Source organism: Paenibacillus sp. RC67 (assembly GCF_030020805.1).
In the GTDB taxonomy this organism is placed as follows: domain Bacteria; phylum Bacillota; class Bacilli; order Paenibacillales; family NBRC-103111; genus Paenibacillus_S.
The window spans coordinates 7,262,501-7,493,186 of sequence record NZ_CP125098.1 but is presented as its reverse complement, the minus strand read 5'-3'; the positions used below and the strand labels follow the sequence as shown (position 1 = coordinate 7,493,186).

Genomic DNA, 230,686 nt, shown 5'->3' with positions numbered 1-230,686 from the left:
CAGTGTGTTCGTGATTACAGGTAAAGACAAAGGCAAAAAAGGTCGTGTAATCGCAGCATATCCTCGAGAGAACCGTGTATTGGTTGAAGGTGTGAACATGATTAAGAAGCACGCTAAACCATCCCAAGCGAATCCTCAAGGCGGTATCATTTCGCAAGAAGCGCCTATTCACGTGTCTAACGTGATGCTGGTTGATCCAAAGAGCGGCCAACCTACACGTGTAGGTTACAAAGTATTGGACAACGGTAAAAAAGTGCGTGTAGCAAAAAAATCCGGTGAAGTCATCGATTAATCGTATAAGTTAGGAAAGGAGGTACATGAAACATGGCAGCAAGATTAAAAGATCGTTTTCTGAACGAAGTTACTCCTTCGTTGATGCAAAAGTTCAGCTATTCCACTGTTATGCAAGTGCCTAAAATTGAGAAAGTCGTAATCAACATGGGTGTTGGTGAGGCTGTTTCCAATTCCAAAGTGCTTGATGTTGCAGTTCAAGACCTTCAACTGATCGCTGGTCAAAAACCAGTAGTAACGAAGGCGAAAAAATCTATCGCAGGTTTCAAATTGCGTGAGAATATGCCAATCGGTGTTAAAGTTACATTGCGCGGCGAGCGTATGTACCACTTCTTGGACAAATTGTTCAATGTGGCACTTCCTCGGGTACGTGACTTCCGTGGTGTTTCCAACAAAGCATTCGACGGACGCGGTAACTACACACTTGGTCTTAAAGAGCAACTGATTTTCCCTGAAATCGAGTACGATAAAGTGGATAAAGTTCGTGGTATGGATATCGTTATTGTAACGACAGCTAAAACCGACGAAGAATCCCGTGAATTATTAACCCAATTAGGAATGCCGTTTATCAAATAAACGGTAAAAAGCGGAGGTGTAAAATTAAGTGGCAAAAACTTCGATGAAAGTGAAGCAGCAGCGCCCTCCTAAATTCAAGGTGCAGGCGTATACACGCTGCGAACGCTGTGGTCGTCCGCATTCCGTTCTACGGAAATTCAAAATTTGCAGAATTTGTTTCCGTGAATTAGCATACAAAGGCCAGATTCCTGGTGTTAAAAAAGCAAGCTGGTAATTACCCTAGTTTCGGGAAGGAGGTTCACAAATATGGTGATGTCAGATCCAATTGCAGATATGCTTACTCGCATTCGTAATGCAAACGTAGTGCGTCATGAAACGGTTGAAATTCCGGCTTCGAAGATCAAGAGAGAAATCGCTGAGATCCTCAAAAAGGAAGGCTTTATCCGTGACGCTGAATATATCGAGGATAACAAGCAAGGGATTATCCGTCTTTTCTTGAAATACGGCCCTAACAACGAACGTGTTATCTCCGGTCTGAAAAGAATCAGCAAACCGGGCTTACGTGTTTACACTCAAAGCCAAGAGGTGCCTCGTGTACTTGGCGGTTTGGGAATTGCAATTATTTCCACTTCCAAAGGTGTTATGACCGATAAGGAAGCTCGTCAGTCCAAAGCAGGCGGAGAAGTTATCTGCTACGTGTGGTAATACAGAATTTAATTGAACGGAGGTGCAAACCATGTCCCGTATTGGTCGCAAGCCAATTACAATTCCAGGCGGAGTTAATGTAACTTTGGACAACACTTTAATTACGGTTAAAGGTCCTAAAGGAACATTGTCCCGTGAATTACACAGAGATATGAAGGTGGTTGTTACAGAAAGTGAAATTTCTGTAGAGCGTCCTTCTGATAATAAATTACATCGCTCCCTGCACGGTACGACAAGAAGTGTTGTTGCCAACATGGTTAATGGCGTAACGGAAGGATTTGTGAAATCCCTTGATTTGGTTGGTGTAGGTTACCGTGCTAACAAAACTGGCAACAAGCTGGTTCTGAACGTAGGTTACTCCCATCCAGTAGAAATCGAGCCTGAAAATGGCATCGAATTTGAAGTTCCAACTAACACTAAGATCATCGTTAAAGGTATCGATAAAGAGCTAGTTGGCGCAACAGCTGCAAAAGTACGTTCCGTACGTGAACCTGAACCGTATAAAGGTAAAGGTATTAAGTACGAAGGCGAGCGTATTCTTCGTAAAGAAGGTAAAGCAGGTAAGAAAAAATAAGATCGCGTAATGCGGTAATCTCTCATTCAAGTCGAAAGGAGTGAACCTCAAATGATTACAAAAGGCGATAAAAATAAAGCTCGTTTGAAAAGACACCTTCGTGTTCGTAAGAAAATCGAAGGTACTACTGAACGTCCACGCTTGAACATTTTCCGCTCTTCCAAACACATGTACGCTCAATTGATCGACGATGTGAAAGGTGTAACGATTGCTGCAGCTTCGACTCAAGATAAAGAGTTGAAAGAAAGCATCGGTAACGGCGGTAACGTAGAAGCAGCTCGTAAGGTCGGAGCATTAATTGCTGAGCGCGCTAAAAAGAACGGTGTACAACAAGTTGTTTTTGACCGCGGTGGATATCTGTATCACGGACGTGTGCAAGCTTTGGCTGACGCAGCTCGTGAAGCAGGCCTGGAATTCTAATCAAAACATTAACAAGGAGGTAAAGTCACTTGCGTATTGATCCCAATACTTTAGAGTTAACTGAAAAAGTTGTTAACATTAATCGCGTAGCTAAAGTAGTAAAAGGCGGACGTCGTTTCAGCTTCAGCGCACTTGTTGTTGTAGGCGACGGTAAAGGCTGGGTAGGCGCAGGAATCGGTAAAGCTGGTGAAGTACCTGATGCGATTCGCAAAGGTATTGAAGACGCCAAGAAAAACCTGATTCATGTACCTATCGTTGGCACAACGATTCCTCACTTGGTAATCGGTAAATTCGGAGCAGGCAGCGTATTGTTGAAACCTGCATCCAAAGGTACTGGAGTTATTGCCGGTGGTCCTGTTCGTGCGGTATTGGAGCTTGCTGGTGTAGGCGACATTCTGACAAAATCCCTAGGTTCTTCTAACTCCATCAACATGGTTAATGCTACATTGGAAGGTTTGCAGCGTCTGAAGCGTGCTGAAGAAGTTGCAAAACTGCGTGGCAAAACTGTTGAAGAACTTTTAGGTTAGGAGGGATAACCATGGCTAAGCAATTGCAAATTACCCTCAAGCGCAGTCTGATCGGTCGTCCGGAAGTACAGCGTCGTACAGTCGCTACTCTTGGACTCCGCAAGCTGCACCAAACGGTTACACAACAAGATAATGCTGCTATTCGCGGTATGGTCAATCAAGTGAGCCACTTGGTAGAAGTTAAAGAAATCGAAGCATAAATCCGATTAACAAAAAGCATTAGAGGAGGTGCAAACGATGAAGTTGCATGAACTTAGTTCTGCTGAAGGATCCCGCAAAACACGTAAACGCGTAGGCCGCGGTATCGGTAGTGGAATGGGAAAAACAGCTACTCGCGGACATAAAGGACAAAACTCCCGTTCCGGTGGGGGCGTTCGTCCAGGTTTTGAAGGAGGTCAAAATCCTCTATATCGTCGCTTGCCTAAGCGTGGTTTCACTAACCAATTCCGTAAGGAATTCGCGATTGTGAATCTGACTGAGCTTAACAAGTTCGCTGCTGGCACAGAAGTTACTCCAGAAGTTCTTCTTGAGTCCGGTATTGTGAAAAATGCAAGAGACGGCATTAAAATCTTGGGTAATGGCGAAATTACTGTTCAGTTGAACGTGAAAGCTAACAAGTTCTCTCAATCTGCGGTAGAGAAAATCCAAGCTGCCGGCGGTAAAACCGAGGTGATTTAATGTTTCGTACCATATCCAATATTTTTAAAGTGGATGATCTACGGAGAAGAATCATTTTCACCTTGCTGGTTTTGATCGTCTACAGAATTGGTGCTTTCATCCCGGTACCTAACATCAACACAGATATTTTGAAGCTTCAAGACCAGGCCAATTCCAGTGATGTATTTGGCTTGCTGAACACCTTTTCTGGTGGCGCACTGTTCCAATTCTCTATCTTTGCGATGGGAATTATGCCTTATATCACATCCTCGATTATAGTTCAGCTGTTATCGATGGATGTTATACCAAGGTTTGCACAGTGGGCTAAAGAGGGGGAAGTAGGCAGACGGAAGTTAGCGCAATTTACCCGTTATGGTACAATCGTATTAGGGCTAGTTCAAGCGTTTGGTTTGGCGATCGGATTTAACCGAATCTATGCTGGTCTTGTTGTGAATCCTACATTTGCAACATATGCTTTAATTGCGATTGTTCTTACTGCGGGAACTGCATTTCTGATGTGGTTAGGGGAACAAATCACTGAAAATGGAATTGGAAATGGTATTTCCATGATCATCTTTGCGGGGATTGTCGCTGCGATTCCTACAGGAATCTCGCAAATCGTCAAAACTCAGTTTGCAGAAGCTGGCGATGCACTATTTTTGAACATCATTAAGATGGTCATTATGGCTGTTGTTGTCATCGCGCTGATTGCCGGCGTCATCTTTATTCAACAAGGTGTGCGTAAAATTCCGGTTCAGTATGCAAAACGTGTTGTTGGCCGTAAAATGTATGGTGGACAATCGACACATATCCCTTTAAAGGTTAATGCAGCAGGCGTAATTCCGGTTATCTTTGCACTTTCGTTACTCGTATTCCCTCCAACGCTCGCGAGCTTTTGGAGAGGTAATCCGGTAGCGGACTGGATTATTACGAACTTGAACTATACACATCCGTTAGGGATGGTTTTGTACGTGTTACTTATCATTGGGTTTACCTTCTTCTATACGTTTGTTCAGATTAATCCTGAGCAAATGGCGGAACAAATGAAGAAAAACGGTGGTTATATCCCAGGGATTCGTCCAGGGAAAACAACTTCTGCTTACTTGACTAGAGTAATGACTCGCATTACCTTGTCCGGTGCTTTGTTCTTATCCGCGGTTTCCATCCTGCCTATGCTTCTTGGAAGTGTGGCCGGCTTACCGAACTCGGTAAGAATTGGCGGTACTTCTTTGCTGATTGTTATCGGTGTTGGTTTGGAAACGATGAAGCAAATCGAGACTCAATTGATCAAGCGCCACTACAAAGGCTTCATTAATAAATAGCAAATAGGTTCTGGTAGTTATTTATTAGCTATCGGCACCTATTGTGCTGTTAGCATCGTCTGATGCGATGGGGAGGAAATCATTATGAACGTGATTTTTATGGGACCTCCTGGTGCAGGAAAAGGTACACAGGCGGAAGGAATCGTCAATGAGTTTCAAATCCCGCATATTTCAACCGGTGATGCTTTCCGTTTAGCAATGAAACAGGAAACAGAGCTTGGTTTGGAAGCAAAAAAATATGTGGATCAAGGTTTGCTCGTTCCAGACGAAATCACCATTGGTATCGTAAAGGAACGTCTGCAGCAGCCGGATTGCGACAAAGGCTTCTTGCTGGATGGTTTTCCAAGAACCATTTCTCAAGCTGAAGCATTGGATGACATCATGGCATCTTTGGACAGAAGCATAGACCATGTTATCAACTTAAAGGTAGACCGTAGTCTACTTTTGGCTCGATTGACTGGACGAAGAATCTGTAAAGCATGTGGAGCTACGTATCATATCTTGTTTAACCCTCCAGCACGTGAAAATGTGTGTGATAAATGTTCTGGCGAATTGTATCAAAGATCAGACGATACTGAAGAAAAAGTAGGAACTCGTCTTGATGAATACACGAGCAAAACAGCACCTCTATTGTCGTATTACCGTAACAAAGGAAACTTACGTGAGGTTAACGGCGAGCAAGAAATAAGTGCGGTTACTACACAAATCATTTCACTATTGCGAGGGCAAGCGGAATGATCATTTGTAAGTCTGCAGCTGAATTGGAATTAATGAGAGAAGCAGGCCGCATTGTGGCTGATACGCATCTTTTGTTGCAAAAGGCCATTCAGCCCGATATTACAACTAAAGAGCTGGATCAAATCGCAGAAGCATATATTCGCAGTCAGGGCGCGACCCCATCTTTTAAAGGCTATAACGGTTTTTCTGGCAGCATCTGTGCTTCAGTCAATGATGAATTGGTACACGGTATACCCAGTGGGCGTAAGCTTAAAGATGGCGACATCATCAGTATCGATATCGGTGCAAACTACAAAGGATATCATGGTGACTCTGCTTGGACCTACGGAGTAGGGAATATTTCAGATACAGCCAAGAAGTTGTTGGAAGTAACCGAAAGATCTCTATATGCCGGCCTTGCAGAAGCCAAACCGGATGCGCGATTGTACACTATCTCTCACGCGATTCAAAAATGCGTCGAGGATGAAGGTTTTTCAATTGTTCGAGAGTATGTAGGACATGGTGTAGGTACAGAGCTTCATGAAGAACCTCAAATTCCGAATTACGGCTTACCTGATCGAGGACCTCGATTGAAGCCAGGTATGGTATTAGCGATTGAGCCTATGGTCAATGTAGGGGAGCGATACGTCAAAACCCTTCAAGATAATTGGACAGTCGTTACAGTGGATGGCACACTGTGCGCGCATTTCGAGCATACCATTGCTATTACCCCGGATGGGTATGAAATACTCACAAAGTCTCGGACGTAGGTGATAGAGTGGATTCGGTAAACATTCCACAGCTCGGGCAACTGGTTAGGATTATTCGTGGTAAGGACTCCGGGAAGTTTGCCGTTATAATCAGCGTCGAAGACCAACGATTCGTATGGATTGCCGACGGCGACAAACGGAAGTTCGACCAGCCTAAAAAGAAAAACTTGAATCATCTCGAGTTATTGCAAACGATCAGCAGCGAAGTAGTGGATAGCTTAGAAGAAAGCGGTCGTGTGACGAACGGTAAGTTACGTTTCGCACTGAAAAAGTACGTGATTCCAATGAATTCAGAAGCACATGAGAAAGGAGAATGACTGTGGCCAAAGAAGATGTAATTGAAGTTGAAGGTACAGTGATTGAACCTCTTCCGAATGCAATGTTTAAGGTGGAACTTGAGAATGGTCATAAAATACTTGCTCATGTATCCGGAAAGATCAGAATGCACTTTATCCGGATCTTGCCTGGTGACAAAGTGACTGTGGAACTTTCCCCTTATGATTTGACCAGAGGCCGTATAACCTATCGTTTTAAATAGATACGATTTTGTTTTACGAAGTTTGCTTGCTAACAGCAAGCTCAGCAATCCTTACGAAGTTAGTTTTCTTACGAAAACTCACAGGAGGTAATTAAAATGAAGGTAAGACCATCGGTCAAACCGATTTGCGAAAAATGCAAAGTTATTCGCCGCAAAGGTAACGTAATGGTTATTTGCGAAAACCCTAAGCATAAACAAAAACAAGGATAAGGAGGTGCTCCTATAAATGGCACGTATTGCTGGTGTAGACTTGCCGCGTGACAAACGCGTCGTTATTGCTTTGACATACATTTTCGGTATTGGCAGAACAACTTCCGAGAAGATCCTGTCCACTACTGGTGTTGATGCATCGACTCGTGTTCGTGATCTGACTGAAGACGAAGTAAGCAAACTTCGTGAAGCAATTGACAAAACCGTTAAAGTAGAAGGCGACCTTCGTCGTGAAATCGCCCTAAACATCAAACGCTTGATCGAAATTGGTTGCTATCGTGGTGTTCGTCACCGTCGCGGCTTACCTGTTCGTGGTCAACGTACTAAAACTAACGCTCGTACGCGTAAAGGTCCTCGTCGTACTGTAGCTAACAAGAAAAAATAGTAAAGGAGGTTAACAATTAAATGGCTAAACCGAAAAAAGTTGTTCGTACAAAACGTCGTGATCGGAAAAATATCGACTCTGGAGTGGCGCATATCCGCTCTACGTTTAACAATACGATTGTCACTATTACCGACCCGCACGGTAATGCAATTTCTTGGGCGAGTGCTGGTAACCTGGGCTTTAAAGGCTCCCGTAAAAGCACACCGTTTGCTGCACAAATGGCTGCTGAGTCTGCCGCTAAAGCAGCAATGGAGCATGGCATGAAAGCCGTTGAAGTTATGGTTAAAGGTCCTGGCGCTGGTCGTGAAGCTGCGATTCGTTCGTTGCAAGCTGCAGGTTTGGAAGTTAACCTGATTAAAGACGTGACTCCAATTCCACATAACGGTTGCCGTCCTCCAAAACGTCGTCGTGTCTAATTCAGGATTGCGAAAGAGTGGTATAAATATCCAATAAGTGTGAATACTGTTTGGATAGGAATACTGCACGTTCTATGCGTCTTAAGTTATCCAGAGGGAAACGACGTTTTGAAGGAGGGTTATAAATGATCGAAATCGAAAAGCCGAAAATAGAAACCGTATCATTGAGTGAGGATGGCACTTACGGTAAGTTTGTTGTAGAGCCTCTTGAGAGAGGTTATGGAACAACTTTAGGGAACTCACTTCGCAGAATCCTGTTGTCCTCGTTGCCGGGGGCAGCAGTGACTTCCGTCCAAATCGATGGAGTTCTGCATGAGTTCTCTACCGTTCCTGGTGTCATGGAAGATGTTACGGAGATTATCCTTAACCTTAAAGGGCTATCGTTAAAGATTCATTCCGACGAAGAGAAAGTGTTGGAAATCGATGCTGAAGGTGAAGGACCTGTTGTAGCCGGCGATATTCGTGGCGATAGCGATGTGGAAATCCTTAATCCGGATTTGCATATTGCTACGCTCTCCTCCGATGCACGTCTTCACATGCGAATTCATGCTAATCGGGGACGCGGATATGTTCAAGCGGATAAGAACAAGAAGGAAGACCAGCCAATCGGCGTAATCCCAATTGACTCGATCTATACTCCGATTACACGCGTGAATTACAGCGTAGAGAACACTCGCGTCGGCCAAGTTACCAACTATGATAAACTAACCCTCGAAGTCTGGACCGATGGAAGTATTCGACCTGAAGAGGCCGTAAGCTTGGGCGCTAAAATCTTGACTGAGCATCTGATGTTGTTTGTCGGCTTGACCGATGAAGCTAAAGATGCCGAGATTATGGTGGAAAAAGAAGAGGATAAGAAAGAAAAAGTGCTCGAGATGACGATCGAAGAACTCGATCTTTCTGTTCGTTCTTACAACTGCCTGAAGCGCGCAGGTATTAATACGGTTCAAGAATTGATTACGAAAACGGAAGAAGACATGATGAAGGTTCGTAATCTTGGACGCAAGTCTCTGGAAGAGGTACAAGAGAAGCTCGAAGAGCTTGGACTTGGCCTTAGAATGGAAGACTAGACGTCAGGTTATAATTAAGCAGAAGGAGGTTGCACACAAATGGCATACCAAAAGTTGGGTCGTGACTCCAGCGCACGTAAAGCATTATTTCGTGACCTGGTAACCGACTTGTTCATACATGAGCGCATCCAAACTACTGAAGCTAAGGCTAAAGAATTGCGCTCTATTGCAGAAAAACTAATCACATTGGCAAAACGCGGAGATCTTCATGCTCGCCGTCAAGTTGCTTCCTTTGTTCGTCGTGAAGCAGCTAACGAAAATCAAGACGCGATCCAGAAGCTATTCTCTGAATTGGCTCCACGTTACGCTGAACGTCAAGGCGGTTACACCAGAATTTTGAAGCTGGGTCCTCGTCGTGGCGATGCAGCGCCAATGGTATATTTAGAATTAGTAGATCGTGCATAAAAGGATGGGAAAGGGTGGACGGGATCTCTTGATTCTGATGAAACCCTTTTTTTTGTAGCCTAAGCTTGAACGTTTATTGGAGGACGGCCGTGAGGAACATATGCATGACCGTCAGTTATGACGGGACAGCTTACAGCGGTTTTCAAACGCAGCCTAGCTTAAACACGATTCAGGATGTGCTGGAGCAGGCCGTGTACTCTCTAACTGGAGAAAAGGTTAAGTTAACATCATCAGGCAGGACGGATGCGGGGGTTCATGCTAGGGGGCAGGTCATTAATTTCTATACCGATTCGAAGATTCCGATCGATCGATGGTGTATGGCACTTAATACAAGACTCCCTCATGATATCGTCGTAAGCGGAGCGAGAGAGGTCGATCTATCTTTCCACTCTACTAGATCAGCGGTACAAAAAACGTACCGCTACTCTATCCGCTGCGGCCGTCACCCTGACCTGTTTAAACGTCATATGGAATTTTACCATCCAACTGCACTTAACACGGATGCTATGGCAGAGGGATTGAAATGGTTGATCGGTACACATGACTTTACGACCTTTTGTTCCGTTAGATCCACGAAATTATCCCACGTTAGAACGTTATTTGATGCTAGGCTCGAATGTGAACCAATGGATCCGCAGCTTCAATCGTTTACCATTCATATATATTTAACCGGTAACGGTTTTTTATACAACATGGTTAGAATTGTAGCAGGGACCTTGATTCAGGTGGGAGAAGGCAAACGTACAAGTGACTCGATCCGTGACATTCTGGCCGCGCTCAATCGCGCTAAGGCCGGTCCAACGGCTGTACCGCATGGACTAATGCTCTGGGAAGTATTATATAATTAAGATGCAATCATAACTTGATTTGCTGCTGATTTTATAGTACAATATCACTTGGCGTTTCTTGATCGGCTAACCCACGGCCCCGGGTCAAGGAAAGGCTAACCTTTAACTCAACGATAACAATTAATGCATGATACAGATAGATTTGATGATGGAATGACAGACGTCTTCACGATCATCACATGACTGTGTCGTTTCATCAAACAAGTAATGAAGTGAACAATGTTTAGGAGGAACTATTCATGCGTACCACATATATGGCTAAGCCAAATGAAGTAGAGCGCAAATGGTACATCATTGACGCGACAGATAAAACTCTGGGTCGTCTTGCAAGCGAAGCTGCTAGTATCATCCGCGGTAAGCACAAACCGCAATTCACTCCTCATGTAGATACAGGGGATTTCGTAATCGTAATTAATGCAGAGAAAATCAGATTGTCTGGTAAAAAACTGCAAAACAAAATGTACTATCGTCACTCATTGTACTCCGGCGGTTTGAAAGTAACTTCCGCTCAAGATTTGTTGAACACAAAACCAGAACGTGTGCTTGAATTCGCAATTCACGGCATGCTTCCTAAAAATCGCCTTGGCGATAGCATGAAAACAAAGTTGAAAGTGTATGCTGGTTCTGAGCATCCGCATCAAGCACAACAACCTGAAGTTTGGGAACTTCGCGGTTAATATAAAGGGAGGGCTGTTTTGTGGCACAAGTTCAATATTATGGAACAGGTCGTCGTAAGCACTCGGTAGCTCGTGTTCGTTTGGTACCAGGTGAAGGACGAATCATTATTAATAAACGTAACCTTGATGAGTATTTCGGTCTTGAAACATTGAAACTGATCGTTAAACAACCGCTTAACTTGACTGAAACTTTGGGTAAATACGATGTTTTGGTTATTGCTAACGGCGGCGGTATTTCCGGACAAGCTGGAGCAATCCGTCACGGTATTTCCCGTGCATTGCTGAAAGCTGATCCTGAATTGCGCGGATCTTTGAAAAAAGCAGGCTTCCTGACTCGTGATCCTCGTATGAAAGAGCGTAAAAAGTACGGCTTGAAAGCTGCTCGTCGCGCTCCTCAATTCTCCAAACGTTAATATCAAGCTTTATGCTATATAAAAAAACCTTTTCACTATTTCGGTGGAAAGGTTTTTTTGTTTTTTTAATCACCTTTGCCTGGGCTCACCATATGATAGTTAATGGCCCAATAAGATTTTAAATTGACAAAAAGTACCCTCGCGTTATAATGATATATAATAAAACACATTTATATACTCGGAATTAAAACGATGAGAGGATGGAAAAAACCATGAATCTGTTTGAAAAAGAAAAATTAATTCAAGAAGCTGCAGAACAATTCGAAAATCAAAGCCCGGAATCGCTTATTGCTTGGGCAGTTGAGAAGTTTCCTAATATCACATTAGCCTGTAGTTTCGGGGCAGAGGATGTTGTTTTGGTAGATATGCTCCAGAAGGTAAGCCCCAAAACCGATATTTTCTACTTGGATACGAATGTGCACTTCCAAGAAACCTATGAAACACGTGACAGACTGCAGCAGCACTATGGTCTTGAGTTTGTACAAGTCCTTCCTAAGCTGACTTTGGCAGATCAAACTGCCCAATTCGGAGAAGAGCTCTGGAAAAGTAACCCTACGCAATGCTGCAACATCCGAAAGGTAGATCCTCTAACGGATATTTTGAAAAACTATGATGCTTGGATTACGGGAATCCGCCGCGATCAAGCACCAACAAGAGCTAACTCGAAGAAAGTAGAATACGACACGAAATTCGGTTTGGTTAAATTCAATCCTCTTGCTTCTTGGACTTCTGAAGATGTATGGAATTATATCCGCAGTCATAACATTATTTATAATCCGCTACATGACCGTAACTATCCAAGTATCGGATGCGAGCACTGCACACGCCAAGTAGCTGTAGGTGAAGATCCTCGTGCAGGACGTTGGTCCGGCTTTGAGAAAACGGAATGTGGCCTTCATAAATAAGGAGGTTTCACGAACCATGGCTGAAACAATTTGTCCACATGGCGGCACTTTAATTAACTGCGTCGCAGAAGGTGCTGAGAGAGAAAGACTATTGGAGCTAGCCAAGAACTTATACCCATTAAAAATTAATGCATGGACGATTTCCGACCTTGATCTCCTCGGCGTTGGTGCTTTTTCACCGCTCGTAGGATTTCTGGGTAAAGAAGATTATGATTCCGTCGTTGAGAACATGCGTCTGGCAGATGGGACCGTATGGAGTATCCCGGTTACATTGTCTGTAGAAGATTATGTAGCAGAGGCTATTAAGGTCGGGGAACAAGTAGCTTTAGTAGGCGAACAGGATGGTGTTACTTACGGTATTTTGAACGTTCAAAGCATTTATGAGGTCGATCAGAAGAACGAAGCGGTTAAGGTGTTTAAAACCGATGACGAGGACCATCCAGGCGTTCAGAAGCTTTTCTCTCGTCCTTCCATCAATGTTGGTGGATCGATCCATGTGCTGAATCGTCCTATGCCTGAGAAGTTCGAGGAATTTTACTTTGACCCATCAGAAACACGACGCATTTTCTCTGAAAAGGGTTGGAGGACCGTCGTTGGGTTCCAAACAAGAAACCCGGTACACCGTGCACATGAATACATTCAAAAAAGCGCAATGGAAATCGTCGACGCACTGTTCTTGAATCCTCTAGTAGGCGAAACCAAATCGGATGATATCTCGGCTGACGTTCGCATGCGCAGTTACTTGGTTTTGCTGGAAAACTACTATCCGAAGGATCGAGTATTCCTTGGAGTATTCCCAGCCGCTATGCGCTACGCAGGTCCTCGTGAAGCGATATTCCATGCTATGGTTCGTAAAAACTACGGCTGCACCCATTTCATTGTCGGTCGTGACCATGCCGGCGTAGGCGACTACTACGGTACTTATGAAGCACAAGAGATTTTTAGCAACTTTACGAGCGAAGAATTGGGCATTACACCATTGTTCTTCGAACACAGCTTCTTCTGCACCAAATGCGGTAACATGGCTTCAAGCAAAACCTGCCCACACGATAAAGCGGACCATCTTCATTTGTCCGGTACTAAAGTAAGAGCTTTGCTGCGAGATGGCCAATGTCCTCCTCCGCAATTTACTCGTCCTGAGGTAGCTGAGATTTTGATAGAAGGTATGAAGGAACAGCTCGAGCCGACCAATTGATAGCATATTTGTCCACCCTGTCCCATATAGATGAGTAAGAGTCTATGGGGATGCGAGGTGGATTTTTTTATGTTTAAGAGGAGGAAAAGGGTCGTCATATGGCTAACGATGCACAGCAGCCTAAAGCTGGTCATGTCATTCTTGCTTATAGTTTTAATGCTGTTTATGTTTACGTACGAGCTGCCTGCGACCAAAACATGGACATACTGGACGATGCCGCTTTCCGGGAAGAAAATTGCTTTAGACCCTGGTCATGGTGGTCCTGATGGTGGTGCCGAGAGCAAAGACGGTATTATTGAAAAGGATATTAATCTGGCGATAACGATGCATCTTAGAGACTATTTACAGGAAGCAGGCGCTATGGTCGTGATGACAAGGGAAAACGATCAAGATTTAGCCGAGCCTTCAACAAAAGGCTACAGTAAAAGAAAGACAGAGGATTTACTCGCACGGGCACAGTTTATTTCCCAGCAAAAAGCGGATTTATTCGTGAGTGTCCATTTAAACAGCATCCCTTCGGAAAAATGGTCGGGGGCTCAAACCTTTTATTACCCTAACCATCAGGATAATGGTGTTCTGGCGGCATTAATACAAGATGAAATAAAGAAAAACTTAAAAAATACGGACCGTGTAGCCAAACCCGTCGATAATGTGTATTTATTAAAGACATTAAAAATTCCAAGTGCATTAGTTGAGGTCGGATTTCTATCCAATCCTTCAGAAGCCCAGATGCTCAAATCCCCCGAATATCAGAAGAAAGTGGCGGCTTCCGTCTACCAAGGTATATTGAGGTATTACTCTGGCGAAAAAGTAGGTAACTTATAAAAGTATGATATAATAAGGAAAACAACCATTTTTTATTTTCGGCTGGGGTGTGAAAACGTGCTAACAAAAGAACAATTATTAGATACCGTTCGTCATCTGGTTGACCCGGAATTTCAGCTTAGTTTGGCTGATTTGCAGCTAATCCGAGATATCCTTATTAAAGAGGATCGCATTTCTGCAACCGTGCTTCTGTCAAACGAAGACGAATCCTATCGTGCTAATATTCAAGAGCAAATAACTTCTGCATTCCAACAAGCCGGGGCTTCTGAAGTCCACTTGCGGTTTCGCTCCATGACAGAATATGATCGTAACGAGGCGGCTCGGAAGCTGCAGGAGCATACGGATTCAGCAGTTCAGGAGGCTGCCCCTGTCCGTAATATACTGGACCCGGAATCCGGCGTACACTTTATTGCAATCGCTAGCGGTAAAGGCGGCGTAGGAAAGTCAACCGTAACGGTAAACCTGGCTGTTGCATTAGCGCGATTAGGCAAAAGGGTAGGACTTATCGATGCGGATATTTACGGTTTTAGCGTGCCCGATATGATGGGAATTGAAGAAAGACCTGAATTGATTGAGAACCGGATTATTCCAGTTGAACGTTTTGGCGTTAAAGTGATCTCTATGGGCTTCTTCGTTGAAGAGAATACGCCGGTCATCTGGCGCGGGCCGATGCTTGGGAAAATGCTTCGTAACTTCTTCCAAGAAGTCAGCTGGGGAGACTTAGATTATGTCTTACTGGATCTACCACCGGGTACAGGAGACGTTGCTCTTGATGTTCATCAGATGATTCCTCAAAGCAAGGAAATCATCGTCACTACGCCACATGCAACTGCAGCGTTTGTAGCAGCTAGAGCAGGAGCTATGGCCAAACATACGAATCACGATATCATTGGTATTGTAGAAAATATGTCTTATTATCAATGCAGCGCCTGTGGGCAAAAAGATTTCGTCTTCGGGAAAGGCGGCGGAGCCAAATTAGCGGAAGAGCTGCATACCGAATTATTGACCCAGATTCCTTTGGGCGCTCCAGATAATCACATTGCAGAACCGGATTATTCTCCATCGGTATATAAACCGAATACAGAGACAGGCTCTCTTTATCTAGACCTGGCTCATAAATTAATTAGCAAAGTCGAATAAAATAGAAAGGAGCAGCTCCGATGGGGCGGCTCCTTTTTTTAATGCTATTGCTGCTTCTTCTCTCCTTGACCTTGCTCTCCACCACCACCGCCGCTGCTGCCACCGCTACCGCTCCCGCCTTGCCCCTGTTGTTGACCTTTTGATTGGGGTTGTGATTCCTCTTCAAGAGCCTTTTTCATTAGATTCATCAGCTCGAGTCTGAACAAAGGGCTTTGTAAAGATTCCTGCATGACGGTTTTCATTTGCTGGCGGTATTGAGGCCCTTTCATAGCATCCATAAGCATTTTCTCAAAGTCAGGGTTTTTCATCGCGTCCATTAAGGACTTCTGGTAGTCCGGATCTTTCATTAAGTCTTTTTGTAATTGCTTCGTATCCTTTTGAATGGCCTTTGCGAATTGTCCGGCAAATTTAGGATCAGTCATAACCGATTGTAGAAACTTATTATTACTCGTATCGGTCAGCACATCTTTGACAGCCAATTGGATTTGTTGCGAATCACCTGCTGAAAGCAGCTTCATCTGTCCTTCAGATTGAGAGGAACCACCTGAACCGCCTCCACTACCACCACTCAAGGCAGTCATAATGGCTTTTTTACCATCCTCGGTTTTAAGGATATCAAGCACCATCGTTTTTGTATCTTTATACCCGCCGCTTTGCGATTGTGAGGCTTGTTTATCTGATCCACAGGATGTTAAAACCCAAATGATTAGAAGGAAGGCAACAGGGCGCAACCATCGCTTCATCATGACATAAGGCTCCTTTCCAGAAAAGAATATGGCCTTAGTATTTGCCGTTAGAATTACTTTCACTCCGCTTATTTGTTGGCTTTTTTTTGTGAACGTTGGTACAATTAACTTCTGAACAGATAAAGCTGTGGGGGTAGAACTTCGTGACATTAAGAAAGTGGTTTTATTTATTTTGGACAACGTTATTCATTGGTGCCATTAGTGCACTAGTCATCGGTATTATTTTACAAACGAATGATCAGCAGTTTAGCTTTTTAAACGGAAGTGCCGTTGGTTATAACATTGTAACCATGCTTTTAGGCGGGGCAACCATCAGCGTATTAAGCCAGATGGGCTTTTTTGCTTACCTGATTATACGGTTCATTGCCATAGGTATTGTAAGAAGTAAATGGGTTTGGGATGTGTTACAGATTGTATTGGTTATCATTGCACTAATTGATTTGGTTTATTTAAGGGATGCAAACGCTCAAGAAAGCTGGCTTTCTTATACTACTTTACCATTAATGATGCTCATTGTAGGTTTAGGTATTTCCTATTGGAAAGTGAAGCTAACCAATCGCAACGGCTTTATCCCCACTTTATTCTTCATGATTGTAGTGACGGCGATCGAAGCGGTTCCTGCACTTAGGCTGGACACAGCAGCGTCGACCATATTTATGATGGTGCCTTTGATTGCAAGTAATGCATGGCAAATATTAATCTTATCTAAAGTATTGAAAACAAACAAAGAGCCGATTTAACGGCTCTTCATCTTTTTAGTGGACATTTAGTGAATGGTCTTCATAGTCTGATCCTCAACTGGAGGCTTATTTTCTACTTGAGTCTGCTTCAGCAGCTCGCTAACCGTGACGAACTCATAGCCTTTGGCTCTTAATTGGTCAATAATAACGGGAAGTGCTTCATGAGTTTGTTTAACCGAATCACTGGCATGCAGCAATACAATATCTCCCGGGTGAGCCTTGGTGACTACTCGGTTAATGATATTATCGACACCTTTGTTCATCCAGTCTAACGAATCGGTATCCCATTGAATAACATTGTAATTAAGCTCATTAGCTATGCGCAGAACCCGCTTATCAAAGTCCCCGTTAGGCAGGCGGATCAAATTAGGGGTTTGTCCAGTGACATCACGAAGAATTTGGTGTGCTGTAGTAATCTGAGCTTTAATTTCCTCATCTGTATTCAAGCTGCTATAATTGACATGCTTATGACCGTGACTTCCGATCTCCCAGCCACCTTTGACAATATGGTTAACAATCTCTGGATGATCTTTAGCCCAAGGAGAGGACAGGAAAAAAGTTGCTTTCTTGACTCCTTTATCCTCGAGTATTTTCAAGATAGGATCTGTACGTGTATCACCCCAACTGATATCGAAGGTTAAAGCAATCACTTTTTTATCGGTTTGTACGCTGTAAATCGCTGCGGGTTCATTTTGCGAAAATACACTCACATTATCGCGTTCGGAGTAAATAATGCCAATCGCAAAAATAACCCCAATCATAATAATAAATGCTTGTTTTAGTTTTTTTCCATTTACGACATAAAAATAATTCACGAAAATCTAAACCTCCTTTTTGCCCAGTATGAAAGGGGCTTGTATAAGTTGATTAATAAAATAGTATGCTGGGACAAGAAAGATATGCTAGAAGCTCGTACACGATGAGCAAAAAAACAGTCTGGTTCGACCGACAGTAGGGGGAAAGTCATTGAGAAACATGATGTTGCAATTTAGGCTGATGAAACATTATTTCATTGCATCGGCATTGGTCTTTATAACGGGTATTGTGTTGGGGATGGGATTCTCCGATCAATTCCAATCCTTCATCGAAACGCAAATGAAAGGATTAGAACAGCTGTCTCAGTCAATTAATGATAAACCGAATCCTCAGTGGTCCCTATTTTGGATCATATTTTGGAACAATGTGTCCAAATCGATTCTGATTATCGGATTAGGAGTATTTTTCGGGGTGCTTCCTTTGTTCTTTTTGCTATCTAACGGATTATTGCTTGGCTACGTCATGGCCGTCTCTTCAGAGAAACAGTCCATACTTTATGTCATCAAGGCGATTTTGCCTCACGGTATTATTGAAATACCAGCAGTCATATTTGCATGTGCATTTGGGTTGCGGCTAGGAATACTTGTGCTGAAGTCCTTTGGTGCCTTAACCAGCGCAACCAGGTCTGCTAAATTTAAAGAGGATTTTCGTGGCTTTGCCAAAGCACTAGTACCTGTCTTCATTATCATCGTAGTTACATTGACTGCGGCGGCATTAATTGAGAGCACCTTTACGTACTGGCTGGTCCAACCGCAATAAAAATATTCAGCATAAAAATATCCAAATATGTGCATAACAGTAAAGCGTTCGAAATGCTTTCAACTACAGTATGCATTGAAAAAGCGCAAATCTTCACAAACCGGTAAGAATCGCTTTTTCGATGCATGCTTTTTTGTGTCTGGAACAGCACGTATTTTACATAAGTTGCGGAAGGGGTATTGTGTTGATGCTCGGGTTTTTATTTAATGAAAGAGAGTGCAGGGAACTCGATTATGTTTTGAAAAAAGAAATGGACGAAATGTTATTCGATTTGAATGATAAACGTATAGATCCAGATATTAAAGGAGCCATCGAATCGCGATATAGAGTGATCTTCAGAATGTATGCGCGGCTTGCATCTCCCAAAGAAATCTCTAAATACGCAAGAAATCGAATGCATCATTAAATAGTTTTAAATAATGCTTGACTTATCTTTAATATATATGGTATTTTATATCTCGTTCCTTCCGACATGAAAGTTTTAAACAAGTCGGATAAGAGGTACAAAAAAGTTTTTTGAAAAAAATGCTTGCAATCAAGTAGGCGAATGTGGTATATTATAAAAGTCGCCGCTAAACAAGGTGACACAAAATGACAAAACAAAATTTACGTAAGTAATAAGGTTTTGTTGAAGAATTGTCCTTTGAAAACTGAACAACGAGTGAATGTTTTAAAGAGAATGAAAATTCTCGCTAGCATTGAATTTTGAGCTTAAGACAAGCTCTGTTATACGATCATCTCGGTGATCACTTTAATGGAGAGTTTGATCCTGGCTCAGGACGAACGCTGGCGGCGTGCCTAATACATGCAAGTCGAGCGGTCCCTTCGGGGATAGCGGCGGACGGGTGAGTAACACGTAGGCAACCTGCCTGTAAGATTGGGATAACTATCGGAAACGATAGCTAAGACCAGATAACTGGTTCTCTCGCATGAGAGGATCATGAAACACGGGGTAACCTGTGGCTTACAGATGGGCCTGCGGCGCATTAGCTAGTTGGTAGGGTAACGGCCTACCAAGGCGACGATGCGTAGCCGACCTGAGAGGGTGATCGGCCACACTGGGACTGAGACACGGCCCAGACTCCTACGGGAGGCAGCAGTAGGGAATCTTCCGCAATGGACGCAAGTCTGACGGAGCAACGCCGCGTGAGTGATGAAGGTTTTCGGATCGTAAAGCTCTGTTGCCAGGGAAGAACGCCTAGGAGAGTAACTGCTCTTAGGGTGACGGTACCTGAGAAGAAAGCCCCGGCTAACTACGTGCCAGCAGCCGCGGTAATACGTAGGGGGCAAGCGTTGTCCGGAATTATTGGGCGTAAAGCGCGCGCAGGCGGTCATTTAAGTTTGGTGTTTAAGCCCGGGGCTCAACCCCGGATCGCACTGAAAACTGGGTGACTTGAGTGCGGGAGAGGAAAGTGGAATTCCACGTGTAGCGGTGAAATGCGTAGAGATGTGGAGGAACACCAGTGGCGAAGGCGACTTTCTGGACCGTAACTGACGCTGAGGCGCGAAAGCGTGGGGAGCAAACAGGATTAGATACCCTGGTAGTCCACGCCGTAAACGATGAGTGCTAGGTGTTAGGGGTTTCGATACCCTTGGTGCCGAAGTAAACACAGTAAGCACTCCGCCTGGGGAGTACGCTCGCAAGAGTGAAACTCAAAGGAATTGACGGGGACCCGCACAAGCAGTGGAGTATGTGGTTTAATTCGAAGCAACGCGAAGAACCTTACCAGGTCTTGACATCCCGATGCAAACCCTAGAGATAGGGTCCTTCTTCGGAACATTGGAGACAGGTGGTGCATGGTTGTCGTCAGCTCGTGTCGTGAGATGTTGGGTTAAGTCCCGCAACGAGCGCAACCCTTGACTTTAGTTGCCAGCATTGAGTTGGGCACTCTAGAGTGACTGCCGGTGACAAACCGGAGGAAGGCGGGGATGACGTCAAATCATCATGCCCCTTATGACCTGGGCTACACACGTACTACAATGGCCGGTACAACGGGAAGCGAAGCCGCGAGGTGGAGCGAATCTTTAGAAGCCGGTCTCAGTTCGGATTGCAGGCTGCAACTCGCCTGCATGAAGTCGGAATTGCTAGTAATCGCGGATCAGCATGCCGCGGTGAATACGTTCCCGGGTCTTGTACACACCGCCCGTCACACCACGAGAGTTTACAACACCCGAAGTCGGTGGGGTAACCCGCAAGGGAGCCAGCCGCCGAAGGTGGGGTAGATGATTGGGGTGAAGTCGTAACAAGGTAGCCGTATCGGAAGGTGCGGCTGGATCACCTCCTTTCTATGGAGTCCATGGTGACTGTAGGTCATCGGACATGAGCAGTATATTATACTGCAAACAACATTCACTCGTTGGTCAGTTTTGAGAGGATAACACTTCTCAAAAAGCCTGACAACTGACATGGCTTTGCCAATGTAACAGTTGCAGACAGATTGTTCCTTGAAAACTAGATATCGAAATAAATGCGTAGAGCAATACACGTAGTGACGATTCTTCGGAATCGAATCATTAGCTGGTTAAGCTAATAAGAGCACACGGAGGATGCCTAGGCGCTAGGAGCCGAAGAAGGACGTGGCGAACGACGAAATGGCCTCGGGGAGCCGTAAGCAGGCTTTGATCCGGGGATGTCCGAATGGGGGAACCCAGCTGAGGTAATACTCAGTTACTCGCATCTGAATACATAGGATGTGTAGAGGCATACGAGGAGAACTGAAACATCTAAGTACCCTCAGGAGAAGAAAACAAAAGTGATTCCGTCAGTAGCGGCGAGCGAAAGCGGAATAGCCCAAACCAGGGGGCTTGCCCTCTGGGGTTGTGGGACGTCAATGTGCGAAAAGTTGGTTAGGCGAAGCGGTCTGGAAAGGCCGACCAAAGAGGGTAAAAGTCCTGTAGCCAAAAACGAACGTATCGCTAGACGGATCCCGAGTACCGCGAGACACGTGAAACCTCGTGGGAAGCAGGCAGGACCATCTGCCAAGGCTAAATACTCCCTAGCGACCGATAGTGAAGCAGTACCGTGAGGGAAAGGTGAAAAGAACCGCGGGAGCGGAGTGAAATAGAACCTGAAACCGTGTGCTTACAAGAAGTCAGAGCCCGTTAAAGGGTGATGGCGTGCCTTTTGTAGAATGAACCGGCGAGTTACGTTCCCGTGCAAGGTTAAGGTGAAGAGCCGAAGCCGCAGCGAAAGCGAGTCTGAATAGGGCGACTTAGTACGTGGGCGTAGACCCGAAACCATGTGATCTACCCCTGTCCAGGGTGAAGGTGCGGTAACACGCACTGGAGGCCCGAACCCACGAATGTTGAAAAATTCGGGGATGAGGTGGGGGTAGCGGAGAAATTCCAATCGAACTTGGAGATAGCTGGTTCTCCCCGAAATAGCTTTAGGGCTAGCCTCGGGAGATGAGTAGTGGAGGTAAAGCACTGATTGGGTGCGGGGCCCGCCAAGGGTTACCAAGTCCAGTCAAACTCTGAATGCCACATACTTTCATCCCGGGAGTCAGACAGTGAGTGCTAAGATCCATTGTCAAGAGGGAAACAGCCCAGACCATCAGCTAAGGTCCCCCAGTGTGTGTTAAGTGGGAAAGGATGTGGAGTTGCACAGACAACCAGGATGTTGGCTTAGAAGCAGCCACCATTGAAAGAGTGCGTAATAGCTCACTGGTCGAGTGACTCTGCGCCGAAAATGTAACGGGGCTAAACACGCCACCGAAGCTATGGCTAGGACAGTAATGTTCTTGGGTAGGGGAGCGTTGTATGTAGGTTGAAGGTGTACCGTAAGGAGCGCTGGACAGCATACAAGTGAGAATGCCGGTATGAGTAACGAAAAGACAAGTGAGAATCTTGTCCGCCGAAAGCCTAAGGGTTCCTGAGGAAGGCTCGTCCACTCAGGGTAAGTCGGGACCTAAGGCGAGGCCGAAAGGCGTAGTCGAAGGACAACAGGTTGAAATTCCTGTACCACCGTGAACCGTTATGAGCGATGGGGTGACGCAGAAGGATAGTGACGCGGGCTGATGGATGCCCGTCCAAGCAGAGAGGCTGATGTGTAGGCAAATCCGCACATCATTAAGGCTGGTCTGTGATGGGGAGCGAAAATTGCAGTAGCGAAGGTCATGAGTTCAGGCTGCCAAGAAAAGCCTCTAGCCAGGGAGAAGGTGCCCGTACCGCAAACCGACACAGGTAGGCGAGCAGAGCATGCTAAGGCGCGCGGAAGAACTCTCGTTAAGGAACTCGGCAAAATGACCCCGTAACTTCGGGAGAAGGGGTGCCTCGGTAGGGTGAATAGCCCGAGGGGGCCGCAGTGAAAAGGCCCAAGCGACTGTTTAGCAAAAACACAGGTCTGTGCGAAGCCGCAAGGCGAAGTATACGGGCTGACGCCTGCCCGGTGCTGGAAGGTTAAGGGGAGTGGTTAGGGAGCAATCCCGAAGCTATGAACCGAAGCCCCAGTAAACGGCGGCCGTAACTATAACGGTCCTAAGGTAGCGAAATTCCTTGTCAGGTAAATTCTGACCCGCACGAATGGCGTAACGACTTGGGCGCTGTCTCAACGAGAGATCCGGTGAAATTTTAATACCTGTGAAGATGCAGGTTACCCGCGACAAGACGGAAAGACCCCATGGAGCTTTACTGCAGCTTGATATTGGACTTTGGTACGATCTGTACAGGATAGGTGGGAGCCTGAGAAGCATGAGCGCCAGCTTGTGTGGAGGCGACGTTGGGATACCACCCTGATCGTATCGGAGTTCTAACCCGCGGCCGTGAACCGGTCGGGGAACAGTGTCAGGTGGGCAGTTTGACTGGGGCGGTCGCCTCCTAAAAAGTAACGGAGGCGCCCCAAGGTTCCCTCAGAATGGTTGGAAATCATTCGAAGAGTGCAAAGGCATAAGGGAGCTTGACTGCGAGACAAACAGGTCGAGCAGGGACGAAAGTCGGGCTTAGTGATCCGGTGGTACCGAATGGAAGGGCCATCGCTCAACGGATAAAAGCTACCCTGGGGATAACAGGCTTATCTCCCCCAAGAGTCCACATCGACGGGGAGGTTTGGCACCTCGATGTCGGCTCATCGCATCCTGGGGCTGAAGTAGGTCCCAAGGGTTGGGCTGTTCGCCCATTAAAGCGGTACGCGAGCTGGGTTCAGAACGTCGTGAGACAGTTCGGTCCCTATCTGTCGTGGGCGTAGGAAATTTGAGAGGAGCTGTCCTTAGTACGAGAGGACCGGGATGGACGTACCGCTGGTGTACCAGTTGTTCCGCCAGGAGCACGGCTGGATAGCTACGTACGGACGGGATAAGCGCTGAAAGCATCTAAGCGTGAAGCCCCCCTCAAGATGAGATTTCCCAGTATGTAAGACCCCTTGAAGACGACGAGGTTGATAGGTTCGGGGTGGAAGCACGGCAACGTGTGGAGCTGACGAATACTAATCGGTCGAGGGCTTATCCAAGATTCTGTGATGTGTACAACATGCAGAAGTATTAGCTCAACCAACGCGCATTTATTTCGTATCTAGTTTTCAAGGAATAAGCCTTGAATGCTTCGAGAAGCTTTGATGCTTACGAAGTAAGCTTTCAAAAGAAAGCTCTTAGTTTGGTGATGATGGCGGAAGGGAACCACGCGTACCCATACCGAACACGAACGTTAAGCCTTCCAGCGTCGATGGTACTTGGACCGCAGGGTCCTGGGAGAGTAGAACGTTGCCAAGCGTATATTCCCTGATAGCTCAGTTGGTAGAGCACTCGACTGTTAATCGAGTTGTCACAGGTTCGAGTCCTGTTCGGGGAGCCACAAGCTTCCATAGCTCAGTAGGTAGAGTGCATCCATGGTAAGGATGAGGTCACCGGTTCGATCCCGGTTGGAAGCTCCAGTGCAGGGCCCGTTGGTCAAGGGGTTAAGACACCTCCCTTTCACGGAGGTAACAGGGGTTCGAATCCCCTACGGGTCACCATTTCTTCTTCCATAGTCATATGGAGGCTTAGCTCAGCTGGGAGAGCATCTGCCTTACAAGCAGAGGGTCGGCGGTTCGATCCCGTCAGCCTCCACCATAATATGCCGTTGTAGCTCAATTGGTAGAGCAACTGACTTGTAATCAGTAGGTTGGGGGTTCAAGTCCTCTCGACGGCACCATGTTTAATTACATTGGATATTGGGGATTAGCCAAGCGGTAAGGCAACGGACTTTGACTCCGTCATGCCTAGGTTCGAATCCTAGATCCCCAGCCATTTGTATGAGCCATTAGCTCAGTTGGTAGAGCACCTGACTTTTAATCAGGGTGTCGAAGGTTCGAGTCCTTCATGGCTCACCATGTTTTTCTCAAGCGCGCGTATGGCGGAATTGGCAGACGCACTAGACTTAGGATCTAGCGGGCGACCGTGGGGGTTCAAGTCCCTCTACGCGCATTCTTTTTTGCGGAAGTGGCTCAGCGGTAGAGCATCGCCTTGCCAAGGCGAGGGTCGCGGGTTCGATTCCCGTCTTCCGCTCCAAAAGAATTTTTTGCGCCCTTAGCTCAGCTGGATAGAGCGTTTGACTACGAATCAAAAGGCCGGGAGTTCGAATCTCTCAGGGCGCGCCATTCTTTACAACTGGATATAGCTTATGAAGTGAACTAGTTTTCACTCCATATACCATCGGGACGTAGCTCAGCTTGGTAGAGCACCTGGTTTGGGACCAGGGGGTCGCATGTTCAAATCGTGTCGTCCCGATTTTTATTTTTGCGGGTGTAGTTCAATGGTAGAACTCCAGCCTTCCAAGCTGGTAGCGTGGGTTCGATTCCCATCACCCGCTCCAAATTTTAAGATGACAAACCTTGAGGATCTCAAGGTTTTTTTGTTTTCACTAATACAAAAGAGCTCTGTTCCTTTAGGATACAGAGCTCTTTTGTATATTTACATGTAGTTTGATAATTCAGAATAATATAATAATGGCTTATGTACTACTTCTTTATTAGCTCGCAGCAATAGGCTGCCTTACAATTTTTACTTCGTAGAAAGAGATTTTATTGGAGATGATGTATCCCGGAGTTCCACCACGGTGGGAATGAGCTTCACGGAATGCTTCGCTGCGTGTCCAGGCTTGGAAGTCTTCTTTTTGCTCCAACGAGTGCTAACGGTAACTTCATCATACTCAGGCGTGTTTTCAGTAAGCATAACCTCTAAGCCTAAGAACCCATCCATATACTCAACTTTTCCAACTTTGTCAAAACGCTCAATCAACTTGTGTCCTTCACCTTTTGTAATGTGGGAAGTATTAGTAACGATAACCATAGATAATTCCTCCTTAGAATATAGCCCTTATAGGGTCAGCTTGGGGTTGAGACCATAGTAGCTTCTCGTGATCTTAGTGGGATGATAATGGGATATTCATCCTCGAAGGTGACTTTAGCCACGATTCGATATACTTCGTTTAAAAACGAAGGTGTAATAACTTCCTTTGGGTTTCCTAATGCCATGATGCTGCCATCTTTCATTGCAATCATATAATGACAGTAATTTGCTGCTTGCTGTAAATCGTGAAGTACCATAACGACAGTGATACGGTACTCATGATTGATCTTCTGCAGCATCTCCATTACATCGAGCTGATGGGATATATCCAGGAACGTTGTAGGTTCATCCAATAGGATAATGCTCGTTTGTTGCGCTAATGCCATAGCTATACGTGCTTTTTGCTGCTCACCTCCTGATAAAGTATGAAACATCCGGTTCTCATATCTTTTGGTGCCGGTAACCTCCATAGCCCAATCAATGACATCCTTATCTTCAGATGACATTCTGTCAAAGATTCGCTTATAAGGGGATCGACCATAGGAAATAAGCTCTTTTACTGTTAGATCGGGTAGGGAGCCTTTGGATTGGGTCAGCATGGAGATCGTTTTTGCAAAATGGGATTGCTTATACTCCTTGGTTGATAATCCATTCACATAAATATGACCTTGATCCGCTTTGAGCAGCCTTGTGATGATTTTTAATAGAGTGGATTTACCCGATCCGTTAGGGCCTACAATGGCTGTTATTTGGCCAAGTGGTATGGAAACCGTGATATCATTCAATTTAAAGAAGCTTACTTGATGGTGGATATGCTCAGTTTCGATTGCGCTCATTAAACGATTCTCCGTTTCTTCAGCAAGTATAAAAAGAACGGTGTACCTAAGCATGCTAAAAGAATGCCGACCGGCAGCTCAATGGGATCAAACCAGGAACGAGCTATCGTATCTGCAAGCACAACAAGAGCTGCTCCACCTACTATCGATAAAGGAAGTAGAAAACGATAATCATCCCCGACTATCATCCGGATGGCATGGGGAACAACCAAACCTACAAAGCCAATTAATCCGGCAACGCTGACAGCAGTTCCAGACAACAAGGACGATAGCGCAATAATCAAAAATCGCTGCAGCTCCACCTTTTGACCAAGTAAGTGAGCGGAGTCGTCTCCAAGCAGCAGAAGATTAGAGGCTTTAATCGTGAATATCGATAAAAGGATTCCGATTAATGCATAGGGAGCCATAAATTCAAGATGATACCAGCTGCGACCGTTCAAGCCCCCTGCGAGCCAAGGCAATACAGCCTGCACTCTGTCACTGTAAATGATCATAATTCCACTCGTTAAGGCTGCTAGTAAAGCGTTGATAGCGACACCGGCCAAAATGATTTTGAGCGGAGAAGCGCCTTTATCCCACGCCAGTAAATAAATGAGAAGCGAGGTGAGCAAGGATCCGCCAAACGCCAGGATAGGGAGCAAATAGCTGTATTGAGGAAATAAGATCATAGAAATGACGGCTGCGAGGCCACCGCCAGCAGAGACACCAATAATGCCTGGGTCGGCCAAAGGATTCTTCATGACTCCTTGAAGAAGGCAGCCGGATGTTGCTAAGCAAGCACCTACCAGAAGTCCGATTAATATCCGTGGAAGACGCAAATTCATGATGATTTTTTCCTGCATCGGTTGGCTGTTGGAGGTGAACACGTTCCATATTTCTTGAAGTGAAATAGATACGGAGCCATAGGACAATCCATACAGGCTAAACGCAATGAGTAAAAGAGGCAGAAGTACGATCATAATCGTCCTTCTAGAGCTGCGTTGTTCGATATTCATTATTTCACCGTTTGCAGCAGCTTGTTCATATAATCCAAAGCATTAACGATTCGTGTACCGGGATTCGTGCCAAATAGATCGGTAGGCAGCACTTCGACATGTTGATTTACAACAGCATCTAGGCTGTTCCACGCTGCATTTTGCTGCATTTCTTTCATAAAGCCTTCCTTTACCTTGTCAGGGCTGCCATGGCTCATAATGAAAACGAATTGCGGGTTCGATTTCATGATTTTTTCACTGTTCAGCTGAGCATATTGAGGATAGCTATCGAGCTTAGGGTAGTCAGCAGCGATATTTTCTCCACCGGCAGTAGTGAGAATGCTTCCGCTCAGAGAGTTGTTCAAAGCCGCCATATAAGTGCCTGGAGCTCCATAGACAAGAAGTACTCTTGTTTTTTGTGTGCGCTGCTGTGTATTGATTTCTTGCACTTTCTTATCTACGTTGCTAATGAGCTCAGCAGCCTTATCTTCCTTGTGGAGCATCTGTCCGAACAGTTGAATCTGCTTCTTAATGTCATCAATCGAATTGGCGCTTGTCAGTACCATCTTGGTACCAAGGGCTTCAACGGCAGGAATATCCTTAGTGTTCATCGGATTCGTTCCTAGTAAGACATCAGGGTTAGCCAAGGCCAGTTTTTCGAGCTCAATCCCATGTGTGGAGCCAATTTGTACGATGTCGTTCAATGCTTTGATCGAAATAGGCCCAGTCGCTGTAGGTCTTCCCACTAAATTGCCGCCAAGGGCGTATACGATATCCATTTCCCCGTTTCCGAGCGCTGCAATTTTTTGCGGAACGCTACTGAATGTAACATTTCTATCGGCAAAATCTTTGATAGTGACGGATGCTGCTGACGTTACGGGGTTAGCTTTAGCAGGTTCATTCGTGGTAGCTGTTTGACTGCCGCAACCGGTTATTGCTAAGAACACAAGGGTGCTTAAAATCCATCGTTTTTTCATGACCTTCCTCCTGATAAAATAAAAACAAGGACTCAATAAATGATAATGAATATCATTATTAATAACAAATGATAATGAATATCATTCTCTGTGTCAACAGTAAAATGGAATGGTTATCCAAAATATTTTTTTGTTTTTAGCCGTAAAAGTCGTACTTTTTGAGAAAAAGGGCTGGTATGTATTACTTTGGTTGGATATACATACTTTTTTCGCATAAGGCTTATGTAAAAATGAATGGTTGACATAGCTTAGACATGTAGGCTAATATCTACTCGTGGTTACAGACGTGGTTATATTTTACAAAGGGACTGAGGTGATGGAGGAGAATAACGGTTGGAGCTTATGAGTAGCAGCCAGATGATTGAAGCCGGTGTCCTGAAAAGGATCATTTTTTTTAAGAATCAATTGAGAATGATTATCGTTATTAAGTTATTGAGAATGCAATGAGCTTTTGGAAAGAGGAGAAGTGAACTGTGAAAAAGTGGTTAGTCCTTCCTTTTATATGGATGATGATTAGTTGTATAACGATATTCGCTGTACCGGTGGCACAAGCGGCCACAATTGCTGACGGGACTTATTCGGTGGACTACACCATCAAACAGGCAGAGAACGATTCGGCCTCTATGGCGAATGATTATTTCGAAAAACCGGCGACTGTAGTCGTTAAAAATGGCGAAGCTGCGCTTAAGATACAAATGAATCACAGCAAATGGATCACCGTGTTTAAAGTCCCGGAAAAGGACGGTTTCGTTGATGCTAAGGTCGTAAGCAGCGACAGCGCCAATGATACACGTGTGGTCGAGTTCAAAGCAGATGACTTGTCAAAGCCATTATTGTCCAAAATCCATGTCACAGTAAAAGAGATTGATTATGATCATGATTACACAATCCGATTTGTTTTTGACTCGAAGAGCATCAAAAGTATCGGCTCAGCAGAAAAGGCTGCAGATAGTGGGAATGCTGTGAAGGCGGATATTCCTTCTAAGACGGATTCAACTGAAGCATCCTCTAAGGCAACGGGTACGAAGCCTTCTACAGCTCCAGCAGCTATCAAAGAAGGATCCGCATCGGCGTCACCTGTTAAGGAGCCTGTAAAGGCTGTCGACAACAAAGCATCGGAAGTAAATCCAAAGACCGGAGATGAAACATCTGTAGTCGGTCTCGTCAGTGTGCTTGTAGCTTCATCCTTGTTATTGGCATTCAGTCTTAGATTCAAGAAAACAGGACGGTATAAATAAGACATTGGAGTGATAACAAGCATGAAAAGAACATTATCCTTACTCGTTGTGCTGTTTGTATTCTTAACCCTTTTTCAACTTCCTGTGGCTGGGGCAGCAGAAGAGCTGGCAGACGGCAACTACAAGCTTGATTTTGTTATTTATAAGCAGGGTACGGATGAACCGTCGGTCATGTACGATTATGTCGATGAAGACAGCGGAACGTTGAGAGTGGAGAATAATAAGAAGTACGTATCTTTCGTATTGAAGCAAAGTGCACAAATCACCGGGTTCAAAACCGTTAAAGGTGATTTGTGCACTGGAGGATACGACCGTTATTAGCAGCGATCCTGCCTCTAACACAAGAAGAGTGGAATTCGAAGTGGATGATTTGTCGGCAAAAATAGGCGGATGGGTCAAAATTTATTGGCAGGTTACGCCTTCATTTCTGTACGACCATGAATATAACATCGAGCTTGGCTTTGACTCTATTGTTCAAGCACCTTAAGCACGAGCATGCTTAACAGCATGAATGGTTAATGATATTGAGAATCCATAGAAGATATTGAGAAGGAGAGTAATGATTTTGAATAGGCAATTTAGAAAAGTCGTCTCGGCGCTTCTGATGCTGTTTGTACTGTTGTCTACGATACAGGTTCCTGTAAGCCTGGCAGCAGACAGTCAGATAGCGAAACTAACGACCGAATCCAATTCGGTTTATCCAGGGAATACAACGGACTTCACGCTTGCCGTGAGCGGAGTTACTCAAAGCGTATATCAGCAGGTATACGGTAGTCATGCGGTAATAACCTTCAATCCGGCGTTATTGGAATATGTTTCGGCTGCTGCAGTGAACAACAAACTGCAATTGGCAGCGGATACGTCGAGTGTTTCTGCAGGCCAAGTTGTTGTTACAACAAGCCTTACTAACAGCAGTCAGCCGGTGAGCATTTCTGCAGCGGATAGCAGCCTTGTGAAGCTGACTTTTAAACCTAAAGCGGTATCCCAAGCAACAGCTGCCAGCGTAGCAGCAAGCCAAATTTCTATTGTGAACGGGCAAGGCAAAAGCTTGCTGTTCCAAGATGTATCTACTGCGCTAACGGTATTGCCGGCAGGGGATACGAGCAATCCTGGATCGGAATTGCCTGATGGAGAGTATAAGATTGGCTACACCATCTATAAGAAAAACTCCAACGAGCCATCCATGATGTATGATTATGTTGACAGAAATAGCGGGAAATTAACGGTTCAAGGCGGGAAGAAGTATGTGTCTTTTACCTTGAAGCAAAATGCCGAGATTCTTTCCTTTAAAACGGAGAAAAATGGCGCATTGGTTGAAACAACGACCGTCAGCAGTGACGCAACGGCTAACACCCGGGTCGTCCGTTTTGAAGTGGATGATTTGTCAGCAAGATTGAATGGCTGGGTCAAAATCTACTGGATGCTTCCTCCGCCAATTGGTTTGTATGATCATGAATATGAAGTGCAAATCGGTTTTGATCCTGTAGCTTTGGAATACGATATGAACTATACTTCGCTGCATGCTACCGAAGATAAGGCATCTACTATGGAGAAATATTTTGGCAAGCCGGGCAAATTGAAAATACGGCAAGGCCAAAGGTTCATGTCGTTCACCATCACTAGCAGCTCGTTGATTACTAGCTTTAAAGTGGAGCAAAACGGCACATTGGTTGAAACCACGGTTGTCAGCACCAATAAAGCCGATAATAAAAGAGTTGTCGAGTTCCCGGTGAATGATTTAACACAGCTGCTGAAAGCCAGAGTACATATTTCAACCGTCGCGAACGGAAGTTCATATGAAATGGATCATGATATCCGTTTGAGGTTTGATGCAGGAATCAAGACTGCTCTCAACACATTGATTGCAAATGCGCAAGCGAAGCATGATGCAACTGTAGAAGGAACTGCTAACGGGCAATATCCTGCAGGTTCCAAGGGCATCTTATTGGAAGCTATTCGCCAAGCGAAGACGGTATTGGACAATGTGGTCGCAACCCAAGCGCAGGTGGATCAGGCGATTACCAATTTGCAGACTGCTTTGACGGCATTCACGGGCTCGGTCATTGTTTCGGTTGAATATGATTTGAGTTATTCAACTCTGCATGCTACCCAAGATAAGGCATCTACTATGGAGAAATATTTTGGAAAGCCGGGTAAGCTGAAAATACAGCAGGGTGAAAAGCTGGTGTCGTTTGTAATCAAGGATAGCTCGACGATTCCTAGCTTTAAAGTGGAGCAAAACGGCACGCTCGTGGAAGCTACGACGATTAGTACGGACACAGCAACCAATACGAGAGTCGTTGAATTCCCGGTGTACGATTTGACGCAATTGCTGAAAGCCAGAGTACATATCTCGACAATGATGCCCAATGGGACTCCTTACGAGATGGATCATGATATTCGGCTGAAACTTGACGTTGGAACAAAATCGGCTTTGAACACGCTCATAGCTGATGCCCAAGCGAAACACGATGCGGCTGTAGAAGGGACTGCCATCGGTCAATACCCTACAGGCTCGAAGAGCACGCTGCTGACAGCTATACAACAAGCCAAAACGGTAGCGGGCAATGTGATCGCCACACAAACGCAGGTGGATCAAGCGGTTGCTGAGTTGCAGGCTGCTTTAACGGTGTTCACAGGTTCAGTCATAACGAACCCAGGTTCGGGGTCAGGTGAAATACCTGACGGAAGCTATGATATCGGGTTTACTATCTACAAAAAAGATTCTGAGGAACCTTCTGTTATGTATGATTATGTCGATAAAAGCAGCGGGAAATTGACGGTGCAAGGCGGCAAGAAGATGGTCTCCTTCAAGCTGAATCAAAGCGCCGAAATTTTGTCCTTCAAGACCAAACAGAACGGAGCCCTTGTTGAGACAACAACGGTTAGCACCGACAAGGCTGCCAATACAAGAGTCGTGCAATTTGAAGTCAACGATCTGAACGCGAAACTCGATGGATGGGTCAAAATTTATTGGGTATTGCCAGCTCCAATAGGCATTTATGATCATGAATATGATGTCCAAATCGGCTTCAGCAACTTGCCGGGAAATCCAGGTCCTTCCGTAAATAAGGCTGCTTTGAACACGCTTCTGACGGATGCGCAAGCCAAGCATGATGCAGCTGTAGAAGGCAGTGCTAATGGTCAATATCCTGCCGGTTCGAAAAGCACGCTGCAAGCTGCGATCAACCAGGCAAGAGCGGTAGCAAATGATGCCGCAGCAACACAACTGCAAACGGATAAAGCCGTTGCTGATTTACATAGCGCATTAACAGCATTTACGGCTTCCGTCATCTCCAATACTGGATCAGGTACGTGGCCGGATGGAGAGTACAGCTCCAAATTCGCAATTTTCAAAAAAGGTACAGAAGAGCCATCCGTTATGATGGATTATGTCGATAAGGACAGTGGAAAAGTAAGGGTTAAAGACGGTAAGAAGTACGTCTCGTTTAAGCTGAACAAAAGTGCTGAAATTGTCTACTTCAAGACGAAGCAAAATGGTTCTCTTGAAGAAGTCAAAACGGTAAGCAGGGATACAGCAGCAAACACCAGAGTAGTAGAATTTGAAGTCAGCGATCTGACTACCAAGCTGGATGGCTGGGTGAAAATCTATTGGGTATTGCCGGAGCCTATCGGTGTTTACGATCATGAGTACGATGTGGATCTTGCATTTAGCGACTTCACCGTTGATTTGAGTAAAGCAATTCCGGACGGTCAATACAGCTTCAGCTATACAGCCTCCTCCTTAGAAGCGGGTGCCGACTTTAATGCCTATGCAGAACCGACAGGTGCGTTGAAGGTTCAATCCGGCAAAAAACTTGCTACATTAAAGCTGAAAAACGGAGCTACCGTAACCAAAATTCAACAGCTCTTCAGCGATGGCTCGAAGCAGGATGTTGTACCGCAATATGCGGCAAAACAAGCAGGAATCGTAAGAGTACTTGCTAGTGATAGCAGCACGAAAGAAGTTCAATTTGAAGTCAGTGATGTAAACGGTGTGTATCTTATCGACCTAAAAGCAGGCGATGGATCAGCACATACGTTTAAGCTTAGCCTTAACAAGGTGAGCCCTACTGGTACCGTGGATACTTCGAATCCTCCAAGTAGTGGAGGGAATACCGGAGGTAACACTGGAGGAGGCTCCAGCGGAGGTAGTGGCGGAGGCGTCGTAACGAACCCTAACGCTCTGGCCGATGGAAAATACACAATGAATTATTCGATTAAAAAGTACGGCACCGATGAGAGATCGGTAATGCAGGATTATGTGATCACTCCTGGTATTTTGACAGTGGAGGGCGGCAAGCAGTACTTCTCCTTCACGCTCAAGCAAAGCAAAGAAATTACCGACTTCAAGACAGAGGTAGGCGGCAGCTTGACGGATACAGAAGTTCTTAACCGGGATGAAGCGAAGAACACCAGAGACGTTCAATTCGAGGTTGCTGACTTATCCTCCCGTCTAAAAGGCTGGGTAAAGGTCGATTGGAAGGAGTTCAATTATTTCCACAACTACGACATTGATATTACGTTCGATAAATCGAGCGCCAAAAAGGTTAGTGCTTCGACGACATTGGGCGGAGGCGGCTCCGTGGTTGCTTCGCTAAAAGACGGAGAATACGATCTTGAGTTCAAAGTACTCCAGTACAGAAACAATCTGGAATCTGCCGTGAATGAGTATATCTCCCATCCCGGCAAGCTGATTGTAAAAGACGGGAAACGTCAAGTAGCCCTTACCCTTAATAATCATTCCAAAATGACTGATTTTAAAGTGGAAAAGGAAAAAATGATTGAAGCTACGGAATACGAGGCAGCCAAAAAAGAAATTATTATGGAATCCGCAACGGTAGCGAGCACGAACGAAGAAGCAAATCAACGTGTGGTTAAATTTGACATGAAAGACTTCACCAAGGCTCTCCATGCGCAAGTGGAAATGTCGGAGATTGATGAAGAAGCTGCAGCCAAACAAGCGGAAGCTCAGGCTCAAGCGAAGCAAAATCAATCTGAAGACGAAGATGGTTACATTAATACACTGCCACCGGTGAAAAAAGAGCTTATTGATGTAGACATTATGTTTGATATTGATGCTCTTGGTAAAAAAACAGGTGAAGAGACTGCGGAGCAGCCAACAGATTCAACAGAACAGCCGACAGCTCCAACGGAATCAACAAACGGATTGAAGGATATTCAAGATCACTGGGCCAAAACGTTAATTGAACGTGCTGTGTCTCTTGGGATTGTGAATGGCTACGAAGACGGTACGTTCCATCCGGATAGTGAGGTAAGCAGAGCAGAATTTACGGCAATGATCGGCCGTGCACTCAAACTGGAAGGTCAAAAGAGTGAATTGAATTTTGCCGACGCGGACCGCATTCCGGCTTGGGTAAAACCGACTGTTGCACAGGCTGTTAACCAAGGTATTATCAGCAGCTATGAAGATCAGACATTCCGTGCTGATCGTAAAATTACCCGCTCGGAAATCGCGGTCATTATCACTCGTGCATTAAAATTATCAGATGATTCCAAAGCGGTACTTCCATTCGCCGATGCGGAAGAAATTCCTCAGTGGGCTCGTGCTCAAGTCACTGCAGCAGTGGAGCTCGGGATGATTAACGGAAGAGAGAATAATCGTTTTGCACCGAATGCAAGTGCAACTCGTGCGGAAGCCGTAACGTTGATCCTGGCTATGCTGAACAATGTAAAAAAATAATGATGCAATAAAGCAACAATAGGATGACGAGGATGCCGGGCGACCGGCGTCCTCCCTATCTTTTAGGGGGAGGCGAGCAGAGCTTCATGCAAAGAGGAATCAGTTTGGCAGCAGTGATTGCTTTACTTTTTATGGTCATAGGATGCTCTTCCAGTACGAACGCAACCGCTTCTGAGGGAGATAGCTCCGATGGAAAGCGGATCATATCCACTACGGTTGCGGCAACTCAAATTATGGATGCCTTGGAACTCGATTTGGTGGGCATTCCCAAAAGCTACAAGGAGCTTCCGAAGCGATATGCAGGAGTTGTCGAGGTAGGCAATCCGATGAGCCCGGATATGGAATTGGTGAAGTCATTACAGCCGACGGATGTGCTATCTGTGACAACGTTGGAGTATGATCTCGCTCCCGTTTTCAAAAATGCAGGGGTAGAGGCTACGTTTCTGAACTTGACCAGTGTGGAACAAATGAACGAAGCCATTTTGAAGCTGGGAAGCAAGTATGATCGGGAGAAGCAGGCACAGGCTATTGTGAACAAATACAAGGAGAAAATTGCCGAAATTCAGAAATCGACAGAAGGGAAAAAGGCTCCAACGGTGCTTATTCTACTCGGTGTACCCGGAAGTTATTTAGTAGCAACGGAGAATTCCTATATCGGCAATCTGGTGAAGCTGGCTGGAGGGAAAAATATTGTGCAGGGAGAATCGGTTGAATATTTGGCCTCCAATACCGAGTATTTGCAGCAATCCAATCCTGATATTATTCTGAGGGCTGCCCACGGCATGCCGGATGAGGTCATCAAAATGTTTGATAAGGAATTTCAGAAGAACGATATTTGGAAGCATTTTGACGCTGTGAAAAACAATCGGGTTTATGATCTTGAGGAACGTTTGTTCGGAACAACAGGAAGTCTGGATGCGATAGAAGCATTGGACGTCGTTAAAAAAATGATGTATCCATAAGGCCATTCATCGGTGGATGATTTCAACCATAAATAAAAAAGGGCGTTATCCATGAATAAAACAATGATAAGTATCATTAGTGTCGTCCTGCTGCTTATAGTGGTCATTATTATTTCGGCAACGACAGGAAGCATTAAGGTGGGCAGCTGGGAGCTTGTCCAAGGCTTAATTACAGGAACGAACAAAAAAGTACAGGTCATTAAAGATCTGCGTATGCCCCGAATCATCATTGCGTCATTTGTCGGAGCTGCACTAGCTGTGTCGGGGGTGCTGCTGCAAGCAGTTATGAGAAGCTCCTTGGCTGACGCCGGGGTGATTGGTATCGCCTCTGGAGCGGGCTTTATTTCGATATTAACGGTGACATTATTTCCGGCGTTGTTCTATTGGATGCCGTTGTTTGCTTTTCTAGGCGGTGCGTTGGCCTGCTTCCTCGTATACACGTTCTCATGGAAAGGCGGACTCAGTCCGATTCGTATTATTGTCGTGGGGATTGCCATCAATGCGACGTTTAGCGGACTAGGACAATCATTTAGTTATCGGGGGAGCTATGCTGTCACTACAGTCAATCCCGTTACGACCTCGGTGTTTACTATGAAAACATGGAATGACGTACAGGTCATGGTCATTTATGGAACTATAGGGCTGCTGCTGGCTTTCTTGCTGTATTCGTGGTGCAACCTCTTATCACTGCAGGATAAATCGGCTAAAAATTTAGGGCTTCATGTAAATCGCGCCCGTCTATTCGTATCGATTGTTGCCGTTCTGTTGGCAGCAGTGGCTACGGCAATTGGTGGACTCATCGCTTTCGTGGGATTGCTGATTCCTCATATAGCCCGTCTGCTGGTAGGATCGGATCATAAAGTGCTGATTCCCTTCTCAGCTCTAGCAGGAGCATTGCTCATTTTGAGTGCCGATACGCTGGGAAGAACACTGCTCGCGCCTACGGAGATCCCGGCATCGATAATTATGACGGTCATCGGGGGCCCTTTTTTAATATTTTTGCTTAGAAAGAGTGATCGAATCTATGGAAATTAAGGACGTCACCTTTTCCTATGACAAGAAGAACAATCAGCTGAAATCGGTAACCGGAGAAATAGAAATGGGAAAGATCACGACGATCATCGGTCCGAACGGCTGCGGCAAATCGACACTGCTCGGTGTGATGTCCCAAAACTTTGCTCCACAGAGCGGGCAAATTGTTCTCGACGGGAAGCTGTTAAGCGGATATAAGCCGAAGGAGCTCGCAAGAAAGCTGGCTGTCGTCCATCAACAAAATGAGGCGCCTGCGGATTTAACGGTTGAGAAGCTGACGAGATTTGGCCGATTGCCTCACCAAAGCTTTTTCGCTCAGTCGAGCGAGGAGGACGAAGAAGCGATAGAATGGGCATTGTCATGCACGAATTTATTGTCTAAAAGAAATTTGACCATAGATCAATTATCTGGCGGTGAGAGGCAGCGAGTATGGATTTCTATGGCGCTAGCTCAAAAGACGAATATATTGTTTCTAGACGAACCTACGACCTATCTTGACATATATTACCAGATTGAACTGCTTGAATTAATAAAAATGCTAAATGAGAGCTTCGGACTGACCATATTGATGGTGTTGCATGACATTAATCAAGCCATTCGTTATAGCGATCAATTAATAGTTATGAAAAATGGGGAAATCGCCATGAAGGGTGAGCCTCATGCTGTTATCACGGAAGCGGCGGTCAAAGCCATTTATGGTGTCGATGTTCTTGTCAGAAATGAGAAGGATACCGGGTTCTACTTGGTGCCTGTAGGTATTTCATGAACTGGAGAAGCTGCTATCGAATAGGGTTGATCGCGCTTAGTATGCTTGGGATCACTTATGCTGTGTACCATCTCGTATTCGAGTATGCTGCAAGCCGACAGGTGATGGCTGAAGCTCAGGCTATTTACAGCTCAAGTGAACAACAAGAACAAGTAGATATCCCGAAGGATGAGGTACAACCGCGATTCAAGAAGCTGTTGAAGGTAAGTCCGGATCTGGTGGGCTGGATGCGGCTTCCTGATACTCTCATTGATTACCCCATCGTACAAGGGCAGGACAATGAGTACTACTTATATCGAAATTATAAGCAGCAGGAAATGAAGTCGGGTAGTATTTTCATGGACTATCGGAACAAGGAGATAGAGCCAAGCTTAAACACGGTAATTTACGGACATAATATGCATGATGGTTCCATGTTCGGTCAGTTAAAGCGATATACTGAACCTGCTTTTTTACAATCCCATCCCTCTTTTTCATATGAAACCTTACATGGCGACTATGTCGCAGAGATTTTCTCCGTATATTATACGACGACAGATGACGATTATATCCAGACGGATTTCAGCGGGAAGGAAGAATATGAGTCCTTTTTGCAGGCGATAAGCGAACGTTCATTGTTTACTATGGAAACGGTATTAACTGCGGATAGTCCTATTCTTACGCTCTCGACTTGCGATAGTACCATGGATCCCGAAGCGGGAAGGCTTGCAGTACATGCGAAGCTGTCAAAAAAATAGAGGGAATAAGCTTCAACAGCGTTTCATGGAATGATATTTGGTTATATAATAGTAAGAAAGCTTAATGTCAAAAGACCCTTGGAGGTCTTTTTTTGCTATAAGTGAAGAGAAGTTCCTATTGGTGAGAGGAGACCAATCCTTGATAGGGATTTTCCCTCATGACTGGAAATGATAGGTTTTGCAGAGCAACCAGATAAGAGGCATAATAGCAATTAAAGGATCCTTTTCGATGAGAAAGTAAGAAAATCTAACATTTCCTTTATAAAGTTACTGCATGGTAGCGCGGTATTGTGTTAAAATATGCAGTATGACCAAGATGAGGATGGAGGAGAACCATGTCGGATTCAGGCAGCTTGTTAAACAAAAATACGTCGAACAACCTACTGCGTAGAGATGTAAGATTCTTGGGGCATATCCTGGGAGAAGTGCTGGTTCATCAAGGCGGTAACGAATTATTAGCCATCGTAGAGCAGATCAGAGAGATGAGTAAGAACCTTCGGGCCCAATTTTCTCCTGAAAGCTTTGCTGAATTTAAAGAGACTATAAATTCTTTGGCACCTGAGAAGAGACATCAGGTTATTCGTGCATTCGCTATTTATTTTCAACTTGTTAATATTGCGGAGCAAAACCACCGTATTCGCCGAAAAAGAGATTATGAGCGTTCTGCGGGTGAAAATGTCCAGCCAGGTTCTATTGAAGATGTAGTGCGTGATTTGAAACAGCAGCAAATTCCTGCAACAGAGGTTCAAGAGATCATTCAAGGAATTTCTCTGGAATTGGTTATGACAGCACATCCTACAGAAGCGAGCCGTCGTGTTGTTCTGGATATTCATCAACGTATCGCTAATGATGTTATGGAGCTTGATAACCCTAGCCTGACATTCCGCGAGCGTGAGCAGCTGAGAGCCAACCTGCTTGGCGAAGTCGTAACCTTATGGCAAACTGACGAGCTTAGAGACCGTAAACCGACGGTTATCGACGAAGTTCGCAACGGGATGTATTATTTTGACGAAACCTTGTTTGACGTGCTTCCTGATGTGTATCAGGAGCTGGAGCGGGTTCTTGCCAAATATTATCCGGAAGAAGATTGGCATGTACCGGTGTACATGAAGTTCGGCTCCTGGATTGGTGGCGACCGTGACGGCAATCCGTCCGTAACCTCCGATGTAACTTGGGAGACGCTGACGATGCAGCGCGAGCTGGCGCTTGAGAAATATGCCGAGCTGCTGCAAAATTTCAAGAAGCATATGAGCTTCAGCAAAAATATCGTAGATGTAACGCAAGAGCTGCTGGATTCCGTTGAGCAGGATCGTCAACAAGTGGAACTTCGTTCCAATGAAGTATGGCGCAATGAGAAAGAACCGTATCGTATCAAGGTAACTTATATGATCGAGAAGATCCTTCGTGCGGCAGATTCCAATGCTAGCCCGGCTCAAAAATACAATAATCCTGAAGAGTTCCTGACGGATCTGAAAATCATTGAGCGCAGCTTACGTAATCATTATGCGGATTTTATTGCGGATGAATACGTAGAGAAGCTGATTCGCCAAGTAGAGCTGTTCGGATTCCATCTGGCTTCGCTGGACGTAAGACAGCATAGTAAAGAGCACGAAGCGGCAATGACGGAAATTTTGGCTAAAATGAGCATCTGCCCAAATTATGCAGAGCTTAGTGAGAATGATAAAATCAGCTTGTTGAGCGACTTGTTGAACGAGCAGCGTCCGATCACTTCCCCTTATATGGATTATTCGGAATCCACGTTGGAATGCCTGAATGTGTACCGGATTATTAAACAAGCCCAACAGGAGTTCGGACGCAACTGTATCTCCAGCTACCTGATCAGTATGACGCAGGGAGCAAGCGATCTTTTGGAAGTGCTCGTGTTCGGAAAAGAAGCGGGCTTGTATCGCCAAGAGAAGGACGGTTCGGTTATCTGTACTTTGCAGTCCGTGCCGTTGTTTGAGACTATTGACGACCTTCATGAGGCTCCGGATATTATGCGTACGTTGTACAAAATTCCGGCTTATCGTAATAGCTTGAATAGCACGAATCATTTGCAGGAAATCATGCTGGGTTACTCCGACAGTAACAAAGACGGGGGCGTAATCACAGCGAACTGGGAGCTTCGGGTTGCTCTTCGCAGCATTACCGAGGCAGCTAAGGAATTTGGTGTTAAGCTCAAGTTCTTCCATGGTCGCGGCGGCGCATTGGGTCGTGGTGGAATGCCTCTGAACCGCAGTATTTTGGCACAACCGGCTGACACGATCGGCGGCGGAATCAAAATTACGGAGCAGGGCGAAGTCTTGTCTTCCCGTTATTCCATGAAAGGGATCGCTTATCGCAGCTTGGAGCAAGCTACATCAGCTCTGATCACTGCTGCGCTAAACGCTCGTAATCCGCAAGCGGAAGTAACCGATCCTCAATGGGAAGACATTATGAGAGATATTTCGGAGAATGCACAAACGAAGTACCAGGATTTGATTTTCCGTGATCCAGATTTCATGACCTTCTTTAAAGAGTCTACACCGCTACCGGAGGTTGGTGAGCTTAATATTGGCTCCAGACCGTCGAAGCGTAAAGGAAGCGACAAATTCGAAGATCTTCGTGCTATTCCTTGGGTATTTGCTTGGACGCAAAGCCGTTACCTGCTACCGGCCTGGTATGCAGCGGGCAGCGGACTTCACAGCTACTACCAAGGTAAAGAAGAGAATCTCGCTGTACTTCAGGATATGTACCAGAATTGGTCGTTCTTCCGCTCATTGATCGACAATTTGCAAATGGCTTTAGCTAAAGCAGACTTGTTGATTGCCAAAGAATACGGAAGCATGATTAAAGATACGGCGATCGCTGATCGTATTTTCAATTTAATCAGTGAAGAATATGATCGCACTTCGGCGTTGATCTTGAGCATTACGGGCCAACAAGAGATTTTGGATAACGTTCCGGTCATTCAAGAATCAATCCGTTTGCGCAACCCTTATGTTGATCCGCTTAGCTATATGCAGGTTCAACTGTTGTCCGAGCTTAGGGCACAAAGAGAACAAAGTGAAGATGATACCTTGCTGCTTCGCGAAGTGCTCTTGACGATTAATGGCATTGCTGCAGGGCTTCGGAATACGGGCTGATGGATGCGGTATCCGGAAATTCCAAGCTTTAGCACCGGGTTATATAGTCGGGTGGCCTCATTAGGCTGCCCGGCTTTTTTTCTTAAGCAGCTATTACGCAGCAATGTCCTGTTTGATAATCGAAGCACCCCAAGTAATCGGAAAAAGCTTCTAAGAAATGCTTCACTTTTTGGGGATGTATTTGTGAAACGGGATTGATCTTCATCCGTAGGAAATAAGGTATAAGGTCAGTTCATTCCAATGCGGACTTTATGATAGGCATACCAGGAACAGAATCCGGTTATCGGGGAAATAAAGATGCCGCTGAGCGGGTTTCTTTACTGTTTTTTGGAAAAACTGTACATGGAGTGCAGTGATTTGGTATGATTTTCATATTGGCAGGAATCGTTCACGTGAGTAAGCGGGAAGTGTCCTAACGGTTTCGACGCGAGAACTTCAAATCGGAATCGGAAGTCTGGAGGAATGTCGTTTGAACGAAATGGATGTTAGGCTCGCCAAGTTAGCCCGCAAAGGAGATCGGGTTGCCTTTGCCGAGCTGGTGGAGCTGTATAAGGACAAAATCTTTCACCTCGCTAACCGGATGCTGCACAACCGGCATGAGGCGGAGGAAATTGTTCAAGAAACCTTTTTAAGAGTGTATACGAACCTGGAACGCTATGATGAAAATCAAAAATTTTCTACTTGGATTTACCGAATCGGTACAAACCTTTGTATAGATCGTCTGCGTAAGCGAAAAGCCACTTATTCACTGGATGCGGAAATGAATGATGGAGAAGGTACGGATTGGTACGCAATGCTCCCAAGTAACGAAGAAACGCCGGATGAACAGGTCGTGTTGAGCGAAACACAGACCGAAATCCGCAAGTCCATCGACACGCTGCCGGAAAAATACAAAGCGGTCGTTATTTTGCGTTATTTGCAGGATTTGTCGCTGCAGGAGATAAGTGATGTTCTGTCCATGCCAGTGACGACTATTAAGACGAGGTTACACCGCGGCAGGGAATATTTACGTAAAAAATTAGAAACGATTTTGTGATTTTTATTGAAACAAATTGAATTGTCATACGTAATGTACTACACAAGCTTTCATGGACATAGAAAGGAGTGGCTCAATATGAATTGCAGTGAGGCCCTTCCTTTAATGCACGAATATATGGATGGCGAATTGAAGGGTAGTGAAGCCTTAGCATTAAAAGAGCACTTGCTTGCTTGTCCGGCTTGTCGAGAGCGCCTGAAGCAGCTTGAGAAGGTCGAAGCGCTCATTCAAGCGTGGCCACAGCAAGGAGTGCCATCCGGGCTAACAGAACGCATTATGCGAGCTTTACCCCCAGAAAAACGCAAAAATCCTTGGTGGCAGTGGGTTCGCCGTCATCCGGCCGCATCGGTTGCGGCAGTGTTTGTTCTCGTGATGATGGGCAGCTTCATGTCATTGTGGAATGAGGATACAGAGCTTTTGGTGAAGGGCTCAGATCTTCAATCGGTCGTCATTAAAGGAGATACGGTATACGTTCCGGAAGGCAAGACAGTGGCCGGCAATTTGATGGTGGAGAACGGAAAGCTGCAGGTGGATGGGGATATTAAGGGCAATATCGTCATTATCGACGGCTCTGTCGTAATGGCCTCTACAGCTCACATTTCCGGTCAAATAACTGAGGTGGATCAAGCGTTTAGCTGGCTTTGGTACAAAATGAACGACTGGGCTTCTACCATATCACAATCAAAGTAGTTCATACGAACCATTTTTCAAAAATCCTCCCTAATTGACTTTGATAAGGGGAGGGTTTTTTGTTCATATTGTGGTATCATGAAATGAAGGGATTAGAGACAAAATATAGCCAAATCCCAGTTGGGGGCCAGTGCAATGGATTTCATAACTGCCATCAGTATTAAAGACATTGTTGATATATTAATTGTAAGCTATGTCATATATAATTTAATTATATTGGTCAGAGGAACTCGTGCTGTCCAACTGCTGCAAGGGATTTTTATCGTCGTCTTGACCTGGGCGCTCAGTATTTGGTTTAAGCTGAGTACGCTTCAGTGGATGATGAACCAGATGTTCACCTTTGGGGTCCTTGCGGTGATTATTATTTTTCAGCCGGAGCTTCGCAAAGCGTTGGAGCAGCTCGGCCGCGGCACTCTGTTCAGTAGATCGGCCTCTGAGGATGATCAGGAGCTGAACCGACGGGTCGGTGAAGTAATTAAAGCGGTCAATTATTTAGCACGTAGAAAAATAGGGGCGTTAATTGTTTTTGAACGGGAAACCGGCTTAAAGGATTACATAGAATCCGGCATTTCCATCGAATCGCATATCAGCTCAGAGCTGCTGATAAATATCTTTATTCCGAATACCCCATTGCATGACGGCGCAGTCTTAATAAGACGCAATCAGTTGATGGCAGCAGGATGTTACTTGCCTCTATCTGAAAATCCTTTTATCAGCAAGGAGCTGGGTACACGTCACCGCGCGGCTATTGGGATGAGTGAAGTATCCGATGCCATATGCGTTATTGTTTCGGAAGAAACCGGACAAGTTTCCCTTGCCATGAACGGCCATGTCCTTCGGGATATTAAAGAAGAATCGCTGCTGTCCAAGCTGTTTGAGGAGCTTAAATCGAAGACGAAGACGAAGGAAAAAAGCTCCATTTGGAAATGGAGGCTGCGGTAATGATGGATCGTTGGTTGCGCAACACGAATGTGGTGAAAGTTATTGCATTAATCATTGGTATTCTGCTGTGGGCGGTCGTTCATATGGAGGACAGTACGCTTTCAGGTACTGGAGGCACTGGAGTTAGAGAGGAGAAAATATCTAACGTTTCCGTGACGCCGAAATACGACAGCAACCAGTTTTATGTGGAGTCAATAGATCCTGCTCAAGTAGTATTAACTATATCGGGTAAGGATGCTGCGCTTAAAAAGGCGCTGAGCACCAGCAATTATTCCGTTGAGCTTGACTTGACAAAATACGGTAAGGGTGAGCATATACTGACCCTAACGCCAGTCGGATTCCCGCCTAATGTTACGGTGAAAGTGAGCCCTTCCAGTGCCAAGGTCGTCATTGACGAGAAGTCGAACAAACAGATGCCTGTTACAGTCAATGTGACTGGAATCCCGGCCGTAGGGCTTAAGGCAGGACAACCGATCGTTAAGCCGAATAAAGTCACAGTTACTGTGCCAAGTGGCAATGTGGACTCCATTGAATCCGTTAGGGCGGATGTCAGTGTGGAGAAGGCTCAATCTCCAGTATCCAGCAAGGCACGTCTTGTTGCCTATGATAAAAATGGTAAAATCATGGAAATGGCAACTATCAATCCAGCCGTAGTTGAGGTCGAGGTTCCGATCACGAGTCCATTTACGAGCGTTCCGCTCCAGCTGAAGCTGGTGGGAGAACCGCCGCGGGGATTCAGTGTAGCTTCTCTTCAGCAAAATACGGATAAGGTGACTGTATATGGGCCCCAAGACGTACTGAACCGTATGGAATATTATGAGGGACCAAGTGTGAATCTAGGGGAATTGAAGGAAGAAAAGGAATATACACTCACACTGGATATCCCTTTACGAAATAAAGTGACTCAGCTGGACCCGGCTAAGGTGGAGGTTAAGATCAATATTGTTCCTTCAGCTACCAAGACGCTGGAGCAGATCCCACTATCTATCGTCGGGCAGAACGACGGCTTTGACACAAAAGTGGTTTTACCGGAATCCGGCAAGATTAATCTTCTCGCTGAGGGAGCACAGGCTATATTAGACAAAGTAAAGGCAGCTGATGTGCAGGCGATTCTGGATGTTAGCAACCTGCCTCCGGGCCGCCATGAACTGCCAGTCGTGTTTAACTTGCCGACGTTCATTAAAAAAGGACCTCAGCAGGATTTCAAAGCGACAGTGGAAATCAGCGCGAAACAGCAATAAGAATTCGTTACAAAGCATAGCATGGGAGCAGAAGGAGAGAGTAAATTTATGGGGAAATATTTTGGAACTGATGGTGTACGGGGCGTTGCGAATCAGGAGCTAACGCCCGAGTTAGCATATAAGATTGGCCGCTGCGGCGGATATGTATTGGCAGGACAGGTGGAAAAGCCGAAAGTCATTATCGGGCGAGATACCCGTATTTCAGGAACGATGCTTGAAGCGGCGTTGGTAGCGGGACTATTGTCCATAGGCGCGAATGTCGTTCGAATTGGCGTTGTTTCGACGCCAGCTGTGGCTTATTTGACTCGTTTGCTGAAGGCGGATGCCGGTGTTATGATCTCGGCTTCCCACAATCCTGTGGAGGATAATGGGATTAAGTTTTTTGCTGGGGACGGTTACAAGCTCTCGGATGAAACGGAGCTAGAAATCGAGCGTTTAATGGATGCTCCAGTAGATGAGCTGCCGCGGCCAGTAGGTGGCGATCTTGGAACGGCTATTGACGATGAGCAAGCTAAATATCAATATTTGGACTATATCAAGTCGACTGTTAAATCTTCGTTTACAGGGCATAAAATCGTATTGGACTGTGCAAACGGATCCGCTTATGAGCTTGCACCGAAAGTATTCGAGGCCTTGGGAGCCGAAGTCATTACTATTGGTGCGGAACCGAACGGGCGCAACATTAACGACCATTGCGGATCTACGCATCCTGAGACGCTGCAGAAGGTTGTCGTTGAACAAAAAGCAGTGTTAGGCCTGGCTTTTGACGGAGACGCTGACCGGTTGATCGCGATAGACGAGAACGGCGCTGAAATCGATGGAGACTTCATCTTGAGCATCTGTGGGCACGCTTTGAATCAGGCGGGACAGTTGAATCACAGTACGATTGTAACGACCGTTATGAGCAATATCGGCTTTTTCAAAGGGATTGAGTCGGTAGGCTTGAAGGCTGCCAAAACTGCCGTTGGTGACCGTTACGTGATGGAAGAGATGCGCAAGGGCGGCTATAATCTCGGTGGAGAGCAGTCCGGGCACGTGATTTTCCTTGATTACAATACAACTGGTGACGGCATTTTAACCGCACTGCAGTTAATGGACACAGTGGTTCAATCGGGCAAGAAACTCAGCGATTTAAAAGGTATTATGCGCAAATATCCACAAAAGCTCGTTAACATTCGTGTAGCAGACAAGAGCAAGTGGAAAGAGAATGCTGCGATAGATGAAGCGATCCGTAAAGTAGAGACAGAGCTCGGAGATAACGGGCGCGTGCTGGTAAGACCGTCTGGAACGGAATCTTTGATTCGTGTTATGGCAGAAGGCCCGGACAAAGCACAAGTCGAGGCTTACGTGCAGGATATTGCTGATGTTATTGAAAAGGAACTAGGCTAAGCATTAAATAGATAGATTAATAGAAGATTCTCTGATGTGATACGTTAGAGAATTTTCTATTTTTTAGCTGACGTATGAAAACATCATGAAAATATAAGTTGCACATCCACATCAAAATGAATAAGATGATAATATGCTTTTCACTCAGATGGAGAAAGGTGGGTAGAGGTTGCTAATATTAACAGCGCCAGAACTTATGAGGGTATCTGCATAGATAAGAGTTCATTGCGTATGAACCAGGACGATCTATTGCCAGATGGCCGTTTGTAAGTTGACGAGGTGAAGGTGTTCGAAACATTCGGCGGGGACCTTCCGGTAGGCGATCACTACCGATAAGCTGGAACGCAAAACGTTAGGGTGACTTGGCGTACAAGGGTTCAGCATGACGAGGAATGACGAGACAGGTTTTTAAATATCAGGAGGTTCTATCCCTTATGTGCGGTATTGTTGGATACGTTGGTAAACGTAATTCTCAAAATATATTAATTGAAGGTTTGAAAAAGCTAGAGTATCGCGGTTATGATTCCGCTGGAGTTGCCGTATTTACAGAAAACGGCTTGGAGGTAAAGAAATCGAAAGGCCGGTTGGCAAACTTGGAATCGAAGCTAGGAGAAACTCCATTGAACGGTTCGATCGGAATCGGCCATACTCGCTGGGCTACTCATGGCAAGCCATCGGATGTGAATTCCCATCCTCACACGGACAACACGAATAAATTTTCTGTTGTTCATAACGGAATCATTGAAAATTATGTAGCTTTAAAAGAAGAGCTTACGGCTAAAGGACATGTATTCGTGTCGGAAACGGATACGGAAGTCATCTCACATCTGATTGCAGAATTGTATGAAGGTGACATAGTAAAAGCAGTTCAACAAGCGGTTAAACGCATGAGCGGCGCATTTGCTTTAGGTGTGCTTACCGAATATGAGCCTGATAAATTAGTTGCTGTTCGTTTGTCCAGCCCGTTGATTATTGGCGTTGGCGAAGGCGAGAATTTCATTGGTTCGGATATTCCCGCGATTCTGGATTATACACGTAACGTATACATCTTGAATGACGGTGAAATGGCCGTTTTGACGAAAGACGGTGTCGAATTAATGACTTTGGAAGGGAATTTTATTTCCCGGGAATTATTTTATGTCGATTGGGACATTATTACGGCGGAAAAAGCTGGATTTGATCACTTTATGATGAAAGAAATTCATGATCAACCGAAAGCTTACCGTGATACAATGGGAGCCCGTTTGGATTCTACTGGAACCAAGGTTATTCTGGATGAAGCTAAAATGACCGAAGAGCAAATTCGTTCCATTCGTAATGTTCATATTATCGCATGTGGTACAGCTTATCATGCAGGTCTGGTTGGTAAAAGCGTTATTGAGAAGCTGGCTAGAATCCCGGTGGAAGTGGATGTTGCTTCCGAGTACCGTTATCGCGAGCCGATCATTAACAAAGATACGCTTGTTATCGTCGTGAGCCAATCCGGTGAAACGGCTGATACTCTTGCAGCGCTTCGTGAAGCTAAGCGTAACGGCGCTGCTGTTCTTGCTATCACTAACGTAGTAGGAAGTTCGGTTGCCCGCGAAGCGGATCATGTGATCGTGACTTGGGCAGGTCCTGAGATTGCGGTTGCTTCGACCAAAGCGTACACTTCTCAATTAATCGCGTTCTATCTGTTTGGTCTTTATTTGGCTCAAACATTGGGGACGAAGGATGAGAGCTACATTGCGAACGTTATCTCCGAAATGAAGCTGCTTCCTGAGAAAGTGGAACAAATTTTGGAGCAGGGTGACAGCATCAAGGAATGGGCTGAGGAAGTAGCAGCACACAACAACCTGTTCTTCATCGGAAGAGGTTTGGACTATGCCGTAGCACTGGAAGGTTCTTTGAAATTAAAGGAAATTTCTTACATTCACTCTGAGGCATATGCAGCAGGCGAACTGAAGCATGGTACGTTGGCTTTGATCGAGGATGGAGTGCCTGTTATCGCACTAGGTACTCAAGAGGATCTGCTTGAGAAAACCATTAGCAATATTAAAGAAGTAAAAGCGCGCGGCGCTCATGTATATGGAGTGAATGCGGAAGGCGAGTCTGAGCTTGTTAAAGCGGTTGACGGATTGTTTACTATTCCTGCGACGCTGCAGCTTCTGAGCCCTGCTTTGTCTGTAATTCCTTTGCAGTTATTGTCTTACTACGCTTCCTTAGCCCGCGGCAACGATGTTGATAAGCCTCGTAACTTGGCTAAGAGTGTAACGGTTGAGTAATGTTAGTGATCTAAATTAGTTTTTTTACAGCATTATGAGGGTAGCCCTGATGAATTGATATCAGAGGGCTGCCCTCATTTTTGTCTAGAGAAGTTTAATGAGGATGCTTGAAAAAACCAAATGAAAGGCTGCCGACAAAGATCGGTAGCCTTTTTCTCAGGGGCAAGAGGACCGCGCGAGAAAGAAGTAATTATATTCCTGATTAATCCATCATCTTCATCAAAGCTTCATCATGTCTTCATGGTTCCTTCATGATCCAAATGGCTGTCAGTGATATGATTTCTTTATAAATAAATAGAATTATTGTAGACAACTAAAGATTTGCTGTATGCATTTCCTTAAGGAGCTATATAATTCTCAAACTACATTTAGGAGGAAATGAATTATGTCTCTCATTGGAACTGAAGTAAAACCGTTCAAAGCATCAGCTTATCAAAATGGTAAGTTTATCGAAGTTACAGAAGCCGATCTGAAAGGGAAGTGGAGTGTAGTTTGCTTCTATCCTGCAGACTTTACATTCGTTTGCCCTACCGAGTTAGAGGATCTTCAAAATCAATACGAGACCCTAAAAGGACTCGGGGTTGAAGTATATTCCGTTTCCACGGATACTCATTTTACACATAAAGCATGGCACGACAGCTCAGAAACTATCGGCAAAATCACCTACGTTATGATAGGAGATCCTTCACACACGATTTCCCGTAACTTCGATGTGTTGATCGAGTCCGAGGGTGCTGCCGATCGCGGAACTTTTATCATCGATCCTGATGGTGTTATTCAAACGGTTGAAATTAACGCTGGTGGCATTGGCCGCGATGCAAGCATTCTTGTTAGCAAGGTTAAGGCAGCACAATATGTTCGCAACAATCCGGGTGAAGTTTGTCCAGCTAAATGGCAGGAAGGTGCGGAAACACTTAAGCCAAGCCTTGATCTCGTAGGAAAGATTTAAGGGGTGTGAAATAATGATACTGGACGCAGATATTAAGGCACAACTAAACCAATACCTTCAGCTTATGGAAGGCGACGTGCTAATCAAAGTTAGCGCAGAGTCTGATGCGGTATCTACGGATATGCTGGCCTTAGTAGAGCAAATATCCAGCATGTCGTCCAGAATTAAGGTAGAAAAAACAAAATTGCCGAGAACGCCGAGCTTTAGTGTGAACCGTGTTGGCGAAGATACTGGGGTGACTTTTGCGGGTATTCCGCTGGGACACGAATTTACTTCATTAGTATTAGCTCTGCTGCAGGTTAGCGGAAGAGCTCCAAAGGTTGAACAGAACGTTATTACCCAGATTAAAAACCTAAGCGGCGAATATCATTTTGAATCTTACATTAGCTTGAGCTGCCACAACTGTCCTGATGTAGTTCAGGCGCTGAACTTAATGAGCATCCTCAATCCAGGCATTACACATACTATGATCGACGGCGCAGCGTTTAAAGCAGAAGCAGAGAGCAAAAACATTATGGCAGTGCCATCTGTTTACCTAAATGGTGAATTCTTCGGTAGTGGCCGTATGACGCTTGAGGAAATTCTTGCTAAGGTGGGTAATGCTCCCGATGCTTCCGATTTTGCTAATAAGGACCCATACGATGTGCTTGTCGTTGGAGGAGGCCCAGCTGGTGCAAGTGCAGCGATCTATGCGGCGCGTAAAGGCATTCGAACAGGCATTGTTGCTGATCGTTTTGGTGGTCAGGTCATGGACACCGTGGGTATTGAGAACTTTATTAGTGTTAAATATACCGAAGGTCCTAAGCTTGCAGCAAGTCTTGAAGAGCATGTGAAAGAGTATGGAATTGATGTAATGAAATTACAGCGTGCCAAGAGTTTGGCAAAAAAGGACTTCATCGAAGTTGAACTCGAAAATGGTGCTGTTCTAAAGAGTAAGGCCGTAATCCTTTCAACAGGTGCTCGTTGGCGTAATGTTGGAGTACCGGGCGAAGCAGAGTTCAAGAACAAAGGTGTAGCATACTGCCCACATTGTGACGGTCCTTTGTTTGCTGGTAAGCACGTAGCGGTTATTGGCGGTGGTAACTCTGGTATTGAGGCGGCGATTGATCTCGCAGGCATTGTGAGCCATGTAACGGTCCTTGAGTTTATGCCGGAGCTTAAAGCTGATGCTGTATTACAAAAGCGTCTTTACAGTCTGCCTAATGTAACGGTTCTAACGAACGTTCAAACCAAAGAAATTACGGGTACTGATAAGGTTAATGGCATATCCTACATTGAACGTGACACAGGAGCAGTTCAGCATATTGAATTGCAGGGTGTGTTTGTTCAGATCGGACTTGTACCCAATACCGATTGGTTAGGCGATACGGTCGAACGCACTCGCATCGGCGAGATCGTTGTAAATAGCCATGGCGCTACGAACGTACCTGGAGTGTTTGCTGCAGGTGATTGTACAAACAGTCCGTATAAGCAGATTATTATTTCTATGGGTTCTGGTGCTAATGCAGCCTTAGGTGCATTCGATTATCTAATCCGCAATTAAAGAATGAGCAGCACGCAAACTCAAATTCAGATACAATAGGGGAAAGAGAAGAGGGAAACAAGGAGTCATCCTTGCCCCTAGCTCTATCCCCTTCTTTGTTGTGATTTATAAATAACCTTATAGGAACGATGCAGATGAAAATGGAGTTTGAAAATAATACGATTGAATTTAATGTTGTATATGGCATTAGAAAAAAGATTACGATTCAAATCGATTCTATGGGTTTCATAACCGTTAAAGCTCCTAATGATACAAGTAAGGAAGTGGTTATGAGTGCTGTGAAACAGCATGGGGAAAGAATCTTGGAAAAATTACATCTCATTGCTCAAGCTCGAGAAACACCAAAGACAAGAGATTATCAAGATCAAGGAAAGTTTCTTCATCTTGGAAAATATTATTTTCTTCATGAGTTAATCGAGACTGATGGATTAAATGAAGAAGAGTTGAAAATACGTCTAAAGAAGTTTTATTTCTCAAGCTGTAAGAAGATTGTAGGAGAACGAGTCAAAATTTATCAAACACAACTGAAAGTAAAACCCAAAACGATTGAGGTCGAGGAGTCTAAAACCAAGTGGGGAAGCTGCAGCTCGGATAAAATAATAACTTTTAATTATCGTTTAGCTATGGCTCCAATTGAAGTTATAGATTATGTAGTGATCCATGAACTGTGTCATCTCACTCATATGAATCATGATCGATCATTTTGGAGACGAGTAGGAAGCATTATGCCGGATTATAAAGAAAAGGAAGCGTTCTTGGCAAGGTATGGTCAGGCTATGACACTTTGAGCCTATCTAGAGTCTTTAACGGGATTCTAGTTTTTTTTGCTTTGTTTAAAGTTTAGTGTGATTCAATCCATACGGTAGAGAAAACTTTAGCAAGAAATCGGAGTATAATTAGGTAGTTTTATCCATTCGAGAGATGATTATGAAAGGAAGTGAGAAACAAATGAGATGGACGAAAGCGCTAATCGGAACGATATTCAGCCTTCTAACATTCATGGTAACATCCATCACGGCGAACGCGGAGATGTTTCCTACAGATACGCCCGAATCGGGACGGGTACCGTCAGAAATTACGTTGCTCGCGAATACGCCATACTATGACAAGTATGAAAATTCAGGAGGACCACCGGAAGGAGTTTTGGCTCCGCAGGTGGTTCAGGTCGTTATTGGAGGTATGCCATGGTCGAGTCAGTATAACTGGTGGAAGATTCATACCAAGTTCGGCGACAAGTGGATCAACGTGCAGTCCAAAAATTTAGATGTGCCGCCGCCGAAGTCGGTATCCCTTTTGGAAAATACACCGATTTATGCAAATCCTGAAGCGGACGAGGAGCCTACTGCAATACTGTCGCCACAAGACGTAGACGTTGTCGGCTCGCAAAAGCAATGGTTCGCTGCGAATGGGTACGACGATAATACAATGAAGTGGCTACAAATTCATACGACTTGGCTCGGTGATCAATGGATACGAATACCGCTTAATCGAATAGGGAATGTACATGAACTAGACGAGAAGCATACTTTTTAAATGAGGGCGGTTTACAAAATGTTATTTCACATGTAGCAGGCGAATTTGTCTCACCGTTTTTTGACGCCCTGTATAAGGTGGAAACGGATAAAGGACCGCAATGGCTTCCGTCGCGCGGCATGAAGATTACCGAAAAAAAGGAACCTATTCAGCTCGAAACGCGAACGACATTGTTCGTCAATCCGTATCCTTACGGTGATGAAATAGCCATACTTGACCCTCAGACCGTGGAGTCTTTCGAACAGATTGATCATAATAATTATTGGTACACTTCTGACAATCCGGTTTGGTATCACGTACATACTTCGTCGGGAGAAGGCTGGATCAACAAGCAATTTGCTGATCCGATCGACGCCAAGCCAACTCTGGTAACCATTCAATTAAATGCTAATACGGAGCTAATGAGCTATCCGACATCAGGCATTTGGTACAAATTTGCTCAATTGTCTCCGCAGGTCGTTCACCCATCGCTTTATTGGGACGATAAGCAGGGAAATCGCTGGTATCAGGTCGATTCCTATGTTGGGAAAACATGGTTTTCACTTAACCCATATACGGATCGCATTGTGCAGCCCGGAACCGAACAAGCAATACAGCTATCGTTTTACACGCAATATTACAATAGCGCACGGATAAGTGGGGATGAGCTCCTGATCCAGGATCGGAAGGTCGGCTACAGAAAGGATAGTACTTGGTTTGTCTCGCTTCCGTTTCTTTCTGAAGGCTTCCGTTACACTCTCAATGATTCGGATGGCAGCTTTACTTTTACAAGTAAAATGGGGTATGCGTTCCGGGTTAAACCAGAATCAAATACCGCAACCACGTTGTGGCAAGGAGCTGATAGTCGCTCCGTGAAACTAACCAAAGCGCCAGTGCGAGTGGCAGACGAGCTTTACTTGGATACTGCTGATATTCGGACGCTGTTCGGCTCCCTGATTTCCGAGAATGGCTCAGACATTGCCTTTTGGCTTCAAGCCTATAACGTCGCTGCACCTGACATTCCTTACTCTATAGACAAAGAGAAGTTGAAAATAAGCGCATCCTTGGTTGATAATACGCAGCTGCTCAAGTCCGACGCTAACGAAGATCGTCCGAAGCTAGTGGTCGAAGACCGCGGGGGGACTTATGATACTGCCGTTCAGGCTGGGGTTGAATGGGTTGCACCGCTTCGAACGGATCAGGCTTTGTATCAGTTAAATGCTGTAAAGCAGTTGAAGCAAGGGGGAAATGATCTTAGAGCTGTAATAAAAATCGGTGAGCGGATATTGTGGCAGCAAGATTTCAAAGTCACCTTTACTCAGTAATCTTGTTTCAGGTCGCCGCTATACGGCAGAGGAACCGATAGCGGTAGTTAAATAACAAATCAAATGAGCAGGAGCTTTGTGGGCCTGCTTGTTTTATTGCGCGAAAAGCGGGACTGAGATAGGTGTCGAATTTGATTTGTCTTCCAATTATTATTTGTTATGGTAAAATATACTTCCTATATCTTTTAATAATTAGGAGGACACATGAAACCAATAAGAAATTCCGCTAAAGCAATCATAGTCGAAGATGGCAAAGTGTTATTAACCAAAAACAAGGATGATGCAGGATTCTTTTATTTATTTCCGGGTGGCGGACAAGACCATGGAGAAGAATTGAAGGATGCCGTCCTAAGAGAATGCTTAGAGGAGATCGGCGAAAGCGTGGTAGTTCATGATCTAGTCTACGTGCGGGAATATATCGGGAAAAATCATGAGTTCGCTTCATGGGATGCCGAAGTTCATCAGGTCGAATTTTATTTTAAATGCTCATTAGCATCCAGCGATTCAACAATTACTAACGGTGCGAATCCTGATGAAGCCCAGGTGGGCGTTGAATGGATTGAAATGAAAGACATTGATGAAATTAGATTGTATCCAAAGCCGCTTGGTAAAATTTTAAAGAACAATATAATAGAAGCTTGTTATTTAGGTGATATGAATTAAATTAACCTTGATAGTGCACGCGGCTTCTAACTCGATATGGGTAAACGGCCTAATTAGAGTTCCTCAAAAATGCTTCATTAAAGTCCCCTTCCCTTCTGTGTACTGTGAAACCAAATTTAAGTCCTTCTACAGGCTTAACACATAATTTCCCATAATGTTACGATAACATGTCCATAATCTTTCGGTACATTAAGTGTGTAAGGAAGACACATTCCTTAAAACACATAAACCGGAAGGAGTTTTCAATCATGAAAACAAATCAATGGAAACGCCGTTTAACTCATACTAGTCTGGTCGCCGCTATGCTTACAATGGCTATCGGAGGTACAGGAAGTGCATTTGCTGCTGATAACACAGACCAGAAAGAGGCCCAAATGGCTACGGTAGTTGCACAGCCTGCAGTTAAAATCTCATCGTCCTTTGCTTTTGGAGGTAGCTCGAACATGCTGCTTCAGCCCGCTTTACAGCGGAACTATTTGAAGCTGTTGGCAACTACTTATACTCCAGAGTCGCTAGGAGAGTGGAAGCAGGCGCTTGACGAACGCAAGCAGGTCGAAAGCGAGATGCCTAAGCCGAAAGTCATGAATAGCGTAACGATTACGAAAAGCGCGGATAGCATCAGTGTGAAGGGTGCCGAGGCCGGAGATTCTGCAAAACAGCTCAGATTGTATCAAATTACAATGCCGGAGAATACAGAGACAGAAAAACAAAATGAGGCTTCTTCGTCCGACAAGGCTGAGGCAGCACGTGTTCAGATTTCCAAAGAGGGCGCAGTAATGAAAAATATTACCCAAGCAGTTCCAGTTGAGGTGAAAGATGCGAGTGATATAATGAAAGTTGAACTGCCGGAATCTTTCAAACGCCAACAAAAGCTTGCTGAAGCTGTTGATGCAGAGGATGCAACGACAATTCGAAGCTTGCTGCCTGAGCTGTTGAAGGATTATAAGCAAGATACCGATAATCTTCGTAAACTAGCAAAAGAAATAGAAGCTGATACCGTTCAACCTACCCAGGGGGATGAATCCAGCAAATAAGTAGCCTTGAAAAGGAAAGTCTTATAATAACAGGGTGGAACCGGGGCGCATTAGCGAAACGGCTCCGCCTTTTCCTATAGTGAGGGACCACAGGAGGAAAGCTTCCATGTATCAAATCTATTTAGTAGAAGACGAGGAGCATTTGAACGGTGTGCTGGCCGCTTATTTAGAGAAAGAGGGGTGGCAAGTGCGTTCGTTCCGTGATGGGACATCGGCTCAAGCGGCGATAGCGGAGCGACCGGACTTGTGGGTCCTCGATATCATGCTCCCTGGCATAGACGGATATCAGCTGATGCGTGAAATTAAAGCTGAGCTTCCGTCCCAACCGGTTATATTCATATCAGCCCGTGATGCCGATATCGATCGCATCGTCGGACTGGAGCTAGGCAGCGATGATTATTTAGCCAAGCCCTTTCTGCCGCGCGAACTCGTTATCCGGACACGCAAGCTGCTGGAGCGGGTCTATGGCGGCCCCACAGCAAGCGCTGCTGCTTTTGAGCGCCGCAGTAAGCTCTCCGCTGCCCCATATCTGATTGATGAACAAGCGCGCATTGTTACGGATGGTGATGGGAGCAAGCTGGAACTAACGAGCAAGGAATTCGAGCTGCTTGTCTTTTTTGTCAGCCATAGCGGGCAAATTCTCGGTCGGGAACAGGTGTTAAATGCCGTCTGGGGAGTGGACTACTACGGCTCAGACCGCGTCGTAGATGATTTGGTGCGCAGGCTGCGCCGTAAGCTGCCGGAGCTGCGATTGGAAACCGTGTATGGCTTCGGGTATAGGATGGTGAGAGCATGAGGCTTAGAATGGGACAATGGCCGCTTGCGGTCAAGCTATGGGGTGCTTTTGCAGCATTAACCTTGTTTATTTTTGGGCTGCTTGCTATCCTGCTGCCATGGACGTTGAAAGGTTTTTTTACTCAACAGGTTTATGATATTTTGCTTGATGCACAGAGCGGGATTCAAATGGAGCAAAATACATTAGCGGTTCCGGCTGTCCGAATAGAAAAACCGGCGCTTCCCCAAATCATGGCGGAAGCACAAGCTGTGCCTATGGCCAGCGTTACCCTCATTTCCAAAGATAGCATTGCTGAGAAGCAAGTCGAACCTGACAAAATGGCAACTTTAACGATAGGGACTCGCATTAGTGCCCCGGAAGGGCCTGCTATTCAACACTTTATGATCAGCGGAGCGACAACATCAAGCGAAATGGCTCAACCGACGTTAACTATATCGGCCGATGCCGTAACCAAGCCTTTCGTACAGGCCATGGAGCAGGATGCCCTCACCCAAGCGGTTCCCTTGATGAAATATACGCGTAGTATCGATAACAACAGCATCTTCTATGTCATTCGTAAGGAAATTGTACAAAATGAGCCGAATTATCTTGTCTCCTATGCCTCCGGTAATTACCGCAACGATCTTGTCATGACGATGTTCTTCAGGCTAATGCTGCTTATGGTTGGTTTGATCGTGATAAGCTGGCTGCCTTGTGTGGGTTTGGCCCGTTATTTCACGCGTCCGCTCGTTCAGATGGAACGGCATGTCGGGAGGCTGGCTGAACGGGACTGGCATATGCCGTTTGAAACTAAGCGCAAGGACGAAATCGGCCGTCTGGCTAAAGCGATCGAATCGATGCGGCAGCGTCTGGTCCGGCAGGATAAGGCACAGCAATTTTTTCTGCAGCATACCTCGCATGAGCTCAAAACACCCGTTATGGTCATTCAGAGCTATGCGCAATCCATCTTGGACGGCATTTTTCCGAAAGGCAGCTTAAATGAAAGCGTCAGTGTCATTATCAAAGAAGGAGAACGTCTGGAGAAGCGAATTCGGGACCTGCTACTGCTCAATAAATTGAACTATTTAACCTCTCGCGACAAACCGTTTCAACCGTTTGAATTTAATAGTGTCATAGAAGACGCAGTGGAAAGGTTGCGTTATCGTCGGCCGGAAATTGAATGGGAACTGGAACTTGTGCCTCAAATTCAATTGACGGGTGATGCAGAGCAGTGGAAGGTTGCGTTGGAAAATATATTGGACAACCAGCTCAGATATGCGGCAAGACGTATTCAGATCAGTGCTAAGCCAAGCGAAACAAGAAGTTCTCTCTCTATAGTGCGGATCGGCAATGATGGACCGCCGCTGGATGAAGCGATAGCAGAAAGTCTCTTCGAGCCTTTCAGGACAGGTGGAGATGGTCAATTCGGGCTTGGTCTTGCCATCGTGAAACAAATCGCAGAGCACCACGGGATGATCGTCAAAGCCGTAAATGAAAGTGATGGCGTTGCCTTTTATCTGGAGCCGAAGGATGTAGAAACAAGAAAAGAATAATAACCGTATCCAATGCAGTCTAAAGCATGATTTTTAATGCTCTAGGCTGTTTTTTATTAGGAATTTAGGAATCATTGGGCTTTGTCACATGACAAAACTAATGACAACACTCACTACAATGTAGGGGAGGAGTATCAGCTTACGTTAGAGACTTTCAATTTTGAATGCAACCCACTGGCAACAATAATAGAATTTAAAAATTTAACCATTTTTTTATAATTGCGAGCCAAAAAAACGGCAGGAAAATTGTTGAGATACGTCGAAAAGATTATCGATTCATTTCATTATTCACAAGGGGTGCATCAAAACGGGTTTTAGAGAAAATAGTCTCGTACGGAATATTGCAAAACGACTTCGAGGTGATGACACGGCATTGATGATGTAATGTTCACGTTATAAGGCGGTCCAATATGTTTTTTAGCTCGGTAAGACATGATAACAATTCATAAAAAATTTGGAGCGGTGTACAATTGTCCCTACTTGTTCGTATATATCACAAATACAAGGATCGAGATTTTATTTTCACGATTCCACTTGTGATTCTGGCGCTTGATCAAATTTTGAGCTACTATTTCTGGATTTTACGTTCCGGTCAGGGCCTTCCTCAGTCAGAAGATAGCCAATGGTATATCGACTATGCAAACGCTTTAATGACTCATTTTACAATCGGCACATCAATGAATGATATATTGTATTTGGGCTATAACTTATTGATTACCCTGCTTCTTGCTTTGTTCAAGGACCCCACTAAAATTGTTTTTATACAGGCGGTTACTGCAGGCTTAAGTGTCATCCTTGTATTTAAAATTACACGCATGCTTTTTAATAGAACCGCTGCGATCATAGCTTCCTACTTTTATTACGACGCTTGGGAAGTCACGCTTTGGTCGATGTATATCCTTTCAGACAGTTTTTTCATCAGTCTCTTGCTTTTATGTATTTTTCTCCTCCTTAAAGTATATGAATCCAATAAACGAATATATAAAATTCTTTTTGTCATTTCATCTCTGTACATGCTTGTCTTCCGGCCGACCGGTATCGTTTTGATAGGCTTTATCTTGCTCTATATCGTCATCAGGACCAATAGAAAAACATTGCTTGGTCTATTAAAAAAGTACAGATACGTTCTCGGAGGCTGCGGCATTGCGGTTATCGCGGTGTGCATCTACTTGTTTTCCGGAAATACATTGGATCCTCTCATTACATCACTTCAATTTAATGCAAAAAAGGTACTTTATAATGTTTACGCTAAAGGCTGGATTTATGACAAAGCGACACCTCACGACCATTATTTCAAACCAAACTACGATATTAATATTTTTAACAGCTTGATACTAAGCTTTTTGATTAACAATTGGGATCATATTTCCATTGTCTACGGCAAGAGAGTTATTGCCTTTCTCGGCAGATGGGTATGGGAGACGAATGTCACCAGCTTGCATGGTATTAAAGTGCTGGCGATACACTTGCTTCCGACATTGTTCTTTTTGACAGGAACGGTCGCGGCTATTGTGAATGGGACGTTCAGGAAGGCATCGATTATTTGGCTGTCGGCATTGGCTATTTTTATTTTCTGTATCCTCATCTTTATTGACTTCATGTATCGATATAGGGCGCCTGCTATTCCTTTTATCGCCATTGCAGCAGGCTACGGAGCAGAAAGAATCATTTACGGTCTTTATTTTATTGCCAAAAAATATGCGGGGAAGCTGAGCCGTTATGGGACAAGGAAAAGTGTTAATAGTGATTCCGGCATTTAATGAACAGAACAATATATTAAAAGTGATAAGGGACATCCGCGAAAGCATCCCTTATTCCGATATTTTAGTCATTAACGATTGCTCGAATGATAACACCTCATTTGCAGCTAGGCAGGCGGAAGGGGTCAAGGTAGTTGATCTTCCATTCAACCTAGGGATTGGTGGAGCGGTGCAAACCGGATTCAAATACGCTCACACTAGAGGCTATGACTATATGGTGCAGATCGATGGCGATGGGCAGCATATTGCCAAGGAAGTTGAGAAGCTGTATGACGCGATGCTGCGAAGCGGAAGTGATATGGTCATCGGCTCCAGATTTCTGGACATTCAATCTTTTCGAACGACTTGGTCCCGTAGACTTGGAATTAAGGTGTTCTATCTGCTTTTCCGCATGATGATTCAAACCAAGGTGACCGACAGTACTTCAGGATTTAGGATGTACAATAGCAAAAGCATAGAGCTGCTGCGCAAATATTATCCAGATGATTATCCGGAACCGGACGCCATTATTTTATTGAAAAAACATGGCCTTCGAATTAGCGAGGTTGGTGTTGAAATGCGGGAGCGGGAGCATGGTGCGTCTTCTATTACTCCTATTAAGAGCCCGTATTATATGGCTAAAGTGATTTTATCCATCTTTTTCTCCTATACAAGGACGAGGTGGTGATAGCATGGACGGCGGATATCATTTATACAGCTTTCAGTTGATGGGGATCGTATTCAGTCTTATCGTTATTATCTCCGTATTCCTTATGGTAAGGGCCAGGATGATCAAAGAAAAATATTCTCTGGTGTGGTTCTTTATCGGTTTGTTTACGCTCGTGATGTCAGTATTCACGGACTTAATGGATTGGTTCTCTACCTTAATCGGGGTGTACTATGCTCCATCGGCGTTTTTTGCCATCTTGATCGTGTGCGCATTTTTGCTGCTCTTAAATATGAGCGTCAGCATATCGGGACTGAAAATGCATAATAAAGTTCTCACACAGGAGCTCGGTTTAACGAAGCTGAAGCTGGAAGAGCTCGAAAAGAAAATGAACGAGGGGTAATTATTATTAAATACGTCATGCTGTTTGGAAGTGTAACGATGACCGTAGCGGCGAGTACGCTGCTCAAGATAGGAAGCAGAGCAGTTAGCTTTGATTCAGGTCTGCTATCGATTCTATTGGGATACTTGTCATCGCCGCTTATCGTATTGGGCTTTGTTTTGTATGCGCTAGCTGCCTTTTTGTGGATTTATTGCCTTTCCCAGTTTGACCTAAGCTACGTCACGTTCGTGTCCAGCATCCAGTATATTTTGTTGATCGCTGTGTCGATTCTGGTGTTTCATGAGCAAATCAGCATGATGAAATGGTCCGGATGTGTCTTTATTTTGATCGGCGTCATTTTTTGGCTGAAAGGATAACCGCTAATGTACAGTTGTATTGCTTATACCGAAGCCTTAAAGGATGAATGGGATCTATTCGCGCATAAAAGGGGAACGGTATTTCATACTTCGGCTTTTAGACAAATTTTGATCAGCTCCTTTGGTTATCAATGCCTTTATCATGCCATTGTTAACAGTGATAATCGTATTTGCGGAATCATTCCGCTCGTTGTCGGTCGTAGTCTAGCGATGAAGAAAGTAGGCGCGTCGCTTCCTTTTGTTAATTATATGGACATTTGTACGGATAGCGAAGAAGCAAGAAGCTTTGCGATCAATGCCATGAAGGATTTAAAGGAGCGGTTCAAACTGAGCTATGTGGAACTGCGTCTCAAAGATCAGGACACCGAGCAGCCCGAATGGCACCGGAGTCTTCAGCATCATACTTTCCTTCTTCCGTTAACGGAGGATGAAGAGAGTGTGCTCTCCTTGTCATCGAGAAGTAATCGAAATCATGTACGCAAAGCCTATAAAAATAATTGGTTTACCGTTTCCTTCGATGTCGGCTATTTGGACCGCTTCTACAAAGTATATGTCAAAAGAATGAAGCAGCTCGGCTCTCCTGCCCCGGATATTTCCTTCTTTCGACGGTTCTTCGAGCTGCTGCCGGATCATGCGTTCCTGCTCTCCGTGCTGGATCAGCAGACAGGGGAAGTTGTAGGGGGAATGCTCTTATTAAAAAGCCCGAGCAATGCAACGCTTTATTATCCGTATGGCGCGAATCTTATTGAATACAACAGCAAGTACTTGAATAATTTCATGTACTGGGAGGCTGTAAGATTTGGCATACGAAGTGGACTGAATTATCTGGACCTGGGTCGCTCTCAGACCGGCTCGGGAACGTACAAATACAAAGAACAATGGGGTGCCAAGCCGGAGCAGCTCAAATACCTCGTGTATAATGGCAGCAGTCAATCAACTGGCGCACCGGACAAGCAAAGTTTGCATTTGTTTGTGGAGCTTTGGAAGATCGCCCCTTCCTTTATTACCGATAGCGCAGGCAAACGATTGATGAAGTATATATTGCCTTAGAGCTTTTCGAAGAAAAGCTTGCATCGGAAGCTTATGCTTAGCTTTCCGGAGGAAAGCTTGCTACGGAAGGATACGCTTAGCGCTTTTCAAAAATCTTCATTTAGATAATGTGATGAACGAAGGTAGGGTATCCCTTGGAGGAGCGATAGCGTCCGCCTTTGTTATTGGGAAATTACCGATAAAAAGAAAAAAATTTTCCTATAACAACAGCGGCCGGAGGGGGATGCCCTACCGGAGTACCTCATACATTTTCTGATTTGAAGGTTTCTCGACATTATATGGATTTCCCATCGGAGGATGTAAAAATAATGAGTCAATTGAATTGGAAGCAGTACTTCGATAACAAGGCAGAGACGCACGGAGCATCAGTCAAATCGTCCGATTACTTCAATGAGGAAAGCTTTTTCATGCAAAGAGATCATACGTTGCGTTGGCTTGGAGACTGCCGCGGAAAGCAAATACTGGACGCTGGCTGCGGAGTAGGAGCCTTCAGCGAGCCTTTGGTTAAGGATAATACCGTGTATGGCGTCGATTTCTCCGAGAAAAGTCTGGAGTTTGCGGCGGCTCGCGGGTTGAAAACAATGACGGACGATTTGACCGCGCTGCGGTTTGAGAATAACAAGTTCGATGTGGTGCTATGTATCGGTGTCATTCAATTAATCGAACAATATAAATCCGTCATTCGGGAGCTTGCAAGGGTGACTAAGCCGGGCGGGACGCTGCTTATAGAGACTTTGCACAAAGGCTCCATCCAAAGAAAGGTGCTTCGCTTGTTCGAAAAAAGCAAGAAATTCGATCAAATGTATGCGATGGATGAGCTGAAAAAGCTCTTTATTCAGCATGGGTTTGAAAATATACAATTTTTAAAGCTTCACCATCCTTTCAAGTTCGTAAGCCAGAGCAGCGGAGAAGGCCAACTGTCCAGCATGTTCTGCACTTCGTTCGCGATCAAAGGAGTCAAAAAAATTGATTAAAGAAGCTAATAGCATTAGCGGGTCTCATGCTCAAATCAAGGACAGTCGCATTAGCAATATGCTCACCTTTGATATCGAGGAATGGTTTCACGCTAATTACGATAACATGACACCAGATACGAGCAAAGGCTCTAATTTCAGAGCTCATATGGATGGGTTATTACAGTTATGCAGCGATGCCGGCTGCAAAGCAACCTTTTTCGTGCTTGGATGTATCGGTGAGAACTACCCGGATATCGTCAAAGCGATTGCGAAGGAAGGACACGATGTGGCGTCTCACGGTTACGGACACGAGCTGGCTTACAAACAAACCTACGATGAATTTAAAGCTGATGTGAAAAAGTCTGTCGATATATTGGAGCATTTAACGGGTACACCAGTTTTGGGTTATCGCGCCCCCTCATGGTCTATTGTAGAGAGCAATCTGCACTATCTGCAGGCGCTTGAAGAACTGGGGATGAAATACGATGCCAGTATTTTTCCGGTCAAAACCTTTTTATACGGCATTCCCACGGCCCCAACGGTCATTCATAAGCCTCAGGTTAACGGAAGAGAATTAGGTATTTATGAAGTTCCGATGTCAGTGATGAAGGTATCTGGTAAAAACGTAGGATACTCAGGAGGCTTCTACTTCCGCTTTTTCCCTAAATTCGTGATTAAATCTGCGATTCGATCGGCTAACCGACAAGGTAAAAGCTCCATTGTTTATCTTCATCCGAGAGAGATCGATGCGAAGGAGCATAAGCTGGATCTGCCGCTTAAGGAGCATTTCATTCATTATTATAATGTGAGCGGAACGCATGCTAAGCTGGAGGATATCGTGAAGAGCTTCCGGTTCACATCGATTTCAGAGCATCTGAAGCATCAATATGGACTGGATGTCGGTTTGTCTGACTGATGTTTAAGCAAGCTAATTATGTATGAAGCTAATAAGCACTTTTTCAGGTTGATCAAGGGGACCCGTAGCGGGCAGTCTGATCGAATGAGGAGGTGTTTTTTTTACGGTACAGCTAGTTCTTGTGATACCCATTAGGATTTTCACTTCAATTTCATAATTCAAGAGTATGGTTATAGGAAACATATGATGGAGGAGGTAATCCATGAACACCCCGTTGCATCCGCTAATTGTTCATTTTCCTATTGCTCTACTAATCCTCGGGACTGTATTGCTCTGGTTGTCCTTCTGGAAAAAAGCGTGGCTGGATAAGGCCGCTATTATTATGCTGTCCATCGGTTGGTTTTCTGGTGTGGCTGCGTATATGACCGGTGATGGAGGGGAAGAGTTCGCCCTTTCTCATTTTGGAGCAACACGCCCCATGATTCATCAGCACGAGAATATGGCGATGTATTCTATGATATTGTTTGCAATTGTTGTAGGTATCAACATCATCTCTCGATTTGTGTCCATTCGCTATATTCGCATTATTGAAATATTGGCATCTATAACGGGACTGGTATTTATCGTGCTGACAGGTCACTACGGCGGACAACTTGTTTATCATAATTAATGAAATGAGCTTAGCCGAGAAACTGACATTGTCCATGTCGGTTTTTTGTTATTGAACGAAGGGGGCTCTTACAGTAATTGGAAATTATCGGTTCGTTGCAGCTCAGTGGAAGGCAGCACCCATAATCCTTCGAGCTCCGTTGATTTCAGCAGCTTCAATCCTTCCTGGGGTCCGAGAATATAGGCAGCCGTGGAAAAGGCGTCGGCCAGCATGGCATATGGGGCGATGACAGAACAACTGAGAACGTTTTTCTGGCTAAGTCCTGTTTGAGGAATTAGCAAGTGATGCTCATTGGTTACGATGGTGCTTTTTCGTTCGTATCCTCCTGAGGTACAGACGGCGGCATTGGACAGCCGGATCGAACCCATAAGGGATTCAGGATGTAAAGGATGCTGGATACCGATCAGCCAGGGCTCTCGGTTCGAGTTCAATCCTCCGGCGTATACATCGCCTCCGGCCTCTATCAGAAATCCTTCGAAGGATTGAAGCTCATTGGTGGCCAGGTCTACGGCAAAGCCTTTGGCTACAGCTCCCAAATCGAGCCTGATTGGTTTGGTAAGCATAACGGACCGGGTTCGTTCATCCAGCTGAACATCTCGAAAGGATACGGCTGTTTCTAGCTCATGTCCGTCATCCAGAATCGGTTGTCTTGTCAAATAATGATATTTAAAGCCTAATGACGCCATAGCATGACCCACTGTAGGATCAAAGTTCCCGTCTGTCATTTCAGCTACTTGAAGAGCAAAACGAATCAGCTCGAATAGCGTATCGCTTACGTTTACCCATATTCCCGTTTGCATGGACAATAGGCTTAGCTCGCTATCACAGGCGAATCGGCTGCAGCTGGTCTCTACTTGCCGAAATATGCGCCAAACCTGATCCATTCGGGAGAACACGATCGATCTCGGTTGAGCAGAGACAATTTCCAAATGTACAGAGGTTCCCATGGCAAGCGCAGACTGCTTATATATATTTTGTTTAGACAAGATCCACTCCTCCAGACATGGGTGAAATGTAATAAATCTTTGATAATCCTATCATGCTAAAATGAAATCATGCTGAAAAATCATATGACGATAAGATACGTTAAATATTGGACAATAGAAATAAGGGAGGATAACCTTGAACATTTTATTGGTAGAAGATGATAAAAAGCTTGGCGAACTGGTTCAATACAAGCTGAAAAAAGAGTTGTTTCAGGTCGAATGGGCACAGGATGCCTGGATGGCCGAATCCTTTATGGCGAGGTCCGCTTTTGATGTTTATATATTCGACTGGATGCTTCCTCGCAAGAGCGGTATAGATCTGTGCAAAGAAACCAGGTCGAGAAAGGATTTCACTCCCGTATTGATGTTAACCGCTAAGGATACGGTGACAGATCGTGTGCAGGGATTGAACGCCGGTGCGGACGATTATTTGATCAAGCCTTTTGCATTTGAAGAATTAATTGCACGAATCCATGCTTTATTCCGAAGAAAAGAAACGAATTGGGAAGGAGAGAAAATGAGCCTGGGCGATGTGCTTGCCATTCATAAGACCCGACGCGAAGTCATTCGAAGTGGGGTAGTCCTTTCTTTGTCGCGACGTGAATTCCAGCTGCTGGATTTTTTGGCCGATCATCAGGGGCAAGTTTTAAGCAGGGAACAGCTGCTCGACCGTGTATGGGGATTGGATGCGGAAATAACCTTGAATGCGGTGGATGCAACGATCAAACTTTTACGTAAAAAGCTGGATGATCCTTTCCCGGATAAGCTGATTCATAATGTGCGAGGATTCGGCTATCGCTTGATGATAAAGGAGGACTCTATGTGTTCCAACGAACAAGAATGCGACTAACGGTAGTATTCGGCTGCTTTTTAGCGTTGATATTAATTCTTGTTACGTTAGCATACTACTTCTTTTTGCAGGAAACGATCCAAAGAAATGAGCGTGCTGAGTTTACCAAAATCCAAGAGAAAACGAGCCGTCAGTGGGAGCATCGCCTTGAGGAAATCAATAAGGAGCGTCGCGATTTAAAGAAAGAGCGGGAATCAAGAGGTATCGATTGGCAATACCTGCAATCTAACGAGCTGGTCATGCTTATATCCTCTGATAAAAAAACGTTCGTCTCCACGACGACGTATACCGCCATGACGGAGCAAATGATGAAATGGGCCCAAGCAGGCCAGTATATAAATAAACAAAAACTTGAAATAATGGATGGGGACCAAAAACAATATTTTCTTGTCGGCAGTTCAGCTTTGAATGCAGGGGGTTCTTATTGGGCAGCTATTGATATTTCTTCAGATGTAAGGCTGCTTAGTCAAATGAAATGGCTGTTGCTGTTATTCTCTGTCGTCTTGCTTTCGATCGCCTGTGCTGGAGGGTACTTGTTTGCAGGGAGAGCGATGGGCCCTATTAAAAATTCCTATTTCAAACAGGTGGAGTTCACAGCCAATGCTTCCCATGAGCTCAGGACGCCTCTAAGTGTCATGCATTCTTCTGTTGAGCTGCTATCGGACTTCAAATCAAGCCTGCCTCCGTTCGAACAGCACATACTGGATGGGTTGAAGGATGAAGTTCAGAGAATGACCCGCTTGGTAGAGTCACTGCTTCTTCTTGCCCGAAGCGATTCGCAGTCTTGGACGTATCAAAAAGAGCACATCAATTTAAGCGAGCTTTGTGTTGACACCGTACGATCCATGTACGCCATTGCGCAAAAACAGGGAATCGAGCTGCGAAACGCTGAACCGTCTGCTGAAACTTCTGTCGCGTACATTTCAGGGGATGAGGACCAACTGCGTCAACTGATCTATATTTTATTGGACAATGCTATTAAGTATACTCCGTCTGGAGGAGAGGTCACCGTTTCCTGTATTCAGGAGGATAAAGCAGTGACTCTTCGTGTTAATGATACGGGGATAGGTATTCCTGAGAATGAGCTGCATCTTATTTTTGACCGATTTTATCGGGTAGATAAAGCCCGCTCGCGCGAAAGTGGTGGAGCGGGTCTAGGGTTGTCGATTGCCTCCGAAATTATAAAGGTACACCGGGCAGCTGTGAGAGTAACAAGCAAGGAGGAAGAGGGAAGTTGCTTCGAGGTTATTTTCCATCGAAACCAGACTAAAGAAATGCGGTAGCAACTTTTCATTTTACTTTCACTTTACTGTTTTATAGTAGAAGCAGCAAAGCACGAGGAGTGTTACCGATGGAACGTATGGGAAAAAAGTGGATTGCTCTTTGCTCGACGGCAATAGGAATCGTATATGCTTCCGGCTATTTTATTAATGATCATTCAGTATCCGCAGGAGCTCCCTCCGTCATGGAGACAATGGCGGCAAATCCCTCAGTAACCGAAGCCCCGACAATAAAGAAGAAGCCAGAGGTTCTTCAGGGGATAACAGGTGAAGGAGGGCATGAGCGTGGAAGAACCAAAAGACCTGGACATATCGATGAAGGCCTCCAGCATAAGGAACCTAATGCTAGTGCAAATAATCAACCGCGCAGCACGGTTCAACCCTCAGCACCATCTCCAACCCCATCCAAACCTGGAGCTGCCCTGACCTACAAGGACGGTACATTCTCAGGTTCAGGGACGAATCGGTTCGGCACAGTCAAGGTTGACGTAACAATCCAAAAGGGACAAATCGCCAATGTCATTATTGCCGAATGCAGCACCCGGTACCCTCAACGCTATATTGATTCATTGCCTGACGAAGTGAAAAAGCAGCAAAGTGCTCATATTGATTCAGTTAGCGGCGCGACGCGCAGCAGTGAGGATTTCATCGCTGCGGTGATGGAAGCCTTGAGCAAAGCGCAAGCTTAGGATGTGAGGAGCAGCTTATGGATCAATCTACTACTACAGAACACCGTCCCTATAGAAAAAAACAGCCGCTATGGCGTACTCCCAAAGGCTATGTCATGCTGCTTTTACTTATCTTACTTGCCGTTGCCACCCTTTCATCAGGTATCGGTGGCTTAACACATACCGGAGTTGCTGTGCTTGCAGCCGTTGTAACGGATCTATGCGCGGTGCTGCTGCAAAAACGGAAGCCTTCGCTTCCGGACGGAGCTATCGTTACTGGTCTTATCGTTGCTCTTGTTCTGAGCTATAAAGAGCTCTGGTATATCGCCGCTGCTGCATCATCGTTATCCATTATCTCCAAGCATGTTCTTCGTATGAAGAGAAAGCCATTGTTTAATCCTGCGGCTTTGGGTTTGCTTCTATCCTCTGTCTTATTCTTCAGCGGTCAGGATTGGTGGGGGAGCTTAGTTGAACTCCCTGTTTGGAGCTTAGCCATTGTTATAATTATTGGGTTCATGATAGTGGATAAGGTGAATAAATTCCCACAAGTGCTTGTGTTTTTGGGAACTTATTTTGCTCTCTTGCTGATCCTTAGTCTGTTGCACCTTGGCGAGGTTATGGAGCTGTACCAACCGCCATTTTTGAATGCGATCTTGTTTTTGAGCTTTGTCATGGTTACAGATCCGCCTACTTCTCCAGGCAATTATTCCGGTCAAGTAGGTTTCGGTCTGATCGCTGCAGTAGGCAGCATAGCTTGGAATGTTTGTGTTGGGGGCACTTCATTTCTGTTAATTGGCTTATTATGCGCCAACGTTATCTTCAGACTAACCCATTGGAGCAAATCGAAGCGAGCTGGAATCACCCAAAGTCGACAGGAAGTCAGGACGGAAGTCTGATTTTCTGCCGGCTTTTTTTGTATTTGTGGGATTCTCGAATTAACTCAAAGCACGATGCTTATCCCTATATTCCGATGGAGACATTCCTGTGGCATGACGAAACGCCTTTGAAAAATAATGAATCGATGAAAATCCATATTTCTCGGCAATGTCCGTAATGGAGAGGTGCGAGAAGCATAAATCCTCTGCGATATGATGATATTTTAGCCGGTTTAAATAATCGCTGGGGGAATAACCGGTATCCTGTTTAAACAAATCGTGAAAACGGCTTTTGCCTAAACCGAGCTCATGAGCCCACTCATATAGCTGCAGCACGTCCAGTTCTAACGGCTCTTTTTCGATGGAATCCAATATTTTTTTAATTCGTGGGTCATAGGTGACGTTATGTTTGACAGCAAAAGCAAGGTATTGATGCAAAAAGGACTGGAACGCTCCGTTATATTTTAGGAAATCCCATGGATTACGGCCTCCAAGCAGCTCCGGAGGGGGTGTCAGGCCATTGAAATAAGAAATCCATAGCGGAATATTATTAATAGAAGTTACTTCATTCAGCTCCAGCTGAGGAGAAGGGGAGATAAGCTCTTCGCGATAAGTGTCTACACCGTGAAAATAATCTCTTTGATACTGAAAGCCGGGTCTATCCACGTACCTCCAATCAAAATAGGCGCAGCGATGAATCATCGGATTACTTGAATCTGATGTCCATTGATGCATGGTGCCTGCAGAAATATACGCAAGCGAACCTGCTTGCACCTGATAGTGACGGTCGTTCAGACGCAGGGTGCCTTGACCGGACTCTACTAAAACAATGGCATTGGTGTAGCATATCCGAAGTGGACACTGCTCCCGAGGAGCAAAGACATATTTTTGGGCAAAAAGCAGTAAGGGATTGAAATCAGAATAACGAGTGGGGTAATCCACCTGGAAGCTGTAGACAGTAATTTTCAACGGTTTCACCTTCTTCACAAGTCAATGTCGCTCTCTATTATATTGGAAAAAAGGACAAATGAAAACGATTCCGTGCAAAGACAAAAAAACAAATCAGACCTATAATGAAATGGCTTTCAAAGGGTGGCAGTCTGGACAGCTTTAGCAGTAAAAAAAGAACACTAGGGGGAATTCTTATGAGCAAAAACAAGCTTATATTAAAATATCCGGCTTCATGGTGGAAAAATAAATGGAGAGAAGGACTGCCTTCAGGGAACGGCTCTATTGGCGCTTCGGTCTTTGGTGCGGTCAAAGAAGAGAACATTCTCATTACACACGAGGATTTGTGGCATTGGGGACAAAAAGATGAAGTGCCGGACGTAAGCCACACGTTAGCCGAGACGAGAAGGCTGATGACCGAGGAGAAGTACCTAGAAGCAAGCTGGAACTTGACCAATGCCCTTAAAGAACAGGGGTACAGCACTCGATTAGCTGCAAGGTTCCCTGTAGCGGATCTCAAGCTGATGATGCATGGCGACCATGCCTTTAAACAATACCGAAGAGCTCTTAACATGGAAACAGGTGAGGTGACGGTATCCTGGAAAGACGGCGAAGTCGCCTATAGAAGACGCTTGTTTGTATCCAGAGCGGACAATGCCATCGTATACGAGGTTCAATCGGACAGACCATCCATTCAAGGAGAATTACGACTGGCTTTCCACCCAACGGATAGTCCGCGTTTGGCTGACAAGTGCAAGGAGATCGAGGAAACGGTCCAAGTCAAAGCCGATGAGAACTATATGTATTACGCTGCACAAAATGATGACGGAACGGATTTTGGTGCGGTGCTTCGTATTTTATCCGTGTCAGGAGAAAGGGAGGTGCATCAGGAAGCTATCCGCATCAAGGATTCGTCCAACCTCTTGGTTGTCGTCAAAGTTTTCGTAAAAGGGGAGCGTGATAAGGAATGGGCACGACTTCAGGAAGAGTTGTCTCACCTTAATGCGAGTTATGAGGAACTGCTGGCTGCTCATGTCGAGCTTCACGGCCGTTTGTTTCACTCAGCTGCATTGCAGCTGGGGGGCGACCAAGGGGAGCTGACCAATGAAGAGCTGCTGCTAGAAGCTTATGATGGAGAAGCGCCGACAAGCCTGGTCGAGAAAATGTGGGCATACGGCAGATATTTATTCATATCCGGAACGCATGAGAAAGGGTACCCTTTTGGTATGTACGGTCTCTGGGGTGGAGATTACCGATTGACGTGGTGCCATAACATGGCCAATGAAAACGTACAGATGATGTACTGGCATGCTCCTACCGGTGGGCTTACAGAATTGATGCCTGCCCTTATTCATTACTATGAAAGCATGATGGATGATTTCCGCAATAATGCACGCAAGCTGTACGGCTGCCGCGGTATCTATATTCCTGCTGGCTCGACGCCTGGGATTGGCGTTCCTAACCAGATCGTTCCTGTCATTATGAACTGGACCGGCGCTGCAGGTTGGTTGGCAAGACACTACTATGAATATTACCTGTATACCGGCGACAAAAGCTTTCTGGTACAAAAAGTGCTGCCATTCATGAAGGAAGTGGCTTTATTCTATGAAGATTTTCTTGTGTTAGATGAAGAAGGCTTTTATAAATATTATCCTTCGGTTTCACCGGAGAACACGCCGCAAAACTTCATGCCTACGGACGGCAGACCCTTGGCGCACCCAATGCCTACCACCATTAACGCAACGATGGATTTTGCAATCATGAAGGAGCTATTATCCCATCTAGTAGAGGGAAGCCGTGATACAGGGGTATACGGGGATGAGGTTGAGAAGTGGGAACAGATGATCAAGCGTATTCCTCCTTATCAAGTCAATAACGATGGGGCTATTCGGGAATGGATGAACGAGACGTTCGACGATCGGTATGATCATCGACATCTTTCACATATTTATCCGATTTTCCCAGGCCAGGAGTTTACCAGAGAGGAACAGCCGGAGTTATTTGCTGCATTCGATACAGCGGTCCAGAAACGTCTGATCGGTGCCCAAAGCGGCTGGTCGCTTGTTCATATGGCAGCTATTTATGCCCGGTTGGGCGATGGGAACAAAGCTCTGGAATGCCTAGATATCTTATCGCGGTCCTGCTTGCTGAACAATTTCTTCACGCTGCACAACGATTGGCGAAATATGGGTGTATGCATGAACATGCCTGAAGCGCCTATTCAAATGGATGCTAATATGGGGTGGGTCAATGCAGTACAAGAAATGCTGCTGTACGTATCTCCTAAGCTGGTGAAGCTGCTGCCGGCACTTCCGGATAAATGGGATCAAGGTTCCGTAACCGATCTTCGCTTTAGTACAGGGAAGCTATCGATGTCATGGGATAAAAGAAAAGGAACCTTTAACGCTGAGTTTACAGCCGAGAGGACAACTAATATGACGGTGAAGCTTCCAGAGCTTTTTGATGATTATTCATGGTCAGGGGATAACAGCATGGTTGAGGTCTCATCTTTAGGTTCTCATTGTTATGATCTTCATATAAAGCAAGGACAAGTAGTGACCGTGAAGCATAATCTTTAAAATTAGATTGAAAAGAACAAAGGAGAGGATTCATATCTCGGTCCTCTCCTTTGTTACTATATAATAGAGGATTCTTGTCCTAAACGGATTCTTATTTTCATTGCAAAATTAATCCTTGCGTTAATACTATAGAATGTGGTACATTACAAACCTCGGTTGTTGAAGAACAGCATGAGAGATTCAAAACAAATTAAAAATGACTTTCTGAGCTTGCTGGGCAATCCCAAGAATGGAAAAAATTTTTTGCTTGCATTGAGGACAAGAGATGTGGTACATTACAAACCTCGGCCGCTGAAGAGCAGCATGAGAGATTCAAAACAAGTTAAAAATGACTTTCTGAGCTTGCTGGGTTATCCCAAGAATGGAAAAAAAGTTTTACTTGCATTGAAGATAAGAGATGTGGTACATTACAAACCTCGGCTGCTGAAGAGCAGCATGAGAGATTCAAAACAAGTTAAAAATGACTTTCTGAGCTTGCTGGGTTATCCCAAGAATGGAAAAAAGTTTTACTTGCATTGAAGATATGAAATGTGATATAGTACGATCTTGTGTGATACAAACACAGACGAGCTAAACAAAAGAATTGTCCTTTGAAAACTGAACAACGAGTGAATGTTTTAAAGAGAATGAAAATTCTCGCTAGCATTGAATTTTGAGCTTAAGACAAGCTCTGTTATACGATCATCTCGGTGATCACTTTAATGGAGAGTTTGATCCTGGCTCAGGACGAACGCTGGCGGCGTGCCTAATACATGCAAGTCGAGCGGTCCCTTCGGGGATAGCGGCGGACGGGTGAGTAACACGTAGGCAACCTGCCTGTAAGATTGGGATAACTATCGGAAACGATAGCTAAGACCGGATAGCTGGTTCTCTCGCATGAGGGGATCATGAAACATGGGGTAACCTGTGGCTTACAGATGGGCCTGCGGCGCATTAGCTAGTTGGTAGGGTAACGGCCTACCAAGGCGACGATGCGTAGCCGACCTGAGAGGGTGATCGGCCACACTGGGACTGAGACACGGCCCAGACTCCTACGGGAGGCAGCAGTAGGGAATCTTCCGCAATGGACGCAAGTCTGACGGAGCAACGCCGCGTGAGTGATGAAGGTTTTCGGATCGTAAAGCTCTGTTGCCAGGGAAGAACGCTCAGGAGAGTAACTGCTCCTGAGGTGACGGTACCTGAGAAGAAAGCCCCGGCTAACTACGTGCCAGCAGCCGCGGTAATACGTAGGGGGCAAGCGTTGTCCGGAATTATTGGGCGTAAAGCGCGCGCAGGCGGTCATTTAAGTTTGGTGTTTAAGCCCGGGGCTCAACCCCGGATCGCACTGAAAACTGGGTGACTTGAGTGCGGGAGAGGAAAGTGGAATTCCACGTGTAGCGGTGAAATGCGTAGAGATGTGGAGGAACACCAGTGGCGAAGGCGACTTTCTGGACCGTAACTGACGCTGAGGCGCGAAAGCGTGGGGAGCAAACAGGATTAGATACCCTGGTAGTCCACGCCGTAAACGATGAGTGCTAGGTGTTAGGGGTTTCGATACCCTTGGTGCCGAAGTAAACACAGTAAGCACTCCGCCTGGGGAGTACGCTCGCAAGAGTGAAACTCAAAGGAATTGACGGGGACCCGCACAAGCAGTGGAGTATGTGGTTTAATTCGAAGCAACGCGAAGAACCTTACCAGGTCTTGACATCCCGATGCAAACCCTAGAGATAGGGTCCTTCTTCGGAACATCGGAGACAGGTGGTGCATGGTTGTCGTCAGCTCGTGTCGTGAGATGTTGGGTTAAGTCCCGCAACGAGCGCAACCCTTGACTTTAGTTGCCAGCATTGAGTTGGGCACTCTAGAGTGACTGCCGGTGACAAACCGGAGGAAGGCGGGGATGACGTCAAATCATCATGCCCCTTATGACCTGGGCTACACACGTACTACAATGGCCGGTACAACGGGAAGCGAAGCCGCGAGGTGGAGCGAATCTTTAGAAGCCGGTCTCAGTTCGGATTGCAGGCTGCAACTCGCCTGCATGAAGTCGGAATTGCTAGTAATCGCGGATCAGCATGCCGCGGTGAATACGTTCCCGGGTCTTGTACACACCGCCCGTCACACCACGAGAGTTTACAACACCCGAAGTCGGTGGGGTAACCCGCAAAGGGAGCCAGCCGCCGAAGGTGGGGTAGATGATTGGGGTGAAGTCGTAACAAGGTAGCCGTATCGGAAGGTGCGGCTGGATCACCTCCTTTCTATGGAGTCCATGATGACTGTAGGTCATCGGACATGAGCAGTATATTATACTGCAAACAACATTCACTCGTTGGTCAGTTTTGAGAGGATAACACTTCTCAAAAAGCCTGACAACTGACATGGCTTTGCCAATGTAACAGTTGCAGACAGATTGTTCCTTGAAAACTAGATATCGAAATAAATGCGTAGAGCAATACACGTAGTGACGATTCTTTACGAATCGAATCATTAGCTGGTTAAGCTAATAAGAGCACACGGAGGATGCCTAGGCGCTAGGAGCCGAAGAAGGACGTGGCGAACGACGAAATGGCCTCGGGGAGCCGTAAGCAGGCTTTGATCCGGGGATGTCCGAATGGGGGAACCCAGCTGAGGTAATACTCAGTTACTCGCATCTGAATACATAGGATGTGTAGAGGCATACGAGGAGAACTGAAACATCTAAGTACCCTCAGGAGAAGAAAACAAAAGTGATTCCGTCAGTAGCGGCGAGCGAAAGCGGAATAGCCCAAACCAGGGGGCTTGCTCCCTGGGGTTGTGGGACGTCAATGTGCGAAAAGTTGGTTAGGTGAAGCGGTCTGGAAAGGCCGACCAGAGAGGGTAAAAGTCCTGTAGCCAAAAACGAACGTATCGCTAGACGGATCCCGAGTACCGCGAGACACGTGAAACCTCGTGGGAAGCAGGCAGGACCATCTGCCAAGGCTAAATACTCCCTAGCGACCGATAGTGAAGCAGTACCGTGAGGGAAAGGTGAAAAGAACCGCGGGAGCGGAGTGAAATAGAACCTGAAACCGTGTGCTTACAAGAAGTCAGAGCCCGTTAATGGGTGATGGCGTGCCTTTTGTAGAATGAACCGGCGAGTTACGTTCCCGTGCAAGGTTAAGGTGAAGAGCCGAAGCCGCAGCGAAAGCGAGTCTGAATAGGGCGACTTAGTACGTGGGCGTAGACCCGAAACCATGTGATCTACCCCTGTCCAGGGTGAAGGTGCGGTAACACGCACTGGAGGCCCGAACCCACGAATGTTGAAAAATTCGGGGATGAGGTGGGGGTAGCGGAGAAATTCCAATCGAACTTGGAGATAGCTGGTTCTCCCCGAAATAGCTTTAGGGCTAGCCTCGGGAGATGAGTAGTGGAGGTAAAGCACTGATTGGGTGCGGGGCCCGCCAAGGGTTACCAAGTCCAGTCAAACTCTGAATGCCACATACTTTCATCCCGGGAGTCAGACAGTGAGTGCTAAGATCCATTGTCAAGAGGGAAACAGCCCAGACCATCAGCTAAGGTCCCCCAGTGTGTGTTAAGTGGGAAAGGATGTGGAGTTGCACAGACAACCAGGATGTTGGCTTAGAAGCAGCCACCATTGAAAGAGTGCGTAATAGCTCACTGGTCGAGTGACTCTGCGCCGAAAATGTAACGGGGCTAAACACGCCACCGAAGCTATGGCTAGGACAGTAATGTTCTTGGGTAGGGGAGCGTTGTATGTAGGTTGAAGGTGTACCGTAAGGAGCGCTGGACAGCATACAAGTGAGAATGCCGGTATGAGTAACGAAAAGACAAGTGAGAATCTTGTCCGCCGAAAGCCTAAGGGTTCCTGAGGAAGGCTCGTCCACTCAGGGTAAGTCGGGACCTAAGGCGAGGCCGAAAGGCGTAGTCGAAGGACAACAGGTTGAAATTCCTGTACCACCGTGAACCGTTATGAGCAATGGGGTGACGCAGAAGGATAGTGACGCGGGCTGATGGATGCCCGTCCAAGCAGAGAGGCTGATGTGTAGGCAAATCCGCACATCGATAAGGCTGGTCTGTGATGGGGAGCGAAAATTGCAGTAGCGAAGGTCATGAGTTCAGGCTGCCAAGAAAAGCCTCTAGCCAGGGAGAAGGTGCCCGTACCGCAAACCGACACAGGTAGGCGAGCAGAGCATGCTAAGGCGCGCGGAAGAACTCTCGTTAAGGAACTCGGCAAAATGACCCCGTAACTTCGGGAGAAGGGGTGCCTCGGTAGGGTGAATAGCCCGAGGGGGCCGCAGTGAAAAGGCCCAAGCGACTGTTTAGCAAAAACACAGGTCTGTGCGAAGCCGCAAGGCGAAGTATACGGGCTGACGCCTGCCCGGTGCTGGAAGGTTAAGGGGAGTGGTTAGGGAGCAATCCCGAAGCTATGAACCGAAGCCCCAGTAAACGGCGGCCGTAACTATAACGGTCCTAAGGTAGCGAAATTCCTTGTCAGGTAAATTCTGACCCGCACGAATGGCGTAACGACTTGGGCGCTGTCTCAACGAGAGATCCGGTGAAATTTTAATACCTGTGAAGATGCAGGTTACCCGCGACAAGACGGAAAGACCCCATGGAGCTTTACTGCAGCTTGATATTGGACTTTGGTACGATCTGTACAGGATAGGTGGGAGCCTGAGAAGCATGAGCGCCAGCTTGTGTGGAGGCGACGTTGGGATACCACCCTGATCGTATCGGAGTTCTAACCCGCGGCCATGAACTGGTCGGGGAACAGTGTCAGGTGGGCAGTTTGACTGGGGCGGTCGCCTCCTAAAAAGTAACGGAGGCGCCCCAAGGTTCCCTCAGAATGGTTGGAAATCATTCGAAGAGTGCAAAGGCATAAGGGAGCTTGACTGCGAGACAAACAGGTCGAGCAGGGACGAAAGTCGGGCTTAGTGATCCGGTGGTACCGAATGGAAGGGCCATCGCTCAACGGATAAAAGCTACCCTGGGGATAACAGGCTTATCTCCCCCAAGAGTCCACATCGACGGGGAGGTTTGGCACCTCGATGTCGGCTCATCGCATCCTGGGGCTGAAGTAGGTCCCAAGGGTTGGGCTGTTCGCCCATTAAAGCGGTACGCGAGCTGGGTTCAGAACGTCGTGAGACAGTTCGGTCCCTATCTGTCGTGGGCGTAGGAAATTTGAGAGGAGCTGTCCTTAGTACGAGAGGACCGGGATGGACGTACCGCTGGTGTACCAGTTGTTCCGCCAGGAGCACGGCTGGATAGCTACGTACGGACGGGATAAGCGCTGAAAGCATCTAAGCGTGAAGCCCCCCTCAAGATGAGATTTCCCAGTATGTAAGACCCCTTGAAGACGACGAGGTTGATAGGTTCGGGGTGGAAGCACGGCAACGTGTGGAGCTGACGAATACTAATCGGTCGAGGGCTTATCCAAGATTCTGTGATGTGTACAACATGCAGAAGTATAGCTCAACCAACGCGCATTTATTTCGTATCTAGTTTTCAAGGAATAAGCCTTGAGCTGCATGTCCTTTTTAAGGAAGGATATTTTCTCGCAGCGATTTCGAAGAAGTAACGCTTCGAAAAAAGCGTATGCTTACGAAGACAGTTTTGCTAAAGCAAAACTCTTAGTTTGGTGATGATGGCGGAAGGGAACCACGCGTACCCATACCGAACACGAACGTTAAGCCTTCCAGCGTCGATGGTACTTGGACCGCAGGGTCCTGGGAGAGTAGAACGTCGCCAAGCAAATCCCCACGTATGTGGGTTTTTTCTTTCAAAAAAGTTGTAAGGGCCTTTAGCTCAGCTGGTTAGAGCGCACCCCTGATAAGGGTGAGGTCGGTGGTTCGAGTCCACTAAGGCCCACCAACGTTCCCTGATAGCTCAGTTGGTAGAGCACTCGACTGTTAATCGAGTTGTCACAGGTTCGAGTCCTGTTCGGGGAGCCATTTTGTACGGCCCGTTGGTCAAGGGGTTAAGACACCTCCCTTTCACGGAGGTAACAGGGGTTCGAATCCCCTACGGGTCACCACTCAATCCCCACAAAGTGAAGCTAGCGAAGTTCATTCCGATTACTTTGCGTGGACCCCATAATAATTTATACATATGGAGGCTTAGCTCAGCTGGGAGAGCATCTGCCTTACAAGCAGAGGGTCGGCGGTTCGATCCCGTCAGCCTCCACCATATAGTACAACGACGCGGGGTGGAGCAGCCCGGTAGCTCGTCGGGCTCATAACCCGAAGGCCGCAGGTTCAAATCCTGCCCCCGCAACCAATTTATTTTAGTGTGGAGCCGTGGTGTAGAGGCCTAACATGCCTGCCTGTCACGCAGGAGACCGCGGGTTCGAATCCCGTCGGCTCCGCCATTTTTACTTCAAAACCAAACATGTTAAGGCTCGGTAGCTCAGTCGGTAGAGCAGAGGACTGAAAATCCTCGTGTCGGCGGTTCGATTCCGTCCCGAGCCATTGCGTGAGCCATTAGCTCAGTTGGTAGAGCACCTGACTTTTAATCAGGGTGTCGAAGGTTCGAGTCCTTCATGGCTCAGATTCATGCGTTCGTGGCGGAATTGGCAGACGCGCACGGTTCAGGTCCGTGTGGGCTAACCCCCGTGGAGGTTCGAGTCCTCTCGAGCGCATCGTAATGCGGAAGTGGCTCAGCGGTAGAGCATCGCCTTGCCAAGGCGAGGGTCGCGGGTTCGATTCCCGTCTTCCGCTCCAATATATTTTTTTGCGCCCTTAGCTCAGCTGGATAGAGCGTTTGACTACGAATCAAAAGGTCGGGAGTTCGAATCTCTCAGGGCGCGTGTAGTAAGCCGGTGTGGCGGAATTGGCAGACGCGCGCGACTCAAAATCGTGAGGGAAACCGTGGGGGTTCGAGTCCCTTCACCGGCACCACAATCTTCGGGATGTAGCTCAGCTTGGTAGAGCACCTGGTTTGGGACCAGGGGGTCGCATGTTCAAATCGTGTCATCCCGACCATCTTATTTTTGCGGGTGTAGTTCAATGGTAGAACTCCAGCCTTCCAAGCTGGTAGCGTGGGTTCGATTCCCATCACCCGCTTAAAGGCATAAACCTTGAGAAATCAAGGTTTTTTTGTTTTTTCAGAAGGGCCATTGAATCCTAATTGTACCGAATCTGAATATCCCTTGACGCGAACCAAGCTCTTATTAAAATAAAGATAAATAGATTAACTTTCTACTATATTTGTTTATAATAGGAAGTAGTTAGATGATAGGAGGGTGAAGTGATGACTAAAACTGTAGGGCAAACGGCATCCGTAGGGTTTCAAATAGGCGTTAGAAGAACTTTGCATTTGACTCAAGAGCAGGCTTGGGAATACTTGATCTCACCGTCTGGATTAAAGCTGTGGTTAGGCGATTTGGAGACTTTGAATCTAGAGGTAGGGCAAGCGTACTCAGCCAATGACGGAACCTCAGGAGAATTGAGAGTCGTTAAGCCATACGAACAACTGAGAATGACTTGGCAAAGAAAAAATTGGCCTAAATCCTCGACGCTTCAAATTCGTTTAATACCTGGGAGCGGCAATAGAACGACTATCAGCTTTCATCAGGAAAAGCTGACGGATCTCAACGCTAGAGAAGAAATGAAGCTGCGCTGGGAGAACGTGTTGTCCCATCTTGCAGATTACGCCGAACAAATAAGCAGCTAACTATATGATAAATAAAAAAGAAACCGTACACTTAGCAGAGAAAGTGAGACTTTTGTCTACTTCCATTGCTGTAGGTACGGTTTTTCGTTATTTATCGCTAACGCGATCCGTCTAACTTTGGACGGTTTCTCGGTCTTGTACGGCTGAAGCAGCTTGTTTGATCGCTTTACCGGACTTTTTGTACAATCCCAGCATGGTCAAAGATATCAACAAAATAATGAACAGAATGAAATATAAATGCTGATAAGCTAGCGCCGGAGCGGTATTTTTTTGCCAAACGAGAAAGATTCCGCAAACGGCGACGGCGAACGATCCGCCAAGGTATTGCGACAGCTGCGTAAGACCCATTCCGGACCCAATCAAATGCTTGGGCAGTATCCGCGACACTTCATTCGATAAAGCAGAGGTGACGGACGATAGGGCAGGAGAAAAAATAAGATAAGCTGCTAAGGTAACATATGCAGATGCATGAACCCATAACGATATCATCAGTATGGAGATCCCTAGTAGAATATGTCCAGCAATCATGAAGCGAAAGTTGCCGTATCGGTCAATCCAGCGTCCGACCAGCTTCAGCAAACAAGCTGACAGGAAAGCACCTGGGAAAATCATCAGGCCAATGGACGCAGCCCCCATAGTGAACACTTTAGAATAGATGAGCGGCATCAGAAACAGCATCGATAGGTTCAGCACAAAAACAGAGAAAGCAATAAATAGGAGCTTACGGTATGCTGCGTTCCGGAATAAAATGGGAGGGATGAACGGCTTCTCCACTCGTCGCAGGTGCCATGCCGTTAACCATAATGCCACGATACTAAGAATGAGAACAATAATGGACAGCTGAGTGACAGCAATCAAGAAGGCTGACGAAGTGATGACAATCAAAGCTGCTCCAACATAATCGAATCGAACCCGATCCAACGTTTCTTTAGGAATGAGTCTCCACAAGATCGGTACTAACAGGACAACCAAGCAGGTGACGGCAAACAGCTCATGCCATCCCAGATATTGCGTAATAGCTCCGCCTATGACGGGCCCTAATCCAAACGCCAGCGCGCTTCCCGATGCGATCATGGAGATCGCTCTCCCACGCCGCTCATACGGAACATATCGGCTCGCAAGCACCATTCCTAGACCAGGCGTAGCGCCAGCTCCACTAGCCTGAAATAAACGGGCGAACAGGACAAGTCCAAAGCTGTCGGCAAAAAGGCCAACAATAGATGCGATAACGAGAAGAGTAATCCCTATGGACCAAAGCTTCCGGATAGGGATGAAATCCGATAGTCTGCTGAAAATAATGGTAGAGAGGGCAAAAACGATGGAATACCCCGATACGATCCATGAGCCCTGACCCGCTGTAATGTGAAGCTGCTCGATAATATCCGGAAGAGATACGTTGAACATCGTCGTATTCATAACAACAATAAAGTTCCCGAGCGCCCACACGGGGATTGTAATTTTATCATTCATACGTGATATAACCGCCTGACATGTGACTTTTTTGACACCATTGTTTATACTACTCTTGATTGTTTATATATAAAAATATATTTTTTTGTATGAATTGATAAGTTATAGCTTATAAAGAGATAAACAGGTTGGAGGGAAGTTACAGTGGAGTTGCTTCAGCTCAAATATTTTCGAACCGTTGCAAGACATGAGCATATGACGCGTGCTGCCAAGGAACTGCGAATTGCACAGCCTGCGCTCAGCCAAACGATTGCCAAGCTGGAATTGGAGATAGGCGTACCTTTATTTGATCGACAAGGTAGGAGCATTAAACTCAATCCGTTCGGAAAAGCATTTTTAAAGCATCTGGATCGAGCTCTATCGGCTATTGATGACGGCTTACAGGAGGTTAAGGATCTTGCTGGGCTGGAGCAAGGGTACATCACGCTAAGTGTCGTTTCTACCCAAGTGTTGGGAGATTTGCTAAAGGCGTTTCACCTGGAGCATCCCAACGTGAAATTCCGCGTTCATCAGCAGCCGATACAGACCATGATTCAGCAGCTTTATAGCGGCGAAGTGGATTTATGCATTGCTTCTTTGCCTATCGAGCATGCAGGTATTGAAACCGTGACATTAATTAACGATGAGGTCATATTGATCGTTCCTCAGGAGCATCGGTTGGCAGACCGCCGAAGTGTTCGTCTTTGTGAGGTTGCCCATGATACGTTTATCAACTTAAAAAAAGGCAGCAACATTCGCGATCTGACCGACGTTTATTTCGAGCAGGCGGGCATTCAACCGGACATTGCTTTTGAAATCGATGAACCGGCTTCCGTACGAAGCTTGGTCAAAGCGGGGCTGGGTATCTCATTTAGCACCCTGCTTAATTTGAGGTATTGGGATCACACTACGGTCGTCCCGCTGCGGATTGAAGAGCCGGTATGCCATCGTCCGATCGGTCTTGCTTGGAAAACGGACCGTTTTCATTCTTTAGCGGTGCGTAACTTTCGGCAGTTTGTTATGGATTATTTTATAAAGCTGCAGAAGGAGAAGTGTCTGGATGAAGTGATTATAGTTCCAGACGAGGGAAGGAATTGAATTATTTTCCTTCTATGCATACAATGAACTCATGTGCTTGTCCATAAGGGAAAGGAGTGCCTGATCCATGTCGAAAGCGGACAACATGCTCTCCATATTGTGGCTGTTGAAAAAAGGGAAACGATTCACTGCCAAACAGTTGGCAGAAGAGCTGGAAATGAACATTCGTACTGTATATCGGTATATTGACGCGCTATGTGCCAGTGGAGTGCCGATTATCGCAGATTCCGGGCATAATGGAGGCTACAGTCTGCTGGAGCGGTTTCACGAAGCCCCGTTGTTTTTTGAGATGAGCGAGCAGAAGGCGCTTATACAAGCGGCTGTTTTTGCCAGAGAGGCAGGCTATCCACATGGGGAGGCTTTGCAGCGTGCGGTCGATAAATTGAAGTTGTACACCAATGATGAGCAATTAAATGAAATTAACCGGCATTTGGTTGGCTTCGATGTCATTCATGCTCCGTCGGATGCTGTACAGGAGCGGCTGCTTCAAGAACTGGAGACCTCCGTAGCTAACGGAAGCACTATGGCAATGGAGTACATGAAGGGGACTGCCGCTTTCACAGAACAACGCGAGATCAATCCTTACGGGGTCGTTTATTGGAAAGGGAAGTGGTATGTCGTTGCTTATTGCCATCTTCGAGAGGACATTCGCAGCTTCCGTGTAGATCGTATTCAATCATTGTCTCGAACCGTGAACGAGTTTGAACGGCCACAAGGTTTTTCTGCACGTGAGTTTTTTATGAGTACCATGCTCCCAGATAAGAATAACGAGGAAAAGCTTATTTCCGTCCGAATCGAAGGAAAGGAGCAGACGATCAACGATTTATGCCAACATTGGCTGCTCTCTCATGTCATGGTGGGCAGAACGGCAACCGAGGTGCATTACAGACTTGAGGAAAAGTCTGTTGCGACCTTCCTTCCTCATTTGCTGCTGCCGTATGGCAGATCGTTAAGGGTTTTGGAGCCATCCTTACTACAGGAAAGACTGGTTGCTGTCACAACCGGTTTGTTGGATTATTATCAGACCATGTAGGTTTATTTTCAACTGAATGCGATTGTTAGTCAAGCTGATGTAGGATACAAGTAGGATGTAAATGCATAAGAGTGCACGGTTGGCTATACGGATGATAAAGGTACTTAGCTGAACATCCAATACGGAGCTATAAGGAGATGTGTATAATGAAACATCAAGCGATACAACTGTACCAGTATCATGTTTGGGCGAATGAAAAAGTATTTAACCATCTTAAAGAGTTACCTCGTGAAACGTATGATGCTGTCGTGCAAAGCGTGTTTCCTTCGATATCCGAGGCGCTGATCCATATTTACAGAATAGATACGATGTGGCTTGGCGCTATGTCGGGTGAAAGCTACGAGAAGATGGTAGCTGGGATACAAAGGGTTCTCGAAGAGACGAAAGGAATAGGTCTGGAAAATTTGCAAACGTTGTACCAGCAGGCGGCAGAACAGTTTGAGGCCTTTTTTGCAAACGAAGATATGGATGCCGTAAAGCCTTATCCTCATCCACAGTATGGGACGCTTAACGCCAGCTACGCCGATATTGTGCAGCATCTTGTGAATCACGGAACTTATCACCGGGGGAATATAACGGCTATGCTTCGTCAGCAGGGGCAACGGGGGATACCGACTGATTATGCGTTTTATTTATATGAGATTAGATAATAGAAGATTTAAGATGAGCGTCTTAACTTTGATTGATGGGGTTTGGGCGCTTTTTTGTGTTTTTGGAATTCGAAAGATTTGATTAATTAGGGTAGGGCAGTTTATTTATCTACTTATTTTTTGGGGGTTAGGTCGATAGTCGCGCGAAATATTTAAAACAAGTATGGGGAAAGTGACCTATCAAGGAAAATTATTGAGGAAAGAATAGTAGAGGGGATCAGAGCGCTAAGAATATGCTGTATTTGAATATGTTGATAATAATGGGAATGTAGCTTATAAATTAGCTAGTAGTGAGGGAAAAGTAGTAGATGGTAAATTCATTGAAGGGCGCCATTCAGAAAAAGTAATACATGATTATCTTCAAAGTGAAGGAGTTGGCCCTCCACAAGTTAAAAGAATATACTCAGAAAGAGATTTTTGTGATCTTGCCGGTCATCACTGTTCCGAATTAGTGAAAAAGTATTATCCAAATGCTGAAAAATCCTTCTCCTATCCTTTCTCTACTAAAGAACAGGCTATTGAAAGTAACAGCTAATTAATGACATCAAGGAACAATTTGAAAATTATGAGCAATAAAAAAGAGGTGATAGCATTGATATCTAATAAAGATATTAAGGACTTTTGGGATAATGAATTTATTAAATACAGCGAAAAAGAACTGAAGAAATTTAATCTTTCAAAAGAAACGCTGTCTTTTTTGGCTGAGGTAGGGTTACCAAATGGAGAAATATTAAAAAAAAATGGAGTCTATCATAACTTTTATAAGAGTAATGATTTTAAGGAGATATTAATAGATAATGAAAAATATATTATCGTTGGGAAGTTTGCGGACGTAGACATCTTCATCTTTATTAAATGTAAAAGTGAAGAGGTTTTTACAACAAAAAAATCTAATTTGGTCTACATTAATTCATCGATTCGTAACTTTATAATTTTTGAACAAATTTGTCGTTCGGAGTTTTATAAGGTAAAGGCTTATGATGAAGATGAAATGAGTGCTGCTGTTGAAAGAATGAAGGAGAAGTTTATGAATATTGAGCCAAATGCAATAGTGGAGGATAGCTACTGGGACCAATATTTATTCCCGTACTAAATAGGTTTCTTATAATTCTAGTAACGAATATATCCATTTTCATTCATAAACAAACCAATGTAATACCAGTATGAAGATTTTGGCATCTCGATTATAAAAGGACAGCTCATAACATGCATGAATATTGTACAACCTAATTAACGCTATATAGTTGCAGGTCAATTATGGTCATACACTACCATGATTGACCTGCTTTTTTGATATCTTCGTTTTCTTACGTTATCTCAAATCTATCGCTATAGAATACCTAAAGCCAATATGGAGGGCGAGAAGGCAATTTTGACGGAATGTTAGAGCGTAGATATCTGTGAGATGTGGGATGGATTATCGCATGAGCTCGTATGGAGATCCCTAAGTGCGACCATACTTTACCCAGGTGAAGCCTTTTTTTGCACTTCAACAGCCCCACAAATTTCTACTTCAACTTCGTTCCACTGAAATGTTATCTAGTAATAAGAAATCTAGGTCAAAATCTAAGAAAAACGTGAGAATTTGAGAGAAAGGTGATTCTCCAGAGAAGGAGGCCATGTCTTAAAGGCAAGCCACTTGCCTCTTCTAATTAAGCTCGAAACTCATGAAAAATTCGGAGGGGAGGAACATGAAAGTTATCAGTATCATCCCATCAACCATATAGTAAAGGACTTCGATCTATATACCTTCCAATTCAATTGATGAAAGAATCTCAGTGTAAAAAGAGGATATTTGGTGTAGTCGAAAAAGGATTGTTTATGGTATGCTATTAAACATCAGATGATCAGATATTGTGGAGGAGAGGAAAACGAATGGACTATGTTATTGATTTGCAAAATGTGACGTATCGCAGAGAAAAAAATGAGCTGCTGACGGATATTAACTGGCAGGTTCGTCCGGGAGAGCATTGGGCCATTCTTGGCTTGAATGGTTCCGGTAAGACGACGATGCTTAATATCGTTAACGGATATATTTGGCCGACAACCGGTAAAGTATCCGTGCTGGGTCATCCATATGGCACCGTCGACCTCAGGGAACTGCGCATGTCTATCGGATGGGTGAGCTTGTCGTTGCAAGAGAAGCTGTATGCAACTGATAAGGTGGAGCATATCGTCGTAAGCGGTAAATATGCGACGATCGGCTTATACGAAAAGCCGGGTGAAGAGGATTGGGAGCGCGCAACCGCATTGATGGAGCAAATGCGCTGCATCCATTTGCAGGGTCGCCAGTATCAAACTTGCTCTCAAGGGGAAAAGCAAAAAATATTGATCGCTCGCGCACTGATGAGCTCGCCGAAGCTGTTAATTCTTGACGAGCCATGCAATGGGCTTGATTTGTTTTCACGGGAGGCACTTCTTGAAGTCATCGACCAACTGGCCAAGTCTCCTGATGCACCGACGCTGCTCTATGTGACTCATCACACGGAAGAGATTCTGCCGATGTTCCGTCATGCTTTGCTGCTGCGTCGGGGCGAGGTCTTCGCCTCCGGGCAGGTGAGCGAGGTGCTGACAGAGCAGCACCTGTCGAGCTTCTTCGAGTCACCCGTAGAGGTGTTGAGCCGGGAGGACCGGTACTGGGTCCTCCCGAAGCAGCAGCGCCACGATCAGTCGGCGCAGGAGGCCATCATGACAACGGAGTAAGTCATGAGGAGACGTAAGGCTGAAGCTGCTCTTGCAGCTTCGCGCTGATAGGCGTCAACGGCAAACGCAGTGTGCCGCTGGCGATATGGCCTTGCTCCGCAAGAAGCCATTTGAGCGGAGCAGGGTTGGGCTCGGCGAACAGCAGCCGGATGAGCGGCAGCAGTTCGTCGAATTCCTGCTTGGCCTCGCTCACGAGGCCAGAGATGAAGCGGTTGTAGATGTGTACGAACCGCTCGGTCTGCATATGTGCGGAAGCAAGCATGCCTCCTTGGGCTCCGCAGCAAAGAGAGGCGTAGAAGTAAGCATCCTCTCCACACAGCACCGGCTTGGATCCGCAGCGCGACAGCTCGGAGACCAGCTGAACACCCCCTGAACTATCCTTCATTCCAATGACGCCGTCCATATCCAGGATGGTCCGGACGATATCCACCTCTAGGGAAATTCCTGTACGGCTTGGAATTTCGTACAGAATAACTGGAACTCCTACTTCTGCAACCCTCCGATAATGTTCTATAATCCCTTGCTGTGAAGGTCTGTTGTAATAAGGCACGACGACGAGTGCTGCATCTGCTCCTAGCAGACCGGCTTGCTCCGTTCTTTGAACTGTGGCTACCGTATCGTTCGTACCGGTTCCTAGCACAAGCGGAACATGTACTGATCCTATCGTTTCCTTGGCGATGCTAGTCAAAGCTTCCCATTCCTGCTGCTTCATCGTCGGTGATTCACCGGTCGTTCCATTAACGACTAGTCCGTGAATGCCGTCTTGGATGTAACGGGATACCAGATTGCAGAACGATTCCTCATCCACTTCACCATTCGGGTGAAAGGGGGTTACAATCGGGATGAATATCCCTTTGAGCTGCTCTTCGGTTAACATGATGAATTCCTCCTAATAAGTTGTATAGAGTGAGCTACTGGCTGCGATTGATTAAACTCACTGTAGCATGGAATTCATTATCAGTGTTAGCTATAATAAATGATAAGGTGTATCAATAATTTTGATGATAGAGGCGAGTAGACGATGGATTTAACGTACTTTCGCACGTTTCGTGAGGTAGCCCGAAGGGCAAGCTTCACTCGCGCTGGCGAGGAGCTTGGGTATGCGCAGTCGAGCGTAACCATGCAAATACAGAAGCTGGAGAGGGAATACGGCGTCCCTCTATTTGAGCGCTATGGCAAACAGCTGCGTCTTACACCGCCGGGAGAGACTTTGCTCAAGCTAGCCGTACAAATGCTGGACCTGTACGACCAATCGAAGGAATCGATTGCCAATCAGGTCAGTGCTGCCGTCACCATAGGCACTATCGATTCGCTCGCGGCATATTACCTGCCGCCGTACCTGCAGCAGCTCAGGCAGCTGCAACCGGGACTGGGCATTCAGCTGCTGCCTGACAGCGAGGCAGCGCTGGTTGCGAAGGTCAAGGAGGGCGAGTACGACGTCGCCCTCCTTCTCGACCGCCATCCCGCTGATGCGGCGCTTCGCTGCATTACGGTTCGGGAGGAGCCCCTCGTGCTCATTGCTCCACCTGGGCATCCACTGACAAAGGTGCAGGGTACCGAACTGAGCGATCTCGAAGACTGCGAGCTAATCGTATCCGAGGGCAGCTGCATCTATCGGAGTACCTTTGAGAAGGTGCTGCGGGATAACGGAGTGGCGTATCGTATCGGCTTCGAGCTCGGCAGCCTTGAAGCGATTAAGCATTGCGTCATGAACGGACTTGGCATTGCCCTGCTGCCGCGAATAGCGGTCGGAGATGAGCTGGAGCGCGGTACGCTTGCGGTTATACCGTTTCACCATCCAGATCTCCGCTTCCAGCTGCAGGTGCTTTTGCATCCGAAGAAATGGATGTCGCAGACCCTGCTAACCTTTATTGGCTTGCTGACCGGGGAGGAATCAAGGGGAGAGAAGAAGAGTCACGTAAATGAGTGAGTCTGTTCGGACAAAAAAAGTCCTGCGAAGCATTCCGTAACCTAACGGATATTGTCGCAGGACTTTTTTGATGGCAACTTTTACTGATATCGAAAACCCCAACCTATCATTTAACGACTAAAACGGGGATCGCGGCGTGCTGAACGACATTATGACTTGTGCTTCCTAGGAACAGCTCATCAATCGCGGTCAAGCCTCGGCTGCCTATGACAATCAGATCGTTCTCGTTTTCACGTGCATGCTCGAGAATCGTTTTGGCGGGCTGGCCTTGTTTAATTATAGATTTAGCCGAGGGTAGATCGGAGATCAAACGTTTGATTTCCTCATCGACGGCCATCTCATGCTCATAGTAGTTTTTTTGCAGATGGGGGGTGGTGAGAACCGCTTCCCCCACTATGAGCACAGGCACATAATAGACGTGCAGCACTTCGATTTCAGCCGCGGCAGCAGCCAGTCTTTTGGCGTGCTCCAACGCCTTTTTGGAAAGCTCGGAACCGTCGTAGGCGACAAGAATTTTGGAAAACATGTTAAACACCTCTTTACTTTATTTAGGCCGTTAATCACATGGCGTATTCTTCCGTCAAATTGTACCTGTTCGTTATAACCTCTCCTTTCCGCGGCAGCTTTATTCTGGGGATACAAGTTTATTACCCTTTTGAAAGCAGAAGAACAACAGCTTTGGAAGAAAGGGATGACGGTCACAGTAATGTGTGTTACAATTTTTTTGATTCGTGTTACTGGATAATGTTTCATGATAAATGAATAAAAAAAAGGAGAGAGAAGTGTTGAGAGGACAAGCTGTTCGATTTTTTACCATGCTGCTTGCACTGGTGCTGTTTATCGTTATGACCGGGTGCACTCAAGCTCCGAAGGAAAGCGCAACGAAAGCGAAGGATGAATTGGTCGTAGCTGTTGGTTCCGAGCCGGAGGCGGGCTTTGATCCTACCACAGGATGGGGGCGATACGGTTCGCCACTATTTCAAAGCACTTTGTTTAAATATGATGAGAAAATGAGCATTGTGAACGACCTCGCTACGGGCTATGAATTGAGCGGCGAAGGGACGGTCTGGACGGTAAACATCCGCAAGGATGCGAAATTTACGGACGGAAAGCCGTTAACTGCAGCCGATATCCAATATACATACGAAACAGCCGCTAAAAGCGGTTCAGCTATTGATTTGAGTAATATGAAAAGCGTGGAGGCATTGAACGATTCGACGGTCAAATTTACTTTGAAGGAGCCGCAATCGACTTTTATCCAGATGATGCTGGCGACAGGAATTGTCCCTAAACACGCACATGGTAAAGATTATTCGCAAAAGCCGATGGGAAGCGGGCCATACAAGCTCATTCAATGGGACAAAGGGCAGCAACTGATTGTCGAGGCGAATCCGGATTATTACGGCGCGAAGCCTTATTTTAAAAAGCTGACGTTTCTGTTTCTAAGTGAGGACGCCGCTTTTGCCGCTGCCAAGGCAGGCAAGGTTGATGTATCTTACATTCCAGCAGCGTTCAGCAAACAGCAGGTGCCAGGCATGCGGCTTGAAACCGCTCATTCCGTAGATAATCGGGGAATCGTGTTCCCTTACGTCAAATCTGGAGGAAAAACGAAGGACGGCATACCGATCGGTAATGATGTAACCGCAGATATTGCGATTCGAAAAGCCATCAATACCGCGATAGATCGTAAAGCGTTGGTCAATGGGGTTTTGGAGGGCCATGGGACTCCGGCCTTTACCGTAAATGATGGTTTACCTTGGTACAATCCAGAATCTGTCGTACCGGATGCGGATCCGCAAGCAGCAAAGAAACTATTGGCTGACGCAGGTTGGAAGGATACGAACGGCGATGGTATTTTGGAAAAAGGATCGTTGAAAGCGGAGTTTTCTTTAATTTATCCATCGGATGACGTGACCCGTCAATCGCTCGCAATTACGGTGGCGGATATGATGAAATCAATCGGCATCAACATTAAGGTAGACGGCAAAAGCTGGGATGAAATCAAGAAGCTGATGCATTCCAATGCGATCATGCTTGGTTGGGGCAGCAACGATCCGATGGAGATGTACAATGTGTACAGCAGCAAATACGGCGGTGTCGAGTATTACAATCCAGGCTTCTACAACAACCCGACGGTGGATGATTACATGAACAAAGCGCTGCGCGCAACGAATACAAAGGACGCTATGGAATTTTGGAAAAAAGCGCAGTGGGACGGCACGACAGGCTTGAGTGCCAGAGGAGAGGCTCCTTGGGCATGGCTGGTTAACATCGACCATTTGTATTTGGTGAAGGACAATCTGGATATCGGCAAGCAGCGGATTCATCCCCACGGTCATGGCTGGCCGGTAACGGATAATATCGAAGAGTGGAAATGGCTGAAATAAGGGAAGCGGGGCGTTTGAGATGAGCGGAAGCTTGGTAAAGTTTCTTGGGCTAAAAGCCATGAGGCTGTGCCTCCTGTTGATTGCGATCAGCGCCGTGTCCTTCCTGCTCGTCAGCCAATCTCCCATCGATCCGGTTCAAGCCTACATCGGCTCCGATATGATGAAGGTATCGCCTGAGCAGCGTGAGCTGATCACTGCTCATTGGGGATTGGACAAGCCGCCGCTGGAGCGGTACCTGAAATGGGCAGCCTCGGTTGTACAAGGGGATATGGGCACGTCAATGATCTTTCGCCGTCCGGTTACAGAGGTAATCGGTGAACGATTCATGAGCTCCATCGCTTTGATGAGCACAGCGTGGCTGTTATCCGGTCTTATCGGCTTTGCTGCGGGTGTTGTTGCAGCGATGAATAAAGATCGTTGGATCGATAAAGCGATCAAGTGGTACTGCTATACGCTAGCTTCGACTCCAACCTTCTGGATGGGGCTGCTGCTGCTGATCGTATTTGCCGTATGGCTGGGATGGTTTCCTGTAGGAATGGGCGTTCCAGCGGGGGTGCTGGCACAGGATGTAACCTGGAGTGATCGAATTCAACATATGATTCTACCGGCATTGACACTCAGCGTAGTAGGAATTTCGACTATTGCAATGCACACAAGGGAGAAGCTGGTGAGTGTATTAACCAGCGATTATATATTGTTCGCCAAAGCGCGGGGAGAGCAAGGCTTCCAGCTGTTTTGGAGACATGGACTGCGCAATATTGCCCTCCCGGCAGTGACGCTGCAGTTCGCTTCCTTCAGCGAGCTGTTCGGAGGCGCTGTGCTTGCTGAGCAAGTGTTCTCATATCCAGGTCTAGGACAAGCTACTGTGGAAGCCGGTCTTCGTGGAGATATTCCGCTGCTGATGGGGCTTGTACTGTTCAGCGCTGTGTTTGTATTCTCGGGCAATCTGCTGGCCGACCTTATCTATCGAATCGTCGATCCGCGGTTCAGAGAGGGGCGGTCATAACATGAGTCATGGCAATATGAACCGAAGGCAGAGTACGTTAACTATGACTGTATTGTCTGTCGTGCTATTGATTACTGTAGTGTTGGCAGGCTTCCTCTTAAGCAGCGACAGGATTCAAACCCATCTGGAAATTCGCAATTTGGCACCTTCCTGGAGCCACCTATTCGGAACAGACTGGTTGGGACGGGATATGTTCACACGCACGATGAAAGGGCTAGTTTTGAGTATTGGAGTAGGTTTAACGGCAGCATCTTCCAGTGTGGTCATTGCAATGACCCTCGGGCTGGCTGCTGCTACGTTGGGTAAAACGGTTGATCGATTCATTAGTTGGCTTATTGATTTGTTCCTTAGTGTCCCCCATTTAGTAACGCTCATTCTTATTGCATTTGTTATGGGTGGGGGAGCCAAGGGGATTATTATCGGGATTGCGTTCACCCATTGGCCAAGTTTATCGCGTGTGATCCGCGCTGAAGTTATGCAGCTTAGGTCAGCCGAATTTGTTCAAATATCCGGGCATTTGGGAAAATCACACTGGTGGATTGCCACAAGGCATTTACTGCCCCACTTGGCTCCACAATTTGTGGTCGGGATTGTACTGCTATTTCCACATGCGATACTGCATGAAGCGGCCATTACATTTATTGGGATGGGATTGTCTCCGCATCAGCCTGCTATTGGAGTTATTTTGTCCGAATCCATGCGGTATCTATCAACGGGGATGTGGTGGCTGGCCTTCTTTCCAGGATTATGCCTATTGCTGATTGTAAGAGCGTTTGATGTACTGGGTGAAAACCTGCGTCAGCTCTTTGATCCGCATAAAGCGCATGAATAGGTCGCTGAAAGTTACTAGACAGAAGTAAAGGAGCTGAAGGAAAGATGCCTATTCTGGAAGTTCGGGACCTTTCCATATCGTTTACGCAATATACTAGCGGTCTGAAGCAGAACACGATCCAAGTCATACATGATCTGCATCTGGACGTTCATTCAGGTGAAATTGTTGCTATTGTCGGCTCCAGCGGTTCGGGCAAAAGCTTGCTCGCTCATGCGGTTCTGGGCATTTTGCCTGCGAATGCAAAGATGAGTGGAAGCATTCAATATGAGGGGCAGGAGCTGAATTCCCATCGGATTGCACAATTGCGGGGCAAAGAAATCGCACTAGTACCCCAGTCGGTAACGTTCCTTGATCCACTCATGCGGGTAGGTAAGCAGGTGAAAGCTTCTGTAAGGGAAGGAGACCCTGAGCCCAAGCTGAAAGAAGTATTCGAACGGTATCGGCTTGCCCCGGGTACGGATAAGAAATATCCGTTTGAGCTGTCCGGAGGGATGGCACGTCGTGTTCTGGTATCTACGGCTACGATCAGCGGAGCGAAGCTAATCATTGCTGATGAGCCGACTCCTGGCTTGGACCCTGCAGCCGTAAAAGAAACCTTGGGGAGATTCAGGGAGCTTGCGGATAGCGGTGCCGGCGTTATGCTGATTACGCATGATATCGAATCGGCATTGACGATTGCGGATCGGGTTGCCGTCTTCTATGCAGGCACGACGGTGGAAGTGGCCCATGCTAAAGATTTCAGTGCTTCGGGTGACGCATTACGCCATCCTTACAGTAAAGCCTTATGGCGTGCACTGCCGCAAAATGATTTCGCGCCGATACCAGGCTTTCAGCCGCATCCGAATGCGCTGCCTCCCGGCTGCTTGTTCGCTCCGCGCTGTGCACTCGCAACGCCGGAATGTAATGAAACCATGCCGCCAGAGCGCGAGCTGCGGGGCGGGATGGTGAGGTGTATTCATGAATCTTGAGGCACAACAGATTGGATTTTATTATGACAAGGGGACTTGGCTGTTCCGCGGTGTCGCCATAGAGATAAGGCCAGGAGAGGTCGTCGGGTTAGTGGGGCCAAGCGGCTTCGGTAAAACCTCGCTGGGCCGCATCCTCGCAGGCTTTGAAAAGCCGAAGGAGGGCAAAGTAACATTGGACGGCAAACCACTGCCTGTCTCTGGCTTTCACCCTGTGCAGCTTGTATTCCAGCATCCTGAGAAAGCGGTCAATCCGCGATGGACAATGGGGAGGATGCTGCGTGAAGGAGGGGAGCCTGACAGACAGCTGCTCTCCTCACTGGGCATTGAGCCGGATTGGCTCAACCGATGGCCGAATGAGCTGTCTGGCGGCGAGCTGCAGCGCTTCTGCGTTGCCCGTGCACTTGGAGCCGGGACACGCTTTCTGATTGCCGACGAAATGACAGCCATGCTCGATGCGATCACACAGGCCCAAATCTGGCATGCTGTTCTGGCTGAGGCAGCCAAGCGCGATATCGGCATATTGGTCGTGAGCCATGAACGGAAGCTGATCGACCGCATATGTCACCGAGTGGTAGATACAGCATCGTGGAGGAAATAAGAACAGCACTACACCGGCGGACGGTGTAGTGCTGTTGTGCGTTACAAGTCTATAACTCGTTTTACTTTACAATAAGAACGGGCACTTTGGCGTTCTGCACCACGTTGTGGCTGACGCTTCCAAGGAAGAACTCACGGATTGCGCCTAGCCCGCGGCTGCCCATAATAATTAAATCAATACCGTTTTCATCGGCATAATCCAAAATTGTATTAGCCGGAGATCCGTTCTGAATGACGTAGCTTGCATCTACAGAAGCCGGAATGACATCTTTGGCTTCCTGGATAACCGCTTCACTGATTTTCGGATCGATTGTGATGGTTGTACCCATGGCGTAGGATACGTCCTGTACGCCGTGAATGACGTGAAGCGGAGGGGCTTGGGCATCATGTGCGGCTTCCTGCTGTATGATATCGATTGCCTTTGCCAGCGCCTTTTTAGATAAGTTCGATCCGTCGTAGGCAACTAGAATTTTAGTAAATAGCATGATAACCACCTCCGTGATTATTTCGTTTTGTTTCTACGCTTTCATTATACCATGTCTTTATCGTAAATTGTCGAAAAAATCTGACTAGTTGTGTCAATTACAGGAACGATATGCAGCGTTTGGACAGTACTAGATCAGAAGCTTGATTAAGTTGTGAGCGAGCTAGCGCTAGCTTTCATCGATGTTCAGAGCGGCAGGCATGATACTTGCAGCCGCTGGCTGAAACTGCTTGCGATATTGTCGAGGCGTCAAGCCGATGCTCTGCGTGAAGCAGCGCGAGAAATAGGCCGAGTAATGAAAGCCTACGCTATCGGAAATCTCCGAAATCGGAAGGTCTGTTTTCAACAGCAGCAATCTTGCCTGTTCAAGACGATAGCGCTGCAAATAATCCAGCGGCGTGCATTGGTACACTTCCTTCATGCATCGGGCGATGTAATTCGGATGAAAGTGAAGCGCACCTGCAAGCATAGCATTGGTGATATCTACTTGATAATGCTGCTTCAAATAAGCTTCGGCTTTTTCTGCGACAATGCGCGAAGGGGCGAGGTTGCCTGGATGCTGACCTTCAACAGCGGCGCGAAGCAGGTCAACAAATAATTGCTGCTGCTCCCAAAAAGCATTCGATCGCATCCCGTTAGCCAGAGCCAGCAGCTTTTCGAATAGGTCATATCCTTGCTGAGGGGCTGACATCGTCCAATGCTTGGGAATGGTCAAAATGTGATTCTGAACCAGATCGATCTGGTTTTTGGAATGGATGTCGTCCTTGAGATAAAGATCGGAGAAGGTTTCCGCCTCCCTCCATGGGGCAGGAACTTGAAAATGAAGCCAGTAAAACAAAGTCTCCTCTTGGCATGGAGTTGTAGCATAATGATACCGATCTGGAAGGAGGATAAGCATCTCGCCCGCAGACAGCTCCCACCTTCTGTCTTCCTCCCCAATATAAAGCGTACCCTGACGAACGAGCAGAAGGTCGAACATGCCCAGGTTGGCTCTGTTCGGATGCTGATGGCCGTGCTGGTATATTGTTTTTCCGCACTCCAGGAAAAAGGGCAGCGGTACTGCCTGGATATGAATATAAAGGGATTCCATTCTACCGCACCTCAGGTTCAAATAGTATAAATTTAGGGTGAAACCAGTCGTATTTTTTATTTATTTTATAGGATATGATGAGGGCAAGAAAGGTTGAAATTGTATTTATATTATATCCGATGAGGATGTGACGTGATGTCGCTTTTTACCAGCAAACAGGTGCCTTTAAACAAGGTGCGAATGGATGATCCCTTCTGGTCTCCCTATACCCAACTGGTCCGCGAGGTCGTCATTCCATATCAATGGGAGGCTTTGAACGACGAGATCCCTGGAGCTGAGACGAGTCATGCAATGAGCAATCTTTTGATTGCGGCAGGTAAGAAGACAGGGGAGTTCGGCGGCTTTGTATTTCAAGATAGCGATTTAGCCAAATGGCTGGAGGCTGTAGCTTATTCTCTAGCGAATCATCCCGATGCAGAACTGGAAGCTTTAGCGGACCGGGTTATCGGCTTGATTGAAGAAGCACAGCACGACGACGGCTATTTCAATACCTACTTCACTATAAAAGAGCCGGATAAGCGCTGGACAAACCTAACGGATTGCCATGAGTTATATGTTGCAGGGCATTTGATAGAGGCGGCGGTTGCTTACTTTGAAGCTACTGGGAAACGTCGGTTCCTTGAGGTGATGTGCCGTTTTGCCGATTATATCGGTGTGGTGTTCGGTAGAGAGCCTGGGCAAATTCGAGGCTATGATGGCCATCAAGAAATTGAACTTGCTCTCGTAAAACTGTATCAAGCAACAGGAAACGATATCTATTTGCAGCTCAGCCGTTACTTCATTGATGAGAGAGGCCAACAGCCACATTTCTTCACTCAGGAGTGGGAGAAGAGGGGAGAGACTACCCATTGGAGACAGGGAAAGGTACCGCCTCCTAATTTGGCTTATCATCAAAGCCATGTGCCTGTCAGAGAACAAAAAGAAGCCGTCGGCCATTCGGTACGGGCGGTTTATATGTATACGGGAATGGCTGATTTGGCTGGGCATACCGGAGATGCTTCGCTATTAGAGGCTTGCCGGACGCTTTGGAACAATACGGTTTCCAAGCAAATGTACATAACAGGCGGCATCGGCTCAACCGCGCAAGGCGAGGCATTCACTTTCGATTATGACCTGCCGAACGATACGGTCTACGCAGAAACGTGTGCGTCGATCGGATTGATCTTTTTTGCCAATCGGATGCTCCAGTTGGAAGCCAAGGGGCAATATGCCGATGTGTTGGAGCGGGCGCTCTATAATAACGTGGCAGGAAGCATGGCGTTGGATGGAAAGCATTATTTCTACGTGAATCCGTTGGAAGTATGGCCGGAGGCAAGTAAGCATAATCCATCCTGCAAGCATGTGAAGACGTCTAGACAGCCTTGGTTTGGCTGCTCGTGCTGTCCGCCTAATGTGGCAAGGCTGCTTGCTTCTCTGGGAGGGTACATCTATACAAGTAACGCAGATACCGTCTATACGCATTTATATATCGGAAGCGAAGCGCAGTTGGAGGTTGCAGGTACGGGATTGCAGTTAAAGCAAAGTTCCAACTATCCGTGGGAAGGTCGAATTCAGTTGGAGGTTAACCCCGACGAAGCAGTTGAGTTCTCATTAGCACTTCACATTCCCGGATGGTGCCGCGGCGCTCAACTGAAAGTGAACGGAGAGCAAATGGAGGTGGAACCGCTTGCTGTTGATGGATATGCCTATATCAGCAGATTGTGGCAAGTAGGAGATATCGTGGAGCTGGAGCTGCCTATGACCGCACAGCGGGTTCGAGCGAATCCGAAGCTGCGGGCGAACGCAGGCAAAACGGCTATTCAACGCGGTCCTCTCGTGTATTGTTTGGAGGAGGCAGATAATGGCGAGCTGCTGACAGCCATTGTTCTTGACTCCGAAGGTGAATTAGCCGAACGGTTCGATGCCCATTTGTTGGGCGGTGTTGTCGTCGTAGAGGCTGCTGCTTCGCGTGAAGACGAGAATGCGTGGGGCGAAGAGGAATTATACCGTTTTGCGACCCAACCTACCGGTCCTCACCAATTAAAAGCTATCCCCTACTTTTTATGGGGAAACCGGACTCAAGGCGAAATGTCTGTTTGGATTCGGGAGAAGTGATCTATAAGTTAAATGAAGCTGTCTTCTATGCCGTTCTGGCAGGGAGATGGCTTTTGTTAAATTATTTTTCATTTCGGGGCTCCCCGCAAAGTACCTGAATCAGCTTTCCCCGAGTAGAACAGAGGGAATGGATATGGGGTGGAAAAGCGATAGCGGCCGCCTTTAAAGTCGTGTTTATACGGCCAGATACATTCAAAGAATAGGACTTTAACAGCGGTTGGAGCCCCATATCCACGTAAGGGTTTAGACAAGGACCTAGTGGGAGGCAGATAGGTAAGAGGTAGAAATGAACCTTTTTTGGGCGCAGGACCAATATAGAGTGAAATAAAGATTAGGGGGCCGGCCGCCTATGACAGAGCAAAAATTGCATGAGTGGATACGCCAGATGGCAGAGGGCAGTAAGGAAGCGTTTCGTATTGTTTATGAACAAAGCAAGGAGGAGGTTTTCAGAACGGTAACCCTGTTAGTGAATAACAAGCAGGATGCGAACGATGTTGTAAACGAGGTGTATGCAGAGCTCTTCAAATCACTGCCCAAGTATGATTACAACAAACCGTTTCGATCATGGTTAACAGGGTTAACGATTCGTCAGGTTCATAATTGGAATCGTAAATTGTGGCGAAGATTCAGATTGTATGAGCGCAGTATTCGTATGGAGCACCGTGAACAGGGATTGGACGCTGAATCGGCCTATTTGCGTAATGAACATCGCAGTGAGTTGATCAAGCTTGTCCAAGAACTTAACTACAAGCATCGATCGGTTATTGTTTTACGGTATTATCATGATTACTCGTTCGAGGAAATAGCGGAGCTGTTGGGCATTCCGATAGGAACCGTGAAATCAAGGCACCATACGGCGCTTAACAAGCTGCGTCAGCGATCGACCCATCCGATAACGGAAGATGAAGGAGGTTTTTCCACATGTCCATCCAAAATCAACTGAAATCCGAGCTGCAGCAATATGCCGGGCAGCTGACGTTTCCTCGTGAGCTCGACGGTCGAGTGGAACTTATATTTAATGCTTATGCGGTGAAGAAGCTGCGAAGAGCATCATTAAGGGGCGGTAAAAGAGCTCGAATTGCTCTTGTTGCGGCATGCATTTTCCTGTTCTCAGGCGTTGCTTACGCTTCGAATTTGCTGTACACACTGCAATCGAGTAAGGTCCAAATAGAAGTGACAAAGAATGCCGCTGCTGGGCTTCCAGATAGCTTAAATGAACAAATCAGGGAGACGTTCCGGGAGGTCAGAAGCCAACTGGCACCAGGAGAAGCCGCCGTGGTCTATGTGCAGCCGTTAGAGCAGAGGAAGCTTCCAGCAGTTACGCTGCTGATTCATCCCGTTGCCTACATGGACATCACGCAGTGGAAGAAGCAGGTGGATCAAGCAGGTATTCAGCTCAAAGCTCCCTCAGTACTGCCACAGGGATATGCTTTTGTCAGGGGAGAACTACAGCCGGAGGTCGGCATGATAGATGCACCAAGCTATGCGGTTTATGAGAAACAATTAAAGCAGCAAGCCAGGGAAACCAAGCAAACGATCGTATGGCAAAAAGCGGCGACTCCTTCCATTGGAGCAGGAGTGTTGTACAGTCCAGGATTAATTTATGCAAACGCCCATAACGATCAAATCGAAGTTCGATATCAGCTGCTGCCCGCTACCGATGAGCATTTGGATATAAAGATGGTTACAGGAGACAAGACAACAGGTGAGGAGGTAGACGTAGCAGGTCAAGAAGGATACTACACCGTCAATCATCAATCTGTTTTTGCTGATAAAGGTGAGGCTCGGGATGTGAGCTGGATGGAGCAAACGGTTGGAGGAACGATACTATACCATGTCATGACGTCATCTCCAAATGTAACCAAAGAAGAGCTGCTGGCGGTTGCTAAGAGTCTGAAGTAAACGTACCAACAATAGGAGAAGTCCGCAATCCATTAGGTATTGCGGGCTTTTTGTCCGTTTTACAGCTATCTGAAGCGTCAATCGGTGCTTTATCTTTTTTCTTGTTAAAGGGTATACTGATAGAAGATAGTTTCAGTTCATTCTATTATAAGAAAGGTAGTGCAGCACATGATTTTTAGCGATTTGACGAACTGGGAAAAAGAAAAAGCAGTATATCCTGAAGCGGTTAATAGAGGGATAGAATATATTCGGAGCACGGACTTCAGTTCACTGCCCTTGGGCAAATACGAAATTGAAGGGAACCTTATGTTCGCTCTGCTGCAAGAAGCGACCACGAAGAACTGGGAACAGCAGCGCCCGGAATCGCATCGCACTCATACCGATATTCAGTTCCTGCTATCAGGAGAAGAAGTGATTCGTGTCGCTCCTTTGTCAGAGGAAGCAGTGATTTCAGAGGAGTCATTCGATACGAAAGATATTGCTTTCTATGATAAAGTTGGAGCTGAGAGCTCCTTGGTGCTTCGCCCAGGCTCTTTTGCTGTATTTTATCCAGGAGATATTCATCGTCCTTGCTGCAGTGCTGCCCAGGAACAGCCAATTCGAAAGGTTGTTATCAAAATACATAAAAGCCTGCTAGGGTTGTAATAGCTTATTCACTGTTGCTGTGCTAGTCTGTGGCAGTCGTAATCGGAGACGCTCTGAGCTGGTGAAGATCGGATCAATGGAATGAAGGGAGCAAGTGATGATGCCAATGGATATGACTACGTTTCAGGCTTTGGTAGTTGATAAACAAGGGGAGCGGTTTGAGCTCGGTGTTAGAGAACTGACGGTTGATGACCTGCCGGAAGGAGAGGTTCTCATCCGTGTCAGCTTTTCAGGAATCAATTATAAGGATGGGCTTGCCTGCTTGCCTAACAGTAGTATTGTACGTACGTATCCTCACGTTCCAGGCATCGATTTGGCCGGAACGGTCGTTTCTTCAACCGATGCTCGTTTTCATTCGGGACAAGCTGTGCTTGTCACCGGATTCGATCTTGGTGTGTCGCATTTCGGTGGCTTGAGCCAAATGGCGAGGGTCCCAGCGGAGTGGGTCATTCCTCTGCCTCCAGGTCTGGAGCCGCTCGATGCGATGGCTATCGGTACGGCAGGCTTTACGGCGGCGATATCCATCGACCGCCTGGAGCATAACGGCTTGCAGCCGGGCCATGGTCCCGTGCTGGTTACAGGCGCAACGGGAGGAGTAGGCAGCTTCGCCGTGGCCCTGCTTGCGGCTCGCGGCTATCATGTCGTGGCTAGTACGGGCAAAGCCGCGGAGCACGACTACTTGCGCTCACTCGGTGCGCAGGAGATCATCGACCGCAGCGAGCTGAGCCCGGAGAGCATTAAGCCGCTCGAGAAACAGCGATGGGCGGCTGCGGTTGATCCGGTAGGCGGACGTTCCCTCGCCTACCTGCTAGCTTCCATCCGCTACGGAGGGTCTGTAGCGGTAAGCGGACTTACCGGCGGCGGTGCGATCCCGACCTCGGTCCATCCCTTTATTCTACGCGGTGTTAACCTTCTCGGGATTGATTCAGTGCAATATCCGGCTGAGCGCCGTTATGAGTTGTGGAAGCGGACAGCAGACGATCTGCTGCCGACAGGACATCTGAGCCGGATTGCTCGGCGCATCCGGCTTGACGAAGCACCGCATTATGCGGAGGAAATCATGTATGGACGGATCAAGGGAAGAGTCATAGTGGAATTATGAGTCCCTTTTACAGGTTATAATGCAAATGCCGCATTCTCCTAATAAGGAGGCTGCGGCATTTTTTTTTATCAGGTTGCGTAATATCTTCGATTTTTATGTTGAGCTAAGAAGCGTCAGCACTCTGCGCCTGTCATTTCATTCGTAAACATCCGCTTATACTCCTGCGGAGTCAATTTTTTAGCCGATTCGGGAGCGTAATGGAGCTGAAGCGAGCGGCGCCTTTTATCGGAAAAATTCGGTGGCGTCCCATGGTGCAGCAAGCCTGAGAAAATAAGGGCTCCGCCTGGCTTTAACGGAACGGCGACATCCTGCTCGACTTGTACACTCACATCGCACAGCTGCCAATCGCGAACGGCATAGTGTGGAACGGCTCCTTGTCTATGAGAGTAAGGGATGACATGCATGCAGCCATTATCCAACTCTGCTGGGTCCAGAGCCAGCCAGATTCCGATAACAGATTGATCGTAAGCCAGATTGCCGTAGGCCATGTCTTGATGCCACGGTTTCTCGGCTCCTCCTGAAGGCGGTTTCAGAATGGCTTGGTCCTGCGCTACTTTAGGCGCCTCGCCGAACAAAGCCTCCATGGCTTTCATGATTCCGGGATGATAAGCAATATCTCTTAGCCTAGGCTCATGATCTACGTAGTCATACAGCTTGCGTGCGGCCTGCTCGATTTCGTCCTCAGTGTGAAGCTCTGCCTTCGGCTTCACGAATTGGATCTTCGTTCCTACAGAACGCCCGAACAGAACGTCCATGATGGCTTTCAGCGAGGTGTCGATTTCTTCAGTGCTCAGCACCTCATCGACAACGAGATAACCTCTTTCCCAAAACTGTTTAACATGCTGCTCTGTTAAGTGATTCAAGGTTGGGATGCGATCTCTGGCTATCGAATCGTATCGGTATAACGTCTCCGCGACATGTCTGGCTAGCTGCTCGTCATCCTGATTTTCGTAAGAGTGTAATGTACGCGGGGTAGTTGGTTGGGTCACCTTAATTCCTCCTTAGACTGATGATGCTTTCATCTTATCGGAGAAAGGTGAAGCGTTGAATGGAGGTAAGTGGGTACTTTTTATACTTAAACCGATATTCATTCATTTGGATGAATCTGGCCGTGCATGTGCCTGAGAAGGCTCCGACTTCCATTTGCAATGGGAAGGCGGAGTTCCATAATGCTCTTTGAACTGCTTGCTGAACAAATAAACGGTAGAATAGCCCAAGGCTTCCGCAACCTGAGATACGTTCATGGGTGTTTCCATGAGCAGGTGCATGGCTCTCTCCAGTCGAACGTCGGTAATATATTGTTTGATAGAAGTGCCTGTATATTTTTTGAATAGAATGCTCAAATACTCCGGAGACAGCTGAACTTGTCCCGCTATGTCGTGGTGGGAAGCCCGTCTGCCCGGGTTCTCACGAATATAGCTGATGACACGGGCAATCAGCTGCTTATGCTTACCAGTGGATTGGGAGTCATCCGTCCTCTGCCAGCGAAATAGATGAAGCATCGTTTGCTTCATCATCAAGTCGAATTCGATATCCTCCCATGCTTCCTGCGCATGAATCATCTGCAGCTGCCGATTCAGCAGCATTTCGAATAGCAAGGTATCGCTAACGACGGTATAGCGCTCAGGTAGAGGCGATGGCTGGCAAAGATCACCGGTTTGCGGATTTATCATGGAAAAATGAATGAAAATGACGGTCAGCCTGTCCTCAGGATCTTGTGTGGTTTCGGGCACATCTCCTGGACGGATGAGAAAGCAGGTTCCTTTTCCTATGGGATAATCTATTCCGTTGATCGTCATTTTCCCAGTTCCCGACATGGCATACCATAAATCGTAATCGGATAGCGGCTGATGGGGCTGCCAGTGCCAGCTTGGCTCGCAGCGGGCTTTTCCTGTGTTAGGGCTGCGTTGAAACTGTACGTTTAACAGTGAGTTCATTTCGTTCATGGTTTCACCGTCCTCAGAGTTTTGCCGAAGAGAAAACTTGCTTCGAAAGCATGTGCTAAGCTATTAAGTAACAGCATAGCACGAACTTATCCCAAGTCGTAGAGAGAAAATAATTTCGTCTATCGACGGGCGATTCCTAGTGAAACATTTCCACTCCTGCCAGCGTAATAAGAAGTACATAATGGAAAAAAGATGGAAGGAAATACAAAGGAGGTCACATTAATGGATGCCAAGACAGTCTATTTCTCGGATCGATTCTTTTCGACGGGCTTTACGGATATTGTCAACGAGAATAATGACAAGCTAGGAGAGCTCAATCTGCAAAGTATGTTCACTGCAGGGATTCATGTTCTGGATGAGCGGGGAGACGTATCGTACAGCGGTAAATTTCGTTTTTTCTCTAATGCTTGGCTGGTATTCGACCGTTATGGCGAAGAGATCGGCGTTCTCAAGGCCAAGATGTCCCTCTTTTCCAAAAGGTACTGGTATGAAGGCTCGCAAGGGGAGCTTGAGATTGAATCGCCTGCATTTTCCCGGGAGTATACGGTAAGCACGATGGGAGGAGAGACGGTTGCGGAATTTAAGAGAACCGATGGCTTCTTTGGTGCAGGAGCTTTTGCATTATCCAACCACTCTAAGATTCCGATGGAGGAGCTTATATTGGTCGTGATGGGTGTGCATGCCATTCAAAAAAGGCATAACAACGCTGCCTCCACCTAAAGCGGTAATACAGCTCTATCCTTAGCGAAAATAAGCCGGACTATTATCTTTTATAAAATGTATTGATTAAGCGAATGCGGAGAGACTATCGGGTAATATTGGAAACCTTAAATTGAGGTGAACAGCATGCCGATGGTTGAGATTAACGGAGTTAATTTGTTTTACGAAAAGGTCGGAAGCGGGGTACCCATTGTATTTATTCATCCGCCCATGCTGACAGGAGACGTGTTCGCCTATCAGCGGCGGCAGCTTTCGGACACGTTCCAGGTCATAACATTCGATGTCCGTGGACACGGAAGAAGCGGTCAATCGGAGGCAAAAGTAACGTACGAGCTTATCGCAGACGACATCCTACAGCTGCTTGACGCGTTAAATATTCCCCAAGCGGTGCTATGCGGTTACTCTACCGGAGGCGCTGTAGCGCTGGAGGGGATGCTTGCCTATCCGGAACGGATTCTCGGGGGAATCCTTATCAGTGCGATGTCCGAGGTGAGCGATTGGTTCAATAAGACCCGAATTTGGACGGCCATGCAATTGTGCAAGCTATCTGGTAAAAAGCTGCTATCCGCTGCTATAGCCATGGGAAATGCCGACATGATGTCAACCTTTAAGCAATTGTATTCCAAAGGGGTGCAAGGACAGATCCGCAGTATGCGGCAATATTTTGAATGCAGCTACGGCTATAATTGCACTGGCAAGCTTCACCGCATTCATAAACCGGTGCTTCTTATTTATGGGGAGAAGGATACCGGCTTCCATCGTTATGCACATCTGATTCAGAGACGCATACCCCACTGCACATACCATCTGATAGCGGGAGCACAGCATCAAATTCCAACCAAAAACCCGCGTGAAATGGCGGAGCTGATTCGCTTATGGATGGAGGATCCAGCATTGACTCCGCTGTCGGCACCTACCGCTGTGGAGGAAGAGCTACTATTGGAAGACTTGCTAACCTTACACGCGGGACTGCTCCAGGAGCCGCCTCCAGAATCAGAGACGGTCCATCAGCATCCATAGCATGCGCCGCGGCTTGCCATTAGTGCTCTTCCAACCGTTTCATGAAATCTTCAACGGCGCTGTAGCCTTGCTGGCGAAGGTACCAATTGTTCGCAGCTGCTTCGACCAGTCCGGCCACATCTCTGCCAGGTTGAAGCTGGATCTCAATATGGGGGATGCGCACATCCATATAGTCCGTGAAGGTAGATTCCAGCTCCAGATCGTTATTTAACGCATCATCCTTCCATTGCGTCAGCTCGATATCGAGCACAATACGCGTTTCATCCTGAAACGCTCTTCTTCCATACAGACGGGATACATTAATAAGTCCGATGCTGCGCAGAGCCAGGAACTCTTTGCTTTTTCCATTATGAGTTCCGATTAGCGTCTCAGGACTGATTTTCTTAAGCACGACAATATCGTCCGCAACCAACCGATGGCCTCGGCGAATGAGCGTATGGGCCGTCTCACTTTTTCCAACACCAGATTTACCCCGAAGTAATATGCCGATTCCCGAGACATTAACAATGACTCCATGGATTGTAATCTCCTGGGCTAACGCCTTCGTTAAATAGCCGTCCACCAGCTCCAGAAATTTAGGTGTCGCCTCATGGGTTCGCAGCAGAGGAATGCCTTCCTCCTCGCAATATTTCATTAAATATTTAAGCCCTTCCTGATTGCGGGTAACGACGAAGCAGGGGGGATGGTATTTCACAATATTGCCGATTCTTTCGTTGCGTTCTTCTTCACTTAGCGTATGCAAATAAGTAATTTCTTTGCTCCCCAGCACCTGCACACGTGCTTGTTGAAAAAAATCGAAATATCCAACAAACTCCAGTCCAGGGCGGTGGGTCTTAGGCTTTTCAATCGTTCTATGCAGCTCTTTCTCGCCGGCAAGCACTTCCAAGGAGAAGCGCTTCACCAGATCCTGTACAGTCACAGATTTCGTCATCGTTGTTCTCCTCTTGTTCATTTTTTTCGTGCTTCTAACCATTCTACACGGACCGTCTGTTTCCCTTTGGAAAGTATGCTTTTTTAACGAAATCGCTGGAGGGGGTTGGGAATACAAGCATCTTTCTGGTAAGATAACGTAAAGGGCCTCTTATCCAAGAGGCCTTATTTTTTCAAAGGAGGTCAGAACAAAAATGAAAGCGTTATACGGATATTTTACGGAAGGCGAGATTGTTCGCAGCGGAGGTGATCCTTATTTTGAACCATAGTTTGCTCCAATCTGCCAGACTGCAGCTGATTCGCCAGCTCGTATATTTTGACGAGGAAAGATTTCATATTCTGGATAATTACTTTGCTAATGAACGAATGAAGAAAAAAGGCGAGCAATTCGTCGAGGAGTATACCCGGACTTTAGAAGATATCATCGCTAATTTTGAGGAAGATAAGCTTCATTCCGTCGCGCTGATAGGAAGTGAGATCCAGACGGTGGACGAAGGCTTTGAGGATTGCTATACGATTGTATTTCCGCATCAGGCTGACCCAGAGCGCAACCAGATTTCTTTTCTGGCTCCATTCGGATTCCAGCTGCTAATGGCAGCACAGGACGAGAGCAGATCAATCGAAACTCCGATAGGCAGCTCGAACGTACAAGTACGTCAGGTGAAGTATGTCAATATGGGAGAGCCCTATGATAAGCCAAGAATGTAGCATTTTATAATATCATATGAGGAACAGGAAGCCCTTAGCTGATTTTTTTTGGCTGTAAGGGCTTTTTGTTTTCTTTGGGTTTTGAATATGGGACATAGTCCCTATTTATTCACAATGCAGCAACTTTTTTTGAAAAAAACAATTAAAATTCGACAAAATCTATAAAGAATTAGGCCTATCTTGTCGAAATAAAGATGGGGATGAAATGTAAATGAAAGGGAAAAACGCTTTCAAAAAATAGAGAAAAGACCCTACAAAGCAGACAGAATCGGAGGAAAACGGAATGAAAGAGAAACTATTACGGGATATGGTCATGAAAGCTTCGCAGCTATCTTTGTACAAGAAATTGTTCTTCAGCTTTTTGATCGTACTCCTGCTGCTATCGGCTGTAAGTGCAACCTCACTGACCCAAATGAGCACAATGGGCGTGAAGTCCAAGCAAATGACGAAAACGGGCTTGCCGAGCGTTGTTTTACTGGGGAATTTGAACCACGATATTAAAGAACTGGATGATCTGATTCTTCGCATTCAGCTGAATATGCCAGAGAAGAGCTCAGGGGAGATGTCCAGTATGGGAATGACTGATGAAGTCGTTACTCAGCCGGATAGAGCGAAGGCGCTGTTTGGAGAAATTCAGTCCAAAACCAAGATGTTGGAGAAGATCGCAATTACAGACAAAGATATCACGCTTCAAAAATTGTTTGCTAAGCAATGGGAATCGTATGAAAACTTGTTTCCTACGATTCTAAGTGCAGCTCAGCAGCACGGTCCCGATGGGATGAGGTTGATCCAACAGGCAGATGAATTTATTAGCGGATGCAGCATGATTATTGATGTGCTCACTCGCAATATTCAGACCCATGCAGATGGATGGTCAGAGGAGCTGGAAGATTCGAATCGTTCCGGGGTTATTTGGGTTATTGTGCTTAGTATTCTGGCTATCGCAGTTGGATTAGCTGTCTCCTTCTTTATGGCACGGCATGTATCCAAACCGCTTAAAGAGATGAGCAATTCAGCGAAACGGATATCGGAAGGCGACTTATCAGAGAGAGCAGTAGCTCTAAACCGTAATGATGAAATCGGCGAGCTCAACGCTGCCTTTGTACATATGGCCAACAATATGAGACAAATGATCGAAACCATTAATGAGCACGCGCAGCTGGTCACTGTATCCGCAGAACAGCTGAAGTCGAGTTCAGGTGAAATGCAGCAGACCTCCGCTGAAATAGCCGCAACCGTTAAGGAAGTGGCTACAGGAGCAGATCAACAAACGTTAACGATGGAAGAAACGTCACGCTCTATGGAGGAGGTTGGAGAAGGAATCAGCCGTATGGCGGAGAGCGCTTCTTCCATTGCCGAATCCGTTGAATGGACGAAGCAGCAGGCGGAAAGCGGCGAGGCCTTTGTTCAAAATACGGTGAATCAGATGCAATCCATCCATTCTTCGGTTCATCATACTGATCAAGTGATTGATATGCTGGAGAATAAATCGCGCCAGATCGGCAGCATCTTGTTGGCGATTCAAGAAATTGCGTCGCAGACCAATCTATTGGCGCTTAATGCCGCCATTGAGGCTGCACGTGCAGGCGAGCAGGGGCGCGGATTCGCCGTTGTTGCTGGCGAGGTGCGCAAGCTTGCTGAGCAGTCAGGCAGCTCCTCAAACGAAATTGCCAAGCTGCTTCACGAGATTCAATCGAGTATCCGTGAGTCCGGCGATTCAATGGGGAAAGTGAAGGACGAAGTCCAGATGGGTATCGAGCTAGTTAAGGGAACGGAGCAGAACTTTAACCAAATCTTAGTCTCGACCTCACATATCGCATCACAAATTCAGGAGATGGCAGCAACTTCCGAGCAAATCTCGGCCGGAGCGCAGCAAATCACCGCAGCGGTTCAGCAAGTGGCGTATATTGCCAAAGAAACGGCCTCTTCATCCCAAAACGTATCGGACTCGGCACAAGGCCAGCTTCATACGACGGAGGAAGTGCAAACCTCGGCCCAATCGTTATCCAACATGGCGGGAGAGCTGCAGCAGCTTTTATCCCAATTTAAAACCGCATAGTTTGAAGCCTAGTTATAGAACAGCCCGCAGCTGCAGCCAATGCAGTTAGCGGGCTGCTTTTGTTCTATTTTGCAGTGCTTCCTTCTTGCGGCTAGTCTCATTTGGATAAGTGTTACCCATTCAGGTAATAGTAATAAATGGGATTTAGCTTTGAGGCGGTGAAGATATGACGAACCCAGAGAAGAATGAGACAAAACTGTCTGTGGATCTCAAGAGCAATATAGATTACATCCAAAATAAAATGGGGTTTCCAAGCGACCTGGTCATTAGAGAATTCAAGATTGGCACGGGGCATTCCGGTGCGATTATCTGTATCGATGGGTTAGTCAATAGAGAGCTGGTCAACGAGCTGATTTTAAAAAGCATGCTCATCAACCTAGGTGAATCCAATAAGACAATCCCTGCATTCGGGGATGAGCTTGTTACCCGATTTCGGGCTGTTTTTATACCAGGAATATTATACAACGTGTAAGAAAATTAAAGATGATTGGGAAGAAGGGAAGTAGCTTTTCTCCAAAGCTGTTATAGAGGTGACAGTTGAATCTGAAATTCAGAGGAGCGGCAGTGTATTAAGGTCAGAGAGGGGACATTGATTTTGTGGGAGATCATTCTTAGGCGATTACCTTCTGGTATGGTTATTCTCTGTACGATTCTTACGGTAGCTGTTCCGTTATTTTTGTATAAGATTTCGGATTTGATTCATAAGTACGGGGACCCTCCTTGGAAAAAGTCATAACGGATACCTATAGCCACTGCAAAAACAGACACTGTATCGTGTCTGTTTTTTACACCTATGATCGCTTAGTTTGGCTACTCTGGGTCAGATGGAATGATTTCATCCAGCTCGGTTTCTTGTTGGTTAGCTTGCTCCGATACTGCTTGATCCAGCTCGCTTTCTCCTTGCATTTCTCCAGCTGCTTGCACCTGGTCGTTCAGCTGCTCCTCCGCTTGTCCGATTCCTGTAGCGCCTTGATGTCCTCTGCTAGTAGGCATTCCTTCGTACCTCCGATAATTAATTTTTTTGATTGAAATACCAACAGTAGTATGGACGGATGGTTGGAAAAGAATGCACTCTTTTTGTAGGCTAGCTTACCTTAATGACTTTTACTAAACCAGAAAGCATTCCAAGATGCACGGCTTCATGGGCCACGGCAAAACTAAGGACTTCCGCTGGGCTCATAAAACGCAAAGGTCCCATTTCAAACGGCTTCTCCAGCTGCTGCTCTAACGATTCCGCAGGGAGCTTCGTCAGCACTTCGCATTGTCCAGACAGGTGATGTATCAACTCTTCCTTGGATGGTGGAGTAACCGTCCAATCCGTTGGTTGGGTTCCAGTTATGAATAAGGAGAAGTAGTGTTCAGGCAGCTTATACTCGAAAGCGGTTTGATTAGCAAGAAACCAATTCATCATCGTTATCATGTGACCTACGTTCCATCTAATCGTATGGTTAAATCCATTAGGTTGTTTATCGTACCATTCCTCCGGAATCGCCTCGACGGAACCTAAGACCAATTGACGAACCGTTACACCATTTTTAATGATTGCTTGTGACATTGAACATTCCTCCTAAAAGGGTATTGGTGGTTCTTACAGCCCTATCCTAGCTCGAAAAAACCTGCCATTACCATACATTTCACTGCAATTTACTGCCACAAAGTCATTTTTTAAAAATAAAAACGACCGATTTCTCCTATTTTTGAGAAAACGATCGTATTCGTTGCTTAGCTTGCATTTTTTTCCTTGAGCATGGTGGCGACTAATTTGGCGCCTGCATTTTGCCAATTGTAATAGGTGCGTTCCGGTACATAAGTTCTAAACCACTCTAGAGCTTCCAAAGAAGATGGATCTAATTTGTCCGGGGAGTAGCGGAGACTGTAAGGCTTGATGCCAATAATATAAGGAAAGTAGAGCGCATTGTAATGCCTCCATTCATCGGCTGTGCCGAACGATTCGTCTTGCCTTGGCTTTAATTGCCCTACGCTTTCTAGGAGTACGGCCTTTAACTCGACCGCACGTTCGACAACTTCATCATCAGCCCCGCGCTCTTTCAATCTGCGTTCAATCAGCCTCAGCTGAGTAAGAGGACTGGCAGCGATTCGCTGCAGATCGCCAAATTGACTTAGCGCACGTCGTGTATGCCTGTATAGCTCCTCTTCATCCATTTCTTCTGGCTGTGCTTGATCGTCTATGCGAACTTGAACGTCCTCAACCAACCTCAACCGTGCTCGGTCTTCTCGCAGCTTCGGAAAGGTTGCGAACGCAATGCTGTCCAATAAGGCCCGAACGGGGTACACATAGACCTGGAAAGTAATCGAAATGACGATACTAACAAGCAGGAGTGATACCGTTACTGCGTTCCAGCCTGCTCCCAGAAGGATGACGATGGCTACTTGGCCGGAGAACAATGCTGTAAAGATAATGGAATAGTCAAAGGATCGGAGAAAGTCAGGAAGCCACGTTTCTCCTTGTGATTCCACTTCCTTTATTAAACGATGAATACCGAACAAGGCCAAGGTGGCGGAGAAGGGTGCGAGCGCCCATGTATTGGAGTCATCCCACCAATGTAGCGAGTAACCAAAGGCGGTAACAACTCCAAGGAGTAACGGCAATACGGTAGTGAAACGGCCAAAGCCAGTAAGTTTCTTCCATATAGAGGGATTCGGCTGCGGTTCATCTTGTATGGCGAAAGAGCTCCAAACCACTGCGCTTAACCAAGCGGCAAATGACAAATATAGGCATAACGAAGGAATCCATGCCACTAACGAGGTTATCGGAGGATGTGCGGTAGAAAGCAGTAAGGAAGCCCCGATGCCTAAAGTGTTGAGAATTATGCTGATTCCGCAAAGCAGCAAGCGAACGTTTCGTTTATCTCGGTTGCTTATATATAATCCTAGCCAGAATGTAATGCCAAACGTAATGAATGAAACCGTCATGTCTCCTCATCATTCCTTTTCTATATGTATTCTATGTCATGGGGGGCAGCAATGGAAGGCTGTTATTCTGAAGGGTTACCTGTCATGAGTTATGTCTTAGATTTTTCTATAAACCATTATAAACGCAAATAATATGATTAGCGGAACTTTTTTCCATAATATTGATTATTAGTCACACAGAACAGAAAAAAAGAGTGAGGCCCGGTACATTTTGCTTGTGTACTGGACAGTCACTCTTGTTTTGGTTATAGAGCTGTTTATTACTTCACCGTTTTGTTGTAAGCAGCGAGCTTGCTGCTAATTTCTTTGGCAGCGGCATCGAGCGCTTCCTTCGGCTGCTTCTTGCCGTTCAATACTTCCTCAATCGCCGTCTCAGTCAGCTGGCGTGCTTCAGGGAATACGCCCATAACTGCGCCTTGAGTAGCGGTATTTGCCTTGGTAGCATGAAGCTGTTCAACCGCTGTTTTCAATTGTGGATATTTGCTTAAGTTGTCTTTGACCGTTTGTTCGTCATACGCTTTTTTTGTAATAGGGAAGTAACCGGTGTTAACATGCCAGTAAGCTTGCTGCTTTGGTTCGGCTAGAAACTTGATGAACTCCCATGCACCCTTTTGTTCAGCTTCGCTGCGGTTGTTTAGGATGTACAAGCTCGCACCGCCAACGATCACACCACCGTCTTTAGCATCAGTAGGCTTAGGCAGGAAGGCCGTGCCGACCTCAAATTTGCCTTGCGCTCCGTCAACTATTCCACGAAGAGAGCCAGTAGAGTCGAGTGTCATGCCGATTTGACCAGCGAGGAACGCTTTTTTCGTATCATCGGTTTTACGTCCGAGATTCAAGGCGACTTTATCGTCCACCATCTGCTTCCACCAAGTTAATGTTTTGACACCTGCGTCGCTGTTGACCAAAGATTCGGTGGCCACCGCTTTGCGACCGTTACCGTTGTTCAGGAGTTCAGCGCCCTGATTGGCAAAAAACTGTTCCATCAACCAACCGTAGATTGCGAAGGATGCCCCTGTTTTGCCGTCTTTAGTCATCGCTTTGGCTGCTTTGGATATGTCTTCGTAGGTTACAGGTGGTTTCTCAGGATCAAGACCGGCCGATTTAAACATGTCCTTGTTGTAATACAGGACCGGATTGGATGTATTGAATGGCATAGAGTTCAGCTTGCCGTCAATTCGGTAGTAGTTCAAAATGTTTTCTTCAAGCTGGGATAGATCGTATTTATCTTCATCGATGAATTTTTGCATAGGGGTGATGGCTTTGGAGTCAATCATGAAGCGGCTGCCCACTTCAAACACTTGGATGAGCGCCGGTCCGCTCTTGGAATCCATGGAAGCCTTCATTTTATTCAAGCTTTCATCGTAGGTTCCTTGGAATACGGCTTCCACCACAACGTTTTTCTGGGATGCGTTGAAGTCAGATACGAGCTTGTCTACCGCTTTGCCAAGCTCTCCGCTCATGGAGTGCCACCAGACGACCTTCACCGGCTCCTGACTCTTAACAGGCGCTGCGGGCTGGGAAGCGCTGCCTCCTTCGGCTCCTTGTTGAGTCGCATTGCTGCCGCATGCGGATAACGCCATTACGGATGCCATACAGAGCGGAATCAGGCTTTTTCTCATAAAGCTCTTCATTTACTTCTTCTCTCCCTTTTTTTGGATGTGCGTCAACGGAAATGTTGAACACATGCTTTTTTATTTATTTGAGGATAGGTGTCCCGATGACAACAAGGACAAGCTATGTTCAAACGAAATGGCGTTCATTCTGAATGTGAATCCCACATTAGATCGTTAATTTCGAATCAGCGGAACAGAACAAAGGGCTAGCCCTTTAAAGCTCCTGCCGTTAAACCGCCCACCAGCTGCTTAATGCCCAAGACAAGAAGCAGAAGCGATGGCAGCAGCACGATAGTTACGCCGGCGAGTACCAGATTCCAGGAGGTCATTTCTTCAAATTGCAGCATGCTGATGCCGATTTGAACGGTACGCATTTTTTCTCCATTAGTGATCAATAGCGGCCACAGGTACATGTTCCAATGCGTAAGGAACGAGTACACTCCCAGTGTAGCCAGTGCAGGGCGGGACAGCGGCAGCACAAGACGGAAGAAGCAGCGAAAATGGCCGCAGCCATCGATACGAGCGGCTTCGAACAGGCCGGCGGGAAGCTGAAGGAAAAATTGGCGAAGCAGGAACGTTCCGAATGCCGTAGCTAGGAAAGGAATGATCAATCCTTCGTAGGTGTCCAGCCAGCCCCAGCTTTTGACTGTCAAATAATTCGGGATCATCGTCACTTCCCAAGGGATCATCATCGTCGAGAGAAAGAGGGCGAACAAGACACTTTTGCCGACGAATTTTAAATAAGCGAAAGCGTAAGCGGCCAAGCTTGCTGTAAGCAGCTGTCCGATCATGATAGCGGTAGAGACAAACAAACTGTTGGTAATGAATTTGAAGATGGGGACAGTCTGAGTTACTTTAATGAAATTATCCCAATATAGGCTGCCAGGAATGAACTTGGGCGGATAGGCCGAAGATTCAGCAGGCGTCATGAAAGCAGCGGACAAGGTGAAAAAGACAGGGTACAGTACCAGTGCCGCCGCGATACACAGCAAAATATAGAGCAGCGTTTGCTGCAAGCGAGACCTCATTGGTAGTGCACCTTCTTTTCAAAAAATTTGAACTGAATCAGTGTCAGTACAAGAATGAATGCGAATAGCAAGAGCGCCTGCGCGCTGCCGATACCAAATCGGAAATTAACGAACGCATCCTGATAGATGTTATAAACAACGACATCCGTCGTATTCATGGGCCCGCCTCTGGTCAAGATGTGCATTTGTCCGAACGTTTGGAATGCACCGATGACTGAAACAATGGCGGAGAAAAAGAGGGTCGGGGAAATTAAAGGCAGTGTCAGTTGTACAAAGGTACGGATGGGGCCTGAGCCATCGATTTTGGCACTATCGTAGATTTCTTCAGGAACGCCTTGCAGTCCGCTCAAAAGCACAATATAGTTGAAGCCGAGGTTCATCCATACGGTCATGAATGATACGGAGAGAAGCGCTACAGCCGGGTCAGTAAGCCAGCCTACCGGAGCCATGCCGAATAAGCTGAGAACATAATTTAATACCCCGACACTCGGATGATACAGCATCATCCAGATGACAGAGCCCGTTCCCACCGAAATCGCAATGGGAAGTGAGAACACAAATTGAAACGCGCGCATCCCCCGCAGCTTATTGTGCGATAGCGCAGCAAGCAGGAGAGCGATCACAAGGCATGTAGGCACAGTAAGTAAAGTGAAGGAAAACGTAACCTTCAGACTCTGGTAAAATTTGTCCGAGGTCAGCAATTCTTGATAATTGTCCAGTCCGGCGAATTCTGCAACCCGGCCACGCGGATCGGTCAGGTGTAGGCTGAGATAGATCGATTTAACCAATGGATAAAAAAGAAAGATGCCGAACAGCAGTAGTGACGGAGCCATAAACAAATAAGCGAGCAGATTTTCCTTCCACCGCAATGGGTTCAAGCTTCGGATACGCGATATGCGCCTCGGCCTGGACGCGACAGCGGAAGGCATCCCGATATCTTTTGGCATAAGACTCATCTTTGATTTCACCCCTAACGGTTATCACAGTAAGTACACGGTGGAGTGCCGTATCTCAACTGCCTCGTTCAGTATAAGTCCCGGGTGTAAAGAGAGAGTTAGGGGGATCTAAAGGTTTTATTGAGAGAAGGATGGAGATTCATATTAGCTTAACAATTAAAAGGGAGTGGAGAGGAAGGGATTTTAGCCAAATCCATCCCGATATCTTAATAGAAGATATAAAAATAAGACAATTGTATTGCAGTAAGGCAAAAGGAGGTTATTTCGATGGATTTACTCTATGAAACTACTGTTTTTTAATAATTCGTATGATAAAATAAAGTTTAATTACATTAAATTGGAACTTCGAGGTGGAATTCCATGGTATCCAGAAGCTCGGTCACAAAAGCGGCATCCGCAGCGGCGGTCATGTCTGTTATTGCTGTGCCCTCCGTCGTAATGGCCCAACAGCCCGGAACGGCTGCTCCAGCTGCTGTTGTACATCCTATTCAAGATATGACGATTGCACAAGGAAGCGAAAAAACGATATATTTGAACGATTATTTAAGCAATCTCAGCTCCTATAAAGTAACTTCAAAGTCTGTTAGCGGTGTTGTCTACGCGACCTATTCGTACTTAGGAAGCAATCCTTTGAGTCTGCGTGGAGATCAAGTTGGCTCTTCGATGGTAACGATATCCAACGATACCGGGAAGCTGGAGGAATTCAAAGTACATGTTCTGGACGCTGGAGCGGACAAACGTATCGATATCGGGGACGTAACCAAGTATATCGCAGCGCATCCTGTGGATGTGACTCAAGCTGCAGATGTAAGGACATTGTTGAACGGTATTGAGCCATTGAATAACACCAGTGCTCCGACGCCTGGTGTGAACGGGAAGCCGAATCCTATTGTTTTAGTAGCGGGCCAGACGGAAACGCAAGCGGTGCCTATGGCTTCTTATTTTACCAAGACGGCTGAAGAGAGTTTGAAGTTCAACGCTAAAAGTTCCTATGATTATATTCATGCAAGTATCGATCAAGCAGGCGTATTGACGCTTACGGGAACCTCGGCATTAGGACAATACGTAGGGACTAGCGTAGAAATCCAGGTTATCGCTACGAACCAGTACGAAAAAAGTGTGACGTTGAATGTTCCGGTTACTATTCAGGCAGGCAATATTCCTGTGGTAAAAGGCACTCCAAATCCTATTAACTGGAAGCTAGGGGTGTCGACGGCTCAGACCATATCGATGGCTACCTATTTCAGCTCGGATTCGCCTTTAACCTATAGTCTTGAAAATCTGCCTTCAACTATATTCGCCTCCATTAATGAAGACACCGGTCAGCTTGTCATCCAAGGAGTACAGGCAGCATCAGATGGTTCTGAAGTGTTTCAAGTCAAGGCTACGAACAAATTCGGCAGCGTTTCTGTATCTTTGACGGTTCAATTCACTGTGAAACGGAATCCGATTCCTGTGGTCGTCGGGCTTCCTGATCCAATTCAATGGATTGTAGGTCAATCAGAGCCGCAAACCGTGTCGATGGCGACATACATCGTTACTGAACCTGACTCGCCATTGACGTATAGAATCAAGAGTAAATCGGCGTATATTGATGCTGCTATAGATGAACTTACAGGCAGATTAACGATGAATAGCGTGAATCTTTCTTCTTTACCGACAGATACACCTTTCATCCAAGTAGCGGCAACAAATACATACAATAACAGCGCAATGATCAGCATTCCTGTCCTGTTTGAGTATCTGGCACCAGAAGTGACATCAAATCCTGACCCAATAGAATGGATTGTGGGGGCTACAGAGGCTCAAATACTGAATGCTTCTGAATTTTTCATGGATAGATCAGGTCCAGGTACGCATTTAACTTATAGTCTGGAAAATTTGCCTTCAACCCTAACTGTCGCCATTAATCAGGACACCGGCCGACTTGTGATCCAAGGGGTGCAAACGGTAACTGGCGGTTCAGAAGTGTTTCAGGTGAAAGCTACGAATCCTTTCGGTAAAAGTGCTTCCATTTCTTTGAAGCTTAATATTATTGCCCCTTATACGATCCAATGGAAAAAAGATGACCCTATGAATTACCCGAATCCTTATTTTGTTCCTTTATCGACGTTCTTTGACAGTACAGGGGCAACCGCTTTTGAAATTTTGCCATTATCGTGGGAAAGTCATGTCAGCGTATCGGTAGCTAATAACCATACAGAGCAGGCCCAACTTGTTTTTGAAGGGATCATGGGAGATACGACCTTCACGGTTCTAGGAACCAATCCGACTACCGGCATATCCAAAGAAAGAACGATCCTTTTCGTTACCGATTACGCTCCTCCTACAATAGAAAAAGAGGCGGAGCATGTAACGGTATCCAACGGCCGGGAGTACGGGGAAGGGTACCCTCTCTTTTTAAATCAATATTTCAAGAGCTCGGATAGCGGGGATAACCTACAGTACAGTATCGTGGAGGACACGAATCTTTCCGGAGAGGTTTTTGCAGTGCTGCGCGGAAGCGAGGACAACAGATGGATTGAATTTATAGGAGCCTATTTTCCGGACAATATAACCACAACCACCGTTGTCAAAGTAAAAGCGACGAACATGTACGGCAAAAGCGCTGTACTGGACATTCCGGTAACGGTAGAAGCGGCACCTCCACCGATGGTGGCGGGGAATCCAACTCCAATCTCCTATACGGATGGGCTCGCTACGAATGCCTTTCAAATTGAAAATTTGTATGAGTTTTTCAGAGGAAATGAACTGGATCTTGCGGTTGACAATGTAGAGGAGTTAAAGAGCCAGTATCATACGTCAGCAGGTATCGATGGGGGAGATCTTTTTGTTGAGGTTCAATCCCCATTAGGCAACCACCAGCCTGTTACCTTCTACGTCAAGGTGAAGGCTACCGACAGATTTAATCAATCGGCGCTGTTAAATATTCCATTTACCGTAAATCCGAATGCTGCACCTGTATTGGATCCCGATGGAATTAATACAATCTATCTTGATCACCGAGATGGAATGAATCTTATTGATTTGGACCTACTTGGACTTTTCACAGATGTGGATGCGGATAAAGGTGATAAATTGAATTATACCCTAGAAGTGACAAGCTCTATCCAGGGTGATATAACGTCAGATCACTATATGACTCTTAGCGGCTCAAGCATCGATATGGGTGCCACAGTTAAAGTCTCGGCTCAGGATAAAGCGGGCAATGTCATTAATAAAACCATCTCTGTTCAGTCTTCTCCGCTCGGTGAAAGTAATGTAGATCGTGTATATTCTAATTCGGTGATTACCGTCATTTATCCCGATACCATACTTCCAGCGCTGGCAACAGACGATAAGTCAAAAGCTATTTATTTGGTAGACATAAACAATCCGAATAATATATCTTATAATGCCTATCACATGTCTAACGATAATTATGTAAATATAATGAACGGCAGCTCATTAAACTATCCGGTTGTTATCAACTTGCATTATGTGAACAAGGTGGATCATACGTTAACGTTAGACGTATTCCCCATCTTTAGACCACCAGCGTAATGTCATTGAGTTAAGATGAGGTCAACTCACGGGTTGACCTCTTTCTATTCCGTCAGGAAGAGCAGCTTAGCAAAAGGGGAGGGCAAAACTGCGTGGAGGAGATCCAGAATACCCATCAAGCCATCAAGGAGGCATTACAGCAGCAAGAGTATTTACAAGCTGAGCGTTTAGCTAAGGAGCGGCTGGAGGAGGACCCTCTGGATGCACAGAGCTGGACATCCTTAGGCGAAGCGTTAATGCATCGCGGCTATGGTGCTGCGGCCCGCATGGTTTTTGAACGTGCATGGCTGCTGGACCCCGAGGCTATGTGGATGCCACGTATCCAGTCGGAGCTCAGGAAGAGGGAAGCGGGATCGGAGCGATATGATATCGAGCTGCTGCTGTTAACGCAGCCAGTGAGGATAAGTGCTGCCATTATCGTTAGGAACGGTGAAGAGACGATTGAGCGATGTGTTCGGAGCTTGGCGAAAGCAGCGGACGAAATTGTGGTGATCGATTACGGCTCAACCGACCGGACGTTAGAAATCGTTGGCAGCTTACCATGGGTAAAGCTCCTTCAGGTGGTATGGCACAATAATTTTGCACAAATCCGTAATGAGGCACACAAGTACTTAAATGGAGATTGGGTGATTTGGATTGAGGCTGACGAACAACTTCATCCGGAAGACGCCAATAAAGTACGAGTGGCAGCATCATTGTTTCAGCGGAGTGAGGTACCTGTAGCACTTGATTTGATCTTGCTTCAGAGCAAAAATGGAGCCTTGATAGAGACCTGTACGAATTCGCGCATGTATCCACTGCGAAAAGGGCTTTCTTTTGAAGGGAGCGTTTATGAACGATTGATTGATGGAGCTGCGAATGATGGATCCTCTACTATAATTAGCCGGAAAATTAGGGTCAGGCTGGATTTACTAAGTAACCCCACCATCGAGAGAGGTATAGTACAGACTCGACAAGAGCTGCTTCATAGGATGCTGGAAGAACAGCCCCATAATCCAATAGGACTCATAAATTACAGCCAGGAGCTTATTCTACAAAGCCGCTGGGAAGAAGCATTACACTACGTGAACGAAGCAGATAACAAAGCTGCAGGGATGCCTGAATTCTCAGGGCGAATAGAACTCGCCTCTCTTAAGCTTCGCCTCCTGATCGAGCTGAATCGCTGGGAAGAAGCGGAGCAGGAAGTACAAGCGGCGCTTCTGTTATTTCCGGACTATCCCGACTTTTCATATTTCTTGAGTCAGATCCATATCTTCAAGGCAAAGCAGCTTTATAAAGAAGCTGAGTACAGCCTAAATCTGGCAATGCAAGGCTTCTCCACTTACAGAGGGCCAGATCCGATGGATCATGATATTGCAGGTTGGAAGAGCAGCTATATGATGGCAGAGCTAGCTTATGATTTGGGGGAGCTAGCGGGAGCGGATGAGGAATACGCGAAGCTGCTTCAATTATTTCCTGAATGGGACGAGCTTAAGAGGAGACGCGCCGTGATACAGGAACAAAGATCTGTGCTGCAAAACGATAGGAAAGGGGGGAGAAACCATGGATGAAGCTGTAGGATACGCTGAACGAATCGTTCAAAGCTTGCATCACCGAAACTTTGATACTGCAGAGCTGCTTTCCATCCAGTATATCCAAGTATCCCCTGCTGCGGCGCAGGGGTGGTTCTTCTTGGCTCAGTCGCTATTGGAGCGGCAGCATGGGGCTATGGCTCAAATGGCTTTTCAACGTGCATGGCTGCTCGATCCTGAGGCTAACTGGGTACAATCCGTTTTTGCAGCGCTGAAGCAGTCGGAGATGGGACCAATAAGAGAAGACATTCTGGAGCTGCTCAAGGTAAAAAAAGTCACCATAACAGCAGCTATTATGGTGAAGAACGAGGAGCGTTGTATAGATCGATGCTTACAAAGCTTGATCGGGGCCGTAGACGAGATTGTTGTCATGGATACAGGATCAACGGACCGAACCATGGATATCGTACGGCAGTTCCCGGAGGTAAAGCTGTACCAATCGGAGTGGAAGGATAGCTTCTCCCAGCTGCGTAATGAGATACTTCCTTTGCTGACAAGTGATTGGGTCTTGTGGGTGGATGCTGATGAAGTGCTTCATTCCGAGGATGCACGACACTTGCGCGAAATTGTTGGATTATTCGATGGCTCGGAGCTGCCTGTTATCTTGCAGGTTTGGATGGCCAATCAATACGGCAGCCATTTCAAGCAAGATTTTTCCCAATCGAGGATGTTTCCTCTTCGCTTTGGACTTCGCTATTTCGGCCGAATTCATGAGCAGATAGCGCCTCCGGGAGGGCTACAAGAGCGGGTGAACACGATCAGCCGTAAAGCGAGGATCCGTCTGATCCATGACGGCTATGATCCGGCGATTTGGAAAGGACGGCGCAAAAGCGATCGCGCATTGAAGCTCTTGCAGCTCATGGTTGAGGAAGAGCCCCGCAATCCGTCTGGTTGGTTTTTTTATGGGAGAGAGTGTTTTAATAATGGCGAGCATGAACGCGCCTTCACCTACTTGCAGGAGGCAGAACGATTGGCACAAGAGACGCCTGGTTTTTCTGCGATAGGAACGGTTCGCCTCTATTTGGTTAAAATCCACCTGATACGTCACGCGTGGGAGGAGGCTATAAGGCTATGTACCGAGATATTGCGGATGACCCCTGATTATCCTGACGCTCATTATCATTTAGCCCAGGCTCAGGTTGGCCAAGCAAGAGGTCTCGTTCAGCAGTCCAAAAAGGAAATGGTAGCCTATCATGAAGCGATAATCTCCTATCGTGGAACGATTTCACCCGACCCAGAGCTGAAGGCTTGGAAAGCAGGGCTTCAAATGGCAGAGCTAGCGGTGCACAGCGGCAAACTGGCCGAAGCGAAGAAGCTGCTTGATTATTATACGGAACAATTTCCTGATGTGGTGCGATTACAGATAGAACATCATCATTTGGAGGAGAAAATCAACAGGCTGCTAGTCGGAACGACGAAAGAAGTAGTAAGTAATGAAGGCGAGGGTAACGATTAACACAGTGCAAAAGCCGAGAATGCTAGCTGGAATGCGTCCCCAATCTCGGTTGTTATACTTGAAGCTCGGAGATTGCAGCACTTCTCATTCAACTCAGCTCTCCTCGTGCTCTTCCAATATCAAGGTAAGGCCGCAGGAGGGGCATGACTTTGTCATGGAAGTAACTCGGAAGCCACAAGCTGGGCACGATTCTTCAACAGTAGCGGCAGCGGCTTGCTGGTAATGCTGAGCCGATTCACTGGGGAAGTAATCTCGAATAGCTTTACCATCGACTTCTATTACCTGCAGCTCCTCTGTAAGCATCCAGGTAATATTCCCATAGCGATCACTCAATGCGGCTAACGGAATTTCCGCTGCTTCTTCATGCGGGAACATGCTTCCTCCCATGACGCTTGGCAGCAGCGCTTTATAGGCTCCATATCCAGTACCGATGAGGACAAAGATTTTACCGCTTTCTTTATGTTTAACGAGAGTTGCCATAAGGACATCATCCTCCTTATCCGAAGTTATCTCATTTGATGCCTAGACGATCTAACAAATCTTGAGGTTGTGTAAGCTGATCGAAGTCTTTGAATCTGTCGCTTAGTTGGAAGAACCATGCAGCACGATACGCTCTGATCCCGCATGCTTGAGCGCCCTCCAGCTCTCTGGAGCCTCCATCACCGACAAAAACGGCTTCTTCCGGCTGCACTTGCAAGCGTTCACAAGCTAATGCGTAAATCTCGGGATCGGGTTTGGCATAACCGGTTTCATAAGAGAACACAACCTCGTCGAAATAAGGGGCCAGGTCACAGCGCTCCCAGGCGCGAATTTCTTCCTCCGTGCAGTTGCTAATCAATCCGATGCGAATACCACTGCTTTTTAACCTTTTTAACATATAAATAACGTGCGGAGAGAGCGATTGAAAGGGAACTAATTTGGCATATAGCCGTGAATCATAGAGCTTTTGGATGTAGGCTTCATCCAGCGTTTTTCCTTTGCTGCTCCAAATATCGCGAAGAACTGAAGGATAATCGGGAAAGGTACCGTTCATTCTCTGCTCCTGCCGCGTGCGCCATTCCTCGTCATATTCTTGCCTGGTCAGTCCCTGCTGCTCATCAAAATCATGAATTCTAGGTACTTTACGTACCCCTTCAGCAAACTCAGTAATTAAGGTTTCGAACAAATCGAACAAAACGGCTTTCATAGCTGTTGAGCTCCCTCTTTTTGTGAATTTGAACAGTGGAGGTTAAATGGTGGATTTCGCCACGGGAAGCTGATCGAGAAACTGCTGGACTTCACGGGGAGATCGCAGAATGTAGATCGTCTTTTGACTGTTTAGTTCGCTTAGCTTTTGCAGCAATGCGGGGCGGCTAACGCTTCGATAGCTCCAGACCCACTTGACGAATTTCAAGTCCAAATGCTCGGGACAGCCTGGGGTTAGATCGGGTCGTGTTTTGTTATGGAACATAATTCTTCTCTTGATGATACGGTAAATGCACAGATGCCGTGGCATATCGAGAAAAATAATCGTGTCCGCCGCGGCCAATCGTACATCCATCGTTCTTCCGTAATTGCCATCAATGATCCACGTTTCCTTTCCTACCAATTGCCTCATTAGAGCATCCCATTCATCCTTTGGCGTTGGCTCCCACCCAGGTCGCCAGTTCAGAGCATCCAGATGATGGACGGGAAGTCCGGTCCGTTCGCCCAACTGTCTTGAAAATGTTGATTTACCTGCACCACCGGAGCCTATAACAACCACTTTATTCATCGTCAGGGTTCTCCGTTTCTATGGATTTTTTATTTTCGAGCATATCGGATGTAAGTACTCATATGCATCGGCAAGCCAAGGATGAATGATCTTTAATCGATCCCGCTGATTCCATAAGTATTCGATATAAACAAAGGCACCCCGTTCAAGAGAGTAGTCCAGCTCAGAGAGCAGCTCGTCCAAATAAGGAGGCTTCCCTGGCTGATCCCATTCGATTTTATCTGCAACGAATATAATTAAGTCCATTTGGGTCGGATTCGCTTTCAAAGTTGTATGGCATTCTATAGCATCCAATATCGTTTGATCCTGAATTTGAAAAATGTCCTTGGTGATAACACGGGAAATTTTTTGGTGAATGATCATGGGAAAAGCAGCTTCTTCGGGTAAAATGTCGATTCCGAGCGCTTCGGCTGTGCGGATTCTTTCGCTGTTTGGGAAGATCGCGCTAATATCATGAAGAAGTCCTGCATACCTGGCAGCATCCGGATCACCGCCAAATCGGGCAGCAAGACGTTCTGCTTCACAGCCCACTCGAAAGCTATGCTCGGCGGTTTTGGGGCAATGGTGCAAATGAAGCAGGCGATTCACATCCGTTTCCAGGTGACCCGAAAACGTCATAGATTGTTGTATATCAAGAAGTAGAGGATGTATGGCCATGGGATTCACTCCCTTATTAGTGAACTATACCCATCGTACCATATTATGGATTTGCTGCCCATATAGGAAAAGAAATACTTATGGTTGGTGCGAATGGGAGCGGAGACTGGCTGCCGCTCCTTCTATCGAGAGTTGAGAACAAACAATATGACGGAGATGAGTGGACTCTAATTGTTTCCTTCCATGTTGGGGGGAGTCGTATTTTGTACGATTTGGGTAAGGACAGTTAGCTGCTGCTGCAGCATTTGAGAGATTTGTCCTAAGGTTTGTTCGGTTTGCTGTTGATTGGCCTGTACCTGCTGCCGGATGGAATCGGCCACTACGATGAGTGCTTTTTGAGTTTGGGTTATTTCTCCAAGAATTTGCTGGGTCTGCAATTGATTCGACGTCATCTGCAATTGAATATGCTGGGCTGTCTCTCCCAGAGCTGTCTGGGTTTGGGCCAGCCGCTCAAGTGTCTGGGAAGTTTGCGCATGATTATCCTGAATCTGTACCCCGATCTGATCCGTTTCCTGAACCAGCTTAGCCTGCAGTGGCTCAAGCTGTGCAATCGTGCGAGGTGTTTCCTGCTGATTGGCTTGTACCTGTCCTATAAGCTGTGCAATTCCGTTAACAAGATCCGTCTTTGTTCCAGTGATGGCTTGCGTCGTTGCTTCCTGCTGTTGAAGCAGCGCTTTTACTGTTCGCGTTTGTCTTTTTTGCTGCTGCAAGCTTTCGCAAAGCAGCGTGCGGGTAGATCTTACTGCCAAGCTCAGACACCTCCCTTAGAATCTGATAACAGTTTAGTATCTAAAGGAAGAGATGGTATGGGTGAATAGGTAAACAATTGCGATATTCTGTCCCGAGGGGTTCTCTTGTTAGCACAAATACCCCTTGCCGGGAAGGCAAGGGGTACCCTAGATGGAAAGGCAATCAGTCTGTCGATGTCTTGCGTTCAATTAGCATTGTAAGACTGAGCAAGCTTATAATAATAGTAGCTCCCATATCGGATAAAATAGCGAACCAAAGGGTGAGCATTCCGGGAATCGTAAGCAGCAGTGCTGCCAGCTTAAGCCCCATGGCTATCGTAATATTGATAGCGATGATCCGGTTCGTGCTGCGAGCGATAGCTATCGCATCAGGCAGCTTGCCGAGATGATCCTGCATGAGCACGATATCCGCCGTTTCAATGGCACTGTCCGTGCCTTTGCCCATAGCAATCCCTAGCTCAGCTGTGGCGAGAGCGGGAGCATCGTTGATCCCGTCGCCAACCATGGCGACCCGCCCTCCACGTCCAAGCTCGCGTATTTTCTCGACTTTATCCTCAGGCAGCAGGCCTCCGTAGAAGGAGGTGACGCCGACGGCCCGTGCGACTTTCTCTGCCGTTTGCGGATTGTCACCCGTCAGCATGACCGTGCGGCGGATGCCGCGGCGGTGCAGCGCTGCGATAACGCTAGCGCTCTCCGGACGAATCTCGTCGGCGATGCCGAACAATCCGAGCACTGCTTCATGGTCAGCAACAAGAACGAGAGTAAGGCCGCTCGCTTTGAAGCGGGCAATGTCCTGCTGCACGGCTTCCGGCAAGATGAGGTGGTTGACACTGGCCTCGTTGCCTAGAGAGTAGCGCTTGCCGCCAAGCACAGCGCGAATCCCTATGCCGGAAGCGGCGACTACCTCTTCAGGCTGCTCCGCTTGAATGCCCCGCTTAGCGGTTTCGCGTAAGATGGCTTTAGCCAGCGGATGAGTGGAAGACTGCTCGATGCTGGCCGCCACCCGGTAAAAGCGCTGCTCATCGGTATCATACACAACCGTTTGCTCCACATGCGGCTCTCCCAGGGTTAATGTTCCTGTTTTATCAAATGCCAGAGTATCGATACGACCAAGCTGCTCTAAGAAAACGCCGCCTTTGACGAGAATGCCATGCCGGGCGTTGCGGGTAATCCCGGCAACAATCGCAATAGGCGAAGCAAGAATGAGAGCGCAAGGGCAGCCGACGATGAGTACGGCAAGTCCTTGATACAGCCATTCCTTCCAGTCTCCTTGCAGGAAAAGCGGAGGGAAGACAGCGACAATCAGGGCGATAATCATAATAGCAGGTGTATAATATTTGGCAAAACGATTAATGAACAATTCCGTCGGCGTCTTGGTCTCCTGAGCTTCCTGCACCAAATGCAGGATGCGGGCCAGCGACGAGTCCTCGTAGGCTTTCTCTATTTGAACGCGCAGCACGCCGTCGTGGTTAATGCTGCCGCCAAATACACGATCACCAGGCATTTTTTCTAAAGGCAGTGATTCTCCAGTGATCGCAGCTTCATTCACGGAGCTCGTTCCTTCGAAGACTCGACCATCCGAAGGAATCTTTTCTCCCGCACGGACAAGCACGGTGTCTCCTACTTCCAGCGTTTCAATCGGGACGAGGGTTTCTTTGCCGTCCTGAATCAGTACCGCTTGTTTAGGAGCTACTTGCAGCAGGGTTTCCATCGAGCGCCGCGCTTTTTCCATCCCGATGCCTTCCAGCAGCTCGTTAATTCCGAACAAGATGGCGACCATCGTCGCTTCTTTCCATTCTCCGATACTGACGGCCCCGATAAGAGCAATCGTCATCAACGTATCCATATTGAAACGAAGCCGGACCAAACGCTTCAAGCCTTTGATGAAGGTGCCATATCCGCTTAATACGATAGCGGCAAGGTATAGAATAATGCCTATAAAGCCCGGTACACGGCCTTCGAGCAGCAGTGCTGCTCCGTACATCACTGCGGCAATGACCAACTGCTTGATCATTGAAGCTCCGCCGTGGGAATGGGAATGATCATGTCCTTCATGATCGTGAGTATGTCCGTTTCCGTGAGTATCAGTATGGGAGTGAGCATGATGGTTTCCATGAGCTGCGCTAGCCTTGCCGTCCTGCCGAACCGCAAGGCCGGATGAATCTCCACCCGCAGATCCGGAAGATGGACGGGAATGATGATGGTCTGTTCCGCAGCAATCGGCAACATCATGTTCAACTGCCGCGCTAACCTGTTCGCTGCTCTCTTCCATAGCGAGGTTGCTGCTGCGGACCCGCTGAGTAACTTTGCCAGCTGCTCCTGCCTTAATGGAACGCGGAGCCAATGAATCAATGAATGCTCCATCAGACCGCAATATTTTTTGCACTTCAGGCAATGCTACATTAGGATCTAGCTTCAATTTGCCGCTATTGTAATTGAGCGTTGCATTTTTCCCGTGCTCAAGCCGTTGGATTTGCTCCTCCATTTCTCGGGTACAGTTCGCGCAACTTAAACCTTTTACTCTGTATTCCAGCATGGTTTTCCCCTCATTTCACACTTATCTCCGGTCTGCTCGTGCGTCCCGGCATCGAGAATCAGGCTAATCGTGATTGGCGTGGTGTATCGCTTCGCTTAGCAGATCCATCACGTGTTCGTCGTCGTGAGAATAATATAATGTAGTACCGGCTCTTCTGAACTTGACCAAACGCAAATTTTTCAAAAAGCGAAGCTGATGCGATACGGTCGATTGCAGGAGTGAGAGCTCGTCGGCAATTTCATTGACCGAGCATTCCTTTTGTGAGAGTAAATATAAGATGCGAATTCGAGTTGTATCGGATAAGGCTTTGAATGTTTGAGACACCATAAATAAGGTTTCTTCATCCAAAGACCGGACTGTAACATCCGGACCTTGAGGACGGTCGAATGACTCCATAAAATGTACCTCCATAAATGAGCGTATGAATATATGAGTATATGTTCATATAGTATTCTACATAGGGTGATTTTGTCAATGACAAATGACCAAATTGTCGAATATAGCAACCCATTTTAACGCAGATGAGATTAGCATGCGCCATTTTTAGCAAGAACATGAAAAAAACGTCCACGGCTCTTCTGTAGATGAAGAAGCGGTAGACGTTTTTTGCAACTCGTTTAGTAGATCAAAATATTTCACGTAGGGCCTGTCATCCAAGGTTACATCGTGGTGCGGAATATTTTTGGAGAAACACCGACGATTTTTTTGAACAGCCGTGAGAAATAAAATACGTCCTGATAGCCCAAGGAGGATGCGATTTCCTTTAGCGATTGATCTGTGTTTAGAAGAATGTTTTTGGCCTCGGCCATTTTCAGGCGATGGACATATTCGTTCAGGGGATAGCCTGTATATTTGCTAATGGTACGTCGGAGCGTCGGGAACGAAATATGATGCTGCTCGCATAGCTGCCGTGGATCGAAGGGCCGATACATATAGTCGGCTATGGCTTCAATGAGTCCGAGCGCATTTTCTACTTTGGTCGTTTTTGGCACAGGCTCTGAGCTTAGCACGAACTCAAGCAGCATAGCTTCGACTGCCAGAGCGGCTCTATCTATATTGCTAGGAGTTCCGCTTTCCATCAGCATGAAAATGCGATTGATCCGCGTCAACTGCTCTTCTTCGGTCTGCTTGACCTTGGCAAGCTCAATGAGCCCGGAATCAACCCACTCTTGAATGCGCGGCCCTTCAATCGTGAAGTAATGCTCGTCCCAGTGCTCGTTCTCTCCGGGACCGTAATGAAACACCGCACCGGGATATAACAGGAAAAAGCTGCCCTGTTTCACCTTCTGCTTCTCTCCGTCATTCACTTGGTAAGTCCCTGAGCCTCCGGAAATATACACGATCGCCCAGTGGGTGAACTTCGCTTGGCTCCGGTAATGGATTCGCGCAGGAATGTGACCGACGTTGATCACCCGAAGCGATTGTACCTTCAGGATGCTTTTATCCACCATTAAATCCACAATACGAATAGGTTGTCGACTGATCTTATAGTCCATGTAACTGATCATGGCATACATTCCTTCTTTGCCGGATACGTGATAATTTGAGTATATAGTGCATTGAACAATAGCTCAACGATCAAACCGACTTAAGGGAGGACGGATTGAAATTGAACAAGCTGAACATAGGAATTATCGGAGCAGGGTCTATCTCGGATTTGCATTTTCAGGCGTATCAAAAGCTGGGCGAGGCCGTGCAGATTGCCGCTGTATGTGATTTGAACCGGGCAAGAGCACAGGAGAAGGCGGACAAATACGGTGCGTCGCAAATATATGAAGATTATCATGAATTGCTCGCAAATCCGTCTATCGATGCTGTTAGCATCTGCACCTGGAATAACACTCATGCAGAGATAAGCATCGCAGCGTTGAAGGCAGGCAAGCATGTATTAGTAGAAAAGCCCTTGTGCCGCACAGTGGAGGAAGCGCTTCAAGTGCAGCAGGCGGTTCGCGATTCAGGCAAGGTGCTTCAGGTCGGCTTTGTCCGCCGCTATGATGCTAATGCGCAATTGGTGAAGCGGTTCGTGGAAAATGGCGAATTCGGCGATATTTATTATGCAAAAGCTTCCTGCATTCGCCGTTTGGGCAATCCGGGAGGATGGTTCGCAGACAAATCACGTTCTGGCGGCGGGCCGCTGATTGATATCGGAGTCCATGTCATTGATATTTGCTGGTACTTGATGGGGCGCCCGAAGGTCGTCTCCGTTACAGGCAATACCTACAAAAAACTTGGAAATCGCGGCAACGTGAAAAACTTGTCGTTCTATAAAGCAGCGGATTATGATGCGAGCCAAAATTCCGTCGAGGATATGGCTAATGCGCTTGTACGCTTTGACAACGGCGCTTCCTTGATGGTTGATGTCAGCTTCACGCTGCATGCCAAGCAGGATGAAACGGTAGTCAAGCTGTTCGGTGAAAAGGGTGGTTTGGAACTGGAGCCTGCCTTGGCGCTCATCTCCGAGAAGCATGATACGATCCTGAACATCACGCCGCAAACCGATCAAAAAGGATTGAATGTTACGGCTGCGTTCCAGAATGAAATTCGCTGTTTCATCGAAAGCTGCACGACAGGTGTCGAGCCGATCAGTCCTGTGGAGGATGGCGTGGAATTGATGAAAATATTGTGCGGCATTTACGAATCGGCTGAAACCGGCCGCGAAGTTCGCTACGAATAACAAAAGGGGAGGAGAGTCACTCATGAAGCTTGGATTAAGCTCATATAGCTTGGTACGCGCCATTAGATCTCAAGAACTAGATATCCTTGGAGCTATCGACTGGATCGCTGAGAACGGCGGAGAGCATGTAGAAATTGTGCCTATCGGCTTCAATCTGACGGAGAATCCGGAGTTGATCGATGCGATACGGAATAAGGCGGCAGCCGCGGGAATTGAAGTATCCAATTACGCGATAGGAGCGAACTTCATTACGGAATCTCGTGAGCAATACGAAGCGGAGATTGAGCGAGTTAAACGCGAGGTCGATATTGCGCATGGGCTCGGAGTCAAACGGATGCGCCATGACGTAGCGTCCCGCAAGGATACCTCCATGATCCGGTTCCAGGAGGATTTGGAGCTGCTTGCATCCGCATGCCGACAAATTGCTGATTACGCGTCGCAATACGATATTGTGACAAGTGTAGAGAACCATGGCTACTACATTCAGGCGAGCGATAGGGTGCAGGCGCTGATTCATGCCGTGGATCGTCCGAATTTCCGGACAACGCTGGATATAGGTAACTTTATGTGTGCAGATGAAAACTCCGTTGCCGCTGTGAAGAAAAACATTTCCTTTGCGTCCATGGTTCATGTCAAAGATTTCTATCTTCGCCCAGCTCATCTGAATCCAGGGACGGGATGGTTCCCGACTGCAAGCGGCAATCATCTGCGCGGTGCGATCGTCGGTCACGGCGATATTGATATGCGTCAGGTCATTAGCATCGTGAAGTATTCCGGCTATGATGGCTATATCTCGGTGGAATTCGAAGGTATGGAGGACTGCTATACAGGCTCAAAGCTGGGCCTGGAGACGGTTCGAAGATTATGGGACGAGGTATAGAAGAACCGCAGTCTAAGGAGTAAAAAGGAACGACCAAATAAAGTGAGGGCCTCGAAGCGTTGTTCCTGAGGCGGAACAACGCTTCGAGGCCCTCTTTTTCCGGTTATATAGCTGACCCAATGTCAGAAGAATTCAATTGGAATATTTCTTTTTCCACATGGCCATCCAATCCTGAAAGTTCATCCCTGTGACTTCCTCCAGTGTTCTGCCATCCAACGAGTAGACAGATCCTGCCACTTCGGCATCGGGAAATGAGTACCCTCCAATGATACGGCTTCCTGTCATCATAATAAATACATTCGTTTTTTTCTTATAAATGCGTTCAAGGGGATGCTGCTTGACGGTAAAACGGTAGATTGTAATTTGCTGCCCGAAATAGCGGTCAGGTTCCTCTGCTTGAACTCCCCACATTTGCATGTAGGGTGTCGAATCGGGGCTGCCGTACAGTTTGCTTTTGTCCAGCTGATAGCTGTAAATAGGGCCTCCACGAGCAGTGACCGCGTATCCCTGCGATTTCACATACTGCTCTGCTGTAAGCTCATCACCGCTTATTTGCTTGCTGCAGCCTGTAACATAAACTAGCATCAGTCCCAGGAATACTATGAGAAAAGCGCCTTTATTCATGACCATTCTCCCCTTTGGTTCATATGGATTAATGCTATTTGTCTACAATAACGCGTACTTCGTTGTGAATGTTACAGCTCTAGAGAGGTAGAACACAAAAAAGCCAGCGTCCTAGCGAAGGAGGCAGACTTTTGTTTTTGGTACGAACCTATAAATTCGGAAACGATCTTGGATTGGATAGCAGTTTAGTACAGGTTACTCGCTTGGATTCTTGTCCAGAAGGATGCTCATACCGGTTGCTGCTAATGAAACGAAGGAAGGAAGCGCATAATCGAGAAGCACATCCACACCATGGGACATATGAGTAAACATCACACGTTCAGGCTGAACCTCTTGAATGAGCTCCAGCGCTTCCACCATATCATAGACGGAGCGGGTTCTAAGCTCGGCTTCTTCCTTGTAAAAATTCGTACCCAAAATGAGCAGCTGTAATCCGAATAAAGGAGCTTTTTCTTCGGTGTTCAAGTTAATAGCATCAGAGCAATACACCCATTGATAGGGTACAGAGCCCCCACGGAGGAACTTATATGCATAGGAAAAGCCGTTTTTGCCATGGCATACTTTCCAAGGAGTAATATGCCAGTCTCCCCAGGTCAATCCCTGGATACAATCATGAAGGTGGAGATGGCGCTCGAGCCAAGGAAACTGCTGAGTAATCGTATGCAGCACATCTCGCGGAGCATAAAGGTGGCCTTTGCGGCCCAGCCAACGACAAGCATCGGCCCATTCAGGCAGTCCGGCGATGTGATCGAAATGAGCGTGGGTAATAAGGACATGCTCGATGAAATGTTTGCCTTCCCGTTCCATCTGGGCTCTCCAGTCAGGCCCGCAGTCAATTAACAGCTCGTTTCCTCCTGCATTAAGCATGACGGAGAAACGGAGGCGCCTGTTATGTCCGGTCGTTCTGGCTTCTGTGCAGATGTCGCAAGGGCAGTACACCCGTGGAACACCCATCGAGTCGCCTGTCCCCCAGAATGTCAGTAGGTCGTTCATGTTCTTATTCTCTCCGATTCTTGGTCTTTTGCTTTAAAGCATAGCAGGATTTCAAGTATTCAACAAGACACCGTTTGTAGGCATGCAGAAAAGAAAAGAAAGAAGCCGGGCAAGCCATCGTTATATGGGATGGCTGCCCGGCTTCATGAATTCTTATTATTTAGAAGCATTGTAGAGAGACAAGATGAGGGACACGGCTTCTGCACGAGTGGCGCTTTGATCAGGCTCGAACCGATTGTTATCCCGTCCGTTGATGATGCCTTGCTTGTGTGCAGCTGCAACGGACGCTTGAGCCCATTGAGGTATGCTGTCCGCATCCGAGAAGCTGGAGCGAGCATCAGCATCTACCTTCAGCTTCATAGCACGCACAATGACAACAGCCAATTCTGACCGGCTGATTTGGCGATCGGCCCGGAAGGTACCGTCTTCATATCCGGTAACGATTCCTGCTTGCACGGCCGGTGTAAGGTGTGGCTTCACCCATTGCGGAATTTGAGACGCGTCGGTAAAGCTCAGCTCGCTGGAGCTTTGCCCCAGCTTCAGCGCTTTGTTCAGCAGGGTAACGAATTCCGTCCGGTTAATATTTGCGTCTGGACGGAAGGTGTTGTCTTCGTACCCATTCACAATGCCAAGGGCTATCGCTTGCTCGATAGACGCTTGAGCCCAATGATTTTGCAGATCTTTGAGGGCCGCTTTGGCTTCAGGCTGACTTGAGTTTTCATTTGTTTTTTTGTCCGGCTGAATGCTGGCTTTGTCAAAGGCGATATCCGCCTCGGTGACACCGTTGTTGGCATTGGATGCTGCTAATTTGAATTGAGTCAGCACTTTGGCTTGTGCATTTTGAATTTCAAATTGTACAGTTCTTTCATTAAGTGTCTCGTTTACTGCTACTACCTTAGGCTCTATCCAAGCTCCGCTAGTATCCACAATCTTAAGTGCCGTGATTTCTTTATTGGAAACCGTCCATAAGACATAGCTTTTGCCGTTCGCAATTTCCAGCTTGGCCGGATGCTTGGCGAATGGTTCTGCAGCGGAAGTTTGCGATGTTCCTCTAGAATAAAGAGCGTATTCAATCGTATACTTCCCGGCTTCCAGGGTTTCAGCCAACGGCTTGATGATAATTGCGCCACCGCCGCCACCACTGCGACGAGTGCTGGTACCATTGTCTGTTCCAGGTTCGGTTACCTGGGATGGGTTGATCTTAGAAAAATCAATTTCGAAGGCATGCTCGTTTTGTGCTGCATCGAGCAGGCTTAGCACATAGACTGCTGAGCGGTCCTTGATTTCAAAGCTGGCTGTCGCCTGTGTGCTGCTTGCTGCTAAAACAGTTACTACACCGGATTGTTTGGCGGCGGCTGCAATGGCGATATCTTCAAGAGAGCCGTCCGCTTTTTTCATTTGAAGCTTTTTGAAGGTAACGCCACTAAGGAGCTGGATTGTGACGATTTGTTTCCCTCCGCTTACTTTCATGCTGGCATCCGAGGATATAAAGCTTGTTAACAGTGTTCCGTTTCCATTGTGAATGGAGGACGGCCAGTTGAAGCTGTAGTTGGCATCTGCCAATACAATGGATGCTTGGAATTTGCTAATAGAGCTCTTCAAAGCGCCAACCGCATCATTCACAGCTTGCTGTGTTGCTGAAGCATTGGCTGCAACGGCTTCAGCAGCAGTAATTGCTGCTTGCAGAACAGCCTTGGAGCCGACAGGGTATTGTCCTGGAGCGCTGCCTTCAACAGCGGCTGCCAGCTTGGTTTGAGCTTCCGTAATTTGTGCTGTTAATTGCGACTTATCTACGGTAGGCTGTTTGAAATCAAAGCCTAGCTCTACTTCGTACTCATGATCATAAACGCCGATAGGAGCCGGAAGCACCCAATAAATTTTGACCCAGCCGTTCAAACGGCTTTGGATATCTGCTACTTCAAACCGGACGACACGCGTGTTCGCAGCGGTATCGACGCTGACAGTTTCCGTTTCGGTTAAGACACCGTTGCGTTCGGTCTTGAACGACTTGATCTCAGCGTTCTGTTTGACAGTGAAGGAAACGTAGTTTTTGCCGCCGGACACGGTCAGCTTCCCACTGTTCGGATCGACATAGTCATACATAACCGATTTTTCATCGGTGCCTTTTTTATAGATGGTAAAGCCGATAGGGTATTCGCCATCTGGAATCGAGCCAGGATTCGAAGGCTCTGCGATGACGGAAGCGTTGAACGCTTCCATAGAGCTCTTCAAAGCGCCAACTGCATCATTCACAGCTTGCTGTGTTGCCGAAGCATTGGCTGCAACGGCTTCAGCAGCAGTAATCGCTGCTTGCAGGACAGCCTTGGACCCGACAGGATATTGTCCTGGCACGGTGCCTTCAACAGCGGCTGCCAGCTTGGTCTGAGCTTCCGTAATTTGTGCTGTTAATTGTGACTTATCTACGGTAGGCTGTTTGAAATCAAAGCCTAGCTCTACTTCGTATTCATGATCATAAACGCCGATAGGAGCCGGAAGCACCCAATAAATCTTGACCCAGCCGTTCAAACGGCTTTGGATGTCTGTTACTTCAAACCGGACGACACGTGTATTCGCAGCGGTATCGACGCTGACAGTTTCCGTTTCGGTCAAGACACCGTTGCGTTCGGTCTTGAACGATTTGATCTCAGCGTTTTGTTTGACGGTGAAGGATACAAAGTTTTTGCTGCCGGTCACGGTCAACTTCCCACTATTCGGGTCGACATAATCGTACATAACCGATTTTTCATCGGTACCTTTTTTATAGATCGTAAAGCCGATAGGGTACTCGCCATCTGGAATCGAGCCAGGATTCGAAGGCTCTGCGATGACAGATGCTTTAAATGTAGTCACAGCCTTCTGTAGTGATTGCAAGGCAGCCGCCGTCAGCTCAGTAGTGCCAGTTAAGCGCGATGCTTCCGCACCCGCAGTATTGATGGCAGACTGAAGGGCCGTCTTCGCAGCTTGCGGATATTGCCCAGGAGCCGTACCCGTTACACTTGTCCTGTAGAGCGTATTTGCATCGGTTATGGCTTGAGACAGAGCGCTATTGTCCACATTATTCAAATTCAGGCGAATATCATGCATACGGTCATAATTTTGTTCCGGGATGGCGATGTGAACCTTGGCATCGAGCAGAGCAGTTAAGCTGTCGGCCTTAAAGTTCACGACTCTCGTATTGTTCGCCGTATTCTCGCTAACAACGGCTGCATCGACATATTGTCCGCCAGTTTTGACCTGGAATTCCTTAATAATCGAGCTATCTTTGATGGTGAAGGAGACAGAAGTGGCGCCTCCCGCTGTTGTTACGGTTGCAGGCTTCAAGAAGTAACTTTCCACCGCGGAGAATGCGTCACTTGTCGCATGAACCGTAGTGAAATAAAGCGGATAGGCTGCACTAGCTTTAAAAGTAGTCACTGCCTGCTCCAATGCAGTATCGGCTGCATAAATTTGCGGCCGGGTACTGGCTAAATTGGCAGCTGTTGTTTTTGCCGCATCGATTTTACTTAACAGTGTCGTCTTTGCTGCAGCATAAGCGGCTTCTGCTCCAGGTGCGGAGGTTGCCGTATCCGTTAACTTTTGAGCTGCAGCAGCAACCTGACTCAATGCTTCAAGCTTATCGGCATTGTAGCTGAGGTATACGACCTTGGTCACACCGTCGAGCTTGTAGCGGACATAGGATTGCCCGAGCCACTTGGTATCAGCGACATTCGATTTGCGAATGGAGACTTGATACATTTTTTTCTGGTCATCAGAGCTCTTGATGAGCTGGGAAGCACGGTATTCGACTGCTGTATATCCTCCAGTACCTGAAGCTGTCGGCTGCATCACGTCAGTGATTGGTATATTTGTATTAAAGGTGATGTTCGCTTTGGTGCCGAGATCAGCGTTCTTAAGAGTAATATAGGAGGTAGTACCTGCGATTTCAGGAGCATTGGCCGATGGAACAGTCGTCGGGCTAAGCGAGTCTAGAGCGATGACCTTTACAGGATCGGCACTGATAATATAGTAAGAATCCTTGATAGAATTGTACTCTCCGGTAAGAATTCTCACGGCATCGTCAACTGCAGTTTGTGTAGACTTAGGTTCATCGTAGACTTTCTGGGCACTCTCAAGAGCGTACGTTATATTGGTTTTGGGCCCTACGATGAACTCCCCCGGTCCGGCAGGGGCTGTCAACGAACCGACCTGACCGTCTGCATAGCCAACCTCTTTGATTCCATCTCTGAATTCCGTTATGGCGGCTATCAGGGAAGCAAGAACTCGTTTATCTGCAGAATAAATTAAAGATTTAAAGGTATTCAAGGCTGCTGTCAATTCATCGTAAGCTTTTTTGATATCCTCTGTTGAGGGGCTGCCTGAAGCAATAATAGTTTCCGTTTGTACGATCTTCGTATAGAACGGGAGTCTGGTGCCTGCCGGTGAGTCTCCCAACTGAGTTCCTTCATAGGTGCTTGCGTAGACGGATTTGGAAACAGTCACTAGCTCCTTTAAAGAGGCAAGCGTAATTTGCGGTTCTGGTTCCCCGCCGTTTCCTCCGTCATTTCCGTTTATCGGCAAGCCTTTCGTATTGATTTCCAGCTGAACGTTATACCAGTAATCATAATGAAAACCGACGCCAAATTCGGGGGCATCCTTAATAACGACATGCATGACAACATCTTGCTTTTTGGTAATGTCTTCAATTTGAATGGTGGTAATCATATTACCGGTGCCATTGTTAGTGGGACGAACAGGGAAGGGAGTATAGCCTTCTGTTCCTTGAGCAGTATTGGTAGAGGTATTGATTACCGCCTTAGCTGCCCCAGGATTGCGAAAAGCGAGAAATTGAAAATAACCGTAGTATTGAGGGCTGATTTCATGTTCGAATGTGACTTTACCATTCTGAACGATGAGCTTTCCTGAGCCCGGAACGGATAAATACATATTGGCTGCGGAATCGTAAGTGGAACCATCCTTCACATAACGGTAGCTGACCGGATATACGTTATCCGGGAGAGTTGCAGCTGCTTCGGCTGTTCCGGGATGGATGTTCAAGGCGGCGAATAAAGATGACAGGAATAAGGCCAGGGAAAGGCATAAGGCAATGGATTGCTTCAAACTGCTTTTTAACACTCTATGGACACTCCTTCTTTTTCGGTCTTGGACCAAATACCAAAACGAAAAGCAGCCTGGAATCAGACCACTTTTCGCCTGGGCAATTATTGTGTTGCAGCTAAATCATTATTTCCAGTGAATAGTTAAAGGATAAAGTGCGGAATGTTGCCCAGGAACCTCGACAAACAGTTTTACTTTAATATCGCTGGACGGGTTGGAGTTGGTGAAAGTGAACGTTGTATCTCCGTTGGCATCCAATCCTTGCGAAGCATTGACGAAGGTACCAGAGCCGTTGTCAGCTTGCAGGTATCCGTAATACTCATCATCCAAAGTGATAGTAACGGTAGTGCCAGTTACATCAGCTGGGCCTACAATGAACGGATTCACATGGGCGTTGTAGGGGGAAGTTGGGTTGTCATTGTAATAAAATTCGTAGGACTGGCTGGCAGCCGAAGCGGGAATCGCGAAAGCAAGAGCAAGCATGAATACCAAGAGGATCATAGAAAATGATTTTTTGAATGATACTGTCATGAATAAACACTCTCCTTGGAATTTAGTAAAATTGGGGTTCTGCATCCGATTTTGCATCCATCGAACCATGAATTTTGTTACATCAACTGCCTGAGCAGGAGAAGCCGAAATGACTTTCCAGCCTCCTTTCAAAAAGGGAATATGACGCCACAGAAAATCAAGTTATACGATAATGATAATCATTATCAGTAATGTTGTTAAAAAAAATCTGCGGCCCGAGGAAGCTGTTAGCAAACAGTACCTCTTCTTCAGAGTGCCGATAATGTGTGCACCAACTATCGACACCCCTATCTTATTTTCCAATCTAAATTTTGTCAATTGAGGCATTTTGATGATTTGGCACCATTTGGATGCAGAAAAATCGTGGGAGCCGTTGGTATATCTGGGATTTCGGGTAATGGAGGACGAGAGGTAAAAGAACTATTTGATTTTCTGATGACCAATAATTGGGAAATTTTAGCTCATAGAGAGAGGTGTTTTAGTACAGTTCATAAGCTGTAATAAGCTCCAATAAAGACTGGAATTACGACGCAACAGCCGTATTTTAAAGGATGAAATATTGATGCCGTAAAATAAAAAATAGACCGCTTGCAGCAAGCTGCACGGAGGCGATCTAGGATTGTCCGGTGCAGTTGCAGTTCCGCACTATAGCGTGAGCCCAAACCGCTTCAGCTCAATAAATACACTCTCCAGCTGCCTTCCTTTATCTGTTATTGTATATTCAACTCTCGGGGGGACTTCAGGGTATACAGTACGAATTAAGATACCATGCTCTTCAAGCTCTTTTAGGCGCAAGGATAGTGTTTTCGGACTTATGCCGTCCAGGCATTTTAGCAGATCGCTAAAGCGCATCGTTCCTTCGATAAGCAAATCGCGAAGAATAAGGAAGGTCCATTTGGTTCCGATCATATCAATCACTTTGGCAATGGGGCATACTTCGTCAGGTAGACCTTTGGTCAATTTAAGTGGTTCTTGGATACTCATAGTGCATCTATCCTTTATTTAAGGTTGAATTAAGCCCAATATAGCACATAAGTAACTTTTCGGAAACTATATGACAAAATTATCACTACTTCCATAAATGAAGTAAACCTGTATATAATAATTGTGGTTAATAACAAAATAATGAAATCAAATATAAGGAGAGAATAGGATGTCTCATTTAAATTCTGAATTTACTTTTAAAGGATTAAGTTTAAAAAATCGTATCGTGATGCCGCCGATGTGCCAATATTCAGTAGAGGCTAAGGATGGTAAGCCTAACGATTGGCATTTTGTCCACTATGTTTCCAGAGCGATCGGCGGAGCGGGGCTCATTATTATGGAGATGACGGATGTTGAACCGGATGGACGTATTACCGATTATGATCTGGGCTTATGGTCCGATGAACATATTCCGGCATTCAAACGAATCATTTCGGAAGTGCACAAATATGGTGCGAAGGTTGCGATTCAAATTGCGCATGCAGGTCGTAAGGCGGAAGATGCTGCTGTTCCGGTAGGTCCTTCCGATATTGCAGTTGGACCTGAGCATAAGAAGCCTCGCGCCCTTACAACGGAGGAAGTCAAACAAATGGTAGTGAAGTATAAGGAGGCGGCTGTCAGAGCTATTGAAGCCGGTGTCGATACGATCGAGCTTCATGGAGCTCACGGCTACCTGATCCATCAGTTTCACTCGCCTGCGATCAACAATAGATCGGATGAATACGGACAGGATTTGGCGCGTTTTGGTGTTGAAGTGATTCAAGCGGTTAAAAGCGTGATGCCTGAGCATATGCCACTAATTTTAAGAATCTCCGCTGTAGAATATATGGATGAAGGCTATGATCTTGCCCACGGTATTGAAATGAGCAGACGGTATAAGGAAGCTGGTGTTGATATTTTGCACGTGAGCAGCGGCGGCGAGGGTCCAGTAGGAGCAAGAAGACCGGGGAACTATCCGGGTTATCAAGTTCCTTTTGCCAGAGCTGTCAAGCAAGCTCTCGATGTGCCTGTCATTGCTGTTGGTCTGCTGGATGATGCCAAACTGGCAGAAGCGACTGTTGCTAATGAGGACGCCGACCTGGTGGCTGTTGCCCGCGGAATGCTGCGCGACCCTTACTGGGCTACACATGCCATTCAGGAAGTTTCCGGGGAAGTTTCAGCGCCTAAGCAGTACGCAAGAGCCTATTAAGCTTAAGGGTATAATCAGGAGACAGCCTAGTAGAATGGCCGTGACAAGCATATATTAAAGCCTATTCCCCTTAGGGCAAGCATCCATTTCTCCAATTCCGACATAGTCTAATGTGAACTACGAAGAAAAAGAGAGGGATGGGATGACATGAGTAAAAATAAACGCTCGTATCAGTGGTGGCCAGGTCAAGGAGGCAGCCAAATGTGGCCAGGCCAGGGTGGTCAAATGTGGCCAGGTCAAGGCGGCCACTGGGGAGGCCAAGGCGGCCACTGGGGAGGCCAAGGCGGACATTGGGGAGGCCAAGGCGGACACTGGGGGAGGCCAAGGCGGCCACTGGGGAGGCCAAGGCGGACATTGGGGAGGCCAAGGCGGACACTGGGGAGGCCAAGGCGGACACTGGGGAGGCCAAGGCGGACACTGGGGAGGCCAAGGCGGACACGGGCAAGGCCAAGGCGGACATTGGGGAGGCCAAGGAGGCCACTGGGGAGGCCAAGGAGGACACGGGCAAGGCCAAGGCGGACATTGGGGAGGCCAAGGTGGACATGGGCAAGGCCAAGGAGGCCACTGGGGAGGCCAAGGCGGACACGGACAAGGTCAAGGTGGCCATTGGGGAAGCCAGGGAGGTCACCGGTCAGGTCAAGACCGCGGCAAGAAGTAGGCTTTCTGCCGCCTAGCTGAAGCAGCTTTGTCCCCTAATTTAACGACTAATCCACGGTTGCCGATAGGACTTCGCTACGGCTGATTCGATATACGCTCTGGGACAGGGCATACTTAGCAAAGCTCCGGCATCGAATCATCATTTTATATGAATTGGTTTAGCAAATAATGGTAGACGATACCCATGTATTGTGGTAATCTAATATCAATAATCCGGAAGCACCGGTCGAAAAAGCCTGTCAGCGGCATTCCCGCAGATAGGCTTTTTTTGTTGCAGCAAAAGCGGCGGTAGAACCTTATAGGTTATTTTTGAAAATTAGGTGTTCAAATCAGTAACAAGAGCGGAATCCGCTACATATGTTGTCATGGGGTATTCATGACGTTGGCGGAATGGGGAGCAGGCAGCAAAGTCTGTGTCAGTATATCCTGCCAGCATAATTATTTAGGCGGAGGATGATATACATGGGAGATTTTAAAAAGGATTTACAAAAGTTGAACGTTTCCGACTTGAAAGCTGGAGAGGTGACTTCCTGGAAGGTAGCTGACCAACAAAGCGATCGTACATGGTTTAATTGCCACAACTGCCATAACTGCTTTAACTGTCATCATTGCCACAACTGCCATAATTGCCATAACTGTCATAACTGCCACAACTGCCATAATTGCCACACTTGTCATAACTGTCACAATTGTCATAATTGCCATAACTGTCATGGCACAGGCCAAGGTCGATAAGATAGCGTTTGCGTTAAACCGAGCCGATCACGAGGGTTCCATACCGGTACCCTCACGGCCAATAATAAGAAGTTCCGAATGCTCCGCAGCAAAAGCCCTTACATTCCATGGAATGCAGGGGCTTTTCTGCGTTCAGAGTATTTTAACGTGACATGAAGGACAACTAGGCATACATAAAATAATATGTAATTGCATATGGGGCAATGCCAAGAGCAAAGGAGGGATAGTATGGGCCAAATTCATCCTTCTATGCGTCTCAAAGTAAAAAGGGATACTTTTTTTCTTCCAGAGCCGCAGGGCAGCGTTTATTTCCGCAATAATGTAAGTTCATTCCGCATAGAGGGCAATACGATCGATCAGTGGGTTGAGCGGTTAATCCCGATGTTCAACGGCGAATATACGATGGACGATTTAAGCGACGGACTGCCGGATGCTTACGTGAAACAAATGTACGATATAGCTCAAGTGCTGTATGACAACGGCTTTGTTCGGGATGTAAGTACGGATTTACCACATGAATTACCTGAAGCTTTAACGATGAAATACGCATCGCAAATCGAATTTTTGGATCAATTCGGTTCGTCGGGAGGCTATCGGTTTCAAAGCTATCGTGAAACTCGGCTGCTGGTGGTTGGTTCCGGACCATTGATGATTTCACTGGTTGCCGCTTTACTGGAAACGGGCTTGCCTAAGCTGCATGTGCTGCTTACGGATTCGGAGCCGACGGATCAGGAAAGAATCGTTGAGCTCGTCAAGCATTCGCGCGAGACCGATCCCGAAGTGACGCTGGAGATGACACAGCTTACCTCATCAAATGAGGATCTCCATTTCTGGAGGGGAACGATAGCGCCTTACGACATCGTCGGATATGTATCGAGGGAGGGAGATGTTTCACAGCTTAGGGTTATTCACGAGGCTTGCCGTAAGGAGGGTAAGTGGTTTATTCCCGCCTGCATAGTGCAGCAATCAGGCTTTGCGGGTCCGCTTGTACACCCTGAGCTTGATGGAGATTGGGAATCCGCCTGGCGCCGGGTTCATTCCTCCGTATGGCGCGGGGATTCCGGTCAGCATGCCTTTTCTGCGACGGCAGGAGCACTGCTGGTGAACACGATGGTATTTGAGCTGTTCAAGAGAATAACAGGAGCATTGCCGCCCGGAAGAAACGGCGAGCTGTACCTGATGAACCTGGAAACTTTGGAAGGAAGTTGGCATTCCTATCTGCCTCATCCTTTAGCAAATCAGTGGCCGTTAGAGCTCCAAGTTGTTTCTGCAGAGACGTTGGTTCATCAGGAGGAAAATTCTCAACTGGAGGGCAGCCGGCTGTTATCGTTTTTGAGCGGACTGACTTCTGTAGAAACCGGCATTTTGCACAAATGGGAGGAGGGTGAGCTCATACAACTTCCACTGGCTCAATGCTGTGTTCAGGCTGTCGACCCTTTGTCGGAAGGTCCTGCGGAGCTGCTGACTGAATGGATTGGAGCCGGTCTGACACATGAGGAAGCAAGACGAGAAGCTGGATTAACAGGATTGGAGGCGTATGTGGCCCGATTGACGAAGCCGCTTCTTGAACAAAGATCTAACGAGCTTGACGAAGCCGAGGGGAGGGTTGGGCGATTCCAGTTGGTTGGTATCGGAGCGGGGGAGACGGTTGCCGAGGGAATAGGAAGGGCACTTACCCAACGATTGCAGACCGAATGGAATGGAAGACATCTTGGGCAGGTGCCTGTCATCCATCCTGTACAGCTGGAAGGAATAGACGATACACGAAGCCGGTTTGGTTTTCAAGCATTATCCGTAAAGAGAGGGGCCCCAATCATAGGCCTAGGTGAAGAGCTGCTGGGATTCCCCGTTGCTTGGGTGGGAGTGGAGCATCGTTGGTTTACAAGCATCGGTTTGAATACAACGCTCGCTTTGCGCAGTGCACTTCAGCTAGCGCTGCTTTATGAGCAGAACGGAAGCGTATGCTCTTCCAGGTGCGCTCAAGTGTGGGAGGAAACGTGTGTTCATACAGAAGCCAGGGAGCCGATTCGCCTTGAAATTGCTGCTTACGGAACAGCCGCACAGCCTGATCTCCTGCAAACGGCCTTACAGATAACAGGAAGCCTTGGAATGCGGCTTGAAGTGATAGATTTGGCCATAGAGCCGTTCCTGAAAGAGGGGCTTGCCGGTGTATATGGCGTTATTTTGCGGAAGGAGGAATCAGAGTGAACGCTGTCGTAGCCATAGTAGGTGCCGGACAGCTGGCGGATTATGCCTATGAGGAATTGTCCTCCTATTTCAAGGTTATTCGGCAAGCCGATTGGGAATCCGGCGTTCCCGAAGCGGCGCAATTGGTCGTAGTGCTGAGCGATGGTTGGGACCCTTCACTGCAGCTTACAACGGAAGAACTGCTTCAGCCTGCCGGTATTCCTTGGTATGGTGGTTTTGTCTCCTTCGGAGATGCCGTCTTAGGCCCGCTTGTACGACCGGATGTAACCGGTTGCTCTCAATGCGCCGAGCGAAGACGAATCCGGGCAGGACAAGAGAGCTGGGAAATGAATAGGCTACGCAAGCAACGGGTCGAATCAGGAGGTTCCCCCGCAGGAGATGCATGGGTCACCAGGACAGGACTGCTGCACGCCTCTTATTTGCTCGGGGCTGAGGTTCGAAAGCTGCTGCTAAGCTCCGAGTATAGGCAAGGAAGCTTATATCTTCTCAATTTGTCGACGTTGGAATGCACTTATCATTTCGTGCTTCCGGATTCGCTTTGTCCGCTTTGCAGTCGAGCGGCAGAGGATTGTGCCGAAACAGCGCGTCTAGTATTGAATCCAACCCCAAAAATCAGTGTGGACAGCTACCGTTCCCGTTCCATGGATGACCTGAAGCATTTTCTCCAGGCCGATTATTTGGATTATCGTACCGGTTTGCTGAATGGGGAACGGACAGACCTGGTATCGCCGTTTGCAGATGCCAGTGTCAATTTACCGCTAGCAAACGAAGATGTAGGGACGGCGGGCAGAACACATTCGTATGCAATAAGCCATTTTACGGCTATTTTAGAGGGCATTGAGCGTTACTCGAGTCTGGAACCGAGGGCCAAAAGGACGGTTGTCAGCGGCAGCTATCTGGAGTTGGCGGACCAAGCGATGGATCCTCTCTCCGTAGGAGTTCACTCCCAGGAGCAGTACGCTCGGGAAGGCTTCCCGTTTAAGCCTTTTGATGCTACGTCTTCGATTCCCTGGGTCTGGGGTTATTCGCTGACGCAGGAGCGTCCCCTTCTTGTTCCTGAGCAGCTGGCGTATTACAGCATGACGTCCGGCAATCCTTATGTGTTCGAATCGTCCAACGGTTGTGCCTTGGGGAGCAGTCTGACAGAAGCTGCTTTATACGGGATACTGGAAGTGGTGGAACGTGATTCGTTCCTGATGACCTGGTTTGGGCGTCTGCCAATCCCGGAGCTAGATCTATCTTCAGCGAACGATACAGAGCTGTTATGGATGGTTGAGCGTTTACGGGCTGTTGCTGGATTTGATGTCAGGTTTTTTAATTCAACGATGGAGCATGGGATACCGAGTGTATGGGGAGTTGCTCTTAACCGCAAGCCAAGCGGTATGAATCTCATCTGCGCTGCAGGGGCGGGGCCGGACCCGGTACGGGCGGTTAAAGGTGCGCTTCATGAATTGGCAGGCACGGTGATCAATCTGGATTCAAAAATGGAGGCCAAGCGGGAAGCTTGTGAGAGCATGCTCCTCGATTCTTCTCAAGTATGGACGATGGATGACCACGCAATGTTGTACGGATTACCGCAGGCAGCAGAGAGGCTGCAGTTTTTGCTTGGCGGACAGCGTCCGCTGCACAGATTTGATGAGCAGTTCAAAGGCAGGAGTGCTCATGCTGATTTGACAGAGGATGTAAAGGAGATCGTTGAGGCATTTCGCAGGGTGAACCTTGAAATTATTGTAGTGGATGTAACGGCCCCTGAGCTTGAGCGTAATGGCCTTTATTGTGTCAAAGTGCTTATTCCCGGCTTGCTTCCTATGACTTTCGGCCATCATTATACTCGCATAACCGGACTGGAGAGATTATTCAGCGTACCTGCACAGCTTGGATTTGCTGCACACCCTTTAACACCGGATCAATTGAATCCGTATCCTCACCCGTTTCCATAACCATCAAACGACAAAAGAGTATGGGTACGTGAAGCGGTCCCGAGTTTCCATTCTCTGTATGGGAGGAAAGCGAATGAGCCTGGACTCATTTTTGCATGATTTGCTGTATGACATCGACAAAACCAAACCTCCGGACCGTGTTGTGGATTGGGCCGACGGACCGCTGCCCTACAAGCTTTACCGAGGCTTACCCGCTGTGCCCCTGCCTGATAATGTTCCATTGAAGCTTACAGAGGATATGAAACCGAAAAAGCTGCCCGATCTTCAAAGTCTCGGCCATTTTCTGTGGTATTCCTGCGGGCTGGCTCAGTTCAGCTATTGTATTATGCCCGATAAAGAAGTGGAACGAATCGTACTCCCTATGTATCGAAGATTCGCCCCTTCCGGAGGGGCATTGTATCCGAATGAATGCTATTTATATTTGAAACTCGAGGGGCTGCCGACCGGAGTGTATCATTACGATACGGCACATCATCGGCTCGTGCTGCTTCGCGAGGGCTGCTTTGACAACTATTTGATGCAAGCCTTGGGACATCCATGCGATATCAAAGAGTGCTTTGCGGTTGTTTTCGTCTCGGCTATGTTTTGGAAAAATTTCTTTAAATACCATTCATTTTCCTATCGCCTTCAGGGATTGGATGCAGGAGCGATGATGGGCCAGCTGCTGGAGACGGCAAAACGGTTTGGCTACGATGCAGGTGTCTGCTTCCGTTTTATGGACCGGGCGATAAATCATCTGTTAGGCCTATCGGAACAGGAAGAGAGTGTATATGCAGCCATCCCAATGACAGTGGAACCGACCGTTTCCTGGTTTATCCCCTCTGGAATCTGCGCTAATGAGGGCGAGGAAGTAGTCGATGCTGAAGCGCTGTGTCGGGAGCTCCCTCCCTTGCTGCATGAGCATTATATAAGATCGAATCGAGTCCATCCCTATCCTCTGCTGCTCAAGATGAACGAGGCTGTTATGCTCAATACGATGGAGGCGTCTTTAGCTTCTTCATTCGGCTCGAAGGGAAGTCTATCTCTAGGCGAAGAAGGAGCCATACTGCTGCCCAGCTTGGAACGTATGTTCTATGATTTCGCAGACGTAAGCAGAAGGCGATATTGTCCGGATACGGATTTTGTACTCAGTTCAGTTAGTCAATATGAGCTTGCCATACTACTGAAGGAGACGACGGATTCCTTTGTTTACCGGAATGATCTGGACTGCGACCGGGGGCATTCGCTTCCTCGTGTATCTCTTTACGTTTGTACGCATCAGATCGAAGGCCTTCCAGATGGGGCTTATAGTTATGACGGAGGGAAGCACGCGCTGAGACAAGTTCGCAGCGGAGATCAACGTTTATGGATACAGCAGGGGAGGACTTCCGATAATGTGAACGTGCTTCAGGTCCCTCTTTGCTTTCATGTGGCCGGGGATAGCAGCCATTATACTGCCGAGCTTGGGTACAGGGGCTTCCGGATTCAACAGATGGAGGCGGGAATGCTGGTGCAGCGCTTGCTGTTGGCTGCATCGGCGCTCGGATGGGGCGGTCATCCGCTGCTCGGGTACGACACTCAATTATGTGATGCTATATACCGGATGCCGGAGAAGGGATTATGCAGCTTGATCCAAATCCCCGTTGGCGCTTACCGTCCGAGTCCTCGTTTGACTGCTGGACTGCATGGTTGAGTAGAAGCAGCCGCAACGGTTTAGAGTGTCGAGAAACCCAAGAAGCTTCAGAAATGTACGTGGTACTCCGGTGGGGTACCCCCTTCCAGCCACTGTTGTTATCGGGAAATTTTCAATTCATTCGCTTTACAGCGGTGATTTCCCGATAACAAAGGTGGATGCTTTAAGAGTTTTCCATAAGAAAACTTACTACGTAAGCAAGGGAATACCCCACCTCTCGTTAGCCGTCATTTTCTGAATAACACATTTATCGACAGACTCAAGCAGCCGCAATGGCTGTTTTTTTGTTTTATAATTGGATCGATCCCCCTATTCATTTCTTACATTTTGCGTTACATTTGTAGGCAGAGGCACCATTGTAAAAAGGTCGGTTTGCATGCCGGTGCCGAATTCTTTTAAAAATACAAAAATAGGCAAACACTTAGAACAAGCGACTGTATCACGACCCGAGGGAGAAGTCTGATGGAGCCAACTAAGCAACATTATGAAATTACGCAAATATGCCTGCTGGCCGGAAAAGTTATGCTGCAAAGCGGTGGAGAGACCTATCGGGTAGAGGATACGATGATGCGTATCGCTTCAGCGCTCGGGGTGGACAACTCTCACAGCTATGTGACTCCTACCGGAATCTTTTTCTCGATTGATGGAACCGAACCGATGACTCGTTTGATTCGTATTATGGAGCGGTCGACCGACTTGCGTAAAGTAACGCTTGTGAACGACATTTCCAGAAAAATTACCGCTGGAGAGCTGTCCCCTTCAGAAGCTCATGAGGCGCTTAAAGAAATTGATGCGGCCCGAATCGCTTATCCGGTATGGGTTCAGGTTGCTGCGGCGGCTTTGGCAAGCGGATGCTTCCTTATTATGTTTCAGGGGATTTGGCAGGATGTTCTCCCGGCGATTATATCCGGAGGTCTAGGCTTTTTATTCCTCCTATACATTCAGCGTTGGATCGAAATCAAATTTTTTGCCGAGTTTTTAGCATCGTTAATGATTGGCACGATATCCTTTTTATTCGTTAAGCAGGGGATAGGACACCAGCTGGACACGATCATTATAGGATCCGTCATGCCGCTGGTGCCGGGTCTGCTGATTACGAACGCCGTCCGGGATTTAATGGCAGGGCATCTCGTCTCCGGGCTGTCCAAAGGGGCGGAGGCTTTTTTAACGGCTTTCGCTATTGGTGCAGGGATTGCTCTTGTAATTTCGCTTTATTGAAAAAGCACGCTGCTAGGCTTATTAACATTTTGTACAGGAGGCACCGCGACCTTGATTTTAGAACAGCTGGTAACCAGCTTCATCGCTTCCGCAGCCTTTGGCATCATATTTAACGTACCTAAACGTAATTTGCTGCAATGCGGGTTTGTCGGCATGATGGGGTGGCTGCTGTACATCTCCTGCATGAAGGTATCCGCTAATCCAATCGTCTCGAGCTTGGTCGCTGCCTTTTTCGTTACGGTGATCAGTCAATTTTTAGCCAAAATTTATAAAACGCCGATTATTATATTTAGCGTCTCCGGTATTATTCCTCTTGTTCCTGGGGGACTGGCTTATGACGCGATGCGCAATATTGTTGAAAACCAGTACGATGTAGCGGTCCAGCTGGCCGCCAAAGCATTTATGATCTCAGGAGCTATAGCAATTGGACTTATCTTTTCGGAGGTTATCAATCAAGTCATTCGAAAGTCGCGGTTGTAAAAGCACATGAGCAGGCGGTCGAAATTCATAATTCACAGGAACCATGAGGAGGAATTCGTATGAAGATCGAGACGATCTCCCTGCAAGGAACGACGGAATGGAATGAGGATGCGCTGGTCTATCATGAGCGTCTGCACTTATACGGGGTTTTGGATGGCGCCACTTCAATGCATCCGTATCGGGGTCCCAATAAGGAGACAGGAGGCTACCTTGCTTCCCGGCTCATTCAGAGCTATCTGGAGTCGCTGGAAGAGAAAGATATACCGGAGGACAGTCTAAAGCCGCTGGTTCTTCAAGCGAATGCTCTCTTAAGAAGAACGATGCTCGAGGCCGGTATCGACGTCATCAATAAAGCTTCTCTATGGACCAGTGGACTAGCCCTCGTTCGTGTTCAAGATTCCTATATCGATTTTGCCCAAGTGGGGGATTGCATGATAACAGCCCTCTATAAGGATGGTTCCGTGAGGACTCTTTCCCGGGATCAGGTTGCCCATATTGATTTCATATCCAAGAGCATTTTGGAGGAGGGGATTCGGCAAGGCATTACGAAGCGGGAGCAGCTGGTGGAGCTGGCGAGACCCGTCATTTTGGGCAATAAAGCAAAAATGAATACGCCGGATGGCTATTCCGTCCTTAGCGGCGAGCCGGAGCTTGCAGATTTCATCGAATATGGACGGATCAATCGCATCCAGTTGAAGGCCCTTTTGCTAGTGACAGATGGATTGTTCCCACAAGCGGCACCCGAAGCTAAGGCGAATAAGACTTACGATGCTATGGGGGATTTGACGCTCCAGATTGCTGATCAATCGTTAGCTGGATATGCCGACAAGCTCATCCTTTTAGAGCGGGAAGACAAGGATTGCCTTCGTTATCCAAGGTTTAAAGTGTCAGATGATAAGACCGGCATTTGGATTCAATTTGAATGAAAGGTGTAAATTGCTGCCATACTTTACTTAAGTGGACCTCCTTTCGAATGAGTGACTTTGGTGTGGATTTTAATTTGTGGGACAATCGTATTTCTAACAATTTAAGGACACGTTGCAACTTCGGGATATTTGGATTACAATGAAACCGGATTCAACTTACAATTTTATTTAACCTTTGGATAATAATTTGCTTGGATGGTATGAAAGGGGAAACGCAAGATGACGGAAACGGTACGAATTGAAAAAGATTTCTTAGGTTCAAAGGAAGTGCCCATTGATGCGTACTATGGCATACAGACCTTGAGGGCTGTAGAGAACTTTCCTATTACCGGCTACCGGGTTCATGAGGAATTAATTCAAGCTATGGCTATTGTGAAAAAATCAGCGGCTACGGCAAACATGGAAATTGGCCGTTTGCAGCCTGGTTTGGCTGAAGCGATAGTCAGAGCTGCCGATGAAATGATCGAAGGCAGATGGCATGACCAATTCATCGTGGATCCAATTCAGGGTGGAGCGGGAACGTCGATCAATATGAATGCCAATGAAATTATCGCTAATCGTGCGATTGAACTACTCGGCGGTACTAAAGGCGATTATTTCACAGTCAGCCCGAACTCGCACGTGAACATGGCTCAATCGACTAACGATGCTTTCCCAACCGCGATTCATATCGCCGTACTGTCTTTAATGGATAAATTGCTTGTAACTGCCCAGGAATTGCACGGTGCCTTTGCTGCCAAAGCAGTTGAATTCGATAGCGTGATCAAAATGGGGCGTACCCACTTACAGGATGGGGTGCCTATTCGGCTTGGACAAGAGTTTGCCGCTTATGCGAGAGTGCTTGAACGCGATATCAAACGGATTCAACAAAGCCGTGCTCATTTGTATGAGGTTAACATGGGAGCGACGGCTGTAGGAACCGGTTTGAATGCCGATCCTCGCTACATCAAACGCGTTGTTGAACTCCTTGCTCAATGGAGCGGATTCCCGCTTAAAAACGCGGAAGATCTCGTAGATGCGACACAAAATACGGATGCTTATACCGAGGTATCGGCTGCATTAAAAGTATGCATGATCAACATGTCCAAGGTTGCCAACGATCTTCGTTTAATGGCATCAGGGCCGCGTGCGGGCTTGTACGAAATCAAGCTGCCTGCCCGTCAACCAGGATCATCGATCATGCCGGGTAAAGTCAACCCAGTCATGTGTGAGGTTGTTAATCAGGTGGCATTCCAGGTTATCGGCAATGACCACACGATTTGCCTTGCTTCCGAAGCTGGTCAGTTGGAGCTTAATGTGATGGAGCCGGTTCTGGTCTTTAACCTGCTGCAATCCATTAGCATTATGAATCAAGCGTTTAAAGTGTTTAAAATTCATTGCGTTGACGGCATCGAAGCGAATGCAGAGCAATGTAAAGAATATGTTGACCGGAGTATCGGTATTATTACTGCGCTGAATCCGCATCTCGGTTACGAGGTAGCGGCGCGCATAGCCCGCGAAGCGACCTTAACGGGTAAATCGGTGCGTGAGCTGTGCCTGGTTTATAACGTGCTGACGGAAGAAGAGCTGGATCTTATCCTTGATCCATTTGAAATGACACATCCCGGCATTGCAGGAGCGTCTTTGCTTGATAATTAATAGTTAGTTAAGTAAACGCAAGGAATGAATAAAGCATTTCGGAGACGTGGCCCCCCTTTTCATGGGGGGGTTCTTTGCATTATGCCATGTATGAAAGCAGCCGCTTTCCCGCATGCTAAGAAAAATGATGCAGAGGAGGGCTTTCATATGATTTTAAGCACGACACCGACAATTCAGGGCAGGGAGATTGTACAATACGTTGCTATTGTTACAGGCGAAGCTATTATGGGGGCTAATATCGTTCGTGATATATTTGCTTCAATCACCGATATTGTTGGCGGCCGATCAGGAGCTTATGAGAGCAAGCTGAAGGATGCTCGCGACATTGCTTTTAATGAAATGGAATCACAAGCAGCCAGATTAGGGGCGAACGGTATTGTCGGGATCGACATTGATTATGAGGTTATTCGCGATGGAATGCTGATGGTTGCAGTTAGCGGTACTGCTGTTCAAGTGGAATAACAATGCCAATAAAAAACAGGGCAGCCTACCGATTCATTCAGGTAAGCTGCCTTTACATTTCTATATGGACCCAAGGGGCGAACAAATAACTTGTGCTCATTATAGATCAATAATGCTTTGAACCAACAAGATAGGCAGAGCAGCAATAGCGATAAAGCTGTAAAAGAAGCCTTGTAAGAAAGAATAAAAAAGTTTCATGTCAATCCCTCCAATGAAGTAAGTATGGTTACATTATATGCCTGTCGTCTTGGAGAAATCTTAAAGTAAGCTTAGGATCACATAAAGTTTTCAGAAAATTGTCACAAGTTATGCGTCCATGAATATAGAAAAAAGCTGCTCCCTTGAGCAGCCAGAATGGGCAAAAAACTGATTGTTCTGATTTTCGCTTTCATGGAGTTCTCAAGGCAATCAGCAGGAGTAAAAGCCGTTGTAGGAAGCCGAAGGCCGATTATATCTAGGGCCTATTCTAGGAATAGTTGGAGAAGAGTAGCTGGCAGGTACCGGTTGTTCCCAATATACTTTTTGGCAAAACATCGTATCCATGCGCGGAATATGGACGACGGAGCCAGGTGTAATAGGATTCGCAGCGGGAAGATGTGTGTTCATCGCCTCGAGAATGGGCAGCGGCACATTGTAGGCTCTGGCCAAGGAGTGTAGGGTGTCTCCTTCCTGACAGCGGTGTGATGAGAAAATGTTAGCATTCCGCTCCCCATCTTGTCCCTGAGCGGGAAATAAAGATGGGGAAAGAAAGAAAAAAACGGGAAAAAGCGAGGGCGGTGCAGCGATTCTGAAGCTCTCTGATCCATAAAAAGTACCTCCGTGCGCTGTAAGTTTTGACCTTGTATAGTATGGAGTCTAGGCACACTTGGTTACTGACTTACCAGCAGCTAAGAAGGAAGTGTTAGGAAACTATAAGGAAAACTAAATCTATTCACGTGGTTAACTAAAATTTGTTTAAACACTCTTTGCCATAATGACCTTATATAGATGTGAATGGTAAGGGGGGAGCACTATGGCAAAAGTTATGGTGGTGGACGATGCAGCATTTATGCGGATGGTACTGAAGACCATGTTGACAGAGGAAGGTCACGAGATTGTGGCTGAGGCTGCGAACGGACTTGAGGCTGTACAAGCTTATTCAACGATCAAGCCGGACTTGGTAACAATGGATATCACGATGCCGGAATTGGACGGCGTAGGAGCCTTGAAGGAAATACGTAAGATCGACCCGGGAGCAAACATTATTATGTGCTCTGCAATGGGGCAGAAGGCCATGGTCGTAGATGCTATAACAGCAGGAGCCAAGGATTTCGTCGTAAAACCATTCCAAAAAGAACGTGTGATTGAATCGGTCAACAAAGTGTTAGGCATCAAGCCATCTTAAAAGTCAACCTCCATACTGCCATGCGGCGAATGGGGGTTTTTAAATAGAAAAAAGCACCCTTTGGCTTTTAATGCCATGGATGCTATGGTTACTGCGCTATAGGGGAGTAGCCTCAACCAATCCCTTGGACCGAAGCTCCTTCGGAAGGGCCGTAGGATTGGCCTGTTGAGACGAGAGGTTCTCCGTTTTTATAATAAAGAAGCGGGTTTAGAATGACGAAAAAAAGATGGACCTGCTCATAGCCGAAATCCTGCAGCAATCGATTCAACTTCGCGGCGACCGCATCGTGAACCTCTTGCTTTCTCGGAAACATGAGAATCTCCACACTTAGCGGAACCTGAGTGATAGCCTCGGATAACAATGACTCGATTTTCACTTTTTCCTTGGCGATACTAACGATCTGAGCAAAGTCCTCCACAACCTGAGGAGCTATTGATCTAAGAAATTCACTGGGAAAACCTTTAAAACGTAAATAAGGCATGGTGTATGTCTCCCTTATATTACAATATATAAGGCGGCGCACAGATGCAGCCGCAAGTTCTGGTAACCTTCAGCTTAAGCTTGTACATATTTATGCATGTTGAGAAGCTTGGCGCTATTGATTATATGTACATTTTTACATATAATAGTCACGAGAAAATAGTACTACGGTTCCAAGCATCTGTCAACCGAGGAACCGATTCACGTGGAGGCGCCATGAATACTCTTTCGTACGGACTTCTTGCACTGCTTTCGCAAGGACCATGCACAGGCTATGAGCTTATGCTGCAAATTCAGCCAGTGTGGCAGGCTAAGCACAGTCAAATTTACCCGCTGCTGGCAAAAATGGAGCAAAACGACCTTGTCCATTTCGTTGCGGTGCCTCAAAAGGAAAAGCCGGATAAAAAAGTATACTCGATAACGGAGCTTGGCATCGCCGCGCTGCAGCAGTGGATTCCGGAACAAACCTCCGAGCCTGTGAAACGGGATGAGCTGCTGCTAAAGCTGTACGGTATTTGGCTAGCCGATCCGGTTAGGATGGGGCAATTATTCGAAGAACGGTTGCAAATGTTCACCAAAAAACTGGCCAAACTGACTGCTTCGCTTGAAGAGCTGAACAAGGAAAAGGCAGAGGACGGAGATTCCCGAAGCCTTCGGTCTACTTCTTTTGGTAAACATATCTTATTGAAGCGCGCTATGGATAACGCCCATATGGAGATTGAATGGTGTAAATGGGTGCAGCAATTATTGAGGGAAGAATACGGCTCTTGAGAATTGTAAAAGCACGGGGTAATAAGGAGCAGCGGGAGCACTGCTTGCTGCTGCAGGATTACAAAAAAAGATCGATCCTATTCGTTCAACGAATAAGCTCGATCTTTTTATATAAACTTAAGATTACTTGTCTTTTTTAGCGTGGGAACCGTCGCAGTTGCCGGATGAGTTTTGAGTGTTACCGCAAGCACATTTAGCCATGGTGGAAACCTCCTTTTATCTGATGAACTTGTATAAGATAAGTATAGCCTACTCACTTACATTTGTAAAGTGGATTATTTTTAATAAGTAAATGAAAATGATTATCCTTCTCAAATCAAGTGAGGCGGGAGGATTCCAGGATATTTCGCCGGATTAGGCGATCTTTTATCCATGTTCAGAGGGTCTGAGCGTGCCTTTACCTGGTTTTTATGCTATGGTTAGTATAGAAAACTTGTGCAAGCCAATGGCTAATCTATGTGATTTGAAGTGAGGGTAGAAGGATGAACGATCGTACGATGGTTGTCTGTTTGGGCGAACTTTTGATTGATTTTGTACCTGAGGAAAACGGCAAGCCTCTCGAGCAGGTTCCGGCTTTTCAAAGGGCTGCGGGTGGTGCTCCAGCTAATGTGGCTGCGGCTGTGGCAAAATTGGGCGGTTATTCCCGTTTTATAGGGAAGGTAGGTTATGATGCATTCGGAAGATACCTGAGAAGCACGCTAATTGAAGCGGGGGTAGAGACTGCTCTCATCGAGACGGATGAAGCGCGTACGGGTCTGGCTTTTGTGTCGCTCCGTAAAGACGGAGAGAGAGATTTTCTATTCTTCCGCGATCCTGCCGCAGATATGCTTCTGGAGCCATCGGAACTGAAAGATGAATGGCTGGAGGATGCAGCAATCTACCATTTCGGCTCGATATCCTTAATTAGTGAGCCATGCCGTTCGGCAACACTGGAAGCAGCTCGCAGGGTCAAAGCGTTCGGCGGGATCATTTCATACGATCCGAATCTACGGCCAGCTCTGTGGCCTGATGAAGAAACGATGCGGCAGGAAGTGCTTAGCCATATATCTTTGGCTGATGTGGTTAAGGTCAGTGAGGAAGAGGCGGCATTTCTGCTAGAGATGGAACCTGCTGAAGCCGTACATCAGCTGCTGCTGATGGGAACGAAGGCAGTGGTAGTAACGCGGGGCGAGGAAGGATGCTTTGTCGTTACGCGAAATGCGATGACATTGGTTCCGGGCTTTCGGGTGAAGGCAGTCGATACGACCGGAGCCGGCGACAGCTTTGTTGGGGCCATGCTCTATAAGCTGGTGGAACGTGAATTGACGGCTGATGGCTTGGAAAGCTTCTTTTCTGATGAAGCGGCTGTATCCGATATTTTCAAATTCGCCAACAAGGTGGGGGCAGTTACCACGACTCGGCGGGGAGCTATACCGGCTTTGCCGACACTGGCGGAAGTGGAAGCTCTGTAAAATAACGAAAAAGAGGCTAGCGCGCGATACGCTGGCCTCTTTTTTTGCTTTAAGCTTCAAGGCTAGGCAAGCTTTCTGCCAGTTGCACCGAAAAGAGAGGGAAGCTGATCCACCGAGGTATTCAGCCTTTCCGGTTCATCCACTCGCAGCAAAGAAAAACCAGCTGCCATAAAATCATTAATATAGGTGGAAAGCGGCCTATGATAAGCACCCAGCGTGGAACGGATTGTCCCCGTCCCCGCGGATTTCCAAAATTGAGGGGCATACTGCACTACCTTCCGCGATCCATCACCTAACGGATGACTGAAAGGAGATTGAAAGCAAGGGTGCATAATGACCCATATCATGATGCCTTCCGGCTTTAATATGCGGTGGCAGGCCTGGAAGACTCTGCGATGATCAGGGACATCCATCAGCATAACGCTTGAAACGACGAAATCATACGAAGCCTCTTGTATGTGCTGTAGTTCCATCGCATCGTCTTGAACCCAGTTCACTTGCTCTGTTTTTGCATGCGCATACTGAAGGAGTGCACTGCTAAGATCTACACCGGTTACATCTGCCCCTAACAAGGACAGCCTGGAGCTAAGTTCACCCTGCCCACATCCGATGTCACAAATTTTCTGTTTGTGAAGATCGGATAACGCCTCTACTTGCGCGATAATATAACGATAGGCATTTTCAGGCCCTCCGTTTTGTACCATTTCATGATATTGTTCGGCAAACGAGTCATACTGAGCCATGCTGGTTCTCCCCCTCATAAGCGAAATTAGCATTCTATTTCCAAATATTATATCGCATGGAATATTTAACAATAATATCTATTATAGCTTGATTCATTCTCGTTTTTAGATGTAACTAGAACTAGACGCAATAAAAAAGACCGCCGCAAATCTATCCTGTTAAGGATGGAAAAGGGCAATCTTCTATGTGAATGGCGAAGCTTACAGCGTTTTTCTCATACGGACATGCGGAATGCCCGCATCTAAGAAAGTTTCTGTAGATATTGTGATGTAACCGAGTTTGCTATAAAAACCTTCTGCTTGGCACTGCGCGTCCAGAAGGGTGTAGTTATATCCCAAACGGTGGGCTTCTTCCTCCAAAGCAAGTACAATGGCTTTACCTGCTCCTGTACCACGGGCGGATTTGAGTACTGCAATCCGCTGTAGCTTCATGGTATCGTCTGTGTACGGACGCATTCTACCGGCTGCCGACGGCTTGCCGTCTTGCTGAAGCAGCACGTGGCGGCAGGACTCCGGGGATTCATCGAACTCATCGATTTCCAAGCTTACATCAACCTGCTGCTCAACCACAAAAACTTCTTTTCTTATATCAAGACACTCGTTAAGCTGTTGTTGGGTCGTTACGTGGATAATTTCTTTCATTGCCAGATCTCCTTCTCCGTGGAACATTTCAGTCTTACTTTGATCTATTTATCATGACATGAACCAAGCATCTCGTCAAACTTTCAACGTACCGATTGGTAATACAGATCCTTCCTTTTGCAACAAGGAAAGCGGTCCGATACAATAAAGATAGGAACATAACCCAAAAGCATCCAGCTATTGATGAAGAGGAGGGGGACAGATACGATGGAGATAGGAATTGGATTTTTTATTTTTGCTATGGTCATCGTCTTGATTTTATTTAATGTATCCAAGAAATCTTCTAATCAAAGAAACCGACACCGTCGCAATGACGACCATTCGCACTCATCGAGCAGCTTTATTTTTTCAGATACCAATGAAGGCCATCGGAATCATCACCACAGTCATCACGGTCATCATCACCATCATCACGGGGATAGTCACGGCGGTTCTTCCCACGATAGCGGTGGCTCAGGTGACAATGGCAGTGGGGGAGATGGCGGCGGAGGGGATTAATTAATGGAAACCTTACGATTTCCCATCGGGCGTTTTGAATGGAACGGGGATATTACGCCGGAGCAGCGTCAATTATGGATCGAGGATATTGAACGTTTGCCTACTCAACTGCGAGAGGCGGTGAGCGGACTTTCGGAAGAACAGCTTAATGAGTCCTATCGTCCCGGAGGCTGGACAGTTCGTCAAGTGGTGCATCATGTGGCGGATAGCCATATGAACAGCTTGATTCGTTTCAAGCTTGCGCTTACGGAACAGCAGCCCACTATTAAGCCTTATGATGAGGGTGCCTGGGCTGAGCTTACGGATAGTCGGGAAGCGCCTATCGAGACATCTCTTGTTTTGCTTGATCAACTACATGAGCGGTGGGGACATCTGCTGCGCGCTCTTAATCCAGAGCAGTGGGAACGAGTCTTCATCCATCCGGATTCGGGGGTCGTGCGCTTAGATGTGAATCTAGGGATCTATTCTTGGCATGGACGGCATCATACCGCGCATATTACACAGCTTCGACGCAGGAATGGATGGTAAATCGAATTCGTTAGGAATGGACTCAGAATAAGCTGTAGCGGTAGCATGGAAATAAAGACAACCTGACTTCAGACCATTACGTCTGTTTTGTCAGGTTGTTTGTCTTATAAGTCCTTCAGCTTAGAAAATATCTCCATCCCACGGCAAGCCTTTATCGAAACGAGCCTTATCGTGCCAGCGCTGCAGCATCAGGGCACTGAATTGATACATCTCCCAGATCTCGCAATGCGTTTCTTTGGAGCCTGCTGCTTCCAAGAGCGCATTGACTGCACGCCGTGCCGCTTCGTTAGCACCCTCCATCGTAGCGAGGTCCGTGTTCGTTCTAATATAATCCGAAGCCAGGAACAGGTTAGGGATCGCTGTATAAGCTGTGGGACGCTTTTCCCAAGTGTACACCTTATTGATCAGCAGAGGCTCCAGGTTGGCCGGTACCCCTTCCGGGTTTGGCAGTTGAATATCCTCGTCAAGGAACCACGAATGGATATTGCTGTCCTCCAGCACGATGCGGCCGTCGACGTTCAAGCTCGCCTTGAGCTGATGCCATACCTCCTGCATAATTTCTTCGCGCGTGCAGTGACGGGCGCTTTTGCCCAGTATCGCGCCAGGAGCTTCCCAATCGGAAATATCGACCGATAGGACTCCGGCTACCTCTCCATCTCCATATTGACTCAAATCGACCTTCGGCCAGAATTGCTTCTGGGAAACCGAGGTCAGTGCCCATTGAGAATCCATATAGATCATATGGCCATGCAGGATAGGCACATCGGTTTTCAAATAAAACTGGATTCCGTTCATCCAATCGACATCATTAGCCAATTCTTTTATCGTCGACAAGGTAGGGTCGGCTTTTAGGATATCCTCGGTTATGAACTGAGCCATGACTTCGACAGGAAATGCAGCGACATAATAATCGGCTTTAATGTCGAATGTATTCTCAAACTCGGTTATTGTCGCACCGGTAATAAGGCCATCCTGGCAATCCATGCGTTCTACCTTAGCATTCAAGTGATAATCGACGCCGGATTGGCGCAAATAGTCAAGCCAAGGGTTAATCCAAACCTCATTCGTCGGTCCGTTCAGCAGTCGGTCAGCACTTCCGCCAGGCATGACCATATCCAGCATAATTTGCGCACCCACTGCACCAACGGTCGCTGTGTTGGCTTCTCTAGCTTTGGCTGCAACGAGTATACGTGTCATCCCTGTAAATACGCGTTGGAAATCAGCAGATTGCTGGTCTGCTTGGATGAAGGTCCACCAAGGAATGTTTTGATACTCTTGTGCTCTTCGTTCGTCGCAGCTTGTCATAACCTGCCATACTCTTTTCAGGTAATGGTCGACCTCTTGCTCCGTAAGTCCCAGATGATTGTCGAATAAAGATTTAAACAGTGACTTGATATCCGACAAGGAAGTTGGAAACTCGGTGACGAATTCGACAGGAATATCGTCCGTTCGTGCCAGCCCCAGACGGGTTCCTTCGACCAAATTGTCGGCTACGCCTCGTTTGTTATTGCCGTAAGGGATACGTTCCATCGTATCGATAATGTGTTTGTAAAATCTCGGAAAAAAACGGAAACCGTGCTCGCCAGGCAGGTCCTTGCGCCCATTCGTTCCGCTGTCCGGCACTGGCATGGAACGCGCCTTACCTCCCGCAATTCCCTTCATTTCATAAACCGACACGTCAAAACCGCGCTCCACCAGCTCATGAGCTGCGCTCATACCGGCTACGCCTCCCCCAAGGACGACGACCTTTTTCTTCATTCCTCATTTCCACTCCTGTCATAATTTGCTAAGTATACTAATCTATTTATACCATGGCTTTTGTCCTACGAAAACCGTTATTTTTCGACAAAATGATCTTGATGACCTAAGTGGAAAGGGTTGGAGGGAGGAAAAGAAGAAAAACTCAAATTTTGTCGCAATTCCTGAAGGCTATTGCCCTCAGTAAAAGGATCGGAGCAGTAAGCCATAAAGGAGATGAATTGAGCCAAATCGTATAAAGACAGGGGAGGGAGGTTCGGGTATGATGGCTGTATATCATTCAAAAAACAGATGGAGGGAAACAAAGTATGACTCATTTTCGGATTGCCGTTATCGGCTGCGGCAGCATGTCCAAGGCCTGGATTGAGTATGCGCTGGAGAGAGAAGATTCACAGATCGTAGCGATGGTCGATATTCGTAAGGAAACGGCTGCTGCCATGGCAGAGCGGTACGGCATAAGCTGCGGTATTTATGATGATGTAAACCAAGCCATTGCCGAATCCGGCGCGAATCTCGTGTTCGATGTCACAATACCGGAGAGTCATGCTGGGGTCACAACTACAGCTCTGGAGCTGAACTGTGACGTGCTCGGAGAGAAGCCGATGACGACATCTATGTCAGAGGCGCGCCGATTGGTTGCTCTTGCGGAGCAGAGAGGGCGTACGTACGCGGTCATGCAGAACCGCCGTTATTTGCCGCAAATCCGTGCATTCCACGATCTGGTCGATAACGCTGGGATTGGGGCCATCGGTTTCGTCAATGCGGACTTTTTCCTGGGACCGCATTTTGGAGGATTCCGAGATGCGATGGAGAGCCCGCTGCTGCTCGATATGGCGATCCATACGTTCGATCAGGCCCGCTTGATTACCGGAAAGGACCCTGTTTCCGTGTACTGCCATGAGTTTAACCCTGTAGGTTCTTGGTATACAGGCAATGCGGCAGCCATCTGCATCTTTGAATATGCGGACGGAGGCGTATTCTGCTACCGCGGCTCCTGGTGTGCAGAAGGGAGCCCGACCTCTTGGGAGGCAGAATGGCGGGTGAACGGAAGCACAGGGACAGCCTTGTGGGACGGTGCGACGCCTCCGTTCGCTGAGGTGCTGCTTCCACTAGAGGAGCAGTTGGATAAGCAGCGCTTCCGTCGTGTCGAGGCGAAGCTTGATTGGAACGGACGCAGCGGTCATAAGGGCTGCCTCGATGAGATGTTTGCTGCCCTCATTGAAGGACGCACTCCGGAAACGTCCTGCAAGGATAACATTAAGAGCATGGCCATGGTGTATGGCGCTTTGCAAAGTGCAAAGGAAGGACGCAAAGTTCATTTATCCGAGGTTGCGTTATGAGTTGATGCAGGTAGGATAACAAAGTTGATCTAGTCAATGAAGAATAAAGAAGCCGTTTCTTTTCGTATAGGGTAGTTCTAACTCCCTGTAAGAAGGAACGGTTTTTTTCTGTTGATAATATGTGAAGGTCAGAAGTGAAACGGCATGTTTATAAACAGGTTTACAATGTTAATGAACCCTATAAGTGTGAGAGATGAGTATTTTCTGAGCTTTAATCGACTTGAGGCTTAGGGGAAGAAGTGGACTAAAGGAAATAAAGTTTGAACTAGCTATAAAACTTGGTTATTGACAAAAGTTTTTCCCTAAGGCAAAATAAGTGACAACAGTCGAAGTGTTTTGAAGAAAATGGTAAGTGGATAATGTTTTAAGGAAAGAGGAGATAACCATGAGTGCAGGTGTTCAACAAACTACGGAGAATCAAGGCTGGCTGCGCAGCAGCTCCAGCATTAGTTTGGAGGAAGTGAATAACTCTGTTAAAATTCCTTCTAAGTCAGGCTTTTGGAGGAAGTTTTTTGCATTTGCTGGGCCGGGATCATTAGTTGCCGTCGGCTATGTGGATCCGGGCAATTGGGCCACATCGATAGCGGGTGGAGCCCGTTTTGGTTACGCCCTATTATCTGTTATTTTGATTTCCAATTTGATTGCTATGCTGCTTCAGGCATTGTCAGCCAAACTAGGAATTGTAACTGGAAGGGATCTGGCGCAGGCCACTAGAGACGCAGTTGGCAAGAAAACCGCTGTATTTCTATGGATTTTAACGGAACTTGCCATTGTGGCGACTGATTTGGCGGAAGTTATAGGATCTGCCATTGCTCTGAATTTATTGTTCGGTATACCGTTAATACTGGGAATAACCATAACTACACTGGATGTTTTGCTGCTTCTGCTTTTGCAAAAGAAAGGCTTTCGGATTATCGAATCGTTTATTATCGTGCTAATGATAACCATATTCGCCGTGTTTGCCTTTGAAGTGATCATTTCGAAGCCGGAAGTATCGGCATTATTAGGGGGTTATGTTCCGAAGTTTGAAATGGTTACCAATCCGGAGATGCTCTTTATATCATTAGGCATTCTGGGAGCGACCGTGATGCCGCACAATCTTTACTTGCACTCTTCTATTGTGCAAACTCGGCAGTACCAACGAAATACCGAAGGACGTAGGGAGGCTCTAAAATATTCTTTTATAGATTCGAACCTTTCATTGATCTTCGCCTTTTTTATAAACTCCGCCATTTTGATTCTGGGAGCCGCTGCCTTCCATGGGACGGGACTTGAAGTAACTGAAATTGAAGGAGCCTATGAGCTTTTGAGCCCGACTTTAGGCGTCGGTATCGCTAGTACTTTATTTGCAGTCGCCTTGCTTGCCTCAGGTCAAAACTCGACCATCACCGGAACATTAACAGGTCAAATTGTGATGGAGGGATTTGTCAAATTAAGAATGACCCCATGGCTCCGCAGACTTATTACCCGATTAATTGCCGTTGTCCCGGCACTTATCGTTACATGGATTGCGGGATCGAAAGGAACAGGGGAATTGTTGTTATGGAGTCAAGTGGTACTCAGCCTGCAGCTGCCCTTTGCCGTTGTTCCCCTCGTGCTGTTCACCAGCGATAAAAGAAAAATGGGGGAATTCGCCAACCCGTTATGGGTTAAGACATTGGCTTGGCTCTCCACGGGAGTCATTATTGCTCTAAACGTTTTCCTGGTCTTATACATTATCATTACCGGCCATGAATTGTGATAAATGTCGCCGGTGACCCCGAGTTTAAGAAACGATGAGTATAGAACATGAAAAAGATCGTTCTCCACCTGGAAGCAGGTAAAATGAGGAGAGCGATCTTTATTTTTATTCCATATTCTTGGAGTATGGAGAGCGGATTTACCCTGATACAGCTTGTACTACCTTCAAGCGAATTTCATCGGCGCTCATGGGCTTCCCGTAATAATAGCCCTGCATCACATGGCAACCCCTCGATTGCAGGAACTGAATTTGTTCCTCCGTCTCAACACCTTCGGCAACGACTTCCAAATTCAAGTTTTTGGCGATGGCTATGATGTTGCTAATAATGGCTTGTTTGGACAAGATTTGACTCTTACTGACAAAGGTCTGATCGATCTTGAGCGTGTCTACGGGCATTTCATCAAGGCTTCCCAAGGAGGAGTAGCCCGTTCCGAAATCATCCAGCGAGATTCGCACGCCTAGCTGGCGAAGATGCTGCAGCTGCTCCCGCATATCCTCCGCATCGTTCATAGCAATCGACTCGGTGATTTCCAGCTCCAAGTAGTTTCCCTCTAATCCGGCTAATCCGGAAATCATCAGGGCTTCTTCTACCATCTCGTATAAAGCATGGCATTCGAATAAGCGGACCGACATATTGACGGAGACGCATACCTGGATCAGCTGCTGCTCCTGCCAGAATTGGTTCTGCTTGCATACTTCCTTCAGCAGCCAGTGGGTGATCGGAATGATCAAGCCGGTATCTTCTGCGATCGGAATGAATTCCTTAGGGGATATGATACCTAAGTGAGGGTGATTCCATCTGAGCAGCGCTTCCATGCCCACAATCTGGTTGTTCGTCGCATCGCACTTCGGCTGATATACGGCATAAAATTCTTGATGGGCGAGTGCCTTCCGCAAATCCTTTTCCAGCTCCAGCTTGCGGATCATATGCCGGTCCATCTCTTCATCAAATACCCGGAAACGGTTTTTTCCAGCTGCCTTGGCATTGTACATAGCGGTATCCGCCGATTTAAGAAGCGAGGTCCGGTCGATGCCATGTGTCGGAGCAAGACTGATGCCGATGCTGGCGGTCACATACAGCTCATTTTCCTCAAGAAAGTAGGGTTGTTTAATATCATGCAGCAGACGATTTGCCAAGGCATGCACTATTTCGGGGCTGCTTTCTTTGGAGGCGATCAGGAATTCGTCTCCTCCCAGTCGGAATACGGTCTCCTTGTCACTGACACAATGCCTCAATCGTAGTGACACTTCATGGATAAGCAGGTCGCCGATATCGTGGCCTAGCGTATCGTTGATAGTTTTGAATCGGTCCAAATCAATAAAAAAAACAGCGCCTTCCGTTCCTGGGACGAACTCCTCTTCGAAAAAACGGGTCAAGTCATGGCGATTGGCTAGCCCGGTTAACGGATCGCTGTACGCCATGCGTTCCAGCACGTGGCGATCAAAAAATATCGCTCCCCAGGAAACCGCCAAAATAATTAGCGTAGCAAGGGATACACCAATAACCAGGAAGAAGGAGGGACTGGAGCCTTCACTCATCAGATGACTTGATTCACCGGGTAAATAAGCAACGCGAACGGCTGCCATACCGGTGTAATGCATGCCGCATATCGCAAGAGCCATAACAATCGCGGAAAGCAGTTTCCAATGGCTAAAGTCGGGTGAACGGCGAAACTGTCTGAATAAGTACAAGGCGGCAAAAGAGGCTGCCAGTGCGATCACCACCGAAGCCGCACATATATAAGGATCATAAGTTAAAGCAATGGAAGCGCGCATGGCGGCCATTCCTGAGAAATGCATAACAATGATGCCGCTGCCCATAACTACTCCGCCGATTCCAAGTCTCCACTTGTTGGTCAGGGTTTCCATGGTTACCCGAAACGCGATGAATGAAGACAGGATGCTGGCAAGCGCAGATAATAGAGTAGTTGGCACGTCGTAATGGACCGAAAGCTCCATGTGAAACGCAAGCATGCCGACAAAATGCATCGACCAGATACCGCAGCCCATAACACAGGATCCGGTTAACAGCCATACGTATCTGCTTTTGCCCCGCGCTCGCGAGATTTTACCGGCCAAATTAAGGGCGGAATAAGAAGCCAACACCGCTATTATAAAGGAAAGAAGGACAATCCAGCCGTTATACTGAACGTGAAGATGATCCATGGTCAAGACCTACTTTTTCTATTATCGTCAAATGATAGATTCAGTATAGTGTATCCTCCGAGCATATAAAAGAGAAAGTTTGAAACCCGGCGAACAACTTTAGCCGTTGCGGCAGCACATTGTCGGGCTATTCTTAGCTATTCAAAAGCAATCCTGCGGGAAATGGTTTGAAAGCCGCAAGGGGTATTGTATAATATAAAAAAACAGCGGAAGCGGTAAGCTTGGCCGCCATAGAAAGAGAAGTGACTGACGATGAGCGCTAAAGACGTGGAAACAGCAGTAACGGGAATACATCCTGATGCTGTAATTGAAGAAGATACCTGCTGCACTGTGGAAGGGTCGCGAAAAAGCCACCATTCGGATAAGGTCAAAGATAATCTGGTTTCCAGGCTAAACCGGATTGAGGGTCAAATTCGCGGTGTGAAGGGCATGATCGAAAAGGATACGTATTGCGACGATGTTCTGAATCAGATCGCTGCTATTCAGTCGGCGCTGAACAGCGTAGGGAAAGTCCTGCTCGAAGGACACATGAGGTCCTGTGTCGTCGAACGTTTGGAGCAGGGTGATAAAGAAGTCATTGATGAGCTGCTCAAAACGGTGAGCAAGCTGATGAAGTAATACGAGTGGGGGAAACGTAAGCTAATTTCCCAAGCTTTCTCGGATGTGCTGGATCAATAGAAACTCACAAAACAAGAAACCCGGGCTGTAGGAACAGCCGCGGGTTTCTTGTTTTTGTCTGCCAGAGGGCTTAAACATGCTGGGCGGGGCTTTCGCTCCAGCTCGACTGTGTCCTAGGCAAATATTTGCGGCTCATCCAACGGGGGAGCAAAATGGCACCTCGTGTAAACTCATCGACGATCATGGCGATATAAATGCCTGCCAGACCCCAGTGCAGATGAACGCCCAGGAAGTAGGAACAGCCGACGGAGATGATCCATAGGGACAGCATGCCGACGACGGTCATATAGCGGATATCTCCGACTGCCGTCAAGGAACTGTTATTGACCATATTGACTAACTTCAGCGGCTGCAGCAGCAGATTGAGCACAAGGAGCGATGCCCCTAATGTGACGATTTCCGGATCGGATGTGAACAGATAAAGGACATTAGAGCCGAAGCCATATAGCAGCGCCACGTTGACGGCGACGACCGCAAGTCCGACCCACATTGCGACAAAGGAGCTGCGGTAAGCTTCATTTTGCTTGCCCGCGCCATACAAGTGGGCGATTTGAATTTGAACGGCCATGGCGACGGAATTGCCTAAGATGAAGCAAAACGATTCCATCGTGTTCATATACGTTCGGGCAGCCAACTCCTTAGCTCCTAACGTAGCGACGAACGAAAATAAAACAAGCTGGGATAGCACCCATGATGACATATTGACTCCCATTGGCCAGCCAATCTTAATAATTTCACGAAATAACGGACGGTCGAAAAGACGGATATCCTTCCAAACGACCCTACGCTCAAAGGCATGAACGAACAGGAAGATGAGCATGGCCGTGGCAATCAGACGGCTCACCAACGTAGAAAGCGCAACGCCGGTTAAGCCCCATTGAGGGAATCCGAAGGCACCATAAATAAAAGAATAATTCAGCACAACATGAAGCACATTCATACCGAGGGCTATGTACATAGGACTTCTTGTATTCCCTGTACTGCGGATCGCTGTGCTGAGCGAGGCCATGGCAGCCGTAAAGACCATGCCACCGCCTACGATAGAGATGTAAGTCGTAGCCAAGCCGTGCAAATGATCCGGCAGCTGCAACAGTACGGCAATGGACGAGGCACCGAAATATAGCAGGATACTAAGTCCGATACCAATCCAAATGGAGGTTTTGACCGCCATAATAGCGATCGTCCGGGCATCCTCCGACCGCTTAGCCCCTAGCTTCTGTGCGATCAGCACTCCGGCGCCGCTTGCTACTGTCATGAACAGGATCGTTACAGCAGTGAACAGCTGGTTGGAAATGCCTACTACAGCTACCGCGTCGTCGGATATGCGGCTGACCATTAACGTATCCGCCGTGCCCAATAAGAATTGAAGGAACATTTCAATAAAAATAGGCCACGCGAGTGCCCATAGGGTAAATCTTTGTTTTGAACTCATAGCTGACTTCCTCCCGTGCTCTTATACACCGCTGTAATATGTGAGGGTAATGAATTAGTTAAGATTATAAAAGATAAGCGCTGCAAAGTGTGTTAGTATATGAACTAAAACTTTCATTTTTCCAACCTGATTAACTTTAAGTGAAGAAGGGGTTGCCATGTCCGTACTGCAATTTATTTCTCCGCCTCTTCCGCATTATATTGCAAGCGGATATACGATATTTCCTCCGGGAGCCAAGCACTCCAGTCGACGCAATATCGGCGTCTTTGATCTTTTGGTGGTGACACGAGGGTGCTTATATATCGGCGAAGAGGAGCGTCATTACGAGGTTTCTAGCGGTCATGCTCTCATTCTGCGTCCGGATCGGCATCATTATTCGACGAAGGACTGTGCAGAACAAACAGAATATTATTGGCTTCATTTCGATACGACCGGTCCTTGGGGAGAACTGGAAGGAGTCGACAGGCTGCTGCAGGACGATTCTTCAGCATTGAAGACGTATTTTACGATGGAAACCTTTAGCCTGCTGCTGCCTCAATTCGTCCAGCTGCTTTTGCCGACCGCTTTGTATGAGCCTTTACGCCAGCTGACTGCTTTGGAGAATGAGTCGCATCATAGCTGGGCCCGCTGGAAGCTTCAGCTGATATTTCAAGAAATGCTGGAGCAGCTAAGCTCCTCTCTGGACCGGAAAAGCGTCTCCCCAGGGGCGCATGTGGCCGAACAGGCGGCAACCTATTTGCGTATGCATTATAGGGAGGAGATTACCGCTCAAAAGTTGGGGGAATCATTAAGTTTTCACCCGGTGTATATCGCACGTTGTATGCAAAAGGAATTCAACTGCTCTCCTTTCGAATATTTGCTGCGCTACCGGATCGAGCAGGCAAAGCTGTTGCTGCTGCAAACGGACTTATCAATCGCTTTGATTGGCGAGAAGGTCGGTTTCCATCAAGCGGCTTATTTTGCCTCGTGCTTCGCGAAGGTGGAAGGGATTTCCCCAAGAACGTACCGCAAACGATTTTATCTCAGCTGAAAATGGAACGGTGAACAGCCCGGGCATCGCAAGATGCGCCGGGCTTTGTTACAGATCAATACCTGGGTATGAACCGTCTATCATTTAAGCCGTTTTCCTTCTTCCAGCATGATGATCGTCTTCTGTACGCGACTAGTTCGGGTTTCGGCTTTTTTGGCGGATTCGATCCAGTCGACATATACCTTTTGAGCGGAGTAGGGGAGCTTGGAGAAAAATTCTCCAGCCCGATCGTGCTTGTCTAACGCCGATAGGAGGTCGTCGGGGATCTCGACGGTACGGGGCTCCGTATCTTCCTCCATCGTCACTTCCACTGTATCTCCAGCTTGTACGCCGGCAGCTTCGCGGATCGTTTGATTTACAACCATATAGTGAGTGCCGTTGCCATGAAGCATCAACGTGCTCCGGTACGGAACATGGTTGACGGTACCTTTAACTTTAATATGCGTTTTGGTTCCAAAGTGGCTTTCAGCGTCAAAAGGGACGTTCAAATACGTCCATGTCCCGGTTCCTTCAGGGCGGATCAGCTGAGCAGAAAATAGAGGCATCCATACTCGCTCCTTTCTGCTTCAATTATACCATAGGGGTGCGCTTGGAACGCGCCCGTGACTCGATAGCCCATGCCGCGATAAGCAGCAGCATCAGCGCGGCGCAAAGGCTGTACAGCCCGCCGAGTCCCAGCGGGCCGATCAGGGCGAAACCGGCCAGCGGGCCGAGCGCGGCGCCGACATCGACGACCGTCGTATAGGTCGTCATGTAAGCGACACGCGATTCGCCCGCTGCGGCGTCTGCCGCCAGCGCGTCGTTTAGCGTGACGATGGCGGTGTTGGCCAGCTGGGCGGCGAATAGCACAGCAAGCCACGCTGCGAAGGGCAGCTTAAGCGGCAGCAGGGCAAGCGCCACTGCCGCCAAGGAGAGGCTGCCGAGGAAGAGCGGCAGCCGGCCGCGAGGCCCATCGGACCACGTTCCGATCCGCGGGGAAAGGAACGGGGACCAGGCCCAGCGGATGGCCTGCGCGATGCCGGCGACCGATGCGGCACCAAGCGCGGCGCCGAACAGCAGCAGCGTCCCCGAGGCAGGCATATGAGCCTCGATCATCGGGCTCATCGTGCCGGCGTAGACGCCGAAGAAGACGACTGCCGTCACGAGGCCGGAGGCGAGCACGAGCCTGGAGCGGCCGCTGCTCGCCAGCGCTGCGAAGCGACGGCTTGCCGCAGGCGGAGTCCCTGAGGCTGACCCGCCGGGGCTCGCTGCAGTGGCTTTGCCGGCGGCAGCTGGCACATGCCGCCACGCGAGCGGAAGGCCGACCAGTATGGCGGCCGCGAGCAGAAGTGCCACGATGCGCGCGCCGAGCGCATCGGCCAGCACGCCACCGGCGAGCATGCCGATGAGGCTGCCGACCCCGATGATGCCGTTGTAGCTGCCGAGCAGACGGCCGCGATTGCTATCATCGGACGCTTCGAGCACCGTGAGATAGCCGCCAATACGCAGAAGCGACCACGCGGCGCCCCATAGGGCGCGAGCCAACAGCAGGGCGGCGAAGCCGGACAATGCTCCGTAGGCTGCTGTCGTTAGGAAAGCAAGAGAAATGGCGATAAGGACACCACTGCGCTTGCTAATCCGGCCGTAGAGCCATCCGACCAAGGGATTCAGCGGCAGTCGGACAAAACGATTGATGGATAGCAGCACCCCGACCTGCCATAAGGCATCCAGCCCGAAGTGCTGCCAGTAAACGGGCAGCACAATGTACAGCATGGAATCGCCTAGTAAACTAATAGCGGTGATCCAGGCAATAATACGCACCTGGACGCGCCCATTGGCAGAAGCATGGGGGTCAGAAGCGAAAGGACCGGGCTGTCTATGAGTGGGTTGAGGGTCATTCATACAAGGATGGAGCCTCCTTTAACAAGTACAATTCATTTTGTTCTTTATTGTACTTGGATAAAGGGGGATAAAAAGTGTAATCTCTAATTAAGTCGATTTCCCCCTTTAGGAGTAATGGGGCATCTGAAGGAGGCAAGAGATTCCTAATGCAACTGATCGAGCACTATGCTGAGTTATACCGAATATGGAAGCCGGAACGCCCGCAGGAAGAAGTAGCCGTTACAATCCCCGCTATAGCTGCCAGCTTGCACTGCACAGAGCGCAACGCCAAGCTTATTATTAAAGCCATGCTTGGCTCCGGCTGGATCGGTTGGCAACCAGGGAACGGACGAGGACACAGCTCCCGGCTCTGCTTCCTTGCAGATATCGACCGTCTGCTTCTAGAGCAGGCGGAGGTGCTTATCGGCTCCGGAAATATGCAGGGAGCCGTCAAGCTGCTTCAATCCCCACTGCTTACCGATCATGGGCAGGAGCGTCTAAGGCATGCTATCAGCCGAGCCTTTGGTTTTCATACGCATAAAGAGGATACAGAGCACCTTCAGTTGCTTCGATTTCCTTCCTATAGGAAGCCTGGGATGCTTGATCCGATTTACGCAACGCGACGTACCGAGCTGCACCTGATCCGGCAGCTTTTTGATTCTTTGGTCGTTTACGACTCGGATACTTGTGCGTTTGTTCCCGGATTGGCCCATCATTGGGAGACGGACATTGAAGCGAGAAGGTGGAAGTTCTACCTGCAAAAACAGGTTCGTTTCCACAGCGGAGCCACTTGTACGGCGGAAGATGTTAAGGCTTCTTTGGACCGGCTAATTCGCATGAATGATTCACCTTCGCCATACAGTCTTCTTTTTGCACCGATACAAGAAGTGTCTGCCATTCATGAGTATTTGATAGAAATTCACTGCAAGCAGAGCTGTCAGCAGCTGCTGTCGCTGCTTGCTTCTACAGCGGCTTCCATTGTCCCGAGGCAGCTTGAAACCGATTGGCCGTTCAGGATGGATGGAACTGGGCCATTTAAGCTGATGAGACGGGATGACAGCGTGCTGGTACTGGATGCCAATCCTGATTATTTCATGCGGCCCTCCCAGCTGGATCGTGTGGAAATGTGGTGCTTGCCGGAAATGTATGAGGAACGGGAGGGGACCTTGCGTGCGGAGCAGCTAACCTTACCGGAAGAGGGTCCCATGCCGAAGGAATACTCTCCGACACACGACGGCAGGTTGCGTCTTCAGGCTTTGCAGGAGGATGAATTGGAATCCGGAGGAATGAACTTCCGTCATTATGGGGGGATAGGGCCAGAGCCCTCAGAGAATCATTGGGCAACCTTGGAGCGTCACGATCTTGGTTGCAAATATGTACTGCTGAACAGGGCAATACCGGGGCCATTTCAGCAGCAGGAGCTGCGGCACAGGCTGTTCGAGGTCATTCGAGATAGAGCGGCAGTGGATGGCTTAGGGGGCAATCGTGGAGAGCTTGCAGGCACTTTCGTGCGGAAGGTTGAATGGCCGAGAAAGCCATCCTCCTCCTACGCTCCTTTCATAAACAGTAGTTCGCCAGATACTTCAGGTTCGCAAAGTGGAGACTGTGAAAAGCCGAAGGTCGAACAAGGGCAGCTCCCCTCCTGTAGGCTTAAGCTGGTTACTTATGCTGGAGCAGGCAATGAAAGAGATGCCGCTTGGCTGACAAGGGCAATGCTCGCCATCGGCATCTCCTTGGAAGTACGGTTCGTTCCGTATGAGGAGTTGGCCTGCCCTTCGGTGCTGACCGAAGCGGATTTGCTTCTCTTGGAGCAGCCGGTAGATGCCGATGCGGAAGGCGCTATGTGGGCGATACTCGGCAGCGATCAGAGCCCGTTACGGCGATGCTTGCCCGAGGGTGCTCTTCAACGTCTCGATAGCCGCATGGCTGTGCTGCAAGCCTTGCCGTCAAGCCAGGAACGGCTGCAGCAGCTGCTCCAGCTCGAGCAAGAGCTGCTGGCTGATTGTTCGGTTATTTTATGGTACCGTTGGCGCCAGACGGCGTCATTTCCCGCGGAGCTTCAAGGCGTCAAGATTAGTGCTTTTGGCTGGGTGGACTACAAAGATCTGTGGTTTCGCGATAGAAGTGGAGAAGGATACGATTCCTTCCGTTTGTTCCCTACACCATAACGTTCTTATTTATCTATAGCTTTGCTCAAGGAACAGCTGTGATGTAATGATGACATTGCTCCTATCCCTCAATCTTTCCATTTACCGTTTTGGCACGTCATCCTCATTCCATACGTCGGAGGGGGAATCTTGGTTACTTTGAGGTGGAGAACTGCTAGTTTTCCCATTAAATAACGTTTCGGCCAAAGCTTTGAGCTTCTCCATCACCTTGCCATATCCGAAGCCGACCAGGAACGCAATACTGATCTTTGCCATCATCGAATCTCCCGTTTGCAGAAGCAGAATGCCGCTTTGAAACAAAATGATGGTCATGACGGCAGCCCCTGCGCACTTAATCGGCCTCAGCAAATACCAGAACAGCCAACGCTCGGACATCCGATCATAAAATTCGTGAAACAGACGAAGTGCATACAAGCTTCCGCCGATAGCACCAGCCAACGCATAATACACATATTCCTCCACCAGCTTCCAATCAATCCCCAGCATAGGATTCAGCAGCCCGCTTTGCAGCGCAGCCATCATCCAGAAGCTGCCCACAAACCACACGGTCAAATACACGACAATACCTAGCTTGTACATCAATTCCTTATGGGGCATCCCCCTCACCGCCGCTTCTTTGTCTTGTTTTCATTGTATGAGTGGGGGAGAGAGAAGGTTCGGGCAAGCATACAGCCTAACGTAATCCGGGCCGCCTTTAGATGCGTGGAACCAAAAAAGATAGAGCCCGTCCGCTCTATCTTCTCAGGAATGCTTTTATTAACCTTGGGCCTTGCGTTTGGAGGAGTAACATTTGCGGCACACCGGCAAATAGCTCTCATTGCCTCCGATTTGAATCTGTTCCCCTGTAAACACTGGGCGTCCATCTTCGCAGCGCATGTTCATGATGGCTTTTTTATCGCAGTACCAGCAGATGGTTTTAATCTCCTCAATTTTATCCGCCAGTGCAAGCAATTGGTAGCTGCCCTCGAACAACTGGCCCATAAAATCGGCTCTTAGGCCATAAGCAATAACAGGAATGTTCAAGGTATCCACAATTTCAGCCAGCTGCATGATCTGTTCCTTATGCAAAAATTGCGCTTCATCAATGATAATGCAATTCGGTTTCTCCGCTGCTGCCAAGCTCACCATATCCATTTGATCGTCAATAATGATGGCTTTTTTTTGCATCCCAATCCTTGAAGTTACCGTACCTACTCCGTATCGATTATCGATAGAGGGGGTGAATAATAAAACTTTTTTTCCTTGCTCTTCGTAGTTATGAGCGGTTCGCAGTACCTCAATCGATTTGCCGCTGTTCATGGTGCCGTATCGAAAATATAATTTGGCCACGTTGATAGACAGTCCTCTCGGATGAAATATGTCATTTATCATAGCATAGGTTGGATGGGTTGAGTATAGGTCTTAATCGGAATGGCTCGTATTACCACTGCTGAGTAGGGGAGTGAATTACTGGATATGATGTAAAATCTTGATGAGCAAACTTTATTTTTGAAAAACTATAAAGTTTTACATTGTATATGTCGAATAACTAAAGGGGAAATATCCAATGAAAGGAAAAAAAGTTTCCCAAGAGCAAAAAATCAGAAAAATGACATGATAACTGGAGGAATACCTTACTGTGAAGTACAGATCAACTAGAAAATTAACGGCACTAATTTTATCTTTATGCTTATTTATCTCATCTTTTGGCATCGCCTTCGGTGCTGAAAATGCATCCGACGTAAAGGGACATTGGGCTGAAAAGCAATTAACCCGTTGGTTAGCTAAGAATTGGATTCAAGGCTATGAAGACGGATCGTTCAAGCCTGATTCTTCTATTACGAGAGCTGAGTTCATGGCACTGGCGAATCGTTCCTTCGAATTAAAGACTATGGGCAGCGTGAGCTTCACGGACCTGAAGTCGACGGATTGGAACTATAACGATGTAATGAAGGCATTAGGTGCAGGTTACATTGAAGGCTACGAGGATCACACCATTCGCTCTGCCAATAAAATAAACCGGGAAGAAGCTGTAGTGATAATTTCCCGTTTGTTGAAGCTGGACTCGTCGACGACCGTATCCACGGGCTTCAAGGATGAGGCTCAAATATCAGCATGGAGCCAAAGTGCTGTAACTGCGGCTGTTGCCAAAAAAATTGTGGATGGGTACGCGGACAAAACGTTTCAGCCGAAGAAAGAAATTACACGGGCTGAAGCGGTAGTTATGCTGGATCGAGCCCTGCCGGCACAGGATAACAACGTGGTGTACAGCCAAGAAGGGACTTATGGTCCTTCATCAGGTTCAGCGACTTTAAATGGCAATGTTGTTATCGATGCTCCGGGCATTAAATTGCAAAACACAGTGATTGAAGGGGATTTGCTGCTGGCAAGCAGCATTAAAGAAGGGGAAGTTTATTTATCCAACGTTACCGTTAAAGGGACTACGACCATTAACGGGGGCGGCTCCAACTCGGTTCATATTATGAATTCGGTTCTGAATAAAATCGTTATCGATAAAAAGAACGGTATCGTTCGAGTTGTACTTGAAGGCACCACAACGGTCCAAGAAGTAACTGTTCAAACGAAAGCGATTATAGAAACAGCCTCAGGAACAGTGATACAGCTTGTTATTGCTAATGAGGTCATTGAAGTTACAGGGCAAGGCACATTGAATAGCGTGACGCTGAACGGACCTGCCAAAGGATCGACCTTCGAGAAGCAGCCTGGAAAACTGGATGGGGAAGGGGCTTCCGCTGCGTCCGCAACCGGTGGAACAGGGGGATCCTCCAGAGGCAGCAGCAATTCTCAGTATTCTCAAATGGGTACAGTGAGCGGATATGTGTATGACTATAGACTTAGCCAAGACCAAGCAGCCAATAAAGGAATAGCCGGAGTGACCGTATCTGTATATAGCGGAACTATTGCGACGGGTACCTTCGTTACATCCGTGACTACCGATAGCGATGGCAAATTTAACGTAAGCCTTACTCCAGGAACCTACAGCTTAGCGTATAAAGCTACTGGTTATTTAGCCGCTAGCAGAGGTAATATCACGGTAACCGCAGGCCAAGCAGTACAGGCAGATCCTGTGGAGCTAGCCCATAACACTTTATTTGTAAGAGTAAGAGATAATACTTCCGGCAGCCAACAGCGAGTATTTGGAGCTGTCGTTACCGTAACCATAAACAACCAGACATTTACGGAAGAAAGCAATGTAGACGGCGCTATTTTATTCGATTTGCCAGTGGGAACGGGAACTGTTCGTGTCACTGCTGACGGATATGAAGATGCTACCTCGGCAACGTTCGAAATCAAGTCAGGCGAAAACACAACCGTAACCGTGTTTATGGTACCGAAAACGACTACGATCAGCGGGGTTGTCTATGATTATGCCACAGGTGTGAAACAATCAGGAGTCACTGTAGCCGTATATCAAATGACCAGCACTAGCGAGAAGCTGGTAAATACTTTTATTACGGATGACAATGGGAGCTATATCGCGACTCTTAAGCCTTGGATGCATTACAGACTTCAATTTACAAAGCCTGGCTATGCTTTAGGGGATACGCCTATCTATGTTAACATTCGTCCATCAGCTTATACCTATGACAGAGCGATGGCAAACACCGTTATTTATGGTAATGTGACCAATTCCAGTTCTTCCTCTTTAGCTGGAGTACGGATAACGGCAGTAGGACAAGCCACTTATTCGACGGAAACCGATGCTTACGGTAATTATAAATTGTTAAATCTACCGGCTGGAAGTCATGTTCTGACGGCTTTCAAAGAGGGTTATGACAGTGTTACTACTTCGGCGTATGAACTGACCACCGAAGGAACCGTGAGGCCAACCATCCGCTTGACAGCTATCGAAGCCAACTAAATTGTAGAAGCCTTACTGTTGCCTAAGGGCAGCGCGAACGAGGGAGCCTGTAGGGGTTCCCTTTTTTGTTGTTTGCTTGAGATCTGCTATGTCGAACTCCATTCCATCTTTTTCATAACTGTTATATTCTGAATTTACAGATGCTTCATTATACCTAAAAAGAAGCCATGAGGAGGGACCCAGATGTCAATGATACGTTGGGCGGTCATCGGAGCGGGCGATGTCGTAGAGCGCAGAGTGGCAAAGGCGCTGCAGGAGGCACGAGGCAGCAGTCTTCAAGCGGTTGTAAGGCGGGACGAGGAGAAGGTAAGGGCATTGGCTGCGCGATTCGGCATCCCCCGAGCTTACACCGATGTGACGCAAGTATGGGCGGATCGGGATATCGACGCGGTGTACATAGCAACCCCCGTCATGCTGCATGCCGAGCATGCTATAGAGGCTGCGCGGAGCGGGAAGCATGTATTATGCGAGAAGCCGATGGCTCTAAACTCTGCCGAGAGTGAACGAATGATGGCAGTATGTCGTGAGCAGGGAGTGAAGCTTGGCATCGCATATTACCGCAGATATTACCCGAAGGTCCAAAAGATGAAAGAGCTTATTGATGCTGGAGCTATCGGTCAACCGGTTTATGCTCGTGCGCAGTTTAGCGGTAAAACGAATCATGCTGGCACCCCAAGAGCTTGGCTGCTGCAACCGGAAATCTCCGGTGGGGGACCGCTTATGGATGTCGGTACGCATGTTATTGATTTGCTATGTTTTTGCTTGGGGCAGCCACAGCAGGTCACAGCCATGACGGGCAATATTCTGCATAATATAGAAGTAGAGGATACGGCTTCTGTGCTGATCCGTTTTGCATCGGGCTGTCAGGCATCTGTTCATGCAAGCTTTAGCTCCTCCGTTGGCAACCAGCTTGAAATATTCGGAACTGGTGGCAAACTGGTTATGAAGTCGGTGGAGGATGCCGGACTGGATTGGATTGACGATAAAGGCGAGTCCCACCCTTTCCATCTGCCTAAGCATGAAAATATGAATGTGCCGATGATAGAGTCTTTCATAGAAGATATACAAGGTGTCAAACAGTACCTTTGTCCAGGGGAGCAGGGGATTCTAGCCTCCAAAGTGGCGGAAGCAGCTTACCTTTCGGCGTCGGAAGCACGTCATATTTCGGTTTGATGAAAAAAATACGAGTCAAACCCGAACATTCATTGTTAGATTTACAGGAAAGGAATGGATTTTGTAGAAAAAATGTATATTTTTAAATTGATAAGTCAGTTCTCAGATGTTAATATAAATCATACCTTAATAAGAGGTTCATAGAATTGTCATAGTTCCTACCGTAAAGAGGCACATAATCTGCATGTTCATCAGGTGAAGCGGGTCCTACAATAGATCGCAGTTTCCAGAGCACAAGATCGTCGTCGCCTCTTTTTTCTCATTAACCGCTTTGCAACTGTAAAGCTTCACCTTGTTAAATTATGTTGGTAAAAGCAAGAACAAATAAAGGATAGAAAGGTTGTACAACATGAACAGAAATGGATTGCCCATGAAGCAAGGTCTGTATGATCCGCAATTCGAGCATGATGCATGCGGAATCGGTTTTGTTGCCAACATCAAAGGGAAGCCAAGTCATGAGATCGTCAGCCAAGCGTTGAACGTTCTATGCAATCTGGATCATCGCGGTGGTCAGGGCTGTGAGACGAACACCGGAGACGGGGCAGGTATTTTGCTGCAGATTCCACACGTTTTTTTGAAAGCGGAGTGCGGTAAGGAAGGCATCGAGCTGCCCGATGCAGGCCAATACGGCGTCGGGATGGTATTTTTGCCGCAGGATGCAGCAGAACGAGCTGCTTGTGAGAAAATTTTGGAGGCTAACGTTGCGGCGGCCGGTCAAACCTTGCTTGGCTGGAGAACGGTGCCTACGGATCACTCTTCCTTGGGTGATTCCGCCAAATCGGTAGAGCCTTTTGTTCGTCAAATCTTTATTGGTGCGAATGGGGTAGAGGAGCTGGCGTTCGAGCGTAAGCTATACGTGATTCGAAAGCTGACGGAGAATGCCGTTCGAGCTTTGAATCATGAGCAGCCCCTTTATTTTTCCAGCCTATCGAGCCGTACCATTGTATATAAAGGAATGCTGACGCCAGAGCAGGTTGACAGCTACTACATCGAGCTGAAAGATCCTGCCTTTGAAACCGCGTTGGCGCTTGTTCATTCCCGGTTCAGCACGAATACGTTCCCAAGCTGGGAGCGCGCTCATCCTTACCGCTATATCATCCATAATGGGGAGATCAATACCTTACGTGGCAATGTTAACTGGATGCATGCGCGTCAGGCGATGTGTGATACAGAGTTGTTCGGTGAAGATTTCAAAAGCATTTTGCCGGTAATTGATACCAATGGTTCTGACTCTCAAATGTTTGACAATACGCTCGAATTTCTAATGTTGTCCGGACGCTCCCTGCCGCACTCGGCCATGATGATGATTCCGGAGCCGTGGTCGAAGCATGAGACGATGAGCGATGAGAAGAAAGCATTCTACGAATACCACAGCTGTCTGATGGAGCCGTGGGACGGACCAGCTGCGATTTCCTTTACGGACGGTAAAGTAATCGGCGCTGTACTGGACCGTAACGGACTCCGTCCAGGACGCTACTATATAACGAAGGACGATCTTATTGTGTTGGCTTCAGAGGCCGGTGTGCTCAATATTGCTCCTGAGCGCATTGCTAGTAAAGAACGTTTGCAGCCTGGACGCATGCTGCTTGTAGATACAGTGGAAGGACGTATTGTATCGGATGAGGAGGTCAAACGCCGTATTGTTGCAGAGCATCCTTACCGTGACTGGCTCAATGAGCATCTGATTTCGCTTGAGGAGCTGCCGGCATCGGCTGAAGTGCCCCAAACCGATCATGATACTGTGCTCCAGCGTCAGCAAGCGTTCGGTTACACTTTCGAGAACTTGCGCAAAATTTTGGAGCCCATGGCGAAAACCGGGGTGGACCCTATCGGTTCCATGGGCTTCGATGCCCCGCTGGCGGTGCTGTCGGACCGGCCTCAGCTATTGTACAGCTACTTCAAGCAGCTGTTTGCGCAGGTAACGAACCCGCCAATCGATGCGAACTTCGAAGAAATTATTACGGCTCAGGGCACGACGGTTGGACCTGAACGTAACTTGATCCAACCTGAACCGGAGAGCTGTCGTCAAATTCGCTTGGCTACACCCATCTTGACCAACGCCGAGCTTGCGAAGCTGCGTGACATTCAGCGGGAAGGCTTCCGCACGGTCACGCTTCCGATCGTGTTCAATCCGGCAGAAGGCGCATCTGCGTTGGAGCGTTCGATGGATGAGCTGTATGCGGCTGCCGACGAGGCGATTGCTGATGGCGCAACGCTCATTATTTTATCCGATCGCAGTGTCGATGTTAGGCATGCTGCCATTCCTGCGCTGCTCGCTGTATCAGGACTGCATCATCACTTGATCCGCGAAGGCACACGTACGAAGGTCGGATTATTGCTGGAATCTGGTGAGCCTCGTGAGGTGCACCACTTCGCATTGCTGCTTGGGTATGGGGTAAGTGCGATCAATCCTTACTTAGCGATGGAAACGCTAGAGGATATGGTCCGCCATAATAAATTGAAGGATGTCACCCCCGAAAAAGCGCTTTATAACTACGTGAAAGCCGCTACTAAAGGCGTCGTTAAGGTTTTGGCCAAAATGGGCATTTCAACGATTCAAAGCTACCGCGGAGCGCAAATTTTTGAGGCGGTTGGCTTGGATCAATCCGTTATTGATAACTATTTTACTTGGACTTATACGCCGGTTGGCGGAATTAACATCGATGTCATTGCTCAGGAAGCCATTCTTCGACATCAGCGCGCGTTTTCCGAGCAGGAAGGTCGCGACCGTGTGCTTGACACCGGTGGCGAGCTGCAGTGGCGCAAGAACGGCGAGGATCATTTGTACAATCCAGAAACTATCCATGCGCTGCAATCTGCTGTTAGAACGAATCATTATGGCATGTACAAAAACTTCGTGAAGCTGATTCATAAAGAAAATGAGAAGTACTCGTCGCTGCGTGCCTTGTTCTCGTTCAAATCGAACCGTCAGCCAATTCCCATTGAAGAAGTTGAGTCGGTAGAGTCGATGTTCAAACGGTTCAAGACGGGGGCCATGTCCTACGGCTCCATCTCCAAGGAAGCGCACGAGAGCATGGCGATTGCGATGAACCGTATCGGCGGTAAGTCCAATACAGGGGAGGGCGGCGAGCATCCAGAACGCTTTACCCGCGATGCGAACGGAGACCTGCGCCGCAGTGCGATCAAGCAGGTGGCATCGGGACGCTTTGGCGTTACGAGCAACTATCTGGTTAACTCAGACGAGATTCAAATTAAGATGGCGCAAGGAGCTAAACCGGGAGAAGGCGGGCAGCTGCCGGGTACGAAGGTATACCCTTGGGTCGCCGAAGTGCGCGGCGTTACGCCGGGCGTAGGCTTGATCTCGCCTCCTCCGCATCATGACATTTATTCGATCGAGGACTTGGCTGAGCTGATCCATGATCTGAAGAACGCGAACCCGCGTGCCAGAATTAGCGTTAAGCTGGTATCCGAGGTGGGTGTAGGTACTATCGCGGCGGGTGTTGCCAAGGGCAAAGCGGACGTCGTGCTGATCAGCGGTTACGACGGCGGTACAGGAGCTTCTCCACAAACGAGTATTCGCCATGCAGGCTTGCCATGGGAACTAGGGCTTGCTGAAACGCATCAGACGCTGGTGCTGAACAACTTGAGAAGCCGTATTACCGTAGAGACCGACGGTAAGCTGATGACCGGACGCGATGTCGTTATTGCCGCATTACTTGGCGCCGAAGAATTCGGCTTCGCCACAACTCCGCTGATCGCTTTGGGCTGTATCATGATGAGAGTGTGTCACCTGGATACCTGTCCTGTTGGGGTTGCTACTCAAAATCCGGATCTGCGCAAAAAGTTCGTAGGAGATCCCCAGCATGTGGTGAACTTCATGAACTTTGTGGCACAGGATGCGCGTGAGCTGATGGCTGAGCTCGGCTTCCGTTCGATTGAGGAAATGATCGGCCATACGGAAATTCTCGAAACGAAGCAGGCGGTAGAGCATTGGAAAGCTAGGGGCATCGACTTGTCGCCGCTTCTTCATCAACCTGAAGTTGGTGAGGACGTAGGCCGTTTCTGTTCTGAGGTGCAGGATCATGGTTTGAATCGTTCTATCGATATGACAGAGCTGATTGAGGCCTGTAAGCCGGCTCTTGAAAATAAAGAACATGTGCATGTTATTTTGCCGATTCATAATGTCAACCGTGTGGTTGGAACGATTCTTGGCAGTGAAGTAACCCGCCGTTACGGAAGCCAAGGCTTACCGAACGATACGATCCGTCTGCATTTCAACGGCTCTGCTGGGCAAAGCTTCGGCGCATTCGTTCCGAAGGGCATCACGCTTTCCTTGGAGGGCGATGCGAATGACTATGTAGGCAAAGGCTTATCTGGCGGTAAAATTGCTATCTTCCCTTCCGAGCAATCGACTTTCGTTGCAGAAGACAACATCATCATCGGCAATGTGGCCTTTTATGGCGCTACCGATGGAGATGCCTATATTCGCGGTATCGCAGGGGAGCGCTTCGCCGTGCGTAACTCCGGTGTCCGTGCCGTTGTTGAAGGCGTAGGAGATCATGGCTGCGAATACATGACCGGCGGTCGCGTGGTCGTATTAGGCAGAACAGGCCGCAACTTTGCTGCCGGTATGTCCGGCGGAATTGCATACGTACTGGATGAGGACGGCACGTTTAGCGAACGCTGCAACAAAGAGATGGTTCTTCTGGAGCAGGTCGAGGAAACGTACGAGGCGGAAGAGCTGCGCAATATGATTCAGCATCACGAAACGTTCACTGGCAGCTCCGTGGCGGACCGTGTGCTTAAAAATTGGGAAGAGTACGTGTGGAAATTTGTGAAGGTTATTCCGAAGGACTACAAGCGGATGTTCGAGGCGATCGAGCGTGTGAAGCGTTCCGGATTGAGCCAGCAGGAAGCGATGCTTGTCGCATTTGAAGAAAACATGAAAGACGTATCCCGCGTAGGCGGTAACTAATACAAATCACGTGTTGAAAATGCGGATTCATTAAAAGCAGCATTGCCATGAATCGGTCATGTTCAACACGAGTAGGAGGTAAACAATGGGTAAACCAACCGGATTTATTGAGTATCAACGTGAAACTCCTGTAGAAACGGCCCCTTTGCTGCGGATCAGCCATTGGAATGAATTTAGCGTTCCGATGACCGAAGACAAGCTGCAAACGCAGGGTGCGCGTTGTATGGACTGTGGAATTCCTTTTTGCCATACTGGGAAACTGATCAGCGGGATGGCGGCAGGCTGTCCGGTTAACAATCTGATCCCGGAATGGAATGATCTTGTCTATCGCGGACTGTGGCGTGAAGCGTTGGATCGCCTTCATAAGACGAATAATTTCCCGGAATTTACGGGACGCGTGTGTCCTGCGCCTTGCGAAGGCTCTTGTACGGTAGGCTTGAAGGATTCTCCGGTCACGATTAAGAACATCGAGAAATCGATTATCGATAAAGGCTTCGCCGAAGGCTGGGTTGTTCCCGAACCTCCTAAAGTACGCACGGGCAAGAAGGTAGCGGTTATCGGATCAGGCCCTTCCGGGCTTGCCTGTGCCGCACAGCTGAATAAAGCTGGGCATACGGTTACCGTATACGAGCGCTCAGACCGCGTTGGCGGCTTGCTTATGTATGGCATTCCGAACATGAAGCTCGATAAAAAATATGTTCAGCGTCGTGTTGATCTATTGGCTGCAGAAGGCGTGAATTTCGTAACGGGAACCGAAATTGGTAAGGATATTCCTGCCTCCAAGCTGAAGGAAGAGTTCGATGCCATCGTATTGTGCGGCGGCGCAACCAAAGGACGTGACCTGAATATCGAAGGCCGCGATTTAAAGGGCATTCACTTGGCAATGGAATTTCTTTCGAAAAATACGAAAAGCTTGCTTGATTCCAAGCACGAAGATGGGCAATTCATTTCGGCCGAAGGAAAGGATGTTATCGTTATCGGTGGCGGCGATACCGGTACGGACTGCGTAGGTACTTCCATTCGTCACCAATGCAAGAGCGTACTGCAGTTCGAGCTGATGCCGAAAGCTCCCGAAACGCGTCAAGCAAACAATCCTTGGCCGGAATGGCCTAAGGTGTTGAAGGTGGATTACGGTCAGCAGGAAGCGGCTGCCCTGCAGGGGGAAGATCCTCGTCAGTATCAGATCAGCACAAAGAAATTCGTGGGCGACGAGAACGGGCATGTGAAGGAGCTTCACACAGTTCTTATCGAGTGGAAGAAGGATGAGCAGGGCCGCTTTGTGCCGGTTGAAGTACCAGGCAGCGAGAAGGTCTACCCTGCGCAGCTTGTTATGCTCGCGATGGGCTTCCTGGGTCCAGAGAATACGGTCTTGGATCAATTGGGCATAGAGAAGGATGAGCGTTCCAATGCGAAGGCGGAGTACGGCAAGTTTGCAACGAGCGTAGAAGGCGTATTTGCAGCCGGAGATATGCGCCGCGGACAAAGCCTTGTCGTGTGGGCAATCAACGAAGGCCGTGAAGCTGCTCGCGAGTGCGATCGGTATTTGATGGGTTCGTCTAATTTACCCTAATAAATTATTAACCGCGTTAAATAAGATATCATGAAGTAGGCATCGGACCTTTGGTCCGGTGCCTTATTTAATTACCATCCATTTTAAGGAGTGGAATATTTCGTTTCTTTTGCAACTTCACCCTGCAACGCGCATACATATTGCTATGACGTCATAATTATTGTGAATCCAATCCAGGGACGGAGGTGCAGTATGGTTTCGAGTGAAGAAAGAAACTTGGCGCTGCTTTCTCATGTATTGTGCATTATCATTGGTGTTATAGCACCGCTAATTATTTGGTTGATTAAAAAAGATGAATCCGCTTATGTAGCAGAACACGCGAAAGAATCGCTCAACTTCCAAATATCCATGATCATCTATTCTTTTGTGGCAGGCTTACTCTGCTTCGCGGTTATTGGCTTCGTTCTTCTACCGCTTGTCGGATTGTTTGCTCTGATTTGCATTATTATTGCAACCGTTCGAGCCTCCAAAGGTCAAATATACGAATATCCTTTGACGATTCGTTTGATTAAATAATGACCTTCTTTCAATATCGGTTGCATTGCTGCATGTACGTCGTACAAAGCCAGCAGCTTTTGCTGCATCCAACTATTACAGCCTTCACCGTCCCCATGGGGGATAGATGAAGGCTGTTCGTTTGTTCACTTGATTTCCAGCAGCCCTCCAAGATTACTTGGCTCCCGCATGCTTCATAATGACGGCCATTTCGGCGCCAAGCTTGTTATAGTCGGAGTTAGCGTTGAGCATGGATTTGACGCGATCCATCGCATCCAATGCCTCACGATGGGTGACGGTAACAATTCGAGACTGGCTTCCTACCAGCTCTTGCACCTTTACCCTTTCTTGATCCATGGGATCGCCATTTGCGCTTTTGGCGCGTACCATGGTGCTTCCGCTGGATTGCACATTGCTTTTTCCGGACGAGCCCGCATTAGGGCTTAATAGCTTGCTTTGCAGAGGGTCGATAGAAGAAGCGCCCATCGGATGATCGGCCCCACCCACCACGACGGTATCCCCCAACACTAATACTTTAACATCGGGGTACCCTTCGCTGCTTAGCAAGGATTCCAGATTGGAGGAAACGCCGCCTGCACTAAGGCTGGAGCTGCCGATCCTGCTATATATCGTTGTACCCATCCCGCTGTAGGTGCTGCCGTCCCGGTTCGTCGTGTTGATTTTGGGTCCGTTGTAGCTTGGGATTACCGTAATATCGTGGATAGGAGCGGCGGCGCTGCCTGTAGGGGCAGGCGCTGATTGCATTTTCGGCGTGGTTTGATTGGGTGCGGCCTGCCGCATCCCGCAAGCGGAAACAACGAAGGCTGAGCAAAGAACAGGAAGCGCTAATTGGAGCCATTTTGAATTCATATCGGGTACCTCCCGGTTGTAGGTAGAAGATGTTTTTATCATTTTCTTTTGCTCGAGTCATTATTTAAGGATGATTTAGGGAATATCTAAAAATGAAAATGTTAACAGGAGGCGAACCTTCATGTCCGATCTGCCGTCTGACCCATTGACGGATTCCAAAGAGGATCCTAATGATTCCAGAGAACCGTCCAATTCACGCCGTCAATTTTTGAAAAATACAGGTTTTGCCGTCGGTGGTCTTATTGTTGGTGGAGTGGTAGGAAGCATGTTCCGTAAATCTCCTCAAGGAACAGCGCCATCTCCAGCAGCACCAACACCTGAAACGGGTGCAGTCAATTACAATCAAGCCTTAATGTATTTTAATCAGGAGCAATTTCAGATCGTAGAAGCCGCGACAGAGAGGTTGTTCCCGAAGAACGCGCAGGGACCAGGGGCCAAAGATATGGGCGTCGCTTTCTTCATCGATCACCAGCTGGCTGGAGAGTGGGGAACGAATGGCCGGGAGTATATGTCCGGTCCTTTCTTTGTAGGCGAAAAAACGCAGGGATATCAAGGCCATTTAAAGCGGAGAGAAATTTTCGACATTGCTCTGACTGAGCTGCAAAACTATAGCAATCAAAAATATTCGAAAAACTATGCTGATCTCGCTGCGGCAGAGCAAGACGCCGTGCTGAAGGCATTTGAAACCGATGAGGTGAAGCTGACAACCATCTCGGCTAGCGGTTTTTTCAAAACGCTGTTCAGCAGTACGATGGAAGGCGTTTACGCCGATCCCCTCTATGGAGGCAACAGTAATATGGATGGCTGGAAAATGAAGAATTTCCCTGGCAACCAGATGTCATTTGATCAAATCATCGAAAAGGATGAATTTGTGAAAATGCAGCCTGTCAGCTTGCGCGATCATCTCTCACACTAACATGCAGAAGGGGTCATAAAATGGCAAAAAAGTTGCCGAAAGTGGATGTCGTCATTGTCGGTGTCGGCTGGGCCGGCGGTATCATCGCTTCTGAATTGACGAAAGCAGGATTGAATTGCGTCGGGCTGGAGCGCGGGAAATCACGAAAAACCGAGGACTACTTCATGGTGCATGATGAGCTGCGGTATGCCATGCGCTATGAAATGTTCCAGGACTTGTCCAAGGAAACGATTTCGTTCCGTCCGAATGAGAAAATCCGTGCCCTTCCGATGCGCTCCTATGGCTCCTTTCTATTGGGGGATGGACTGGGCGGCGCCGGGGTTCACTGGAACGGCCAGACGTTCCGCTTCCTGCCTTATGATTTTGAAATCAAGTCCCAGACCGTGGACCGGTACGGTAAGGACAAAATCCCAGCAGGTATGACAATCCAGGACTGGGGAATTACATACGACGAGCTGGAGCCATACTTTGATAAGTTCGAGAAAATGGCCGGTATTTCCGGAGAAGAAAACCCGCTAGGCGGAAAACGCTCGGATAAATATCCGACGCCGCCGATGAAGGTTTCACCGGTGATGAAGATGTTCGCCGATGCCACGAAGAAGATGAACTATCACCCGTATATTATGCCTTCTGCTAACCTGTCTCAAAACTACAAAAATCCGGACGGGATCGAGCGGGCAGCCTGTCAATACTGTGGTTTTTGCGAGCGCTTCGGCTGTGAATACGGTGCCAAGGCTGATCCGGTCGTGACGGTCCTTCCTGTGGCTTTGAAGACAGGCAAATTTGAAATTCGTACGCATTCTAATGTCAGACGTATTTTATATACCGGAAATAAAGCGACGGGCGTAATGTATATCGATGTCACAACGGGTGAGGAAATTGAACAGCCGGCCGACATTGTTGTATTGACGAGCTATGTTTTCAACAATGCACGTCTGCTGCTCATGTCTGGTATTGGCAAGCCTTACGAACCGGCAACGGGTAAAGGCGTTATAGGCAAAAACTACGCCTATCAAGTCGAAGCAGCGGCAGCGGTCGGATTTTTTGAGAACAAAGAGTTTAACCTGTACGCCGGTGCCGGTTCGATGGCGATGACGATCGATGACTTCAACGGAGATAACTTCGATCATACGCAGTACAATTTTATTCATGGTGCGAGCATCACTTACGGTCAGTCCGGCAACCGCCCGATTGCCAATAATACGGTTCCTCCGGATACGCCTGGATGGGGGGATGCCTACAAAACCGCCTCGATCAAGTATGCTAACCGCAACATTTCCGTTTGGGCAGAAGGCTCTTGCATGCCCTATCAGAATCATTTCTTGGATTTGGACCCGACATACAAGGATGCCTTCGGAGATCCGTTAATGCGGATCACATTCGATTTTGAAGATCGGGATAAGCAACTAGTGAAATTTATGGGAGATAAATGCGGAGAAATCCTGAAGCAAATGGGTGCCGATACGGTCGTGACCTATAATGAGCAGGGACCGTATGAGATCACTCACTATCAATCTACACATAACACAGGCGGTGTTATTATGGGATCCAGTCCCGATACGTCAGCCGTCAACTCCTATTTGCAAATGTGGGATATGGAAAACTTGTTCGTCGTGGGGGCTTCTGCGTTTGCTCATAATGGTGGATACAATCCGACGGGTACGGTAGGAGCTTTGGCCTATCGAGCCGCCGAAGGCATTCAGAAGTACAGCAAGGCTCCAGGAAACCTTGTTTAAATTGCGATCGGCCTCTCATGTGTCTTCTCGGCAGATGGAGGGCGGTCTTTTTTTTGGTGGGAACTTAACAGTGTAAATCCTAAGTTTATGTTGCATTACATGCAGCATCCGTATATTTGTCACTTTTTTTCATTTTTAACGTACACACGGGCCTTTTTTTTGATAAAATATAATGAAGACACTAGACAGATAGTAGGGGTGCTACCATGATAGGCAGACGAGTGAAGCAATTGCGAATGGAAAAAGGGCTCACCCTCACGGAACTCGCCGAAAAGGCCGGGGTAGCGAAATCCTATTTAAGCTCGATTGAAAGGGATATTCAATCCAATCCCTCCATTCAATTTCTTGAGAAAATATGCGCCGTTCTTGACGTACCTATAGAATCGTTCCTGCAAAATAAAACCACCCAGCACCAGGAATTGGATGAAGAGTGGTTGGGACTTGTTCGAGAGGCCATGTCATCAGGAGTGAGCAAGGATCAGTTCCAGGAGTTTTTGCAGTTCAACAAGTGGCGTAACAATACTCACAAAGAATAAGTCAAAAGCCCACAGCCGTGGTTTGCGGTCTATGGGCTTTTTGATTGCTTTTACTTAGTTGTCTCGAGGTTGATTGATGATTTGCTCCTGACGGTTTTGTTAGCGACTAAGGTTATGAGGAATGTCAGAACAAAAGCGACCCCCATGGAAATAGTGAACCCGATCATATTGTTAGACAAGAATGGCCCCATAAAAGAAGGAACATAGGCTGTACCTCGAACGTTGAACACGCCCACCAGTCCTCCGCCGACGCCAGCTGCGAAGATCGCGCCACCAAATACCATTTTGTTAGAGAACATGAATGGGTAGGCAGCCTCAACAAATGTACCGAAGCCCATATTGATTAGAAAACCGGGAGTAGCTACAGCGGCTTCTCCTTTATCTCTAGGAGCAATGATGTTAGCTAAGGTAATGCCAGCGGACACCATAACCAAGCCGACCATATCGATAGCTCCCAGGAAGCTGTTTCCTGTTTTCTCCATTTCAAGCAATACAATCGGCAAAATCGCCGCATGATAGACGCCTCCGAGGATGGCTGGCCAGATCAATAGACCTGCAATCACCCCGGCAACAATAGGATTGAACGATATCGCCATGTTAATGATGTATTTAATAAATTCGCCTAACTGAAGTGCAAATGGAGCGATCAAATAGTACATGATAAGTCCGGATAGGAGACCTGCAAAACCACCTGCAACTATATTGACTGTTGTCATCGGGAAGCGCCATTGCACACATTTTACGAATAGGAATTGGACGAGCAGCCCGGCCCCGATACCGCCGATAATGCCTCCGATGATCCCACCTTGGATGGATAATGAGCCTGCAATGACTCCAGCTACAATGGATACTTCGTCCATGTCGGAAACTTGCTTAGCTGCAATGACGGCCAGTACTACAGGCAATGCTTTGAGCATGATGTCAAACACATCGTTGAGCCCTTTTAGAGCGGGAATTTGGCTGAGTGCCAATACAATTGCCATTGCGATAAACCCAGGCAAGGAAGATTGCATGATGCCTTTCAAATTGATTCTACGCCAAGGGCTGCTGGAAGCCGCCTTATGTTTGGAGCTGGTATCCCCAAGGACTGGATAATACTGGATTCCCCAATGCTTGCATAACGAGGTCATAAAAGATATAGCTCTTGTCCGGTTTGTGGTTCCTGTCGTCCCGGAGGTGGCAATGACTTTTGCTCCCTTCGAGCTTATGAGCGCCATGGAGGTTCCGCCAGTTCCGACAACAGGAATTCCTTTCTCCGCAGCTGCTAGAATTGCCAGCTTATTGGCATGATTGGGATCGGCACTCATTACAATCAGACCGTCTATAAGTCCGGAATGAATTTGACTTGAGATTGCAGAATCTACTTCCGCTGCCGCCTCATTCGTATCCTTCAATAATCCCTCAAAGGTCCGAATAATACGATTTTCTGCCGGATCCCAAACATATAATGAGGCTGTTGTCTTCTCCTTAGCGACATCCATTGATTCCACAGCTGCAATAAACTGCACTATGCCAATCTCTATGCCTGCACTTTTGCTTTGTGCAACGATTTCACCAATTAACTTTTCGGGGTCCTTTCCCCCGAGATTAAACAAATTTCCACCACTGCTGCCCAAAATAGCTATACGCATCATTTCATTGCTCCCCATAACTTCTTTCTTTAACTAATTACCGCATTACCTTATTATACGGACGAATGGGTGGATGAACAACTATTATTCTATAGATGAAGCGGCTTGCTCTTATACCGCCATAAAAAACGCACCCCTTAGAACGTTTATTGGGTAACCGGGCGGTTGTTCCAATGTTATTCTTAAGGGTGCGTTTCAGATGCGGTTTGTAGAGTTCTAGGCTATATCTGTAATCTGTTATGAATTAACTGTACTCCTTGCGGTAATGTCCAGGAGGTACACCGACCGCCTTCTTGAACGTACGAGAGAAGTTTTGAGCATTGCTGTACTGCAGGCGGGAGGCAATTTCCTCAACACTCATTTCCGTCTCCAGCAGCCATTTCTGCGCTTTGGCAATTCGGCTTTGCAGCAAATATTCAGAGAAAGTAGTCTCGTGAATCTCCTTTAATGCCTGCTTGCCGATAGAAGCTGGAAGATTGAGGGCCTTGCAGCTGCTTTCCAGCCGGAGATCCTCCTCGTTGTGCTCATGAATGTAGGCAGTAAGCTGCTGAGCAACCTTCTGCATATGTTCCATATGTTCATTCGATAGCTCGGAAATCAGCATATCCACGGCTTGAGACTTCAGCCAGTCGATCCATTCCTCCAGTGTTGTAAGCTGCATAAGCTCCGCCATTACAGGCTCGGCTATAGGATTGCGAAGCGAGCCTCCGATGGTGCGATAGATGGTGAACACCATCTCGGCAAGCTGACTCTGAAGCCACTGGTAGCTAATAGAGCGATGACCTTGCAGCGTGCCTAGCTCGTCAATAAAGCGGTACGCAAGTTGTTGGTCAAGGGAACGGATCGCATAGATCAAGTCGTTCTCAAGCTCCCGGAATGAGATCGGCAGCGGGGACGGTTGACCGTCAGTTCCGTCCGGTTGGAATTCGACGATTGGAATAACCTCGTTCGTTCCCGTCACAAGCTTATGTTTCAAGGCTTCCTCGGCTTCTTGCGCAGATAAGCTCATGTAGGCATAATCTTTACGCACACGGCTAACCCCGATAGATACGGTGAACGGAAAGTATTGCTTAATGAAATCGCGAATGGTCGAGGCTGATCCCAGAAACGTGGCATGAGCCTCCTCCGAAGCGGATTCCTCCAGAGTGTTTAAAGCAAGAAAACGGCCGTCGCCATGAGCGGACACAACACCTTGACCCTGCGAATCGATAACCTCTTGGATGACCATAGACAGCCCATAACGGAAATAGTACAGGTCAGCCTCAGAATAGATTTCAGCCATACTTTTATACTGGTCGATTTCGACACAATAACAGCTGTAGCTGCCCGGCAGCAGAGGTATTTGGTAGCGACGGCACTTCTCCAGATCTTCCTCCGAACGGAGCCCTTTTTTGCAGCATATTGCGGATAAACGCTTCCCGGATTTCCGGTGTCAGCTCTCTTACCTGCTCTTTCAGCTCATCGTGGGTTTCCTTGATACGCTGCATTTTATCGTAAATTTGCCTAAATTCGTCTAGTGGATTCGATGCCGAAGCGGCATGATCACCGTGATTTCCGACATTCTCGTTGTCTGACCTCTGCTTACTATCCCTGGTGCCCTGAGAAGGGGCCGTCGAGTCCTCAAGTAAGGACACGATATCGCTCCATCCCCGCCACAGCCGATTCGTAGAGAAAATGATGACGAAGACAGCTAGTCCTAGCAGGATACTCACCAGGACGAAGATCCCGTTGCGAATGCCGTTCATTTTCATGAACAATTCAGATGTCGGAATAGCAAACCCAAAAACCCATCCATTATAAGAGGGAGGTAAGTAAGCGGTAAACAGCTCTTTGGAAGCAGGCTTCCCTTCCGTAATGATAGGAACAATCTCCTTCTGGAGCCGATCGGAGCTCAGATCACCGCGATTTTGCAATAGACCTCCATGCTCATCGAGGATGAAATATGTGCCTTTGGATTCGTTATGCGCTCCCAAAATATGATCAAAGAACTTCTGGTTCAAATGAACAATAATGTAGAAAGCTTTCGTGCTTTGAAAAATCGGAAGCTTCCTTATATATACGGTAGTTGGTGTTTGCTTGACGGTTATATTGAAAAAGGCCTGGTTGCCTTTAAGCTGCTCGAATTTACGGATAACCTCTGAATAATCATCCTGATAGGTGGAAACTTGATGGTTGGTACTGTATAGTCTGTGCGTGCCTAAACGGTATAAGGCAATATTATCTACATCTTCAAGAGAGGTTTGCATGCGAAGCATCGTTTCAAGCAGGGACAGAATCTCTAGATTGTTTTCTTCCTTTTGAGGGGAAGCGAGGGACTCGAGTGCTGGAAGCTTTTCGAATTGGAGAACAGCTTGATCGATTTGTTTAAAGTAGCCTTCAACCTGGTCCTGTGTGCGCAGCAAAGAAACGCGGTAGGCGCTTTGAACCTCTTGCGTTAAAGTGTTTGTTGCGATGCGATAGACGGTAAATCCCATTACTGCAATACTGAGGGAAGTCAACAGCAGCATGATGATGAGAGTTTGAGCTTTCTTGGAGCGCTGCAGTCGCATAGCGGTTCCCCTTTCTATATCTGTAAGAGAGCGGTGTCGCTCATTATCGGCTCTTCATAAAAATATACCCGTTTGATTATAGCATGGAAAGTGTCATTTGGGGCAAAAGGCGTATTTACGCATAATGATAAGTTGCTTAAGAACCCGCATGGTTACTGGATTTTTTGTTGCGACGATTGGTCAATTGACGGTAATAGGGCAATTTGCATCAAATGATCGTTGCTGCATGACTGTTAAGCAGGATAAAGTAATGACAAGGCAGGCCGGCCACATTAATCAAGGTCAGAGCACAAGAACAAAAGCCACGACAGTGATAAAGAAGATAAAGATGAAAAGGGGCATTCATACTATGACGTTAACCAACAGCATTTGGAAAAAGTCTGCAAGCGTAGTTCTCGTGACCGCTCTAGTAGCTGTAACGGCTGCTTGCGGCAACAGCGGATCAACCGGAAAGCAAGGAGCCCAGGATGGGTCCAAAACGCCAAACGGGCCTGTAAAACTGAAAGTAGCTTACGATTACGGGAATACCATTCCTAGCACATCGGCGGAAAGCAATGAAGCATTGAAATATTTACAGGATAAGCTGGGTGTTCAATTCGAATTCAACGTCAACGCTTATGAAATATATAAAGAAAAAATCCGCGTACAAATCGCTTCGGGAGATATTCCGGATGCGTTCGCTTGGCGGACCATGGACGATTTTATCGTTGGCATGATTAAAGCAGGGGAAATCGTTCCGCTTGACGAGTATATCGACAAGTATCCGAACCTGAAGAAACAAAAGGATCTCTACATTACGAAGTATCAAAATAAAACTTGGGCCATTACGAATGTTCGTAACCCTGTAGCCACTGGCGATGCGCCAATGATTCGTCAAGACTGGTTGGATAGTCTGGGGCTGCAGGCTCCGAAAACGATGGATGACCTGTACAACGTGGCCAAGGCGTTTACGTTCAACGATCCGGACAAAAACGGTAAAAAGGACACTTATGGTATCCAGCTCGGTTATGCTAACAACGCATTCGTAGGCGCCAGTGGTCTACAGGAGCCATTCGGCATTCAAGACAAATGGGTGAAGCAGGACGGCAAATACGTACCGAACTTCGCGACTCCTGCCTTTAAAGAGTACCTTGCTTGGATGAGCAAAGCGTTCAAAGACGGCTTGATTGATCCGGACTTTGCGGTAACGGACGGCAGAACAGCCGAATCGAAGCTGGTTAGCAAAGGACAAGCGGGGATGTTCTTCCAATATATTTCCCGTGTGAACGACTTTGAGGATAACTTCAAGAAAACGAATCCGGCTGCCAAACTCGTTCCATTCGAACCGGTTAAAGGTCCGTCTGGTAAACAAGGTGCTACAGGACGTGTAAACTACGGTGGTTTGTTCGTATCGAAGAATGCCGCCAAAGATCCTGCCAAAATGCAAAAGCTGATGGAATGGCTTGATTTCGGCGCAAGCCCAGAAGGGCAAAACTTCAACGTATATGGTGTAGAAGGCGTTCACTATACGAAGAAGGATGGCAAAAATGAAGTGAAAAGCGATCTGATCGCACGTGACATGCCGGGGGCGTTCTTGTGGACACTGCCGCTGCAGCCTACCGAAGAAGTTTTCGTGAGTAAGAAGAACTCCGAAGAGGCACAAAAAACGATTATCGACGGCAATAAAATGCTTGAGAAATATTTGAAAATACCGACACCGCTGGACTTCGCATTCTCTCCTACCGGAGCGAAATATAGAGCGGAAGCCGATGCCTTTATCAATACCAACACGGTTAAAGTTATCATGGGCAATATCGATGTGAAGGATTGGGACGGCATCGTCAAGCAATGGTATGACCGTTTTGAAGGCAACAAATGGGTTGAGGAGATCTCCGCAACCGACAGCAAATAAGAGCAATGCAATAATTAAAGCGGGTACGTTTCTGCTCATCGGAACGTACCCGAGCTTTTCATAGGGAGTGTGAATTTCAATTATGGCGATGGGAACGGAAGCCGCAACGATTCGAGGCAGCAAGCCAGCATCTGCAGCAGGATCAAAGCGCGGTAGGCTGTGGAAGAAGCTGTGGTCAGATCGATACATGTACTTGCTCGCTCTACCGGGCATGGCGTTTATTTTGCTTTTCGAGTATGGTCCGATGTATGGCATCGTGCTGGCATTTCAGGATTACAACCCGTTTGCGGGAATTTTTCATAGTGACTGGGTAGGCTTCGCACATTTTGAAAGGCTGTTCAAGCATCCTGATTTCTGGATGGTTCTTCGCAACACGCTGGTAATTAGCTTGCTGAACTTGCTTTTATTTTTCCCGACACCAATCGTTCTAGCGCTGTTGTTAAATGAAGTGCGTGCCGGTTTGTTTCAGAAGGCAGTACAAACCATCATTTATTTACCCCATTTCGTTTCGTGGGTTGTTATCTGTTCCTTGACGATTACGTTATTGAATTCTGAAGGGATAGTTACCCAAATTGTTCATGCGTTGGGCTTTACCAAAGTACAACTGCTGCTGGACACCCGGTTTTTCTGGGGCATGATTACTTTGCAAAGCATCTGGAAGGAAGCGGGCTGGGGAACGATCATCTTTCTCGCGGCTTTGGCAGGGATCAACCCTGAACTGTATGAAGCGGCTCGTGTAGACGGAGCGAACCGCTGGCATCAAATGAAAGCCATTACGGTTCCGGCACTTATGAATACAGTCGTTGTACTCTTGCTGCTGCGGATCGGACACATCATGAGCCTTTCTTTCGACCAGCTGTTTATTATGGGCAATCCGATGGTCAGCAGCGTGTCGGAGGTATTCGATACGTATGTGTTCAAGGCAGGCGTGCTGCAAGGTAATTTCAGCTTTGCTGCGGCGGTTGGTTTATTCAAATCGTTGGTCGGACTTGTCCTCATCCTGGGCTCTAACTATATAGCCAAGAAAACAAGCGACAATTACTTATTCTAGAAAGCGTTAGGAAGGGAGAAACTTCGTATGAAAATGCAAAAAAACGTCTGGTTTGAGGCGGTTAACTATACGCTGCTTGGACTGATGGCTATTTTAATGATATTTCCGTTCTGGAACGTGTTCGTGCTGTCATTTTCAACGGCTCATCTTGTGTACGAAGGCCAGCTGTTGTTTTGGCCGAAGCAGTGGACGACTGTGGCGTATGATATGGTTTTTCATAACCGTCAGTTTATTCAAACGTTCTATAATACGGTGTTCGTGACGGTAGTGGGGACGGTTCTCAGCATGCTGCTTACGATTACGCTTGCTTACCCGCTTTCCAAAAAAAATGTTAAAGGCACGAGCGTTATGCTGTTCCTAGCCTTCTTTACAATGCTGTTCAATGGAGGTATCATTCCTTCCTATTTGCTGGTTAAAGAGCTAGGCATGCTGAATACGCTGTGGTCCCTTATCATTCCAAGTGCGCTCAGCGTATTTAACCTTATGATTATGGTGAGCTTCTTCCGTTCGGTTCCATCGGAGTTAGAGGAATCGGCCAAAATAGATGGAAGCAACGACATTGGTGTACTGGCTAAAATCGTTATGCCGATCTCATTACCTGTCATCGCTACGCTGACATTGTTCTATGCGGTATCCAAATGGAACATCTTTTTTCAAGCTGTCATGTACAACAGCGATGTGAGTAAAATGACGATGCAGGTGCTGCTGCGCCAAATTCTCGTCCAAATGACAAACGAGGCAGTCGATGCCGCGATGTCAGGAGACGTACCGAAAATCGGCGTGACGGTAAAAATGGCCATGATTATTATCGCAACGGTACCGATCCTTCTAATCTATCCCTTCCTGCAAAAGTATTTTGCTAAGGGAGCAATGATTGGCTCAGTGAAAGGTTAAAAAAGCAAGATGCACCGATGAGGGGGACTCGAGTGATGAACAAAGAGAAGCTGCTTGGCAAGGCGGAGCAGGTCTATGAGTATATGGTAACCGCGCCGGAGAGCGATTGGCAGCGAAATATGTACAATTGGGACTGGAAGCCAGGCGTAGGTCTGATCGCAGCGGTTAAGTATTACGAGGCGACCGGCTTGGAGTCGGTACGCGAGTATTTGTGGCGCTGGATGAGAGATAATCGCCATAAGGCAGCACAGCAGCGCGTGATCAATTCGACCGCGCCTTTCGCGGCTCTGACCGAGCTGCTGCGCAGGGAACCGGAAGCGGCTGCGGAGTGGATGCCGATGGTACAGGAACACGGCGAGTGGCTGATGCATGAGGCGCCTCGTACTAAGGAAGGCGGCTTTGAGCATACAGTAACCGAGGGGGTAGACTTCCCTGAGCAGCTGTGGGCGGATACGCTCGTCGTCGGAGCGCTATTCCTTGCTCGCCTTGCTTCGCTGACAGGGGACACTGCGATGGCACAAGAAGCGGTGAAGCAGGTCGCAGTCCATTTGCAGCTGCTGCAGGACGAGGCGACCGGCGTACTTTTCCATGGATTTGACGGGCTCGAGCGCAATCATATGTCGGCAGCCCGTTGGGGCCGCGCGAACGCTTGGGTCGCTTTCGGCGTACCCGAGATCGTCGCATGCGTGAAGCACTTGGCGGATATTCCGGCCGAAGTGTACGAGCGTTATACGACGCTGTTGTGTGGCCTAGTCCGACAGCAGACGGCTAACGGCATGTGGCATACCGTGCTAGACCGCCCGGATTTTTATCTGGAAACGTCGGCAACAGCCGGCATCGCTTATGGATTCCAAATCGCGCTGCGAACCGGCATGGTCGAAGATGCTGCTTTGCAGAAGAAGCTTGGAAATGCTGTTATTAAAGCGGCCGAAGCTGTTATGATCCACGTCGACGTATACGGAGCTGTGCATGGCGTCTCTGGCGGAACACCGGTTATGCCGACAGTGGAAGCTTATAACGAAGTGAAGATTACGCCCACGCCTTACGGCCAAGCGCTGGCGCTTATGCTGATCAGCGATTTGCTGGAGGAACGGAAATAAGTTGATTCGATGTGCGGTGCAGCCATTTGATTATCAAATGATTCGTATGGAGGAATGATTTCCATGATTTCAGCAGAGTTAGCCCAACAGAAGCTGCTTGCGTGGTTGGAACAAAATGAGCCCCACTATAACTCTGAGCTGCAGCTGCTGAAGCAGCCTTTCAGCAGTCCGGGGTATCATACGGCGCTTCGAGATGTGCCTTATGTTCACCCTACGCGCGAATCGCTAGCTTATGCCGTTACGCTGCTTAACAGCGGCATCCCCCATTATCAGGAGCGGGGATGCGCTATCCTGGAGAAGGTCATATCGTTGCAGGATACCGATCGCAGCCGTCCGACCCATGGTATCTGGTCGTGGTTTTACGAGGAGCCCCTGGATAAGATGGCTCCTCCCGATTGGAACTGGGCTGATTTCTGCGGAAAACAGCTTATTCTTGCCGCTATGCATCATAATGACGTCATGTCTCCCGGCTTGAAGTCTCGTTTGCGTGATGCCATCTTCCGTGCATGCAATGCGATCATATTGCGTAATGTGGGACCAGGTTATACGAATATTTCTATTATGGGAGCCTTTGTAACACTGCTTGCGGGAGAAGTATACTATTACCCTCCGTATCGTGATTATGGCCTGCAGCGTCTAAAAGATTTTCACGCACATACGCTTCGTCTGGGTACCTTCGAAGAGTATAACAGTCCCACTTATACGACCGTTGCGATTGCCGAACTGTCGAGCTTGCATGCAAAAACTAAAAATGAGGTGGCACGACGCTTAACGGCGGAGCTGCTCAATGTGGCATGGCGGATGGTGGCGGAGCATTTTCATGTGCCGACAAGGCAGTGGGCAGGACCGCACAGCCGCAGCTACGATAAGCTGCTTGCGCCGAAGTTTTTATCCTTTTTGCAAATTGCTTTGGATGGGGAAATAAGGTTTATTCCCGATGAAGAGTTGATATTCGAGCCGAACTGGTATGAAAGCGGAATGAGCTGCCCGGAACCATATCGTTCTTACTTCATCGAACCTCACCGTCAACATGCGCGCCAGTGTATATATGAGAATCAAGCTAAACAAATCGAGAAGCATGCAACATTGTTCATGAATGAAGCTTATGCATTGGGCACAGTGAATAAAGAAATCATGTGGAATCAGCGCCGTAATCTACTAGCTTATATGAACAATGGCGGGGAGAGCGCCTATATGCAGCTGCAATGTCTTCATGACGGCTACGATTATGCGGCAGCGGTTATCACCTCTCAGCAAAATGAAGGCGATGTCCTTTACGGGATAAGCTTTAGTACCAATGGAGGAGATACGCACAGCAGCTTGGATCGCATCAAGGGACAGGTGAAGGCACAAGATTTGCGAATTCGTCTAGAATTCGGCGGCTGTCTGGACGGAGTGGGGGTCAAGGTACTAGATGAGAGAAGGGCACAGGTGCAGCTTGGGGAGCATACGATTTGCGTGCAAAACGTATTATCCGAATTCCGGGTGAGTCCCTCTAAGACAGGTTGGGAGTGGCGGCAGCAGGATGGCTGTCTGTATCTCGATTACATTCTTTATAACGGACCTGAACAGACATTCGATTTTACCAAAATGAAGCGTGTAGGCCTGATTTTCGCTTTAAGTCTAGGCAATCAGGAGAAATGGCTCCCCGTGGAGCTGGCCGATCATAACGATCATTGGACAGCTCAAGGCTCGAATGGCGAGACTTCATGGAAGATTGCAATACGCCATAAGCCTGCCACGGTAGATGAACTATTGTCGGTTCAGACGTAAATAGTTTAAACAAAAAATCCGCAAAGATTGCGGATTTTTTTGCGTTCAGTTCTAGAACATTTAAAGTTAGTTATAATGATAGTTTCTCTAGATAATTTCTTTTTTTGAGATACAATAAAATGGTTTAAAAAAGGAGGCATGCAAATGAAGATCCAAATCATCGGAGGCTCGGGTACCGGTAAAAGCACCTTAGCCAAATGGATTAGCGAAAAAGAAAATATACAATGGATTGATACCGATCATTATCTCTGGAAAGATGATTCCTTTACGGAAAATAATCCAATTGAAAAGCGTAAAGAATTATATCAAAAAGACATGGCACTTGGCGTTAGCTACGTGGCTTCCGGCTCTGTTTTCTCATGGTATCCTGAAGGATTCAGCGATCGTGACCTATTGGTTTTTCTTTCTCTTGATGAAGCTGTTCGCATGCAACGATTAAGGAGCCGAGAACTGGAACGGAATACTCTTAGTGAAATGTGGCTGGACGAGCATGGAGAATATACGAATGACTTTCTAGAATGGTGTAAAACGTATTTGACGGAAGAAGATAAAAGCATGGCTGGTACATACGCCGAACAATCCTATCAAATGGAATTATCCAAAAGTCCCGTTTTAAAGCTAGACAGCGCTCGACCTGTCGAAGAGCTGTGCGCTGAAATTTTAAGCCGAGTAAGTCAATGAGGTATACCCCCATGGAGTTCTTAGAAAATAATTAACATAATATTTAAGGGGAATGTGATAGTATTTTTTCATCCCCCCTTAGAAGGAGGAGTAAAGTCGGATAGCTTTAATAAAGGAGGAACATATGAGCCCAAATGAGATTTCAACCATCGGCCACGAATCCTATATACCATTTATTGAATGCGGTTCTTACCCGGTAAGGGGCGGTAATTTGGTTCGTCCGCTTGTGGATAGTGCCCCTACCTTTCGACGTATTTGTGAGGCTATTGAAGCAGCAAAGCACAGTGCTTGGCTTACGGTTACATTCATGGCACCGGATTATCAGATGCCGGACCATCATGGTACCCTGTTGGATGTATTGGACCATGCGGTTGCACGGGGGTTGGATGTTCGGGTTATTATTTGGCGCCCCAATCCGGAGAGCAGTAGGTATGGACAAGCCTTCCCAGGATCTCAAGCTGACCGTGAATTGCTCCTTTCGCGTGGTTCTATTTTCCATATCCGCTGGGATCGTGCTCCAGGTTATTTTTGTCAGCACCAAAAATGCTGGCTAATAGATGCCGGATATTCGACCGAGACGACATTTGTCGGTGGAATTAATCCGACTTTCAAGGCGTTCGATCCCGGCCACATGGGCGAGGGCCATCGCCACGATGTCTATGTCGAAGTAACCGGCCCTTCAGCTACTGACGTTCACCACAATTTCGTAGAAAGATGGAATGAGGCCAGTGAGAGAATGGAGGAAGATGGAGTGTGGGGCCATAACGGAAATGATGTGTTGTCCTTCCCTACACGCGTATCGGCCCCGCGTGGAGATAGCTTATTGCAGATTCAACGCAACATGTTTGGGGGCCGTTACAGCGGTAATTATCTAACTCCTGGAGGAACTCCTCTGGATATATCCGCTGGCGAGCGATCCATTTTAGAACAATACAAACAGGCTATCGATGCAGCAAGGTGCTCCATTTACATCGAGAACCAGGCTCTTCCGGTTCCGGAAATCGCTGCTGGACTGGAGAAGGCTCTGAAGCGTGGCGTTGAGGTCATCCTCCTTATTCCAGCTGAACCCGAGCAGTACGTACGCACATTCCGTAAAAATCCGGATCGAAAAAGCTTTTTCGAACCGATAGAAGCACTCGGCCAATATGAGAACTTCTCACTTGTCGGAATAGCTGGTTTGAATGGGCAGGGGGGACGCAGCAACATCTATGTGCATGCCAAAATCATGCTGATCGACGATGTATGGGCGACAATCGGTTCCTGCAACCTTCACTGGAATTCACTCTTCGGGCATACCGAGATGAATGCAACGTTCTTTGACCCCGATGTAGTGCGTTCGCTCCGCAATCAATTATTATCCGAACACTTGGGACAAGATACAAGTCACTTGAACGACCGTGAGGCGTTACAGCTATATCGGAACATTGCTCTGGAAAACGGAGTCAGAGGAGCATGCGGTGACTATAGCTGGAGAGGTCTTGCATTCCTTCTAGACCCAACTACTTACGGAGATTAGTTGTATATGGTTGTGGAAGGACAGGCTGCGAGAGCTCAATAAAATAGCGGTAGTCTAGGACTCTACTTTCTCGTCCAAGACTACCGCTGTTTGGTGGTATTGAAGTCAAACGCTATTCAACCGTTACACTTTTGGCCAAATTTCTCGGCTTGTCCACGTCATTACCTCGCGTCAAGGCAGCATAATAGGCAAGCATCTGCAGTGGAATGACCGACAGTACAGGTGTCAGCAATGCATGAGTGCGCGGGATGTAGAGAACTTCATCGGCAGCTTTGATGATCTCCGTATTTCCTTCCATTGCAACCGCGATGACATGGGCTCCGCGAGCTTTGACTTCCTTCATATTGCTGATCGTTTTTTCGAGCAATGCTTCTTGTGTTGCGATAGCAATCACGGGTGTGCCTTCTTCAATCAAGGCCAGCGACCCATGCTTCAGCTCCCCGGCGGGGTAAGCTTCCGAATGAATATAGGAAATTTCCTTCAGCTTAAGCGAAGCTTCCTGTGCTACCATCGCGTCAAGTCCACGGCCGATAAAATACAGATCATCATGGACGGCGATTTGCTTGGCTGTTTGAATGATAGGCTCGGTTTGCTCCAGCATTGCTTCAACCTGCTCGGGGAGCTGCTTCAGCATGTCCAGCAGCTCTTTTCGTTCTTGGACGTCCACCGTGTTCATGGTTTGGGACACATAGAGCGTCAGCAGGTAGAAGGCAATTAATTGAGAAGTGTAGGCCTTTGTGGAGGCTACGGCGATTTCCGGTCCGGCCCATGTGAAAATAACATGGTCGGCTTCTCTAGCAACGGAGCTTCCGACGACGTTCGTGATCGCGAGCACTTGAGCTCCGCACTGCTTCGCTTCACGCATCGCGGCAAGCGTATCCGCTGTTTCGCCTGATTGGCTGACCACGATAACCAAAGTGTTGTCACGGATCACGGGCTGCCGATAGCGATATTCAGAAGCGACGTCAACCTCAACTGGAATGCGAGTTAACCGCTCGATGACGGCCTTCCCGACTAATGCTGCATGATAAGCAGTTCCGCAAGCCACCATGTGGATATGGCTGATCAGCTTCAATCGTTCGGGTGTGATTTGTACTTCAGGTAGGGAAACACTGTGACCGTTATCCTCAATCCGGCTGCGCATTGTGTCCCGATAGGCACGGGGCTGCTCGTAAATTTCTTTGAGCATGAAATGGTCATAGCCGCCTTTTTCCGCCATCATGATATCCCAATCGATGCGGAACAACTGCTTGGCGATAAAGTTTCCTTCGAGGGTCATTAGTTCTACGGTATCCCGCGAAATGACCGCCATCTCACCATCACCTAGAATGTACACATCTCGTGTATATTCGAGAATAGCGGGGATGTCCGATCCGATGAAGTTTTCGCCTTCACCGACACCGATAATTAATGGGCTGGCCCAGCGGACGGCGATCAGCTTATCCGGCTCATGCTCGGACAATACGACGATGGCGTAGGCTCCGCGAATGCGGCTTACCGCTTGTTGAACGGCATGAACCAAATTGTCTTTGTAATATTGGGCAATGAGATGACTTATAACTTCCGTATCGGTTTCCGACAAAAAAACATGCCCAAGCTGCTCCAGCTCTTCTTTTAGCTGCTGATGATTTTCAATAATGCCATTATGAACCACGGATATTTTCATACGGTTATCGGCGTGAGGATGCGAATTGACGTCGGAAGGCCTGCCATGAGTGGCCCAGCGAGTGTGGCCGATGCCAGCAAAGCCGATCAGCGGCTGATGCTCAAGGCGGGATTCCAGCTCTTGAATTCTTCCTTTTGTTTTGCGAATATGAAGCCCTTCTGAAGTATGCACCGCTAGTCCGGCTGAATCATACCCTCGATACTCTAATTTTTTTAATCCTTCCAACAAAATCGGCTGTGAATCTCTGCTGCCGATGTACCCGACAATACCACACATGGTTCGGATTCCTCCCTGTTCTCATTTAAGCTAAAACCTGTAAATTTCGTTTGTTCTCTATAACGAATAATAATTTTAAGTATACCTGATTATCTAGCAAAATCAACTCTGAAATCAGGTTATTTTTCGTTTTAACGAACAATCTACAAGAAAATTCAACATGATCCTCTAAAAATTAACCATTCGTTGTTCTTTGTAGAGGATAGTCAGGCCAAGCCTAACTTGAGAGGATAGGGAGGATACAGAACTATAGGCTTGTTCAGAAATTGTGCTCTCTGATTACGGCTTATACCAGATGTTCTTGAATTGCACCCAATCCAGAGAGTCCAGCGATATTCCTTTGACGGATGAATGATAGATCGTTTTGAGTCGTTTAAAATACAGCCACTGCAGCACATGCTCATCACGCAGTCGTCTTTCTATGCTTTGCAGCAGACCGGCCCGTCCTTCACGATGAGGCTCCCGCAGCGCAGCTGCAATGAATTGGTCGACTGCGGCTTTGCAAGCGGGCTCCAGATGGTTTTGCATGCTTTTATACAAATCGATGAGCCTTAGCTCTGTGTCATTATCGAGCATGATCGAGAAGAGGAGCATGTCTGCCTGCAAACGGCGTTCGCCCTTGAATTCTTCAACAGGCAGCAAAGACAGCTCTACGGCCAGACCTGCCTCCCGCAGAAGCGTTTGAACGAATAAGGCATCCCGTTCATAATGCGTGATCGTGCATAAAGTAATGCGTTCTCCCGCATACCCCGACTGCTTGACGAGACTGCGGACATGCGCTAGATCAGACGCAGGAGGATCGATAGCAGTATGCCGGATAAAGCTGTCTGCGGCGTAGAGAGCATCGCCATCGAGCAGCTCCAGCATCTTGCGCTGATCTAAAGCAGCGTACACCGCCTCGCGAATCGCCGGGTCCTTGAGCGGACCTTGCTTAAGCAGGTTGAACGTGACGAATTTGCAGGTCGTGCCCTGCTGCTGAACTTGATGCCATGGGCTCTCAGCTTCATCCGGCATCCGATAATTGTGAATGATTTGGAAGCTCTCCAGCGTCCGATACCGATCCTGCTGCTGCATGTCCGGCACATGCCACAGCTCTACACGATCCAGATGGGCCCGTCCTTGAAAATAGGTCGGGAATGCATCCAGCACGCACATCGAATCATCGAGGTAGGTCAGCTTAAAGGGACCTGTGCCGATGGGAGTGCGCGCGAAGGCTTCTTTTCCTTCCTTCTCGGATTCATAACCGGCATAGGCATCCTTCGGAATGATGGAAGCTCGGTTCGTGCTCATAAATTGAAGGAACAGCTCATTCGGCTCTGTCAAATAGACAGTCAGCGTCAAAGGATCGATAATATCGATCCGTTCGATTTGCCGGTACACCCAGCGATATAAAGAGCGGGCCTCGGAATGCTTCAACCGTTCCAGCGTATAGCGAATGTCTTCGGCAGCCAGCTCTTTGCCGTGATGGAATAGCACGCCTTTGCGTAAATAGAAGGTCCAGGCCGAACGGTCTGCGCTCGACTCCCATGCATGAGCCAAATGCGGCTCGATGGTTTGGGTTAGCCGGTTGTAGCGAACTAGGCTGTCGAATAACTGGTTGATCAGATGTCCTTCGGTCGAGAAATTCGTAAAAGCAGGGTCCAGCGATTGGACCGGCTGGGTCAACGGGAAGCGGAGCGTATCGAACCGTTTGCTATCGCGCACTTCACTGCTGTACCCGAAGTGGCCGTTAAGCCAGCTGTGAAAATGATCCTTCAACGAGTCCGGAATGGAGGACACATTCATTTGCTCCAGAGCGCCGTGAAGATCTTTCCGTTCCACCAGCTCTTTAGCGAGCAACAGAATGACGTCCTCCGTAGGCGTCAGGAACAGCAGAGTGGAGCGGTTGCCTCTCCCTCGTTTGGGGAGCCACTGGAGCCATCCCTCGCTATTCATTTTTTTGAGAATGATGGCGGCGTTACGGTGGGTGCAGTCCAGGATCGCTGCAATATCATCCAGCAGGATGTCCTGCTCCTGCTGTTCGCCGACATGCGGCAGCTTTTCGCGTAATCGTATGTAATGACTGGCTAGTTTCATGGTTTCACCTCTTTAGAGTTTGCGAAGCAAACTTACTTCGAAAGCATGGCCGAGTTTGCGAAGCAAACTTACTTCGAAAGCATGGCCGAGTTTGCGATGCAAACTTACTTCGAAAGCATGGGCTGAGTTTGCGAAGCAATTGGATATTGAGAAAACTGCTATTCGGGAAATAGGCTAGATAGGTAGGTGTGGTATGCCCTCGGAAGAGTTTACGTCCGCCTTTGAAACTCATGAATCCACCTCTAATTTTGATCAAATTCATGAGTTTCAACAGCGGCTGGAGGGACATACCGCACTGGAGTATCAAGCAAAATTTCAAGTCTTTGCAGGTTTTGTAACTACCTGAGCATTTCATTTTATCTGATATAAGCATAACCGTTTATTGGAATCAAAAACAGGAAATTTCCAAATGCAAACTTGCGCTTTTTATTCCTATTTTACAGCCTACAATAAAAAAAGAAAGCCGCACCCGACAATGAGCAGCTTTCCTAAGGAGGTTACATAGTGAATATGTTGAGTCCCTTGGCGGAAAACCGCCTGTTACAGGTGCATTGGACAGAGCAGTTTATTAAAGAGTCGCAGATCGCTATCGAGCATGAAACGATGGAAGAGACTGCGAGAATCGTTCTATTTTACGCTGGTTTAGCAGGTATAAATGTGGAATTGGAGCAGAAGGGAAATCCATCGCTCACAGCCACAGTGGAGCAGGCGCACTGGCTTGCCACTGAACAGGACGTTGTAGCCAAAGCGTTAGAGACTGTACCCGATACGTATCATGGGCTGCTGCAGATGTGTTTGGTTATTTCAACCTTAACGGTTAACCTGGAGCTGCAGGACAACGAGTTGAGAGCGCTGCGGGCGAAAGCTTCTTCCTTTATCGACTATGTAGGCGGGAGAGCGCAATCTTTGGAGCAATGGTTTCACTAAAAAATAGGAAATTTTACTTTTCGGAGGCTGTCGAAAACTATGACGACGAACCATCCATTGAATAAACAGGAAATGACGGTGTTGGCGGGGGCTTTGGTATGCGGTATTATCCATTACCTGCTGTTTTACAATAAGGAATGGGGATTATCGTACCCTTTGTTTACGCTTTGCTTTTACTTATATTACTATTGGTCGGTAAAGGGGAGTCAGGAGTGGAGACTCCGTAGCTGGCTGCTTTTACTGCCAATCGGCCTGCTTTCGCTTACTTACGCAGTTTTTACTAATAAGCTGTTTATAGTGCTTAATACCTTGGTGATTCCGTGTCTCATTATTGTACATACGACATGGATGATGCGGAGGAAAGATACTCGATGGTTTGATTTGAGCATCGTATGGGCTGCTCTTGATCAAATATTCGTGCATAGTATTCGTTATGTTCCTTTGCCAGTACAGTCAATAGTCAGGATGGTTTCCTCAAAAATTAAAATAAAACGCTCCCAGCAAGTGTGGAAGGTAATGGCCGGTGTGACCCTATCCCTTCCACTTCTTCTGCTGGTGGGGTCTCTGCTCGCTTCAGCGGATACGATGTTTGACCGTACGCTCTCCAAATTTCCGACGTTATTTGAAGATATTCATTTGGGGTCTTTAGCGTTCAAAGCGGGTTGGATCGTCGTTATCACGGTAGCGCTGTTCGTTTACGTATGGGGTCTGCTCTATCCAAAGACAAGAATGACTTCAAATGTACAGCCCTCCTTAACAGGGGAAGCTGGGGAGGGATGGGACCCGGGGTATCCGGTACCTTACGCTAAGCCCCTTCGCATGGATGCCACCATCATGGCAACGATCTTAATTTTGTTGAATGCGGTCTATGTACTGTTTGCAATAGTGCAGTTCTCTTATTTTTTTGCCGGTGGATCGGCTGTACTTCCAGATGGAGTTACTTACGCAGAGTATGCGCGGCGCGGCTTCGCTGAGCTGGTTGTCGTGACTATGATCAATTTTTCGCTGCTGATGATCACCCTTCATGTGGTCGATCGGTCGATCCGACCGATGGATCGTTTTCTTCGCGTACTACTGGCTATGCTGGTTGGATGCACGGGTGTGATGCTGTGTTCCGCCTTTTTCCGGTTATCGATGTATGAGTTGGCTTACGGCTATACGGTGACGAGGGTGCTTGTTCATGCCTTCATGCTGTTTTTGGTTCTGTTGTTTGCTATCGCCCTATATAAGCTATGGAACGACAGCTTTCGCTTACTTCAGCCCTATGCTATAGCAGCCATTTCTGCTTATATTGTATTAAACTACATCCAGGTGGATGCCGTAGTAGCGTCCAACAATATGCAGCGATATGAGACGACAGGGAAAATCGATGTTGCTTACTTGGGCTCTCTTAGCTTGGAGGTAGTCCCTTATTTACTAGAGCTTCAGCAAAAATATCCTGAGCTGCAGCAGACGACGGAGGTGCTTCAAGGAATGAAGGAACGTTTGGAAGCCGATAAGCCCGCCTCCTGGACGGAGTATAATTGGTCCAAGCGCAGAGCCATTGAAGCGTTGAACCTTTCCAAATAAAGAGATTCCATTGATTTGAAAAAAAAAGACCTTGTCGCTTATCGACAGGCCAGATTTTTCACATCGGATGAAGAGGTGCGGGCTCTGCTCCGCAAGCTGGGAGAAGCCATTGCGGAAGTGATGGCTAATGATCCTGCACCGAAAAGAACGAAGCTGACGCTGACGTCGATTTTACTTCCGGAGTCGGCTCGTTGTGAGACAGCTTTAACCAGTCGCTGCGTTTTCCAAATAGCCGCGGATCGCATCAGGTATTTCAGCAAGGGAAGACAAGGTAAGAAACGCGCCTTGCGGCTCCGTATCTATCTTCACGTTGTTGAACGCCCATTCCTGAAGAGCAGGCATAAAGATCGCATGAATCCCGTTTTTCAACGCAGGGGTAATGTCCGTACGAAGCGAATTGCCGATCATCCAGGTAACTTTGCGATCAAGCTGGTTATTGCGGATAATGGATTCCAGATATTCGGTCGTTTTATGCCGTGTAATGTGAATACGATCGGCGAAAAAGCGCTCCAGACCAGCTTCTGTCACTTTGCGCATTTGAACCTGCGGCTCGCCGCCTGTATACAGATGCAACTCGTGTCCTTCCTCCGTTAACCTGGTTAACGTTTCATACATGAAAGGATAAGGCTCAATGTCGTGACCGTATACGGAACGGCCCAGCTCCATCAGCTGTAGAATCTCTGCCTCACTTTTCAATCTTCCCGTCATTTCGGAGTAGAACTCATAGGTATCAATAAACGACTGAGGAAAGTGATCGGGTGCGAAGCCCGATTGCTCCACGCGCTGCAGGTCGATATCGGCCTGCTTTTTTTTGATTTCATCCATTGGGATGTGGAACGAATGGAACCACATTTCCATTAAGTCGGAGAACTGCTCGACTACCAGGTCGAAAAACTTATTACAGTAAAGCAGTGTATCATCCATATCGAAAAGGATTGTTTGTTTGTTCATAGAAGGTCTCCGTTTTCCGTGATCATAAATAGGTCATTCAGGCTCTGCCGATGCAGGTCTGAGCCTAGCAGACTTCGTACAATAAATGAGCGAAGCCGCTAAGTAAGCCTCATTATACCACGGCACATGGGAAAATCCTATCTTCGGCTCCATCGTTCATCTGGCTTGTTCCTTGGAAGACAGCGCCCTTTTCAATAATCAATGATCCGGCTTGGACAGTGCCGATAAGCTTGCCTGTGGCCGTAATTCGAACAATCCCTTCTGCTTTTACCGTACCTTCCAGCCTTCCGGCTATCGTAACGTCCTTCGCTGTAATTTCCGAACGCACGATACCTTTTTCCCCGATAACGACCTCACCGGAAATTCGCAAATCACCGACGACCTCGCCTTCAATACGTATATCGGCTTCCGAAGTGCAGCTTCCTTCCCATAACGTTCCTTCTCCGATTAAAGTATCCGTTCCTGCAGAACGACGCTGCGGCTTTGCTTTGTTCAACATGGCCATCGAATAAACTCCTCCTATTAATAGTGAATATTTGAATTGAATTATAATCCAGGCAAATAAGGCTTAGGATCGGTGCTTTTGCCGTCCTGTAGTATTTCGTAATGCAAGTGAGGTCCCGTACTTCGCCCGGTCGTACCAAGCTTGCCGATCTGCTGCCCCTGTGCAACCGGATCTCCCTGCTGTACAAGTGCTTCATTTAAATGCATATACCAGGTTCGCAGCCCACCTCCATGCTCCAGTACTATATGGTGACCGTGAAACTTGTCGTACCCTACGGTTACCGCAGTACCTTTAGCGGAGGCAAGGACAGGGTCGTTCATTTTGCCGGCGATATCGATTCCACGGTGAAAGCTCAGCTTGCTCGTTATAGGGTCCTTGCGGTACCCGAAAGGGGAAGTCACGGTATGCGAGTTGGTGGGCCAAAGTCCGGGTGTCCGCAGAGCTAGCTCCCGTTTCTCCAGCAGCGTCTGCCTGGACTCTGCCCATAGCTTCTTCAGCTCGTTGATTTCCTGATGCAGAGTGGTGTAACGCTCCCGGGTTTGTTTCGTGAGCGTTCTCATCTGTGAAATCGTTACAGGGTGCGCTGGTCCGCCCATGCCTCCTTCAACTACAACCGCCGCCGCTTCCCGGGCAGTCTCCAAGGAAGCGGCGCTGCCCAGAGGAGTCAGCTTTTTTAGCTCACTCTCGAGCTGTTTCATTTCGTCGACTTTGGTGCGTACTTCGGACGCCTGCTTGGAGAGCTGGAAAATTTCATGCTGCAGCTGCTCGATCGCTTTGTTTTTATTCGTTAAATCCTGCTCCAGTCGGCTTGTGTGCGCCTGCTGTTTGGTCTCCGTCATCTGAGTGGCCACAACAGTATGGAAATGAATGACATACACATACGCTGCGGTTCCTGTTAATAGAAGGACGGCAAGCAAAGCAGAGTATACAACCGCGCGGGACATTTTCACTCTCATTACACTTTCATTCGCCTCGGGAATGATGACGAACGTCAGCTTAGTTTGAAACCATTTGAACCTCATGGTAACTCCTTTCGGTATGTTGCGAATGCCAGTGGCATACATTGGTAGAAACCATGCAACCATGGAGGAGGAATTCGCTTGTCCTTTTTGAAAATGAGCCGGATGAATCTTATGGAACGTCTTAATATGCATCTTAATGCCGATGTTGCCCTTCAAGCGGAGGGATTCTCCAGTGAGCCGGGCGTGCTGCAAAAAGTAGGCAAACGCTACATTCGCGTGAACGGACAATATTATGTACCGTCGACCCTTCAAGAAATCGTGCTGTTGAATCCAAACGGCAAAGCTCCGGTGCAGATAGAAGGAGAGCTTATATTGATTCGCACAACCTATGCGGGCATCTTTCAAGCTGGACTAGTCCGCAACGGAACGGATTTTATCGAAATTGTCGTCTCCAGAGAAGATGAGGAAGAGGAACTGAGCATCCTTATCCCCATGAACAAAGTGATCGGCATAGAGGTATACGAGCAACAGTAACCACGTCCTCAGGTTCGCTGCTGCCTTGCTTGAACAAGCTCCATATAGGAGCTGATCACGGCAAGGATCATTGCCAGCCCGTAGACAAAGCCGCAACCTATACCGATCGTTGCATAATACTCGCTACCCCAAAGACCTATTCCGACGGAGACCAAGCTAATCAATAGCAGAATATTGCTCACACGAGACCAACGATGGTACGAAGGACTGTGTGATCCCTTTGATGAAGTGCTTGATCGATTGCCCTGTTTCGGGGCCTGATGATTACCATCAGGAGCTCCGGTCTTGTCAGGCGGGTCTGAACCTCCATTGCCCTGATTAGCTGGCGATGGTGAAGGACTGTTTTGGCTTGTCCTGGGAATGGGGAATCGGCGCCCCAGAGCCAATAGCAGGAGAAGCATCAACGGCTGATAGCTCAGCACAATAACGGAAGAACTGTAGTTACCGAAGCTGAATACTTCGGTTGTATTTTTGAAGGCCAATAGGGAAGTCAACAATACAAAAAAGCCGACTGGAGTATTGATGGTGCTGTAATCCCTCTGCTTCACGAAACTGGCGATGCCTGTCAGTAAAGCAAGATAAATTAATATGTCCTTGCAGAACAGAATAGGAGCCCAGATGCTCAATATCAGCAGGTCCATCCGATCCAAGAAATCTGAAATATGAATTTGCTGAACCAAATTATAGCTCGGATAGATAAGGTTTCCTGTAATGACAGGGCCGAACACTAACACTTCCATCAACAGAAAAATACCGAGAAACAGTGATGACAGAATGGCGCCATGACGAATGGCTGATCGAACTTGTTTGATTTGACTTATCGTATGAAGAAACGCTCCTGCGATGAATATATCTCCATACCATCCAAGCGACAGCATATTTCCATATAAGACGTTAATCGAATCAGCTGCTAAGATCGGCTCGATCAATGATTTATCCAATTCATTGGTTAGCATGAGCGGCAGTAATAAAATCGTTAAAGCAAAATTGGGGAAGAAAATATCATTGACTCTCGCAATGACCTCTATGCTTGTCCGGCCGAAATACATAATGAGCAGAACTAAGATAAACAAGACTACTTCTTCAGGTGTAGTGGGCAGCAGGATCGTCCCCATGAATTTGCAGAACGATCGTACGTCCCTTATTAACAGCAACCAGAAGTGGAAGATGAGAATCAGATTAAAGAGTAAGCCAATCCCTTTTCCCATAATGATTTTGTTGATTTCAAAAATATTTTTGCCTGGAAACCGCTGCGCAAGCTTATAAAAAGCAAACGCGATCATCGCCGCATAAAAGGTCGGAATGATATAGGTAAACCATGCATCCATACGGGCAACGCGCACTAAATCGTGCTGAATGCTGACAAGTCCCCCTCCGGTCAGCAGTGAGGCGATAAGCCACGCCATCTGTCGGTAGTTAATGATCTGTTTGGAATCCATACCTTCACCTGCTTCGTTTTCATAAGTTGCTTCATAGCTGTATTAGGGAATACACCCATGGCGATACTTTGTGGAGGAAAAAAGCAGTTGGCATCGGGAGCGGCACTCCCGATATGCTGCACAAGTAGACCGCAAAGGTTATGGCAAACATGCCATAGTAGAACCATCGCAGCGATTTTTTTTGACTTTTCAATTTGCGATGATCAAATATGAAAGTAATCACCATGATAACGAATAGGGAGACCACGAAGATCGAGTTCATTTTTTGTTGCTCTCCTTCGTCACATTTTGATAGATTAAGCCGGTTTCGATGAGCTTGCTATCGACGGTAATATGGAATTCAGCATCAATCATAGCTTGAGGCCATTCCTGTACGTAATCTTTTTTCCACTCATCGGGGAAGCTTCTCCATACGTAAGTGCCGAATTGAGCCGAATCCACGTGATTTTTTTTACATTTCTCGATGACTTTGTTCATGGCATTTTTCATATAATCATTCAGCATTCTTTCTATTTTCTCAGCATTGCGAGGCTGACTGAGGTCAAGATGCATCTCATCCTCCAGGAGCACGGCTTTGGCCTTCAGATGAATGTTGAAATGAAGCTTCTGGTTCTGGATGGTTGGCCGAATCTTGGTTCTAGTCTCTTGAATACGTATCCCGACTCCTCCTTGCGTTTGGCCTGAAGAAATAGACACCATCGTTTTAATGGATTCGTTTCGCAGCCAAGAAAAGCCTTGTGCCTCCTCATTCTCCAACGTGCCGATCATTTTGTCCTTCTTGAATTGAACGTATCCCCTGACTTCGATTTCCTTGGATTTTTTCTCGCTTTTTTCGGAGTCCTTGGACACCATATACACCATTACGGGATCGCTGCCTGGGGCACTAAGAGCTACACCGACGTCTTTCATGTTCATGTCAATGACGTTGCCTGCCTTTGATAGTTCCCGAATGACTTCAGAAGGGAATCTTTCAAATTTGGGCGCCGACAGCAGCAGATCGTAGGCTTTGCCTTTTGTGGCAATAAGATAAGATGACATCCGGTTCTCGGAATTGCGGGCCGAGGAATCGAATAAATCCCGGATTCCTTTCTTGGTGACTTCTTCTCCTACGATGAGTGTTCTGCGATGACCGAAGAACATGCGGCGTGACATCCGCTCCTGCAGCCGGGCTTGGGCTTCCCTAAATGTACTTCCTACCTCGGAGTCCAGATAATAGCTTTTTTCTCCACCTGTTCCGCCGCCTCCGCCCGTAGCTCCCCCCATTTGCCCCGGAAGGGGTACCATGACGGTGATTCGGACTTTGCCGTCCGGCTCCAGATCTACCGCTGACGATACGACAAAGGCTACGTCATTAATCTCCGTTCTATCCCAGCATCCCGGAAGCAGGACAAGCGAGAGAGCCAGAAGAAAGCAGCGAACGCAATGCCGTTTCATTATTGAACGTCCCCTTTGTTCTTGTTGTTGTGCTCGATGGACATTCCTCTCTGTCCGCCTTGCTCCTTGATTTCATTGCTTGCTTCGTCCCCAAGTCGTATGGAATCCTGAACCGACATGTAGGCCGGACGGTTTTTCATAGCCCACCACGGTGCTCGAATCAGGACGTCCTTCAAATCGTTAGATGAAAGAGGACCATAAGGGGAGAGATAAGGAATCCCGAAGGAGCGTAAGTTAGCCATATGACCCAAAATGAGCATGACGCATACGAGAATGCCAAACAAACCAAAGGTAGCTGCTGCGAACATGATGGGAAAACGTAAAATCCGAACGGCGATCGCTGCGTTAAAACGGGGGATGGTGAAAGATGCAATCCCAGTCAAAGAAACGACGATAACCATCGGAGCGGATACGATTCCCGCTTGAACAGCGGCTTGGCCAATAACAAGGGCGCCCAGGATACTGACGGCGGAACCAATGGTTTTGGGCAGCCGAATGCCTGCCTCCCGTAATGCTTCGAACGTGGCCTCCATAATGAACGCCTCCACGACGGCAGGGAAGGGGATAGCCTCCCTTGAAGCTGCAACTGATAGCAGCAGCGATGTCGGCAGTAGATCCTGATGGAAGGTAGTGAAGGCCACATATAATCCGGGGGTCAGCAGAGACAAGATGAGCAGCGAATACCGCAGCCAACGAATTAATGTCATAATTTGGAATCGTTCGTAATAATCCTCGGAAGAATGCAGCGCTTCTGCAAAAATGAACGGGACGATCAGCACGAAGGGCGTTCCATCGACGAGAATCCCTACACGCCCTTGAAGCAGAGCGGAGGCGACCACGTCCGGCCGTTCCGTGTATTGAACTTGAGGAAACGGAGAATAGGCGGAATCCTGTATGAATTCTTCCAAATATCCCGTTTCCAATACGGCATCGATATCAATCTTCTCCAGGCGGCATAGTACCTCTTCCACCAAGTTCGGATCGGCTAAATCCTCCATGTAGGAAATGACAATATTCGTATTGCTTTCTCGTCCGAGAATCATCGGCTTCATCTTGAGTCTCGGTGTCTTGAGCTTCCTGCGGACCATGGACGTATTGGTTCGCAAATTCTCGACGAAGCCTTCGCGGGGACCGCGGATCACGGATTCCGTTTCCGGCTCCTGTATGGACCGCTTTTCCATACCGCGAATGCCCATCATCAGAGCTTCTTTATTTCCATCGACAATGAGGCCGGCATCCCCGCTCAACATAGACATTAAGAGAGTTCCATATTCGGATGATTTCTGAACCTGCGAAACCGGCAAGGTCATCTCGATAATGCGATCGAGCTGCTGCTCCTCGCCTTCCAATATCATGAGCGCCTTCATGGCTTCATTCACAAATTCCGTATTGACCATACCGTCGATAAAAAACAGGAGTGCTTTGGAGCTGTGTTCGATCTGAAATTCCCTTATGACAAAATCCGAGCAGTCCTTAAACAGCTCGTTCAAATAGTTTTTGTTATCATCCAATGAAATAAAGACCGGCATCGATTTAAGCTCATCGATAAACTGATAATCGAAGTTTTGCAGCTGCTGATTTTTGGTCTTATCGGCTTGTTTGTTTTTGCTTCTCGATCTCAGCATGTCGGCCTCCTTGATTTGGTAAAGGCATCCTTCGACTATTTTTCTCAAAAAAGGAATTTTTATTTACTATTTTTGAATAAGGTCCTAAAAGGATACAAAAACTGAATAGCTCCTAAGGGAACGGATTACAATAATACGGTATTGGATCGTTTTGGCTGGCTAACCTAGAGAAGGGAGGGACGGTAACCGTGATATGGTTAGTTACCGCACTGCTGCTGTTTATTTTTCAAATCATCACAATTTTATTTCATGAGTTTCGGCATCCGTCCAAAACCGTAGCTTGGCTGGTTATTTTATTTATTTTTCCAATCATTGGCTTTGTTATGTATTATTTTTTAGCCAAGGAATATACGCACCGCAAAAAAGTTCAGCGAAGAGGCTTGCGCTACATGAACGATCCACGCCACGAAGGAAGGCGGTATGCGGCGGCGCAGTCTACGGAGGAGGCGCCTCAAGCGGAAGGATTGTGCAGGGAGCCAAGACTTCATGCGCTATTGAACAATATCCCGAGCTCCTCGGTTACTCAACAAAATGAAGTGAAGGTGCTGACCAATGCGGACATGGCTTACGCTGCAATGCTGGACGCGATTGAGCAAGCCCAGTGCTATGTTCATTTTGAGTTTTATACGATTCGACATGATGAGACGGGGCATAAATTTCAGCAATTGCTGATCCGCAAAGCGCAGGAGGGTGTGAAGGTCCGGTGTATTTTTGACGGGGTAGGCAGCTACAAGCTCGAAAGCCGATTCTTGAATGAGCTTCATAGTGCTGGAGTTGAAGCGTATATATTTTTGCCGCCTCTGATCGCATTTTTCGATAAACGAATGAATTACCGGAATCATCGCAAAATTGTAGTGGTGGATGGTGTGAAAGGATTTCTTGGCGGTATTAATATAGGTAACGAGTATTTGGGCGGAAACCCGGACCTTGGATTTTGGAGAGACACGCATTTGGAGCTCGTTGGCGATGCAGTGTATTCGTTGCAATATACCTTTTTGACCGACTGGCAGTTCGTTAGCGGCAAGCAGCTGACCGATTCCATCTTGTTTCCGGAGCATGATAATACGGGCAGGAAGCGGGTGCAAATCATCAGCAGCGGTCCGGATGCGCATTGGGATGCGATTTTGGAAATGTACTTCGGGGCGATAACGACGGCTAAGAAGCGCATCTTCATTACTACGCCATACTTCGTACCTGATCCAAGCATCAGCATGGGGCTAAAAACAGCGGCCATCAGCGGTGTGGACGTGAAGGTCATCTATCCCTTGCGTCCCGATTCGAAGGTCGTCAACTATGCTTCGTTATCGTATTTTGAAGAGTTGCTTCAGGCAGGGGTCCGCTTTTACTCGTATGAAAAAGGCTTTATGCATGCCAAGGTCATCATTATCGATGATGTATTGGCGTCCGTCGGCACGGCGAACATGGATATGCGAAGCTTCTTTAGCAATTTCGAAATGAATGCGGTGCTGTTCGACAAAGAATCGATCCAGCGCCTTGAAGCGGATTTCCTCCAGGATTTGAAGGACAGCAAGGAGCTTAAGCTCGAGGTGTTCGAGAAACGGTCGCGGATGCAAAAAAGTAAAGAAGTGATTGCAAGGCTCCTGTCGCCACTGTTCTAGGCGGTTAAGTCGATTGAATAAAAGCCAGCACTTGATCCAAGTTTTGCGGCGGGACCTTCTTAATCAAATCGCCCTGCTCCTGAAGACGCTGCTCTATCGTAAGCAGGTTGAACTCGCGTGGATCACAGCGGCGGGCGACTTCCTCCCAATGGAGGGGGGTAGACACGGTTGCATCCCTTCTCGCACGCGGGGTATAAGGAGCAGACAGCGTTTTGCCGTACCAGTGCTGCAAATAATCGAAGTAGATCAGCGTGCCACGATCTTTTTTCAAGCGCTCGATCGTAAATAGGCGTGGATGCTTCTGTACGGCAAACGATGCGACAAAAAAACCGATTTTGCGCAGCTGCTCGAAGGTGTAACGCCGCTCGATGGGGATATAGATTTGCACTCCTGTAGCCCCGGAGGTTTTCGGTATGGAGCGAATATTCATTTTATCGAGAGCTTCGCCTATTACTTCTGCGGCCTCCATAATACGCGGCTCGGGATCTAGTGTGGGGTCGATGTCTATCAGCCATTCTTCAGGCAACTGCTCACCTATCCGATGGAAGGAAGGATGGAATTCAAGGCAGGCCAAATTGCCCAGCCAAAGCAGGGTGGGAATGGAATCCAAATGTACATAATTAATGTCGTCGAGTACCGCTGTTTTAACAAAATGGGGGATAGGCTCGGGAGCGTTTTTTTGATAAAACGATTTATCGGCATAGCCGTTTGGAAAACGGATCGTCGTCAAATAACGATTGCGGGTGTAGTCTAATAGGTAGGGCGCTAGCTTAAGCAGCTTTTCCAAATACATGACTTTGGTAATGCCCATCTCGGGCCATAGCAGCTTATTCGGATTCGTGATCGTAATTTCTTCCCCTTCAATGATGACGGTCCCTTTACTGTGCTTGGATGTAGTTGCCATAAGAATGACTCCTCTCAAGAAATAGGGATGTTTCGTTTGGATTAGCCTGAAAGAAAGCGTTTCTACCCTATTATGGTCGTGGAGCAATGAATCCAAACATGAACAGGGACAGATGAAGCTTACTGAATCGCATGAAAAAGACCGGAGGATCTTCATAACGATCCGTTCCGGTCTTTCGTCTTACCAGCCAATGCTTAATCCGTCGCTTCGGGGATCGACTCCTCCGTACAGGAAGCCCTTGTCATCGATGCGTATGGCATGAGCATGCCCCATAACGGGATCGTAGTCCTCCACCGTACGCACCTCATGGCCTGCATTGCCCAAACGTTCCGCTACATCAGGATCAATTCGGCCCTCCAGCTTCAGCTCCTGCGACGCATTCCCCCAAGTGCGCCCCCATACAAACCGCGGTTCGCTGACGGCTTCCTGAGGGTGCATACCGTAATCGATCATACGAGTAATGATAGCCGTCTGCGTCTGGGGCTGACCTTCTCCGCCTTGAGTTCCATAGAGAATGGCAGGCTTCCCATTCTTACAAGCCAATGCGGGCATCAGTGTATGAAAGGATCGTTTGTTCGGCTGCAAGGAGTTGATGTGTCCCGGGTCGAGCGAAAAGAAGGAGCCTCTGTTCTGCAGTAGGACTCCTGTCTCTCCAGCAACGACACCTGAACCAAACTCAAAGTATAAGCTCTGGATAAACGATACAGCATTGCCATCTTCATCGACAACGGCTGCATAGGCCGTATCGCTTCCCATAGGCCGTCCGCCGTCTGGCGTCATTGCTGATTCCATCGAGATGGAATCGTACACTTGGCGAGCGTAGGTTGTATCCAGCAGTTTATCCAGCGGAATGCGGCTGAAATCAGGATCGGTCAGGACGGCATTGCGATCGAGGAAGCTGTGCTTCAGCGCCTCCACTAGCAAATGGTAATACTCGTACGATCCATGTTCGATTTGCTGCATATCGCAATGCTCCAAAATGTTCAAAGCCATCAGACCTACGAAGCCTTGCGAATTGGGCGGCACTTGATAAACGGTGTATCCTCTGTACGAACTGGATACCGGTGTTACCCAATTGCCGCGATGCGCGGCCAAGTCCTCCAGCGTAAGCAGTCCTCCTTGCTCAGTAAGGAAATACGCGATGGAATGGGCCAGCTTTCCGGTATAGAAAGCATCCCGTCCATGTTTCGCAATTTCACGCAGGCTGGCCGCCAAGTGACTTTGAACAAAGCGTTCTCCCGGTAGAGGGATCTTGCCATTGGGGGTATAGATTGTGGAGGTATGCGGGATCCTCGATAGCAGCTCATAATTGTTCAAGGTATGCTGGTATTGATCGTTCGTCATCGGAAATCCTTCGGTGGCGTATGCGATGGCGGGCTCAAGCACGTCCGAAAGCGTTAGCCTGCCATATTCGCGGAGTATGGCATCCCAGCTATCTACCATGCCAGGGACGGTAATGGCACTTCGCACGCCGCGAAAAGGGATGCTCGCCTCTCCAGCATATTTATCCATTGTTACACTCATGCCGGATCGGCCGCTGCCGTTATAGGCTCGCACCGCATCCTCGCGAGTGTTATAGCACAACCAAAAGGAATCTCCCCCGATGCCTGTCATATGCGGATACACGACCGCCAAACAGGCGCTTATTGCGATGGCGGCATCGTATGCGTTGCCTCCTTGCTGAAGAATACGGCTGCCTGCCATAGAAGCCAAATAGTGAGGACTTACAACCATCGTTTTCGTTCCGATGACGGATCGGTTCATGCAGGTGAGCTCCTTTGCTTTGAAATCAAATATTAGTGAAGTTTGTGTTATGTATAATGACATATTTAATACGGTAATGTGATATGTTAAACATTAACATAGTTCATGTTTAGCAGACAATAATAATTTTCATTATGATTGAAAATTTATTTACAGCCCATCATATGATAGTTATAATTGGTTTTATTCTTACGTTTCGAACGATTATGAAGTAATACTTATTACGAAATGAAAGTGGTGATTTATAGTGGATCAACTGATCGTTCCTTTACAGCCTGTTGTTGAATTGGATGAATACGATCGTAAAATTTTAGATGCGCTGCATGATAACGGTAGAATTTCTTACACGGACTTAGGCAAAGATATCGGGCTTTCCCGAGTTGCCGTACAAGCACGGATCAGCTCTTTAATGGAACAGGGAGTTATCGAGAAATTTACCGCTGTAATCAATCCGGGGCGGATCGGCATGAGCGTCTCCACCTTTTTTAATGTGGACATTGAGCCTCAGTATTTACAGCAGGTTGCGGAGAAGCTTTCCCAAGAGACAGAGGTCACGAGCCTGTATCATATGACAGGACCCAGCAAGCTTCATATGCATGGGATTTTCAATGATTTTCAGCAGATGGAGAAGTTCCTTGTTGAGAAGCTGTATACGATGCCAGGCATTGTTAGTGTAGACTGCCAAATGCTAATTAAACGGTATAAAAGCCGAATGGGAATGAAGCTTTAAGTTTTAGGAAAAGAAGGAGAACAGCTATGTGGATGACGTTATGGAATTTATTTATTGCTTTTGGAAGAGCTACAATGCTCGGATACGGCGGCGGACCGTCCATTATTCCGCTTTACCAGAATGAGGTTGTGAGGATGGGATGGATGAGCCCGGAGGAATTCGGGAACGCTTTGGCCTTTGGTAATGCCCTTCCTGGACCTATCGCTACGAAGCTGGCTGCTTATATCGGATTTAAAATCGCAGGCTGGCTGGGCGCATTCGTCGCGCTGTCTGCGGTCGTATTGCCGACGGCTTTATTGATGGTTGCACTCGTAGGCGTGATGATGAAGCTGCAGAACAACCCCATCATACGCGGAATGATCAAAGGAGTGCAGCCCGTTATTTTTGTCATGATGGCGATGCTTGCTTTTGATTTTGCCAAGTATGTATTCAAACCGAGTGAGGGCATAGTCAGCTTTCTGCCTTTTTTGCTGGGCGCTGGCTATTTCGTCATGGTGCAATATTTGAACGTGAATGCCGCTTGGGGAATCATAGCTTCATTAGTAGTAGGGGCGATCTTTTTTAGAGGCTAAGCTTAAAAGGAGAGGTTGCAAGAGGCAGCTTCAGAATGATCCGGCGATAGTTTGTCCATACTTTGGAAAAGACTAGTTTTCCGGAGGAAGTTATGCAATTAGAACCGATTATTCCTTTTGAGCCGGTTTCAACAGATAAGCTCCCGGAGGGAGAAGAATGGATAGCTCAGGTCAAATGGGACGGCGTCCGTATGTTAACCTATTATGATGGAACCCAAGCTAGATTGATTAACCGAAGGCTCAATGAACGGACGATGCAGTATCCTGAGCTGCAGGACGTAAAAGCCTATTGCACGGCAGAATCCGTTATTTTGGACGGAGAGGTTGTTTCACTTGAGGGAATGAAGCCTTCATTTCATCAAGTTATGAAACGTGATGGCTTGCGAAGCGCACAGAAGGTAAGAACCGTACAGCCGCATATACCAATAGTGTACATGATATTTGACGTTCTATTTGTTAATGGAGAATGGGTGAACGGTCAAAGTCTTCGTCAACGGCAGCAAATATTGGAGCAAATTATTAGTCCTATACCGCAAGTACAGCTGGTTCCTAGCTATAAGGAAATCGGCGGCCTTTATGAAGTCGTCAAGCAGCATCAGCTGGAAGGGATTGTATGCAAGGATTTGAACAGCGCCTACGCTTTTCGGGGCAAAGATCGGCGATGGATGAAAAAGAAGCTGTTCCAGGACACGATTGCTGTTGTGGGAGGAGTGACTTATAGGGCAGGCACGGTGAACGCACTGCTGCTCGGTTTATATGATGAAGAAGGAAAGCTCTGGTACATAGGTCATGCGGGTGCAGGCAAGATGACTGTACAAGATTGGAAGACAGTAACGGAGAAAGTAGATCAACTTAAGCTTGATAACAAACCATTCATTAATAACCCGGAAAGAAGCAAGGAAGCAGTATGGATAGAGCCTGTTCTTACGGTTAAGGTTCACTTTATGGAGTGGACTCACAATAGGACACTGCGCCAGCCAAGCATTCAATCATTTGTTGACGTTCCACCTTTGGAGTGTAGGTTATAAAGAGAAGCAAAGCCGACAATACGGTACCCTACCGGACATGTCGGCTTTTTTCTGCCATCTTGTTCATGCAGATCATGAGACGGTTTCTTCTTTAACTTTTCGTTTTGCTTTTGGCTTTTTCTCTTTAGAAGGGGCATCGGTTTCGGGCATTGGCTTCATGGCGTCCAGGCTGGCCTGCAGCGCAGACATCAGATCGATGACGTTCGTTTTATGCGGCTCAGGGGCTACACTGACCTGCTGACCGTTTACTTTTTGCTCTATGGCAAGAAGGAGGGATTCACGATAATCATCTTTATATTTTTCCGGCTCAAAAGGGGTTGTTAGTTGCTCGATCAGCATTTTGGCCATTTGCAGCTCTTTATCGTTCACATTGCTCTGCTCCGGCAAATTGGGCACTTGATCTATGGAGCGGATTTCATCGGGGTAAAATATGGTCTCCATGGCAATACAATTATCTATAACACGCACAGCAGCCAAGCTGCTTTTGGAACGGATGGATACTTTGGCGATGCCGATTTTGCCCGTTTGCTTCATAGCTTCCAGCAGAAGATTGTAGGCGTTAGCTCCTGTTTCATTTGGTGCCAAATAATATGTTTTTTGAAAGTAAATCGGATCGATATCGGTGAGCTGGACGAAATCGAGTATTTTAATTTCTTTCGTGACTTCTCCGTTCAGCTTCTCCAACTCATCCTTTTCAAATAATACGAAGGAGCCGGGCTCGTATTCATAGCCTCTGGCTATTTCCTCCCATTCGACCTCACGTTCGCAAGTAAGGCATTTCCTCACAAAATTGAGCGGTGTCGTGCATTCCTTGTGAATATAGCGCATCGAAATATCTTTATCCTCGGTAGCCGAAAACATTTTGACAGGGACGTGCACCAGACCGAAGCTGATGGCCCCTTTCCATACTGTATGCATAGTATTCCTCCTTAGAGTGCCTTTTCCTCATTTTGTGTCTCCTAATAACAGTATCCCCAAATGGGCAATTGTGTATGAATGAACGTGGTAAAGGGAGGGACATGCTACAAATAAGCGTGATGTGATGAAACAACGTCGTCGCTGCCGACAAAGGAGGAGCCAACCTATGGATAATGACAATAACTCGTTAACAGCGGGGCAAAAAGCTGCTCAAAATGAAGAAGATGAGGCTGCTGCCTTGACTACTGAACAGTCGAGTGCGACCGATACGCATCATCAAGGCCGGGAAGACTATTTTATGGATATAGACCGGATGGTTAACGAGGGATTGGGTGGAGGCTATGTCAGTCTTAAAAATGGTCTTATTGAGGAATCCACTACCGATACGATGGATCATCCCGAGTCCGTCCTTCACGAAGAAAAATCGGATTCATGAAGACTCCTCGTATCTTCGTAGTATCAAAAATGATTTACTGTAAAATAAAGCAGAGGTTTGAGGGGGTGTAACTTGGATGAAGCTATATCGCGCTCAAGAAATTTTGCAGTCTGAAGCCAAGATCGATGTGGAGCTGAACGGTGTCTCCGTATGGATTGACAGTGTGGACCCTGAGAAAGAAATGGCAAAGGTTCATGTGGAGCTTCAACCGGCTGACTCCAGGGTCGTTCCTGTGAAAGAGCTGCAAGAAATTCAATAAAAGCTTGCAGCCCTGCCTTTAAGTGCTTTTAGCACTTGAGGGCAGGGCTTTTTTTATTTGGCGATAAAACCAGCCATAGAACCCGGCCGCTCATCTTTGAAAGGCCTCGATAGAGGCTTGCTCACGTCGCGGCAGTGTATTGCTACGTATGGGGCAGAGGGCTATAATAGGGAGAACAACGTACGGAGGCGGTTTAAGATTGAGTTCTTTAGATGAATTTGCACTTATTCACAGGCTTACACAGGGCAAGCAGTCGTCAGCTTTCCAACAGGCTAGCGGCGTAGAAATCGGAATCGGAGACGATGCTGCGGTGGCACATCTGACACCCGGCTGTCAGCTCGTTATGACTTGCGATACGATGACAGAGCAAATCCATTTTAAAGATATCACGATGCGTAATCAGGATATCGGTTTCAAAGCGATGGCGGCAGCTGTAAGCGATATTGCGGCCATGGGAGCGATCCCTCGCTACGCGTTAGTTGCTGTGAGCTTTCCTAAAGGTACGTCCCAGACCAGGATTGAAGAAATCTATGAGGGATTGTACGAATGCGCAAATCGTTGGAGTGTCGTGATTGTTGGCGGAGACACGACTTCATCGGCAGGAGGGATTACAGTATCGGTAACCGTAATAGGCGAGGTCGAGGCAGGTAAAGCTTTACTGCGATCCGCTGCGAAGCCGGGGGATGTGCTTTTTACCACGGGAGAGCTGGGGCGATCTGCGGCAGGTCTTGATTTTCTGCTTACCCAAAACATTCCTAATAAACAGTGGAATGATGACCTCAACTGGGCGAGCAGGCAAACCCTTATTCAGGCACACTGCAGGCCGGAGCCGCAGGTTGAAGCGGGACAACTACTGCAGAGATCGGGTGTTTGTCATGCCTTAAATGATGTGAGTGACGGTTTGGCTAGTGAAGCTTGGGAAATTGCTGAGGCTTCGGACATCGGCATTGATCTCATAGAGGACCGTATTCCGATAGCGGATGAGCTGATGTCTTATTCGCAGCAGGTTGAGAAGGATCCTCTTGATTTCGTTTTGTTCGGTGGTGAGGATTACCAATTAGTAGGTACTATGCAGGCCGAGCATGCCATTACGATGCAAATGAAATTTAAGGAAGCGGGTCTCACGCTTCATATAATCGGTTATGTAAATGCCGAAACGAAGGGTGTTCGTCTTGTGCAAAGCAGCGGATACGTCTTACCTATTGAGAAAAAAGGGTATAATCATTTTTGAAGGGATGGATCCCAATTGACTGAATCGGCCTCATATCAATATCATGCTGACAATTTAGAGCAAACCGCTCAGCTGGCCGCGCAACTTGCCCGCCATTTTGTGCCGGGTACCGTAATAACGCTGGATGGCGACCTAGGTGCCGGGAAAACCGCACTTTCCCAAGCGGTAGCTAAAGCAATCGGGGTGCGTCATGTCGTGAACAGTCCCACGTTTACTATTATTAAAGAATATATGGGGGATCATCTTCCCTTTTATCATATGGATGTGTATCGCTTATCTCAGGATGAAGCGGATGAGCTTGGGTTAGACGAGTATTTCTACGGGGAAGGCGTTACTTTAGTGGAGTGGTCTTCGCTCATCGTTGATTTGCTGCCTCCCGACAGGCTGGCTATTACGATTGAAAACGTTGGTGATACGGAACGGGTTTTCCGATTGGCCCCTCATGGTCAGCCTTATGAACAGTGGTGCACAGAATTAAAGGAGAACAAAATATTGCTATGACGAATACACAGAATGCTTTACAAGGCACCTTGCTTGCCGTTGATACGTCAACCAGCTCAATGTCGCTTGCCTTAGTACGCGGTAGTGAGCTGCTCGGCGAAATAAACTCTAAAGCGGAGCGAAATCATTCCATTCATTTGCTTCCGCAAATTCAACAGCTGTTAACCGCTGCTGGCCTATCTGCAAAGGAGCTTAATGCTTTTGGTGTTGGTGTCGGTCCGGGTTCCTACACCGGTGTGCGTATTGGGGTGACAGCAGCCAAAACTTTTGCATGGACACATGGGATGGCTTTGCTTGCCGTTTCTAGCTTGGAGACCATGGCGCTTGGAGCGGCCGAAGCTTATTTATTAGGCGAGTCCGTTCATGAAAGAGATGGTGGTTCAAAGCTCAGCGCCCTAGAAACCGTTCAGAATCAAGCTCGGACTTTATGGATCGTTCCTATGATTGAAGCGCGTCGTGGACAAGCATTTACGGGGCTTTATCAGGTGTCGAATCAACAATGGAGCTGTTTGGAGTCGGACAGTATCCGTTTAATGTCAACATGGACGGAACAATTACTCCAGTGGACGCAATCGGGCAACGGGAACAAGCCGGATTGTATTATATTCGCAGGTGAAACGAAGCTGCATGGAGAAGTACTTCAACGTTTTTTTTTAGATTGGGAAGGGGAAGCAGCCGAACTGCAGCATGAGATTAGAGCGCGTCATATGGCCGAGCTTGCACAGGTCCGTTGGAGCGAAGGGCGAACTGAAGCTCCTCATGGACTAGTGCCCAATTATACACAGCTGCCTGAAGCAGAAGCTAAATTATTGGCCCAAAAATCGTAAGGGAGGCTTCTCGGTTGGATCAACTAGAGCAAAAGGATGAAGCATTAGGTCCTTTGGAATTTCGTTCTATGCAAATGGAAGATATTCCGGCCATATGCGATATAGAGCAAGAAGCGTTCACGACACCTTGGACGGCAGGGGCGTTTCAGAATGAATTAACAAACAACCAGTTTGCCCGCTATATGGTGATGGAATGCGACGGAGAGGTTGCAGGCTATGGCGGGATGTGGCTCATTATGGAAGAAGCACATGTAACTAATGTAGCAGTCAGGAAGCAATATCGAGGCAAGAAGCTTGGTGAACGTTTAATGCGCGAGCTGCAAAAAACGGCCAGCTTCTTCGGCGCTGTTCGCATGACATTGGAGGTTCGTCCTTCCAATCATATTGCCATAGGCTTGTATGAAAAGCTGGGCTTTTATTCCGTAGGTCTGCGTCGCGGCTATTATACCGACAATAAGGAAGATGCGATGATCATGTGGGCGGATCTGCCGAAATATAATCATAATTTGAATGAATTAACAGGGGATTTGTCATGAAAACAAATGATTCGCTGGAGCGGGATGAAGCTCTCGCCCAACAGAAACCGACTTATATACTAGCTATTGAGACAAGCTGCGACGAGACTTCGGTGGCTATTGTTCAGGACGGAACTATTATCTTGTCGAATGTGGTGTCCAGTCAGATCGAAACCCATAAGCGGTTCGGTGGTGTTGTTCCCGAGGTAGCATCGAGACAGCATGTGGAGAGCATTACTTGGATCATAGAGCAAGCCTTCGAGGAAGCGAAGCTGCGTCCAGCCGATTTGTCGGCCATTGCAGTCACACAGGGACCGGGCATGGTAGGCGCTCTGCTTGTCGGACTTGTGGCTGCCAAATCGTTGGCATGCGCATTAGAGCTTCCGTTGATCAGTGTTCATCATATCGCAGGGCATATTTATGCGAACCAGCTCGTTCATGAGCTGCAGTATCCTTTGGTTACCCTTGTCGTTTCCGGAGGTCATACGGAGCTGGTGTATGTGGAATCCGAAGGCAGCTTCCGAATCATCGGCCAAACGAGGGACGATGCTGCTGGCGAAGCTTATGACAAGGTTGCACGGGCGCTTAAGCTGCCGTATCCCGGCGGCCCTCATATTGACCGGCTAGCCCATGAAGGAGAAGAGGCGGTGCCTCTTCCTCGCGCCTGGCTGGAGCCGGATTCCTATGATTTCAGCTTCAGCGGGCTGAAATCGGCTGTGTTGGCCGTGCTAAATCAGGCCAACATGAAGGGCCAGCAGCTTGCGCCGCAAGCTGTAGCCAAGGGCTTCCAGGACTCGGTAATCGACGTCCTGGTGGAGAAGGCTAGCCGCGCCGTTCAAGCCTACGGCGCAAAGCAGCTGCTGTTGGCGGGCGGAGTCGCCGCCAACAA

The 230,686-nt window shown here is 47.3% G+C and carries 205 protein-coding genes, 26 tRNA genes, 6 rRNA genes and 2 pseudogenes (2 of these 239 cut by a window edge); 177 read left to right on the top strand and 62 right to left on the bottom strand.

Annotation, left to right across the window (positions count from 1 at the left end; all coding sequences use genetic code 11):
- The 26 genes from rplX to QMA13_RS33855 all read left to right on the top strand — a co-directional run.
- Nucleotides 1-292: the 3' portion of a 50S ribosomal protein L24 gene (gene rplX / locus QMA13_RS33980; protein WP_081824385.1), read on the top strand. The gene continues 62 nt to the left of window position 1, outside the view; only the last 292 of its 354 coding nucleotides appear in the window; the start codon falls outside the window, past its left edge; it ends in the stop codon at nucleotides 290-292.
- A 32-nt stretch (nucleotides 293-324) separates the two neighbouring features.
- Entirely contained in the window at nucleotides 325-867 is a 543-nt protein-coding gene (gene rplE / locus QMA13_RS33975) for a 50S ribosomal protein L5 (RefSeq protein ID WP_028552004.1), read from the top strand.
- Between the two features lie 28 nt (nucleotides 868-895).
- Nucleotides 896-1,081 (top strand): type Z 30S ribosomal protein S14, encoded by a 186-nt coding sequence (locus QMA13_RS33970; protein WP_026326663.1) that lies wholly within the window; start codon nucleotides 896-898, stop codon nucleotides 1,079-1,081.
- Between the two features lie 32 nt (nucleotides 1,082-1,113).
- On the top strand, nucleotides 1,114-1,512 hold the full coding sequence (rpsH, locus tag QMA13_RS33965) for a 30S ribosomal protein S8 (protein ID WP_028552003.1): 399 nt from the start codon (nucleotides 1,114-1,116) through the stop codon (nucleotides 1,510-1,512).
- Nucleotides 1,513-1,543: 31 nt separating this feature from the next.
- Nucleotides 1,544-2,086 carry a 50S ribosomal protein L6 gene (rplF, locus tag QMA13_RS33960; protein WP_282938073.1) on the top strand — a complete coding sequence of 181 codons (543 nt, stop codon included), beginning with the start codon at nucleotides 1,544-1,546 and terminating at the stop codon, nucleotides 2,084-2,086.
- Between the two features lie 51 nt (nucleotides 2,087-2,137).
- Nucleotides 2,138-2,506 (top strand): 50S ribosomal protein L18, encoded by a 369-nt coding sequence (gene rplR, locus QMA13_RS33955; RefSeq protein WP_028552001.1) that lies wholly within the window; start codon nucleotides 2,138-2,140, stop codon nucleotides 2,504-2,506.
- Nucleotides 2,507-2,535: 29 nt separating this feature from the next.
- Nucleotides 2,536-3,033: a 30S ribosomal protein S5 gene (gene rpsE, locus QMA13_RS33950; protein WP_028552000.1), complete on the top strand. Its 498-nt coding sequence runs from the start codon at nucleotides 2,536-2,538 to the stop codon at nucleotides 3,031-3,033.
- 11 nt (nucleotides 3,034-3,044) lie between these two features.
- Nucleotides 3,045-3,233, top strand: coding sequence for a 50S ribosomal protein L30 (gene rpmD / locus QMA13_RS33945; RefSeq protein WP_282938070.1), 189 nt, complete (start codon nucleotides 3,045-3,047; stop codon nucleotides 3,231-3,233).
- Nucleotides 3,234-3,270: 37 nt separating this feature from the next.
- Nucleotides 3,271-3,711, top strand: coding sequence for a 50S ribosomal protein L15 (gene rplO / locus QMA13_RS33940; protein ID WP_282938069.1), 441 nt, complete (start codon nucleotides 3,271-3,273; stop codon nucleotides 3,709-3,711).
- Nucleotides 3,711-5,012 (top strand): preprotein translocase subunit SecY, encoded by a 1,302-nt coding sequence (gene secY, locus QMA13_RS33935; protein WP_282938068.1) that lies wholly within the window; start codon nucleotides 3,711-3,713, stop codon nucleotides 5,010-5,012. The genes rplO and secY overlap by 1 nt, the downstream gene beginning before the upstream one ends.
- An 84-nt stretch (nucleotides 5,013-5,096) precedes the next feature.
- On the top strand, nucleotides 5,097-5,750 hold the full coding sequence (locus QMA13_RS33930; RefSeq protein ID WP_282938066.1) for an adenylate kinase: 654 nt from the start codon (nucleotides 5,097-5,099) through the stop codon (nucleotides 5,748-5,750).
- Complete coding sequence (map, locus tag QMA13_RS33925; RefSeq protein WP_282938064.1) at nucleotides 5,747-6,499, top strand: type I methionyl aminopeptidase; 753 nt, start codon at nucleotides 5,747-5,749, stop codon at nucleotides 6,497-6,499. Before QMA13_RS33930 ends, map begins: the two co-directional genes overlap by 4 nt.
- Before the next feature lie 8 nt (nucleotides 6,500-6,507).
- Entirely contained in the window at nucleotides 6,508-6,816 is a 309-nt protein-coding gene (locus QMA13_RS33920) for a KOW domain-containing RNA-binding protein (protein WP_282938062.1), read from the top strand.
- A 2-nt stretch (nucleotides 6,817-6,818) separates the two neighbouring features.
- Entirely contained in the window at nucleotides 6,819-7,037 is a 219-nt protein-coding gene (gene infA / locus QMA13_RS33915; protein WP_009676800.1) for a translation initiation factor IF-1, read from the top strand.
- 96 nt (nucleotides 7,038-7,133) lie between these two features.
- The gene (gene rpmJ, locus QMA13_RS33910) at nucleotides 7,134-7,247 is read left to right on the top strand and encodes a 50S ribosomal protein L36 (RefSeq protein WP_003333770.1); all 114 of its coding nucleotides are present in this window, start codon (nucleotides 7,134-7,136) and stop codon (nucleotides 7,245-7,247) included.
- 16 nt (nucleotides 7,248-7,263) lie between these two features.
- Nucleotides 7,264-7,632, top strand: coding sequence for a 30S ribosomal protein S13 (gene rpsM / locus QMA13_RS33905; protein ID WP_028551993.1), 369 nt, complete (start codon nucleotides 7,264-7,266; stop codon nucleotides 7,630-7,632).
- Between the two features lie 20 nt (nucleotides 7,633-7,652).
- Nucleotides 7,653-8,048, top strand: a complete 396-nt coding sequence (gene rpsK, locus QMA13_RS33900; protein WP_013921137.1) for a 30S ribosomal protein S11 — start codon at nucleotides 7,653-7,655, stop codon at nucleotides 8,046-8,048.
- A gap of 125 nt (nucleotides 8,049-8,173) precedes the next feature.
- Entirely contained in the window at nucleotides 8,174-9,118 is a 945-nt protein-coding gene (locus tag QMA13_RS33895; RefSeq protein ID WP_239630974.1) for a DNA-directed RNA polymerase subunit alpha, read from the top strand.
- A gap of 39 nt (nucleotides 9,119-9,157) precedes the next feature.
- Entirely contained in the window at nucleotides 9,158-9,523 is a 366-nt protein-coding gene (gene rplQ / locus QMA13_RS33890) for a 50S ribosomal protein L17 (protein ID WP_028552489.1), read from the top strand.
- 89 nt (nucleotides 9,524-9,612) lie between these two features.
- Complete coding sequence (gene truA / locus QMA13_RS33885) at nucleotides 9,613-10,371, top strand: tRNA pseudouridine(38-40) synthase TruA (RefSeq protein WP_282937992.1); 759 nt, start codon at nucleotides 9,613-9,615, stop codon at nucleotides 10,369-10,371.
- 239 nt (nucleotides 10,372-10,610) lie between these two features.
- Entirely contained in the window at nucleotides 10,611-11,048 is a 438-nt protein-coding gene (gene rplM, locus QMA13_RS33880; RefSeq protein WP_282937991.1) for a 50S ribosomal protein L13, read from the top strand.
- Between the two features lie 20 nt (nucleotides 11,049-11,068).
- Nucleotides 11,069-11,461, top strand: a complete 393-nt coding sequence (rpsI, locus tag QMA13_RS33875) for a 30S ribosomal protein S9 (RefSeq protein WP_028552486.1) — start codon at nucleotides 11,069-11,071, stop codon at nucleotides 11,459-11,461.
- Between the two features lie 212 nt (nucleotides 11,462-11,673).
- Nucleotides 11,674-12,366, top strand: a complete 693-nt coding sequence (locus QMA13_RS33870; RefSeq protein ID WP_282937990.1) for a phosphoadenylyl-sulfate reductase — start codon at nucleotides 11,674-11,676, stop codon at nucleotides 12,364-12,366.
- Between the two features lie 16 nt (nucleotides 12,367-12,382).
- The gene (gene sat / locus QMA13_RS33865; RefSeq protein ID WP_282937989.1) at nucleotides 12,383-13,561 is read left to right on the top strand and encodes a sulfate adenylyltransferase; all 1,179 of its coding nucleotides are present in this window, start codon (nucleotides 12,383-12,385) and stop codon (nucleotides 13,559-13,561) included.
- Nucleotides 13,562-13,630: 69 nt separating this feature from the next.
- Nucleotides 13,631-14,386 (top strand): N-acetylmuramoyl-L-alanine amidase CwlD, encoded by a 756-nt coding sequence (gene cwlD / locus QMA13_RS33860; protein ID WP_282937988.1) that lies wholly within the window; start codon nucleotides 13,631-13,633, stop codon nucleotides 14,384-14,386.
- Nucleotides 14,387-14,443: 57 nt separating this feature from the next.
- Nucleotides 14,444-15,526, top strand: coding sequence for an Mrp/NBP35 family ATP-binding protein (locus tag QMA13_RS33855; RefSeq protein ID WP_282937987.1), 1,083 nt, complete (start codon nucleotides 14,444-14,446; stop codon nucleotides 15,524-15,526).
- A gap of 44 nt (nucleotides 15,527-15,570) precedes the next feature.
- Here the strand turns inward: QMA13_RS33855 and gerD are convergent, their stop codons facing one another.
- Nucleotides 15,571-16,452 carry a spore germination lipoprotein GerD gene (gene gerD, locus QMA13_RS33850; RefSeq protein ID WP_349254188.1) on the bottom strand — a complete coding sequence of 294 codons (882 nt, stop codon included), beginning with the start codon at nucleotides 16,450-16,452 and terminating at the stop codon, nucleotides 15,571-15,573.
- On the opposite strand from gerD, the gene QMA13_RS33845 reads away from it, so the two are divergent.
- Entirely contained in the window at nucleotides 16,416-17,012 is a 597-nt protein-coding gene (locus tag QMA13_RS33845; protein WP_282937986.1) for a KinB-signaling pathway activation protein, read from the top strand. The genes gerD and QMA13_RS33845 overlap by 37 nt on opposite strands.
- A gap of 26 nt (nucleotides 17,013-17,038) precedes the next feature.
- On the opposite strand, the gene pdaB is transcribed toward QMA13_RS33845, so the two are convergent.
- Complete coding sequence (gene pdaB / locus QMA13_RS33840) at nucleotides 17,039-17,827, bottom strand: polysaccharide deacetylase family sporulation protein PdaB (protein ID WP_282937985.1); 789 nt, start codon at nucleotides 17,825-17,827, stop codon at nucleotides 17,039-17,041.
- 160 nt (nucleotides 17,828-17,987) lie between these two features.
- Between pdaB and QMA13_RS33835 the strand changes: the two genes are divergently transcribed.
- From QMA13_RS33835 to QMA13_RS33755, 17 genes are all read left to right on the top strand, one after another.
- A complete protein-coding gene (locus tag QMA13_RS33835; RefSeq protein ID WP_282943677.1) occupies nucleotides 17,988-18,587 on the top strand; it encodes a stage II sporulation protein M in 600 nt (199 codons plus the stop codon).
- A gap of 187 nt (nucleotides 18,588-18,774) precedes the next feature.
- The gene (locus QMA13_RS33830; protein ID WP_282937984.1) at nucleotides 18,775-18,993 is read left to right on the top strand and encodes a hypothetical protein; all 219 of its coding nucleotides are present in this window, start codon (nucleotides 18,775-18,777) and stop codon (nucleotides 18,991-18,993) included.
- Nucleotides 18,994-19,338: 345 nt separating this feature from the next.
- Nucleotides 19,339-20,873, top strand: a 16S ribosomal RNA gene (locus QMA13_RS33825).
- Nucleotides 20,874-21,107: 234 nt separating this feature from the next.
- Nucleotides 21,108-24,030 (top strand): 23S ribosomal RNA (locus QMA13_RS33820).
- Between the two features lie 142 nt (nucleotides 24,031-24,172).
- Nucleotides 24,173-24,289 (top strand): 5S ribosomal RNA (gene rrf, locus QMA13_RS33815).
- Together the 16S, 23S and 5S rRNA genes with 12 tRNA genes alongside form the textbook arrangement of a ribosomal RNA operon.
- Before the next feature lie 6 nt (nucleotides 24,290-24,295).
- Nucleotides 24,296-24,371 (top strand) — tRNA-Asn (locus tag QMA13_RS33810).
- 3 nt (nucleotides 24,372-24,374) lie between these two features.
- Nucleotides 24,375-24,450, top strand: a tRNA-Thr gene (locus QMA13_RS33805).
- 6 nt (nucleotides 24,451-24,456) lie between these two features.
- Nucleotides 24,457-24,531 (top strand) — tRNA-Glu (locus QMA13_RS33800).
- Between the two features lie 21 nt (nucleotides 24,532-24,552).
- A tRNA-Val gene (locus QMA13_RS33795) sits at nucleotides 24,553-24,628 on the top strand.
- Nucleotides 24,629-24,634: 6 nt separating this feature from the next.
- Nucleotides 24,635-24,710: transfer RNA gene (locus QMA13_RS33790), tRNA-Thr, on the top strand.
- A 20-nt stretch (nucleotides 24,711-24,730) separates the two neighbouring features.
- Nucleotides 24,731-24,805 (top strand) — tRNA-Gln (locus tag QMA13_RS33785).
- 7 nt (nucleotides 24,806-24,812) lie between these two features.
- Nucleotides 24,813-24,888, top strand: a tRNA-Lys gene (locus tag QMA13_RS33780).
- 14 nt (nucleotides 24,889-24,902) lie between these two features.
- Nucleotides 24,903-24,982, top strand: a tRNA-Leu gene (locus QMA13_RS33775).
- A gap of 9 nt (nucleotides 24,983-24,991) precedes the next feature.
- A tRNA-Gly gene (locus tag QMA13_RS33770) sits at nucleotides 24,992-25,066 on the top strand.
- A gap of 12 nt (nucleotides 25,067-25,078) precedes the next feature.
- Nucleotides 25,079-25,155, top strand: a tRNA-Arg gene (locus QMA13_RS33765).
- 56 nt (nucleotides 25,156-25,211) lie between these two features.
- A tRNA-Pro gene (locus QMA13_RS33760) sits at nucleotides 25,212-25,285 on the top strand.
- An 11-nt stretch (nucleotides 25,286-25,296) separates the two neighbouring features.
- Nucleotides 25,297-25,370: transfer RNA gene (locus tag QMA13_RS33755), tRNA-Gly, on the top strand.
- 156 nt (nucleotides 25,371-25,526) lie between these two features.
- On the opposite strand, the pseudogene isdG reads toward QMA13_RS33755, so the two are convergent.
- From isdG to QMA13_RS33735, 4 genes and pseudogenes are all read right to left on the bottom strand, one after another.
- Nucleotides 25,527-25,846, bottom strand: a pseudogene (isdG, locus tag QMA13_RS33750) (heme oxygenase).
- A gap of 35 nt (nucleotides 25,847-25,881) precedes the next feature.
- A complete protein-coding gene (locus QMA13_RS33745) occupies nucleotides 25,882-26,682 on the bottom strand; it encodes an ABC transporter ATP-binding protein (protein WP_282937983.1) in 801 nt (266 codons plus the stop codon).
- The gene (locus QMA13_RS33740) at nucleotides 26,682-27,677 is read right to left on the bottom strand and encodes a FecCD family ABC transporter permease (protein ID WP_282937982.1); all 996 of its coding nucleotides are present in this window, start codon (nucleotides 27,675-27,677) and stop codon (nucleotides 26,682-26,684) included. Before QMA13_RS33740 ends, QMA13_RS33745 begins: the two co-directional genes overlap by 1 nt.
- Entirely contained in the window at nucleotides 27,677-28,633 is a 957-nt protein-coding gene (locus tag QMA13_RS33735; RefSeq protein ID WP_282937981.1) for an ABC transporter substrate-binding protein, read from the bottom strand. Before QMA13_RS33735 ends, QMA13_RS33740 begins: the two co-directional genes overlap by 1 nt.
- Before the next feature lie 473 nt (nucleotides 28,634-29,106).
- Here QMA13_RS33735 and isdC point away from each other — a divergent pair, with 473 nt between their 5' ends.
- The 32 genes from isdC (at nucleotide 29,107) to QMA13_RS33575 (ending at nucleotide 65,810) form a co-directional block, all read left to right on the top strand.
- Nucleotides 29,107-29,871 (top strand): heme uptake protein IsdC, encoded by a 765-nt coding sequence (gene isdC / locus QMA13_RS33730; RefSeq protein WP_282937980.1) that lies wholly within the window; start codon nucleotides 29,107-29,109, stop codon nucleotides 29,869-29,871.
- Nucleotides 29,872-29,892: 21 nt separating this feature from the next.
- Nucleotides 29,893-30,192 carry an NEAT domain-containing protein gene (locus tag QMA13_RS33725; RefSeq protein WP_282937979.1) on the top strand — a complete coding sequence of 100 codons (300 nt, stop codon included), beginning with the start codon at nucleotides 29,893-29,895 and terminating at the stop codon, nucleotides 30,190-30,192.
- Nucleotides 30,158-30,358 (top strand): NEAT domain-containing protein, encoded by a 201-nt coding sequence (locus QMA13_RS33720; protein ID WP_282937978.1) that lies wholly within the window; start codon nucleotides 30,158-30,160, stop codon nucleotides 30,356-30,358. The genes QMA13_RS33725 and QMA13_RS33720 overlap by 35 nt, the downstream gene beginning before the upstream one ends.
- A gap of 78 nt (nucleotides 30,359-30,436) precedes the next feature.
- On the top strand, nucleotides 30,437-35,575 hold the full coding sequence (locus tag QMA13_RS33715) for an NEAT domain-containing protein (protein ID WP_282937977.1): 5,139 nt from the start codon (nucleotides 30,437-30,439) through the stop codon (nucleotides 35,573-35,575).
- 86 nt (nucleotides 35,576-35,661) lie between these two features.
- The gene (gene isdE / locus QMA13_RS33710; RefSeq protein ID WP_282943676.1) at nucleotides 35,662-36,537 is read left to right on the top strand and encodes a heme ABC transporter substrate-binding protein IsdE; all 876 of its coding nucleotides are present in this window, start codon (nucleotides 35,662-35,664) and stop codon (nucleotides 36,535-36,537) included.
- A 51-nt stretch (nucleotides 36,538-36,588) separates the two neighbouring features.
- Complete coding sequence (locus QMA13_RS33705; protein ID WP_282937976.1) at nucleotides 36,589-37,572, top strand: FecCD family ABC transporter permease; 984 nt, start codon at nucleotides 36,589-36,591, stop codon at nucleotides 37,570-37,572.
- The gene (locus tag QMA13_RS33700; protein ID WP_282937975.1) at nucleotides 37,562-38,335 is read left to right on the top strand and encodes an ABC transporter ATP-binding protein; all 774 of its coding nucleotides are present in this window, start codon (nucleotides 37,562-37,564) and stop codon (nucleotides 38,333-38,335) included. Before QMA13_RS33705 ends, QMA13_RS33700 begins: the two co-directional genes overlap by 11 nt.
- On the top strand, nucleotides 38,332-39,072 hold the full coding sequence (gene srtB, locus QMA13_RS33695) for a class B sortase (RefSeq protein WP_282937974.1): 741 nt from the start codon (nucleotides 38,332-38,334) through the stop codon (nucleotides 39,070-39,072). Before QMA13_RS33700 ends, srtB begins: the two co-directional genes overlap by 4 nt.
- A gap of 335 nt (nucleotides 39,073-39,407) precedes the next feature.
- Nucleotides 39,408-42,197, top strand: coding sequence for a phosphoenolpyruvate carboxylase (ppc, locus tag QMA13_RS33690; protein WP_282937973.1), 2,790 nt, complete (start codon nucleotides 39,408-39,410; stop codon nucleotides 42,195-42,197).
- A gap of 469 nt (nucleotides 42,198-42,666) precedes the next feature.
- Nucleotides 42,667-43,233, top strand: a complete 567-nt coding sequence (sigW, locus tag QMA13_RS33685) for an RNA polymerase sigma factor SigW (protein ID WP_282937972.1) — start codon at nucleotides 42,667-42,669, stop codon at nucleotides 43,231-43,233.
- A 78-nt stretch (nucleotides 43,234-43,311) separates the two neighbouring features.
- On the top strand, nucleotides 43,312-43,923 hold the full coding sequence (locus QMA13_RS33680; protein WP_282937971.1) for a zf-HC2 domain-containing protein: 612 nt from the start codon (nucleotides 43,312-43,314) through the stop codon (nucleotides 43,921-43,923).
- A gap of 135 nt (nucleotides 43,924-44,058) precedes the next feature.
- Nucleotides 44,059-44,865: a diadenylate cyclase CdaA gene (cdaA, locus tag QMA13_RS33675; RefSeq protein WP_282937970.1), complete on the top strand. Its 807-nt coding sequence runs from the start codon at nucleotides 44,059-44,061 to the stop codon at nucleotides 44,863-44,865.
- The gene (locus QMA13_RS33670; RefSeq protein WP_282937969.1) at nucleotides 44,865-46,106 is read left to right on the top strand and encodes a CdaR family protein; all 1,242 of its coding nucleotides are present in this window, start codon (nucleotides 44,865-44,867) and stop codon (nucleotides 46,104-46,106) included. Before cdaA ends, QMA13_RS33670 begins: the two co-directional genes overlap by 1 nt.
- Before the next feature lie 48 nt (nucleotides 46,107-46,154).
- Nucleotides 46,155-47,495, top strand: coding sequence for a phosphoglucosamine mutase (glmM, locus tag QMA13_RS33665; RefSeq protein WP_282937968.1), 1,341 nt, complete (start codon nucleotides 46,155-46,157; stop codon nucleotides 47,493-47,495).
- 434 nt (nucleotides 47,496-47,929) lie between these two features.
- Nucleotides 47,930-49,759, top strand: a complete 1,830-nt coding sequence (gene glmS / locus QMA13_RS33660; RefSeq protein ID WP_282937967.1) for a glutamine--fructose-6-phosphate transaminase (isomerizing) — start codon at nucleotides 47,930-47,932, stop codon at nucleotides 49,757-49,759.
- 385 nt (nucleotides 49,760-50,144) lie between these two features.
- Entirely contained in the window at nucleotides 50,145-50,708 is a 564-nt protein-coding gene (ahpC, locus tag QMA13_RS33655) for an alkyl hydroperoxide reductase subunit C (protein WP_282937966.1), read from the top strand.
- A 13-nt stretch (nucleotides 50,709-50,721) separates the two neighbouring features.
- Nucleotides 50,722-52,251, top strand: coding sequence for an alkyl hydroperoxide reductase subunit F (gene ahpF / locus QMA13_RS33650; protein ID WP_282937965.1), 1,530 nt, complete (start codon nucleotides 50,722-50,724; stop codon nucleotides 52,249-52,251).
- A gap of 134 nt (nucleotides 52,252-52,385) precedes the next feature.
- Nucleotides 52,386-53,039: a M48 family metallopeptidase gene (locus QMA13_RS33645; protein ID WP_282937964.1), complete on the top strand. Its 654-nt coding sequence runs from the start codon at nucleotides 52,386-52,388 to the stop codon at nucleotides 53,037-53,039.
- Between the two features lie 160 nt (nucleotides 53,040-53,199).
- Nucleotides 53,200-53,784, top strand: a complete 585-nt coding sequence (locus QMA13_RS33640) for a hypothetical protein (RefSeq protein ID WP_282937963.1) — start codon at nucleotides 53,200-53,202, stop codon at nucleotides 53,782-53,784.
- 77 nt (nucleotides 53,785-53,861) lie between these two features.
- On the top strand, nucleotides 53,862-55,088 hold the full coding sequence (locus QMA13_RS33635; RefSeq protein ID WP_282937962.1) for a hypothetical protein: 1,227 nt from the start codon (nucleotides 53,862-53,864) through the stop codon (nucleotides 55,086-55,088).
- 204 nt (nucleotides 55,089-55,292) lie between these two features.
- A complete protein-coding gene (locus tag QMA13_RS33630; RefSeq protein ID WP_282937961.1) occupies nucleotides 55,293-55,751 on the top strand; it encodes an NUDIX domain-containing protein in 459 nt (152 codons plus the stop codon).
- A 248-nt stretch (nucleotides 55,752-55,999) separates the two neighbouring features.
- Nucleotides 56,000-56,785: a hypothetical protein gene (locus QMA13_RS33625; protein ID WP_282937960.1), complete on the top strand. Its 786-nt coding sequence runs from the start codon at nucleotides 56,000-56,002 to the stop codon at nucleotides 56,783-56,785.
- Between the two features lie 106 nt (nucleotides 56,786-56,891).
- Complete coding sequence (locus tag QMA13_RS33620) at nucleotides 56,892-57,581, top strand: response regulator transcription factor (protein WP_282937959.1); 690 nt, start codon at nucleotides 56,892-56,894, stop codon at nucleotides 57,579-57,581.
- Nucleotides 57,578-59,113, top strand: coding sequence for a sensor histidine kinase (locus QMA13_RS33615; protein WP_282937958.1), 1,536 nt, complete (start codon nucleotides 57,578-57,580; stop codon nucleotides 59,111-59,113). The genes QMA13_RS33620 and QMA13_RS33615 overlap by 4 nt, the downstream gene beginning before the upstream one ends.
- A gap of 470 nt (nucleotides 59,114-59,583) precedes the next feature.
- Nucleotides 59,584-60,873 (top strand): glycosyltransferase family 39 protein, encoded by a 1,290-nt coding sequence (locus QMA13_RS33610; RefSeq protein WP_282937957.1) that lies wholly within the window; start codon nucleotides 59,584-59,586, stop codon nucleotides 60,871-60,873.
- Nucleotides 60,848-61,540, top strand: coding sequence for a glycosyltransferase family 2 protein (locus QMA13_RS33605; RefSeq protein WP_282937956.1), 693 nt, complete (start codon nucleotides 60,848-60,850; stop codon nucleotides 61,538-61,540). The genes QMA13_RS33610 and QMA13_RS33605 overlap by 26 nt, the downstream gene beginning before the upstream one ends.
- Before the next feature lie 4 nt (nucleotides 61,541-61,544).
- Nucleotides 61,545-61,922, top strand: a complete 378-nt coding sequence (locus QMA13_RS33600) for a DUF2304 domain-containing protein (protein ID WP_028552177.1) — start codon at nucleotides 61,545-61,547, stop codon at nucleotides 61,920-61,922.
- A 17-nt stretch (nucleotides 61,923-61,939) separates the two neighbouring features.
- Entirely contained in the window at nucleotides 61,940-62,278 is a 339-nt protein-coding gene (locus tag QMA13_RS33595) for an EamA family transporter (protein ID WP_282937955.1), read from the top strand.
- Between the two features lie 6 nt (nucleotides 62,279-62,284).
- On the top strand, nucleotides 62,285-63,328 hold the full coding sequence (locus QMA13_RS33590; RefSeq protein ID WP_282937954.1) for a GNAT family N-acetyltransferase: 1,044 nt from the start codon (nucleotides 62,285-62,287) through the stop codon (nucleotides 63,326-63,328).
- A 308-nt stretch (nucleotides 63,329-63,636) separates the two neighbouring features.
- Nucleotides 63,637-64,302, top strand: a complete 666-nt coding sequence (locus QMA13_RS33585; RefSeq protein ID WP_282937953.1) for a class I SAM-dependent methyltransferase — start codon at nucleotides 63,637-63,639, stop codon at nucleotides 64,300-64,302.
- Nucleotides 64,295-65,200 carry a polysaccharide deacetylase family protein gene (locus tag QMA13_RS33580; protein WP_282937952.1) on the top strand — a complete coding sequence of 302 codons (906 nt, stop codon included), beginning with the start codon at nucleotides 64,295-64,297 and terminating at the stop codon, nucleotides 65,198-65,200. The genes QMA13_RS33585 and QMA13_RS33580 overlap by 8 nt, the downstream gene beginning before the upstream one ends.
- A 202-nt stretch (nucleotides 65,201-65,402) precedes the next feature.
- Nucleotides 65,403-65,810, top strand: a complete 408-nt coding sequence (locus QMA13_RS33575) for a DUF2231 domain-containing protein (protein ID WP_282937951.1) — start codon at nucleotides 65,403-65,405, stop codon at nucleotides 65,808-65,810.
- A gap of 68 nt (nucleotides 65,811-65,878) precedes the next feature.
- On the opposite strand, the gene QMA13_RS33570 is transcribed toward QMA13_RS33575, so the two are convergent.
- Nucleotides 65,879-66,796, bottom strand: coding sequence for an FAD:protein FMN transferase (locus tag QMA13_RS33570; RefSeq protein WP_282937950.1), 918 nt, complete (start codon nucleotides 66,794-66,796; stop codon nucleotides 65,879-65,881).
- A gap of 136 nt (nucleotides 66,797-66,932) precedes the next feature.
- Between QMA13_RS33570 and QMA13_RS33565 the strand changes: the two genes are divergently transcribed.
- The 4 genes from QMA13_RS33565 (at nucleotide 66,933) to QMA13_RS33550 (ending at nucleotide 70,490) form a co-directional block, all read left to right on the top strand.
- Nucleotides 66,933-67,646 (top strand): response regulator transcription factor, encoded by a 714-nt coding sequence (locus QMA13_RS33565; RefSeq protein ID WP_282937949.1) that lies wholly within the window; start codon nucleotides 66,933-66,935, stop codon nucleotides 67,644-67,646.
- Entirely contained in the window at nucleotides 67,619-68,929 is a 1,311-nt protein-coding gene (locus tag QMA13_RS33560; protein ID WP_282937948.1) for a sensor histidine kinase, read from the top strand. Before QMA13_RS33565 ends, QMA13_RS33560 begins: the two co-directional genes overlap by 28 nt.
- Before the next feature lie 68 nt (nucleotides 68,930-68,997).
- Nucleotides 68,998-69,615 carry an FMN-binding protein gene (locus QMA13_RS33555; RefSeq protein WP_282937947.1) on the top strand — a complete coding sequence of 206 codons (618 nt, stop codon included), beginning with the start codon at nucleotides 68,998-69,000 and terminating at the stop codon, nucleotides 69,613-69,615.
- Between the two features lie 17 nt (nucleotides 69,616-69,632).
- On the top strand, nucleotides 69,633-70,490 hold the full coding sequence (locus tag QMA13_RS33550) for an RnfABCDGE type electron transport complex subunit D (RefSeq protein WP_282937946.1): 858 nt from the start codon (nucleotides 69,633-69,635) through the stop codon (nucleotides 70,488-70,490).
- A gap of 39 nt (nucleotides 70,491-70,529) precedes the next feature.
- Here QMA13_RS33550 and QMA13_RS33545 read toward each other — a convergent pair whose 3' ends face one another.
- Nucleotides 70,530-71,438 (bottom strand): helix-turn-helix domain-containing protein, encoded by a 909-nt coding sequence (locus QMA13_RS33545; protein ID WP_282937945.1) that lies wholly within the window; start codon nucleotides 71,436-71,438, stop codon nucleotides 70,530-70,532.
- Between the two features lie 176 nt (nucleotides 71,439-71,614).
- On the opposite strand from QMA13_RS33545, the gene QMA13_RS33540 reads away from it, so the two are divergent.
- The 20 genes from QMA13_RS33540 to QMA13_RS33445 all read left to right on the top strand — a co-directional run bounded on the left by QMA13_RS33540 (nucleotide 71,615) and on the right by QMA13_RS33445 (nucleotide 81,622).
- On the top strand, nucleotides 71,615-73,996 hold the full coding sequence (locus QMA13_RS33540) for a glycosyl hydrolase family 95 catalytic domain-containing protein (protein ID WP_282937944.1): 2,382 nt from the start codon (nucleotides 71,615-71,617) through the stop codon (nucleotides 73,994-73,996).
- A gap of 171 nt (nucleotides 73,997-74,167) precedes the next feature.
- On the top strand, nucleotides 74,168-74,515 hold the full coding sequence (locus tag QMA13_RS33535; RefSeq protein WP_282937943.1) for a hypothetical protein: 348 nt from the start codon (nucleotides 74,168-74,170) through the stop codon (nucleotides 74,513-74,515).
- A gap of 179 nt (nucleotides 74,516-74,694) precedes the next feature.
- A 16S ribosomal RNA gene (locus QMA13_RS33530) occupies nucleotides 74,695-76,230 on the top strand.
- 235 nt (nucleotides 76,231-76,465) lie between these two features.
- Nucleotides 76,466-79,388, top strand: a 23S ribosomal RNA gene (locus QMA13_RS33525).
- 197 nt (nucleotides 79,389-79,585) lie between these two features.
- Nucleotides 79,586-79,702 (top strand): 5S ribosomal RNA (rrf, locus tag QMA13_RS33520).
- 43 nt (nucleotides 79,703-79,745) lie between these two features.
- Nucleotides 79,746-79,822, top strand: a tRNA-Ile gene (locus QMA13_RS33515).
- A gap of 4 nt (nucleotides 79,823-79,826) precedes the next feature.
- A tRNA-Asn gene (locus QMA13_RS33510) sits at nucleotides 79,827-79,902 on the top strand.
- An 8-nt stretch (nucleotides 79,903-79,910) separates the two neighbouring features.
- Nucleotides 79,911-79,985 (top strand) — tRNA-Glu (locus QMA13_RS33505).
- A 76-nt stretch (nucleotides 79,986-80,061) separates the two neighbouring features.
- A tRNA-Val gene (locus QMA13_RS33500) sits at nucleotides 80,062-80,137 on the top strand.
- Nucleotides 80,138-80,150: 13 nt separating this feature from the next.
- Nucleotides 80,151-80,227, top strand: a tRNA-Met gene (locus QMA13_RS33495).
- A 14-nt stretch (nucleotides 80,228-80,241) separates the two neighbouring features.
- A tRNA-Asp gene (locus QMA13_RS33490) sits at nucleotides 80,242-80,318 on the top strand.
- A 27-nt stretch (nucleotides 80,319-80,345) separates the two neighbouring features.
- Nucleotides 80,346-80,418: transfer RNA gene (locus QMA13_RS33485), tRNA-Phe, on the top strand.
- Between the two features lie 6 nt (nucleotides 80,419-80,424).
- Nucleotides 80,425-80,497 (top strand) — tRNA-Lys (locus tag QMA13_RS33480).
- 7 nt (nucleotides 80,498-80,504) lie between these two features.
- Nucleotides 80,505-80,588, top strand: a tRNA-Leu gene (locus QMA13_RS33475).
- A 7-nt stretch (nucleotides 80,589-80,595) separates the two neighbouring features.
- Nucleotides 80,596-80,670: transfer RNA gene (locus QMA13_RS33470), tRNA-Gly, on the top strand.
- Nucleotides 80,671-80,682: 12 nt separating this feature from the next.
- A tRNA-Arg gene (locus QMA13_RS33465) sits at nucleotides 80,683-80,756 on the top strand.
- Between the two features lie 8 nt (nucleotides 80,757-80,764).
- Nucleotides 80,765-80,847: transfer RNA gene (locus QMA13_RS33460), tRNA-Leu, on the top strand.
- Between the two features lie 7 nt (nucleotides 80,848-80,854).
- Nucleotides 80,855-80,931 (top strand) — tRNA-Pro (locus QMA13_RS33455).
- Between the two features lie 10 nt (nucleotides 80,932-80,941).
- A tRNA-Gly gene (locus QMA13_RS33450) sits at nucleotides 80,942-81,012 on the top strand.
- A gap of 187 nt (nucleotides 81,013-81,199) precedes the next feature.
- Nucleotides 81,200-81,622 (top strand): SRPBCC family protein, encoded by a 423-nt coding sequence (locus tag QMA13_RS33445; protein ID WP_282937942.1) that lies wholly within the window; start codon nucleotides 81,200-81,202, stop codon nucleotides 81,620-81,622.
- 111 nt (nucleotides 81,623-81,733) lie between these two features.
- Here QMA13_RS33445 and QMA13_RS33440 read toward each other — a convergent pair whose 3' ends face one another.
- Nucleotides 81,734-83,092, bottom strand: a complete 1,359-nt coding sequence (locus tag QMA13_RS33440; protein WP_282937941.1) for an MFS transporter — start codon at nucleotides 83,090-83,092, stop codon at nucleotides 81,734-81,736.
- Between the two features lie 144 nt (nucleotides 83,093-83,236).
- Between QMA13_RS33440 and QMA13_RS33435 the strand changes: the two genes are divergently transcribed.
- The 6 genes and pseudogenes from QMA13_RS33435 to QMA13_RS33415 all read left to right on the top strand — a co-directional run bounded on the left by QMA13_RS33435 (nucleotide 83,237) and on the right by QMA13_RS33415 (nucleotide 88,555).
- Nucleotides 83,237-84,169, top strand: a complete 933-nt coding sequence (locus QMA13_RS33435; protein WP_282937940.1) for a LysR family transcriptional regulator — start codon at nucleotides 83,237-83,239, stop codon at nucleotides 84,167-84,169.
- Nucleotides 84,170-84,236: 67 nt separating this feature from the next.
- Nucleotides 84,237-85,202, top strand: a complete 966-nt coding sequence (locus QMA13_RS33430) for a helix-turn-helix transcriptional regulator (protein ID WP_282937939.1) — start codon at nucleotides 84,237-84,239, stop codon at nucleotides 85,200-85,202.
- 146 nt (nucleotides 85,203-85,348) lie between these two features.
- Nucleotides 85,349-85,852 carry a DinB family protein gene (locus QMA13_RS33425; protein ID WP_282937938.1) on the top strand — a complete coding sequence of 168 codons (504 nt, stop codon included), beginning with the start codon at nucleotides 85,349-85,351 and terminating at the stop codon, nucleotides 85,850-85,852.
- 244 nt (nucleotides 85,853-86,096) lie between these two features.
- A pseudogene (locus QMA13_RS36785) lies at nucleotides 86,097-86,387 on the top strand (nucleic acid/nucleotide deaminase domain-containing protein); the annotation flags it as partial.
- Nucleotides 86,388-86,417: 30 nt separating this feature from the next.
- The gene (locus QMA13_RS33420) at nucleotides 86,418-86,945 is read left to right on the top strand and encodes an SUKH-4 family immunity protein (RefSeq protein WP_282937937.1); all 528 of its coding nucleotides are present in this window, start codon (nucleotides 86,418-86,420) and stop codon (nucleotides 86,943-86,945) included.
- 782 nt (nucleotides 86,946-87,727) lie between these two features.
- The gene (locus QMA13_RS33415; protein ID WP_282937936.1) at nucleotides 87,728-88,555 is read left to right on the top strand and encodes an ABC transporter ATP-binding protein; all 828 of its coding nucleotides are present in this window, start codon (nucleotides 87,728-87,730) and stop codon (nucleotides 88,553-88,555) included.
- A gap of 1 nt (nucleotide 88,556) precedes the next feature.
- Here the strand turns inward: QMA13_RS33415 and dapA are convergent, their stop codons facing one another.
- On the bottom strand, nucleotides 88,557-89,432 hold the full coding sequence (gene dapA / locus QMA13_RS33410; RefSeq protein ID WP_282937935.1) for a 4-hydroxy-tetrahydrodipicolinate synthase: 876 nt from the start codon (nucleotides 89,430-89,432) through the stop codon (nucleotides 88,557-88,559).
- A gap of 144 nt (nucleotides 89,433-89,576) precedes the next feature.
- Here dapA and QMA13_RS33405 point away from each other — a divergent pair, with 144 nt between their 5' ends.
- A complete protein-coding gene (locus QMA13_RS33405; protein ID WP_282937934.1) occupies nucleotides 89,577-90,485 on the top strand; it encodes a LysR family transcriptional regulator in 909 nt (302 codons plus the stop codon).
- Between the two features lie 106 nt (nucleotides 90,486-90,591).
- Here QMA13_RS33405 and QMA13_RS33400 read toward each other — a convergent pair whose 3' ends face one another.
- On the bottom strand, nucleotides 90,592-91,011 hold the full coding sequence (locus QMA13_RS33400) for a universal stress protein (protein WP_282937933.1): 420 nt from the start codon (nucleotides 91,009-91,011) through the stop codon (nucleotides 90,592-90,594).
- A 319-nt stretch (nucleotides 91,012-91,330) separates the two neighbouring features.
- Between QMA13_RS33400 and QMA13_RS33395 the strand changes: the two genes are divergently transcribed.
- The 5 genes from QMA13_RS33395 to QMA13_RS33375 are packed head-to-tail and all read left to right on the top strand — an operon-like array spanning nucleotide 91,331 to nucleotide 96,276.
- Nucleotides 91,331-92,872, top strand: a complete 1,542-nt coding sequence (locus QMA13_RS33395; protein WP_282943675.1) for an ABC transporter substrate-binding protein — start codon at nucleotides 91,331-91,333, stop codon at nucleotides 92,870-92,872.
- Nucleotides 92,873-92,891: 19 nt separating this feature from the next.
- The gene (locus tag QMA13_RS33390) at nucleotides 92,892-93,878 is read left to right on the top strand and encodes an ABC transporter permease (RefSeq protein ID WP_282937932.1); all 987 of its coding nucleotides are present in this window, start codon (nucleotides 92,892-92,894) and stop codon (nucleotides 93,876-93,878) included.
- A gap of 1 nt (nucleotide 93,879) precedes the next feature.
- Nucleotides 93,880-94,710 carry an ABC transporter permease gene (locus tag QMA13_RS33385; protein ID WP_282937931.1) on the top strand — a complete coding sequence of 277 codons (831 nt, stop codon included), beginning with the start codon at nucleotides 93,880-93,882 and terminating at the stop codon, nucleotides 94,708-94,710.
- Nucleotides 94,711-94,754: 44 nt separating this feature from the next.
- Nucleotides 94,755-95,678, top strand: a complete 924-nt coding sequence (locus QMA13_RS33380) for an ABC transporter ATP-binding protein (protein WP_282937930.1) — start codon at nucleotides 94,755-94,757, stop codon at nucleotides 95,676-95,678.
- Nucleotides 95,668-96,276: an ABC transporter ATP-binding protein gene (locus QMA13_RS33375; protein WP_282937929.1), complete on the top strand. Its 609-nt coding sequence runs from the start codon at nucleotides 95,668-95,670 to the stop codon at nucleotides 96,274-96,276. The genes QMA13_RS33380 and QMA13_RS33375 overlap by 11 nt, the downstream gene beginning before the upstream one ends.
- A 61-nt stretch (nucleotides 96,277-96,337) precedes the next feature.
- On the opposite strand, the gene QMA13_RS33370 is transcribed toward QMA13_RS33375, so the two are convergent.
- Both QMA13_RS33370 and QMA13_RS33365 read right to left on the bottom strand, forming a co-directional pair.
- The gene (locus tag QMA13_RS33370) at nucleotides 96,338-96,760 is read right to left on the bottom strand and encodes a universal stress protein (protein ID WP_282937928.1); all 423 of its coding nucleotides are present in this window, start codon (nucleotides 96,758-96,760) and stop codon (nucleotides 96,338-96,340) included.
- Nucleotides 96,761-96,928: 168 nt separating this feature from the next.
- On the bottom strand, nucleotides 96,929-97,849 hold the full coding sequence (locus QMA13_RS33365) for a helix-turn-helix transcriptional regulator (protein WP_282937927.1): 921 nt from the start codon (nucleotides 97,847-97,849) through the stop codon (nucleotides 96,929-96,931).
- Between the two features lie 135 nt (nucleotides 97,850-97,984).
- On the opposite strand from QMA13_RS33365, the gene QMA13_RS33360 reads away from it, so the two are divergent.
- The 5 genes from QMA13_RS33360 to QMA13_RS33340 all read left to right on the top strand — a co-directional run bounded on the left by QMA13_RS33360 (nucleotide 97,985) and on the right by QMA13_RS33340 (nucleotide 103,592).
- The gene (locus QMA13_RS33360) at nucleotides 97,985-99,943 is read left to right on the top strand and encodes a glycoside hydrolase family 127 protein (protein WP_282937926.1); all 1,959 of its coding nucleotides are present in this window, start codon (nucleotides 97,985-97,987) and stop codon (nucleotides 99,941-99,943) included.
- A gap of 349 nt (nucleotides 99,944-100,292) precedes the next feature.
- A complete protein-coding gene (locus QMA13_RS33355; RefSeq protein WP_282937925.1) occupies nucleotides 100,293-100,886 on the top strand; it encodes a sigma-70 family RNA polymerase sigma factor in 594 nt (197 codons plus the stop codon).
- On the top strand, nucleotides 100,865-101,845 hold the full coding sequence (locus QMA13_RS33350) for a hypothetical protein (RefSeq protein WP_282937924.1): 981 nt from the start codon (nucleotides 100,865-100,867) through the stop codon (nucleotides 101,843-101,845). The genes QMA13_RS33355 and QMA13_RS33350 overlap by 22 nt, the downstream gene beginning before the upstream one ends.
- A 168-nt stretch (nucleotides 101,846-102,013) precedes the next feature.
- Complete coding sequence (locus tag QMA13_RS33345; protein ID WP_282937923.1) at nucleotides 102,014-102,490, top strand: NanQ anomerase/TabA/YiaL family protein; 477 nt, start codon at nucleotides 102,014-102,016, stop codon at nucleotides 102,488-102,490.
- 112 nt (nucleotides 102,491-102,602) lie between these two features.
- Nucleotides 102,603-103,592, top strand: coding sequence for an acrylyl-CoA reductase family protein (locus QMA13_RS33340; RefSeq protein WP_282937922.1), 990 nt, complete (start codon nucleotides 102,603-102,605; stop codon nucleotides 103,590-103,592).
- Nucleotides 103,593-103,705: 113 nt separating this feature from the next.
- Here QMA13_RS33340 and QMA13_RS33335 read toward each other — a convergent pair whose 3' ends face one another.
- Nucleotides 103,706-104,581, bottom strand: coding sequence for a phytanoyl-CoA dioxygenase family protein (locus QMA13_RS33335; protein ID WP_282937921.1), 876 nt, complete (start codon nucleotides 104,579-104,581; stop codon nucleotides 103,706-103,708).
- Between the two features lie 102 nt (nucleotides 104,582-104,683).
- Nucleotides 104,684-105,538 (bottom strand): AraC family transcriptional regulator, encoded by an 855-nt coding sequence (locus QMA13_RS33330; RefSeq protein WP_282937920.1) that lies wholly within the window; start codon nucleotides 105,536-105,538, stop codon nucleotides 104,684-104,686.
- 222 nt (nucleotides 105,539-105,760) lie between these two features.
- On the opposite strand from QMA13_RS33330, the gene QMA13_RS33325 reads away from it, so the two are divergent.
- Both QMA13_RS33325 and QMA13_RS33320 read left to right on the top strand, forming a co-directional pair.
- Complete coding sequence (locus tag QMA13_RS33325) at nucleotides 105,761-106,258, top strand: LURP-one-related/scramblase family protein (protein WP_282937919.1); 498 nt, start codon at nucleotides 105,761-105,763, stop codon at nucleotides 106,256-106,258.
- A 126-nt stretch (nucleotides 106,259-106,384) separates the two neighbouring features.
- On the top strand, nucleotides 106,385-107,278 hold the full coding sequence (locus QMA13_RS33320) for an alpha/beta fold hydrolase (RefSeq protein WP_282943674.1): 894 nt from the start codon (nucleotides 106,385-106,387) through the stop codon (nucleotides 107,276-107,278).
- 19 nt (nucleotides 107,279-107,297) lie between these two features.
- Here the strand turns inward: QMA13_RS33320 and hprK are convergent, their stop codons facing one another.
- Nucleotides 107,298-108,209, bottom strand: coding sequence for an HPr(Ser) kinase/phosphatase (gene hprK, locus QMA13_RS33315; protein ID WP_282937918.1), 912 nt, complete (start codon nucleotides 108,207-108,209; stop codon nucleotides 107,298-107,300).
- A 257-nt stretch (nucleotides 108,210-108,466) separates the two neighbouring features.
- On the opposite strand from hprK, the gene QMA13_RS33310 reads away from it, so the two are divergent.
- The 3 genes from QMA13_RS33310 (at nucleotide 108,467) to QMA13_RS33300 (ending at nucleotide 111,447) form a co-directional block, all read left to right on the top strand.
- Nucleotides 108,467-108,916 carry a GreA/GreB family elongation factor gene (locus tag QMA13_RS33310; protein ID WP_282937917.1) on the top strand — a complete coding sequence of 150 codons (450 nt, stop codon included), beginning with the start codon at nucleotides 108,467-108,469 and terminating at the stop codon, nucleotides 108,914-108,916.
- 283 nt (nucleotides 108,917-109,199) lie between these two features.
- On the top strand, nucleotides 109,200-110,975 hold the full coding sequence (locus QMA13_RS33305) for a methyl-accepting chemotaxis protein (protein ID WP_282937916.1): 1,776 nt from the start codon (nucleotides 109,200-109,202) through the stop codon (nucleotides 110,973-110,975).
- Nucleotides 110,976-111,141: 166 nt separating this feature from the next.
- Nucleotides 111,142-111,447, top strand: coding sequence for a spore germination protein (locus tag QMA13_RS33300; protein WP_282937915.1), 306 nt, complete (start codon nucleotides 111,142-111,144; stop codon nucleotides 111,445-111,447).
- 338 nt (nucleotides 111,448-111,785) lie between these two features.
- Here QMA13_RS33300 and QMA13_RS33295 read toward each other — a convergent pair whose 3' ends face one another.
- The 6 genes from QMA13_RS33295 to QMA13_RS33270 all read right to left on the bottom strand — a co-directional run bounded on the left by QMA13_RS33295 (nucleotide 111,786) and on the right by QMA13_RS33270 (nucleotide 117,509).
- Nucleotides 111,786-111,968, bottom strand: coding sequence for a hypothetical protein (locus QMA13_RS33295; RefSeq protein ID WP_282937914.1), 183 nt, complete (start codon nucleotides 111,966-111,968; stop codon nucleotides 111,786-111,788).
- A 91-nt stretch (nucleotides 111,969-112,059) separates the two neighbouring features.
- Nucleotides 112,060-112,530 carry a DinB family protein gene (locus QMA13_RS33290; RefSeq protein ID WP_282937913.1) on the bottom strand — a complete coding sequence of 157 codons (471 nt, stop codon included), beginning with the start codon at nucleotides 112,528-112,530 and terminating at the stop codon, nucleotides 112,060-112,062.
- A gap of 167 nt (nucleotides 112,531-112,697) precedes the next feature.
- Nucleotides 112,698-113,909: a hypothetical protein gene (locus QMA13_RS33285; RefSeq protein ID WP_282937912.1), complete on the bottom strand. Its 1,212-nt coding sequence runs from the start codon at nucleotides 113,907-113,909 to the stop codon at nucleotides 112,698-112,700.
- Nucleotides 113,910-114,169: 260 nt separating this feature from the next.
- The gene (locus tag QMA13_RS33280; protein WP_282937911.1) at nucleotides 114,170-115,543 is read right to left on the bottom strand and encodes an ABC transporter substrate-binding protein; all 1,374 of its coding nucleotides are present in this window, start codon (nucleotides 115,541-115,543) and stop codon (nucleotides 114,170-114,172) included.
- A 188-nt stretch (nucleotides 115,544-115,731) separates the two neighbouring features.
- Nucleotides 115,732-116,553, bottom strand: coding sequence for a carbohydrate ABC transporter permease (locus QMA13_RS33275; protein WP_282937910.1), 822 nt, complete (start codon nucleotides 116,551-116,553; stop codon nucleotides 115,732-115,734).
- On the bottom strand, nucleotides 116,550-117,509 hold the full coding sequence (locus QMA13_RS33270) for a carbohydrate ABC transporter permease (RefSeq protein WP_481858068.1): 960 nt from the start codon (nucleotides 117,507-117,509) through the stop codon (nucleotides 116,550-116,552). The genes QMA13_RS33275 and QMA13_RS33270 overlap by 4 nt, the downstream gene beginning before the upstream one ends.
- 360 nt (nucleotides 117,510-117,869) lie before the next feature.
- Between QMA13_RS33270 and QMA13_RS33265 the strand changes: the two genes are divergently transcribed.
- From QMA13_RS33265 to QMA13_RS33255, 3 genes are all read left to right on the top strand, one after another.
- Nucleotides 117,870-121,052 (top strand): hypothetical protein, encoded by a 3,183-nt coding sequence (locus QMA13_RS33265; protein ID WP_282937909.1) that lies wholly within the window; start codon nucleotides 117,870-117,872, stop codon nucleotides 121,050-121,052.
- Nucleotides 121,053-121,144: 92 nt separating this feature from the next.
- The gene (locus tag QMA13_RS33260) at nucleotides 121,145-122,602 is read left to right on the top strand and encodes a tetratricopeptide repeat-containing glycosyltransferase (RefSeq protein WP_282937908.1); all 1,458 of its coding nucleotides are present in this window, start codon (nucleotides 121,145-121,147) and stop codon (nucleotides 122,600-122,602) included.
- Nucleotides 122,595-124,079 (top strand): glycosyltransferase, encoded by a 1,485-nt coding sequence (locus tag QMA13_RS33255; RefSeq protein WP_282937907.1) that lies wholly within the window; start codon nucleotides 122,595-122,597, stop codon nucleotides 124,077-124,079. The genes QMA13_RS33260 and QMA13_RS33255 overlap by 8 nt, the downstream gene beginning before the upstream one ends.
- 93 nt (nucleotides 124,080-124,172) lie before the next feature.
- Here the strand turns inward: QMA13_RS33255 and QMA13_RS33250 are convergent, their stop codons facing one another.
- The 8 genes from QMA13_RS33250 to QMA13_RS33215 form a co-directional block, all read right to left on the bottom strand.
- Nucleotides 124,173-124,559, bottom strand: a complete 387-nt coding sequence (locus QMA13_RS33250) for a hypothetical protein (RefSeq protein WP_282937906.1) — start codon at nucleotides 124,557-124,559, stop codon at nucleotides 124,173-124,175.
- Nucleotides 124,560-124,590: 31 nt separating this feature from the next.
- On the bottom strand, nucleotides 124,591-125,265 hold the full coding sequence (locus QMA13_RS33245) for an HAD family hydrolase (RefSeq protein WP_282937905.1): 675 nt from the start codon (nucleotides 125,263-125,265) through the stop codon (nucleotides 124,591-124,593).
- A gap of 42 nt (nucleotides 125,266-125,307) precedes the next feature.
- Nucleotides 125,308-125,832 carry a DNA topology modulation protein gene (locus tag QMA13_RS33240; RefSeq protein ID WP_282937904.1) on the bottom strand — a complete coding sequence of 175 codons (525 nt, stop codon included), beginning with the start codon at nucleotides 125,830-125,832 and terminating at the stop codon, nucleotides 125,308-125,310.
- A gap of 18 nt (nucleotides 125,833-125,850) precedes the next feature.
- A complete protein-coding gene (gene yqeK / locus QMA13_RS33235; protein ID WP_282937903.1) occupies nucleotides 125,851-126,489 on the bottom strand; it encodes a bis(5'-nucleosyl)-tetraphosphatase (symmetrical) YqeK in 639 nt (212 codons plus the stop codon).
- Nucleotides 126,490-126,656: 167 nt separating this feature from the next.
- Complete coding sequence (locus QMA13_RS33230; RefSeq protein ID WP_282937902.1) at nucleotides 126,657-127,238, bottom strand: hypothetical protein; 582 nt, start codon at nucleotides 127,236-127,238, stop codon at nucleotides 126,657-126,659.
- A gap of 163 nt (nucleotides 127,239-127,401) precedes the next feature.
- Complete coding sequence (locus QMA13_RS33225; RefSeq protein ID WP_282937901.1) at nucleotides 127,402-129,774, bottom strand: heavy metal translocating P-type ATPase; 2,373 nt, start codon at nucleotides 129,772-129,774, stop codon at nucleotides 127,402-127,404.
- Between the two features lie 63 nt (nucleotides 129,775-129,837).
- Entirely contained in the window at nucleotides 129,838-130,170 is a 333-nt protein-coding gene (locus QMA13_RS33220) for an ArsR/SmtB family transcription factor (RefSeq protein WP_028553042.1), read from the bottom strand.
- A 263-nt stretch (nucleotides 130,171-130,433) separates the two neighbouring features.
- Nucleotides 130,434-131,282, bottom strand: coding sequence for an AraC family transcriptional regulator (locus QMA13_RS33215; RefSeq protein ID WP_282937900.1), 849 nt, complete (start codon nucleotides 131,280-131,282; stop codon nucleotides 130,434-130,436).
- Between the two features lie 101 nt (nucleotides 131,283-131,383).
- Here QMA13_RS33215 and QMA13_RS33210 point away from each other — a divergent pair, with 101 nt between their 5' ends.
- Nucleotides 131,384-132,448: a Gfo/Idh/MocA family protein gene (locus tag QMA13_RS33210; RefSeq protein WP_282937899.1), complete on the top strand. Its 1,065-nt coding sequence runs from the start codon at nucleotides 131,384-131,386 to the stop codon at nucleotides 132,446-132,448.
- A 22-nt stretch (nucleotides 132,449-132,470) separates the two neighbouring features.
- Nucleotides 132,471-133,328 (top strand): sugar phosphate isomerase/epimerase family protein, encoded by an 858-nt coding sequence (locus QMA13_RS33205; protein ID WP_282937898.1) that lies wholly within the window; start codon nucleotides 132,471-132,473, stop codon nucleotides 133,326-133,328.
- 132 nt (nucleotides 133,329-133,460) lie between these two features.
- Here the strand turns inward: QMA13_RS33205 and QMA13_RS33200 are convergent, their stop codons facing one another.
- The 5 genes from QMA13_RS33200 to QMA13_RS33180 form a co-directional block, all read right to left on the bottom strand.
- Nucleotides 133,461-133,952, bottom strand: coding sequence for a hypothetical protein (locus QMA13_RS33200; RefSeq protein ID WP_282937897.1), 492 nt, complete (start codon nucleotides 133,950-133,952; stop codon nucleotides 133,461-133,463).
- A 195-nt stretch (nucleotides 133,953-134,147) separates the two neighbouring features.
- Nucleotides 134,148-134,945: an MBL fold metallo-hydrolase gene (locus QMA13_RS33195; protein WP_282937896.1), complete on the bottom strand. Its 798-nt coding sequence runs from the start codon at nucleotides 134,943-134,945 to the stop codon at nucleotides 134,148-134,150.
- A 156-nt stretch (nucleotides 134,946-135,101) separates the two neighbouring features.
- On the bottom strand, nucleotides 135,102-140,057 hold the full coding sequence (locus tag QMA13_RS33190; RefSeq protein ID WP_282937895.1) for an NEAT domain-containing protein: 4,956 nt from the start codon (nucleotides 140,055-140,057) through the stop codon (nucleotides 135,102-135,104).
- Nucleotides 140,058-140,165: 108 nt separating this feature from the next.
- Entirely contained in the window at nucleotides 140,166-140,570 is a 405-nt protein-coding gene (locus tag QMA13_RS33185; protein ID WP_282937894.1) for a hypothetical protein, read from the bottom strand.
- Between the two features lie 645 nt (nucleotides 140,571-141,215).
- Nucleotides 141,216-141,554: a winged helix-turn-helix transcriptional regulator gene (locus QMA13_RS33180; RefSeq protein ID WP_282937893.1), complete on the bottom strand. Its 339-nt coding sequence runs from the start codon at nucleotides 141,552-141,554 to the stop codon at nucleotides 141,216-141,218.
- A 169-nt stretch (nucleotides 141,555-141,723) separates the two neighbouring features.
- Here QMA13_RS33180 and QMA13_RS33175 point away from each other — a divergent pair, with 169 nt between their 5' ends.
- The 11 genes from QMA13_RS33175 to QMA13_RS33125 all read left to right on the top strand — a co-directional run bounded on the left by QMA13_RS33175 (nucleotide 141,724) and on the right by QMA13_RS33125 (nucleotide 154,679).
- A complete protein-coding gene (locus QMA13_RS33175; protein ID WP_282937892.1) occupies nucleotides 141,724-142,743 on the top strand; it encodes an NADH:flavin oxidoreductase/NADH oxidase in 1,020 nt (339 codons plus the stop codon).
- A gap of 217 nt (nucleotides 142,744-142,960) precedes the next feature.
- The gene (locus QMA13_RS33170) at nucleotides 142,961-143,401 is read left to right on the top strand and encodes a hypothetical protein (RefSeq protein ID WP_282937891.1); all 441 of its coding nucleotides are present in this window, start codon (nucleotides 142,961-142,963) and stop codon (nucleotides 143,399-143,401) included.
- Between the two features lie 452 nt (nucleotides 143,402-143,853).
- The gene (locus QMA13_RS36780) at nucleotides 143,854-144,135 is read left to right on the top strand and encodes a heterocycloanthracin/sonorensin family bacteriocin (RefSeq protein WP_481858066.1); all 282 of its coding nucleotides are present in this window, start codon (nucleotides 143,854-143,856) and stop codon (nucleotides 144,133-144,135) included.
- A 228-nt stretch (nucleotides 144,136-144,363) separates the two neighbouring features.
- Nucleotides 144,364-146,343 (top strand): putative thiazole-containing bacteriocin maturation protein, encoded by a 1,980-nt coding sequence (locus QMA13_RS33160; protein ID WP_282937889.1) that lies wholly within the window; start codon nucleotides 144,364-144,366, stop codon nucleotides 146,341-146,343.
- Nucleotides 146,340-148,283 carry a TOMM precursor leader peptide-binding protein gene (locus QMA13_RS33155; RefSeq protein ID WP_282937888.1) on the top strand — a complete coding sequence of 648 codons (1,944 nt, stop codon included), beginning with the start codon at nucleotides 146,340-146,342 and terminating at the stop codon, nucleotides 148,281-148,283. Before QMA13_RS33160 ends, QMA13_RS33155 begins: the two co-directional genes overlap by 4 nt.
- A 73-nt stretch (nucleotides 148,284-148,356) precedes the next feature.
- The gene (locus QMA13_RS33150) at nucleotides 148,357-149,955 is read left to right on the top strand and encodes a SagB family peptide dehydrogenase (RefSeq protein WP_282937887.1); all 1,599 of its coding nucleotides are present in this window, start codon (nucleotides 148,357-148,359) and stop codon (nucleotides 149,953-149,955) included.
- Nucleotides 149,956-150,417: 462 nt separating this feature from the next.
- On the top strand, nucleotides 150,418-151,173 hold the full coding sequence (locus QMA13_RS33145; RefSeq protein ID WP_282937886.1) for a threonine/serine exporter family protein: 756 nt from the start codon (nucleotides 150,418-150,420) through the stop codon (nucleotides 151,171-151,173).
- Nucleotides 151,174-151,224: 51 nt separating this feature from the next.
- Nucleotides 151,225-151,653: a threonine/serine exporter family protein gene (locus QMA13_RS33140; protein WP_282937885.1), complete on the top strand. Its 429-nt coding sequence runs from the start codon at nucleotides 151,225-151,227 to the stop codon at nucleotides 151,651-151,653.
- 59 nt (nucleotides 151,654-151,712) lie between these two features.
- Entirely contained in the window at nucleotides 151,713-152,579 is an 867-nt protein-coding gene (locus QMA13_RS33135; RefSeq protein WP_282937884.1) for a protein phosphatase 2C domain-containing protein, read from the top strand.
- 219 nt (nucleotides 152,580-152,798) lie between these two features.
- Complete coding sequence (gene aspA, locus QMA13_RS33130; RefSeq protein ID WP_282937883.1) at nucleotides 152,799-154,217, top strand: aspartate ammonia-lyase; 1,419 nt, start codon at nucleotides 152,799-152,801, stop codon at nucleotides 154,215-154,217.
- Between the two features lie 147 nt (nucleotides 154,218-154,364).
- Entirely contained in the window at nucleotides 154,365-154,679 is a 315-nt protein-coding gene (locus QMA13_RS33125; protein WP_282943672.1) for a heavy metal-binding domain-containing protein, read from the top strand.
- A 408-nt stretch (nucleotides 154,680-155,087) separates the two neighbouring features.
- Here the strand turns inward: QMA13_RS33125 and QMA13_RS33120 are convergent, their stop codons facing one another.
- Nucleotides 155,088-155,327: a hypothetical protein gene (locus tag QMA13_RS33120; RefSeq protein WP_481858065.1), complete on the bottom strand. Its 240-nt coding sequence runs from the start codon at nucleotides 155,325-155,327 to the stop codon at nucleotides 155,088-155,090.
- 364 nt (nucleotides 155,328-155,691) lie between these two features.
- Here QMA13_RS33120 and QMA13_RS33115 point away from each other — a divergent pair, with 364 nt between their 5' ends.
- The gene (locus QMA13_RS33115; RefSeq protein WP_282937882.1) at nucleotides 155,692-156,063 is read left to right on the top strand and encodes a response regulator; all 372 of its coding nucleotides are present in this window, start codon (nucleotides 155,692-155,694) and stop codon (nucleotides 156,061-156,063) included.
- A 112-nt stretch (nucleotides 156,064-156,175) separates the two neighbouring features.
- Here the strand turns inward: QMA13_RS33115 and QMA13_RS33110 are convergent, their stop codons facing one another.
- Nucleotides 156,176-156,544, bottom strand: a complete 369-nt coding sequence (locus QMA13_RS33110) for a DUF1904 family protein (RefSeq protein ID WP_282937881.1) — start codon at nucleotides 156,542-156,544, stop codon at nucleotides 156,176-156,178.
- Between the two features lie 44 nt (nucleotides 156,545-156,588).
- Here QMA13_RS33110 and QMA13_RS33105 point away from each other — a divergent pair, with 44 nt between their 5' ends.
- Together QMA13_RS33105 and QMA13_RS33100 are read left to right on the top strand one after the other, a co-directional pair.
- Complete coding sequence (locus QMA13_RS33105; protein ID WP_282937880.1) at nucleotides 156,589-157,314, top strand: PadR family transcriptional regulator; 726 nt, start codon at nucleotides 156,589-156,591, stop codon at nucleotides 157,312-157,314.
- A 482-nt stretch (nucleotides 157,315-157,796) separates the two neighbouring features.
- Nucleotides 157,797-158,765 carry a PfkB family carbohydrate kinase gene (locus tag QMA13_RS33100; protein WP_282937879.1) on the top strand — a complete coding sequence of 323 codons (969 nt, stop codon included), beginning with the start codon at nucleotides 157,797-157,799 and terminating at the stop codon, nucleotides 158,763-158,765.
- Nucleotides 158,766-158,827: 62 nt separating this feature from the next.
- Here QMA13_RS33100 and QMA13_RS33095 read toward each other — a convergent pair whose 3' ends face one another.
- Together QMA13_RS33095 and QMA13_RS33090 are read right to left on the bottom strand one after the other, a co-directional pair.
- The gene (locus tag QMA13_RS33095; protein ID WP_282937878.1) at nucleotides 158,828-159,508 is read right to left on the bottom strand and encodes a class I SAM-dependent methyltransferase; all 681 of its coding nucleotides are present in this window, start codon (nucleotides 159,506-159,508) and stop codon (nucleotides 158,828-158,830) included.
- Between the two features lie 201 nt (nucleotides 159,509-159,709).
- Nucleotides 159,710-160,150, bottom strand: coding sequence for a GNAT family N-acetyltransferase (locus QMA13_RS33090; protein WP_282937877.1), 441 nt, complete (start codon nucleotides 160,148-160,150; stop codon nucleotides 159,710-159,712).
- Between the two features lie 207 nt (nucleotides 160,151-160,357).
- Between QMA13_RS33090 and QMA13_RS33085 the strand changes: the two genes are divergently transcribed.
- Nucleotides 160,358-160,648 carry a hypothetical protein gene (locus QMA13_RS33085; RefSeq protein ID WP_282937876.1) on the top strand — a complete coding sequence of 97 codons (291 nt, stop codon included), beginning with the start codon at nucleotides 160,358-160,360 and terminating at the stop codon, nucleotides 160,646-160,648.
- 3 nt (nucleotides 160,649-160,651) lie between these two features.
- On the top strand, nucleotides 160,652-161,176 hold the full coding sequence (locus QMA13_RS33080) for a YfiT family bacillithiol transferase (RefSeq protein ID WP_282937875.1): 525 nt from the start codon (nucleotides 160,652-160,654) through the stop codon (nucleotides 161,174-161,176).
- A gap of 120 nt (nucleotides 161,177-161,296) precedes the next feature.
- Here the strand turns inward: QMA13_RS33080 and QMA13_RS33075 are convergent, their stop codons facing one another.
- The gene (locus QMA13_RS33075) at nucleotides 161,297-162,934 is read right to left on the bottom strand and encodes a hydroxysqualene dehydroxylase (RefSeq protein WP_282937874.1); all 1,638 of its coding nucleotides are present in this window, start codon (nucleotides 162,932-162,934) and stop codon (nucleotides 161,297-161,299) included.
- A gap of 308 nt (nucleotides 162,935-163,242) precedes the next feature.
- Between QMA13_RS33075 and QMA13_RS33070 the strand changes: the two genes are divergently transcribed.
- Together QMA13_RS33070 and QMA13_RS33065 are read left to right on the top strand one after the other, a co-directional pair.
- Complete coding sequence (locus tag QMA13_RS33070; protein WP_282937873.1) at nucleotides 163,243-164,274, top strand: Gfo/Idh/MocA family protein; 1,032 nt, start codon at nucleotides 163,243-163,245, stop codon at nucleotides 164,272-164,274.
- A gap of 385 nt (nucleotides 164,275-164,659) precedes the next feature.
- On the top strand, nucleotides 164,660-166,015 hold the full coding sequence (locus tag QMA13_RS33065) for an Nramp family divalent metal transporter (RefSeq protein WP_282937872.1): 1,356 nt from the start codon (nucleotides 164,660-164,662) through the stop codon (nucleotides 166,013-166,015).
- A 138-nt stretch (nucleotides 166,016-166,153) separates the two neighbouring features.
- Here the strand turns inward: QMA13_RS33065 and QMA13_RS33060 are convergent, their stop codons facing one another.
- A complete protein-coding gene (locus QMA13_RS33060) occupies nucleotides 166,154-168,181 on the bottom strand; it encodes a bifunctional diguanylate cyclase/phosphodiesterase (RefSeq protein WP_282937871.1) in 2,028 nt (675 codons plus the stop codon).
- A 252-nt stretch (nucleotides 168,182-168,433) separates the two neighbouring features.
- Between QMA13_RS33060 and QMA13_RS33055 the strand changes: the two genes are divergently transcribed.
- Entirely contained in the window at nucleotides 168,434-168,799 is a 366-nt protein-coding gene (locus QMA13_RS33055) for a metal-sensitive transcriptional regulator (protein WP_282937870.1), read from the top strand.
- Nucleotides 168,800-168,929: 130 nt separating this feature from the next.
- Here the strand turns inward: QMA13_RS33055 and QMA13_RS33050 are convergent, their stop codons facing one another.
- The gene (locus QMA13_RS33050; protein ID WP_282937869.1) at nucleotides 168,930-170,291 is read right to left on the bottom strand and encodes an MATE family efflux transporter; all 1,362 of its coding nucleotides are present in this window, start codon (nucleotides 170,289-170,291) and stop codon (nucleotides 168,930-168,932) included.
- 157 nt (nucleotides 170,292-170,448) lie between these two features.
- Between QMA13_RS33050 and QMA13_RS33045 the strand changes: the two genes are divergently transcribed.
- Nucleotides 170,449-171,321 carry a helix-turn-helix transcriptional regulator gene (locus tag QMA13_RS33045; protein ID WP_282937868.1) on the top strand — a complete coding sequence of 291 codons (873 nt, stop codon included), beginning with the start codon at nucleotides 170,449-170,451 and terminating at the stop codon, nucleotides 171,319-171,321.
- A gap of 80 nt (nucleotides 171,322-171,401) precedes the next feature.
- Here QMA13_RS33045 and QMA13_RS33040 read toward each other — a convergent pair whose 3' ends face one another.
- Both QMA13_RS33040 and QMA13_RS33035 read right to left on the bottom strand, forming a co-directional pair.
- On the bottom strand, nucleotides 171,402-171,866 hold the full coding sequence (locus QMA13_RS33040) for a YdeI/OmpD-associated family protein (RefSeq protein WP_282937867.1): 465 nt from the start codon (nucleotides 171,864-171,866) through the stop codon (nucleotides 171,402-171,404).
- 25 nt (nucleotides 171,867-171,891) lie between these two features.
- The gene (locus QMA13_RS33035) at nucleotides 171,892-173,202 is read right to left on the bottom strand and encodes an MFS transporter (protein WP_282937866.1); all 1,311 of its coding nucleotides are present in this window, start codon (nucleotides 173,200-173,202) and stop codon (nucleotides 171,892-171,894) included.
- Between the two features lie 146 nt (nucleotides 173,203-173,348).
- Between QMA13_RS33035 and QMA13_RS33030 the strand changes: the two genes are divergently transcribed.
- The gene (locus QMA13_RS33030; protein ID WP_282937865.1) at nucleotides 173,349-175,349 is read left to right on the top strand and encodes an ABC transporter substrate-binding protein; all 2,001 of its coding nucleotides are present in this window, start codon (nucleotides 173,349-173,351) and stop codon (nucleotides 175,347-175,349) included.
- 81 nt (nucleotides 175,350-175,430) lie between these two features.
- Here the strand turns inward: QMA13_RS33030 and QMA13_RS33025 are convergent, their stop codons facing one another.
- A complete protein-coding gene (locus QMA13_RS33025; RefSeq protein WP_282937864.1) occupies nucleotides 175,431-175,946 on the bottom strand; it encodes a hypothetical protein in 516 nt (171 codons plus the stop codon).
- Between the two features lie 159 nt (nucleotides 175,947-176,105).
- Entirely contained in the window at nucleotides 176,106-176,678 is a 573-nt protein-coding gene (locus tag QMA13_RS33020; RefSeq protein ID WP_282937863.1) for a thymidine kinase, read from the bottom strand.
- 289 nt (nucleotides 176,679-176,967) lie between these two features.
- Here QMA13_RS33020 and QMA13_RS33015 point away from each other — a divergent pair, with 289 nt between their 5' ends.
- From QMA13_RS33015 to QMA13_RS32995, 5 genes are all read left to right on the top strand, one after another.
- On the top strand, nucleotides 176,968-179,211 hold the full coding sequence (locus QMA13_RS33015; RefSeq protein ID WP_282937862.1) for a carboxypeptidase regulatory-like domain-containing protein: 2,244 nt from the start codon (nucleotides 176,968-176,970) through the stop codon (nucleotides 179,209-179,211).
- Nucleotides 179,212-179,394: 183 nt separating this feature from the next.
- Nucleotides 179,395-180,384: a Gfo/Idh/MocA family protein gene (locus tag QMA13_RS33010; RefSeq protein WP_282937861.1), complete on the top strand. Its 990-nt coding sequence runs from the start codon at nucleotides 179,395-179,397 to the stop codon at nucleotides 180,382-180,384.
- 349 nt (nucleotides 180,385-180,733) lie between these two features.
- Nucleotides 180,734-185,320 (top strand): glutamate synthase large subunit, encoded by a 4,587-nt coding sequence (gene gltB / locus QMA13_RS33005; RefSeq protein ID WP_282937860.1) that lies wholly within the window; start codon nucleotides 180,734-180,736, stop codon nucleotides 185,318-185,320.
- Nucleotides 185,321-185,405: 85 nt separating this feature from the next.
- Nucleotides 185,406-186,890, top strand: a complete 1,485-nt coding sequence (locus tag QMA13_RS33000; RefSeq protein WP_282937859.1) for a glutamate synthase subunit beta — start codon at nucleotides 185,406-185,408, stop codon at nucleotides 186,888-186,890.
- A 192-nt stretch (nucleotides 186,891-187,082) separates the two neighbouring features.
- Complete coding sequence (locus QMA13_RS32995) at nucleotides 187,083-187,406, top strand: DUF4870 domain-containing protein (protein WP_282937858.1); 324 nt, start codon at nucleotides 187,083-187,085, stop codon at nucleotides 187,404-187,406.
- 153 nt (nucleotides 187,407-187,559) lie between these two features.
- On the opposite strand, the gene QMA13_RS32990 is transcribed toward QMA13_RS32995, so the two are convergent.
- Nucleotides 187,560-188,255 carry a hypothetical protein gene (locus tag QMA13_RS32990; protein ID WP_282937857.1) on the bottom strand — a complete coding sequence of 232 codons (696 nt, stop codon included), beginning with the start codon at nucleotides 188,253-188,255 and terminating at the stop codon, nucleotides 187,560-187,562.
- A 121-nt stretch (nucleotides 188,256-188,376) separates the two neighbouring features.
- Between QMA13_RS32990 and QMA13_RS32985 the strand changes: the two genes are divergently transcribed.
- The 3 genes from QMA13_RS32985 to QMA13_RS32975 all read left to right on the top strand — a co-directional run bounded on the left by QMA13_RS32985 (nucleotide 188,377) and on the right by QMA13_RS32975 (nucleotide 191,443).
- A complete protein-coding gene (locus QMA13_RS32985) occupies nucleotides 188,377-189,171 on the top strand; it encodes a gluconate 2-dehydrogenase subunit 3 family protein (protein WP_282937856.1) in 795 nt (264 codons plus the stop codon).
- Nucleotides 189,172-189,191: 20 nt separating this feature from the next.
- Complete coding sequence (locus QMA13_RS32980) at nucleotides 189,192-190,907, top strand: GMC family oxidoreductase (RefSeq protein ID WP_282937855.1); 1,716 nt, start codon at nucleotides 189,192-189,194, stop codon at nucleotides 190,905-190,907.
- Between the two features lie 206 nt (nucleotides 190,908-191,113).
- Nucleotides 191,114-191,443, top strand: a complete 330-nt coding sequence (locus QMA13_RS32975; RefSeq protein ID WP_282937854.1) for a helix-turn-helix domain-containing protein — start codon at nucleotides 191,114-191,116, stop codon at nucleotides 191,441-191,443.
- A 50-nt stretch (nucleotides 191,444-191,493) separates the two neighbouring features.
- Here the strand turns inward: QMA13_RS32975 and QMA13_RS32970 are convergent, their stop codons facing one another.
- The 3 genes from QMA13_RS32970 to QMA13_RS32960 form a co-directional block, all read right to left on the bottom strand.
- Nucleotides 191,494-193,092 carry a PTS sugar transporter gene (locus tag QMA13_RS32970; RefSeq protein ID WP_282937853.1) on the bottom strand — a complete coding sequence of 533 codons (1,599 nt, stop codon included), beginning with the start codon at nucleotides 193,090-193,092 and terminating at the stop codon, nucleotides 191,494-191,496.
- A 226-nt stretch (nucleotides 193,093-193,318) separates the two neighbouring features.
- Complete coding sequence (locus QMA13_RS32965; RefSeq protein WP_282943670.1) at nucleotides 193,319-194,407, bottom strand: helix-turn-helix domain-containing protein; 1,089 nt, start codon at nucleotides 194,405-194,407, stop codon at nucleotides 193,319-193,321.
- The gene (locus QMA13_RS32960; protein WP_282937852.1) at nucleotides 194,361-195,623 is read right to left on the bottom strand and encodes a sensor histidine kinase; all 1,263 of its coding nucleotides are present in this window, start codon (nucleotides 195,621-195,623) and stop codon (nucleotides 194,361-194,363) included. The genes QMA13_RS32965 and QMA13_RS32960 overlap by 47 nt, the downstream gene beginning before the upstream one ends.
- A gap of 349 nt (nucleotides 195,624-195,972) precedes the next feature.
- On the opposite strand from QMA13_RS32960, the gene QMA13_RS32955 reads away from it, so the two are divergent.
- The 7 genes from QMA13_RS32955 (at nucleotide 195,973) to QMA13_RS32925 (ending at nucleotide 204,529) form a co-directional block, all read left to right on the top strand.
- Nucleotides 195,973-197,514: an extracellular solute-binding protein gene (locus QMA13_RS32955; protein ID WP_282937851.1), complete on the top strand. Its 1,542-nt coding sequence runs from the start codon at nucleotides 195,973-195,975 to the stop codon at nucleotides 197,512-197,514.
- 82 nt (nucleotides 197,515-197,596) lie between these two features.
- Nucleotides 197,597-198,565 carry an ABC transporter permease gene (locus QMA13_RS32950; protein ID WP_282937850.1) on the top strand — a complete coding sequence of 323 codons (969 nt, stop codon included), beginning with the start codon at nucleotides 197,597-197,599 and terminating at the stop codon, nucleotides 198,563-198,565.
- 27 nt (nucleotides 198,566-198,592) lie between these two features.
- Nucleotides 198,593-199,459, top strand: coding sequence for a carbohydrate ABC transporter permease (locus QMA13_RS32945; RefSeq protein ID WP_282937849.1), 867 nt, complete (start codon nucleotides 198,593-198,595; stop codon nucleotides 199,457-199,459).
- 35 nt (nucleotides 199,460-199,494) lie between these two features.
- Nucleotides 199,495-200,559 (top strand): glycoside hydrolase family 88/105 protein, encoded by a 1,065-nt coding sequence (locus tag QMA13_RS32940; protein WP_282937848.1) that lies wholly within the window; start codon nucleotides 199,495-199,497, stop codon nucleotides 200,557-200,559.
- Nucleotides 200,560-200,622: 63 nt separating this feature from the next.
- Nucleotides 200,623-202,332 (top strand): hypothetical protein, encoded by a 1,710-nt coding sequence (locus QMA13_RS32935; protein WP_282937847.1) that lies wholly within the window; start codon nucleotides 200,623-200,625, stop codon nucleotides 202,330-202,332.
- 144 nt (nucleotides 202,333-202,476) lie between these two features.
- On the top strand, nucleotides 202,477-203,013 hold the full coding sequence (locus tag QMA13_RS32930; RefSeq protein ID WP_282937846.1) for an AAA family ATPase: 537 nt from the start codon (nucleotides 202,477-202,479) through the stop codon (nucleotides 203,011-203,013).
- Between the two features lie 124 nt (nucleotides 203,014-203,137).
- Nucleotides 203,138-204,529 carry a phospholipase D-like domain-containing protein gene (locus QMA13_RS32925; protein ID WP_282937845.1) on the top strand — a complete coding sequence of 464 codons (1,392 nt, stop codon included), beginning with the start codon at nucleotides 203,138-203,140 and terminating at the stop codon, nucleotides 204,527-204,529.
- 112 nt (nucleotides 204,530-204,641) lie between these two features.
- Here QMA13_RS32925 and glmS (QMA13_RS32920) read toward each other — a convergent pair whose 3' ends face one another.
- Entirely contained in the window at nucleotides 204,642-206,471 is a 1,830-nt protein-coding gene (gene glmS, locus QMA13_RS32920) for a glutamine--fructose-6-phosphate transaminase (isomerizing) (protein ID WP_282937844.1), read from the bottom strand.
- 279 nt (nucleotides 206,472-206,750) lie between these two features.
- Nucleotides 206,751-208,547, bottom strand: a complete 1,797-nt coding sequence (locus tag QMA13_RS32915) for an ABC transporter substrate-binding protein (protein WP_282937843.1) — start codon at nucleotides 208,545-208,547, stop codon at nucleotides 206,751-206,753.
- A gap of 504 nt (nucleotides 208,548-209,051) precedes the next feature.
- On the opposite strand from QMA13_RS32915, the gene QMA13_RS32910 reads away from it, so the two are divergent.
- Together QMA13_RS32910 and QMA13_RS32905 are read left to right on the top strand one after the other, a co-directional pair.
- A complete protein-coding gene (locus QMA13_RS32910) occupies nucleotides 209,052-209,474 on the top strand; it encodes a hypothetical protein (RefSeq protein WP_282937842.1) in 423 nt (140 codons plus the stop codon).
- Nucleotides 209,475-209,513: 39 nt separating this feature from the next.
- Nucleotides 209,514-211,043 (top strand): DUF4153 domain-containing protein, encoded by a 1,530-nt coding sequence (locus tag QMA13_RS32905; protein ID WP_282937841.1) that lies wholly within the window; start codon nucleotides 209,514-209,516, stop codon nucleotides 211,041-211,043.
- A gap of 204 nt (nucleotides 211,044-211,247) precedes the next feature.
- Here QMA13_RS32905 and QMA13_RS32900 read toward each other — a convergent pair whose 3' ends face one another.
- The 3 genes from QMA13_RS32900 to QMA13_RS32890 all read right to left on the bottom strand — a co-directional run bounded on the left by QMA13_RS32900 (nucleotide 211,248) and on the right by QMA13_RS32890 (nucleotide 213,584).
- The gene (locus QMA13_RS32900; RefSeq protein WP_282937840.1) at nucleotides 211,248-211,994 is read right to left on the bottom strand and encodes an HAD family hydrolase; all 747 of its coding nucleotides are present in this window, start codon (nucleotides 211,992-211,994) and stop codon (nucleotides 211,248-211,250) included.
- A gap of 112 nt (nucleotides 211,995-212,106) precedes the next feature.
- Nucleotides 212,107-212,499, bottom strand: coding sequence for a bactofilin family protein (locus QMA13_RS32895; RefSeq protein WP_282937839.1), 393 nt, complete (start codon nucleotides 212,497-212,499; stop codon nucleotides 212,107-212,109).
- Nucleotides 212,500-212,540: 41 nt separating this feature from the next.
- Nucleotides 212,541-213,584, bottom strand: coding sequence for a M23 family metallopeptidase (locus QMA13_RS32890; RefSeq protein WP_282937838.1), 1,044 nt, complete (start codon nucleotides 213,582-213,584; stop codon nucleotides 212,541-212,543).
- Between the two features lie 15 nt (nucleotides 213,585-213,599).
- Between QMA13_RS32890 and QMA13_RS32885 the strand changes: the two genes are divergently transcribed.
- Nucleotides 213,600-213,995, top strand: a complete 396-nt coding sequence (locus tag QMA13_RS32885; RefSeq protein ID WP_282937837.1) for a hypothetical protein — start codon at nucleotides 213,600-213,602, stop codon at nucleotides 213,993-213,995.
- Nucleotides 213,996-214,003: 8 nt separating this feature from the next.
- On the opposite strand, the gene QMA13_RS32880 is transcribed toward QMA13_RS32885, so the two are convergent.
- Genes QMA13_RS32880 through QMA13_RS32865 form a run of 4 tightly spaced genes read right to left on the bottom strand, consistent with a single transcriptional unit; the run spans nucleotide 214,004 to nucleotide 218,493 of the window.
- Nucleotides 214,004-215,434, bottom strand: a complete 1,431-nt coding sequence (locus QMA13_RS32880; protein WP_282937836.1) for a GerAB/ArcD/ProY family transporter — start codon at nucleotides 215,432-215,434, stop codon at nucleotides 214,004-214,006.
- Nucleotides 215,435-215,465: 31 nt separating this feature from the next.
- Nucleotides 215,466-215,696 (bottom strand): hypothetical protein, encoded by a 231-nt coding sequence (locus tag QMA13_RS32875; protein ID WP_282937835.1) that lies wholly within the window; start codon nucleotides 215,694-215,696, stop codon nucleotides 215,466-215,468.
- Nucleotides 215,693-216,868 (bottom strand): Ger(x)C family spore germination protein, encoded by a 1,176-nt coding sequence (locus tag QMA13_RS32870; RefSeq protein WP_282937834.1) that lies wholly within the window; start codon nucleotides 216,866-216,868, stop codon nucleotides 215,693-215,695. The genes QMA13_RS32875 and QMA13_RS32870 overlap by 4 nt, the downstream gene beginning before the upstream one ends.
- The gene (locus QMA13_RS32865) at nucleotides 216,868-218,493 is read right to left on the bottom strand and encodes a spore germination protein (RefSeq protein WP_282937833.1); all 1,626 of its coding nucleotides are present in this window, start codon (nucleotides 218,491-218,493) and stop codon (nucleotides 216,868-216,870) included. The genes QMA13_RS32870 and QMA13_RS32865 overlap by 1 nt, the downstream gene beginning before the upstream one ends.
- A 188-nt stretch (nucleotides 218,494-218,681) precedes the next feature.
- Here QMA13_RS32865 and cls point away from each other — a divergent pair, with 188 nt between their 5' ends.
- On the top strand, nucleotides 218,682-220,112 hold the full coding sequence (cls, locus tag QMA13_RS32860) for a cardiolipin synthase (protein ID WP_282937832.1): 1,431 nt from the start codon (nucleotides 218,682-218,684) through the stop codon (nucleotides 220,110-220,112).
- Between the two features lie 4 nt (nucleotides 220,113-220,116).
- Here cls and QMA13_RS32855 read toward each other — a convergent pair whose 3' ends face one another.
- The gene (locus tag QMA13_RS32855; RefSeq protein WP_282937831.1) at nucleotides 220,117-221,016 is read right to left on the bottom strand and encodes a DNA polymerase domain-containing protein; all 900 of its coding nucleotides are present in this window, start codon (nucleotides 221,014-221,016) and stop codon (nucleotides 220,117-220,119) included.
- A 180-nt stretch (nucleotides 221,017-221,196) separates the two neighbouring features.
- Nucleotides 221,197-222,780 carry a gamma-glutamyltransferase gene (ggt, locus tag QMA13_RS32850; protein WP_282937830.1) on the bottom strand — a complete coding sequence of 528 codons (1,584 nt, stop codon included), beginning with the start codon at nucleotides 222,778-222,780 and terminating at the stop codon, nucleotides 221,197-221,199.
- Nucleotides 222,781-223,027: 247 nt separating this feature from the next.
- On the opposite strand from ggt, the gene chrS reads away from it, so the two are divergent.
- From chrS to QMA13_RS32835, 3 genes are all read left to right on the top strand, one after another.
- Nucleotides 223,028-223,510 carry a chromate efflux transcriptional regulator ChrS gene (gene chrS, locus QMA13_RS32845; protein ID WP_282937829.1) on the top strand — a complete coding sequence of 161 codons (483 nt, stop codon included), beginning with the start codon at nucleotides 223,028-223,030 and terminating at the stop codon, nucleotides 223,508-223,510.
- Between the two features lie 26 nt (nucleotides 223,511-223,536).
- Nucleotides 223,537-224,082 (top strand): chromate transporter, encoded by a 546-nt coding sequence (locus QMA13_RS32840; RefSeq protein WP_282937828.1) that lies wholly within the window; start codon nucleotides 223,537-223,539, stop codon nucleotides 224,080-224,082.
- Nucleotides 224,083-224,174: 92 nt separating this feature from the next.
- Nucleotides 224,175-225,110: an ATP-dependent DNA ligase gene (locus QMA13_RS32835; RefSeq protein WP_282937827.1), complete on the top strand. Its 936-nt coding sequence runs from the start codon at nucleotides 224,175-224,177 to the stop codon at nucleotides 225,108-225,110.
- Between the two features lie 72 nt (nucleotides 225,111-225,182).
- On the opposite strand, the gene ku is transcribed toward QMA13_RS32835, so the two are convergent.
- On the bottom strand, nucleotides 225,183-226,028 hold the full coding sequence (gene ku, locus QMA13_RS32830; RefSeq protein ID WP_282937826.1) for a non-homologous end joining protein Ku: 846 nt from the start codon (nucleotides 226,026-226,028) through the stop codon (nucleotides 225,183-225,185).
- A gap of 166 nt (nucleotides 226,029-226,194) precedes the next feature.
- Here ku and QMA13_RS32825 point away from each other — a divergent pair, with 166 nt between their 5' ends.
- The 7 genes from QMA13_RS32825 to tsaD form a co-directional block, all read left to right on the top strand.
- Nucleotides 226,195-226,464, top strand: coding sequence for a hypothetical protein (locus tag QMA13_RS32825; protein WP_282943712.1), 270 nt, complete (start codon nucleotides 226,195-226,197; stop codon nucleotides 226,462-226,464).
- Between the two features lie 76 nt (nucleotides 226,465-226,540).
- Nucleotides 226,541-226,723 (top strand): H-type small acid-soluble spore protein, encoded by a 183-nt coding sequence (locus tag QMA13_RS32820; protein ID WP_282937825.1) that lies wholly within the window; start codon nucleotides 226,541-226,543, stop codon nucleotides 226,721-226,723.
- Nucleotides 226,724-226,922: 199 nt separating this feature from the next.
- Complete coding sequence (gene thiL, locus QMA13_RS32815; RefSeq protein WP_282937824.1) at nucleotides 226,923-227,954, top strand: thiamine-phosphate kinase; 1,032 nt, start codon at nucleotides 226,923-226,925, stop codon at nucleotides 227,952-227,954.
- A gap of 15 nt (nucleotides 227,955-227,969) precedes the next feature.
- The gene (tsaE, locus tag QMA13_RS32810) at nucleotides 227,970-228,455 is read left to right on the top strand and encodes a tRNA (adenosine(37)-N6)-threonylcarbamoyltransferase complex ATPase subunit type 1 TsaE (RefSeq protein ID WP_282937823.1); all 486 of its coding nucleotides are present in this window, start codon (nucleotides 227,970-227,972) and stop codon (nucleotides 228,453-228,455) included.
- Nucleotides 228,452-229,282, top strand: a complete 831-nt coding sequence (tsaB, locus tag QMA13_RS32805) for a tRNA (adenosine(37)-N6)-threonylcarbamoyltransferase complex dimerization subunit type 1 TsaB (protein ID WP_282937822.1) — start codon at nucleotides 228,452-228,454, stop codon at nucleotides 229,280-229,282. The genes tsaE and tsaB overlap by 4 nt, the downstream gene beginning before the upstream one ends.
- Nucleotides 229,283-229,350: 68 nt before the next feature.
- A complete protein-coding gene (gene rimI / locus QMA13_RS32800; RefSeq protein ID WP_481858263.1) occupies nucleotides 229,351-229,818 on the top strand; it encodes a ribosomal protein S18-alanine N-acetyltransferase in 468 nt (155 codons plus the stop codon).
- Nucleotides 229,815-230,686, top strand: the 5' portion of a protein-coding gene (gene tsaD, locus QMA13_RS32795) for a tRNA (adenosine(37)-N6)-threonylcarbamoyltransferase complex transferase subunit TsaD (protein ID WP_282937820.1). It continues 193 nt past the right edge of the window; the window shows 872 of its 1,065 coding nt (coding positions 1-872); the start codon lies at nucleotides 229,815-229,817; its stop codon lies beyond the right edge, outside the window. Before rimI ends, tsaD begins: the two co-directional genes overlap by 4 nt.

Coding starts and splice junctions, on each gene's coding strand:
- QMA13_RS33615 (WP_282937958.1), top strand. CDS start 57,578: ATGAGGCTTAGAATGGGACAATGGCCGCTTGCGGTCAAGCTATGGGGT.
- QMA13_RS32995 (WP_282937858.1), top strand. CDS start 187,083: ATGGTTTCGAGTGAAGAAAGAAACTTGGCGCTGCTTTCTCATGTATTG.
- QMA13_RS32840 (WP_282937828.1), top strand. CDS start 223,537: ATGTGGATGACGTTATGGAATTTATTTATTGCTTTTGGAAGAGCTACA.
- QMA13_RS33705 (WP_282937976.1), top strand. CDS start 36,589: ATGAATAAAACAATGATAAGTATCATTAGTGTCGTCCTGCTGCTTATA.
- QMA13_RS33645 (WP_282937964.1), top strand. CDS start 52,386: ATGAAAATGGAGTTTGAAAATAATACGATTGAATTTAATGTTGTATAT.
- QMA13_RS33295 (WP_282937914.1), bottom strand. CDS start 111,968: ATGCCTACTAGCAGAGGACATCAAGGCGCTACAGGAATCGGACAAGCG.
- QMA13_RS33125 (WP_282943672.1), top strand. CDS start 154,365: ATGATTTTAAGCACGACACCGACAATTCAGGGCAGGGAGATTGTACAA.
- QMA13_RS33075 (WP_282937874.1), bottom strand. CDS start 162,934: ATGAAGAAAAAGGTCGTCGTCCTTGGGGGAGGCGTAGCCGGTATGAGC.
- rplQ (WP_028552489.1), top strand. CDS start 9,158: ATGGCATACCAAAAGTTGGGTCGTGACTCCAGCGCACGTAAAGCATTA.
- QMA13_RS33050 (WP_282937869.1), bottom strand. CDS start 170,291: ATGAGTTCAAAACAAAGATTTACCCTATGGGCACTCGCGTGGCCTATT.
- QMA13_RS33145 (WP_282937886.1), top strand. CDS start 150,418: ATGGAGCCAACTAAGCAACATTATGAAATTACGCAAATATGCCTGCTG.
- QMA13_RS33595 (WP_282937955.1), top strand. CDS start 61,940: ATGCTGTTTGGAAGTGTAACGATGACCGTAGCGGCGAGTACGCTGCTC.
- rpsM (WP_028551993.1), top strand. CDS start 7,264: ATGGCACGTATTGCTGGTGTAGACTTGCCGCGTGACAAACGCGTCGTT.
- QMA13_RS32865 (WP_282937833.1), bottom strand. CDS start 218,493: ATGCTGAGATCGAGAAGCAAAAACAAACAAGCCGATAAGACCAAAAAT.
- QMA13_RS33355 (WP_282937925.1), top strand. CDS start 100,293: ATGACAGAGCAAAAATTGCATGAGTGGATACGCCAGATGGCAGAGGGC.
- QMA13_RS33320 (WP_282943674.1), top strand. CDS start 106,385: ATGCCGATGGTTGAGATTAACGGAGTTAATTTGTTTTACGAAAAGGTC.
- glmS (WP_282937967.1), top strand. CDS start 47,930: ATGTGCGGTATTGTTGGATACGTTGGTAAACGTAATTCTCAAAATATA.
- QMA13_RS33095 (WP_282937878.1), bottom strand. CDS start 159,508: ATGGCTCAGTATGACTCGTTTGCCGAACAATATCATGAAATGGTACAA.
- QMA13_RS33200 (WP_282937897.1), bottom strand. CDS start 133,952: ATGAATAAAGGCGCTTTTCTCATAGTATTCCTGGGACTGATGCTAGTT.
- QMA13_RS33115 (WP_282937882.1), top strand. CDS start 155,692: ATGGCAAAAGTTATGGTGGTGGACGATGCAGCATTTATGCGGATGGTA.
- ahpF (WP_282937965.1), top strand. CDS start 50,722: ATGATACTGGACGCAGATATTAAGGCACAACTAAACCAATACCTTCAG.
- rplE (WP_028552004.1), top strand. CDS start 325: ATGGCAGCAAGATTAAAAGATCGTTTTCTGAACGAAGTTACTCCTTCG.
- QMA13_RS33930 (WP_282938066.1), top strand. CDS start 5,097: ATGAACGTGATTTTTATGGGACCTCCTGGTGCAGGAAAAGGTACACAG.
- QMA13_RS33110 (WP_282937881.1), bottom strand. CDS start 156,544: ATGCCTTATTTACGTTTTAAAGGTTTTCCCAGTGAATTTCTTAGATCA.
- QMA13_RS33030 (WP_282937865.1), top strand. CDS start 173,349: ATGCAACTGATCGAGCACTATGCTGAGTTATACCGAATATGGAAGCCG.
- QMA13_RS33185 (WP_282937894.1), bottom strand. CDS start 140,570: ATGACAGTATCATTCAAAAAATCATTTTCTATGATCCTCTTGGTATTC.
- QMA13_RS33700 (WP_282937975.1), top strand. CDS start 37,562: ATGGAAATTAAGGACGTCACCTTTTCCTATGACAAGAAGAACAATCAG.
- QMA13_RS33305 (WP_282937916.1), top strand. CDS start 109,200: ATGAAAGAGAAACTATTACGGGATATGGTCATGAAAGCTTCGCAGCTA.
- ku (WP_282937826.1), bottom strand. CDS start 226,028: ATGCATACAGTATGGAAAGGGGCCATCAGCTTCGGTCTGGTGCACGTC.
- QMA13_RS32945 (WP_282937849.1), top strand. CDS start 198,593: ATGAAAATGCAAAAAAACGTCTGGTTTGAGGCGGTTAACTATACGCTG.
- QMA13_RS33000 (WP_282937859.1), top strand. CDS start 185,406: ATGGGTAAACCAACCGGATTTATTGAGTATCAACGTGAAACTCCTGTA.
- map (WP_282938064.1), top strand. CDS start 5,747: ATGATCATTTGTAAGTCTGCAGCTGAATTGGAATTAATGAGAGAAGCA.
- glmS (WP_282937844.1), bottom strand. CDS start 206,471: ATGTGTGGTATTGTCGGGTACATCGGCAGCAGAGATTCACAGCCGATT.
- QMA13_RS32870 (WP_282937834.1), bottom strand. CDS start 216,868: ATGAAACGGCATTGCGTTCGCTGCTTTCTTCTGGCTCTCTCGCTTGTC.
- QMA13_RS33555 (WP_282937947.1), top strand. CDS start 68,998: ATGGAACGTATGGGAAAAAAGTGGATTGCTCTTTGCTCGACGGCAATA.
- QMA13_RS36780 (WP_481858066.1), top strand. CDS start 143,854: ATGATATACATGGGAGATTTTAAAAAGGATTTACAAAAGTTGAACGTT.
- rplO (WP_282938069.1), top strand. CDS start 3,271: ATGAAGTTGCATGAACTTAGTTCTGCTGAAGGATCCCGCAAAACACGT.
- QMA13_RS33835 (WP_282943677.1), top strand. CDS start 17,988: ATGATGTTGCAATTTAGGCTGATGAAACATTATTTCATTGCATCGGCA.
- rpmD (WP_282938070.1), top strand. CDS start 3,045: ATGGCTAAGCAATTGCAAATTACCCTCAAGCGCAGTCTGATCGGTCGT.
- QMA13_RS32950 (WP_282937850.1), top strand. CDS start 197,597: ATGGCGATGGGAACGGAAGCCGCAACGATTCGAGGCAGCAAGCCAGCA.
- QMA13_RS32985 (WP_282937856.1), top strand. CDS start 188,377: ATGTCCGATCTGCCGTCTGACCCATTGACGGATTCCAAAGAGGATCCT.
- QMA13_RS33150 (WP_282937887.1), top strand. CDS start 148,357: ATGAGCCTGGACTCATTTTTGCATGATTTGCTGTATGACATCGACAAA.
- cdaA (WP_282937970.1), top strand. CDS start 44,059: ATGGATTTCATAACTGCCATCAGTATTAAAGACATTGTTGATATATTA.
- QMA13_RS33540 (WP_282937944.1), top strand. CDS start 71,615: ATGAGCAAAAACAAGCTTATATTAAAATATCCGGCTTCATGGTGGAAA.
- QMA13_RS33740 (WP_282937982.1), bottom strand. CDS start 27,677: ATGAATATCGAACAACGCAGCTCTAGAAGGACGATTATGATCGTACTT.
- QMA13_RS33430 (WP_282937939.1), top strand. CDS start 84,237: ATGTCGAAAGCGGACAACATGCTCTCCATATTGTGGCTGTTGAAAAAA.
- QMA13_RS33585 (WP_282937953.1), top strand. CDS start 63,637: ATGAGTCAATTGAATTGGAAGCAGTACTTCGATAACAAGGCAGAGACG.
- QMA13_RS33065 (WP_282937872.1), top strand. CDS start 164,660: ATGAGTGCAGGTGTTCAACAAACTACGGAGAATCAAGGCTGGCTGCGC.
- QMA13_RS33105 (WP_282937880.1), top strand. CDS start 156,589: ATGCAGCCGCAAGTTCTGGTAACCTTCAGCTTAAGCTTGTACATATTT.
- QMA13_RS32900 (WP_282937840.1), bottom strand. CDS start 211,994: ATGAACAAACAAACAATCCTTTTCGATATGGATGATACACTGCTTTAC.
- QMA13_RS33680 (WP_282937971.1), top strand. CDS start 43,312: ATGAATTGCAGTGAGGCCCTTCCTTTAATGCACGAATATATGGATGGC.
- ppc (WP_282937973.1), top strand. CDS start 39,408: ATGTCGGATTCAGGCAGCTTGTTAAACAAAAATACGTCGAACAACCTA.
- QMA13_RS33175 (WP_282937892.1), top strand. CDS start 141,724: ATGTCTCATTTAAATTCTGAATTTACTTTTAAAGGATTAAGTTTAAAA.
- QMA13_RS33425 (WP_282937938.1), top strand. CDS start 85,349: ATGAAACATCAAGCGATACAACTGTACCAGTATCATGTTTGGGCGAAT.
- QMA13_RS33375 (WP_282937929.1), top strand. CDS start 95,668: ATGAATCTTGAGGCACAACAGATTGGATTTTATTATGACAAGGGGACT.
- rimI (WP_481858263.1), top strand. CDS start 229,351: ATGCAAATGGAAGATATTCCGGCCATATGCGATATAGAGCAAGAAGCG.
- QMA13_RS33380 (WP_282937930.1), top strand. CDS start 94,755: ATGCCTATTCTGGAAGTTCGGGACCTTTCCATATCGTTTACGCAATAT.
- QMA13_RS33350 (WP_282937924.1), top strand. CDS start 100,865: ATGTCCATCCAAAATCAACTGAAATCCGAGCTGCAGCAATATGCCGGG.
- QMA13_RS33025 (WP_282937864.1), bottom strand. CDS start 175,946: ATGCCCCATAAGGAATTGATGTACAAGCTAGGTATTGTCGTGTATTTG.
- QMA13_RS33180 (WP_282937893.1), bottom strand. CDS start 141,554: ATGAGTATCCAAGAACCACTTAAATTGACCAAAGGTCTACCTGACGAA.
- QMA13_RS33090 (WP_282937877.1), bottom strand. CDS start 160,150: ATGAAAGAAATTATCCACGTAACGACCCAACAACAGCTTAACGAGTGT.
- QMA13_RS32835 (WP_282937827.1), top strand. CDS start 224,175: ATGCAATTAGAACCGATTATTCCTTTTGAGCCGGTTTCAACAGATAAG.
- QMA13_RS33670 (WP_282937969.1), top strand. CDS start 44,865: ATGATGGATCGTTGGTTGCGCAACACGAATGTGGTGAAAGTTATTGCA.
- aspA (WP_282937883.1), top strand. CDS start 152,799: ATGACGGAAACGGTACGAATTGAAAAAGATTTCTTAGGTTCAAAGGAA.
- QMA13_RS33405 (WP_282937934.1), top strand. CDS start 89,577: ATGGATTTAACGTACTTTCGCACGTTTCGTGAGGTAGCCCGAAGGGCA.
- QMA13_RS33040 (WP_282937867.1), bottom strand. CDS start 171,866: ATGCCTCTATTTTCTGCTCAGCTGATCCGCCCTGAAGGAACCGGGACA.
- secY (WP_282938068.1), top strand. CDS start 3,711: ATGTTTCGTACCATATCCAATATTTTTAAAGTGGATGATCTACGGAGA.
- QMA13_RS33830 (WP_282937984.1), top strand. CDS start 18,775: ATGCTCGGGTTTTTATTTAATGAAAGAGAGTGCAGGGAACTCGATTAT.
- QMA13_RS33445 (WP_282937942.1), top strand. CDS start 81,200: ATGACTAAAACTGTAGGGCAAACGGCATCCGTAGGGTTTCAAATAGGC.
- QMA13_RS33285 (WP_282937912.1), bottom strand. CDS start 113,909: ATGACGGTTTCATTCATTACGTTTGGCATTACATTCTGGCTAGGATTA.
- QMA13_RS33345 (WP_282937923.1), top strand. CDS start 102,014: ATGATTTTTAGCGATTTGACGAACTGGGAAAAAGAAAAAGCAGTATAT.
- QMA13_RS32825 (WP_282943712.1), top strand. CDS start 226,195: ATGGATAATGACAATAACTCGTTAACAGCGGGGCAAAAAGCTGCTCAA.
- QMA13_RS32935 (WP_282937847.1), top strand. CDS start 200,623: ATGATTTCAGCAGAGTTAGCCCAACAGAAGCTGCTTGCGTGGTTGGAA.
- QMA13_RS33640 (WP_282937963.1), top strand. CDS start 53,200: ATGAGATGGACGAAAGCGCTAATCGGAACGATATTCAGCCTTCTAACA.
- QMA13_RS32930 (WP_282937846.1), top strand. CDS start 202,477: ATGAAGATCCAAATCATCGGAGGCTCGGGTACCGGTAAAAGCACCTTA.
- QMA13_RS33220 (WP_028553042.1), bottom strand. CDS start 130,170: ATGGAGTCATTCGACCGTCCTCAAGGTCCGGATGTTACAGTCCGGTCT.
- QMA13_RS33535 (WP_282937943.1), top strand. CDS start 74,168: ATGAGAGATTCAAAACAAATTAAAAATGACTTTCTGAGCTTGCTGGGC.
- QMA13_RS32975 (WP_282937854.1), top strand. CDS start 191,114: ATGATAGGCAGACGAGTGAAGCAATTGCGAATGGAAAAAGGGCTCACC.
- QMA13_RS33035 (WP_282937866.1), bottom strand. CDS start 173,202: ATGAATGACCCTCAACCCACTCATAGACAGCCCGGTCCTTTCGCTTCT.
- rplF (WP_282938073.1), top strand. CDS start 1,544: ATGTCCCGTATTGGTCGCAAGCCAATTACAATTCCAGGCGGAGTTAAT.
- QMA13_RS33630 (WP_282937961.1), top strand. CDS start 55,293: ATGAAACCAATAAGAAATTCCGCTAAAGCAATCATAGTCGAAGATGGC.
- QMA13_RS33245 (WP_282937905.1), bottom strand. CDS start 125,265: ATGAAAGCCGTTTTGTTCGATTTGTTCGAAACCTTAATTACTGAGTTT.
- QMA13_RS32990 (WP_282937857.1), bottom strand. CDS start 188,255: ATGAATTCAAAATGGCTCCAATTAGCGCTTCCTGTTCTTTGCTCAGCC.
- gltB (WP_282937860.1), top strand. CDS start 180,734: ATGAACAGAAATGGATTGCCCATGAAGCAAGGTCTGTATGATCCGCAA.
- QMA13_RS33365 (WP_282937927.1), bottom strand. CDS start 97,849: ATGGAATCCCTTTATATTCATATCCAGGCAGTACCGCTGCCCTTTTTC.
- QMA13_RS33215 (WP_282937900.1), bottom strand. CDS start 131,282: ATGATCAGTTACATGGACTATAAGATCAGTCGACAACCTATTCGTATT.
- QMA13_RS32970 (WP_282937853.1), bottom strand. CDS start 193,092: ATGGGGAGCAATGAAATGATGCGTATAGCTATTTTGGGCAGCAGTGGT.
- QMA13_RS33340 (WP_282937922.1), top strand. CDS start 102,603: ATGACTACGTTTCAGGCTTTGGTAGTTGATAAACAAGGGGAGCGGTTT.
- QMA13_RS33280 (WP_282937911.1), bottom strand. CDS start 115,543: ATGAAGAGCTTTATGAGAAAAAGCCTGATTCCGCTCTGTATGGCATCC.
- QMA13_RS32960 (WP_282937852.1), bottom strand. CDS start 195,623: ATGCGACTGCAGCGCTCCAAGAAAGCTCAAACTCTCATCATCATGCTG.
- QMA13_RS33330 (WP_282937920.1), bottom strand. CDS start 105,538: ATGAACGAAATGAACTCACTGTTAAACGTACAGTTTCAACGCAGCCCT.
- cwlD (WP_282937988.1), top strand. CDS start 13,631: ATGTTTAAGAGGAGGAAAAGGGTCGTCATATGGCTAACGATGCACAGC.
- QMA13_RS33395 (WP_282943675.1), top strand. CDS start 91,331: ATGACCGGGTGCACTCAAGCTCCGAAGGAAAGCGCAACGAAAGCGAAG.
- QMA13_RS32880 (WP_282937836.1), bottom strand. CDS start 215,434: ATGGATTCCAAACAGATCATTAACTACCGACAGATGGCGTGGCTTATC.
- QMA13_RS33300 (WP_282937915.1), top strand. CDS start 111,142: ATGACGAACCCAGAGAAGAATGAGACAAAACTGTCTGTGGATCTCAAG.
- QMA13_RS33625 (WP_282937960.1), top strand. CDS start 56,000: ATGAAAACAAATCAATGGAAACGCCGTTTAACTCATACTAGTCTGGTC.
- QMA13_RS32915 (WP_282937843.1), bottom strand. CDS start 208,547: ATGAAACTAGCCAGTCATTACATACGATTACGCGAAAAGCTGCCGCAT.
- QMA13_RS33370 (WP_282937928.1), bottom strand. CDS start 96,760: ATGCTATTTACTAAAATTCTAGTTGCCTACGACGGATCGAACTTATCT.
- QMA13_RS33265 (WP_282937909.1), top strand. CDS start 117,870: ATGGTATCCAGAAGCTCGGTCACAAAAGCGGCATCCGCAGCGGCGGTC.
- QMA13_RS33600 (WP_028552177.1), top strand. CDS start 61,545: ATGGACGGCGGATATCATTTATACAGCTTTCAGTTGATGGGGATCGTA.
- QMA13_RS33290 (WP_282937913.1), bottom strand. CDS start 112,530: ATGTCACAAGCAATCATTAAAAATGGTGTAACGGTTCGTCAATTGGTC.
- QMA13_RS32820 (WP_282937825.1), top strand. CDS start 226,541: ATGAAGCTATATCGCGCTCAAGAAATTTTGCAGTCTGAAGCCAAGATC.
- QMA13_RS33070 (WP_282937873.1), top strand. CDS start 163,243: ATGACTCATTTTCGGATTGCCGTTATCGGCTGCGGCAGCATGTCCAAG.
- QMA13_RS33390 (WP_282937932.1), top strand. CDS start 92,892: ATGAGCGGAAGCTTGGTAAAGTTTCTTGGGCTAAAAGCCATGAGGCTG.
- rpmJ (WP_003333770.1), top strand. CDS start 7,134: ATGAAGGTAAGACCATCGGTCAAACCGATTTGCGAAAAATGCAAAGTT.
- QMA13_RS33420 (WP_282937937.1), top strand. CDS start 86,418: ATGAGCAATAAAAAAGAGGTGATAGCATTGATATCTAATAAAGATATT.
- isdE (WP_282943676.1), top strand. CDS start 35,662: ATGCAAAGAGGAATCAGTTTGGCAGCAGTGATTGCTTTACTTTTTATG.
- QMA13_RS33240 (WP_282937904.1), bottom strand. CDS start 125,832: ATGAATAAAGTGGTTGTTATAGGCTCCGGTGGTGCAGGTAAATCAACA.
- QMA13_RS33270 (WP_481858068.1), bottom strand. CDS start 117,509: ATGAGTCTTATGCCAAAAGATATCGGGATGCCTTCCGCTGTCGCGTCC.
- QMA13_RS32955 (WP_282937851.1), top strand. CDS start 195,973: ATGACGTTAACCAACAGCATTTGGAAAAAGTCTGCAAGCGTAGTTCTC.
- QMA13_RS33275 (WP_282937910.1), bottom strand. CDS start 116,553: ATGAGGTCTCGCTTGCAGCAAACGCTGCTCTATATTTTGCTGTGTATC.
- QMA13_RS33895 (WP_239630974.1), top strand. CDS start 8,174: ATGATCGAAATCGAAAAGCCGAAAATAGAAACCGTATCATTGAGTGAG.
- QMA13_RS33060 (WP_282937871.1), bottom strand. CDS start 168,181: ATGGATCATCTTCACGTTCAGTATAACGGCTGGATTGTCCTTCTTTCC.
- hprK (WP_282937918.1), bottom strand. CDS start 108,209: ATGACGAAATCTGTGACTGTACAGGATCTGGTGAAGCGCTTCTCCTTG.
- QMA13_RS33250 (WP_282937906.1), bottom strand. CDS start 124,559: ATGGCAACTCTCGTTAAACATAAAGAAAGCGGTAAAATCTTTGTCCTC.
- QMA13_RS33010 (WP_282937861.1), top strand. CDS start 179,395: ATGTCAATGATACGTTGGGCGGTCATCGGAGCGGGCGATGTCGTAGAG.
- QMA13_RS33205 (WP_282937898.1), top strand. CDS start 132,471: ATGAAGCTTGGATTAAGCTCATATAGCTTGGTACGCGCCATTAGATCT.
- QMA13_RS33725 (WP_282937979.1), top strand. CDS start 29,893: ATGAAAAGAACATTATCCTTACTCGTTGTGCTGTTTGTATTCTTAACC.
- QMA13_RS33080 (WP_282937875.1), top strand. CDS start 160,652: ATGGAAACCTTACGATTTCCCATCGGGCGTTTTGAATGGAACGGGGAT.
- srtB (WP_282937974.1), top strand. CDS start 38,332: ATGAACTGGAGAAGCTGCTATCGAATAGGGTTGATCGCGCTTAGTATG.
- QMA13_RS33255 (WP_282937907.1), top strand. CDS start 122,595: ATGGATGAAGCTGTAGGATACGCTGAACGAATCGTTCAAAGCTTGCAT.
- QMA13_RS33225 (WP_282937901.1), bottom strand. CDS start 129,774: ATGCTGGAATACAGAGTAAAAGGTTTAAGTTGCGCGAACTGTACCCGA.
- QMA13_RS32980 (WP_282937855.1), top strand. CDS start 189,192: ATGGCAAAAAAGTTGCCGAAAGTGGATGTCGTCATTGTCGGTGTCGGC.
- QMA13_RS33100 (WP_282937879.1), top strand. CDS start 157,797: ATGAACGATCGTACGATGGTTGTCTGTTTGGGCGAACTTTTGATTGAT.
- QMA13_RS33045 (WP_282937868.1), top strand. CDS start 170,449: ATGTCCGTACTGCAATTTATTTCTCCGCCTCTTCCGCATTATATTGCA.
- QMA13_RS33870 (WP_282937990.1), top strand. CDS start 11,674: ATGAATCTGTTTGAAAAAGAAAAATTAATTCAAGAAGCTGCAGAACAA.
- rplM (WP_282937991.1), top strand. CDS start 10,611: ATGCGTACCACATATATGGCTAAGCCAAATGAAGTAGAGCGCAAATGG.
- QMA13_RS33440 (WP_282937941.1), bottom strand. CDS start 83,092: ATGAATGATAAAATTACAATCCCCGTGTGGGCGCTCGGGAACTTTATT.
- QMA13_RS32905 (WP_282937841.1), top strand. CDS start 209,514: ATGACGACGAACCATCCATTGAATAAACAGGAAATGACGGTGTTGGCG.
- rplR (WP_028552001.1), top strand. CDS start 2,138: ATGATTACAAAAGGCGATAAAAATAAAGCTCGTTTGAAAAGACACCTT.
- QMA13_RS32925 (WP_282937845.1), top strand. CDS start 203,138: ATGAGCCCAAATGAGATTTCAACCATCGGCCACGAATCCTATATACCA.
- ahpC (WP_282937966.1), top strand. CDS start 50,145: ATGTCTCTCATTGGAACTGAAGTAAAACCGTTCAAAGCATCAGCTTAT.
- QMA13_RS32895 (WP_282937839.1), bottom strand. CDS start 212,499: ATGGCCATGTTGAACAAAGCAAAGCCGCAGCGTCGTTCTGCAGGAACG.
- glmM (WP_282937968.1), top strand. CDS start 46,155: ATGGGGAAATATTTTGGAACTGATGGTGTACGGGGCGTTGCGAATCAG.
- QMA13_RS33055 (WP_282937870.1), top strand. CDS start 168,434: ATGAGCGCTAAAGACGTGGAAACAGCAGTAACGGGAATACATCCTGAT.
- dapA (WP_282937935.1), bottom strand. CDS start 89,432: ATGTTAACCGAAGAGCAGCTCAAAGGGATATTCATCCCGATTGTAACC.
- QMA13_RS32890 (WP_282937838.1), bottom strand. CDS start 213,584: ATGGTTGCATGGTTTCTACCAATGTATGCCACTGGCATTCGCAACATA.
- QMA13_RS32855 (WP_282937831.1), bottom strand. CDS start 221,016: ATGGCAACTACATCCAAGCACAGTAAAGGGACCGTCATCATTGAAGGG.
- QMA13_RS33575 (WP_282937951.1), top strand. CDS start 65,403: ATGAACACCCCGTTGCATCCGCTAATTGTTCATTTTCCTATTGCTCTA.
- rpsH (WP_028552003.1), top strand. CDS start 1,114: ATGGTGATGTCAGATCCAATTGCAGATATGCTTACTCGCATTCGTAAT.
- rpsK (WP_013921137.1), top strand. CDS start 7,653: ATGGCTAAACCGAAAAAAGTTGTTCGTACAAAACGTCGTGATCGGAAA.
- sat (WP_282937989.1), top strand. CDS start 12,383: ATGGCTGAAACAATTTGTCCACATGGCGGCACTTTAATTAACTGCGTC.
- QMA13_RS32875 (WP_282937835.1), bottom strand. CDS start 215,696: ATGAACTCGATCTTCGTGGTCTCCCTATTCGTTATCATGGTGATTACT.
- tsaB (WP_282937822.1), top strand. CDS start 228,452: ATGACGAATACACAGAATGCTTTACAAGGCACCTTGCTTGCCGTTGAT.
- QMA13_RS33160 (WP_282937889.1), top strand. CDS start 144,364: ATGGGCCAAATTCATCCTTCTATGCGTCTCAAAGTAAAAAGGGATACT.
- ggt (WP_282937830.1), bottom strand. CDS start 222,780: ATGAACCGATCCGTCATCGGAACGAAAACGATGGTTGTAAGTCCTCAC.
- QMA13_RS33360 (WP_282937926.1), top strand. CDS start 97,985: ATGTCGCTTTTTACCAGCAAACAGGTGCCTTTAAACAAGGTGCGAATG.
- QMA13_RS33550 (WP_282937946.1), top strand. CDS start 69,633: ATGGATCAATCTACTACTACAGAACACCGTCCCTATAGAAAAAAACAG.
- QMA13_RS32940 (WP_282937848.1), top strand. CDS start 199,495: ATGAACAAAGAGAAGCTGCTTGGCAAGGCGGAGCAGGTCTATGAGTAT.
- QMA13_RS33400 (WP_282937933.1), bottom strand. CDS start 91,011: ATGTTTTCCAAAATTCTTGTCGCCTACGACGGTTCCGAGCTTTCCAAA.
- QMA13_RS33620 (WP_282937959.1), top strand. CDS start 56,892: ATGTATCAAATCTATTTAGTAGAAGACGAGGAGCATTTGAACGGTGTG.
- QMA13_RS33135 (WP_282937884.1), top strand. CDS start 151,713: ATGAAGATCGAGACGATCTCCCTGCAAGGAACGACGGAATGGAATGAG.
- QMA13_RS33195 (WP_282937896.1), bottom strand. CDS start 134,945: ATGAACGACCTACTGACATTCTGGGGGACAGGCGACTCGATGGGTGTT.
- QMA13_RS33325 (WP_282937919.1), top strand. CDS start 105,761: ATGGATGCCAAGACAGTCTATTTCTCGGATCGATTCTTTTCGACGGGC.
- QMA13_RS33590 (WP_282937954.1), top strand. CDS start 62,285: ATGTACAGTTGTATTGCTTATACCGAAGCCTTAAAGGATGAATGGGAT.
- QMA13_RS33735 (WP_282937981.1), bottom strand. CDS start 28,633: ATGAAAAAACGATGGATTTTAAGCACCCTTGTGTTCTTAGCAATAACC.
- QMA13_RS33415 (WP_282937936.1), top strand. CDS start 87,728: ATGGACTATGTTATTGATTTGCAAAATGTGACGTATCGCAGAGAAAAA.
- QMA13_RS33745 (WP_282937983.1), bottom strand. CDS start 26,682: ATGAGCGCAATCGAAACTGAGCATATCCACCATCAAGTAAGCTTCTTT.
- QMA13_RS33085 (WP_282937876.1), top strand. CDS start 160,358: ATGGAGATAGGAATTGGATTTTTTATTTTTGCTATGGTCATCGTCTTG.
- yqeK (WP_282937903.1), bottom strand. CDS start 126,489: ATGGCCATACATCCTCTACTTCTTGATATACAACAATCTATGACGTTT.
- QMA13_RS33385 (WP_282937931.1), top strand. CDS start 93,880: ATGAGTCATGGCAATATGAACCGAAGGCAGAGTACGTTAACTATGACT.